200 protein-coding genes, 1 tRNA gene, 1 other RNA gene, 1 pseudogene and 1 other annotated feature (2 of these 204 cut by a window edge) are annotated in these 230,686 nt (G+C 54.6%); of the genes and pseudogenes, 115 read left to right on the plus strand and 88 right to left on the minus strand.

Features of this window, described 5'->3' with window-relative positions:
- From cobA to yiaY, 6 genes are all read left to right on the plus strand, one after another.
- Positions 1-384 carry the end of a uroporphyrinogen-III C-methyltransferase gene (cobA, locus tag NH461_RS05300; protein ID WP_261602210.1) on the plus strand. The gene continues 597 nt to the left of window position 1, outside the view, so only the last 384 of its 981 coding nucleotides appear in the window; its start codon lies beyond the left edge, outside the window; the stop codon is at positions 382-384.
- Positions 385-461: 77 nt separating this feature from the next.
- On the plus strand, positions 462-3,002 hold the full coding sequence (nirB, locus tag NH461_RS05305) for a nitrite reductase large subunit NirB (protein ID WP_261602211.1): 2,541 nt from the start codon (positions 462-464) through the stop codon (positions 3,000-3,002).
- A gap of 11 nt (positions 3,003-3,013) precedes the next feature.
- Positions 3,014-3,343, plus strand: a complete 330-nt coding sequence (nirD, locus tag NH461_RS05310) for a nitrite reductase small subunit NirD (RefSeq protein ID WP_261602212.1) — start codon at positions 3,014-3,016, stop codon at positions 3,341-3,343.
- Between the two features lie 295 nt (positions 3,344-3,638).
- Entirely contained in the window at positions 3,639-5,108 is a 1,470-nt protein-coding gene (locus tag NH461_RS05315; protein WP_261602213.1) for a NarK family nitrate/nitrite MFS transporter, read from the plus strand.
- 158 nt (positions 5,109-5,266) lie between these two features.
- Positions 5,267-7,039, plus strand: a complete 1,773-nt coding sequence (locus tag NH461_RS05320) for a bifunctional protein-serine/threonine kinase/phosphatase (protein ID WP_261602214.1) — start codon at positions 5,267-5,269, stop codon at positions 7,037-7,039.
- A gap of 374 nt (positions 7,040-7,413) precedes the next feature.
- On the plus strand, positions 7,414-8,562 hold the full coding sequence (gene yiaY / locus NH461_RS05325) for an L-threonine dehydrogenase (RefSeq protein ID WP_261602215.1): 1,149 nt from the start codon (positions 7,414-7,416) through the stop codon (positions 8,560-8,562).
- 129 nt (positions 8,563-8,691) lie between these two features.
- Here yiaY and NH461_RS05330 read toward each other — a convergent pair whose 3' ends face one another.
- From NH461_RS05330 to cls, 3 genes are all read right to left on the minus strand, one after another.
- The gene (locus NH461_RS05330) at positions 8,692-9,873 is read right to left on the minus strand and encodes a GGDEF domain-containing protein (RefSeq protein ID WP_261602216.1); all 1,182 of its coding nucleotides are present in this window, start codon (positions 9,871-9,873) and stop codon (positions 8,692-8,694) included.
- A 17-nt stretch (positions 9,874-9,890) separates the two neighbouring features.
- Complete coding sequence (locus tag NH461_RS05335; protein WP_261602217.1) at positions 9,891-10,322, minus strand: oxidoreductase; 432 nt, start codon at positions 10,320-10,322, stop codon at positions 9,891-9,893.
- A gap of 373 nt (positions 10,323-10,695) precedes the next feature.
- A complete protein-coding gene (cls, locus tag NH461_RS05340) occupies positions 10,696-12,153 on the minus strand; it encodes a cardiolipin synthase (protein WP_261602218.1) in 1,458 nt (485 codons plus the stop codon).
- A gap of 358 nt (positions 12,154-12,511) precedes the next feature.
- Here cls and NH461_RS05345 point away from each other — a divergent pair, with 358 nt between their 5' ends.
- The 4 genes from NH461_RS05345 to NH461_RS05360 all read left to right on the plus strand — a co-directional run bounded on the left by NH461_RS05345 (position 12,512) and on the right by NH461_RS05360 (position 16,220).
- Entirely contained in the window at positions 12,512-13,846 is a 1,335-nt protein-coding gene (locus tag NH461_RS05345; protein WP_261602219.1) for a sodium-dependent transporter, read from the plus strand.
- A gap of 179 nt (positions 13,847-14,025) precedes the next feature.
- A complete protein-coding gene (locus NH461_RS05350) occupies positions 14,026-14,712 on the plus strand; it encodes a TIGR01621 family pseudouridine synthase (protein WP_261602220.1) in 687 nt (228 codons plus the stop codon).
- 170 nt (positions 14,713-14,882) lie between these two features.
- Entirely contained in the window at positions 14,883-15,089 is a 207-nt protein-coding gene (locus NH461_RS05355) for a hypothetical protein (protein WP_261602221.1), read from the plus strand.
- Between the two features lie 159 nt (positions 15,090-15,248).
- A complete protein-coding gene (locus tag NH461_RS05360) occupies positions 15,249-16,220 on the plus strand; it encodes a class I SAM-dependent methyltransferase (RefSeq protein WP_261602222.1) in 972 nt (323 codons plus the stop codon).
- A gap of 66 nt (positions 16,221-16,286) precedes the next feature.
- On the opposite strand, the gene NH461_RS05365 is transcribed toward NH461_RS05360, so the two are convergent.
- The 11 genes from NH461_RS05365 to NH461_RS05415 all read right to left on the minus strand — a co-directional run bounded on the left by NH461_RS05365 (position 16,287) and on the right by NH461_RS05415 (position 27,167).
- Complete coding sequence (locus tag NH461_RS05365) at positions 16,287-16,673, minus strand: GspS/AspS pilotin family protein (protein WP_261602223.1); 387 nt, start codon at positions 16,671-16,673, stop codon at positions 16,287-16,289.
- Positions 16,674-16,697: 24 nt separating this feature from the next.
- The gene (locus NH461_RS05370; protein ID WP_261602224.1) at positions 16,698-16,997 is read right to left on the minus strand and encodes a YciI family protein; all 300 of its coding nucleotides are present in this window, start codon (positions 16,995-16,997) and stop codon (positions 16,698-16,700) included.
- Positions 16,998-17,129: 132 nt separating this feature from the next.
- Positions 17,130-17,528: an acyl-CoA thioester hydrolase YciA gene (gene yciA, locus NH461_RS05375; RefSeq protein ID WP_261602225.1), complete on the minus strand. Its 399-nt coding sequence runs from the start codon at positions 17,526-17,528 to the stop codon at positions 17,130-17,132.
- Between the two features lie 308 nt (positions 17,529-17,836).
- Positions 17,837-19,090, minus strand: a complete 1,254-nt coding sequence (locus NH461_RS05380; RefSeq protein ID WP_261602226.1) for a dicarboxylate/amino acid:cation symporter — start codon at positions 19,088-19,090, stop codon at positions 17,837-17,839.
- Positions 19,091-19,500: 410 nt separating this feature from the next.
- Complete coding sequence (gene trpA, locus NH461_RS05385) at positions 19,501-20,310, minus strand: tryptophan synthase subunit alpha (RefSeq protein WP_261602227.1); 810 nt, start codon at positions 20,308-20,310, stop codon at positions 19,501-19,503.
- On the minus strand, positions 20,310-21,500 hold the full coding sequence (gene trpB, locus NH461_RS05390; protein WP_261602228.1) for a tryptophan synthase subunit beta: 1,191 nt from the start codon (positions 21,498-21,500) through the stop codon (positions 20,310-20,312). Before trpB ends, trpA begins: the two co-directional genes overlap by 1 nt.
- 11 nt (positions 21,501-21,511) lie before the next feature.
- A complete protein-coding gene (gene trpCF, locus NH461_RS05395; RefSeq protein WP_261602229.1) occupies positions 21,512-22,882 on the minus strand; it encodes a bifunctional indole-3-glycerol-phosphate synthase TrpC/phosphoribosylanthranilate isomerase TrpF in 1,371 nt (456 codons plus the stop codon).
- A 2-nt stretch (positions 22,883-22,884) separates the two neighbouring features.
- Positions 22,885-23,895 carry an anthranilate phosphoribosyltransferase gene (gene trpD / locus NH461_RS05400; protein WP_410000094.1) on the minus strand — a complete coding sequence of 337 codons (1,011 nt, stop codon included), beginning with the start codon at positions 23,893-23,895 and terminating at the stop codon, positions 22,885-22,887.
- A gap of 65 nt (positions 23,896-23,960) precedes the next feature.
- Complete coding sequence (locus NH461_RS05405) at positions 23,961-24,566, minus strand: aminodeoxychorismate/anthranilate synthase component II (protein ID WP_261602230.1); 606 nt, start codon at positions 24,564-24,566, stop codon at positions 23,961-23,963.
- Between the two features lie 10 nt (positions 24,567-24,576).
- Positions 24,577-26,157, minus strand: coding sequence for an anthranilate synthase component 1 (locus NH461_RS05410; RefSeq protein ID WP_261602231.1), 1,581 nt, complete (start codon positions 26,155-26,157; stop codon positions 24,577-24,579).
- A complete protein-coding gene (locus NH461_RS05415) occupies positions 26,154-27,167 on the minus strand; it encodes a bifunctional 3-deoxy-7-phosphoheptulonate synthase/chorismate mutase (RefSeq protein WP_261602232.1) in 1,014 nt (337 codons plus the stop codon). The genes NH461_RS05410 and NH461_RS05415 overlap by 4 nt, the downstream gene beginning before the upstream one ends.
- Before the next feature lie 68 nt (positions 27,168-27,235).
- Positions 27,236-27,331: a sequence feature (Trp leader region), on the minus strand.
- A 116-nt stretch (positions 27,332-27,447) separates the two neighbouring features.
- Here NH461_RS05415 and rnm point away from each other — a divergent pair.
- The 3 genes from rnm (at position 27,448) to rluB (ending at position 30,192) form a co-directional block, all read left to right on the plus strand.
- Complete coding sequence (rnm, locus tag NH461_RS05420) at positions 27,448-28,341, plus strand: RNase RNM (protein ID WP_315903235.1); 894 nt, start codon at positions 27,448-27,450, stop codon at positions 28,339-28,341.
- Positions 28,338-28,958 (plus strand): L-threonylcarbamoyladenylate synthase, encoded by a 621-nt coding sequence (locus tag NH461_RS05425; RefSeq protein ID WP_261602234.1) that lies wholly within the window; start codon positions 28,338-28,340, stop codon positions 28,956-28,958. Before rnm ends, NH461_RS05425 begins: the two co-directional genes overlap by 4 nt.
- Positions 28,959-29,181: 223 nt before the next feature.
- Positions 29,182-30,192: a 23S rRNA pseudouridine(2605) synthase RluB gene (gene rluB / locus NH461_RS05430; protein WP_261602235.1), complete on the plus strand. Its 1,011-nt coding sequence runs from the start codon at positions 29,182-29,184 to the stop codon at positions 30,190-30,192.
- 118 nt (positions 30,193-30,310) lie between these two features.
- Here rluB and NH461_RS05435 read toward each other — a convergent pair whose 3' ends face one another.
- Positions 30,311-31,081 (minus strand): YciK family oxidoreductase, encoded by a 771-nt coding sequence (locus tag NH461_RS05435; protein WP_261602236.1) that lies wholly within the window; start codon positions 31,079-31,081, stop codon positions 30,311-30,313.
- A 105-nt stretch (positions 31,082-31,186) separates the two neighbouring features.
- Here NH461_RS05435 and sohB point away from each other — a divergent pair, with 105 nt between their 5' ends.
- The gene (gene sohB / locus NH461_RS05440; RefSeq protein ID WP_261602237.1) at positions 31,187-32,248 is read left to right on the plus strand and encodes a protease SohB; all 1,062 of its coding nucleotides are present in this window, start codon (positions 31,187-31,189) and stop codon (positions 32,246-32,248) included.
- 105 nt (positions 32,249-32,353) lie between these two features.
- Here sohB and NH461_RS05445 read toward each other — a convergent pair whose 3' ends face one another.
- Entirely contained in the window at positions 32,354-32,602 is a 249-nt protein-coding gene (locus NH461_RS05445) for a YciN family protein (protein WP_261602238.1), read from the minus strand.
- Positions 32,603-33,236: 634 nt separating this feature from the next.
- Between NH461_RS05445 and topA the strand changes: the two genes are divergently transcribed.
- The gene (gene topA, locus NH461_RS05450) at positions 33,237-35,882 is read left to right on the plus strand and encodes a type I DNA topoisomerase (RefSeq protein WP_261602239.1); all 2,646 of its coding nucleotides are present in this window, start codon (positions 33,237-33,239) and stop codon (positions 35,880-35,882) included.
- A gap of 120 nt (positions 35,883-36,002) precedes the next feature.
- Here the strand turns inward: topA and miaE are convergent, their stop codons facing one another.
- Together miaE and NH461_RS05460 are read right to left on the minus strand one after the other, a co-directional pair.
- On the minus strand, positions 36,003-36,797 hold the full coding sequence (gene miaE, locus NH461_RS05455) for a tRNA isopentenyl-2-thiomethyl-A-37 hydroxylase MiaE (RefSeq protein ID WP_261602240.1): 795 nt from the start codon (positions 36,795-36,797) through the stop codon (positions 36,003-36,005).
- Positions 36,798-36,951: 154 nt separating this feature from the next.
- Entirely contained in the window at positions 36,952-37,713 is a 762-nt protein-coding gene (locus NH461_RS05460) for a DNA repair protein (RefSeq protein WP_261602241.1), read from the minus strand.
- A gap of 73 nt (positions 37,714-37,786) precedes the next feature.
- Here NH461_RS05460 and NH461_RS05465 point away from each other — a divergent pair, with 73 nt between their 5' ends.
- From NH461_RS05465 to NH461_RS05480, 4 genes are all read left to right on the plus strand, one after another.
- Complete coding sequence (locus tag NH461_RS05465) at positions 37,787-38,005, plus strand: hypothetical protein (RefSeq protein WP_261602242.1); 219 nt, start codon at positions 37,787-37,789, stop codon at positions 38,003-38,005.
- A gap of 28 nt (positions 38,006-38,033) precedes the next feature.
- Positions 38,034-39,008, plus strand: a complete 975-nt coding sequence (gene cysB, locus NH461_RS05470) for an HTH-type transcriptional regulator CysB (RefSeq protein ID WP_261602243.1) — start codon at positions 38,034-38,036, stop codon at positions 39,006-39,008.
- A 148-nt stretch (positions 39,009-39,156) separates the two neighbouring features.
- Positions 39,157-40,368: an SAM-dependent methyltransferase gene (locus NH461_RS05475; protein WP_261602244.1), complete on the plus strand. Its 1,212-nt coding sequence runs from the start codon at positions 39,157-39,159 to the stop codon at positions 40,366-40,368.
- A 2-nt stretch (positions 40,369-40,370) separates the two neighbouring features.
- Complete coding sequence (locus tag NH461_RS05480; RefSeq protein WP_261602245.1) at positions 40,371-41,099, plus strand: sulfite exporter TauE/SafE family protein; 729 nt, start codon at positions 40,371-40,373, stop codon at positions 41,097-41,099.
- Here the strand turns inward: NH461_RS05480 and NH461_RS05485 are convergent.
- The 3 genes from NH461_RS05485 to tyrP form a co-directional block, all read right to left on the minus strand.
- Positions 41,096-43,087: a putative bifunctional diguanylate cyclase/phosphodiesterase gene (locus NH461_RS05485; protein WP_261602246.1), complete on the minus strand. Its 1,992-nt coding sequence runs from the start codon at positions 43,085-43,087 to the stop codon at positions 41,096-41,098. The genes NH461_RS05480 and NH461_RS05485 overlap by 4 nt on opposite strands.
- Before the next feature lie 164 nt (positions 43,088-43,251).
- Positions 43,252-44,118 (minus strand): DUF3943 domain-containing protein, encoded by an 867-nt coding sequence (locus NH461_RS05490; protein ID WP_261602247.1) that lies wholly within the window; start codon positions 44,116-44,118, stop codon positions 43,252-43,254.
- Positions 44,119-44,243: 125 nt separating this feature from the next.
- Positions 44,244-45,452, minus strand: a complete 1,209-nt coding sequence (gene tyrP, locus NH461_RS05495) for a tyrosine transporter TyrP (RefSeq protein ID WP_261602248.1) — start codon at positions 45,450-45,452, stop codon at positions 44,244-44,246.
- Between the two features lie 556 nt (positions 45,453-46,008).
- On the opposite strand from tyrP, the gene NH461_RS05500 reads away from it, so the two are divergent.
- Together NH461_RS05500 and NH461_RS05505 are read left to right on the plus strand one after the other, a co-directional pair.
- Entirely contained in the window at positions 46,009-47,226 is a 1,218-nt protein-coding gene (locus NH461_RS05500; protein WP_261602840.1) for a CinA family nicotinamide mononucleotide deamidase-related protein, read from the plus strand.
- A 325-nt stretch (positions 47,227-47,551) separates the two neighbouring features.
- Entirely contained in the window at positions 47,552-49,150 is a 1,599-nt protein-coding gene (locus NH461_RS05505; RefSeq protein WP_261602249.1) for an EAL domain-containing protein, read from the plus strand.
- Between the two features lie 307 nt (positions 49,151-49,457).
- On the opposite strand, the gene yfaE is transcribed toward NH461_RS05505, so the two are convergent.
- The 6 genes from yfaE to NH461_RS05535 form a co-directional block, all read right to left on the minus strand.
- On the minus strand, positions 49,458-49,757 hold the full coding sequence (gene yfaE / locus NH461_RS05510) for a class I ribonucleotide reductase maintenance protein YfaE (protein WP_261602250.1): 300 nt from the start codon (positions 49,755-49,757) through the stop codon (positions 49,458-49,460).
- On the minus strand, positions 49,754-50,887 hold the full coding sequence (nrdB, locus tag NH461_RS05515) for a class Ia ribonucleoside-diphosphate reductase subunit beta (RefSeq protein WP_261602251.1): 1,134 nt from the start codon (positions 50,885-50,887) through the stop codon (positions 49,754-49,756). The genes yfaE and nrdB overlap by 4 nt, the downstream gene beginning before the upstream one ends.
- Positions 50,888-50,942: 55 nt before the next feature.
- Positions 50,943-53,210 carry a class 1a ribonucleoside-diphosphate reductase subunit alpha gene (gene nrdA / locus NH461_RS05520; RefSeq protein ID WP_261602252.1) on the minus strand — a complete coding sequence of 756 codons (2,268 nt, stop codon included), beginning with the start codon at positions 53,208-53,210 and terminating at the stop codon, positions 50,943-50,945.
- 382 nt (positions 53,211-53,592) lie between these two features.
- A complete protein-coding gene (locus NH461_RS05525; RefSeq protein WP_261602253.1) occupies positions 53,593-54,270 on the minus strand; it encodes an HAD family hydrolase in 678 nt (225 codons plus the stop codon).
- 214 nt (positions 54,271-54,484) lie between these two features.
- Positions 54,485-55,195 carry a bifunctional 2-polyprenyl-6-hydroxyphenol methylase/3-demethylubiquinol 3-O-methyltransferase UbiG gene (gene ubiG, locus NH461_RS05530; RefSeq protein ID WP_261602841.1) on the minus strand — a complete coding sequence of 237 codons (711 nt, stop codon included), beginning with the start codon at positions 55,193-55,195 and terminating at the stop codon, positions 54,485-54,487.
- 189 nt (positions 55,196-55,384) lie between these two features.
- A complete protein-coding gene (locus NH461_RS05535; RefSeq protein WP_261602254.1) occupies positions 55,385-55,519 on the minus strand; it encodes a hypothetical protein in 135 nt (44 codons plus the stop codon).
- Positions 55,520-55,976: 457 nt separating this feature from the next.
- Between NH461_RS05535 and gyrA the strand changes: the two genes are divergently transcribed.
- The 11 genes from gyrA (at position 55,977) to NH461_RS05590 (ending at position 69,287) form a co-directional block, all read left to right on the plus strand.
- Positions 55,977-58,613 (plus strand): DNA topoisomerase (ATP-hydrolyzing) subunit A, encoded by a 2,637-nt coding sequence (gyrA, locus tag NH461_RS05540; protein ID WP_261602255.1) that lies wholly within the window; start codon positions 55,977-55,979, stop codon positions 58,611-58,613.
- A gap of 354 nt (positions 58,614-58,967) precedes the next feature.
- Complete coding sequence (locus NH461_RS05545) at positions 58,968-59,408, plus strand: DUF2846 domain-containing protein (RefSeq protein ID WP_261602256.1); 441 nt, start codon at positions 58,968-58,970, stop codon at positions 59,406-59,408.
- Between the two features lie 240 nt (positions 59,409-59,648).
- Positions 59,649-60,731, plus strand: a complete 1,083-nt coding sequence (gene serC / locus NH461_RS05550) for a 3-phosphoserine/phosphohydroxythreonine transaminase (RefSeq protein WP_261602257.1) — start codon at positions 59,649-59,651, stop codon at positions 60,729-60,731.
- 164 nt (positions 60,732-60,895) lie between these two features.
- Entirely contained in the window at positions 60,896-62,176 is a 1,281-nt protein-coding gene (gene aroA / locus NH461_RS05555) for a 3-phosphoshikimate 1-carboxyvinyltransferase (protein ID WP_261602258.1), read from the plus strand.
- A gap of 249 nt (positions 62,177-62,425) precedes the next feature.
- The gene (cmk, locus tag NH461_RS05560; RefSeq protein WP_261602259.1) at positions 62,426-63,109 is read left to right on the plus strand and encodes a (d)CMP kinase; all 684 of its coding nucleotides are present in this window, start codon (positions 62,426-62,428) and stop codon (positions 63,107-63,109) included.
- A 99-nt stretch (positions 63,110-63,208) separates the two neighbouring features.
- On the plus strand, positions 63,209-64,879 hold the full coding sequence (gene rpsA / locus NH461_RS05565; protein ID WP_261602260.1) for a 30S ribosomal protein S1: 1,671 nt from the start codon (positions 63,209-63,211) through the stop codon (positions 64,877-64,879).
- Between the two features lie 72 nt (positions 64,880-64,951).
- The gene (gene ihfB / locus NH461_RS05570) at positions 64,952-65,245 is read left to right on the plus strand and encodes an integration host factor subunit beta (RefSeq protein WP_261602261.1); all 294 of its coding nucleotides are present in this window, start codon (positions 64,952-64,954) and stop codon (positions 65,243-65,245) included.
- Positions 65,246-65,374: 129 nt separating this feature from the next.
- Positions 65,375-65,659 carry a LapA family protein gene (locus NH461_RS05575; RefSeq protein ID WP_261602262.1) on the plus strand — a complete coding sequence of 95 codons (285 nt, stop codon included), beginning with the start codon at positions 65,375-65,377 and terminating at the stop codon, positions 65,657-65,659.
- A gap of 6 nt (positions 65,660-65,665) precedes the next feature.
- The gene (gene lapB, locus NH461_RS05580; protein ID WP_261602263.1) at positions 65,666-66,835 is read left to right on the plus strand and encodes a lipopolysaccharide assembly protein LapB; all 1,170 of its coding nucleotides are present in this window, start codon (positions 65,666-65,668) and stop codon (positions 66,833-66,835) included.
- A 251-nt stretch (positions 66,836-67,086) separates the two neighbouring features.
- On the plus strand, positions 67,087-67,788 hold the full coding sequence (pyrF, locus tag NH461_RS05585) for an orotidine-5'-phosphate decarboxylase (RefSeq protein WP_261602264.1): 702 nt from the start codon (positions 67,087-67,089) through the stop codon (positions 67,786-67,788).
- Positions 67,789-68,015: 227 nt separating this feature from the next.
- Positions 68,016-69,287: an MgtC/SapB family protein gene (locus NH461_RS05590; protein WP_261602265.1), complete on the plus strand. Its 1,272-nt coding sequence runs from the start codon at positions 68,016-68,018 to the stop codon at positions 69,285-69,287.
- Positions 69,288-69,306: 19 nt separating this feature from the next.
- On the opposite strand, the gene NH461_RS05595 is transcribed toward NH461_RS05590, so the two are convergent.
- The 6 genes from NH461_RS05595 to pspF all read right to left on the minus strand — a co-directional run bounded on the left by NH461_RS05595 (position 69,307) and on the right by pspF (position 75,725).
- A complete protein-coding gene (locus NH461_RS05595; RefSeq protein WP_261602266.1) occupies positions 69,307-70,122 on the minus strand; it encodes an ATP-binding cassette domain-containing protein in 816 nt (271 codons plus the stop codon).
- Positions 70,119-71,120 carry an oligopeptide/dipeptide ABC transporter ATP-binding protein gene (locus tag NH461_RS05600; RefSeq protein WP_261602267.1) on the minus strand — a complete coding sequence of 334 codons (1,002 nt, stop codon included), beginning with the start codon at positions 71,118-71,120 and terminating at the stop codon, positions 70,119-70,121. Before NH461_RS05600 ends, NH461_RS05595 begins: the two co-directional genes overlap by 4 nt.
- Positions 71,120-72,007, minus strand: a complete 888-nt coding sequence (sapC, locus tag NH461_RS05605; RefSeq protein ID WP_261602268.1) for a putrescine export ABC transporter permease SapC — start codon at positions 72,005-72,007, stop codon at positions 71,120-71,122. The genes NH461_RS05600 and sapC overlap by 1 nt, the downstream gene beginning before the upstream one ends.
- Positions 71,994-72,956: an ABC transporter permease gene (locus NH461_RS05610; protein WP_261602269.1), complete on the minus strand. Its 963-nt coding sequence runs from the start codon at positions 72,954-72,956 to the stop codon at positions 71,994-71,996. Before NH461_RS05610 ends, sapC begins: the two co-directional genes overlap by 14 nt.
- 4 nt (positions 72,957-72,960) lie before the next feature.
- Positions 72,961-74,580, minus strand: a complete 1,620-nt coding sequence (gene sapA / locus NH461_RS05615) for an ABC transporter substrate-binding protein SapA (RefSeq protein ID WP_261602270.1) — start codon at positions 74,578-74,580, stop codon at positions 72,961-72,963.
- 134 nt (positions 74,581-74,714) lie between these two features.
- A complete protein-coding gene (gene pspF / locus NH461_RS05620; protein ID WP_261602271.1) occupies positions 74,715-75,725 on the minus strand; it encodes a phage shock protein operon transcriptional activator in 1,011 nt (336 codons plus the stop codon).
- Between the two features lie 250 nt (positions 75,726-75,975).
- Here pspF and pspA point away from each other — a divergent pair, with 250 nt between their 5' ends.
- The 6 genes from pspA (at position 75,976) to tyrR (ending at position 81,673) form a co-directional block, all read left to right on the plus strand.
- Positions 75,976-76,641 (plus strand): phage shock protein PspA, encoded by a 666-nt coding sequence (gene pspA, locus NH461_RS05625; protein WP_261602272.1) that lies wholly within the window; start codon positions 75,976-75,978, stop codon positions 76,639-76,641.
- Between the two features lie 48 nt (positions 76,642-76,689).
- Complete coding sequence (pspB, locus tag NH461_RS05630; protein WP_261602273.1) at positions 76,690-76,914, plus strand: envelope stress response membrane protein PspB; 225 nt, start codon at positions 76,690-76,692, stop codon at positions 76,912-76,914.
- Entirely contained in the window at positions 76,911-77,297 is a 387-nt protein-coding gene (pspC, locus tag NH461_RS05635) for an envelope stress response membrane protein PspC (RefSeq protein WP_261602842.1), read from the plus strand. Before pspB ends, pspC begins: the two co-directional genes overlap by 4 nt.
- 140 nt (positions 77,298-77,437) lie before the next feature.
- Complete coding sequence (locus NH461_RS05640) at positions 77,438-78,835, plus strand: YcjX family protein (protein WP_261602274.1); 1,398 nt, start codon at positions 77,438-77,440, stop codon at positions 78,833-78,835.
- Positions 78,832-79,848, plus strand: coding sequence for a YcjF family protein (locus NH461_RS05645; protein ID WP_261602275.1), 1,017 nt, complete (start codon positions 78,832-78,834; stop codon positions 79,846-79,848). The genes NH461_RS05640 and NH461_RS05645 overlap by 4 nt, the downstream gene beginning before the upstream one ends.
- A gap of 289 nt (positions 79,849-80,137) precedes the next feature.
- The gene (tyrR, locus tag NH461_RS05650; RefSeq protein ID WP_261602276.1) at positions 80,138-81,673 is read left to right on the plus strand and encodes a transcriptional regulator TyrR; all 1,536 of its coding nucleotides are present in this window, start codon (positions 80,138-80,140) and stop codon (positions 81,671-81,673) included.
- A 55-nt stretch (positions 81,674-81,728) separates the two neighbouring features.
- Here the strand turns inward: tyrR and NH461_RS05655 are convergent, their stop codons facing one another.
- Positions 81,729-82,250, minus strand: coding sequence for a methylated-DNA--[protein]-cysteine S-methyltransferase (locus NH461_RS05655; protein WP_261602277.1), 522 nt, complete (start codon positions 82,248-82,250; stop codon positions 81,729-81,731).
- Between the two features lie 236 nt (positions 82,251-82,486).
- Here NH461_RS05655 and rimJ point away from each other — a divergent pair, with 236 nt between their 5' ends.
- Positions 82,487-83,071 (plus strand): ribosomal protein S5-alanine N-acetyltransferase, encoded by a 585-nt coding sequence (gene rimJ / locus NH461_RS05660; protein ID WP_261602278.1) that lies wholly within the window; start codon positions 82,487-82,489, stop codon positions 83,069-83,071.
- Positions 83,072-83,127: 56 nt separating this feature from the next.
- On the opposite strand, the gene pyk is transcribed toward rimJ, so the two are convergent.
- Positions 83,128-84,573: a pyruvate kinase gene (pyk, locus tag NH461_RS05665; RefSeq protein WP_261602279.1), complete on the minus strand. Its 1,446-nt coding sequence runs from the start codon at positions 84,571-84,573 to the stop codon at positions 83,128-83,130.
- Positions 84,574-84,836: 263 nt separating this feature from the next.
- On the minus strand, positions 84,837-85,691 hold the full coding sequence (locus NH461_RS05670) for a MurR/RpiR family transcriptional regulator (RefSeq protein ID WP_261602280.1): 855 nt from the start codon (positions 85,689-85,691) through the stop codon (positions 84,837-84,839).
- Between the two features lie 331 nt (positions 85,692-86,022).
- Between NH461_RS05670 and NH461_RS05675 the strand changes: the two genes are divergently transcribed.
- The 4 genes from NH461_RS05675 (at position 86,023) to fabV (ending at position 92,423) form a co-directional block, all read left to right on the plus strand.
- Positions 86,023-86,874 carry an NAD-dependent epimerase/dehydratase family protein gene (locus tag NH461_RS05675; RefSeq protein WP_261602281.1) on the plus strand — a complete coding sequence of 284 codons (852 nt, stop codon included), beginning with the start codon at positions 86,023-86,025 and terminating at the stop codon, positions 86,872-86,874.
- A gap of 1,129 nt (positions 86,875-88,003) precedes the next feature.
- Positions 88,004-88,678 carry a TetR/AcrR family transcriptional regulator gene (locus tag NH461_RS05680; protein WP_261602282.1) on the plus strand — a complete coding sequence of 225 codons (675 nt, stop codon included), beginning with the start codon at positions 88,004-88,006 and terminating at the stop codon, positions 88,676-88,678.
- 44 nt (positions 88,679-88,722) lie between these two features.
- On the plus strand, positions 88,723-90,999 hold the full coding sequence (locus NH461_RS05685) for an acyl-CoA dehydrogenase (RefSeq protein WP_261602283.1): 2,277 nt from the start codon (positions 88,723-88,725) through the stop codon (positions 90,997-90,999).
- Between the two features lie 221 nt (positions 91,000-91,220).
- Positions 91,221-92,423, plus strand: a complete 1,203-nt coding sequence (gene fabV, locus NH461_RS05690; protein ID WP_261602284.1) for an enoyl-ACP reductase FabV — start codon at positions 91,221-91,223, stop codon at positions 92,421-92,423.
- Between the two features lie 100 nt (positions 92,424-92,523).
- On the opposite strand, the gene NH461_RS05695 is transcribed toward fabV, so the two are convergent.
- The 5 genes from NH461_RS05695 to NH461_RS05715 form a co-directional block, all read right to left on the minus strand.
- Positions 92,524-93,867 (minus strand): ATP-binding protein, encoded by a 1,344-nt coding sequence (locus tag NH461_RS05695; RefSeq protein ID WP_261602285.1) that lies wholly within the window; start codon positions 93,865-93,867, stop codon positions 92,524-92,526.
- Entirely contained in the window at positions 93,864-94,538 is a 675-nt protein-coding gene (locus tag NH461_RS05700; RefSeq protein WP_261602286.1) for a response regulator, read from the minus strand. The genes NH461_RS05695 and NH461_RS05700 overlap by 4 nt, the downstream gene beginning before the upstream one ends.
- A 186-nt stretch (positions 94,539-94,724) precedes the next feature.
- Complete coding sequence (locus NH461_RS05705) at positions 94,725-96,407, minus strand: aspartate:alanine antiporter (RefSeq protein ID WP_261602287.1); 1,683 nt, start codon at positions 96,405-96,407, stop codon at positions 94,725-94,727.
- Between the two features lie 181 nt (positions 96,408-96,588).
- Positions 96,589-96,852, minus strand: coding sequence for a GrxA family glutaredoxin (locus NH461_RS05710; RefSeq protein ID WP_261602288.1), 264 nt, complete (start codon positions 96,850-96,852; stop codon positions 96,589-96,591).
- 231 nt (positions 96,853-97,083) lie between these two features.
- Positions 97,084-98,064 carry a porin gene (locus NH461_RS05715; RefSeq protein ID WP_261602289.1) on the minus strand — a complete coding sequence of 327 codons (981 nt, stop codon included), beginning with the start codon at positions 98,062-98,064 and terminating at the stop codon, positions 97,084-97,086.
- Between the two features lie 264 nt (positions 98,065-98,328).
- On the opposite strand from NH461_RS05715, the gene NH461_RS05720 reads away from it, so the two are divergent.
- The 4 genes from NH461_RS05720 (at position 98,329) to NH461_RS05735 (ending at position 102,670) form a co-directional block, all read left to right on the plus strand.
- Positions 98,329-99,504: an iron-containing alcohol dehydrogenase gene (locus tag NH461_RS05720; protein ID WP_261602290.1), complete on the plus strand. Its 1,176-nt coding sequence runs from the start codon at positions 98,329-98,331 to the stop codon at positions 99,502-99,504.
- Positions 99,505-99,626: 122 nt separating this feature from the next.
- A complete protein-coding gene (nfsA, locus tag NH461_RS05725; RefSeq protein ID WP_261602291.1) occupies positions 99,627-100,352 on the plus strand; it encodes an oxygen-insensitive NADPH nitroreductase in 726 nt (241 codons plus the stop codon).
- A gap of 186 nt (positions 100,353-100,538) precedes the next feature.
- Complete coding sequence (locus NH461_RS05730) at positions 100,539-101,726, plus strand: hypothetical protein (protein ID WP_261602292.1); 1,188 nt, start codon at positions 100,539-100,541, stop codon at positions 101,724-101,726.
- 353 nt (positions 101,727-102,079) lie between these two features.
- On the plus strand, positions 102,080-102,670 hold the full coding sequence (locus NH461_RS05735) for an acetate uptake transporter (RefSeq protein ID WP_261602293.1): 591 nt from the start codon (positions 102,080-102,082) through the stop codon (positions 102,668-102,670).
- A gap of 429 nt (positions 102,671-103,099) precedes the next feature.
- Here NH461_RS05735 and NH461_RS05740 read toward each other — a convergent pair whose 3' ends face one another.
- The 4 genes from NH461_RS05740 to pabB form a co-directional block, all read right to left on the minus strand.
- A complete protein-coding gene (locus tag NH461_RS05740) occupies positions 103,100-104,461 on the minus strand; it encodes an L-serine ammonia-lyase (RefSeq protein ID WP_261602294.1) in 1,362 nt (453 codons plus the stop codon).
- A 242-nt stretch (positions 104,462-104,703) separates the two neighbouring features.
- Positions 104,704-105,957, minus strand: a complete 1,254-nt coding sequence (locus NH461_RS05745) for an aromatic amino acid transport family protein (protein ID WP_261602295.1) — start codon at positions 105,955-105,957, stop codon at positions 104,704-104,706.
- Positions 105,958-106,148: 191 nt separating this feature from the next.
- Positions 106,149-106,748 carry a CoA pyrophosphatase gene (locus NH461_RS05750; protein ID WP_261602296.1) on the minus strand — a complete coding sequence of 200 codons (600 nt, stop codon included), beginning with the start codon at positions 106,746-106,748 and terminating at the stop codon, positions 106,149-106,151.
- A 126-nt stretch (positions 106,749-106,874) separates the two neighbouring features.
- Positions 106,875-108,272, minus strand: coding sequence for an aminodeoxychorismate synthase component I (pabB, locus tag NH461_RS05755; protein ID WP_261602297.1), 1,398 nt, complete (start codon positions 108,270-108,272; stop codon positions 106,875-106,877).
- Between the two features lie 278 nt (positions 108,273-108,550).
- On the opposite strand from pabB, the gene NH461_RS05760 reads away from it, so the two are divergent.
- From NH461_RS05760 to NH461_RS05775, 4 genes are all read left to right on the plus strand, one after another.
- Positions 108,551-110,059 carry a fumarate hydratase gene (locus tag NH461_RS05760; RefSeq protein WP_261602298.1) on the plus strand — a complete coding sequence of 503 codons (1,509 nt, stop codon included), beginning with the start codon at positions 108,551-108,553 and terminating at the stop codon, positions 110,057-110,059.
- A 264-nt stretch (positions 110,060-110,323) separates the two neighbouring features.
- Entirely contained in the window at positions 110,324-111,349 is a 1,026-nt protein-coding gene (locus NH461_RS05765) for an efflux RND transporter periplasmic adaptor subunit (protein WP_261602299.1), read from the plus strand.
- Positions 111,350-111,461: 112 nt separating this feature from the next.
- Positions 111,462-112,502, plus strand: coding sequence for an efflux RND transporter periplasmic adaptor subunit (locus tag NH461_RS05770; RefSeq protein ID WP_261602843.1), 1,041 nt, complete (start codon positions 111,462-111,464; stop codon positions 112,500-112,502).
- A gap of 1 nt (position 112,503) precedes the next feature.
- On the plus strand, positions 112,504-115,584 hold the full coding sequence (locus NH461_RS05775; RefSeq protein WP_261602300.1) for an efflux RND transporter permease subunit: 3,081 nt from the start codon (positions 112,504-112,506) through the stop codon (positions 115,582-115,584).
- A 105-nt stretch (positions 115,585-115,689) separates the two neighbouring features.
- Here NH461_RS05775 and pyrC read toward each other — a convergent pair whose 3' ends face one another.
- A complete protein-coding gene (pyrC, locus tag NH461_RS05780) occupies positions 115,690-116,721 on the minus strand; it encodes a dihydroorotase (protein ID WP_261602301.1) in 1,032 nt (343 codons plus the stop codon).
- A 220-nt stretch (positions 116,722-116,941) separates the two neighbouring features.
- Positions 116,942-118,945: a methyl-accepting chemotaxis protein gene (locus NH461_RS05785; RefSeq protein ID WP_261602302.1), complete on the minus strand. Its 2,004-nt coding sequence runs from the start codon at positions 118,943-118,945 to the stop codon at positions 116,942-116,944.
- A gap of 366 nt (positions 118,946-119,311) precedes the next feature.
- On the opposite strand from NH461_RS05785, the gene hinT reads away from it, so the two are divergent.
- From hinT to NH461_RS05825, 8 genes are all read left to right on the plus strand, one after another.
- Positions 119,312-119,662 (plus strand): purine nucleoside phosphoramidase, encoded by a 351-nt coding sequence (hinT, locus tag NH461_RS05790; RefSeq protein WP_261602303.1) that lies wholly within the window; start codon positions 119,312-119,314, stop codon positions 119,660-119,662.
- 156 nt (positions 119,663-119,818) lie between these two features.
- Positions 119,819-121,216 carry a COG3014 family protein gene (locus tag NH461_RS05795; protein ID WP_261602304.1) on the plus strand — a complete coding sequence of 466 codons (1,398 nt, stop codon included), beginning with the start codon at positions 119,819-119,821 and terminating at the stop codon, positions 121,214-121,216.
- A gap of 2 nt (positions 121,217-121,218) precedes the next feature.
- Positions 121,219-121,605: a YcfL family protein gene (locus tag NH461_RS05800; RefSeq protein ID WP_261602305.1), complete on the plus strand. Its 387-nt coding sequence runs from the start codon at positions 121,219-121,221 to the stop codon at positions 121,603-121,605.
- 57 nt (positions 121,606-121,662) lie between these two features.
- On the plus strand, positions 121,663-122,256 hold the full coding sequence (lpoB, locus tag NH461_RS05805; protein ID WP_261602306.1) for a penicillin-binding protein activator LpoB: 594 nt from the start codon (positions 121,663-121,665) through the stop codon (positions 122,254-122,256).
- Positions 122,257-122,295: 39 nt separating this feature from the next.
- Complete coding sequence (locus NH461_RS05810; protein ID WP_261602307.1) at positions 122,296-123,222, plus strand: phosphotransferase; 927 nt, start codon at positions 122,296-122,298, stop codon at positions 123,220-123,222.
- A gap of 62 nt (positions 123,223-123,284) precedes the next feature.
- Positions 123,285-124,130 (plus strand): DUF6279 family lipoprotein, encoded by an 846-nt coding sequence (locus NH461_RS05815; protein ID WP_261602308.1) that lies wholly within the window; start codon positions 123,285-123,287, stop codon positions 124,128-124,130.
- Positions 124,131-124,228: 98 nt separating this feature from the next.
- On the plus strand, positions 124,229-124,774 hold the full coding sequence (gene ycfP / locus NH461_RS05820) for an alpha/beta hydrolase YcfP (protein ID WP_261602309.1): 546 nt from the start codon (positions 124,229-124,231) through the stop codon (positions 124,772-124,774).
- 253 nt (positions 124,775-125,027) lie between these two features.
- Entirely contained in the window at positions 125,028-126,317 is a 1,290-nt protein-coding gene (locus NH461_RS05825) for an NAD(P)/FAD-dependent oxidoreductase (RefSeq protein ID WP_261602310.1), read from the plus strand.
- Positions 126,318-126,396: 79 nt separating this feature from the next.
- Here the strand turns inward: NH461_RS05825 and NH461_RS05830 are convergent, their stop codons facing one another.
- The 5 genes from NH461_RS05830 to NH461_RS05850 all read right to left on the minus strand — a co-directional run bounded on the left by NH461_RS05830 (position 126,397) and on the right by NH461_RS05850 (position 132,609).
- Positions 126,397-126,870 carry an FKBP-type peptidyl-prolyl cis-trans isomerase gene (locus NH461_RS05830; RefSeq protein WP_261602311.1) on the minus strand — a complete coding sequence of 158 codons (474 nt, stop codon included), beginning with the start codon at positions 126,868-126,870 and terminating at the stop codon, positions 126,397-126,399.
- A 95-nt stretch (positions 126,871-126,965) separates the two neighbouring features.
- Complete coding sequence (locus NH461_RS05835; protein ID WP_261602312.1) at positions 126,966-127,574, minus strand: GNAT family N-acetyltransferase; 609 nt, start codon at positions 127,572-127,574, stop codon at positions 126,966-126,968.
- Positions 127,575-127,690: 116 nt separating this feature from the next.
- Entirely contained in the window at positions 127,691-128,548 is an 858-nt protein-coding gene (locus NH461_RS05840; protein ID WP_261602313.1) for a peptidoglycan binding protein CsiV, read from the minus strand.
- Between the two features lie 28 nt (positions 128,549-128,576).
- Positions 128,577-132,032: a transcription-repair coupling factor gene (gene mfd, locus NH461_RS05845; RefSeq protein ID WP_261602314.1), complete on the minus strand. Its 3,456-nt coding sequence runs from the start codon at positions 132,030-132,032 to the stop codon at positions 128,577-128,579.
- A gap of 4 nt (positions 132,033-132,036) precedes the next feature.
- Positions 132,037-132,609, minus strand: coding sequence for a PilZ domain-containing protein (locus NH461_RS05850; protein ID WP_261602315.1), 573 nt, complete (start codon positions 132,607-132,609; stop codon positions 132,037-132,039).
- 187 nt (positions 132,610-132,796) lie between these two features.
- On the opposite strand from NH461_RS05850, the gene lolC reads away from it, so the two are divergent.
- From lolC to lolE, 3 genes are read left to right on the plus strand one after another with little or no spacing between them, the layout of a single operon-like run.
- A complete protein-coding gene (lolC, locus tag NH461_RS05855; RefSeq protein ID WP_261602316.1) occupies positions 132,797-134,005 on the plus strand; it encodes a lipoprotein-releasing ABC transporter permease subunit LolC in 1,209 nt (402 codons plus the stop codon).
- Complete coding sequence (gene lolD / locus NH461_RS05860; protein WP_261602317.1) at positions 133,998-134,687, plus strand: lipoprotein-releasing ABC transporter ATP-binding protein LolD; 690 nt, start codon at positions 133,998-134,000, stop codon at positions 134,685-134,687. Before lolC ends, lolD begins: the two co-directional genes overlap by 8 nt.
- Positions 134,687-135,931, plus strand: a complete 1,245-nt coding sequence (gene lolE, locus NH461_RS05865) for a lipoprotein-releasing ABC transporter permease subunit LolE (protein ID WP_261602318.1) — start codon at positions 134,687-134,689, stop codon at positions 135,929-135,931. Before lolD ends, lolE begins: the two co-directional genes overlap by 1 nt.
- Positions 135,932-136,139: 208 nt before the next feature.
- On the opposite strand, the gene NH461_RS05870 is transcribed toward lolE, so the two are convergent.
- Positions 136,140-136,649 carry a DUF2062 domain-containing protein gene (locus tag NH461_RS05870; protein ID WP_261602319.1) on the minus strand — a complete coding sequence of 170 codons (510 nt, stop codon included), beginning with the start codon at positions 136,647-136,649 and terminating at the stop codon, positions 136,140-136,142.
- Positions 136,650-136,681: 32 nt separating this feature from the next.
- On the opposite strand from NH461_RS05870, the gene NH461_RS05875 reads away from it, so the two are divergent.
- The 5 genes from NH461_RS05875 (at position 136,682) to kdsB (ending at position 142,835) form a co-directional block, all read left to right on the plus strand.
- Positions 136,682-139,063: a DNA internalization-related competence protein ComEC/Rec2 gene (locus NH461_RS05875; RefSeq protein WP_261602320.1), complete on the plus strand. Its 2,382-nt coding sequence runs from the start codon at positions 136,682-136,684 to the stop codon at positions 139,061-139,063.
- A gap of 92 nt (positions 139,064-139,155) precedes the next feature.
- Positions 139,156-140,913: a lipid A ABC transporter ATP-binding protein/permease MsbA gene (msbA, locus tag NH461_RS05880; protein ID WP_261602321.1), complete on the plus strand. Its 1,758-nt coding sequence runs from the start codon at positions 139,156-139,158 to the stop codon at positions 140,911-140,913.
- Entirely contained in the window at positions 140,913-141,929 is a 1,017-nt protein-coding gene (gene lpxK, locus NH461_RS05885) for a tetraacyldisaccharide 4'-kinase (protein ID WP_261602322.1), read from the plus strand. Before msbA ends, lpxK begins: the two co-directional genes overlap by 1 nt.
- Positions 141,910-142,089 carry a Trm112 family protein gene (locus NH461_RS05890; protein WP_255390053.1) on the plus strand — a complete coding sequence of 60 codons (180 nt, stop codon included), beginning with the start codon at positions 141,910-141,912 and terminating at the stop codon, positions 142,087-142,089. The genes lpxK and NH461_RS05890 overlap by 20 nt, the downstream gene beginning before the upstream one ends.
- Entirely contained in the window at positions 142,089-142,835 is a 747-nt protein-coding gene (gene kdsB / locus NH461_RS05895) for a 3-deoxy-manno-octulosonate cytidylyltransferase (RefSeq protein WP_261602323.1), read from the plus strand. The genes NH461_RS05890 and kdsB overlap by 1 nt, the downstream gene beginning before the upstream one ends.
- Before the next feature lie 264 nt (positions 142,836-143,099).
- Here kdsB and NH461_RS05900 read toward each other — a convergent pair whose 3' ends face one another.
- Together NH461_RS05900 and elyC are read right to left on the minus strand one after the other, a co-directional pair.
- A complete protein-coding gene (locus NH461_RS05900; protein WP_261602324.1) occupies positions 143,100-144,491 on the minus strand; it encodes an L-cystine transporter in 1,392 nt (463 codons plus the stop codon).
- A 278-nt stretch (positions 144,492-144,769) separates the two neighbouring features.
- Positions 144,770-145,615, minus strand: coding sequence for an envelope biogenesis factor ElyC (gene elyC / locus NH461_RS05905; RefSeq protein WP_261602325.1), 846 nt, complete (start codon positions 145,613-145,615; stop codon positions 144,770-144,772).
- A 120-nt stretch (positions 145,616-145,735) separates the two neighbouring features.
- Between elyC and cmoM the strand changes: the two genes are divergently transcribed.
- The 11 genes from cmoM (at position 145,736) to NH461_RS05960 (ending at position 161,715) form a co-directional block, all read left to right on the plus strand.
- Entirely contained in the window at positions 145,736-146,572 is an 837-nt protein-coding gene (gene cmoM / locus NH461_RS05910) for a tRNA uridine 5-oxyacetic acid(34) methyltransferase CmoM (RefSeq protein WP_261602326.1), read from the plus strand.
- Positions 146,569-147,891 (plus strand): chromosome partition protein MukF, encoded by a 1,323-nt coding sequence (gene mukF / locus NH461_RS05915; protein WP_261602327.1) that lies wholly within the window; start codon positions 146,569-146,571, stop codon positions 147,889-147,891. The genes cmoM and mukF overlap by 4 nt, the downstream gene beginning before the upstream one ends.
- Positions 147,872-148,618, plus strand: a complete 747-nt coding sequence (gene mukE / locus NH461_RS05920) for a chromosome partition protein MukE (protein WP_261602328.1) — start codon at positions 147,872-147,874, stop codon at positions 148,616-148,618. The genes mukF and mukE overlap by 20 nt, the downstream gene beginning before the upstream one ends.
- Positions 148,618-153,084: a chromosome partition protein MukB gene (gene mukB, locus NH461_RS05925; RefSeq protein ID WP_261602329.1), complete on the plus strand. Its 4,467-nt coding sequence runs from the start codon at positions 148,618-148,620 to the stop codon at positions 153,082-153,084. The genes mukE and mukB overlap by 1 nt, the downstream gene beginning before the upstream one ends.
- A 272-nt stretch (positions 153,085-153,356) precedes the next feature.
- Positions 153,357-154,346, plus strand: coding sequence for a hypothetical protein (locus NH461_RS05930; RefSeq protein ID WP_261602330.1), 990 nt, complete (start codon positions 153,357-153,359; stop codon positions 154,344-154,346).
- A 385-nt stretch (positions 154,347-154,731) separates the two neighbouring features.
- On the plus strand, positions 154,732-155,517 hold the full coding sequence (locus NH461_RS05935; protein WP_261602331.1) for a tetratricopeptide repeat protein: 786 nt from the start codon (positions 154,732-154,734) through the stop codon (positions 155,515-155,517).
- Between the two features lie 346 nt (positions 155,518-155,863).
- Positions 155,864-156,037 carry a periplasmic nitrate reductase, NapE protein gene (locus NH461_RS05940; protein WP_261602332.1) on the plus strand — a complete coding sequence of 58 codons (174 nt, stop codon included), beginning with the start codon at positions 155,864-155,866 and terminating at the stop codon, positions 156,035-156,037.
- Positions 156,038-156,081: 44 nt separating this feature from the next.
- Positions 156,082-157,266 carry a pentaheme c-type cytochrome TorC gene (torC, locus tag NH461_RS05945; protein ID WP_261602333.1) on the plus strand — a complete coding sequence of 395 codons (1,185 nt, stop codon included), beginning with the start codon at positions 156,082-156,084 and terminating at the stop codon, positions 157,264-157,266.
- An 18-nt stretch (positions 157,267-157,284) separates the two neighbouring features.
- Complete coding sequence (gene torA / locus NH461_RS05950) at positions 157,285-159,762, plus strand: trimethylamine-N-oxide reductase TorA (RefSeq protein WP_261602334.1); 2,478 nt, start codon at positions 157,285-157,287, stop codon at positions 159,760-159,762.
- Positions 159,763-159,903: 141 nt separating this feature from the next.
- Positions 159,904-160,341 (plus strand): group II truncated hemoglobin, encoded by a 438-nt coding sequence (locus tag NH461_RS05955; RefSeq protein ID WP_261602335.1) that lies wholly within the window; start codon positions 159,904-159,906, stop codon positions 160,339-160,341.
- 603 nt (positions 160,342-160,944) lie between these two features.
- Positions 160,945-161,715 (plus strand): TSUP family transporter, encoded by a 771-nt coding sequence (locus NH461_RS05960; protein ID WP_261602336.1) that lies wholly within the window; start codon positions 160,945-160,947, stop codon positions 161,713-161,715.
- Here the strand turns inward: NH461_RS05960 and NH461_RS05965 are convergent.
- Positions 161,660-162,520 (minus strand): LysR family transcriptional regulator, encoded by an 861-nt coding sequence (locus NH461_RS05965; RefSeq protein WP_261602337.1) that lies wholly within the window; start codon positions 162,518-162,520, stop codon positions 161,660-161,662. The genes NH461_RS05960 and NH461_RS05965 overlap by 56 nt on opposite strands.
- 226 nt (positions 162,521-162,746) lie before the next feature.
- A complete protein-coding gene (locus tag NH461_RS05970; protein ID WP_261602844.1) occupies positions 162,747-163,238 on the minus strand; it encodes a MarR family winged helix-turn-helix transcriptional regulator in 492 nt (163 codons plus the stop codon).
- Between the two features lie 405 nt (positions 163,239-163,643).
- Here NH461_RS05970 and NH461_RS05975 point away from each other — a divergent pair, with 405 nt between their 5' ends.
- The 7 genes from NH461_RS05975 to NH461_RS06005 all read left to right on the plus strand — a co-directional run bounded on the left by NH461_RS05975 (position 163,644) and on the right by NH461_RS06005 (position 172,132).
- Entirely contained in the window at positions 163,644-164,900 is a 1,257-nt protein-coding gene (locus NH461_RS05975; RefSeq protein ID WP_261602338.1) for an imelysin family protein, read from the plus strand.
- An 84-nt stretch (positions 164,901-164,984) separates the two neighbouring features.
- Complete coding sequence (locus NH461_RS05980; RefSeq protein WP_261602339.1) at positions 164,985-166,409, plus strand: di-heme oxidoredictase family protein; 1,425 nt, start codon at positions 164,985-164,987, stop codon at positions 166,407-166,409.
- A gap of 9 nt (positions 166,410-166,418) precedes the next feature.
- Positions 166,419-167,420: an imelysin family protein gene (locus NH461_RS05985; RefSeq protein ID WP_261602340.1), complete on the plus strand. Its 1,002-nt coding sequence runs from the start codon at positions 166,419-166,421 to the stop codon at positions 167,418-167,420.
- Positions 167,410-168,510 (plus strand): DUF1513 domain-containing protein, encoded by a 1,101-nt coding sequence (locus NH461_RS05990; protein ID WP_261602845.1) that lies wholly within the window; start codon positions 167,410-167,412, stop codon positions 168,508-168,510. Before NH461_RS05985 ends, NH461_RS05990 begins: the two co-directional genes overlap by 11 nt.
- A 383-nt stretch (positions 168,511-168,893) precedes the next feature.
- Positions 168,894-170,588 carry a murein L,D-transpeptidase gene (locus NH461_RS05995; protein ID WP_261602341.1) on the plus strand — a complete coding sequence of 565 codons (1,695 nt, stop codon included), beginning with the start codon at positions 168,894-168,896 and terminating at the stop codon, positions 170,586-170,588.
- Positions 170,589-170,729: 141 nt separating this feature from the next.
- The gene (locus NH461_RS06000; protein WP_261602342.1) at positions 170,730-171,314 is read left to right on the plus strand and encodes a YcbK family protein; all 585 of its coding nucleotides are present in this window, start codon (positions 170,730-170,732) and stop codon (positions 171,312-171,314) included.
- Between the two features lie 164 nt (positions 171,315-171,478).
- Positions 171,479-172,132: an MBL fold metallo-hydrolase gene (locus tag NH461_RS06005; protein ID WP_261602343.1), complete on the plus strand. Its 654-nt coding sequence runs from the start codon at positions 171,479-171,481 to the stop codon at positions 172,130-172,132.
- 57 nt (positions 172,133-172,189) lie between these two features.
- On the opposite strand, the gene NH461_RS06010 is transcribed toward NH461_RS06005, so the two are convergent.
- Positions 172,190-172,852, minus strand: a complete 663-nt coding sequence (locus tag NH461_RS06010; protein WP_261602344.1) for a DUF2982 domain-containing protein — start codon at positions 172,850-172,852, stop codon at positions 172,190-172,192.
- An 18-nt stretch (positions 172,853-172,870) separates the two neighbouring features.
- Here NH461_RS06010 and NH461_RS06015 point away from each other — a divergent pair, with 18 nt between their 5' ends.
- The 3 genes from NH461_RS06015 (at position 172,871) to NH461_RS06025 (ending at position 174,461) form a co-directional block, all read left to right on the plus strand.
- Positions 172,871-173,023, plus strand: a complete 153-nt coding sequence (locus NH461_RS06015) for a hypothetical protein (protein WP_261602345.1) — start codon at positions 172,871-172,873, stop codon at positions 173,021-173,023.
- Between the two features lie 346 nt (positions 173,024-173,369).
- Complete coding sequence (locus NH461_RS06020) at positions 173,370-173,771, plus strand: MarR family transcriptional regulator (RefSeq protein WP_261602346.1); 402 nt, start codon at positions 173,370-173,372, stop codon at positions 173,769-173,771.
- 384 nt (positions 173,772-174,155) lie between these two features.
- Positions 174,156-174,461: a hypothetical protein gene (locus NH461_RS06025; protein WP_261602347.1), complete on the plus strand. Its 306-nt coding sequence runs from the start codon at positions 174,156-174,158 to the stop codon at positions 174,459-174,461.
- Between the two features lie 244 nt (positions 174,462-174,705).
- On the opposite strand, the gene NH461_RS06030 is transcribed toward NH461_RS06025, so the two are convergent.
- From NH461_RS06030 to queE, 5 genes are all read right to left on the minus strand, one after another.
- Complete coding sequence (locus tag NH461_RS06030) at positions 174,706-175,896, minus strand: amino acid aminotransferase (RefSeq protein ID WP_261602348.1); 1,191 nt, start codon at positions 175,894-175,896, stop codon at positions 174,706-174,708.
- 192 nt (positions 175,897-176,088) lie between these two features.
- Positions 176,089-177,489, minus strand: coding sequence for an asparagine--tRNA ligase (gene asnS / locus NH461_RS06035; protein WP_261602349.1), 1,401 nt, complete (start codon positions 177,487-177,489; stop codon positions 176,089-176,091).
- Positions 177,490-177,587: 98 nt separating this feature from the next.
- Positions 177,588-179,207, minus strand: coding sequence for a methyl-accepting chemotaxis protein (locus NH461_RS06040; RefSeq protein WP_261602350.1), 1,620 nt, complete (start codon positions 179,205-179,207; stop codon positions 177,588-177,590).
- Between the two features lie 255 nt (positions 179,208-179,462).
- Positions 179,463-182,279, minus strand: a complete 2,817-nt coding sequence (locus NH461_RS06045) for a hydrogenase expression protein HypA (protein WP_261602351.1) — start codon at positions 182,277-182,279, stop codon at positions 179,463-179,465.
- A 212-nt stretch (positions 182,280-182,491) separates the two neighbouring features.
- The gene (gene queE / locus NH461_RS06050; RefSeq protein ID WP_261602352.1) at positions 182,492-183,160 is read right to left on the minus strand and encodes a 7-carboxy-7-deazaguanine synthase QueE; all 669 of its coding nucleotides are present in this window, start codon (positions 183,158-183,160) and stop codon (positions 182,492-182,494) included.
- A gap of 283 nt (positions 183,161-183,443) precedes the next feature.
- Between queE and NH461_RS06055 the strand changes: the two genes are divergently transcribed.
- The 5 genes from NH461_RS06055 to NH461_RS06075 all read left to right on the plus strand — a co-directional run bounded on the left by NH461_RS06055 (position 183,444) and on the right by NH461_RS06075 (position 188,421).
- Positions 183,444-184,658, plus strand: a complete 1,215-nt coding sequence (locus NH461_RS06055) for an ROK family protein (protein ID WP_261602353.1) — start codon at positions 183,444-183,446, stop codon at positions 184,656-184,658.
- 299 nt (positions 184,659-184,957) lie between these two features.
- Complete coding sequence (locus tag NH461_RS06060) at positions 184,958-186,388, plus strand: leucine-rich repeat domain-containing protein (protein WP_261602354.1); 1,431 nt, start codon at positions 184,958-184,960, stop codon at positions 186,386-186,388.
- Between the two features lie 365 nt (positions 186,389-186,753).
- The gene (locus NH461_RS06065; protein ID WP_261602355.1) at positions 186,754-187,167 is read left to right on the plus strand and encodes a hypothetical protein; all 414 of its coding nucleotides are present in this window, start codon (positions 186,754-186,756) and stop codon (positions 187,165-187,167) included.
- Entirely contained in the window at positions 187,164-187,661 is a 498-nt protein-coding gene (locus tag NH461_RS06070) for a hypothetical protein (RefSeq protein ID WP_261602356.1), read from the plus strand. Before NH461_RS06065 ends, NH461_RS06070 begins: the two co-directional genes overlap by 4 nt.
- A 373-nt stretch (positions 187,662-188,034) precedes the next feature.
- Positions 188,035-188,421 (plus strand): VOC family protein, encoded by a 387-nt coding sequence (locus NH461_RS06075; protein WP_261602357.1) that lies wholly within the window; start codon positions 188,035-188,037, stop codon positions 188,419-188,421.
- Positions 188,422-188,557: 136 nt separating this feature from the next.
- Here the strand turns inward: NH461_RS06075 and NH461_RS06080 are convergent, their stop codons facing one another.
- The 5 genes from NH461_RS06080 to NH461_RS06100 all read right to left on the minus strand — a co-directional run bounded on the left by NH461_RS06080 (position 188,558) and on the right by NH461_RS06100 (position 194,189).
- Positions 188,558-189,460 carry a LysR family transcriptional regulator gene (locus NH461_RS06080; protein WP_261602358.1) on the minus strand — a complete coding sequence of 301 codons (903 nt, stop codon included), beginning with the start codon at positions 189,458-189,460 and terminating at the stop codon, positions 188,558-188,560.
- A 110-nt stretch (positions 189,461-189,570) separates the two neighbouring features.
- Positions 189,571-190,350, minus strand: a complete 780-nt coding sequence (locus NH461_RS06085) for a lactate utilization protein C (protein ID WP_261602359.1) — start codon at positions 190,348-190,350, stop codon at positions 189,571-189,573.
- 1 nt (position 190,351) lies between these two features.
- Positions 190,352-191,773, minus strand: a complete 1,422-nt coding sequence (locus NH461_RS06090) for a LutB/LldF family L-lactate oxidation iron-sulfur protein (RefSeq protein WP_261602360.1) — start codon at positions 191,771-191,773, stop codon at positions 190,352-190,354.
- 13 nt (positions 191,774-191,786) lie between these two features.
- A complete protein-coding gene (locus NH461_RS06095) occupies positions 191,787-192,506 on the minus strand; it encodes a (Fe-S)-binding protein (protein WP_261602361.1) in 720 nt (239 codons plus the stop codon).
- 102 nt (positions 192,507-192,608) lie between these two features.
- Positions 192,609-194,189, minus strand: a complete 1,581-nt coding sequence (locus NH461_RS06100) for an L-lactate permease (RefSeq protein ID WP_261602362.1) — start codon at positions 194,187-194,189, stop codon at positions 192,609-192,611.
- A 517-nt stretch (positions 194,190-194,706) separates the two neighbouring features.
- On the opposite strand from NH461_RS06100, the gene NH461_RS06105 reads away from it, so the two are divergent.
- Complete coding sequence (locus NH461_RS06105) at positions 194,707-195,072, plus strand: thiol-disulfide oxidoreductase DCC family protein (RefSeq protein ID WP_261602363.1); 366 nt, start codon at positions 194,707-194,709, stop codon at positions 195,070-195,072.
- 131 nt (positions 195,073-195,203) lie between these two features.
- Here the strand turns inward: NH461_RS06105 and NH461_RS06110 are convergent, their stop codons facing one another.
- Together NH461_RS06110 and bioA are read right to left on the minus strand one after the other, a co-directional pair.
- Positions 195,204-195,767: an LON peptidase substrate-binding domain-containing protein gene (locus NH461_RS06110; RefSeq protein ID WP_261602364.1), complete on the minus strand. Its 564-nt coding sequence runs from the start codon at positions 195,765-195,767 to the stop codon at positions 195,204-195,206.
- Between the two features lie 90 nt (positions 195,768-195,857).
- Positions 195,858-197,138 carry an adenosylmethionine--8-amino-7-oxononanoate transaminase gene (gene bioA / locus NH461_RS06115; RefSeq protein WP_261602365.1) on the minus strand — a complete coding sequence of 427 codons (1,281 nt, stop codon included), beginning with the start codon at positions 197,136-197,138 and terminating at the stop codon, positions 195,858-195,860.
- A 197-nt stretch (positions 197,139-197,335) separates the two neighbouring features.
- Here bioA and bioB point away from each other — a divergent pair, with 197 nt between their 5' ends.
- The 4 genes from bioB to bioD are packed head-to-tail and all read left to right on the plus strand — an operon-like array spanning position 197,336 to position 201,097.
- Positions 197,336-198,388, plus strand: coding sequence for a biotin synthase BioB (bioB, locus tag NH461_RS06120; RefSeq protein ID WP_261602366.1), 1,053 nt, complete (start codon positions 197,336-197,338; stop codon positions 198,386-198,388).
- Positions 198,375-199,532, plus strand: coding sequence for an 8-amino-7-oxononanoate synthase (gene bioF, locus NH461_RS06125; RefSeq protein WP_261602367.1), 1,158 nt, complete (start codon positions 198,375-198,377; stop codon positions 199,530-199,532). The genes bioB and bioF overlap by 14 nt, the downstream gene beginning before the upstream one ends.
- Positions 199,525-200,412: a malonyl-ACP O-methyltransferase BioC gene (gene bioC / locus NH461_RS06130; protein WP_261602368.1), complete on the plus strand. Its 888-nt coding sequence runs from the start codon at positions 199,525-199,527 to the stop codon at positions 200,410-200,412. The genes bioF and bioC overlap by 8 nt, the downstream gene beginning before the upstream one ends.
- On the plus strand, positions 200,405-201,097 hold the full coding sequence (gene bioD, locus NH461_RS06135; RefSeq protein ID WP_261602369.1) for a dethiobiotin synthase: 693 nt from the start codon (positions 200,405-200,407) through the stop codon (positions 201,095-201,097). The genes bioC and bioD overlap by 8 nt, the downstream gene beginning before the upstream one ends.
- A gap of 163 nt (positions 201,098-201,260) precedes the next feature.
- Here the strand turns inward: bioD and NH461_RS06140 are convergent, their stop codons facing one another.
- Both NH461_RS06140 and NH461_RS06145 read right to left on the minus strand, forming a co-directional pair.
- A complete protein-coding gene (locus NH461_RS06140) occupies positions 201,261-201,926 on the minus strand; it encodes a hypothetical protein (protein WP_261602370.1) in 666 nt (221 codons plus the stop codon).
- Positions 201,927-202,163: 237 nt separating this feature from the next.
- Positions 202,164-202,325 (minus strand): hypothetical protein, encoded by a 162-nt coding sequence (locus tag NH461_RS06145; RefSeq protein ID WP_261602940.1) that lies wholly within the window; start codon positions 202,323-202,325, stop codon positions 202,164-202,166.
- Between the two features lie 330 nt (positions 202,326-202,655).
- Here NH461_RS06145 and htpX point away from each other — a divergent pair, with 330 nt between their 5' ends.
- Positions 202,656-203,534 carry a protease HtpX gene (gene htpX, locus NH461_RS06150; RefSeq protein WP_261602371.1) on the plus strand — a complete coding sequence of 293 codons (879 nt, stop codon included), beginning with the start codon at positions 202,656-202,658 and terminating at the stop codon, positions 203,532-203,534.
- Between the two features lie 174 nt (positions 203,535-203,708).
- Here the strand turns inward: htpX and NH461_RS06155 are convergent, their stop codons facing one another.
- Positions 203,709-204,833: a PQQ-dependent sugar dehydrogenase gene (locus tag NH461_RS06155; RefSeq protein ID WP_410000103.1), complete on the minus strand. Its 1,125-nt coding sequence runs from the start codon at positions 204,831-204,833 to the stop codon at positions 203,709-203,711.
- Positions 204,834-204,992: 159 nt separating this feature from the next.
- Positions 204,993-206,408, minus strand: coding sequence for a PLP-dependent aminotransferase family protein (locus tag NH461_RS06160; protein ID WP_261602373.1), 1,416 nt, complete (start codon positions 206,406-206,408; stop codon positions 204,993-204,995).
- 113 nt (positions 206,409-206,521) lie between these two features.
- Between NH461_RS06160 and NH461_RS06165 the strand changes: the two genes are divergently transcribed.
- The 6 genes from NH461_RS06165 to NH461_RS06190 all read left to right on the plus strand — a co-directional run bounded on the left by NH461_RS06165 (position 206,522) and on the right by NH461_RS06190 (position 210,524).
- Positions 206,522-207,424, plus strand: a complete 903-nt coding sequence (locus tag NH461_RS06165; protein ID WP_261602374.1) for a DMT family transporter — start codon at positions 206,522-206,524, stop codon at positions 207,422-207,424.
- 121 nt (positions 207,425-207,545) lie between these two features.
- Positions 207,546-207,636, plus strand: a tRNA-Ser gene (locus NH461_RS06170).
- 46 nt (positions 207,637-207,682) lie between these two features.
- A non-coding RNA gene (locus NH461_RS06175) (RtT sRNA) lies at positions 207,683-207,811 on the plus strand.
- Between the two features lie 355 nt (positions 207,812-208,166).
- Positions 208,167-208,601, plus strand: a complete 435-nt coding sequence (locus NH461_RS06180) for a GNAT family N-acetyltransferase (protein WP_261602375.1) — start codon at positions 208,167-208,169, stop codon at positions 208,599-208,601.
- A 52-nt stretch (positions 208,602-208,653) separates the two neighbouring features.
- Entirely contained in the window at positions 208,654-209,220 is a 567-nt protein-coding gene (locus tag NH461_RS06185) for a histidine phosphatase family protein (RefSeq protein WP_261602376.1), read from the plus strand.
- A 959-nt stretch (positions 209,221-210,179) separates the two neighbouring features.
- Positions 210,180-210,524 carry a hypothetical protein gene (locus NH461_RS06190; RefSeq protein WP_261602377.1) on the plus strand — a complete coding sequence of 115 codons (345 nt, stop codon included), beginning with the start codon at positions 210,180-210,182 and terminating at the stop codon, positions 210,522-210,524.
- A 314-nt stretch (positions 210,525-210,838) separates the two neighbouring features.
- Here the strand turns inward: NH461_RS06190 and NH461_RS06195 are convergent, their stop codons facing one another.
- The 5 genes from NH461_RS06195 to NH461_RS06215 form a co-directional block, all read right to left on the minus strand.
- The gene (locus NH461_RS06195; RefSeq protein WP_261602378.1) at positions 210,839-211,048 is read right to left on the minus strand and encodes a hypothetical protein; all 210 of its coding nucleotides are present in this window, start codon (positions 211,046-211,048) and stop codon (positions 210,839-210,841) included.
- Positions 211,049-211,291: 243 nt separating this feature from the next.
- Positions 211,292-212,323: an IS630 family transposase gene (locus tag NH461_RS06200; RefSeq protein ID WP_261600234.1), complete on the minus strand. Its 1,032-nt coding sequence runs from the start codon at positions 212,321-212,323 to the stop codon at positions 211,292-211,294.
- Between the two features lie 623 nt (positions 212,324-212,946).
- Positions 212,947-213,999, minus strand: a complete 1,053-nt coding sequence (locus NH461_RS06205; protein ID WP_261602379.1) for a transposase — start codon at positions 213,997-213,999, stop codon at positions 212,947-212,949.
- Positions 213,996-214,877 (minus strand): site-specific integrase, encoded by an 882-nt coding sequence (locus NH461_RS06210; protein ID WP_261602380.1) that lies wholly within the window; start codon positions 214,875-214,877, stop codon positions 213,996-213,998. Before NH461_RS06210 ends, NH461_RS06205 begins: the two co-directional genes overlap by 4 nt.
- 143 nt (positions 214,878-215,020) lie before the next feature.
- Positions 215,021-216,121 carry an ISAs1 family transposase gene (locus NH461_RS06215; RefSeq protein ID WP_261602381.1) on the minus strand — a complete coding sequence of 367 codons (1,101 nt, stop codon included), beginning with the start codon at positions 216,119-216,121 and terminating at the stop codon, positions 215,021-215,023.
- A 163-nt stretch (positions 216,122-216,284) separates the two neighbouring features.
- On the opposite strand from NH461_RS06215, the gene NH461_RS06220 reads away from it, so the two are divergent.
- The gene (locus NH461_RS06220; RefSeq protein ID WP_261602382.1) at positions 216,285-216,662 is read left to right on the plus strand and encodes a hypothetical protein; all 378 of its coding nucleotides are present in this window, start codon (positions 216,285-216,287) and stop codon (positions 216,660-216,662) included.
- Positions 216,663-216,897: 235 nt separating this feature from the next.
- Here the strand turns inward: NH461_RS06220 and NH461_RS06225 are convergent.
- Positions 216,898-217,216 (minus strand): annotated as a pseudogene (locus NH461_RS06225) (IS110 family transposase); the annotation flags it as partial.
- 103 nt (positions 217,217-217,319) lie between these two features.
- On the opposite strand from NH461_RS06225, the gene NH461_RS06230 reads away from it, so the two are divergent.
- Positions 217,320-217,745, plus strand: coding sequence for a GNAT family N-acetyltransferase (locus NH461_RS06230; RefSeq protein ID WP_261602383.1), 426 nt, complete (start codon positions 217,320-217,322; stop codon positions 217,743-217,745).
- 187 nt (positions 217,746-217,932) lie between these two features.
- Here NH461_RS06230 and NH461_RS25805 read toward each other — a convergent pair whose 3' ends face one another.
- The 3 genes from NH461_RS25805 to NH461_RS06245 form a co-directional block, all read right to left on the minus strand.
- Positions 217,933-218,106, minus strand: coding sequence for a hypothetical protein (locus NH461_RS25805; RefSeq protein ID WP_410000095.1), 174 nt, complete (start codon positions 218,104-218,106; stop codon positions 217,933-217,935).
- A 272-nt stretch (positions 218,107-218,378) separates the two neighbouring features.
- Positions 218,379-219,590 (minus strand): tetratricopeptide repeat protein, encoded by a 1,212-nt coding sequence (locus tag NH461_RS06240; RefSeq protein WP_261602384.1) that lies wholly within the window; start codon positions 219,588-219,590, stop codon positions 218,379-218,381.
- A gap of 319 nt (positions 219,591-219,909) precedes the next feature.
- On the minus strand, positions 219,910-220,152 hold the full coding sequence (locus NH461_RS06245; RefSeq protein ID WP_315903244.1) for a transposase: 243 nt from the start codon (positions 220,150-220,152) through the stop codon (positions 219,910-219,912).
- 109 nt (positions 220,153-220,261) lie between these two features.
- Between NH461_RS06245 and NH461_RS06250 the strand changes: the two genes are divergently transcribed.
- Positions 220,262-220,543, plus strand: a complete 282-nt coding sequence (locus NH461_RS06250; RefSeq protein ID WP_261602385.1) for a type II toxin-antitoxin system Phd/YefM family antitoxin — start codon at positions 220,262-220,264, stop codon at positions 220,541-220,543.
- On the plus strand, positions 220,540-220,827 hold the full coding sequence (locus NH461_RS06255) for a type II toxin-antitoxin system RelE/ParE family toxin (RefSeq protein ID WP_261602386.1): 288 nt from the start codon (positions 220,540-220,542) through the stop codon (positions 220,825-220,827). The genes NH461_RS06250 and NH461_RS06255 overlap by 4 nt, the downstream gene beginning before the upstream one ends.
- 79 nt (positions 220,828-220,906) lie before the next feature.
- Here the strand turns inward: NH461_RS06255 and NH461_RS06260 are convergent, their stop codons facing one another.
- From NH461_RS06260 to NH461_RS06275, 4 genes are all read right to left on the minus strand, one after another.
- On the minus strand, positions 220,907-221,536 hold the full coding sequence (locus NH461_RS06260; RefSeq protein WP_261602387.1) for a TetR/AcrR family transcriptional regulator: 630 nt from the start codon (positions 221,534-221,536) through the stop codon (positions 220,907-220,909).
- Between the two features lie 127 nt (positions 221,537-221,663).
- Complete coding sequence (locus NH461_RS06265) at positions 221,664-223,343, minus strand: ABC transporter ATP-binding protein (RefSeq protein WP_315903238.1); 1,680 nt, start codon at positions 223,341-223,343, stop codon at positions 221,664-221,666.
- Positions 223,340-224,983, minus strand: coding sequence for an ATP-binding cassette domain-containing protein (locus NH461_RS06270; protein WP_261602388.1), 1,644 nt, complete (start codon positions 224,981-224,983; stop codon positions 223,340-223,342). Before NH461_RS06270 ends, NH461_RS06265 begins: the two co-directional genes overlap by 4 nt.
- A 291-nt stretch (positions 224,984-225,274) precedes the next feature.
- Positions 225,275-225,559, minus strand: a complete 285-nt coding sequence (locus NH461_RS06275; RefSeq protein ID WP_261602389.1) for a hypothetical protein — start codon at positions 225,557-225,559, stop codon at positions 225,275-225,277.
- A gap of 199 nt (positions 225,560-225,758) precedes the next feature.
- Between NH461_RS06275 and NH461_RS06280 the strand changes: the two genes are divergently transcribed.
- The 4 genes from NH461_RS06280 to NH461_RS06295 all read left to right on the plus strand — a co-directional run bounded on the left by NH461_RS06280 (position 225,759) and on the right by NH461_RS06295 (position 228,510).
- Positions 225,759-226,280 carry an AAA family ATPase gene (locus NH461_RS06280; RefSeq protein ID WP_261602390.1) on the plus strand — a complete coding sequence of 174 codons (522 nt, stop codon included), beginning with the start codon at positions 225,759-225,761 and terminating at the stop codon, positions 226,278-226,280.
- A gap of 51 nt (positions 226,281-226,331) precedes the next feature.
- A complete protein-coding gene (locus NH461_RS06285; RefSeq protein ID WP_261602391.1) occupies positions 226,332-227,003 on the plus strand; it encodes a nucleotidyltransferase domain-containing protein in 672 nt (223 codons plus the stop codon).
- Positions 227,004-227,006: 3 nt separating this feature from the next.
- Complete coding sequence (locus NH461_RS06290; protein ID WP_261602392.1) at positions 227,007-227,813, plus strand: helix-turn-helix transcriptional regulator; 807 nt, start codon at positions 227,007-227,009, stop codon at positions 227,811-227,813.
- Between the two features lie 76 nt (positions 227,814-227,889).
- Positions 227,890-228,510, plus strand: a complete 621-nt coding sequence (locus tag NH461_RS06295; protein WP_261602393.1) for a LysE family translocator — start codon at positions 227,890-227,892, stop codon at positions 228,508-228,510.
- Between the two features lie 127 nt (positions 228,511-228,637).
- Here NH461_RS06295 and NH461_RS06300 read toward each other — a convergent pair whose 3' ends face one another.
- Positions 228,638-229,015 (minus strand): PTS sugar transporter subunit IIB, encoded by a 378-nt coding sequence (locus NH461_RS06300; RefSeq protein WP_261602394.1) that lies wholly within the window; start codon positions 229,013-229,015, stop codon positions 228,638-228,640.
- Positions 229,016-229,427: 412 nt separating this feature from the next.
- Here NH461_RS06300 and NH461_RS06305 point away from each other — a divergent pair, with 412 nt between their 5' ends.
- Complete coding sequence (locus NH461_RS06305; protein WP_261602395.1) at positions 229,428-229,922, plus strand: hypothetical protein; 495 nt, start codon at positions 229,428-229,430, stop codon at positions 229,920-229,922.
- 360 nt (positions 229,923-230,282) lie between these two features.
- On the plus strand, positions 230,283-230,686 hold the start of the coding sequence (yddG, locus tag NH461_RS06310; RefSeq protein WP_261602396.1) for an aromatic amino acid DMT transporter YddG. 523 nt of this gene lie beyond the right edge of the window; only the first 404 of its 927 coding nucleotides appear in the window; its start codon is at positions 230,283-230,285; its stop codon lies off the right edge, out of view.

Below are 230,686 nucleotides of genomic sequence, written 5' to 3' on the forward strand. Positions count from 1 at the left end.
CGGCTCGATCATACCCTGGTGTTTTATATGGGCCTGACCAAAGCCGGCCTCATCGCCGGGGAGCTTACCCGGGTCGGAATGAGTGCCGCGACCCCGGTGGCGCTGATTGAAAATGGCTGCTGCCCGCAGCAGCGGGTGATTCAGGGCAGCTTAGCGGAATTGGAGACCCTGGTCAGTCGCCATCAGGTGCAGTCACCGGCTCTGATTGTGGTCGGTCAGGTGGTGTCTTTGGCTGAGCAACTGCAGTGGTTTCAGACCGCAATTGCCACCCAGGAAACAGTCGCTACCCAGGAAACAGTTGCTACCCGGGAAATAACCGCCACCCAGAAGACAGTCCTGGTCGCAGACAGCAGCGTGCAGACAGCGCTCAAGCGCGTCGGCTGACTGCCTGAGGCCACCAGATTACAGATAAGTGCAGCAATTATAGTCGTACACAGAGATTAGAACAGTGAGGAAGTGATATGAGAAAACAGCGGATTGTCGTGGTCGGCAACGGCATGGTGGGACACCGGTTTATTGACGATTTACTCCAGCGTGACGAGCGCGATCAGTTTGAGGTGATCACCTTTTCCGACGAGCCGCGACTGGCATATGACCGGGTCCAGCTCAGCAAATACTTCAGTGGCACCCCTGCCCGGGAGCTGGCGCTGACCGATGAGGCGTATTACCGCGAGCACGGGGTAATGTATGTGTTGAATGAGCAAGTGACGGCGATTGATCACGCGGGGCGCCAGGTGGTGACCGCCAGTGGCCGGGTCGAGTCGTATGACAAGTTGGTGCTGGCCACCGGGTCATATCCGTTTGTGCCGCCGATCCCCGGTCATGATCAGGCGCATTGTCATGTATATCGCACCATTGAAGATCTTGAAGCGATTGAAGCCTCCGGTCGTCACAGTCAGGTCGGCGTGGTGGTTGGTGGCGGTTTGCTCGGCCTGGAAGCGGCCAATGCCCTGAAAAACCTCGGGTTGCAAACCCATGTGGTGGAGTTTGCGCCGCGTCTGATGGCGGTGCAGCTGGATCAGGGTGGTGGTCAGTTGCTGTCGCGAAAAATTGAGTCACTGGGCGTGAGCGTGCATACCGAAAAAGCGACCACCGAGATTGTTGCCGGTGAGCAGTGCCGCTATCGGATGAACTTTGCTGACGGGAGCCATCTGGAAACGGACATGATTGTGTTCTCAGCCGGGATCCGGCCGCAGGATGCGCTGGCTCGCGAGAGCGGTCTGGCGGTCGGCGAGCGGGGCGGTATTGTGATTGATGATCACTGTCGGACCAGCGAGCCGGATATCTATGCCATTGGCGAATGTGCGCTGTGGCAGGAGAAAATTTTCGGCCTGGTTGCGCCGGGATATCAGATGGCCAAAGTGACGGTCTCGCACCTGTGCGGTGACGGGCAGGCAGCCTTCGCCGGTGCGGACATGAGTACCAAGCTGAAGCTGCTGGGCGTGGATGTCGCCAGTATCGGTGATGCCCACGGCACCACGCCGGGCGCGCAGTCCTATACCTTCCATGATGAGATCGAGCAGGTGTATAAGCGCCTGGTGGTGTCGGAAGACGGCCAGCGCCTGCTGGGTGCGGTGCTGGTCGGGGATGCCGAGGCTTACAGCAAGCTGCTGCAACTGAAGCTCAATGACCTGCCGTTGCCGGACAACCCGGCGGTGTTGTTACTGCCGCCGATTGGGGAAGGCGAGGGTGGCGGGGCGATGGGGGTTGAAGCCCTGCCAGACAGCGCGCAGATCTGCTCCTGTTTTGATGTCACCAAAGCCGATATCAAACAGGCGGTTGCGGCCGGTTGCACCGATATGGCCGCCCTGAAGGCCAGCACCAATGCTTCTACCGGCTGCGGCGGCTGCTCGGCACTGGCCAAGCAGGTGTTGGATGCCGAACTGGCCAGCCTGGGATATGAAGTCAACAACCATGTCTGTGAGCATTTTGCTTATTCGCGCCAGGAGCTGGCTGATATCGTCCGGGTGAAACAGATCAAAACCTTTGATGCGCTGCTGGCGCAATACGGTCAGGGGCTGGGGTGTGATGTCTGCAAGCCGACAGTGGGATCTATTTTAGCGTCGTTCTGGAATGATTACGTGCTCGACGAGCAGCACATCGGCCTGCAGGACACCAACGATATCTTCCTCGGCAACATGCAAAAAGACGGCACCTACTCTGTCGTGCCCCGGGTGGCGGGCGGGGAGATCACCCCGGAGAAACTGATTGTGCTGGGGGAAGTGGCCAAAGAGTTTGACCTCTACACCAAGATCACCGGAGGACAGCGGATCGACCTGTTCGGGGCGCAGCTGCATGAACTGCCGCTGATCTGGCGTCGGTTGATTGCTGCCGGCTTTGAAACCGGTCATGCCTACGGGAAATCGGTGCGGACGGTGAAGTCCTGTGTCGGCAGTACCTGGTGTCGGTACGGGGTGAAAGACAGTGTCGGTTACGCCATTGATCTGGAGCATCGTTACAAAGGCCTCCGGGCGCCGCATAAACTCAAGTTTGCGGTCTCCGGTTGTACCCGTGAATGTGCCGAGGCGCAGTCCAAGGATATCGGGGTGATTGCAACGGAAAATGGCTGGAACCTGTATGTTTGCGGCAATGGCGGGATGCGACCGCGTCACGCCGACCTGTTTGCTTCGGATCTCGATGATGCCACCTTAATCGCTTATGTCGATCGGATCCTGATGTTCTACATCCGCACCGCCGATCGCTTGCAGCGGACGTCGGTCTGGCTGGAAAACCTCGAAGGCGGACTGGATTATCTCAAGCAGGTGGTGATCGAGGATAAGTTGGGCATCGTCGGCGAGCTGGAACGCGACATGGCCTATAACCTCAGTCAGTACCAGTGTGAATGGAAAACCACCCTGGCATCGCCGCAGAAACTCAAGCGATTCCAGCACTTTGTCAACAGTGCGGAGCCTGATCGCCAGCTCAGCTATGTACTGGAACGGGGTCAGCGGCAGCCGGTCCTGCGTGGTGAGCGGATTGAAATTGTCAATGTGACGGAATAGGAGGAAACGAGATGGAACAGTGGCAAACCGTATGTCAGCAAAGTGATTTGATCCAGGATACCGGGATCTGCGCCCTGCTGAATCATGAGCAGGTGGCGATTTTTTTCTGTCGTCACAGTCAGCAGCTCTATGCGCTGTCGAATTACGATCCGATTGGCCAGGCCAATGTGATGTCGCGAGGCATCATCGGCTCACTGGGCGATCAGAAAGTGGTGGCTTCCCCGCTCTATAAACAGCACTTCAGCCTGCACAGTGGCGAGTGCCTGGAAGCCCCTGAATATCGTTTAAAAACCTATGATGTCCGGCTCAGTCAGGGGAAGGTGCAACTACGGGAAAATTGATTCTTTTAATATTTTGATTAGAAAGGAGCTGGTAAAGCTCCTTTTTTTGTCACTTCATTTAAAAATACCACTTTGTGGTTATATTTGGTGTTTTTAAAAAAAAACATCAAACGGTCCAATATTAGGCGCTTGATGTGAATATTGGTGCGTCATTGCACTGGATTGATGAGTTGGTTGTCTTTAAGTTGGATTATATTTGAGCTTTTTCTATTATGCTATTGTTTTAAATCACATTTTAAAGTTGGCACAGCAGATGCAATGAACCTATCAGTCAGTCAACTAAGGAAGTGACCCCATGACAGATAAGTTCAATCTATTGTCCTTTACCGGCAAGATGAAGATCCTTCATTTAAGCTGGTTTGCGTTTTTCATCACCTTTGTGGTGTGGTTCAACTTTGCGCCTTTGCTGCAGTCGGTGAAGGAATCCCTGGGCCTGACCACTGCCGAGGTAAAGACCTTACTGATTTTGAACGTCGCCTTTACGATCCCGGCCCGGGTGATCATCGGGATGCTGACCGATAAATATGGTCCGCGGCGGGTGTATTCGGCGTTACTGGCCATCTGCGCCATTCCCTGTTTTGTCTTTGCCTTTGCCGATAACTTTGTCCAGGCGGCGATGGCCCGTTTTGCCCTTGGTCTGATTGGGGCTGGGTTTGTGGTAGGGATCCGGTTGGTGTCGGAATGGTTCCCGCACAATGAACTCGGCACCGCAGAAGGGATTTACGGCGGCTGGGGGAACTTCGGCTCAGCCGCTGCGGCGTTTACGCTGCCGACCCTGGCGGTGATGTTCGGCGGGGAAGATGGCTGGCGTTATGCGATGGCGATCACCGGGGCCATGAGCCTGATCTTCTCCTATATCTTCTATATCAATGTCACCGACACGCCCAAGGGCGCGACTTATTTCAAGCCCAAGAATTTGGGAGCAATGGAAGTCACCTCAAAAGGCGATTTTTTCCTGCTGCTGGTGATGAAACTGCCGATGTACGGCGCCCTGGCGCTGCTGGCGTGGAAACTCTCGCCGACCGGGATCGGCATGTTGAGCGACAGCCTGGTGAACGGGATTTATGTGCTGCTCAGCGTGTTGTATCTGTATGAAGTGCAGAAAACCTGGACAGTGAACCGGAACGTGTTTCAGGCGCCGGTGCCGGAAATTCATCAGTACAAGTTCAAGCAGGTGGCGATTTTAAATGTGCTTTATTTTGCCACCTTCGGCTCGGAGCTGGCGGTGGTGTCGATGCTGCCGCTGTTTTTCTCGGAGACCTTTGAGCTCACGCCGGTGGTTGCCGGGATGGTGGCCTCGGCGTATGCCTTTATGAACCTGATGTCGCGTCCGGGCGGGGGCTGGATTTCGGACAAATTCGGCCGCAAACCGACCTTGCTGATCCTGACCGCCGGCCTGGCAGCCGGGTATTTCCTGATGGGTCAGGTCGACGGCAGCTGGCCGGTCTGGCTGGCGGTGGCTGCGGCGATGGCCTGCTCCTTCTTTGTCCAGTCCGGAGAAGGCGCGGTCTTTGCCACGGTGCCGCTGATCAAGCGTCGCATGACCGGCCAGATCGCCGGGATGACCGGGGCCTACGGCAATGTGGGGGCGGTCTGTTACCTGACGATTCTCTCGTTCGTTGATTACAGCACTTTCTTCTATGTGATTGCGGCCACGGCAGTGATCGGGTTTGTCACCCTGCTGATGATGGAAGAGCCGTCCGGCCAGATTGCTGAAATCAACGAAGACGGCAGTGTGACCTTGATTGATGTGGCGAAAAGTTAGATCAGGGACAGCGCGTGGCGGCCGGGTGAGTGTACCTGGCCGCCTGAAACAGTATTGCCCGCGGATCGCCTTTGCGGTTCGTGCTGGCGGTTGGTACAGGCAGTTCGTACAGACGGTTTGGCCTGGGATCAAAACGGGATCAAAAAGGGAGAGCAGGGATGGTGATGACTATGGCAGCCGACACGCAGCAAGCGCAGCAGCTCGGCTTACGGGTAACCTGTGGCGGGTTTTCCAGTGCCGGGTGCCGGGAGGTCAATCAGGATGCATTTGCTCTGTACCAGCCGCCGCGGCCGCAGGTGCTGAAACATCACGGCGTTGTCGCCTGTATTGCCGATGGCGTCAGTTGCAGCGCCCGCGGTCAGCAGGCCAGCCATACTTGCGTGACCCAGTTTATTGAAGACTATTACAGTACCCCGGCAAGCTGGACCGTGCGTCAGGCCGCGGCCAAGGTGCTGACCGGGCTCAACCGCTGGCTGTATCATCATGGTCAGCACAGCGAGTTGCGCCACAACGGGCTGGTGACCACTTTCAGTAGTGTGGTGATTAAGTCCAATACCGCCCATGTGATCCATGTCGGCGATAGTCGGGTGTACCGGTTTCGTCAGGGAAGGTTGGAACAACTGACCCGGGATCATTGCCGACGCCAGGGCGGTGATCAGCACTTGCTCCTGCGGGCGCTGGGGATGGACAGTAAACTGGAGGTCGATTATTACCCGGAGCCGCTGGTGGTGGGGGATGTGCTACTGCTGAGCACCGACGGCCTGCACGACTGGCTGTCGCCTTCGCAGCTGGAAGTGTTGCTGACCGGCACCGATGTTTTGACCCAGTCCGAGCTGGAAGCGCTGGCCCGGAACATTTTGCAACGTGCCCGGGCGCAGGGGAGTGATGATAACCTGACCTGCTTGCTAATACGGATCGATGCGCTGCCGGAGCAAACCCTGGCGGAAGCCAGCCGGGCCCTGACTGCGCGGGTGATCCCGCCGGTGTTGGCGGAAGGACAGCGGTTGGATCACTACCAGATCCGCCGGGTGCTCCATAGCGGCACCCGCAGCCATGTTTACCTGGCGCGTAGCGATCTGGATCAGCAGGACTATGTCCTCAAATGTCCGTCACCAAACTTTGCTGAGGACTTGGGCTATCTGCAGGGGTTTGCCCGGGAAGGCTGGGTTGGCCGGCAGTTCAGTCATCCGTCAGTGATGAAGATCCACCCGTCGGCAGCGTCGTCACCCTTCCTCTATCATGTCTGTGATTTTGTTCCGGGGATCACCCTACGCCAGTGGATGCTGGACCATCCATCACCCCGCCTGTCGCAGGTGCGGGCCATCGCGGCAGAGCTCATCAAACCGATCCGCTATTTTCAGCGCATGGGCATGGTGCACCGGGATATCAAACCGGAAAACCTGATCCTGACCGACGACGGACGGGTCGTCTGTATCGACTTCGGTACGGCCCAGGTGGCCGGGCTTGAAGAGATCCACCAGGTGCTGACCGAGGAAATCCCGGTCGGGGCGACGGATTATATCGCGCCGGAATATTTTGCCGGGAACCGCGCGACATCGCTGTCCGATCTTTATTCTGTCAGTGTCATCCTCTATGAAATGCTGACCGGCCAGTTGCCGTATGCGTCGGTATCGCCGGTGTTTGATCCGCAGTTTAAGCGCCATTACCACTATCGCTCTGTGCTGAGCTCCCGCCCGGATTTACCGGTCTGGTTGGATCTGGTATTGAAAAAAGCCTGTCACCCGGCGCCAGAAGCGCGCTACCAGGTGATGTCGGAAATGCTTCAGGACTTGTCAGCCTCGAACCCACAATTGCTGAATACCCTCAAGCGCGCCCCGTTGCTCCAGCGCAATCCTTTGCGGTTCTGGCAGGGGGTGAGTTGGCTCTTGGCCATCCTCGTGCTGGTGGAGAGCTGGTTACTGTTGCGGTAGCGAAATGAACGCAACTGATTGTGTATTCGGTTTCATCCGGATGGTCGGGTGGGGCCCGGCCTGATAGGGAATGGGCCGTGTCATCAACTCCCTTTGTTTGATGACAGAGAGAAATAGTCTGTTTCCACCCATCAACGCTAAGATAATGTTTTTCTTAGTAAAAGGTGACTCAATTCAAATAAACACTGCAAAGACATCAGACCTCTTCAATAAATTGTCCGAGATCAATTTGTTGCACATTAGAACAGTGTTAGATATGCGCATCTGGACCGGATACCCCGAACGGGGTACGGGTGACTTGTTGGCTGGTGACAGGTTTGATGCCTGAAGTGGCACCTTACGCCGGAAGCAATACATAATAATGGAGCATATTGATGAGTAGTGCATTTTTTATCCCGACTGTAAACCTGATGGGTGCGGACTGTCTGACTGAAGCCGCTGATGCGATTCGTGCACATGGATTCAAAAAAGCGTTGATCGTCACTGACCGTATTCTGAACGATATCGGTATGGTCAAGCAGGTGGCCGATCTGCTGGCTGAGCGTGATGTTGCCTCGGTTGTATTTGACGGCACGCAGCCGAACCCGACCATTGGTAATGTCGAAGCGGGCCTGGCACTGCTGAAAGACAACGGTTGTGATTTCGTGATTTCTCTGGGTGGCGGCTCACCGCACGATTGTGCGAAGGGGATTGCACTGGTTGCTTCGAATGGCGGCAAAATTGCCGACTACGAAGGGGTGGATCGCTCTGCCAAGCCTCAGCTGCCGTTAATTGCCATTAATACCACTGCCGGCACGGCGTCTGAAATGACTCGCTTCTGTATCATTACCGACGAAGCGCGCCACATCAAAATGGCCATTGTCGACAAGAACACCACGCCGCTGATGTCGGTCAACGATCCGAAACTGATGCTGGCGAAACCGGCTTCGCTGACCGCTGCGACCGGGATGGACGCCCTGACGCATGCGATTGAAGCTTACGTTTCGACTGCGGCGACGCCGATCACCGATGCGGTTGCGATTAAAGCGATTGAACTGATCCAGGCGCACCTGCGTACGGCTGTGAAAGACGGTCAGAACCTGGAAGCGCGTGAACAAATGGCCTATGCCCAGTTCATGGCCGGGATGGCGTTCAACAACGCATCACTGGGTTATGTGCATGCGATGGCGCACCAGCTGGGTGGTTTCTATGATCTGCCACACGGTGTGTGTAATGCCGTCCTGTTGCCGCACGTTCAGCGTTACAACGCCCAGGTTTGTCCGGCGCGTCTGCGTGATGTTGCCAAAGCCATGGGTGTGGATGTCACTGAGATGACGGCTGAGCAAGGTGCGGAAGCGGCGCTGGTTGCAATTCAGGCGCTGTCTCAGGATGTGGGTATCCCTGCTGGCCTGGAAGTGCTGGGCGTGAAAGCGGACGATTTCCCGGTCCTGGCTGATAATGCGCTGAAAGATGCGTGTGGCCTGACTAACCCGAAACAAGCGACACATGAAGAAATTACCGCGATCTTCGCTGCGGCGATGTGATCCGGTCACCGGTAACGGGGTGCGCTGAAACGCCTCCGTGTTCTAAAAAGACCATCGCTTGTCCCAGCGGCCCCGTCAGATGACGGGGCCGCTTTTTTGGGTTTGAGGTTTCATCAATCGATGTCGGATTTAGTGAGCCAGATCGGAGGTAGGTGACGGTGAGTTTTCATCTTTGGTGATCTTCGCTGTTTCCGGGGAGGCGGGTTGGAAAAACCGTAGGCCGTCTTTACCGCTTTGCTTGACCTCATACATGGCAAAGTCAGCTTGCCTTAAGACTTCAGAAATGGAATGAGCGCCGCCGGGAAACTGGCTGACCCCGATGCTGGCGGAAATGTCATGTTTCTCTCCGGCATAGCGGGCTGGTCGGCGAAACACGGCGGCCAGCTGTTCAGGGATACAGGTGGCATGGTGGCAGGCACCGGTGGGCCCGCAAAGTTCGATCACGGCAAATTCATCACCGCCCATCCGGGCTGCGAAATAGTGCTGGCAACTGAGCCGGGACAGGCGGGTTGCCACGACTTTGAGCAACTCGTCCCCGGCATGGTGGCCCAGGGTATCATTGATGGTTTTAAAGCCATCGAGATCGATCAGATAAAAGGTAAACGGCTGGTTGAACTCTGTCAGTTCGCGCAGTTTATGGTTGAGCCACAGGCGGTTATGGATCCCGGTCAGGGAGTCATTCATCGCCAGAAAGTGATGGGTTCGCGATTCCCGCAATAAGACATACGCCATCAGGCTGCCCATCAGGAAGGTTGAAAACAGCAGAAACTGAATTAACTGTTCGATTTGCGTGATGGCCTGGATCCGGTGACTCATGTCACCACTGGTCAACCTGAATTTTTCGTTCAGGAAGGCAACCAGGCTTTCGAAATCTGCGCGTATGTAATGAACCACCGGCTCAAAATTTCCACTGACCGGCAGGTTGAGCAATTGGGCCTCAATCGCCTGAATTTGCTCAAACCGGGCGGTGAATTCGGGAATTAAGCCGTTGAATTGGCTCAGGTGAACTACCAGGTCATTATGGGTAATGGTGTTGAATCGGCTCCACAGAATTTCATATTGAACCATCATGTCAGCATGGCTGGTGTTACCGAACTGATAGTTTTGCAGCTGGTAGATAAATTCCGAATATTCCTTGGTGAGCTGCAGAATAAACCAGATGGCTTCATTCTGGCTCATCGAGACAACATTGGCGTTGTCTTTGAGATGATGCACGGCGATCAGCGTACTCAAGATCAAAGCCGGGGTCAGTAGATACAGAGCCCGTTTGATCCAGTTTCCCGAGCGGGGAATGTGCTCACATCGAAACATCGGTCACACTCCTTGTGTTATTCCGTCGTAATGGTTTCCAGTTGCCAGACCATTTTGCCCAGGCTTTTCCGTTGATTCAGTTCCGGGAATTGATCGAGTGAGAAAATCAGCCAGTAGGGGCCATAGTCGCGAATGCGCAGCCATTGGTTATCCTTGCGGGTCGCGACGATGGGCTCATATTTCTGAATGTGCTCCCAAGTGACGGTTGCGGTGTAATCATTCAGTGCTTTGAGGTGAATGGTTTGGGGGTGTAGCTTGTAAGTGGCTAATAATGTGGTGAGTTTGACCCCGGTAAACACGGCCTTGCCCTCGAGCCAGGGCAGGTGTGTGGTGATTGTCGTTTGCGGTAATTGTTCTAGCTGCTGGCGGGATAACGTGGTGTTGACTGGTGTACCGGCCGTATTGTTTCCCTGGAGTGTCAGCGTCGTTTCATACCCGTGAGCGTGCATTGATGTTGAAGTTAATAAAAATATTAGTAACAACGTTCGATAAAAAAATGACAATCTTGCGGACATCCTGAAACCCCATCGTGAAGATTGAAAATACAAATTGTATTTATAAGGGAACTGCTATATTCAGCCGATTGATTAACATTGTCATTACATCACACATGTGAGGACATCTGTATAGTGTAGTTGTATATATATGTAAATAAGGAATTTGTCGGTGTGAGCGCAGCCGCAGAATGCAAGACGTTCACTGACTTTTCATGAAGGGCTCGTCATTTTCTGGGTGGGTTGACGCATTTGATTAGCTTTTTTTGAGCTAAAATGCGCCAACTTTAGTGGAAAATTTTTTCTCTTGCTCAGCCACGCGGTGCCGTCAGAGCAGCGGGCTGAACATATAGAAAAATTGCTCGAGTAGTTTCTGGAACACCGGGCGTTTTTCCCATTCCTTGAGCCGCATATAGCTTGAGTCCTGAATATAGTCCTGCTGAAGCTGGCTGAGCTGACGGGTAAAGGCCGGGTTATCAATGGTCAGGGTGACCTCAAAGTTCAGCCGCAGGCTGCGCATATCGAGGTTGACCGTACCGATCAGGCAGTGGCTAGCATCAATCACCACGGACTTGGTGTGCAGCAGGCCGCCATGGAAGCGGTGAATGTGAACCCCGGCGGAGAGCAGCTCGGTAAAAAATGAGCGGCTGGCCCATTCCACCATGATTGAATCGTTCTTGTCCGGGATCACAATATGGACATCAACGCCCCGCTGGCTGGCACTGATCAGCGCATGGTGCAAGTGCTCGCTCGGAATAAAATAAGGCGTAGTGATCACAATGCTGTGGCGCGCCTGATAGATACTGAGCAACAGCGCCTGGTGGATGATTTCGTCTGGCATCCCCGGACCGGACGGGATCACCTGGATCATGTCCGAATCATGGTCCGGCAGATTCGGCGAACACTGAGGCAGGGGCGGCAAATAACGCTGGCCGGTTTCCACTTCCCAATCCCAGGCCTGAATGCCGCTCAGGACGGCAACGGCCGGACCGGTGACCCGGACCATCACATCAATCCATTGGCCGACGCCGGCATCGGTTTTGAAATACTCGGGATCGACCAGATTCATCGAGCCGGTGTAGGCGATCTGGTTGTCGATCACAATGATTTTGCGGTGCTGGCGCAAATCGAGCCGACGGAGGAACATCCGAAGCGGCGACACGGCCAGCGCCTCGACCACTTCAATTCCGGCCTGACGCATCAGCTTGGGCCAGTAGCTCCGGAAAAATCGCATACTGCCGGCGGAATCAAGCAGCAACCGCACGGAGACCCCGCGTTTGGCCGCCATGATGAGCGCCGTCGCCACTTCATCGGCCAAGCCGCCCGGATGCCAGATGTAGAATTCCAGCTGGACGGCGTCCCGGGCCTGATTGATGTCTTCGACCAGCGAGCGCAGGATCTGCTTGGGACTGTTTTGCAGGCTTAGGGTATTGCCGGAAAGAGCCGGGATCCCCAGGCGGTTTTCGCACAGTTCGCTGATCGGGCTTGCGTGGGTGCTGATGGATTGGGGCTGGTGGCCGGGACAATCATTCAGGCTGCGGAACCAAACCCCAAAAGGCTGGAACATTTCCCGGGCTCGCTCGGCGCGCTTTTTTCCCAGGTTCAGCTCACCAAACAACAAATAGGCGATGACCCCGCCAATCGGGATGATGTAAATGATCATCAGCCAGGCCAGTGAGACACCGACTACCCGGCGCTTAAACACGATCCGCAGTGTGACCGCAGCGACCGCCAGCCAGTAGAGGAGGACACCAGCCAACGCGAGTGCTTGGTAAAATTGTTCCATGTAAGTGTTTTATCAGCCAAATTTGGAGTTCATATGAAGCTTATTTTGCATTGAATCGGCCAGAATGCCAGTGGAATTGCCAAATGGTGCGGTTGAAGGGGATGACGAAATGCCTGTTCCGTATAAAACGGTCAAAAATGACGCTTATTTGCTCAAAAAAACGGCAAAGACAGGAAAAGGTTAGTGATAGATCAAAAATTTATACTGCGGTCCTGACATTTTATTCTTTTACTGATTTACTTGCCAATATTGAGGGTGTGACAGATACTTCTAATCTGTACAAAATATTTTACACTATTGGCAACACAACTTATTGAAACAACAAGAACGACGATTGTTTAAGCAAAAGAGAAGCGGTATGGCAAGTGGATCAAGAGCGCATTTCAGTTCACGTCTCGGTTTTATTCTGGCAGCAGCCGGCTCTGCGGTCGGGCTCGGGAATATTTGGGGCTTTCCGACACAGGCGGCCAGTAACGGCGGAGCGGTGTTTTTATTCGTTTATCTGATCATGGTGTTTGCCCTGGCCTATCCCTTGCTGGTGGCCGAGCTGACGATTGGTCGATACGGCAATGCCAACCCGATTAAATCGCTGCGGGCGGTCTGGCCGCAGCAACGGGGGATCGCCACGCTGATGGGGATTGCCGGGATGATTGCGGTGTCGATGATCCTCAGTTTTTACGCCATTGTGGCCGGCTGGTTGTTCGGCTTTCTGGTGGGACCGGTGCTGGATGCGATCGGCATGACGCAGGCGGCTGACTGGCTGGAATCGTTCAGTGCCAGCCGGAATCTGGTGCTGATGATCGGCTTTATGCTGTTGACCATTTTAGTGGTGCGCAACGGTGTTGCGAACGGGATCGAGCGCTGGTCGACCCGGCTGATGCCGGTCCTGCTGGTGCTGTTTGTGGTGATGGTCGGTTATATCCTGACCCAGCCGGGGGCAATGGACGGCCTGAAGATGTTCCTGGTGCCGGATCCGTCCCATTTCAGCCCGAAGCTGGTGGTCAGTGCCATGGGGCAGGCCTTCTTCTCCTTGTCATTGGGCGTTTGCTCCATGATGGTGTACGGCTCTTATATCCAGAAAGATGTGAATTTGCCGAAAACGGCTGCTCAGGTGGCACTGCTGGATACCTCAGTGGCCTTTATTGCGGGGTTGCTGATCCTGCCGGCCATGTTCGTTGCCCAGCATAACGGCGTGGAAATCTACAGTGAGACCGGCGCGCTGCTGTCTTCCGATACCCTGGTGTTCAGTGTGCTGCCGGCGATGTTTGAGACCATGGGCGGAGCCGGACTGTTTATCGGGGTGCTCTTTTTTGTCCTGATGGTGATTGCCGCACTGACGTCGTCAATTTCGATGCTCGAAGTCCCGGTGTCATGTGCCACGGAAGAGCTCAAACAAGATCGGAAAGTTGCGGTGTGGTGGATCGGCGGCTTGATCACCCTGTTCTCAGCCCTGATCGTGTTTAACTTCGGTGAGTTGTTCGGGTTGGTGATTTCCCTGACCACGGAATACGCCCAGCCGATCCTGGGGATGATGTTCGCCCTGCTGGTGGGGTGGGTCTGGAAGCGTGACAAAGTGCTGCAGGAGATCCGCGAAGGGTATCCTGAGCTGGAGCAGGGCCTGTTCTGGAAAATCTGGCCCTGGTATGTCCGGGTGGTGTGCCCCATCCTGATGCTGATGGTGTTCTTCGCCTAGGTCCTGTACCGATTTCAGAAAGCTCGGCCGCGCGAAACTTCATCGCAAGCCCGTTTCAAGCCGCCTGTGGGGATGTCCTATAGGCGGCTTTTTGATCCGGGTACCACACAAGAGCTGCCATCGCGTGAGGAAGCGTTTATACTGCGCCCCCTGTTTTTATTTCGTGATGGTGGTTGGGCATGTTCACCCTGGTTTATCAAGATCCTGATTTTTTGGTTATCAATAAGCACCCGGGGGTGAGTGTGCATAAAGATGATAACGAACAGCCGCTGCTGGCTGCCGTCGCGGCGCAGACTGGGGATCAACAACTGTATCTGATCCACCGTTTGGACAAGATGACTTCCGGATTATTGCTGCTGGGGCGGCACCGTCAGGCGGCATCTGAACTGTCGGCCTGTTTTGCCGAGCGCCGGGTGGAGAAATTCTATCTGGCAATTGGCAGCAAAAAACCGAAGAAAAAGCAGGGCGTGGTGATGGGCGATATGACCCGCTCCCGGCGCAGCAGTTGGAAACTGGAGAGCAGCAAAACCAATCCGGCGGTAACGCAGTTCTTTTCGACCGCGGCGGGAGAGGGGCGTCGTTTGTTCCTGTGTAAGCCGTATACCGGCAAGACCCATCAGATCCGGGTGGTGCTGCGCAGTGTTGGCTCCGGGATCACCGGCGATGACATTTATGGCAACGAGGCGGCCGATCGCGGCTATCTTCATGCCTATGCGCTGCGGTTTACTTATCAGGGAACGCCGCGCCAGTTCATCTGCCCGCCAACACCGGGGACATTGTGGCAGTCGCCTGAAGTGCAGTCGGCACTCCTGGCATGGTCAGCGCCCTGGACTTTAAGCTGGCCGAAAGTGGCGCTGAAATCCTAGGACACTGCAACCCGAGGAACTGACTGCAAAACAACCTATTGATCCACAGAAATAGGTATAACTTGAAATAATTGGTGCTAAGTGGTTGTAATTCAGCCAATGTCGGTTATTTTCCAGAGGCAGATCACATAAAATGGCGTCCTGGGATTTCACCTAGACTGAGGAACATCATGCGCCTGACCCGCTCCGCATCGCACCGCCTGAGACTGAAAAAGAAAAAATCGATTTCGCGATTCTGGGGGCTGGCATCCTTGCGGCGCAGCCGGCAAAAAATGACGTTCCGCGTCAAACGCCAGCAGCAGGCGCGCGTCCATGCCGAATATGTGGTGTTGGCCACCCATCGTCAGGCGGAAGAGCAGTTTAAGCTCGTCGCCTGAATCACCGCCTGAGTTACACCAGAACGGCCCACCGTCATCCCTCGCTGATTGGGTGGGCATCCTTCATAACGTTTCTTGCCTAAATGTCCTTCCCAGACGAGCATTTCACGCTGGCTTCGGTATAAAATAACGCCCTTCTTTCACTAAGCCTGATCAATTATGGAACTAAGTGCGCTCGCGACGCTGGAACAACACCTGCTCAATCAACTGACAACACCACCAACAGAAGTCCGGCGGCTCTTTCATGGCCGTGGCCGTTGCTGGCCGGGACTGGAGCAACTGACGGTTGACTGGCTGTCCGGTCAGGTCTTGGTGTCCCTCTTTAAGGAGCCGGATGAGGCTTTTCTGACGGCGCTGACTGGCCAACTGACGGCATTGACCAACACGCCGGTGTGGCAAAAGAGCGGGGCTGTGTCGCTGCTGCTGCAACACCGGGATCGTCCGGGCGCGCCGATGGACGTCCTGTGGGGCGAGCATCAGGAATATCAGCAGGTGGTTGAAAACGGGCTGGCGTTCAAACTGGATTTGGGCCGCAAACAAAATAATGGTCTGTTCCTGGATATGCGTTTGGGTCGGGACTGGGTTAAACGCCACGGGGAAGGGAAGCGGGTGCTGAACCTGTTCGCCTACACCTGCGGGTTTTCGGTGGCGGCCATTGCCGGTGGCGCGACCCATGTGGTGAACCTGGATATGGCCAAATCCGCCCTGAGCCGCGGGCGGGAGAACCATCACCTCAACCAACATGATTTGAGCCAGGTGAGCTTTCTCGGCCATGAGTTGTTCAAATCCTGGGGCAAGGTGCGCAAGCTGGGGCCGTATGATCTGATCATTATCGATCCGCCATCGTTCCAGAAAGGCAGTTTTGCCCTGACCAAGGATTATCAGAAAATTTTGCGCCGGTTGCCGGAGCTGTTGACTGAGCAGGGCCAGGTACTTGCCTGCGTCAATGATCCGGCTGTTTCCTCCCGCTTCCTGATTGACGGCATGGCTGCAGAAGCGCCGGAGCTGACATTTGTCGAGCGTCTGGAAAATCCACCTGAGTTTCGCGATATTGAGCCGGAAGGGGGACTTAAGGTGCTGCGTTTTACGCGCGATCAGGCGCATGGCCAGGCATACGGCGAAGCACAATAGGGCACGGATAAAAAAACCGCCTGGCAATGCCGGCGGTTTTTGGGGTTCATTATGCCGATAAGACGGCTATTTGGTCAGTGACTGGCAATACTCGGTATACACCGGTTGTTCGACCATGGTCCGGCCCCGCATATCCATGATCAGAATGCGATAGCTCACTCCCTCTGCAAACAGCGGCGTGAGCTCTTCATTGCTGCAGTAACTGGCTGCAGCTTTCTTGGCCGCGACGGATGGCGGCACTTTACCGCCGCCGCCATAGAGAATGGTCAGCTCGACGGTTTTTTCCCGTGCCTGGGCCTTCATGACCTGGTACTGGCCAATGCTGTTGTACGGCGCCTTGTTGTTAATCGCCGTCGCCCGGCTCTTGGCCAGCGCTTTGGCAACATCATCCTGGTTGGAGGCACAGCCCGCCAGCAGCAGGATGGCGATTGAGGCAAAAATCTTTTTAAACATCAGTCATCTCAAGAGTGAGTGCGGTTACGGCAGCACTTTTTTGAACGGCTTGACGATCACTTTCTCGTAGACTCCGGCGTCGATGTACGGATCGGCATCGGCCCAGGTTTTGGCGTCTTCCAGCGAGTTGAATTCAGCAATGACGGTTGAACCGGTGAAACCGGCTTCGCCCGGGTTGTCGCTGTCAATCGCAGGCATCGGGCCGGCAACCAACAGGCGGCCTTGTTCTTGCAGATCTTTCAGGCGGGCCAGGTGTTTTTCACGTACGCTCAGGCGGCGTTCCAGGCTGTTCTCGACGTCCTGAGAAAAAATGACATACCACATCTTAGGAATTCTCCCTGTGAAAAATGAAGTTGAAGCTGTTTCAGTGAGATACAGACATCTATCGGGTTGGTGGTTATCTTAAAGTAAAAAAAAAGCCCCAGCCAGTGGCGGGGGCTCATTGTGCGCTCAAGCTTACGCTTTCTGGATCGGGCGCGGACGACCTTCGCTGTTGATCGCGACATAATTGAAAGTCGCTTCACAGACCCGGTATCGCTCGCCGATGCCGTCGACCGCAACCGGTTTGACCCAGACTTCCAGGCCGACGCTCATAGAAGTGTTCCCGATGCGGGTACACTCGCCGTAGCAGCAGACAACATCGCCGACACTGACCGGCGCTTTGAACGCAATGCTTTCCACGGAGACGGTGACGACACGGCCGCCGGAAATTTCTTTGGCCAGGATCGCACCGGCTAAATCGAGCTGGGACATGATCCAACCGCCGAAGATATCGCCGTTGGCATTGGTATCGGCCGGCATGGCAAGGGTGCGGAGCAGCAGTTGTCCGCGAGGAACATGGTTTTCTGTGGTCATGGTTCGGGTTTACTATTGGTTGGGAACAGGTTTGGGTGCCCTATGGTGGGCAATATCACCGCGGCTGGCAAGGGGTAATCCCCATCAAAGTCAGTAAGTGAGCAGAAATAGCGCAGGAAAAATGGTTGAGAACAGGGCAGAGTTTGTAGATCAGTAGTTATTCTACAAGCAAAAATTCTAACGCAGTTATCGCGCATTTTACCAAGCTAGGATGACCCTTTCTTTACTGCGATGGGTATCACTGGGCCTTGCAACGAAAAAGGCTGCGGACAAAGCCGCAGCCAAACAGATCACTGACCGCCAGCGGGTTAGGCGTTCGAAACCTTCTCGGCCGGTTGCTCAGTGGCTTTATCAATGGTGTCATTGATGATCACGGCACAGGCGGCGTCACCGGTGATGTTCAGCGCGGTCCGGATCATGTCGAAGATACGGTCCAGGGCGAACAGCAGCGGCAGGCCTTCGATCGGGATCCCGGCAGACAGCAGTACGGCAACCACCAGGAATGACGGACCCGGCACCCCGGCCTGGCCGACAGCGCCCAGGGTCGAGGTAATGATGATCGCGATGTAAGCGCCCATGCTCAGATCGACATTGAACATCTGGGCAAAGAAGATCGCAACCAGGCCGTAGTAGATCGCATTGCCGCTCATGTTGATGGTCGCGCCCAGCGGCAGGACAAAAGAAGCGGTGGAGTTTTTCACGTTCAGTTCGTCTTCACACACTTCCATGGTGACCGGCAGGGTGGCCATGGATGATGCGGTCGACAGGGCGACGGCTTGCGGCTTCTTCATCACCGACAGGAACTTGATCGGCGAAGTGTTGCTGAACAGTTTGAGCATCAGCGGGTAGAAGATAAAGCCGTAGATCAGAATAGCGCCAACATAGACCACAAACAGCTTGAAGACCACCATCAGGGCGCTGAAACCGAAGGTACCGACGGCATCGGCCATCAGACCGAAGACACCCAGCGGGGCGATTTTCATCACCACGTTGATCATCCACACCATGGCATCGACAATGGCATTGACACCATTGATCAGCGGGTCGCGACGATCTTTTTCAAGTTTGGATAAAGCGATACCAAAGAACAGACAGAACACCAGAATTTGCAGGATATTCGCTTCATTCAGAGACTGGAAGACGTTGGTCGGGATCATGCCCAGCACCGTTGCCCAGAATGACGGCAGGTCCCCTTTGTCCGCATAGGCGTTGGAGAACATGCCTTCAACCCCGGTCAGGTCTACCCCGACACCCGGTTGGAAGACTTCGCCCATGAATAGGGCCAGTGCAACCGCCACGGCTGATGTGAAGCCGAAAAAGCCCAGGGTGGCAAAGCCGACTTTCCCGGCCGACTGACTGCTGCCCAGACCCGCGGCACCGGAGATAATGGCGACGGCGACCAGTGGGATCACCAGCATTTTAATCAAGTGGATAAAAATGCTGCCCAGCGGTGCAAACATGCTGGCTGAGTGGCCCATCATGGCCCCGACCAGCGTCCCGACACACATGGCAATGACGACCTGGACGCCGATATTGCTGAACAGTCCTTTTTCTTTTAACACCTTTAGATACCTCTGTTGTGCTTGTTAGTTCGGTTAGGGTTAAGTGTTGTAATTGTTGTAAATGTTAACCCAATATTTTTGAAGATGTGTTTTTACACGCAATTTTTCGTTTGTTCAATCATTCCTTTCGATATTTTTATCTCATGGCATAGCACGCCGGAATAACTGGCTGATTCCGGCGACTTTGTCACCGGCTACTTTAAGGCGAGGGCGGGGGGAGATCTTTGATCTCATCCGTATTCAGTCGGCTTTTTCGACCGAAAAATAGACAGTTTTTTCGGGCGGTCAAGAGAGCGAGGATGATGGTGCCGCCGCCGGATCTGCGGGCAGAAAAAAGCCGCAGGTGAATGCGGCTTGCATGGTTTGTCTGTTTATCCGGTCAGGCCCCCGGCATCGCCGAGGCGAATGGGTTAACTGAGCCGGGTCGCAGCTTTCATCTCCCGGATAAAGTGATGCATCTGGCTCAGCATTTCCTGCGGGTTGTCCAGATGGTTTTCAATCACTTTCACCACGGCAGAGCCGGAAATCGCTCCGGCTGCCCCGGCTTGGATAGCCGCCGAGACCTGTTCGGGTTTGGAAATCCCGAAGCCCAGCAGCGCCGGTGGCGCGTTGTAGGTCCGCAGGCTTTCGAGCAGGTGATCGACCGGCATGCCGGCCTGGGTTTCCGTGCCGGTCACCCCGGCGCGGGACAGCAGGTAAGTATAACCGCCGCTGAGCTCCGAGACCGTTTTGAGTGTGGCTGCATCGGCATTGGGCGGGGCGATGAAAATCGGGTGAATACCGTGCTTTAGCGCCGCCTCGCGAAATTCAGCCGAGGCGCCGACCGGGACATCGGCAATCAGGACGGAGTCCACACCCGCCTCGGCACACTGCTGATAGAAACGGTCGATCCCCGCCGCAAACACCAGGTTGGCGTACATCAGCAGGCCAATCGGTACGTCCGGGTGATTGGCGCGAATTTTAGCCAGCAGGTCGAAACAGACGGCCGGAGTGGTTCCGGCATCCAGGGCGCGAATGGTGGCGCCCTGAATGGTCGGGCCGTCTGCCAGCGGATCGGAGAAGGGGATCCCCAGCTCCAGGGCGTCGGCTCCGGCCTCAATCAGGGTTTCAATCACCTTCAGGGATTGCTCCGGGGTTGGATCCCCGATGGTCACGAAGGGAACAAACGCGCCTTCCTGTTGTGTTTCCAGGCGTTCAAATAGTGCTTGATACCGATCCATTACAGCGCTCCCTTTCCTTCTAAAATCGCATGTACCGTAAAAATGTCTTTGTCACCGCGGCCGGACAGGTTGACCACCAGCAGCTGCTCTTTATCCGGGGTTTGTCGGATCAGCTTCAGGGCATAGGCCAGGGCATGGGCGGATTCCAGCGCCGGGATGATCCCTTCGCTGCGGGCCAGTTCCTGGAACGCATCCAGTGCCTCATCATCAGTGACCGAGCCGTACTCGGCACGGCCCGTAGCATTGAGGTGGGCGTGTTGCGGCCCGACCGACGGGAAATCGAGTCCTGCAGAGACGGAATAGGACTCTTCGACCTGACCGTGCTCATCCTGCATCAGCGGCGCTTTCATGCCGAAGAAAATCCCCAGTTTGCCGTGCTTGAGTGGCGCGCCGTGCATGTTGGTGTCCAGCCCTTTCCCGGCCGGCTCGACGCCGATCAGTCCCACTTCCGGGTTGTCGATGAAGTCGGCAAACATGCCGATGGCATTGGAGCCGCCGCCGACACAGGCGATCACGGCATCCGGCAGACGACCTTCTTTTTCCAGGATCTGGGCTTTGGTTTCTTCGCCGATGATGCGCTGGAATTCACGGACAATGGTCGGGAACGGGTGCGGCCCGGCGGCCGTGCCCAGCAGGTAGTGGGCCTTGTCGTAGGTGGCTGACCAGTCCCGCATCGCCTCGTTACAGGCATCTTTGAGGGTCGCGGAGCCGGAGTGAACCGGGATCACTTCGGCGCCCATCAGTTTCATTCGGAAGACGTTCGGGCTCTGGCGCTCGACGTCTTTGGCACCCATGTAAACCCGGCATTTCAGGCCCAGCAGGGCACAGGCCAGGGCGGTTGCGACGCCGTGCTGTCCGGCACCGGTTTCGGCGATAATCTCATCTTTCCCCATACGCTTGGCCAGCAAAGCCTGACCCAGTACCTGGTTGGTTTTGTGGGCACCGCCGTGGAGCAGATCTTCACGCTTGAGAAACAGTTTGGTTTTGGTGCCCTTGGTCAGGTTACGGCACAGGGTTAGCGCCGTCGGACGACCGGCATATTCCTGCAGCAGCTCGAGAAACTCCTGCTGAAAACTCGGATCCTGCTGGGCATCGACAAAAGCGGCTTCCAGCTGGTCCAGTGCCGGGACCAGAATTTGCGGCACATACTGACCGCCGAATTCGCCAAAATAGGCATTAAGTTTACTCATTACATCTGTCCTTAATATTTTCTGATTGCCGCAAAGGCCGCTTTTAACTTTTCAGGATCTTTCTTGCCGGGGGCGCTTTCAACACCGGAGTTTAAGTCCAGTCCTTTGCAGCCCAGGTGCGCCGCTTCGCAAACGTTGTCGGGGTTCAGCCCGCCGGCCAGCATGGTGATTTGCTTTTGCTCATCGGGGATCAGGCGCCAGTCGAAAGCAACTCCGGTACCGCCGGACTGGTTGCCGACTTTGCTGTCGAGCAGGTGGCGGTCAGCATTCCACTGTCTGAGATCCGGCAAGGTGTCAGCGATGCCGTGGGCTTTCCAGACTTCACAGTCAGTCGGTAGTTGTGCCCTCAGGCTTTGAACGTATGCCGGGGTTTCGTCGCCGTGCAACTGTACTGCTGCCAGCGACAGGGTTTTGGCTGCTTTGGTGACGGCATCCGGGTCGGCATTGCGGAACACCCCGACATACTTGAGCGGTGCACCGCTCATGATCATCCGTGCCTGTTCGATATCCACCTGACGCGGAGAGCCGGAGACAAAAATCAGGCCGCCGAAGACTGCACCGCTTTGGTAGGCTGCTGCGGCGTCATCGGCATGGGTCAGGCCGCAGACCTTGTTTTCTCCCAAGAGGACGCTGCGCACCGCCAGCTCCAGGTTGTCTTCGGACATCAGTGAGCTGCCGATCAAAAAGCCGTTGGCATACGGGGCCAGCTCACGCACCTGTTGGTGGGTGTAGATCCCGGATTCGGAAATCACAATGGTGTCTTCCGGCAGTCGCGGCGCGAGGCTTTTGGTTCGGTCGAGATCGATACTCAAATCCCGCAGGTCGCGGTTATTGATCCCGACCACTCGGGCCTTGAGCGCAATGGCTCGCGTCAGTTCGGCGTCGTTGCTGACTTCGGTCAGGATCCCCAGGTTGAGCTGGTCGGCAACCTCGGCCAGTTCGCGGTACTGGTCGTCATCGAGAACCGACAGCATCAACAGGATCGCATCGGCCTGGTAATGACGAGCGAGGTAAACCTGGTACGGGTCAATCATAAAGTCTTTGCACAGCACCGGCTGGCTGACCTGGCTTCGCACGCGGGGCAGAAAATTAAAATTGCCCTGGAAGTATTTCTCGTCGGTTAAGACGGAAATGGCGCTGGCATAGCGGTTGTAAACTCCGGCGATGTAGTCGAGGTCGAAGTCTTCGCGGATCAGCCCTTTTGAGGGGGATGCCTTTTTACATTCCAGAATAAAGGCGCTCTGTTCGCCGGACAGAGCGGTGTAAAAGTCACGATCGCTCGGTTGCAACTGGTCGATAAAGCTGTCCAGTGGTTGCTGCACTTTTCGTGCGGCGACCCATTGTTTTTTGTCCGCGACAATTTTTGCGAGTACGGTTTCCATGATTAACCTCTTGCTGCCAGTTGTTCGACCAGAGTATAGGCCTTGCCCGATTGCATGACATCCAGCGCCTGCCGGGTATTGGCTTTGAGATCTTCCTGACCGAACAGGCGCAGCAGTAGCGCGACATTCACCGCTACGGCCGCCCGTTGGGCCGGGGTGCCTTTCCCGGTCAGGATCTGGGTGATGATCGCCCGGTTTTCTTCCGGCTCGCCGCCTTTGATGGCTTCCAGATCGTAGCTTGCAACACCAAAATCTTCCGGGGTCAGGGTGTATTCCCGGATGTCGCCATCAATGATTTCAGCCACGGTGGTCGGGGCGTGGATCGCGACTTCATCCAATCCGCTGCCGTGAACGACGGCGGCTCGCTTCATGCCCATGGTCGCCATGGTTTCCGCAATGGGGCGGACCAGCGCTTGGTCATAGACGCCCATCAGCTCGATGTTGGGCCGAGCCGGGTTAATCAACGGGCCGAGCAGGTTGAAGATGGTGCGGGTTTTCAGGCACTGGCGCACCGGCATCGCATGGCGGACACCGCCGTGATACTGGGGCGCGAACAGAAAGCAAACGCCGAGATCGTCCAGGGCGGCGCGGGTCTGGTCAGCGTCCATCGCCAGGTTAATTCCGAACTTGTCGAGTAGATCGGAAGAGCCGGATTTGCTCGACACCCCACGGTTGCCGTGCTTGGCGACTTTGACCCCGCAGGCCGCGGCCACAAAGGCGGCGGTGGTGGAAATATTGATGGTGTTATGGCCGTCGCCGCCGGTGCCGACGATATCGGCAAAATCATAGTCCGGGCGGGGAAACGGATTGGCGTTGGCCAGCAGGGCCTTGGCCGCTCCGGCGATCTCGGCCGGGGTTTCCCCTTTGATTTTCAATGCGGTCAGAATGGCTGACAGCAAGATGGGCTCGACATCACCTTTAATGATGGCATCGAACAAGGTCTGGCTTTCGGTCTGGGTCAGTGGCTGCTGCTGGTACAGCTTGTCAGCCAGCGTATAAATTGTTGCGTCCATGGTCTCTCTTCCTTACTTCATGATGATGGGGCCATTTTCAAGCCGCCATTTTTTATCCCATCAGCTTATGCCGCATGATTTGCCGTCTTTGACATCACCCAGTCCAATGTGTGGGTGAGTAGCCGGGCGCCTTGGGTGGTGAGAATGGACTCGGGGTGGAACTGGTAACCGCACACGCGATCGGCGTCATGGGTCACGGCCATCACCAGGCCATCGACATCCGCGACGGTGGTGAGGGTTGCCGGGACTTCAGTTGCGACCAGCGAGTGGTAGCGGGCGATGGTGAGCGGGCTCGGCAGGTCGCCGAAGACCGCATGGCCGTTGTGGGTCATGGTGGCGGCCTTGCCGTGGACAATCTCACCGGCCCCTTCGACGGTGCCGCCGTAGGCTTCTACGATGGCCTGATGCCCCAGGCAAATGCCGATCATCGGCACTTTGCCGCGCACGCGCTGGATAAGTTCCGGCATACAGCCGGCTTCGGACGGTGCGCCGGGACCGGGGGAGAGGACCAGCACCGGGTTGGTTTTCTCCGCCAGCGCCTGCTCAATTTGTTCGGCACTCAGGCTGTTGCGGTAAACGGTCACCTGGCAGCCGAGGGCGCGGAACTGATCCACCAGGTTGTAGGTAAAGGAGTCAAAATTATCGAGTAAAACAATATGGGCCGGGCTCATGACGGACTCCTTAGGCCGATGGGGTTGAGGCACGATGTGCCTGACGGATGGCGTTGATCACCGCTTGCGCTTTGCTGCGGGTTTCATCGGCTTCGGCTTGCGGGACAGAGTCGTAAACCACCCCGGCTCCGGCTTGGACACTGGCGACGCCGTTTTCGACATAGGCCGAGCGGATCACGATACAGGTATCCATATCGCCCTGACCGGTCAGATAGCCGACGGCACCGCCGTAGCTGCCGCGGCGACGTTGTTCCACTTCGCGGATCAGCTGCATGGCACGGATTTTCGGCGCGCCGGTCAGGGTGCCCATGTTCATACAGGCCTGGTAGGCGTGCAGGGCATCGAGATCTCCGCGCAACTGGCCGACAACACGGGACACCAGGTGCATCACATGGCTGTAGCGATCGACCTGAAGCAGGTCGGCAACATAGCGGCTGCCCGGCTCACTGATCCGCGCCACATCGTTGCGGGCCAGATCGACCAGCATCATGTGCTCGGCGTTCTCTTTCATGTCGCTGCGCAGCTCGAGCTCAATGCGGCCGTCGAGATCGAGGTTGATCGAACCATCCGGGTTCTTGCCGCGCTGGCGTGTACCGGCAATCGGATAAATTTCGACCTGATTGCTGTCGGTGCAGTATTTCAGCGCGCTTTCCGGCGAGGCCCCGAACAGGATGAAATCGGCATCCTGGAGGTAGAACATGTACGGACTCGGGTTGCCGATTTTCAACTCTTTGTAAGCAACCAGCGGCGACGGACACGGCAAGGTGAACTGGCGTGACGGCACCACCTGGAAGACATCACCGCGGATCACATGCTGTTTCAGATCCTCGACCTGTTGGCAGAAATCTGGATCACTGACGCTGGCGATCGGCTCACAGGTGTCGAGCAGCGCCGCTTTCGGCAGCGGCTTGGGCTCCAGACACGCTTCTTTAATATGTTGCAACCGGCGACTGAGCTCGAAATAGCTGGCGGTGTAGTTGTCGCCGCCAAACAGGGTCGCTTGCAGTTTGCCGCGGCGTTTCTGGTGATCAATCACCAGCAGGGTTTCGGCAATATAGAACAGGTAGTCGGGACACGCGTTATCGGCCGGGACGTCGGGCAGGGGTTCAAACCCGGCGACGACGTCATAGGCAAACAGGCCGCCGAGGAACAGAGCCTCGCGCGGATGACCCTGGGTGTTGAAGGTGTGCTGGATCAGCCGCAGCGCATCAAAAGATGACGTCTGACGCAACCGGCTGTCTTCATCCAAATGACGCTCGGCTGACGGGAAGTCCAGAGTCAGGCACTGGGCGTCACGTTGGTGGCGCACATCCACGGGTAGTGCTTTGGCGATAGTGTTGAGAACGTTCTGGCCGTTATCGCTCAGGGCCTCGAGGCGAACCTGATGACCGCGACAGACAATCCGCACGGCGGCGTCGATGAGCATCAGGCTTTTTAAGTCTTCCTTGGAGTCGATCTCGGCCGACTCCAGCAAGAGGTTGTGCGGGCGATCCCCGCAGACGGAGTAGTACAGCTCCGTCGGATCGGCGACATAGGGCACATCCAGGCTCAGCAGCTCCAGTTCGCCGATATCTATTGAGGTCGTTTTCACAGCGTTCTCCCTGCCGCTTCTACAAACGGTTTTAACTCTTGCATTAACTGCTCAAACATCGGACCGGTCAGTGCCTGGTGGCCGTCAGACAGGGCTTCGCTCGGATTGAGGTGCGATTCCACAATGATCCCGTCGGCACCGACTGCGGCAGCAGCACGGGACATGGGGATCACCAGCTCGCGTACCCCGGTGCCGTGGCTCGGGTCGACGACGACCGGCAGGTGCGTGCGCTGTTTGAGGTAGGCGACGGCATTGAGGTCCAATGTATTCCTTGTCGCTGTTTCGTAGGTGCGGATCCCGCGTTCACACAGGATAATGTTCGGATTTCCGGCATCAAAGATGTATTCCGCAGCCAGGAGCAACTCTTCGATAGTGGCGGAAAGTCCGCGTTTGAGCAAGACCGGTTTGTCGCTTTCTCCCACGGCTTTGAGCAGGGCGTAGTTTTGCATGTTGCGTGCGCCGATCTGCAGGCAGTCGACATATTGGCACAGACTTTCAACCTGGCCCACTTCCATGACTTCGGAGACGGTCGGCAGTCCAAGCTGCTGATTTGCCTGCTGAAGCAGTTTCAGCCCTGCCACGCCCAGACCCTGGAAGTCATACGGACTGGTCCGGGGCTTGTAAGCGCCGCCACGCAGGGCAACGGCGCCATGCTTTTTCACCATTTCAGCGACGGCCATCAGCTGGGCTTCCGATTCGACCGAGCACGGGCCGGCAATCACTGCAAATTTATCGCCGCCGACGGCCGCATTGCCGAAGCGAACCACGGTATCGTGTGCCTGGACTTCCCGGCTGACCATTTTGTACTTGGTCAGGATCGGTTTGACGGTTTCTACGCAAGGATAGGCATCCAAATGCAGGGTTTGCAGGATACGTTCATCGCCCAGTGCCCCCAGGACGATGCGTTCGACTCCCGGCATGTATAGCGGTTTGAGGCCCGCGGCTTCAATACGGCTCAGAATCTCTTGGGCTTGCGCTTCGCTGGCTTGGGGTTTCAGTACAATAATCATGGTCGTCTCTATTCCTGAGTTGGGGGCAGCCGGGTCGACGGCGTTGCATATTTTTTGAATGAATCGGTATAAAAAAGCCCGCAATTTTGCGGGCTTGTGTGTGTTGGGCCATCAGGCACAGCAAATCACACTACCCGCGAAAGGAAGTGCCACCACCAAGAGAAGAAAGCGCAGAGCTGATGATGAAATTGCTGTACCATGTAAATATCCTGTAAGTTGAATACGGGGTAACTGCGTACTAGTAAACTAGTTCATAAATTCAATGTCAAGAAATTCATTTATGTTATTTGATTTACATAGCCACACGACGGCGTCGGACGGCCGCTTATCCCCGGAAGATTTGGTGAAACGCGCCGTGACGCATCGGGTGAATGTGCTGGCGATCACGGATCACGATACCGTCGCGGGGCTTGCGCCGGCGCAGCAGGCGATTGACGCAGAAAATTTGCCGCTGACGCTCATCAAAGGTATTGAAATATCGACACTTTGGCGAAATTTTGATATTCACATTGTCGGCCTGAATATCGACCCGGAACATCCGGCACTGGTGAGCTTGATTGCCGAGCAGGCCGTGCGTCGGGAAGCCAGAGCTGCGCTGATTGCCGAGCGCCTGGCGAAACACCGGATGCCGGGCGCACTTGAAGGCGCCAAAGCCCTGGCCGGGGATGCGACCCTGACCCGGGCCCACTTTGCCCAGTGGCTGGTGGCACAAGGTTATGCCAAGAATATGCAGGCGGTGTTTAAAAAGTTCCTGACCCGGAATAACCCGGGGTATGTGCCGCCGAACTGGTGCTCAATTGCTGAGGCGGTGGCCGCGATCCATGCGGCCGGAGGACAGGCGGTGCTGGCTCATCCCGGGCGCTATCAGTTCAACGGCAAATGGCTCAAGCGTTTGCTGACCTCGTTTGTTGAAGCCAACGGGGACGCGATGGAAGTGGCTCAGCCGCAACAGGCACCGCAGGAGCGCCGTCTGTTGGGCGATTACGCCATTGAATATAATTTGCTTGCTTCGCAAGGCTCTGATTTTCATTATCCATCACCATGGACAGAGCTGGGCCGCAACCTCTGGTTGCCCAAGGGGGTGACGGAGGTCTGGCAGGATTGGCAAGTCGAGAAGAAGCAAGTAGATGAAGCGGCTGCGCCCTCGGCGGAGTCCAGTGAGGAGGAAGAATGAGTCAATTTTTTTACGTTCACCCGGAAACACCACAAAATCGTTTGATCACCCAGGCGGTGGCGATCATTCGCAGCGGTGGGGTGATTGTCTATCCGACCGATTCCGGCTATGCGCTGGGATGCCAGTTGGAAAACAAACAGGCCCTGGAGCGGATCTGCCGCATCCGCCGCCTGGATGATAAGCACAATTTTACCCTGCTGTGTCGGGACTTATCGGAGCTGTCGTTATACGCCCGGGTCGATAATACGGCGTTTCGCCTGCTGCGCAATAACACGCCGGGTGCTTATACGTTTATCTTTAAAGGGACCAAGGAAGTACCGCGCCGCCTGATGAACCCGAAGCGGAAAACCATCGGGATCCGGGTGCCGGACAATGCGATTGCCCTGGCCCTGCTTGAGGCGTTGGGGGAGCCGATGATGTCGACGTCGCTGATCCTGCCGAACAATACGGTGGCAGAATCCGACCCGGATGATATCCGCGATAAGCTGGAGCATGCGGTGGATCTGATCATCAATGGAGGTTTCCTCGGCGAGCAGCCGACAACCGTGATTGATTTCAGCAATGACACGGTGGAAATCGCTCGTCAGGGTGCCGGCAACCCGGCGCCGTTTCTGTAACGGCGCAACCGAGCTGAGCCTCAATAATCGCCGGGTTGCTTATCTTGGCGGGGTTGCCTGCGGAAAAGCGTGTTTTTCGGTGGTTGTGGCGGTGTTTATCGGTGGTAACTGCGGCGCGATTTTGGCATAATTCGCCGTCGCTTTAAGCCTGCTTAAAGCAAGTATTCTTAAAGCAAGTATTGATGATGTTTCGACGCCTGTGAAGGCGACAAAGGTTTGTCTGATGAGTGAAAAATTACAGAAAGTGCTGGCCCGTTCCGGCCAGGGTTCCCGCCGCGAGATCGAACTGATGATCCAGAACGGGCGTGTGAGTATCGACGGGAAGGTTGCCAAGCTGGGTGATCGTCTGGAAGATCTGAATGCCCTGGTTCGTATCGACGGCCATAAAGTTGATTTGGTGGCACTTTCTGACGAAGTGTGCCGCGTATTGGCCTATAACAAGCCGGAAGGTGAGTTATGTACTCGGCATGATCCGGAAGGACGTCGTACGGTCTTTGATCGCCTGCCGCGCCTGACAGAAGGCCGCTGGGTATCTGTCGGTCGTCTGGATGCCAACACCGCAGGTTTGCTGCTGTTTACCACCGATGGTGAGCTGGCAAACCGCCTGATGCACCCGAGCCGCTGTGTGCAACGTGAGTACATGGTCCGTGTGTTCGGTGAGGTGACGGAAGAGATGGTCCGCAACCTGGTGCGCGGCGTGGAGCTGGAAGACGGCATGGCCCGTTTTGAAGACGTGGTCTACGCCGGTGGTGAAGGTATGAACCACACCTTCTACGTGGTGATCACCGAGGGTCGTAACCGTGAGGTACGCCGCCTGTGGGATTCACAAGGGGTGACGGTGAGCCGCCTGAAGCGTGTTCGCTACGGTGACATTTTCCTGACCAAAGATCTGCCGCGCGGCGGCTGGATGGAACTGGAACTGAAGGAAGTGAACTACCTGCGTGAAATGGTTGAGCTGCCACCGGAGTCAGAAACCATGCTGACCGTGGAAGGCCAGAAGCGCAAGAAAGGGGTGCGTCAGATCCGTCGTGCGGTGCGTCGTCATGAAGAGCGCGTCAGCGATGAATCGCAGGGTCGCCGTGGTCGTAAAGACCAGCGTCGTACCACCGGCCGGAGCCAGGAGGCGGAAAGTGGCAATTCACAGCAACAGCGTCGCCGCAAGCCGTCCGGAAATGCAGCGAACCGTCGCAACCCGCTGAAAAACAAGCCAGCGAAGCCACGTTCACGGAAGTAATCCTTTCGGGAAAACCGGGGTCCCCCCGCCCCCGGGACCATACGAATAAAAAAGCAGCCAATGGCTGCTTTTTTTGTCGCGGTTGTTCATGACTGAACTGCCTGAGAGGAAGTTCGGATTAGCTTTCCGTGCTTGCCGGTCCCGGCTGACGTTTTGGCTGCGCATCAATACATTGGCCATGGACGTCTTTGCTCTCCGGCCCCATCAGGTAGAGATACAGCGGCATGATATCCGCCGGGGTTTTCAGCAGGGAAGCATCTTCAGCCGGGAACGCTTTGGCCCGCATGCCGGTTCGGGTGCCGCCCGGATTAATCGCATTAACCCGGACATGGGTGTTGCTCAGCTCGTCGGCCAGCACCTGCATCATGCCTTCAGTGGCAAATTTGGAGATGGCGTAAGCGCCCCAGAATGCACGGCCCTGATGGCCCACGGAAGACGAGGTGAAGAGAATTCGGCCGTCTTGGGCTTTCTTGACCAGCGGCATCAATGCCTGCGTCATCAGGAATTGGGCTTTGACGTTGACCTGCATGACGTCGTCAAAAGTATCTTCACCCAGCTGATCAAACGGGCTCAATACGCCCAGCAGACCGGCATTGTGCAGGACCCCGTCGAGATGGCCGAACTGACCTTCAATGGTCTCTGCCATATCTTGGTAGTTCTGCTTGGTTGCCCCCATCAGATCCAACGGGATAATCGCGGGTTGCGGGTATCCCAGCGCTTCTATTTCATCGTATACGGCTTCAAGCTTTGCCACTGTGCGGCCAAGCAAAATAACAGTTGCACCGTGAGCTGCGTAGCTGATGGCGGCCTGACGACCGATACCTTCTCCGGCACCGGTTACCAGAATGACGCGATCTTTAAGCGAATCGGCAGCAATTTGATATTCCACGTGTAACTTCCTTATTGGTTTTTTCGTTTTCCTATTGTATTGCGATAGCGGTATGGGTGACAACTTGGTTACAATGAAGAAAATGCCAAAAATGAGGACTCAACATTGGATTTTTTGTTTGATTACGGGCTGTTCCTGGCCAAGATTGCCACGGTTGTGATCGCCATTGTCAGCATTCTGGTCCTGGCCAAAGGGCTGAGCGGTCGCCAGGGCGGGCGAAAAGGCGAGCTGGAAGTGACGGATCTGACCGAGCAGTATAAAAATACGGTCCACCAGCTGGAAGCTCACCTGTATGACAAACCGTTGCTCAAAGCGCGGGAGAAAGCGTCGAAAAAATCGGATAAAGAAAAGAACAAGGCCCGCCAGAGCGAAATCAAAAAAGCGGCCAAGGAAGGGGAGCTGTCTCAGGTCCGTGAGCCGCGGTTATTTGTCCTCGATTTTCACGGCAGCATTGATGCCCGGGAAGTGTCGGCACTCCGGGAAGAAGTGAGCGCCATTCTGGCCGTGGCGACGGAGGGCGACGAGGTGTTGCTGCGTCTGGAAACCGGTGGCGGGATGGTTCACGGTTACGGCCTGGCGTCTTCGCAGCTCGATCGCCTCAAAGCTGCCGGGATCACCCTGACCATCGCCGTGGATAAAGTGGCGGCGAGTGGCGGTTACATGATGGCGTGTGTGGCCGATAAAATCATCTCGGCCCCATTTGCCGTGGTGGGCTCTATTGGCGTGATTGCCCAACTGCCGAACTTTAATAAAGTATTGAAAAAGCACGACATTGAATTTGAGCAAATCACTGCGGGTGAATTTAAGCGAACGCTCACGATGTTCGGCGAAAACACGGATAAAGCGCGAGATAAGTTCAAGTCCGAGATCGAAGAAACCCACGACCTGTTCAAGCAGTTCATTGCCGAGCATCGTCCGGCTCTGGATCTGGGCGCGGTGGCAACCGGTGAACACTGGTTTGGCAAGCAGGCCCTGGCGTTGGGGCTGGTGGATGAGATCGGCACCAGTGACGATGTGATCGCCGCTGCGTGTCAGGAGCGGGAAGTGCTGGCCGTACGTTATGTCCAGCGGAAAAAGCTGGCCGAGAAACTGGCTGGTGCGACCGGTGAAGCGGCGGACAGCCTGTTGCTGAAGTGGATCAGCCGCGGCCAGCGCCCGATTGTCTGAGCCATTGGCAGCGATTCATTTGACCTTCGGGTGAAATCATCACAGCCCCGCCGATGCGGGGCTGTCATTTTTCTGGCGCACTGGCAGGGTTGATCCGGTGGCCGGTTAGTTGGCCAGGGTAAATTCCGGCGAGAGCTGGTGGGCCAGGTATTTAAACATATTGAACACGGCGGTCGTTTTTTCGGTCGGCAGGCCACGCTCATCGAGGAAATATTCGCCGCGAAAGATCAGGACCTCGTCTTTTTCTTCGACCGATGTGGCGCGCATGCCTTCCTGGTAGGCCTCGTGATCCTGGATCAGCTGGTTGGCAATCATCAGTAAGTCTGCGGCAGCAATCGCTTTTTTCTCGCTCATGGGTGTTCCTCTGTCTGAAGCGGCCAGCCCGTGCAACCGGTCTTGGCGTTGGGCGGTTGAACCTTGGCACTGAACATCAGGCTGTTCGCCCGGGCTTAATGGCGCCAGTGTATTGAAGTTCGTCGCAGAACTCAAATCCACAGGTAAAAGAGGGAATTATGGAAATTGGTTAAAGAGTGTGTGGGTTTGGTGAAAATATCCGCGATTTCTGTGAGCCAAGACAAAAATTCATGGGTTTGAATAGTCAAAGCAGTGCCGAGGTGGTAATCATTAGCGCCCATCGCCTCTTTCCAGAAAGCGGAAAATAGAAAATGAGGCGGCGTTGCGCCACGACAAATACAGCAGGGCAAAGGGTTTAACCTGTCTTTAACAAGTGGGGAAGGGACGAGCAAACAATTCGTTTTCGGCAAAAAGCAGTTGACCTTCCCGGAATGTAGCCCAATATGTAAATACCAGTCACATTAAGTAACTATCTGTCCTGAATCCTGGTTTTTTCTGGCATGACGACCGTTTTAGGAATAGTTATTTAATCAGATTGGTTAGTTAGCGTTGCCGTGCCACTGGGTAAAAATTAACGTGCAACTATTTGTTTTATTATAAAGTTTTGCGAGCACGAGGACGTAATTGAGTCATTATGGGTAAATCTCTCGTTATCGTGGAGTCACCAGCCAAGGCGAAAACTATAAATAAGTACTTGGGTAAGGACTTCATTGTTAAATCAAGCGTGGGTCACGTCCGTGATTTGCCGACGGGTGCACGAAGCACGGGTAAAAAAGCGGCCCCGATCTCTACCAAAGGGTTGAGCGCCGAAGAGAAAGCCCGCATCAAAAAAGAAAAAGAACGTAAGGCGCTGATTAACAAGATGGGGGTCAACCCTTATCAGGCTTGGGAAGCGCACTACGAAGTGCTGCCGGGGAAAGAAAAAGTAGTTCATGAACTACAGAAGCTGGCAGCGGATGCTGACTATGTCTATCTCGCGACCGATTTGGACCGCGAAGGAGAGGCAATTGCGTGGCACCTTCGTGAGCTCATCGGTGGCGATGAGGAACGTTATAAGCGCGTGGTTTTTAACGAGATCACCAAAAATGCAATTCAGCAGGCGTTTGAGCAGCCTGGTGAAGTTAATATCGACGGCGTGAATGCGCAGCAGGCCCGCCGTTTCCTGGACCGGGTGGTCGGCTTTATGGTCTCACCGCTGCTGTGGAAGAAAGTCGCGCGCGGCTTGTCCGCCGGTCGGGTTCAGTCCGTGGCCGTGAAGCTGATCGTCGAGCGTGAGCGCGAAATCAAAGCCTTCACCCCGGAAGAATACTGGGATATGCACGCCAACACCCACACGCAGGGCAGTGATGCCCTGCGCCTGATGGTGGCGCAGCAGGCGGGGAAAGCCTTCCGCCCGGAAAATGAAGCCGATACCATGGCAGCCAAGTCGCTGCTGGCGCAGGCCGCATTCACCGTGGTTGAACGTGAAGACCGCCCGACCAGCAGTAAGCCCTCGGCACCTTACATTACTTCGACGCTGCAGCAGGCGGCCAGTACGCGCCTGGGCTACGGGGTAAAACGGACCATGGGCCTGGCCCAGCGTCTGTATGAAGCCGGTTATATTACTTATATGCGTACCGACTCGACGAACCTCTCTAAAGAAGCGGTCGAATCTGCGCGCGAGTACATCGGCAGCGAGTACGGCGAGAACTATCTGCCGGCCAATCCGAATGTGTACGGCAGCAAAGGCAACGCTCAGGAAGCGCACGAAGCGATCCGTCCTTCCAACGTGGAAGTGAAAGCGGAGCACCTGGAAGGCATGGATCAGGACGCCGTGAAGCTGTACGACCTGATTTGGCGCCAGTTTGTGGCCTGTCAGATGGTTCCGGCAAAATATGATTCCACGACCATTACCGTGGAAGCGGGCGAGTTCACGCTGAAAGCCAAGGGACGCACCCTGCGTTTTGCCGGTTGGACTCAGGTGCAGCGCCCGTCCGGAAAGAACGAAGATACCACCTTACCGATGGTTCATGTCGGTGAGACACTGAAGCTGGAGAGCCTCGAGCCGAAGCAGCACTTTACCAAGCCACCGGCACGCTTTACTGAAGCTGCGCTGGTTAAAGAGTTGGAAAAACGTGGTATTGGCCGTCCGTCGACCTATGCGTCTATTATCTCGACCATTCAGGACCGGGGTTATGTGCGGGTTGATCAGCGTCGTTTCTATGCCGAGAAAATGGGTGAAATTGTGTCTGACCGTCTGGACGAGAGCTTCTCGGATCTGATGGACTATGATTTTACCGCCCGGATGGAAAACAACCTGGACAAGATTGCCGAAGGCCAGGTGAACTGGAAGAGCGTGCTGGATCAGTTCTTCAGCGATTTCTCTGCCGAGCTGGAAAAAGCAGAGTGCGATGAAGAAGAAGGCGGCATGAAGCCGAACAAGATTGTGCTGACCGACATCGCGTGTCCGACCTGCGGTCGCCCGATGGGGATCCGCACTGCATCCACCGGGGTGTTCCTCGGCTGTTCTGGTTACGCGCTGCCGCCGAAAGAGCGTTGCAAAACCACCATTAACCTGGGGGATGAGGAAGGGATCGTCAATGTCCTGGAGGAAGACGTGGAAACGGCAGCCCTGCGTGCCAAGAAGCGTTGTCCGAAATGTGACACGGCGATGGATGCCTACCTGATCGACCAGGAGCGCAAACTGCATGTTTGCGGTAACAACCCGCTCTGTGACGGCTACATCGTCGAGAAAGGGGAGTTCAAACTCAAGGGCTATGATGGCCCGGTGATTGAGTGTGATAAGTGTGGCTCGGACATGGAGCTGAAGAACGGTCGGTTCGGTAAGTACATGGGCTGTACCAACGACGGCTGTAAGAACACACGGAAGATTCTGAAAAACGGTGAAATTGCGCCGCCGAAAGAAGACCCGGTACACTTCCCGGAACTGCCGTGCAGCCAGGATCCAGATGCGTACTTCGTGCTGCGCGACGGGGCTTCCGGTCTGTTTATGGCCGCCAGTACGTTCCCGAAATCCCGGGAAACCCGTGCGCCGTTGGTCTCCGAGCTGGCCCAGTTTAGGGATCGTCTGTCGCCGAAGTTTGCTTACCTGGCTGATGCGCCGCAGGCCGATCCGGATGGTCGTCCGACCGTGGTACGCTTTAGCCGTAAAACGAAGGAAAACTATATTCGTTCGGAAATCGACGGCAAGCCTTCCGGCTGGACCGGGCTGTTCATTGACGGGAAATGGGAAATTACCGACAAGCGTAAAAAGCCGAAAGCTGAAAAATCGGAAGACTAATCCGACATAAAAAACCGCCGAAAGGCGGTTTTTTTATGGCTGAACGCGATAGCGCAACGTTGGCTTGAGCAGAGATAGGTGACATCGAGTGGGATGACGCCACCTCAACGGCTGATGTGCTCAGGCTGCTTGGCAGTCTGCGGCTGGGACACCGCTGTGGAAACGGAAGCTGTCATCCGGCTGGGTGATCAGCTCCGCTTCCCGGGCGCCGATGGCTTTCACCCGCGCCGTGATGTCTTCTCCGGCAATGGCTTCAGCCAGGGTCAGATAATCCTGATAATGGCGCGCCTCGGAGCGCAACAGCGAGATATAGAACTTCTTCAGCTCTTCATCAAGAAATGGCGCCAGCTTGGCAAATCGCTCACAGGAGCGGGCTTCGATATACGCGCCGACAATCAGCTTATCGACCAGAGTGCCCGGCTCGTGGGTGCGGACCACTTTCATCAGCCCTCGGGCGTAGCGACCGGCACGCAGGCTGCTGTAAGGGATCCCGCGGCTCTCCATAATCTCGAGCACCTGTTCAAAGTGATGGAACTCTTCTTTGATCAGGCGAACCATCTTCTCAATCAGCTCCTGGCCATGGGCAAAATCGCAGCGGGGTGTCAGCGGCGCCGACAGGCCGTTTTTCTTGCCGTGGAACGTGCGGGTATCGCGCAGCTTGCCATAAACGAAATCTTCATAAGGCTTGGCCCAGGCCAGCAGCGCCTGGCCACTGTCGGCATCAACGGCGTACTTGCGGATCAGGAACATGGCCGTCTGGCTGGCCTTCAGTTCACAATTGCAGTGGTCGACCAGCAGGGCCGTGAGGTTCTCCGGTTTTCGGGCTTCCTGGATCCAGCTGTCGGGGGTGTCGCACTGAAGGAATTGTTTGATTGGCGATAACAGCTCGTCAATCATGCGCTGAGTGTCGTTCATGGGCATTCGCGTTGGGTCTGATAGTCAGTTAAACAGGAAATGAGGCGGGGAGTATAGCAAGTTCTGCCGGTTGCGTCTCAGTCGGCACACGGCAAGGGTTGAGAGATCAAAAAAGGCCGCGATGGCGGCCTTTTTTTCCGGTTCATATCACGGGTTACCATTTTCGCTTCGGCTGGAACAGCACATCCAGATCATCCTGCTCGCGTTCGATGATTTGCTGACGCTCAAGCTCATGGCTTTGATTCTGGCTGTCATCAATTTCATGCAGCATGGTCTGGAGCTTTTCCCGGACCTGGTTGGCATAGCCGTCATTTTTACTGGCCAGCACATCAATGCCCTTTTTGAGCAGCTGCTTGGCTGTGCCCAACTGGCGCTTGGCCTTGGCATCGTTGGCACGTTTGATGACGTTTTCAATGTTGATCCGGAGCTGGATCCCTTCCAGGCGGGCATTTTCGGTCACAAAGGCCTGGGTTGGGAATCGGCCTTTACTGTGCTCATTACGGATCACGGTTTTCAGGCGTTTCACCAGCTGCAGCATGCCAATGGCCTGTTTGTCGGTGCTTGGCACCTTGAACGGGGTAATATCGGCGTTGGAATAGTTTTCCTGCAACTGGCGAATTTGTTCATTTACATTGCGGATCCGCGGCGGCAGGCTTTTGTCGGACGGATCGGTTTCACTCATGCTTTCCAGTGAGTGCAAAACGCGTTGGTTCAGACACACCAGAAGCTCTTTACTGTAAGGCAGGTGATGGGCGTTTCCAATCAGCTCTTCCGTCGCATCAATGGCGGCAATGAATTTGGCCAGTTCCTGATTCTTTGCACTTTCAAGGCGTTGGCGATACTGAACGATCACGTTGTAACCAATAACCAAGATCAGCAATAGTGAAATCAGGCCAATCATTAAAGGGATACTCATAAGATACGTCTGTCTTCCGTGCGTTTGAACGAGCCTCATAAGATACACTATCTGTGAATCCCGGGATAGCGCGGTGGTGAATTTTGCTAGCTTTATCTGTTTATCCGCAGCTTTTGATGGCGCTGGCTTACTTGCGGGAACAACTCAGGTATCATTTTGCCTCGGTCAACAATCGGCCGCCATTTTTCTGAACAAAAAGCGGGCTTGTCCGGGCGGTTTCGCCAAAGAAATGCTAGGAAAGTGGTGGGATTCGATATATAACATGATGAAATACATGGTTGCACTGATATGATGTAACGGACTATAAGTTGGGCGGTACCATGAAATTACAACAGTTAAGATATATTGTTGAGGTGGTGAATCATAACCTCAACGTTTCTTCGACAGCAGAAAGCCTCTATACCTCTCAGCCGGGGATCAGTAAACAGGTTCGGTTACTGGAAGACGAGCTGGGTATCCAGATTTTCGAGCGCAGCGGCAAACACCTGACCAAGGTGACGCCGGCCGGGGAAGAAATTGTCCGCATCTCGCGGGATATTCTGTCGCGGGTTGAAAGCATTAAGGCCGTGGCCGGGGAGCATACCCATCCGGAAATGGGGACGCTGAATATTGCCACCACGCATACCCAAGCGCGTTACGCGCTGCCTTCCGTGATCCAGGGATTTACCGCACGGTATCCGAAAGTGTCCCTGCATATGCACCAGGGGACCCCCTCTCAGATTGCGGATGCCGTGGCCAAGGGGACCACGGATTTTGCGATTGCCACCGAAGCCCTGCACCTGTATCAGGATATGATCATGTTGCCGTGCTATCACTGGAATCGTTCGATTGTGGTGAAAGCCGATCATCCGCTGGCCAAGAAGTCTGAAATTACGATTCATGATCTGGCCGCATATTCGCTGGTGACCTATGTCTTCGGTTTTACCGGCCGTTCCGAGCTCGACAGTGCGTTTAACCGCTCCGGCCTGACGCCGCGTATTGTCTTTACCGCAACCGATGCTGATGTGATTAAAACCTATGTCCGTCTGGGCATTGGTGTCGGGGTGATTGCCAGCATGGCGATGGATCCGGAGACGGATGATGATTTGGTGGCAATTGATGCCAGCCATATCTTTGAAGCCAGTACAACCAAGATTGGCTTTAAGAAAGGCACTTTCCTGCGCAGCTACATGTACGATTTCATGGAGCGGTTTGCCCCGCACCTGACCCGCAATGTGGTGGATCAGGCCGTGGCACTGAAAACCAATGCTGAAATCGAAGCCATGTTTGCCAGTATGGCGTTGCCGGTCCGCTGACGGGTTGCCTCGCAGAAATCGACCGAATATGCCCCGGGGCTGTCACACGACAGCCCTTTTTGTTTGCCTGCACCAGAACGGGGTAGGTAGATGTGTTTCACTGGTATAAAATACCGGCCTTGCTACTATCCCCCTGAGAGTTCAACCCATGACAGGAAATTCGCCGCGGTTTTGTCGTCTGGACAAGCTGCTGACAGACAATCGTGCGTTCTGGCAGTTCATGCCGTTTGCATCGCCCGAGCTGGTTTGGCAACACAGCCATCCGGCGCTGTGTGAATGGCTGGACGGGCTGAGTGATGCGGCGATCGCCGAATATCTGCAGGATGGCGAATCGCTGGCGCAGGCCTTGTCCCCCTGGTTGCCAGATGCGCCGGAGTTGTATCACCTGTCACAGCTTGAATCTCTGGTGGATCTGACAGACTGCGGTCCTGAATTTGCCTGGCCCAAGGGGCTGGAGGTCGGGATCCCGGGACGCAAATGGCAGCAGATCACTGCGTTTAACCAAGCCATTCCGATGCTGAAGCTGCCTTTGCTGGAGTGGTGTGCCGGGAAAGGGCACCTGGGGCGGGTGTTGGCGGTTCGTCATCAGATGCCGGTCGTCAGCCTGGAGTGGCAGCAAGCTTTGTGTGAAGACGGAGAGATTGCCGCGCGGCGGCTGCAACTGCCGATCCGGTTTGTGCATGCCGATGCCTTTGATCCGGCCAGTGCGGCGCATGTGGTGGCAGAGCAACATGCCGTGGCGCTGCACGCCTGTGGCGACTTGCATGTGTCACTGTTGCAGCAGGTGGCTGCACGTCAGGGAAAAGCAGTGACGATTTCACCGTGTTGTTATCACCTGATCCGCGCTCCCCATTACCAGCCGTTGTCTCAGGCGGGTCGGGAAAGTCAGTTACAGCTGAGCAAGCATGATCTGCGGTTGCCGCTGCAGGAAACCGTCACGGCCGGGCAGCGGGTTCGCCGTCAGCGCCGGGCTGAGGTGAGTTTCCGGCTGGGATTCGACAGCCTGCAACGCCATCTGCGCGGCAGTGATTCGTATCTGCCGGTACCGAATGTGCAAAAAGCCCAGTTGAACGAGGGTTTTGCCAGCTTCTGCCGTTGGGCGGCCGAGAAGAAGCAACTTGAGCTCCCGGCTGCGATTGATTTTGAGCATTGGTTACACTTGGGCGAGCAACGTTTTGCCCGGGTCGAGCGGATGGAGCTGGTACGCCAGTTGTTCCGTCGGCCGCTGGAGATGTGGCTGATTGAAGATCGGGCCGGCTTTTTGGCCGAGGCCGGTTATCAGGTCACGGTCGGGACGTTTTGCGACAAGCCCGTCACCCCGCGCAATATTCTGATCCACGCCGAACGAAAGGATAACTGAGGATGGAAACCAGCACCCTGGTCTATTGTGCCCTGGCATTGGCTGCGGGCTGCTTTGTACAAAGTACTGTCGGCTTCGGGATGGCCATTGTCGCCGCGCCGATTGTCTATTTCTTTGAGCCGCGGTTTGTCCCGGGCACCATTACCATGGTTGGATTGGTGCTGGCGCTGATTAATATGTGGCAGTACCGCCGGATGCTCTCGTTTAAGGGGCTGTCGGCAGCGTTTATCGGCCGGGTGCCGGGAACCATCGCCGCCGGGTTCCTGCTGCTTTACATCAGTGCCGAATCGCTGGCGCTGGTACTCGGTGTTGGGGTGTTGCTGGCGGTGGTGATCAGCCTGATGAAAGTGCGGATTAAGCCGACCGGTAAAGCTCTCTTTTGGGCCGGGTTTGCTTCCGGGCTGATGGGGACCAGCACCAGCATCGGCGGTCCGCCGATGGCGTTAGTGCTGCAACATGCCGAAGCCGGGAAGCTGCGGGCGAACTTAGCCGGTTACTTTGCCTTTAGCTGTGTACTGTCGCTGATTGCCCTGAGTGCCACCAACCACTTCAGCTGGTGGCATTTTCAATATGGTGTGATGATCCTGCCGGCGCCGATCCTGGCGACCTGGCTGGCATACCGGATCCAGCATCTGATCCGGGCCGAGTGGCTGCGCTATGCCTTGTTGGTGCTGTGCTCTGTTTCCGGCGTCATCGCCATCTGGCAGGGCGTCAGCCCGCACTGGGCCTAGCTGGCCAGTACATCCACCGAGGACCGAGGGCTGGCCGGGATGCTGTTGAGCAGCCTGAAATTGCTGGCCTCCAGCTCGGCCGGCGGCATCGGTCTGCCCAGGTAATACCCCTGGCAGTAATCAAACTGACACTGCTGCAAGTACTGCAATTGCTTGAGGGTTTCGACGCCTTCGGCGACCACCTTTAACTCCAGTTTTTCACAAATCGCCCGGGTCGCTTCGATGATCGCCTGGCTGCTTTTGTGCTCGCCCTGCACAAAACTCTGATCCAGTTTGACGGTACTGATCGGCAGATCCTGCAGTTGGGACAGGGATGAATATCCGGTGCCGAAGTCGTCGAGATACAGCTCCAGTCCTAACCCGGCCAGCGCATCCAGGCATTGTTTGGCTTCGTCGTAGTCCTGCAGCATGGTGGACTCCGTCAGCTCCAGCGCCAGTTGCGAGGGTTGGATGTCATACTGGAGCAGCAACGCTTCGATCGCCGGCGCCAGGCTGGCCTGGAGCTGTGCCCGGGACAGGTTAACGCTGATAATAAACCGGCGCTGATATTTCTCCGACCACGCCGCCAGTTGTTGGCAGGCGGTTTTCAGGATCCAGTGGCCGAGCGGGACAATCTGCCCGGTTTCTTCAGCCAGGGGGATGAATTCGGCCGGGGAGACCTGGCCCAATTCCTCATCGTACCAACGGATCAGTGCTTCAAATCCCTTTAGCTGGTGGCTGGCCAAGTCCACGATGGGTTGATAGTAGAGGTCAAAATTGTTGGTTTCCAGTGCCAGGGTCAGGTGATGACGCAGGGTCATTTTGCGATACAGGGCATCTGCCATGTCCGGCGAGAAGTGATGGCTGCGGTTGCGGCCGCGTTGTTTGGCCCGGTGCATCGCCATATCGGCCTGGATGATCAAGGTGTCAATCTCTTGGGCATCCTCGGGGAAGCTGGCGATCCCGATGCTGCACCCGACCGAGAGATCGCCGACTTCCTTGAGGTGGAACGGCTTGTTCAGTGCGGCGATGATCGACTTGGCAAATCGGGCGGGCGAGTCGATATTGCGGTGCTCCACCTGAATAATGAACTCGTCTCCCCCAAATCGCGCCAGCAACCCCCTGTTTTTAACCCGGTCCAGGATCCGGATGGCAACGGCGCGCAGCAGTTTGTCGCCAATCGCGTGGCCATAGGTATCGTTTACCAGCTTAAACCCGTCCAAATCCAGGAAAAACAGGCTATACGGCTGACAAGAGTGTTGGTACTCAGTAATCGCTTTCGTCAGGCCTCGGCGGTTGAGCAGGCCGGTCATAAAATCATGTTCGGCGTTATAGCGGGCCTTACTGAGCTGCTCCTTTTCCTGATTGATATTGATCAGGCTGAGCAGCAGTTGGTGTTTATCCTGCAACCATTGGCCGTGAATCCGAAACCAGCAATGGCTGCGGCCGGTCCAGCATAACTTTTTCAACTGCACCGTTTGTTGATCACGGGTTTCTGCCAACCAGCGCTCAGCCAGATCGGTGTCGCCGACAAAACTCGCTAGATCGGATAACTGACTGCCAAAGGCCTGCTCAAAGGCGGTGTTGGCGCTCAGAAGCGCACCGTCAGCGGAGAACAAGAGGGCTAAATTGGTACAACCGGAAAAGGCCAGCTCTCGTCTGAGGGTGGATTCTTCATCAAGCACTTCAACCAGCATGGCCAGTCTGCCGTCCGGCAGCGGGATACCGGAGAAATGGCACAGGGCTTTTTTCTCCCGGCCTTTAGGGGTGAAAGACCACCAGGTTTTGATGGCTTCCCCGGCGACAAAGCGTTGCTGGTAGACTTCCAGCTGCGCGCGGACGGCCTGGGTCATATCAAGCCCCAGATCCCGGGCGGTCAGTTCCTCAAGGGACGCTGCTTCCCAAAGCGGGAGTGAGGCCGGATTGGCCCACAGAATTTTCTGGTGCTGGATGTCGAATACCCAAACGGGTGACTGAAGGCGCTCAAAAAGCGAAAAAGTATGGTTCATGACCAAGGCTGGATGTTAATGATATATATAGTAACAACAGGTTATATGAAAACGGTCTTGCTCAGTACGCAGAGAAGAAGAAAGCGTGATATGCATCCACGAACAGGAAGCTGGATGGATTAAACCATTGAAGCATAGGTGAAAAAAGTATAATGACTTTTTCGTTAGTACTCGATGGACAGGCGTAGGCCAATAAATGGGTCGGTGTTCGGGGTCGGCGGTGCCGGATTGTGCAACTGGGGAGAGGGTACCACGCGCCACGGGGTCGTGGTCAGTTGGAAGTGAACGCCCTGATCCCAACAGTCATTGACCCAGTGATGAATGTGTCCCACCGGGTTGAGCAGGAATAAACTGACGTCCCCCAAAAACGCCGAATGCATGACGCGACTGCCGTTGGCTACAATCTCCGCTTCGGTCTGGAGCATCCATTCCCCCACCGCCGCACCGAAGACGGGTGTGACAATCAAATCCTGAATCGAGGGCCGCTCGGCAATGGCCTCGATGCCGTATTCCCAATAAAACGTCGATAGGGCTGCAGAATAGAGAAATGACTCCCAGATCTCGAAACCGGCATGGCGGGCAGTCGTGTAGTAAACGCCGCCGAAGTAAGGGTGCGTGACGTAGTTCAGAAAGTGGTCGTCCTCATCCCAAACAGGTCCTGAAGTGACATTGTCGAGCCATTTTTGCGCCACACTATCGGGACTGCGCTCTTCTGTTCCCCAATGGGTGACACTCTCCGGAAGCAGGGTCATCAGGGCGGCGGTCGCGACGCTCAGGCCCAGAATGGTGTAGGACTGGGCTTTGAGATACGGCCAGTCTTTCTCTTCGGCCGGTACCAGGTATAAAGGTAATGTTTCGGGGAGATCATCGGAGGGCGCAGCAACGGTTACAGGAAGGGAGGCGGGGATGTGGTACAGAAACAGATCGGGTGTTGAAGGGTCAGATATAGGCTCGTCAGCGGGCGAGGCGGGAAAGCTGAGGAGCATGCTCAGCGACAGACATGTCGGGTAAAGGATGCGGCTGAGTCGCAATCGGGGCTCCTACCTGAAGTTGTTCAGTCAGTGCCCTTAAGTATCAGTGAAAACAAGGCAAAAACCCACCAAGAAAAAAGGCTTGCACAGCAAGCCTTTGGATCAATGCCGTTTCAAGGCTGCGATTATCCTACCGCAGGGATCACCCCGGCCATTTGTAAAAATTGCGCAGAAATGATCAGGATCCCGGTACCTGTTGCCGCCATCAGGGCCGCAGAGCCGCCACGGACCTGGTAACTGTCGTCTTGGGCCGGACGCTGGCGACGTTGGGCTTTCACCATCGCAACCGGCAGGAAAATGGCCAGGATCACCAGGGCGATGGCCGCGAAACCAAGGGCCATAATGAAGCCTTGCGGGTAAAACAGGGCAAAGCACAGCGGCGGAACAAAGGTGATCAGGGCGGTCTGTAGTCTGCCGGATCCGGTGGTGCCGCGGTTTAAACTGTCTGCCATGAAGTCGAACAGACCTAGACTGACGCCGAGGAAGGACGTCGCCAGAGCCAGATCAGCGAATATGGAAACGGACTGGCTGACGGTCGGGTTGTGCAGCAGCTCACTCAGGGTGGCAATAAAGGCACCCAGCGTGGTACTGGCCATCAGATCCGGCTGACTGAGCACGCCCTGGCTGGCCACTTGCCACAGGACGTAGATCACCAGGGGTGTCGCCGAACCCAGGATCATGATCTTACGCAGGGACTTCATGTCCAGACCCACGTAGCGAACAATCGACGGAATGCTGCCGTGAAAGCCGAACGAAGTAAAAATCACCGGCAGGGCAGACAGCAGCAGGCCTTTTTGGACCGGCATTTCAACCAGATGGACACTCTGGACGTGCGGCGCCAGCAGGACCAGCATGGTCGCTAGGGCAACCAGCTTGAGGGTGAACAGGGCGCGGTTGACGAGATCCACGGAGTGGGTGCCGATGCAGACAATCGCGCCGAAAATCACTGTAAACAGGACCGTGCTGGTCTGCGCGCTGATCTCAAGGCCCATCCAGTTATTCAGTTTATCATTCAGCTGGGCACCACCTCCGGCGATGTAGGCCGCGCACAGGGAGTAGAACAGGAACATCACGGCAAAGCCGGCAACGAGCTGGCCTTTGCGTCCGAGGAGTTGTCGTGCCAGGGTGTGTAGGGTGGCATTTTGATCCGCATGTTGATGGACTTCTAACATTAACAGGGCGGTGTAAATCATCAGCGCCCAGAGTCCGAGCATGGTCAGGGTTGCGGTGGCAAAGCCGAGGCCGGCTGAGGCCAGGGGAAGTGCCAGCATGCCAGCACCGATGGTGGTCCCGGCGATGATCAGGGTACTGCCGAAGGTTTTGTTCATAGACATTGGGTTGAAGCTCCCGGTTATTTTCTTTTGTTTTATGAGGGAGATAGCGTGCAAACTGCCTGTGATTGTACTCTCCCGGTTTTTGGGTTGAGGACTGAGTTTAGTTGGGTCTCCAACTTTTGCCTCAAGGGGTGGGGCGGCCACAATCGCACGAACAAGATAAAGAGGGTATAAGTGTTAACTTATCTTTACAACTGGTCGAGCCATTGTGGCTATCGATAGAAGGTATTGCGGTGGTGCTTATTCATGCGATATCCGTATTTTTCTAGTGATAAAAACTGATTTGGTCGGGTGTGACCCCTCAATCTCTGGATTGCTACCTTAAAGATGGATGCCTCTCCTGTCAACCTTTGTGATACACAGTGTAAATATATAGTTACACTCGGTGTTGATTTCTATTGCGGGAAGCGGGTGGTGTCTGGCTGGTTGGGTGATCTGCAGTGGTATTTTCTCTGTTCTATCGGCTTCATACTGATGTCATTTTTAGTGGAAACTGGTGTAAGGTGTATAACAGTTCGATAACAATTATGATGAGGAAGAGCGCGTGCGGGTAGCAATGATCAGTACCGGTGAAGAAGTGTTGCATGGCGATATTGTCGATACCAATGCAGCGTGGTTGTCGCGGCTGTTTTTTCAACACGGGTTTCCTTTGTCCCGTCGGACCACCGTTGGGGATCAGCTGGCTGATCTGGCAGCAGAGATCGAGCACTGTAGCCTGACGGCAGATATCGTGGTGGTGAACGGCGGACTTGGCCCGACCACTGATGATTTAACGGCACAGGCCGCGGCCATTGCAGCAGACAGCGGGTTGGAGCAATCGGAGCACTGGGTGGCGCAGATGGAAGCCAAATATCAGGCCATGGGGCGGGAGATGCCGTCAACCAATCTGAAGCAGGCCATGCTGCCGGAAGGGGCGGAGCTATTGGATAATCCGGTCGGAACAGCCTGCGGGTTTGCCATGAAGCTGAACCGGGCCTGGTTGTACTTCACTCCCGGTGTCCCAAGCGAATTCAAGCGTATGGTTGAACATGAGATCCTGCCCCGGCTGAAACAGCGTTTTGAGGTGATTGCGGCGTTAGATTGCCATCGTTTTTATACCTTCGGTCTGTCTGAGTCCGGGATTGGTCAGACGCTCGCCGCGATTCAGTTACCGGCGGGCTATCAGCTCGGTTATCGCTCTTCCCTGCCGTTTATTGAGGTGAAGCTGTTCGCTCCCCGTGATGATGTTCAGGCAAGGGATATTCAACAGCAACTGGTGGCGTGTCTGGGCGACAATGTGGTGAGTGTGGATCAACAGTTGGCCACGCACGTAGGTCAGTTGCTGCAATCTTCAGCCCTGGATTTGATGGTGATTGAGCAATCCTCCGGCGGCTGGCTGACGAACTGGCTGCACAGTGATCCCCTGTGCCGTCAGGCACTGCGGATTGGCCAAACTCAGGCGATGGATCCCGGTGGGCAGGAACGCTCACTGGCTGCGATGATGGCTTATGCGACGGAAGAGCGGGCACAGTCCGGCGCGGCACTGGCGCTGATCTCAGGGGCGTGGGGCGAGCGTGGCTTCCAGGTCGGCTTGGTGACGCCGACCGGTTGCTGGTCCCAGTGGGTTGCGACCCGACGGGAGTATAGCGATCAGGCACGTCGCACGCTGGTGGCGACGGTGATGCTGGATATGCTGCGGCGCTATCTGGATACGCAACCAGTGATCGGCCAGTATGAGTTTCTGACCTGTGCAGAGCAGCTTCAGCTCCCGGTGCAGGCGGTTTGCGCAGAGTAAACCCGCTGAGCAGACATCGTGCGATGGATTGAATGAGGCCGCCGTCAGGCGGCTTTTTCGTGCCTGAAAGGCTTGTTCGCTTCAGGAGACGGTACCGGCTTTTATTTGCAACTATCAATGTATTAAACAAATTTGTGTGAAACATTTCGTGCTACCGGAAAATTCCCTTGATTTTGTGGTGTTATTTGCATGGGTTTCTTTTTATTTATTATGAAACTGGGTAACATCATTCCGGCTTTAAAATTTGATACGGCTTCCAAGTTTCTTTCAGTGTTGCTGCAAGATTTCAATAATTGTTTAAGTGATGATGAGATATCGGTTTCGTATGGGAACAAAACCGCAGGATCATGGAAAACGCGCTGGTTTGAACCGGCTATTGCTGCGTGATATTGCCGTGATTTATTTGCTGACCTTTCTGGTCAGTGTGCCTTTTTATTTCTGGAAGCTTCATTCAGATTTGACCGGCCTGGGCGTGTCGGCACTGGCCCGGATTGATCAATTTGTTGATCAAACAGCCAATAGCCTGGTACCGCTGGTCAGCCAACCTAAAACCTGCTCGCCATCTGAAGTGGCACAGCTCAGAGAAACGGTTTTTCGTTCTTACCGGGTCAAAGAAATTGGCCTGATCCGCCCGAAAGGGGAGGTGTTCTGTACCAGTAACCTCGGGCCGACCTCGATTCAAATCTATGCCAAGACCCTCAGCCGATGGCATCAGGCCGCTGATGGCCGGACCCTGGCGCTGGTGCGGGCTAAAACCGGGCGAACCCATTCGCTTTTTGTTTACCTGCAAGGTCCCCATGGGATGGGGGCCAATGCCTTGATCCCGCCGGATGTTCTTAATGAGCTGGTTGGCAAGGGCTTCCCGTTCCCGGAGCTGCCGTTTGCGGTCAAAGTGGCCGGCAACGCCCTCGCGGGCGTGGTGAATGCGCCGCTGGAAGCGGGCGAGATGGATCCGGATACCCTGAGCTTTCATTCCTCGCAAAATCCGGTTGAACTGCAGTTTCTGGTGACACCGGCGTTTCAGCGGGCCTATATGCTGGAGCAGTGCTGGATCCCGCTGGTGCTGGGTAGCCTGTTCAGTGCCATTTATGCGTTTATCAGCCGTCGCCGGGTTGCCCGACAGTCATTACCGGCCACCTTTGAGTGGGCGCTGAAAAACAAGGAGCTGGAAGTCTTCTTTCAGCCGATCATGGATACGGATCTCGGCGGACCACTGGGGTTTGAGCTTCTGTTGCGCTGGCACCATCCGGTCCACGGGATTATCTCGCCGATGATTTTTATTCCGCTGGCCGAGCAGCTGGGCAAGATTGGCGCCCTGACTGATTTTGTGATCGAAACGGCCATCGGGTTTATTGAGAAAAATCCGGGCCTGATGAAGTCGCGCTACCTGGCGATTAATGTGAGCCGCCAGCTCTTGCTCGATGAACATTTTGCCGAGCGGGTCTGTCGTCGTTGCGGGCGCAGCCAGCATCTGATCCGTCACTTGTTGCTGGAAGTGACCGAAGATCTGGCTTTTTCCGATCAGGAGATGGATCGAGCCATTACTCAGTTGCATTTGCTGCAACAGCATGGGTTTCGGATCGCCGTCGATGATTTCGGCACCGGGTATTCGGGGCTGGATTTGCTGCGCCGGTTCCCGTTTGATGTGGTGAAAATTGACAAGGTGTTTATCAAAGAACTGCTGCCGGAAGGCAATGCCGTGGCGTTGCTGGATTCGATGATTGGGCTTGCGGACGGCTTAGGGATGGTGGTGATTGCCGAGGGGGTCGAAACCGCCCAGCAGGCGGATAGCCTGCTCCAGCGGGGGGTGAATCATCATCAGGGCTTTTACTATGCCAAACCCATGCCGCAGTCTGTATTGTTATCCTGGCTGGCCACGGTCGGCGTCGCTAAACCCGTCGTCGCGATGGCCGCAGAAGCGTAAGAAGATACGTCGCAAAAAAGAAGAGGATTCAGCAGGAATTCCAATCAAAGTAAGTGTTCAGAAATATCGCAGGAAATTGGTTGAGAACAATGCAGCGTTTTTAGATCAGTAGTTATTCTACAATCAAAAATTCTAACGCAGTTATCGAGCATTTGAACAAGTGAGGATGACCCCTAATTTACTGCGATTGGTATGACAGGGGATGTATCTCAGCCGCAACCGGAGATGACTGGTACCAGCGCCTGGCTGTAATATTGCGTAGAAGAGTGTTGTTCCGCTCTTGTTCGGAGCGCGGTAAAGGAATGGCTTAGCGGTTGACGACATCGCTATCTGGCTGTTCAGCCGGGGCCAACTGGTAGTTAAACTCGAGTTCGAGATGACTTTTCGGCACGGCGCAACAGGTGAGGATTTCATTGGGGCCGACAAAGGCCATGGCGTCTTGTTGATCGACGGCGCCGACCTTGAGTTTGCAGCGACAAGCACCGCACATGCCGTTTCGGCACTGGTATTCGGGCTGAAAACCGGCGTTTTCGAGCTGAACCAGCAACGGTTCGCGGCTGTTGCCGCAAACCGTTTGGCCGTTAACCTTGAAGGTTAATCGACTCATAGCTCGAAATCACCCAGATCGTCAGAGCTGACATCATTGTCGATCTGACCGACCAAGTAGGAGCTGATTTCTGCTTCCTGTGGCGCCACTTGAACGTTGTCAGAAGACAACCAGGCATTGATCCACGGGATTGGGTTCTGGGTTGCGCCCGGGTAGGCATGCTCCAGGCCCACAGCTGCCATACGCAGGTTGGTGATATACTCAACGTACTGACACAGGATGTCTTTGTTCAACCCGATCATCGAACCGTCTTTGAACAGGTATTCCGCCCACTCTTTTTCCTGCTCGGCCGCTTCCTTGAACAGGGTGAAACATGCCTGGGCACATTCCTGAGCAATTTCTGCCATTTCCGGATCGTCCTGGCCGGTACGCATCAGGTTCAGGATGTGCTGGGTGCCGGTCAGGTGCAGCGCCTCATCACGGGCGATCAGCTTGATGATCTTGGCGTTGCCTTCCATCAGCTCACGCTCGGCAAAAGCAAACGAGCAGGCAAAGCTGACATAGAAGCGGATCGCTTCCAGTGCGTTGACCGACATCATGCACAGGTACAGCTTTTTCTTGATGTCACGCAGGTTCACGGTGATGGTTTCACCGTTCACGGTATGCGTCCCTTCGCCTAGGCGGTGGTAGTCGCTGGTGGCGTTGATCAGATCATCGTAGTACTTAGAGATATCACCGGCGCGCTTGATAATGTGCTCGTTATCGACGATATCGTCAAAAACCACTGACGGGTTGGTGACGATATTGCGGATAATATGCGTATAAGAGCGGGAGTGAATGGTCTCAGAGAACGACCAGGTTTCAATCCAGGTTTCCAGCTCAGGAATCGAGACGATTGGCAGCAGGGCCACGTTCGGGCTGCGACCTTGAATCGAGTCCAGCAGGGTCTGGTACTTCAGGTTACTGATGAAGATATGGCGCTCGTGATCCGGGAGATTGTTATAGTCAATCCGATCGCTGGAGACGTCTACTTCTTCCGGGCGCCAGAAAAACGAAAGCTGTTTCTCAATCAGCTTTTCAAAAATTTCGAATTTTTGCTGGTCATAGCGCGCCACATTGACGGGCTGGCCAAAGAACATCGGCTCGTGGAGCTGATTGTTATTGGTTTGACAGAAAGTGCTGTATGCCATTTTATCCTCAACTTCAAAGGGGAGCAGAAGCTCCCGCTTTAAATTGTGCTGTTACTTAAATCTTGCAGCTGGTGCAGTCGTCCGCGGAAACATCACCCTGGCTATCGGAAGCACCATCACGGGTGTTGTGGTAGTACAGGGTTTTCACGCCGAGTTTATACGCTGTCAGCAGGTCTTTTAGCAAGAGTTTCATTGGCACTTTGCCATTTGGCTGAATGCTTGGGTCATAGTTGGTGTTGGCAGAAATCGCCTGGTCGATGAATTTCTGCATAATGCCCACCAGTTGCAGGTAGCCATCATTGCTGCCGATATTCCACAACAGCTCATAGTTGTCTTTGTACTTGCTGTACTCAGGCACAACCTGCTTCAGGATACCGTCTTTAGACGCCTTCACCGAGACATAGCCGCGTGGTGGCTCAATGCCGTTGGTTGCATTTGAGATCTGTGACGAGGTCTCAGATGGCATCAGAGCCGACAGGGTTGAGTTGCGCAGACCGTGGGTCTTGATCTCTTCACGCAGCGTTTCCCAGTCGTAACGCAGTTCTGCACTGCAGATGTTATCGATATCTTTCTTATAGGTATCGATTGGCAGAATACCTTGAGCATAGGTTGTTTCGTTAAATGCCGGGCAGGCACCTTGCTCTTTCGCCAAGCCGACCGATGCTTTCAGCAGGTAGTACTGAATGGCTTCGAAGGCTTCATGGGTCAGGTTATTGGCACTGCCGTCTGAGTAACGCACATCGTGCTTGGCCAGGTAGTAGGCGAAGTTGATCACGCCGACACCCAAAGTACGACGGTTCATGGTGGCTTTGTAAGCCGCCGGCAGCGGGTAGTCCTGGTAGTCCAGCAGGGCGTCCAGGGCACGTACCGTCAGGTCGGCCATTTCTTCCAGATCGTCCAGCGTATCGATGGCACCCAGATTAAAGGCAGACAGCGTACACAGGGCGATTTCACCGTTCTCGTCTTCGACGTTGTTCAGCGGCTTGGTCGGCAGCGCAATTTCCAGGCACAGGTTCGACTGGCGGATTGGCGCGACAGCCGGGTCAAACGGGCTGTGAGTGTTACAGTGGTCGACGTTCTGGATGTAGATCCGGCCCGTTGAAGCACGCTCTTGCATCAGCAGCGAGAACAGATCAATCGCTTTGATGGTCTTACGCTTGATGCGCTCGTCTTGCTCGTATTGCTCGTACAGGCGCTCAAACTCAGTCTGGTCCGCAAAGAAAGCGTCGTACAGGCCCGGAACGTCAGATGGTGAGAACAGGCTGATGTTGCCGCCTTTGATCAGACGGGTGTACATCAGTTTGTTGATTTGTACGCCGTAGTCCATGTGACGGACGCGGTTTTCCTCAACCCCGCGATTGTTCTTCAGCACCAGCAGCGATTCAACTTCACCGTGCCAGATTGGGTAGAATAGGGTGGCTGCGCCGCCGCGAACACCGCCTTGCGAGCAGCATTTGACCGCCGTCTGGAAGTATTTGTAGAACGGGATACAACCGGTGTGGAAGGCTTCGCCGCCACGAATTTCTGAGCCCAGGGCACGGATACGGCCGGCGTTGATGCCGATCCCGGCACGCTGAGACACATAACGGACAATCGAGCTGGCGGTTGCGTTGATAGAATCCAGGCTGTCATCACACTCGATCAGCACACAAGAGCTGAACTGACGCGTCGGGGTACGAACACCAGACATGATTGGCGTCGGCAGCGAGATTTTGAACTGGGAAACGGCATCATAGAAGCGCTTGATGTAGTCCATGCGTGTCTCTTTCGGGTATTTTCCGAACAGACAGGCTGCAATCATCATGTACAGGAACTGGGCGCTTTCGAAGATCTCACCGGTCACCCGGTTTTGTACCAGGTATTTCCCTTCCAACTGCTTCACCGCAGCGTAGGAAAAGTTCATGTCACGCCAGTGGTCGATGTAGGTGCCCATCAGGTCGAATTCTTCTTTGCTGTAGTCTTCGAGCAGGTGGCGATCGTATTTCCCTTTCTCAACCAGGGTGCTGACATGGGTATAGAGTGTTGGTGGCTCGAACTGACCGTAAGCTTTCTTACGCAGATGGAAAATCGCCAGGCGTGCCGCCAGATATTGGTAGTCTGGTGTTTCCTCTGAAATCAGATCAGCCGCTGCTTTGATGATGGTTTCGTGAATATCCTCAGTTTTGATCCCGTCATAAAACTGGATGTGGGATTTCAGCTCGACTTGAGAGACCGAAACATTCTCCAGACCTTCAGCGGCCCAGGTGATCACTCGGTGGATTTTATCCAAATCGATACTTTCTTTGCGTCCATCACGCTTGGTAACAGTTAGCTGTTGATTCATTTTTGACCGTTTTCCCAGAAATTCGCCAATAACAGGGTGTTTTACAACTTTTTCGTGAAAAGTTGTAAAGATTGTGATCTTAGTTACAACTCTCAGTCTAGTCGAAAAACACTACATATTGGGGTGTTGAGCTTATGGCGTTACAAGATAGTGATGAAGCGCGGGTAATGCAAGGTGGTAATTTTTGGTCGCCTGTGGATAACGTGGGGATGGTAAGAAAAAAGTTGGTGCCTACTAACTGATTTAGGCAGATACGCCAATATAATAGAAAAAATCAACGAAACCAGCCGATAAAAATTGGTCCGAAAAAAAATATTTTTCTTGATTTTTTGTCGGACCGTCACCGCAAAATTACCCCTGAACTTATTGATTAAGAAATGACTTATTCGCCCTTTCTTTGCAGCTCCAGGATCTCAATTAAGGCCTCCGGTGTGGGTAAAATTCCGCGGGCCAGCCAGGCATCCGGGCGATGTTCTTTGCCGATATACCCCCATCCGGCAACCAGGCCGTGCATTCGGGCTGCATTGGCGGCAATCATATCTTTCTCGATATCGCCGATGTAGGCGCAGGCCGTATGTGGGATCCCGAGCAGCTCACTGGCATGCAGCAGCGGCTCGGGGTGGGGCTTGGCGACGGCCAGCGTATCGCCACACACCACCACCTGAGCTTTGAGCAGCTCCGGGAAGAACGGCAGCAGGAGTTCCGTGAGAAAACCGGGCTTGTTGGTCATGATCCCCCAGGGAATATGCTGTGTTTCAAGGTAAGCCAGCACTTTGTTGATCCCGCGATAGATTGAGGTGCCTTCACAGATATTTTGCTGGTAATAATGCAGAAACTCCCGGCGCAGCTGAGCTGCATCCAGGTGGGTCGGAATGGTGCCGAAGCCGGCGGTGAGCAGCCCTCTGGCCCCGTAGCTGGTGTTGGCTCTGATCTGCTCATCGGTCAGCGGTGCCTGATGATAGTCTGCCAGGACCCGGTTGGCGGCCTCGGCCATATCGGGGGCGGTGTCGAGCAAGGTGCCGTCAAGGTCAAACAAAATCGCGCGGATCGGTGAGTTCATGCTTTATATCCTTATAAAACCGGAGACGGGTGCTGGTGAGCCCGGTATGGGTGAATCCGGGATGTGCGAATTCGGGATGTGTGAATTCGGCCCGGTAATGCCTGGCGAAGCCTTGTCTTGCTGTTGTTTAGTGTAGCTCGGGTTCTTGATGTAGCCCGGGCGTAGCGCGTTACTGGATGAATAAAAAGGGGCGCCTGATGGCGCCCCGTCCGGATTAGACCGGTTTGATGGTATGGACGATGTAGTTGACATCGACATTTTTGCCCAGCCAGTAACGATCGGTCAGCGGGTTATAATGCAGGCCCGTGATGTGGCGATCCTGCAACGGGGTCTGATCGATCATCGCCATCAGCTCCGACGGGCGAATAAATTTGTTGTGGTCGTGTGTTCCCCGCGGCACCAGCTTCAGGATCTGCTCGGCGCCGACGATGGCAAACAGGTAAGCTTTGAGGTTGCGGTTCAGGGTTGAGAAGAAGATGTGGCCGCCTGGTTTGACCATTTTGGCACACGAGGCAATCACCGAGGCCGGATCCGGGACGTGCTCCAGCATTTCCATGCAGGTCACCACATCATAGGTTTGCGGGAACAGCTCGGCGTGCTCCTCGGCGGTGCGTTGCACATACTCCAGCTTCGTTCCGGTTTCCAGGGCATGAAGGCGGGCTACGGTCAGCGGCTCTTTGCCCATATCCAACCCGGTCACCTCGGCACCTTCCACGGCCATGCTCTCGGCCAGAATGCCCCCACCACAGCCGACATCCAGAACTTTTTTGCCAAACAGACCGTCGGCATGATCAATTACATAGTTCAGCCGCAGGGGATTGATTTGGTGAAGCGGCTTGAATTCACCCTCCAGGTCCCACCAGCGCGAGGCCATTTCTTCAAATTTCGAGATTTCTGCCGGATCGACATTCAACTGCTTGGTCATTGTCATCGCCATTTTCCTTTATCGGTTGCCGGCATTATAACGAAATCACAAAAGTGAAATAATAATTTCTGCACAAACAGCACACTTGGCATCAACGGATGCGTGAAAAAAGGCGAGGCTCAGGCCGGAATAGAGCAGGAAGAGAATGGGAACAAGCAGCAGACTCCGGTCGGCTGCTGCCTGGATCCATCAGTGCTGGCTCAGCGTGATGAGTTCCGGTGCCAGTGAGCCGGAGAACAGCGTCATGGCAGCAAGAATGAGCATCAGGATGTATTTCCCGCCGATGATACAGAGTCCGATGGTGTTGATGGCTTGGCTTAACATGGTGACCTCACTTATTTTTCGGTGAAAAAATAAAGATTCAGGTCCGTTTGATACAGCTAAACGGTTGGGGCATGGCCATTTTACGCTTCAGGTGGTCGGGAAGTTTGACCCCGATCAGAGTCTGAGGTAATGAAAATGCGGCGGGAGCGTTGCAGGGGTGAAACCGCGATGGGATCGGCTTTTTACAATTGCTCATACTTTTTTCGTTGGTTGAAAAACAAGATTTGTTGGCTGAAAAATAAACGGTCAACCAGCGAAATGGAAGTGATGGAAAAATAACCATTTGAGTGGGCGACCGGAGGTTAAGCCCGATATCTGGTGTCTGGATTTTGATAAATCCGCTAAATTACTCACAACATAAATTGTGAAAGGTGTGCCTATCGAGGCCGGTTTGTGCTATATTCTCGCACCTTGCACGTAGAAATACGACAGAAATTACCTGAGGGATATTGGCTCCATGAGCGATCTTGCAAAAGAGATCACGCCCGTAAACATTGAAGAGGAGCTGAAAGGCTCATATCTCGACTATGCGATGTCCGTTATCGTAGGTCGTGCTCTTCCGGATGTGCGTGATGGCCTTAAGCCGGTACACCGTCGCGTGTTGTTCGCGATGAATGTGCTTGGCAATGACTGGAATAAAGCATACAAAAAATCAGCCCGTGTGGTTGGTGACGTCATCGGTAAATATCACCCCCACGGTGATAGTGCGGTCTACGATACGATCGTGCGTATGGCGCAACCTTTCTCCCTTCGCTACATGCTGGTAGACGGCCAGGGTAACTTTGGTTCGATTGACGGCGACTCCGCTGCGGCAATGCGTTATACCGAAGTCCGGATGTCGAAGATTGCGCACGAATTGTTGGCGGATCTGGACAAAGAAACCGTTGATTATGTGCCGAACTACGACGGCACTGAGCAGATCCCGGCAGTCCTGCCGACCAAAGTTCCGAACCTGCTGGTCAACGGTGCTTCCGGTATTGCCGTGGGTATGGCCACCAATATTCCGCCGCATAACCTGGGCGAAGTCATTGACGGCTGTCTGGCGTACATCGACAACGAAGACATCACCATTGATCAGCTGATGGACTATATCCCGGGACCAGATTTCCCGACCGCAGCCCTGATCAGTGGCCGCAAAGGCATTATCGACGCCTATAAAACCGGTCGCGGCAAGGTCTACATGCGCTCGAAAGCGGAGATCGAAGCGGATAAGAACGGCAAGGAAACCATTGTCGTCACCGAGATCCCGTACCAGGTGAATAAAGCGCGCCTGATCGAGAAAATTGCCGAGCTGGTCAAAGAGAAAAAAGTCGAAGGCATCACGGCACTGCGTGATGAATCGGATAAAGACGGGATGCGCATCGTGATCGAATGCCGCCGCGATGCGGTGGGTGAGGTCGTGCTGAACAACCTGTACGCGCAGACTCAGCTGCAAACTACGTTCGGGATCAACATGGTTGCCCTGGACAACGGCCAGCCGAAGCTGTTCAACCTGAAAGAAATGTTGAAGTGCTTCGTCAACCACCGCCGTGAAGTGGTGACCCGCCGGACCATTTATGAACTGCGTAAAGCCCGTGATCGTGCCCATATCCTCGAAGGTCTGGCACTGGCACTGGCAAATATCGATGCGATCATTGAGCTGATCCGAAATGCACCGACCCCGGCCGAAGCGAAAGCAGGCTTGGTCGCGCGCGGCTGGGAGCTGGGGAATGTGGCTGCGATGCTGGAACGTACCGGCACCGATGCAGCCCGTCCGGACTGGCTGGAGCCGCAATACGGGATCCGTGACGGCCAGTACTACCTGACCGAGCAACAGGCCCAGGCCATTCTGGATCTGCGTCTGCACAAGCTGACCGGTCTGGAGCACGAGAAGATCCTCGACGAATACAAAGCGCTGCTGGAAGAGATCGCAGAGCTGTTGCACATCCTGGGTAGCCCCGAGCGTCTGATGGAAGTGATCCGTGAAGAGCTGGAGCTGGTGAAAGAACAGTTCAACGATCCGCGTCGCACTGAAATCACTGCGGCCAGCCACGATATCGACCTGGAAGATTTGATCACTCAGGAAGACGTCGTTGTGACGCTGTCGCACGAAGGCTACGTGAAATACCAGGTGTTGAGTGACTATGAAGCGCAGCGCCGTGGCGGTAAAGGCAAAGCCGCAACCCGCATGAAAGATGAAGACTTCATCGAGCGTCTGCTGGTGGCGAACACCCACGACACGATTCTGTGCTTCTCCAGCCGGGGTCGGATGTACTGGCTGAAAGTCTATCAGCTGCCGCTGGCCAGCCGGACTGCACGCGGTAAGCCGATCGTGAATATCCTGCCGCTGGAAGAAGGTGAACGGATCACTGCGATTCTGCCGGTGAAAGAGTACGAAGCAGATAAGTTCATCTTCATGGCGACCGCTGACGGGACCGTGAAGAAGACGCCGCTGACTGATTTCAGCCGTCCGCGCAGTGCCGGTATTATTGCCGTGAACCTGCGTGAAGGCGACTCGCTGATCGGGGTGGATATCACCAATGGTAGCGATGACATCATGCTGTTCTCGCAAGCCGGTAAAGTCGTTCGCTTCTCTGAAGAGCAGGTCCGTGGGATGGGCCGGACGGCTGCGGGTGTCCGCGGGATCAAACTGGCCGAAAGCGATCAAGTGGTCTCACTGATTGTGCCGCACAACGAAGGCGATGTACTGACCGTGACCGAAAATGGTTTCGGTAAGCGTACCGAGCTGGCTGAGTATCCGGCCAAGAGCCGTGCGACGCAGGGCGTGGTGTCGATCAAAGTCACCGAGCGGAACGGTTCGGTTGTCGGCGCGGTTCAGGTCGAAGAAGGCGATGAGTTCATGATGATCACCAATGCCGGTACGCTGGTCCGTACCCGAGTGGCAGAAGTGAGCAAAGTGGGCCGGAATACGCAGGGTGTGACCCTGATCCGTACGGCGGATGATGAGCAAGTTGTCGGCCTGCAACGGATTGACGAGCCGGATGAAGAATTGGTGGAAGCTGTGGCAGATGACCCCGAGCAAGCCGGTTCAGAAGTCCCGCCTGCGGCACCAGAAGCAGAAGACGGTGACACTGAGTCTTCCAATGATGATTAATCGCTGAAGATGATGCTTAATCGCTGAAATCGTTGTCAGAAAAGCGCAGTCTCCGGGCTGCGTTTTTTTTTGTTCATACCCGTGTGATTGAACCAATTTGTATCAGAACCGGGTGTTATCCAAGCAAGGGAAGCATCGGGAGAATATAGTTCGGTGGCATAGTAGTAATTCCGCCTAAGTATATGATAATAAACATGAAAAAATGACATGAACTCACTCGAAAAATCCAATCATTATTGTCCACCATATCAGTTTAGTTATTTATGATACGCAAGCTTTTCTGAAGAAGCCGGCCGCTGAAGCGTCGTGACACTGCTCGGCGGTTGTCAGTATTGATGTCATGAAGGATTGCTTATGTATAAAAGACTACTTGCCGCGGCCGGGCTTGCACTGGTGATGACCGGATGTGCCAGCGTCGAGATGGCGGATTCGGCACAAGATGCCCAGCTTAAGACGTTTCAAACCAAGCCCGATGTCGCTGGTGTCTATATTTATCGCAATGAAGGTCTGGGCGCTGCTGTCACCATGGATGTGGCCGTGAATGGTCAGCCGTTGGGGCAGACGGCAGCGCACACGTATTTGTATGCGGAGCTGCCGGAAGGGAAGCATACGATTGAGTCAGAAGCGGAGAATACTTCTGAACTGGAAGTGGATGTGCAAAAGGGCCGCCTGTATTACATCTGGCAGGAAGTGAAAATGGGGATCATGTATGCCCGGAACAAGCTCCAGTTGGTGGATGAAACTACCGGCCAGCAGGGTGTTAAAGAATCCAAGCTGGCCGTGAGTACCCAGTAACAGTGTGACACCCGGGTAAAATGGGCGCTGGCGCTGAAGGCTCGTTTTGCCCGGGATCGGTATATTCCTGCCCCGCCAAGCATTTTTTCAACAAATACCTGCCTTCAAGGGTTTTCAGCCGGCGGATAAAGGTGTAAAAACAGAACTTGTTGATCGTTGTCACAGTTGGCCTGACGCCGTTTTCTGCGGGCAAAGATCAAACCCTTCCCCCCAATGCTGAGCAGGAGCGAATTTTATCTCATGGAAAAGGTTTACAATTTTTGTGCTGGTCCGGCAATGATCCCGGCAGAGGTCCTCAAGAAAGCCCAAGCCGAGCTGATTGACTGGAACGGCCTGGGTACATCGGTGATGGAAATCAGCCACCGCAGTAAAGAGTTCGTTGCAGTGGCCAAGCAGTCCGAGCAAGACCTGCGCGACCTGCTGTCGATCCCGGATAATTACCATGTCCTGTTCTGTCATGGTGGGGCGCGTGCCCAGTTTGCAGCCGTGCCGCTGAACTTGCTGGGTGAGGCTGAGTGTGCTGACTATGTCGATGGCGGCTACTGGGCGCACAGTGCGGCGGAAGAGGCGGAAAAATACTGTTCGCCGAATATCATCGATATTACCTGTGAAAAAGACGGTAAACGTGCGGTGTTGCCGGCCGCGCAATGGCCGCTGTCCAAGGATGCGGCATTTGTTCACTTCTGTCCGAATGAAACCATTGACGGGATTGAAATCCGTGATCTGCCCGTGACCGACAAACCGATTGTGGCGGACTTGTCCTCAACTATTCTGTCCCGTGAGATTGATGTTTCTCAATATGGGGTTATCTACGCCGGTGCGCAGAAGAATATTGGCCCTGCCGGCCTGACGATTGTGATTGTCCGGGATGATCTGCTGGGTCAAGCCAAATCTGTCCTGCCAAGCGTGCTGGATTACACGGTGCAAGTTGAGAAAGAGTCGATGTTTAACACCCCGCCGACATTCGCCTGGTACCTGGCCGGTGAAGTGTTCAAGTGGCTGAAATCCATTGGCGGCGTAGCGGAAATGCAGCGGCGCAATGAAGCCAAAGCAAAGGTGCTCTACGACTTTATCGATCAGTCCGACTTTTACCGCAATGACGTGCATTCAGGCAACCGCTCTTTGATGAATGTCCCGTTCCAATTGAAGAACCCGGCGCTGGATGTCACGTTCCTCGAGCTGGCGGAAGCGGCAGGCCTGAAAGCTCTGAAAGGTCACCGAGCTGTGGGCGGGATGCGCGCCTCGATTTACAACGCCATGCCGCTGGAAGGGGTTCAGGCGCTGGTTGACTTCATGGCGCAGTTTGAACAACAGCATGGCTAAAAAGCTGTGCTGAAGCGCCGACAGAACAACTAAGGCTGCCGCGTAGGCGGCCTTTTTATTGAATCATCGGATCAGCCAAATCAGGCCGGATTCAGTACTAGCCGACGAGGGCATTATTCGCTAATCTGCGAGAACGCCGAAAAAACAGGATAGAAGAGAGACAGATGGACAGTTTAACGTTACAGCCGATACAACAGATGAATGGGGTCGTGAATCTACCGGGGTCGAAAAGTGTTTCAAATCGTGCCCTGTTATTGGCAGCGTTAGCACACGGGACCACACGACTGACCAACCTGCTCGATAGCGACGACATTCGCCATATGCTCAATGCGCTAACGCAACTGGGGGTGAGCTATCAGCTTTCAGAGGATAAGACCGTCTGTGAAGTGCATGGATTGGGTCATGCGTTTGCACCGACGCAAGCCCTGGAGCTGTTTTTGGGGAATGCCGGGACTGCGATGCGTCCGCTGGCTGCTGCCCTGTGTTTAGGGGGCGGCGAGTTTATCCTGACCGGTGAGCCGCGGATGAAAGAACGGCCGATCGGCCATCTGGTCGATGCGCTACGGGCAGCCGGCGCTGATATCACTTATCTGGAAAATGACAATTATCCACCGCTGAAAATTATCGGTACCGGCCTGAAAGGCGGGGATGTGGAAATCGACGGCTCGATCTCCAGCCAGTTCCTGACCGCTTTTTTGATGGCAGCGCCGCTGGCGGAAGGGGATACGGTGATCCGCATTAAGGGAGAGCTGGTTTCCAAGCCGTACATCGATATTACCCTGCACATTATGGCCCAATTCGGGGTGACGGTTGAAAACCATAATTATGAAGTGTTTGTGGTGAAGGGTGGCCAATCTTACCAGGCACCGGGTGAGTTTCTGGTTGAGGGGGATGCGTCGTCTGCCTCTTACTTCCTGGCTGCCGCTGCGATTAAAGGCGGTGAAATCAAAGTCACCGGCATCGGCAAGAAAAGCATCCAGGGGGACGTGCAGTTTGCCGATGCGTTGGCAGCGATGGGTGCCGAGATCGAGTGGGGCGATGATTACGTGATAGCCCGCCGCGGCGAGCTGAAAGCGGTCGATATGGATTTTAACCATATTCCGGATGCTGCCATGACCATTGCGACTACGGCGCTGTTTGCCGAAGGGACGACCGTCATTCGCAATGTCTACAACTGGCGGGTGAAAGAAACGGATCGCCTGGCAGCCATGGCGACCGAATTGCGCAAAGTCGGCGCCGAGGTTGAAGAAGGGGAAGATTACATTAAAATCACGCCGCCGGCGCAGTTGAAACATGCGGCGATTGATACCTATGATGATCATCGCATGGCCATGTGTTTCTCGTTGGTGGCGCTGAGTGATACCCCGGTGACCATCAACGATCCGAAATGCACCTCCAAAACCTTCCCGGACTATTTCGACAAACTGGCGCTATTGAGCCGTTAAGTTCGCCGAACGGTCCCGCTTGGTCGGAAATAATCGAGCCCGCACACTGCGGGCTTTTTTCTTTCTGGCGCAGCGGGAAAGGTCTGCGGTCGATTCTGCCTTTTCAAGCCCCTGATTTGATAGAATTGAGGCACTTTTTCCCGTATAATACGCCCCCGTTTAAGAGTGATAATACCAAACATCATGCCAGCATCCCCGGCAAAGTGTTTGGTATTGAAGCTTAATTTGGAACCAATTCGGAGAAAACCTATGTCTACACATGCTCCAGTGATCACTGTTGATGGGCCAAGCGGTGCCGGTAAAGGCACGCTCTGTATGCTGTTGGCAGAAAAACTGGGCTGGAAGCTGCTGGACTCCGGTGCGATTTATCGTGTCCTCGCCCTGGCAGCCATTCATCATGGTGTTGATCTTGAATCAGAAGATGCTCTGGTTCCGTTGGCCGCGCACCTGGATGTGGAATTTAAAGCCGAAGGTGAGTTGGTGAAAGTGATCCTCGAAGGCGAAGATGTCTCGGGAGAGCTGCGTAAAGAAGAAACGGGGAATGCGGCGTCGAAAGTGGCTGCGTTACCCCGGGTTCGTGAGGCACTGCTGCGTCGTCAGCGGGCGTTTAGCGAAGCGCCTGGCCTGGTGGCTGACGGACGGGACATGGGGACCGTGGTCTTCCCGGGTGCCGAAGTGAAGGTTTTTCTCGATGCCAGCGCGCACGAGCGGGCAATTCGCCGCATGAACCAGTTGCAACAGAAAGGCTTAGATGTTAAATTTGATAGTCTTTTGAACGAAATTCAGGAACGTGACGATCGCGACCGTAATCGAGCGGTAGCCCCGTTGCGTCCCGCGGCTGATGCTTTGGTGCTAGACTCTACTGAGATGTCAATAGAGCAAGTTACTGCCGAAGTATTGGCTTATATTGAAACGAAATTATCAGTTGAGTAATCAACATGATGGCGTCGGTATCAAGGATGAATACTGACTTTACCCCCAACCCCATGTGGTAGGATACCCATGGTTGTTTATCACATTGAAGATTAAATAATGATTGAATCTTTTGCTCAGCTCTTTGAAGAGTCACTGAAAGAAGTAGAAACGCGCCAAGGTGCCATCGTTAAAGGTACTGTTGTAGCGATCGAAAACGGTTATGTACTGGTTGACGCGGGCCTGAAGTCTGAGTCTTCTATCCCTGTTGAAGAATTCAAAAACGCCGCTGGCGAAATTGAAATCGAAATCGGTGCAGAAGTTGACGTAGCTCTGGACGCTGTTGAAGACGGCTTCGGTGAAACTAAGCTGTCTCGTGAAAAAGCGAAGCGCCACGAAGCTTGGATCCAACTGGAAAAAGCTTACGAAGATGCTGAAACTGTTGTTGGTATCATCAACGGTAAAGTTAAAGGTGGTTTCACGGTTGAGCTGAACGGCATCCGTGCATTCCTGCCTGGTTCACTGGTTGACGTTCGTCCAGTACGTGACACTGCTCACCTGGAAAACAAAGAGCTTGAGTTCAAAGTAATCAAGCTGGACCAGAAGCGTAACAACGTTGTTGTTTCTCGCCGTGCTGTTATCGAGTCTGAGAACAGTGTTGAGCGTGATGAGCTGCTGGCTTCTCTGCAAGAAGGCATGGAAGTTAAAGGTATCGTTAAGAACCTGACCGACTACGGTGCATTCGTAGATCTGGGCGGTGTTGACGGCCTGCTGCACATCACTGACATGGCTTGGAAGCGCGTTAAGCACCCATCAGAAATCGTGAACGTTGGCGACGAGATCAACGTGAAGGTTCTGAAGTTCGACCGTGAGCGTACTCGCGTATCTCTGGGTCTGAAGCAACTGGGTGAAGATCCATGGGTTGCTATCGCTAAGCGTTACCCAGAAGGCACTAAGCTGTCTGGCCGCGTAACTAACCTGACTGACTACGGCTGCTTCGTTGAAATCGAAGAAGGCGTTGAAGGTCTGGTACACGTGTCTGAAATGGACTGGACTAACAAAAACATTCACCCATCTAAAGTTGTTAACGTGGGTGACGAAGTTGAAGTTATGGTTCTGGACATCGACGAAGAGCGTCGTCGCATCAGCCTGGGTCTGAAGCAGTGTAAAGCGAACCCATGGCAGTCATTTGCAGAAATGCAAGCCAAAGGCGACCGCGTAACTGGTAAGATCAAGTCTATCACTGACTTTGGTATCTTCATCGGTCTTGAAGGCGGCATCGACGGTCTGGTTCACCTGTCTGACATTTCTTGGAATGTTGCTGGTGAAGAAGCTGTTCGTGACTTCAAGAAAGGCGACGAAATCTCTGCAGTTGTTCTGGCTGTTGACGCAGAGCGTGAGCGTATCTCTCTGGGCATCAAGCAAATCGAAGAAGACCCGTTCAACGGCTTCGTTGCTATGAACAAGAAAGGCGCTCTGGTAACTGGTACTGTTACTGCTGTTGACGCGAAAGGCGCAACTGTTGAGCTGATCGAAGGCGTTGAAGGCTACCTGCGCGCTTCTGAAGCATCTGTTGACCGTGTTGAAGACGCAACTCTGGTTCTGTCTGTTGGCGATTCTGTTGAAGCGAAATTCACAGGCGTTGACCGTAAGAACCGCGTAATCAACCTGTCTGTTCGTGCGAAAGACGTTGCTGAAGAGCAAGAAGCAATGGCTGCCCTGAACAAGCAAGATGACGCTGCGTTCGGTAACGCAATGGCTGACGCTTTCAAAGCGGCTAAAGGCGAATAATTGAGCATAGGGGGAACACTTTTCCCCCTAAGCGGTTATACTACTGAGAAACATACTAAAAACGGAGTGTTTATGACAAAGTCTGAATTGATTGAAAGGCTGTGCAGTCAACAAACACATCTTTCTGCGAAACAAGTAGAAGATGCGATCAAGGAAATCCTTGAGCATATGGCGACTACCCTCGCTGAGGGCGACCGTATTGAAATCCGTGGCTTTGGTAGCTTCTCCTTACATTACCGTGCTCCACGCGTTGGGCGTAATCCCAAGACCGGGGATAAAGTTGAGTTGGACGGCAAGTACGTGCCTCACTTTAAACCGGGCAAGGAACTACGTGATCGCGTGAACGCTGCTTTCGCAGCGAATTAAGCGCAATTAGAACAAAAAAACGGCATGCTGAAAGTATGCCGTTTTTTTATGTCTATTGATCATGGTCTGATGTGTGAAAATCTTGCATAATCAACCCATCAACTATCGATCAAGTAAGAAGGATTTACGATGAAGATAATAAGCATTCTTGTTTTGGTGGTCTGCTTTCTCATTACGCTGGCGTTGGGTGCGCAAAACCAACAGTTAGTGAATTTTGATTATCTGATTGCTCAGGGTGAGTTCCAGTTGTCGACCCTGCTCGGCATTGCGTTTGGTGGCGGTTTTGCCATTGGGTGGCTGATCTGCGGTATGCTGTATCTGAAAGCTCGTTTCTCCAGAAATCGTCTGAGCAAGAAAATCGCGAAACAGCAACAAGAGCTAGCGCAGCTGCGTGCTGAGCCTGTGAAGGAATAACTATTAATGCTAGAGCTGTTGTTCCTGTTATTGCCAATTGCCGCCGCTTACGGTTGGTACATGGGTAACAGGAGCGCTAGTAATAAACAACAGGAGCAGTCTCACCACATGTCACGCCAGTACGTGACTGGTTTGAACCTGCTGTTATCTGATCAGTCAGATAAAGCGGTAGACGTGTTTATTGAACTGCTCCAAGTTGATAGTGAAACGATCGATACTCACCTTGCTTTGGGGAACCTGTTCCGCAGCCGGGGTGAGGTAGATCGTGCCATTCGGATCCACCAAAATTTGATTGCGCGTCCGAATTTAACGATTGATCAACGCAATCTGGCCCTGCAGCAGTTAGCCAAGGATTATATGGCTGCCGGATTCTTTGATCGCGCCGAGAAAATATTTGAACAGTTGCTCGATGAGCCGGAGCACCGCAAAGGGGCATTGCAGCAGCTGTTGACCATCTATCAGCAAACCCGCGAGTGGGACAAGGCGATAGACATGGCTGGCCAGTTGGTCAAGATGGGCAAATCCAAGCTCAAGCACGACATTGCCCATTACTGGTGTGAGACGGCGATGCTGGAGCTGAGCGCCTTGAACATGGATAAGGCCAAGCAGTATTTGAAAAAGGCGTTGTCAGCAGACAAAGCATGTGTGCGGGCCTCTTTAATGATGGCCAAGATCCTGATCAGTGAAGAAGACTATAAAGCCGCCCTGAAGCAGCTGGAGCGGGTCGCTGAGCAGGATACTGATTACGTCAGCGAAACTCTGCCGATGCTGTTGCAATGCTACGAGGCGACCGGGAACGAATCAGGATGGTATAAATACCTCCAGCACTGTGTGGAGCTCAATGCCGGTGCCACAGCCGAGCTGATGCTGGCAGACGAAATTGCCAAGCAAGAAGGGTCAGTTCCTGCCCAAACCTTTATGACTCGCCAGCTGACTAAAAACCCGACCATGAAAGGCTTTTATCAGTTGATGGATTATCACCTGGCTGAAGCCGAAGAGGGCCGGGCCAAGGAAAGCCTGAGCACCTTGCGCGCCCTGGTCGGCGAGCAGTTGAAAGTCAAACCCCATTACCGTTGCCGTAATTGTGGCTTTGCCACCCACTCGCTGTACTGGCAATGCCCGTCCTGTAAAGGCTGGGGCGGTGTGAAACCGATCCGTGGCCTGGATGGCGAATAATACTGTGAACAAAGCCCGCTTTAACTGATGCGGGCTTTTTATTGTCTGCCGTTTGGGGGGGAGGCTGATGCGCTGGTTTATCTGTGAGCTTTAGTGGCGGACAAACGATTGGCAAGATCAGAAAAGATATCCTTTTGGCGCTTAACAACAAAATTTGAAGAAATACTCGCAAAAAAACATTTTTACGGTACAATCCCGACCGCGCTCAGGGAGGCTGGGCGAGTTTGACCCATTACCAAGCAGGAGATGCAATGTTGGATCCAAAAGTCATTGTCGCGCTCGATTATCCAAGTCAGGACGAGGCACTTGCCTTTGTAGACCGGATTGAGCCAGGCACTTGTCGACTCAAAGTCGGCAAAGAGATGTTTACTTATTTTGGCCCTGATTTTGTGCGTAAACTGCATGATCGGGGCCATTCAGTATTTCTGGACCTGAAATTCCATGATATCCCGAATACCTGCTCACGCGCGGTTGCTGCTGCAGCGGAACTTGGGGTGTGGATGGTCAATGTTCACGCCAGTGGCGGTGAGCGAATGATGGCAGCGTCCCGTGAAATCCTGGAACCGTTTGGCAAGGATCGCCCGTTGTTGATTGCAGTGACGGTACTGACCAGCATGGAAGCCTCGGACCTACGTGGCATTGGGATCACTGCTGAGCCGCAGGAACATGTCCTGAACCTGGCACGCCTGACCCAAAACAGCGGCCTGGACGGCGTCGTGTGTTCAGCGCAGGAAGCGACACTGCTCAAAACCGAGTTAGGCCGCGAATTTAAACTGGTGACACCGGGGATCCGTCCGGCAGGCAGTGCCGCGGGCGATCAGCGCCGGGTGATGACACCGGTTGAGGCAGTGCAGGCGGGATCCGATTATCTGGTGATTGGCCGCCCAATTACCCAAGCCGATGATCCGGCAACGGTTCTGGCCGCAATTAATCAGAGCCTCGCTTCATCTTAGCATGGCGTAATCTTCGCTTGAGCCCTTCGGGCGAGTCATCTTTCAGCAGGCCCTTTTCAGGGCCTGTTTTCGTTGTGGTGCGCCGGTGGGGGACACCTCGCCACCGGCACTGGGTGAGATGCGGTTAGCTCGGTCTTTGATAAGAGTTGAAAACCGTGACAGAACAACCAGTTGCCTCTTACCGGGAGGTCTACACTGTCAGTAACTCCGATGGATAGGGATACGCAATGGAACCGAATCTGGACTTCACCTCCCCGTTTGTACGGCTGGCCATTGCCTTGTTATTGGGCGCAATTATCGGTATTCAGCGTGGTTGGGAGGGGCGCCATGAGGTAGCCGGCTCGCGGATTGCCGGGATCCGCACCTATTCCCTGATCGGACTGATGGGCGGCTTAAGCGGGCGGCTGGCGCAGGTGTTTTCCGAACTATTTCTCGGCTTTGCGCTGGTCGCTTTTGCGGTGCTGATTATAGCCGCCTATCTCAACAGTCAGCACGTGAAATCCAACCTGAGTATTACCGGGATTGTCGGCATGCTGATCACCTTTCTGCTCGGCAGCCTGGCGGTGATCGGTGAGCCGGTGGTCGCCGCCTCGGCGGCCGTGATCACCGCGATTATTCTGGATAACAAAACCGAGTTGCATGAAGCCCTGATGAAGCTGCAGGCGTATGAGCTGGATGCGGCCCTGAAGTTGTTGCTGATCTCTGTGGTGATGTTGCCGCTGCTGCCGAATGAAGGATTCGGTCCGTGGCAGGCGATCAACCCGTATGAGATTTGGTGGATGGTGGTGCTGATCGCCGGGATCTCATTTGTCGGGTACTTTGCCATTAAGTTTGGTGGCGCGGAGAAAGGGATCCTGTTTACCTGCCTGTTTGCCGGTTTGAGTTCATCAACCGCGTTGACGCTCCAGTTTGCCAATCTGTCCAAGCAGCAACCCAGGCTCAGCGGATTGCTGGCGAGTGGGATCCTGATCAGCTGCGGGACCATGTTTCCCCGGATCATCCTGGTTTGCTCTGTAGTGAACTATCAGTTGGTTGGGCTGCTGTGGTTGCCCATGGTCGTGATGATGCTGGGGTTTTACCTCCCGGCTTACTGGATATGGCGTCACAACCGGTTAGATGGCAGTGAGGCGCCGGAGCTGAATCAGAATCCGCTGGCACTGTCCTCTGCTTTTTTCTTCGGCCTGATGTTGTTGGCGATTATGCTGCTGTCGAATCTGCTTCAGGAGTGGTTCGGTGATACCGGGACCTTGTTGCTGGCAATGATTTCGGGAATTACCGATGTAGATGCGATCACCCTGGCGCTGGGGCGGCAAAGTACCGGCAGCCTGTTGCTCTCGACGGCTACCTTGGGGATCTTTATTGCCTCGGCGGTCAACAGCCTGGTGAAAATGGGCATGGCCAGTGTGATTGGGACACCGGCTCTGCGAAAATACGTGATCATTCCTATTGCCGGTGCCGTGATGCTGGGCGCCGTGGTCGTCGGGTTCAGCCCGGTTTAAAACGCTACCCTTTCGGATATTAGCATTCAACCTTGGCCGAGCGACGGCTGCGTCGGTCGAGGGAATGGGCTGAGAAGTGGCTGTCGAGCAATTTCTGGGTCAGGGAATGCTGCGGGTTGTTAAAGACTTCCTGGGTCAATCCCTGTTCGACCACCTCACCGTTTTGCATCACCATGACTTTATCGGTGAAGTGCTTAATGACCCCCATGTGCTGCGACACATAAATATAAGACAAGCCCATCTCTTCCTGCAATTCGAGCAACAGGTTGATAATTTGCGAGCGCATTGACATATCCAGGCCGTTCAGGGCCTCATCGGCAACAATAATGCAGGGTTGCAGGATCAGGGCGCGGGCCAGGGAAACCCGTTGCTTTTGCCCGGTGGCCAGCATCTGCGGATAAAAATAGGCGTGCTCCGGCAACAGCCCGACCCGCCGCAGTGTTTCCATGATCCGTTGCTCACGCGCCTGCGGCGTCATATTGGTGTTTCGTTTCAGTGGTCCTTCGAGGATCTGCCCGATCTGGATCCGGGGGTTGAGCGAGGTATTGGGATCCTGAAAAATCATCCGGATCAGCTTACATCGCGTCTGGAAGTCATGGTAAGCCAGCGGCTCACCATTGACCCGAATGATGCCTTCAGTCGGCTCGACCACGCCGGATAGCATTTTCGCCAGCGTCGATTTTCCAGAGCCGTTTTCCCCGATAAAGGCCAGTGTTTCCCCGGCTTCAAGAGAAAATGAAACCGGCTTGACGGCTTCAATAGTCCGGCGGCGAAACAGCCCGGAGCGGTAGTGATAGTCTTTTTTCAGGTGTTCGACTTCAAGGAGCGCACTCACTTCTGGGTATCCTCCATATTCAGCGGAAAGTGGCAACTGAATTTATGGTTTTTGATTTTTCGGCGCTTCGGTACTTCGACGCATTTACGCTGAGCATGCGGACAGCGCGGTCCCAGGCGGCAGCCAATCGGTAAATGCTGCAACGGCGGGATTGAGCCCGGCAGGGTCTCCAGCTTGCACTTATGCGGCAGGACGTCGAGGTTGAAATCCGGCATGGCATGCAGCAGGGCTTCGGTGTATGGGTGGTGGGGGGATTCCAGCAGTTGTTTCCGGCTGCCGGACTCCACCGCCTGGCCGCAATACATCACGGTGATCCGGTCTGCCCACTGAGTCACCATGGTCAAATCATGGCTGACCAGCAAAATGGTGGTATTGCTGAGCTGGTTCATCCGACTGAGCAAACGGAAGATCTGGGATTGGGTGATGGGATCGAGATCGTTGGTCGGCTCGTCCGCAATCAGCAGGCGAGGGCGGTTGGCGATCGCCATCGCGATCATCACTTTCTGGCACTCGCCATCCGTCAGTTCATACGGATAGCTTTTCATGACCCGTTTGTGATCCTTGATCCCGACTTTGTGCAGCAGGGCAATCGCCTGTTTCTGCCGCCAGTGGAACCGTTGCCACCAGCTTCCGGTGAACGAGCCGGAAGGGATCGCCTCTTCGAGCTGCTCGCCGACCTGCTCGGACGGATCCAGACAGGAGGAAGGCTCCTGGAAGATCATCGCAATCTCCCGGCCAACCACCTTGCGTCGCTCACGGGCCGAGAGGGTCAGCAAGTCGATATCGGCCAGACGCAGACGGTCGGCACTGACCCGCCAGCTGTCTTTGGTGACGCCGGCGATGGCTTTGGCGACCAAGCTTTTACCGGAGCCGGATTCACCCACCAAGCCGCGGATTTCCCCTTCGCTCAGTGTCAGGCTCATGCGATCAACCGCTTTGACCATCCCCTGCGGGGTTTCAATTTCAATGGTGAGGTTACGAATATCGAGCAGTGGCATTAGTCTATCCCCGCATTAATGGCCTGGCGGAGTCCTTCTCCTACTAAGTTTATAACCAATACGCTGAAAGTGATGGCCAGCCCCGGTAGCGTCACGGTCCAGGGGGCAAGATAGATCAGCTCAATCGAGTCGCCCAGCATTGCGCCCCATTCTGCCGAGGGTGCCTGGGCACCGAGGCCGAGAAAGCCCAGCGCCGCCAGATCCAAAATGGCAATGGAGATCGCCCGGGTCAGCTCGTTGGAAATCACCGTCAGGATATTGGGCATGATTGAGTGATACAGCAGGTAGAAATTGTTGGCGCCATCCAGCCGTGCAGCAATGATGTAATCTTTCTCCACTTCGTTATGCACTGCAGTGTACACCGCGCGAATAAAGCGCGGGATCAGCGCCAGCCAGATCGCCAGCAGGATATTGAGCTCGCCCGGTCCCATATAGGCCACGACAATAATCGCCAGCAACAGGGATGGGATCGATAATACGGTATCGAGCAGGTGGTTGAGAAAGCTGGATTTCAGGCCCTGGGTCATCCCCGCCATCACGCCGATGGCAATCCCGATCACACTGGAAGCCAGCGCAATCAGCAGTGCATAGCCGAAGGTCAGCTGGGAGCCGATGAGCAGGCGACTGAGCATATCCCGTCCCAGATCATCGGTACCGAAGAAGTACTCGACATGACCGGTCGGATCCCACGAAGGGGGCATCAGGAGCTCACCAACTTGATCATAAGGTGAATACGGGATGATCCACGGTGCGGTCACGGTGATGAGGAGCAGGAACAGCAGACACCAGAGGCCGAACATGGCCAGCGAGTTGGTGCGGAAATTTTGCCAGGCCCGCTCCCACTGGGTCGGGATTTTCTGCTCCTGGTAAATGTTATTTGATAGCATACCATTCCTTTCTGACGAGCGGGTTGACGATCGCGCCGGCCAAATCCGACAGGATGTTGGCGATCAGGATAAAGCTGCCGACGGCAATCACACCGGCCTGGATCGCCACATAATCCTGACCGGCAATGGCATTGAGCAGCCAGCGGCCGATACCGGGCCAGTTAAAGATTGACTCGGTGAGCATGGCGAAGGTCATCATGGTGGAAAATTGCATCCCCAGTTTGGGAATGATTGGCGGAATGGCATTTTTCATCACGTGCCGACGGATGATCTCAAACATCGACAGGCCCTTGGTCTGGGCCACTTTGATAAAGTTCTGCCCCATAATTTCAGATACTGATGCACGGGTCAGGCGGATCACCTCCGTGGTCGGCGCCATCGCCAGCACCAGGGTCGGCAGGATCAGGTGGCGAATGGTATCCATCAGTGCTTCGGCGCGATAGGGCTTGTCCGACAGGATCACATCAATTAAGGCCACGCCGGTAACTGGCTTGATCTCATACAACAGACTGTAGCGACCGGCAACCGGCAGCCAGCCAAGCTGCTGCGAGAACAGCATGATCAGCAACACCGCCAGCCAGAATACCGGAACGGAGTAGCCGAGCAGCGCCAGGGAAGAAATCGATGTATCTATCAGGCGCCCGCGTTTCACCCCGGCCAGGGTTCCGAGCGGGATCCCGACCAGCAATGACAGGACAAAGGCAAAGAAACAGAGTTCAATCGTCGCCGGGAAGGCAGCCAGTACATCCTGGGTGATCGGCTCGCCGTTGGTGTTGAGGCCCAGGTTCCCGGCCAGCAGGTTTTCCAGATAGATGAACCAGCCGCTCCAGAAAGACTGGTGGCTCCATTGCAGGGTCGGATCCAGACGCAGAATGCTAAAGCCCACCAGCGTCAGGATGGCCACGGTGATCAAAAACAGATTAAGTCGACGAATTGTGTAAATAAACATGCGGTTACTCGCTGCGATAAACGCTGGCAAAAGAGCGGGTGCCAAACGGACTCATTTGCAGGCCGCCAAGAGATTGATGATGAACCTGAAAATGGACCCCGTGCGCCAGCGGGATCACCGGCACCTGTTCGTCGAGGATATCCTGGACCAGATGGTAGTAGTTGACGCGTTGCTCAAGCTGGGTGGTCCGTGATGCCAGCTCCAGCAGGTTGTCGAAGCTGAGATCGCACCAGTTGGCCACGTTCAGCCCGGCAGCTTTGGCGCTACACGACAGCAACGGACGGAAGAAATTATCCGGGTCGCCGTTGTCGGCAATCCAGCCGGTCAGCTGCATGTCGCTGTTGGAGGCGGAGGTCGAACTGAAGCGGCTGACGGACTCCTGGGCCAGGATGATCAGGCGTACCCCGACGGTTTTCAAATCGGCCTGGATCAGCTCGGCGGTCTTGCGCGGGCTCGGGTTATACGGGCGAGGCTCGATCGGCACCCACATCGTCAGGATCAGATCATCGGCATAGCCGGCCTCTTCCAACAGGGCACGTGCCCGCTGCGGATCGTAATCCAGCGCCTGGCTGCCGTGGTTATAGGCCCAGGACATCGGCGGCAGGATACTTTTGGCTTTGGTGCCGGTGCCGTAATACACCGAATTGAGCAGGTTGTCCCGATTGATGGCCAGATTGATGGCCTGTCTCACGCGCGAATCCTGCATCACGACTTTGTCGTTGTTCAGGGCGACAAAGGCAACGTTCATGCCGGTTTGGGCCATGAGTTCGAATTCTTCGCTGTTGCTGATCACCGGCAGCTGGCTGGCGACCGGGGACGACAACACATCACACTCTTTGCTCAGCAGTTTGGCCAGGGTGCCGGTGCCACGGGCCGAAATGTCAAACACCACTTGCTCCATCGGCGCGGCGCCTTGCCAGTACCCCCAATGGCGGTTCAGGCGGATCAAATCGTCGGGCAGGTACTGGGCAAGATAGAACGGTCCGGTCCCGATGGGTTTCATATCCAGCTGTTGCAATTGTCCGGCCTTGAGCAGGCGCTGGGCAAACTCCTGGGAGTGGATCACCGCGTAGCTGGTGGCCAGATTCGACAGGAAGGCGTTGTCCGGACGGGTCAGCACAAACGTCACAGTATGGGAATCATCCATTTCGATATGATCGATCAGGTCGCTGAAGCCCTGGCTTTCAAACCACGGATAGCGTCCGCCAGACACCGCATGGAACGGGTGTTTGGGGTTGATGATCCGCTGGAAGCTGAACACCACGTCCTGGGCGTTGAAACGCCGCGTGGGTTTGAACCATTCGGTGGTTTGAAACTCAATGCCTTTGCGCAGTTTGAAGGTATAGGCCAGGCCGTCATCACTGATGGTCCAACTGCGGGCCAGAGAAGGCAGCGGCTGGTGGCTGACCGGATCGAGCATCAGCAGGCGATCGAAAATTTGAGCAGCAAGTGTATCGGCGGTCAGCCCGCCGTCAATCAGCTGGGGATTGAAGGTGGTCGGCGTATCTTGCCCGCAATAGACGAAGCCACGGCTACGAATGGTGCTATCTCGCTGTGGCTCTGAGCAGCCAATCAGGCTAACCAGACTGAGGCACGCAAGCAGTAGACGAGTTGAGGCGCTCATATCGAAATGTATTTTTGGAAAACAAGTGGTTAAATTTATCATTATCCATCACCGGCACCAAGCATTGCCGTGAAATAACCTGCCAAAACGCGGTGTTTTTTATCGAGGATGTGCGCCGGGTGTGATCCGCCGGATCACGGGGGCGGGGTGCCGACCAGCTGGTACTTGCGCAACAGGCCTCTCAGTTGATGGTAGCTTAAACCCAATAGCTCAGCGGCATTTCGTTGATTAAACCGGGCTTGTGCCAGTGCCTGGCGGATGAGGGTGACTTCCTGCGCTTGCTGCCACTGGCGAAAATCGAGCGGGAAATTCGGGGCCGGTGGCACAGGGGGATCTGCGGGCGAATCGCTTTGGGGCACACTTTCCTGCTGCCAGGGTGTGCGGAACGGGTCGATAATAATTTCAGCGACCGGCTCATCTTCCAGGCTGTGGCGGAACACCGAACGCTCAACGACGTTTTTGAGCTCGCGGATGTTGCCGGGCCAGTGGTAGTCCAGGAGTGCAGCCCGGGCTTCGGGTGAAAAACCGGCAAAGTAGCCGAAACCCAGCTCCCGGCACATCCGCACGGCGTAATAGTCAGCCAGCGGCAGGATATCTTCCCGGCGTGCCCGCAGCGGCGGCAGGTGGATGATATCAAATGCCAGGCGATCGAGCAGATCGGCACGGAATTTCCCGTCTTCGGCTAACTGGGGCAGGTTGTCATTGGTGGCGCAGATCAGCCGGACGTTGGCCTGGCAGGTGCGGCTGCCGCCGACCCGCTCGTACTCGCCATATTCAATGACCCGCAGTAATTTTTCCTGGACCCCGAGCGGTGCCGTGGCCAGTTCGTCGAGAAACAGGGTGCCGCCTTCAGCCCGTTCGAACCGGCCCTGGTGGCGGCCTTTGGCACCGGTGAAAGCGCCGGCTTCATGGCCGAACAACTCAGAGTCAATCACCCCTTCGCTCAGTGCGGCGCAATTGAGGGCGATGAGCGGCTGGTCCCAGCGTTTGGACAGATAATGGATCCGCTGGGCAATCAGCTCCTTCCCGGTGCCGCGCTCACCCAGGATCAGGATCGGACGGTGCAACGAGGCCAGGCGTGACGCCTGATCCAATACGGCCAGAAAAGATTCGGACTCACCGATCAAATTATCTGTCTTTTGCATGGTTAATCTCGCTAACTGTTGGCGAATTTAATTACACCATAGCACCCGGCGATAGAAAGTGACAATATAACTTGTTGAAAATTATAAAAATAAAAGTTGGCACGCTGCTTGATATATCTTCATCATCACAGCAATGACCGGGGTGACAAGCCCCGCAAACCGAACGGAGCCGTTTCTGGGTAAGCCGCATCAACCCAACCGGTGCGCCGGACCTGAAAACGGACCTGACTTAGATGAAAGGAGAGTTACTATGGGCATTTTTTCTCGCTTTGCAGATATTGTAAACGCCAACGTCAATTCGCTGCTGGATAAAGCCGAAGATCCGCAAAAAATGATCCGCCTGATCATTCAGGAGATGGAAGATACCCTGGTTGAAGTACGGACCTCGTCTGCCCGTGCCCTGGCTGATAAGAAAGAGCTGCAGCGCCGCATTGATGCCCTGCAGGCACAGAGTGATGATTGGCAGCAAAAAGCGAGCCTTGCGCTGCAAAAAGGTCGTGAAGATCTGGCTCGTGCTGCGTTGATTGAAAAGCAAAAGCTCAATGATGCCATCCTGACGCTCAGTGAAGAGTACAAGCTGGTGGACGAGACCATCGCCAAACTGACCACGGAAGTGGCAGAGTTGGAGCGTAAGCTGCAGGAAACCCGGGCCCGTCAACAGGCACTGGTGACCCGTCATCAAGCGGCCGGGAACCGCCGGGATATTCGCCGTCAGCTTGATACCGGCAAGGTTGATGAAGCGCTGTCGAAGTTTGAGCAGTACGAGCGCCGGATTGACGAAATGGAAGCAGAAGCCGATAGCTATGGGCTGGGTCGCGGGAAAAACCTGGAGCAGGAGTTTGCTGATTTGCAGGCCCAGGATGAAATTGAGCAGGAACTGGCGCGGATGAAAGAAAACATCAAGGATAAAGAGTAAGCTGGTGACTATTCAAGGTTCTGCACGTGACGAGGATGGAGGTAATTTATGGGTTGGATAGTTTGGCCACTGATGGTGTTTTTGATCTTTGTGGCGCCATTGTGGCTGATTCTGCACTACCGCGGGAAGCGCCATGCCGGTCAGGGACTCTCGGGCGAGGCACAGGAAAAGCTGCAGTCACTCGTGGTTCGTGCAGAGCAGATGCAGGAGCGCATTCAGACACTGGAGAAAATTCTCGATGAGGAGGCGCCGCAATGGAGACAACGCCGATGAGCAAAACCTTGTACCGTGATCCGCAGAACGGCAAGATCACCGGGGTGTGTGCCGGGTTGGCCGAGTATTTCGGGATGGAAATCTGGCTGGTGCGGATCCTCGCGGTCTCTGCGTTTTTGCTGGGCATGGGTTTCTTCGCGCTCATCGCGTATCTGGCGGCCAGTCTGATCCTGGAAAAGATGCCGGAAGCGCGGCAGGAGCAGCGTTATATCTACCGTGAGCATACCGTGAAGCAGAAAGCCTGGCAGGCCGGGCAGTCCCCGGAGCAGGTGATGCAGAATGTCGAGGCAGAGCTGGATGATGTCGAGCAGAAATTGCGCCAGATGGAAGCGTATGTTACCTCGTCCGCCTTCAAGGTTGCCCGAGAATTCAAACATCTCTGAGGGTTTCTTTTCGCGCCGTCCTGCGGGTACGGCGCCCGAATATGAAGCAGGCCGGGTGTCTGCTTTTTTCGCCATTGGTGTCGTTCATTTAAGATTCATCCCGGGAATGGGATGATACGAATTATTTGCTGGGAATCGTTATGCATCGAATTGGGAATGAGCTGAACAAGTTAGTGAACCGCAGCCTGGATCGCCATGTCCGGCTCGCAGTCACAGGGTTGTCTCGGGCGGGGAAAACCGCATTTATCACCTCGCTGGTGAATCAGTTAATGCATGTCAGTACGAATCCGAGACTGCCCTTATTTTCAGCTGTTCGCGATGGCTATCTGCTCGGCGCAAAACGGGTGCCCCAGGTCGATATGCATGTCCCCAAATTCGGCTACGACGAAGGGATGAATGCCTTGCTGTCATCGCCGCCGACCTGGCCGGAGCCGACCCGCGATGTCAGTCAGATCCGTCTGGCACTGCGCTACAAACCACAAAAAGGACCGCTGAAGCTGTTGCAGGATACCGCCACTCTGTATCTCGATATCGTCGATTATCCGGGTGAGTGGCTGCTGGATTTACCGCTGCTGGAGCAGGACTTTTATACCTGGTCGCAACAGCAGGGTCAGTTGCTCAAGGGCAAGCGGGCCGAGCTGGCACAGCACTGGCAGGCGCTGCTGGAAGATTTCGATCCCTTTGCTCCGGCAGATGAAATGTTGATTGAGCGTATTTCGGCGGCGTTCACCGAATATTTGTACAAATGCAAAGCCGAAGGCGGCCTGCATTGGGTTCAGCCGGGGCGGTTTGTCCTGCCCGGAGAACTGGCGGGTGCCCCGGTGTTGCAGTTCTTCCCGTTGGTCCGCCTGGAACCATTTACCGAGGCGCAGTTGCAGCAGGCCGATGAGCACAGCAATTACGCCATGCTGAAGAGTCGTTACCAGTATTACCGCCAGCATATTGTGAAAGGCTTTTACCGTGAGCATTTTTCCAAGTTCGATCGTCAGATCATCCTGGTGGATTGCCTGCAACCGCTCAATGCCGGGCCGGCATCATTCAACGATATGCGTCAGGCGCTGGACCAACTGATGCAGAGTTTTCGCTATGGCCGCAGCTCACTGTTGCGCCGCCTGTTTTCGCCCCGTATCGATAAAGTACTGTTCGCTGCGACCAAGGCCGATCACGTGACCCCGGACCAGCACCCGAACCTGGTGAGCTTGTTGCAGCAGATGATTAATGAAGCCTGGCAGACGGCTTCGTTTGAAGGGATCAACATGGACTGCGTCAGTCTGGCCTCGATCCAGGCGACCGAACCGGGATTTGTGGCCCATCAGGGGCAGCAGGTACCGGCCCTGCGCGGCCAGACGCTTAACGGGCAGGCGCAGATGCTGTTTCCCGGCGAGGTGCCCAGACGGTTGCCGAACGACACATTCTGGCAGCAGCATGGATTTGACTTTGTGAACTTCCGCCCGCTGGCCGTTCAGAGTGATGAGCCATTGCCCCATATTCGGATGGATAAAGTGCTGGAGTATTTATTGGGAGACAAACTGCAATGAGTCATGCATACAAGGGAAAAATTGTATTTGAGGAGCCGGAGACCGCTGCGCCGGCGCAGGAAGAGCTGACCGCCCAGCAGCAATTTGATCAGGCCGAAGACTTTTTGCCTGAGGCGTTGACGGCGCAGCCCGATGTCGAGGCGCAACTAACCCGAACGCTGGCGCCGAAACGCCGAGGCCGCTGGCTTAAGGGGCTCCTGATCGCCACGGCGGCCATGACCGGCTGGCAAACCCTGGATTATGTGATGACGGCTTATCAGAGCGGGGACTGGCTGGCACTGGGCTGGAGTGCGATTGTCGCGGCCCTGGCAACGGCCGGGATCACGACGTTGGGGCGCGAGCTGCTCAAACTGCGCCGCCTGAAGCAGCGCCAGAGCGAGCAGGAGCAGGCACAAGCACTGCTGGAAGCCGACAGCATCGGCCAGGGGCGGGCATTTTGTAGCAAGCTGGCCAAGCAAAGCAAGATCCGCGATGATCACCTGGGCTACGAGCGTTGGCTCGATTCGTTGGCAGCAACACACAACGATCGGGAAGTGTTGGCGCTGTATGATCAGATGGTGCTGAGCCAGCAGGATAAGCAGGCCCGCCAGTTGGTCGCCAAATATTCGGGTGAGGCGGCGGTGATGGTGGCGGTCAGTCCGTTGGCACTGGCAGACATGCTGCTGGTCGCCTGGCGCAACTTCCGGTTGATTGACCATATCGCGACTGTGTATGGCGTTGAGCTGGGCTATTGGTCGCGGATCCGACTGGTGAAGCTGGTGCTGGCCAACATGGCCGCCGCCGGGGCCAGTGAAATGCTGCTCGATACCAGCATGGATGTGTTGTCGGTCGACTTAGCCGGGCGGATGTCGACCCGGGTCGCCCAGGGCGTCGGGGTCGGCTTGTTGACCGGCCGGTTAGGGCTCAAAGCCATGGCGCTGATGCGACCGTTGCCCTGGCAACCGGAGCAGCAGCCGAAGCTGGGGGAGATCCGCAAAGAATTGCTGGGTCGGCTGACCCGGAAAAAGGCTTAATCCATTATCGCGGCTGCCCGGGGCCTTCGGGTGTCGGGTTGGCTGATGATTTCATCGCCACTTCGTCGCAGCGGACCTGCGCGACCTCTCATCCCGAGACGCTTGTTGCTTGACTCCCCGAAAGTGAAGGCGCAAACTTCCTGAGGTGTCAACAATTCCTGACACCCAGACCAAACTAAAATTTCGGGTCAAATCGAGTGCTCCTGTCGGTTGAGCGCGGCACAGGGATGCGGTGGGTCTTCACCGTATCGCAGCGAGTATTATTGAGGACATTGAGAAGGCGTGTGATATGAGGTTACAAGTCAATTGTGAAGACCGACTTGGGATAGCCCGGGAGCTGCTGGATATTCTGACCAGCCAGCATATCGATCTGCGGGGGATTGAAATTGACCGGGTCGGGATTATCTACCTGAACTGCCCGGAAATTGAATTTGAGCAATTCAGCCAGCTGATGTCGCAAATCCGCCAGCTTGATGGCGTTACGGATGTCCGGAAAATTCAGTTCATGCCGAGTGAGCGGGAGCATAAAGAGTTAAAGGCGTTGCTGGAAACATTGCCGGATCCGTTTTTCTCGATCAATCTGCAAGGCAAGGTTGATCTGGCCAATGACGCGGCCGAACTGCTGCTGAATCAACAGCGCGGTGAGATGGTCGGCGAAAGCGTCCAGGCGTTGCTTGGCTTTAACTTTCACCGTTGGCTGGAAAAAGAAGATGCCGCCAGGCGAAGCGAGATGGTGGTGATTGCCGGCCTGGATTACATGATGGAAGTCATGCCGGTGTATGTGGCTGACGAGAGTGAGCAATCGGTTCTGGCCAGTGCCATGATCCTGTTGAAATCATTGTCGGAAGCCAAGATGCCGGTTGCCATGCGGCAGATCAGTGGCGATAACGGGTTTGAACACTTTGTCGGCCAGTCGTCGCGCTTTAAACACTTGTTGGCTCAGGCGAAAAAGCTGGCGTTGCTGGATGCACCGCTGCTGATCCAGGGGGAAACCGGGACCGGGAAAGAGATGCTGGCCCGTGCCTGTCACCAGCGGTCGATGCGACGTGAAAAGCCGTTCTTGCTGGTGAACTGTGTCTCGATGCCGGACAACGCGGCGGAAACCGAGCTTTTCGGGATGGCTGCCTCGGCAACCGAGCCGGGGAAGAAAGGGATCTTCGAGCAGGCGGACGGCGGCACGGTTTTCTTGTATGAAGTCGGCGAGATGTCGACGCACCTGCAGATTAAGCTGCTGCGCTTCCTGCAAGACGGGACCTTCCGTCGGGTCGGCGAAGAGCGCGAGATGAAAGTGGATGTCCGGGTGATTTGCTCGACCCAGAAGAAACTGCCGGATCTGGTGGCTGCGGGCGCGTTTCGCGAAGATCTCTATTATCGGCTAAATGTTCTGGCGCTGGTGGTGCCGCCGCTGCGCGAACGTCCGGCAGACATCGTGCCTTTGGCCGATCTGTTCCTGAGCCAGTTTGCCCAGGAGATGCAGCAGACCAAGCCGCAGATCAGCGACGAGCTGGCGAGCTACCTGAGCCAGTATGCCTGGCCGGGGAATATTCGCCAGTTGCGGAACATTCTGTTTCGGGCCATGACCCAGATTGAGGGCTCGGCGTTGACGGTTGAGGATGTACAGCTGCCGGAAAATGAGTCCATGACGCTGATCAGTGAGGAAAACCTCGATGGCTCACTGGATGAGATCATGAAGCGGTATGAGTCCGGGATCCTGACTAACCTTTATCGCAGCTATCCGTCGACCCGGAAACTGGCCAAACGACTGGGGGTTTCTCACACCGCGGTGGCGAATAAGCTGCGTGAGTACGGGATTGGCAAGTCCTAAAGACCTTCTCTTTATTGCCTGCGAGACGGGCCATTTATCTTAAAAAAGAAGACGTTCACGTCTTCTTTTTTTTGTTGTCGGGAGCCGGGCTGATACTGGGTTGCAACAGGGTGAGCTGGCCGGATTCGAGCGCCAGCAGCTGCAGGGTGACATCCTGCCCGTAGCGACAACTGGCCGGCTGGCCGAGTTCATTCATCACCCGGTGGCAGGGAATAATGATCGGGATGGGATTGACGTTTTTCGCGATCCCGATGGCCTGGACCGCAGCTGGCTGGTTCATCGCCCCGGCAAGCATATGGTAGGAGCAGCAGCTGCCGAAGGGAACCTCGCTGATCGCCTGCCAGACTTGCTGTTGGAACGGGGTGCCTTGCGGTGCCAGGGACAGGGAAAAGGTTTGTCTTTCACCCAGGAGGTATTCTTTGAGCTGGGTGCGGTAAGTCTGCATAAAATCCGGGCTGCGCTTCCAGCTGGAGTCCGGGCAAAAGCCGCCGCTCCCGATGGTCAGTTGCCGGAGTCCGTGGTGATCTGCCAGTAAATAGACTTTGCCCAGGACCGTATAGAGGTAGTCATAGTACATAAATTGTCACTGCCAGGTTGAAGTGAGCCTCAGTGCAACCGTGTCGCTCCGACGCACAGCGTTTTGGATTTGCACGGTCTATTGCACTCAGTTCAGATCATAGTTCAGAACCGCGATGCATCCGCTCTATTTTCATAAATCATGATTCCCTTCATTGATTTATGCGGCGGCCTCCGTGCGGGGGTGAAAATCTGTGGTAAGGTGAAAGGCTCTGAGCTGAAAGAGGTGAACCGCCGTTGTTTCAATCCATCATGAACCGCACGCCGTCCCTGCAGGTAGACGACCTGATTGTCCGCTTGGTGACTCCGAAAGATGCGGCCGGTATCGCGGCTTACTACCAGCGTAACCGGGCGTTTTTACAGCCTTGGGAGCCGTTACGGGAAGAAGGGTTCTTTACGGTTGCCGGGTGGGAAAAACGCCTTAGTCAGCTGGCCGAACTGCACAAACACAAACTGGCTTACTATTTTGTGATCCTCCGGGAGGAGACCAATGAGGTCTGCGGGGTCATTAATTACAGTAATCTGGTCCGGCATCCTTTTTATGCCTGCCATGTCGGCTATTCACTGGATGCGGCGTGTCAGGGGCAGGGACTGATGCGCAGAGCGCTATCGGCGACAGTGACCTGGATGTTTGAGGCGCAGTCTTTTCACCGGGTCATGGCGGCCTATATGCCGAGGAATCAAAAAAGTGCGTCCGTCCTGCGGGCAGCCGGATTTGAAATCGAAGGGGAAGCCCGGGACTATCTGCTGATCAATGGCCGCTGGGAAGACCATATCCTCACCGCAAAAATCAACCCGAACTGGATACAGCCCGGAGCCTAGCGCCTGGGCTGAAAGTCGGCAGCGAGCGCGGCGGGCGCTCGCTGCCGGTTTGCACCTTATTCGGCGATGAGGATCCGCATATTGTTGGTCGAACCGACAATATCCATCTCATCCCCCTGGGTAATTATGACCAGATCCCCCTGGCTCAGCAGACCCAGCGCTTTCAGATCGGCCAGGGCATGCTTGGCTGCCGCTAAGCCGGCATCGCTGTCGCGATTAAAGTAAACCGGCGTGACCCCACGAAACAGGGCGGCCCGGTTCAGTGTCCGCTCATTCCGGGACAGGGCAAAGATCGGCAGACCCGACGAGATGCGGGACATCATCAGCGGGGTCCGGCCGGACTCGGTCATGGTGACGATTGCTTTGACTCCAGCCATGTGGTTGGCGGCGTACATGGTCGACATCGCAATGGTTTCTTCCGTATTGTCGAAGGTCCGGCTCATGCGGTGGTTCGAGACATTCACGCTCGGCTCTTTTTCGGCGCCGAGACAGACTCCGGCCATAGCCTGGACCGTTTCGACCGGATATTGGCCGGCGGCGGTTTCTGCGGAGAGCATCACGGCATCGCTCCCGTCCAGTACGGCGTTGGCAACATCCATGACTTCTGCACGGGTCGGCATTGGGCTGGTGATCATCGACTCCATCATCTGGGTCGCAGTGATCACGGTACGGTTCAGGCTGCGGGCGCGCCGGATCAACTTCTTCTGGACCCCAACCAACTCCGGATCGCCAATTTCGACTCCGAGATCGCCCCGCGCAACCATCACGGCATCGGAGGCGAGAATAATATCGTCCATCGATTCGGTATCTGCGACGGCCTCGGCTCGCTCCACTTTAGCCACCAGACGGGCATCCAGGCCGGCGTCCGTTGCCAGGCGACGGGCGTAGTTCATATCTTCCCCGTTGCGCGGGAACGACACGGCCAGGTAGTCGACCTGCATGGCTGCGGCAGTCAGGATATCTGCCTTGTCTTTGTCGGTCAGCGCGGCTGCCGACAACCCGCCGCCTTTCTTGTTGATCCCTTTGTTGTTCGACAGCGGGCCGCCGACCACGACTTCGGTGTGGACTTTATGGCTTTCCACGTCCACTACTTTCAACTGCACCCGGCCGTCATCCAGTAGCAGGAGATCACCGGGGACGACATCTTCCGGCAGCGCCTTGTAGTCCAGGCCCACGGCGTTTTCGTCACCTTCGCCTTTGGGCAGGGTGCTGTCGAGGGTGAATTTGTCACCGATGTTGAGGTAGATCTTGCCTTCTTTGAAGGTCGAAACACGGATTTTCGGTCCTTGCAGGTCGCCGAGAATCGCCACGTGTTTCCCCAGCTTGGCGGCAATTTCTCGAACGGCTTTGGTCCGCTGAAGGTGATCTTCCGGACTGCCGTGGGAAAAGTTCATGCGGACCACGTTGGCGCCAGCAGCAATGATTTTTTCCAGGTTGTTATCGCGATCCGTCGCCGGACCGAGGGTGGTCACGATTTTCGTACGTCGTAGCCTGTCAGACATGAGAAACTCCATTTTGAGTGGGGGATATCCATGACATCGACCTTTACGGCCTGTGTCATTGCATCTTACTGAAATTTTACTACAAAAATACGTTATTGCCGGGGGCTAGCGAGACCTGATGAAAGAGCGCATCTCCCTGAGATGCTTTGAAATCGCGTGTGGTCTGAGCCAGATAGGAAAGCCGGTGAACAGGGGCGGTACACAATAAAAAAGCATGGGGTGCACCATGCTTTTTTGTCCGTTGTGGTTGAAAGACCGCTGGGTTACATCATCCCTTCTTTGGAAAAGCGTGAGTCTTTCAGCGACTCTTTCACCCGCTTCAGGTTTTCCCGGAATCCGGCGCCCCGGCGCAGGGTAAACCCGGTGGCCAGCACATCGATAACCGTCATCTGAACCACCCGGCTTGCCATCGGCATGTAGATGTCCGTGTCTTCCGGAACATCCAGGCAGATGGATAGTGAGCATTCACGATCGAGCGGTGAATCTTTGGCGGTGATCCCAATCACGGTTGCCCCGTTCTCGCGTGCCATGCGGGCGATTTCGACCAGGCTTTTGGTGCGGCCGGTATGAGAAATCACCACCACGACATCGCCATCGGCACAATTGATCACACTCATGCGCTGCATCACAATGTCATCAAAGCAGACAATCGGGATGTTGAAGCGGAAGAATTTGTTCTGGGCGTCATGGGCAACGGATGCGGATGCACCCAGGCCGAAGAAAGAAATTTTCTTGGCTTGGGTCAGTAGATCCACGGCACGGTTGACCTGCATCGGATCCAGGCTGTTCTTCGCCACATCCAGACAGGCCATCGTCGACTCGAAAATTTTCGACGTATAGGCGTCAGGACCGTCATCTTCTTCGACGTTGCGGTTGACATAAGGGGTTCCGTTCGCAAGGCTTTGGGCTAAGTGGAGTTTGAAGTCCGGAAATCCCTTGGTATCAAGGCGTCGGCAAAAACGGTTCACCGTTGGCTCACTGACATCGGCCATTTTGGCCAGTGTCGCAATGCTGGAGTGAATCGCTGTCTGTGGTGAGGCAATGATAACTTCGGCAACCTTACGTTCGGATTTACTGAAGTTATCTAAGTTTTTTTGAATTTTCTCTAGGGTATTCATAGCGATTACCGCTTCGTTACTGAATTTCATTAGTTGCTTTCATACTTGACAGATGCAGATATGAAGCCAATTTGATGAAACTATACTACTTTTCACGGATCAGCTCCTAGCGATTCCAACCATATCGCTTTTACTTTTTATTATAGTTTGACAGGGATCGAGTTTTCTCTTTCAGTTCTGAAATTTTTTTTAAATGATTTAGCAGAAAATCGCCTGGCAGCTGCATTGATGTGTAGCAAATTTTCACGCGGCAGGAATTAATTTACAGTTTGAAATAAATATCCGTAGTTTTGTTATGTCACTAGTTTCAATTCAAATGAAAGGAACCATCATGAAAATCAGTGTGTGTGGATGCGGTTGGCTCGGGCTGCCGCTGGCCCGGCATCTGGCCGAACAGGGGGATACTGTCTTTGGCACCCAGCGTGATCCGGCACGGGCGGCCCAACTGGCCGCTGAAGGGATCCACGGGGTGGCGGTAACCTTGCCGCTGTCGGCGGCCAAGGTGGAATCGGACGCTGAACTGGCCCGGCTGCTGGCGGCCGATGTGCTGGTGATTGCGATACCGCCGGGTCGGCAGGCTGGTGCGGATACGGCTTTTGTCACCAATGTGAAAAGCTTATCCCGGGCGGCGCAGGCACAGGGATGCCAGCGCGTGATCTTTATCAGCACCACGTCGGTCTATGGCGAGGTGTCCGGCCGCATTGATGAATCGACACCGCCGCAGCCCAATACAACCAGTGGTCGGGCACACCATGCGCTGGAGCAATGGCTCAGAACGCAGTGGCAGCAGAATCTGGTCGTGTTACGGTTCTCCGGGCTGATCGGCCCCCACCGCCACCCGGTCAAATATCTGGCTGGGCGATCGGCCATCGCCAATGGCGGTGATCCGGTGAATCTCATTCATTTGGATGATTGTATTGCGGCGATTGATGCCATCATTCACCGCTGGCCGACACAAACCTTGCTGCACCTGGCCGCGCCGTCACATCCGGGCCGGGCGGTGTATTACACCCGGATGGCGCAACTCGCCGGGCTGGCGGCCCCTGAGTTTCAAACCTCAACGCCAGGCGCGGGGAAGTGGATCGATGCCCGTCAAACCTGTGCCTGGCTGGGTCTGGAACTGACCCACGCGGACTTGATGGTGCGAGCTCCGGAGCTGCCGGATGACAGGCGGGCGGAGTAAATTACGTGAGCAGCCAGATGTTTGGAACGCTGACTGTTTGAAACGCAGGTGTTATTTGAAACGCTGATATGAAAAGCGCCGATGCTTGAAGCGCCGGTGTATAAACTTAGGAAGCGCGAGAGGCAGACAAAAAAAAGCGCTGAGGGGATCTCAGCGCGCCAATTCGTATAAAACGCAATATGAATAGGAGTAAAGCAGCAGTGGCAATTAATCACTTCAAGCTCAGTCAGTTAACAGGTATCTGATGAGTTGATAACGACAATCTTATTAATTCAGACCGCCGGGTTTCGAGATGGTTCAAAAAGAATCAACAAAAATACCATTTATTTTTCACATGAGCCGCTTGAGCGAATCCGTAAAAAAAAGCCCGTTGAAATTCAACGGGCAAAGGCTCTATTTACACAATTAGGAGTTTAGCAGCAGTGGCATTTTCGGATTAAAGAGGAACAATGCTGTTTGGCGGCCAGCTAACAAGGAATGCGTCTTTAATCTCAATGTCACTTAGTAGGACTGATGGATTATCCGTTGGTTCCCCTTGAAGGCGAAAAAATATCAGTGTTTTTTATAACACCATGATAATTAATGGGTTAAAAATACCTCATTGTCCCAAAATATCTGGCCGAAGGTGCGACTGGCTGAGCGTTTTCGTGATTGATGGGATGCGGGGACTTACCTGAGGCCTGCGTGTGGTGATGTCGGCGGTAGCGAACATTGGAAGAAATCTCAACTTCGGGGTAAATAAAGAAAGCCCATCACTATCAGGTGACGGGCTTTGAAGAAAGTCTTCTAAGAAAAAGCAGTGGCATAATATATGACCTTGCTTCCGTTTTTTGGTTCCCGGTCAGGTGCAATTTTTTCTGATTATTTTTTATTCATTTTCCCGTCCGAACATCCTTCCACGTTACTGATTGAATATTAACGATTATTTTACAACTCCCGTTTGGAAGCCATGCGCTTCGCAATCGAAGTCGTGACAATCGGGGGTGGAAGACCACAGCGATCTCCATCACAGACTGGTAATTTTCTGTTCTCGGCTGCCTGAAATGCGTGGCAGGTATTTATTTGACGCTTGTTAAAAATGTTGCTTGGTTGTAAAGTTTAAACATGTGTTTAATACAGGTGAATGAATATGCCGGGAAAGGGAGAAACCAAGGGCAGAATTCTTGATGCTGCCGAGTTGCTGTTTGCCGAGCACGGATTTAAGGAAACCTCGCTCAGGACCATTACCAGCAAGGCAGGCGTCAATCTGGCGTCGGTCAATTACCACTACGGCGATAAGAAAACCCTGGTTCGGGCCGTGTTGAGCCGTTATCTCGAAGAGTTTATGCCGGCACTCAAAGCGGAATTGGAAGTGCTGCTGACCCGGGATGATTTCTCCATGGAGGATGTCTTTCGTTGTGCCAAACAGCCGCTGCTGAATCTCAATGTCTACCGGCCGAACGGCGCGCAACTCTTTATGTCCCTGCTGGGCCGGGGGTATACCGATGTCCAGGGCCACTTACGGTGGTTCATCGTGACCCGTTACGACGAGGTGCTGCATCTGTTCACCACCGCGGTGTGCCGGGCCAATTCCTCGCTTGATCCGGAGACCTTATTCTGGCGTTTGCACTTTACCCTGGGGGCGACGGTCTTCACGATGGCCTCAACGACGGCCTTGTGCGAAATCGCTGAAAATGACTTTTCCCGAACCGTGACCACCGAAGATTTGATCGAGCGACTGGTACCGTATCTGGCTGCCGGTGTGGCGGCGCCGATTGAGCAACCGCTCTCGCTGATCCGAGAAGAATCAACAGGAACGCAGTAAGTAATGTAGAACCATAACGATTAATGAGACAAAGGATCTGAACCATGAGTATGTTCGTTAATATGCGCAAGCGCTATTTCAGCGACCCTGCATTTAAGCTGTTTAAGAAAGTCCTTCCGCCGCTGTCAGACACCGAACGCGAGGCCATGGAGGCCGGGAGTGTCTGGTGGGATGGTGAACTGTTTAGTGGCTCACCGAACTGGCAAACCCTGCACAATTATCCGCAGCCGTCTTTGAATGCCGAAGAGCAGGCCTTTATGGATAACCAGTTGGAAACCTTGCTGGCGATGCTCGATGACTACCAGATCGTGCAGGAAGATAAAGACTTGCCGCCTCAGGTGTGGGAATTCTTGCGCAAGGAAAAGTTCTTCTCATTAATCATCGGTAAAGAATACGGCGGGCTGGATTTTTCTGCCCATGCCAACTCGACCATTGTCACGCGCATCGCGACCCGAAGCCTGAGTGCGGCGGTGTCGGTGATGGTACCGAACTCATTGGGTCCGGGTGAGCTGCTGAGCCACTACGGCACCCAGGATCAGAAAGACTACTGGCTGCCGCGACTGGCCAATGGGACCGATATTCCATGTTTTGCCCTGACGGGCCCGGAAGCCGGGTCGGATGCCGGTGGTATTCCGGACCAAGGCACGGTGTGTTACGGCGACTTCGAAGGGAAAGAAGTGCTGGGCATCCGGGTCAGCTGGAACAAACGCTACATTACGTTGGCGCCGGTTGCCACGGTGCTGGGCCTGGCCTTTAAACTACAGGACCCGGATGGCCTGATTGGCGACAAGAAAGATATCGGCATTACCTGCGCCTTGATCCCGGCAGATTACCCGGGGGTTGAAATCGGCGAGCGCCATGATCCGCTCAACCTGGCCTTTATGAACGGTCCGACGCGCGGCCAGGATGTCTTTATTCCGATGGAGTGGGTGATTGGCGGTCAGGATTACGTCGGTCGCGGCTGGCGGATGCTGGTGGAATGTCTGTCGGCAGGTCGCGGCATTTCGCTGCCGGCGCTCGGCACCGCGGTTGGCCACCTGACGGCGCGGGCGACCGGCGCTTATGCCTATGTCCGCAAACAGTTCGGCATGTCAATCGGGAACTTTGAAGGCGTCGCCCAGGCGATGGGGCGCATCGGGGGCTACACCTATTTGTTGGAAGCGGCCCGCACGCTCACCACCACCTCGCTGGACATGAATGAAAAACCGGGGATTGTGACGGCAATTGCCAAATACCACATGACCGAGATGGCCCGGACCATCCTTAACGATGCGATGGACATCCACGCCGGTCGCGCCATTCAGTTGGGGCCGATGAACTACCTAGGCCATCATTACTTCGGGATGCCGGTCGCGATCACGGTGGAAGGGGCCAATATCCTGACCCGGAACCTGATGATCTTCGGCCAGGGGGCAACACGTTGCCATCCGTTTGTCCTCAAAGAGATGGAAGCAGCGGCCAACCCGGATGCCGAGCAGGCTTCGAAAGACTTTGACGCACTGCTGAGCAAGCATATCGGTTTTGCTATCAAGAATGTGTCCGGGTCTTTGCTGAATGCGTTCACCGGCTCTCGCCTGAACCGCGCGCCGGTCAGCGGGGAAACCGCCGAGTATTATCGCCACCTGTCCCGCATGAGCCGGGGACTGGCAGTCGCAGCAGACTTTGCGATGCTGAGCCTGGGCGGTGAGCTGAAGCGCCGCGAGATGGTTTCTGCACGACTTGGCGATGTCCTGAGCCATTTGTACCTGGCGTCTGCGGTTCTGAAGCGTTTTGAAGACGAAGGTCGTCAGCAACAGGATCTGCCGATGGTGCATTACGCCCTGCAGCACTGCCTGCATCAGTGCGGGGTGGCGTTTGATGAAGTACTGAGCAACTTCCCGCGCAAAGGAATCGGCCGCCTGGTTCGTACCCTGGTCTTCCCGCTCGGGATTCACTACCCGGCGCCGAAAGATGAATTGTCACTGGCAATTACAGAAGCACTGATGACCCCGGGCGCGCAACGGGATCGCCTGACCCACCTTTGTTACATCGGTGAGAAAGAGAACGATCCGGTGGCGATTATGGAACGTGCCTTTGTCGCCATGCATGCGGTGAAGGGGATCGAGAAGAAAATCGCCAAAGCGGTGAAGTCAGGTGAGATCCCGCGCAAAATTTCGCTATCAGCGAAGCTGGAAATTGCGCTGAGTGCGGGCATCATCACAAAAGATGATGTCGAAAAGATGCACAATGCGGAGCAGTTAAGGCAGCAGGCGATTCAAGTGGATCACTTTCCTGCCGAGCAGTTTAAGAAGGGCGGTTTGCAACCGGGAAAGGCCGCCTAGGCGCTGTCGCGCACGATAATGAATAAACCTGGTGTCCCCAATATGCCACGCACTCGCGTGGCATTTTTTTATTTCGTTGTTGCAAAAACCAACAAAATGCACGTAAAAGGAGTGATCAACACCTCCAACCACTCCCATTTTTAGCGTTTACGCTCATAAATTTAATGCGAATTTGTCATTTACCTTTTATCCTACAGTCAATTGTGAGAGGGAAGTTGAACATGATCATCAAACCTAAAATTCGTGGATTTATCTGTACCACCACTCACCCTGTGGGTTGTGAAGCGAACGTCAAAGAGCAAATTGAATACACTAAAGCCCAGGGCCCGATTGCCAATGCACCGAAGCGCGTGCTGGTGGTGGGTTCTTCCAGCGGCTACGGTTTGTCTTCACGTATCGCAGCAGCGTTCGGTGGCGGCGCGGCAACAATCGGCGTATTTTTCGAAAAACCGGGCACCGAGAAGAAGCCGGGTACGGCCGGTTGGTACAACTCTGCCGCGTTTGACAAATTCGCCAAGGCAGAAGGGCTGTATTCCAAGAGCCTGAACGGCGATGCTTTCTCCCATGAAGCCAAACAAAAAGTAATTGATCTGATCAAACAAGATCTGGGTCAGATTGATATGGTGGTTTACTCGCTGGCATCACCGGTGCGTAAAATGCCGGACAGCGGTGAAGTGGTACGTTCAAGCCTGAAGCCGATGGGCGAAACTTACACGGCGACGGCGGTGGACACCAACAAAGACGTGCTGATTGAAGCCAGCATCGAACCGGCAACTGAGCAAGAAGTTCAGGATACCGTCACCGTGATGGGCGGTCAGGACTGGGAGCTGTGGATCAATGCCCTGTCTGAAGCCGGTGTTCTGGCTGACGATTGTAAGACCGTTGCTTACAGCTACATCGGGACTGAAATCACCTGGCCAATCTACTGGCATGGCGCGCTGGGCAAAGCCAAGATGGATCTGGACCGTGCCGCGACAGCACTGAACGACAAGCTTTCTGCGACCGGCGGCTCTGCCAATGTTGCGGTTCTGAAGAGCGTGGTGACGCAGGCAAGCTCGGCGATCCCGGTCATGCCGCTTTACATTGCGATGGTCTTTAAGAAAATGCGTGAAGAAGGCGTGCATGAGGGCTGTATGGAGCAGATCCACCGCATGTTTACGCAGCGTCTGTACAAAGAAGACGGCTCAGCGCCAGAGCTGGACGAAGCCAACCGTCTGCGCCTGGATGACTGGGAGCTGCGTGAGGACATCCAGAAGCATTGTCGTGACCTGTGGCCACAGGTGACCAACGAGAACCTGTTTGAAGTGGCAGACTACCAGCAGTACAAGGATGAGTTCCTGAAACTGTTCGGCTTCGGCATTGCGTCAGTTGATTATGACGCTGATGTGAGCCCAGTAGTTGACTTCGATGTAGAAGACATCTGATTGTCATGATGCTCTGAGCATAAAAAAACCGCCGTTTGGCGGTTTTTTTATGCTTGTCGGTTGAGCGAGTCTGCGGACTGTGGTTCTTTTTCGGCCGAGATTATTTGGTCGGGATCCGGATCACGAAGGCCGCGCCTTCAATTCCGGCGGTTTCGACGTGAATGGTGCCCTGGTAGCTCTCGACAATCTCGTGACAAACGGAGAGCCCGATCCCCTGGCCGGGATTGAGCTGATCGGCCCGTACCCCACGTTGGAAGATGGCTTCGCGCATCGCTTCACAAACACCCGGACCGTCATCTTCGATCCGGATTTCGAACGCGTCCGGGTGGCAGATGACATTGATCTGGACTTCGCTGATACAGAAGCGGTAGGCATTTTCCAGCAGGTTGCCGAGCAGCTCCATCAGGTCACTCCGGTTCAGCGGTAGCTTGAGCTGAGGCGAAAAACCGTACACCAGGGTGACTTGCTTGTCGCTGTAGACCTTGCTGAGCAGGTTACGGAAGCTGTCGACGGCTGGTTTCAGCTCGGTCTGATCTTTTTGCAGCCCCTGCTGGCCCATCATCGCGCGCTTGAGCTGGTACTGGACCAGTTCATCCATCTGGCTGATTTGCTCCATGATCCGCTGGTTCAGATCCGGGCGGCAGATATTCTGATCGTCCAGTAGGGCATGCGCTGCTGCCAGCCGGGTTTTCAGGCTGTGGGCCAGGTCGTCCATCGCGTGGCGGTAGCGGCCTTTTTGAACATTGCTGATCTGGATCAGCCGGTTGAGGGCCAGTGTGACATCCTGCAATTCCATCGGATAATCATCATCGAGCTTGTCGCGCTTGGCATCGGTCATCTGATCCAGCTGGGTTGCCAGCTTGCGCAGCGGCTGGAAGCTCCAGTGAAATGCGGCTACCAGAAATGCAATTGCAATCAGCACGAATAAGCCGAGGTAGAACGTAGTGCGTTTGTGTAGCTTCTCCAGGGAAGACTGGTATTGATCTCCGGTGCGCAGCACCACCAGTTGGTAGGTTTTGCCACCTTCCCGATCCCGGCTCATGTTATAGGCGATGTAGCTTTCGCCATCGAGCGTCTCGATCAGGGTCGGGACCGGAATATTGTCCGGCAGCTCCTGGCAGATATTGCCGAGGTTGGCTTCCTTGGCTTCATCGGAAAGCCAGATGGTATGGTCACGGGTATCACAGACGACGGACATGTAGTCGGTATCCGACGGATCGATGGAGTCAATCCACTTGTCGACATCCTTGATCAGCCCGGCCCGGTTCAACTGGGCAACGACCATCGGCATCTGCGCCACCAGCTCGGAGGAGTAGGCGGCCATGTAGCTTTGGCTATAGAGCTGGTTGATCACCCCGGCCAGGGCCGAAGTGATCAGCACGATAATGGCGACCGAGGTGCCGAGCACCCGTCGGCGCAGGCGGGGTTGGAGCAGTCCCTTCATTGCGCTTGCAGCTCAAAGATATAGCCCTGACCACGGATGGTCGAGATTGGGTTCTCCTGGCCATGGCTGGTGAATTTCTTGCGCAGGCGGCTAATCATCACCTCAATGGTATTCGGATCGCCTTCCTGATCTTCATACAGCACATCCAATAGGCGCTGCTTGGAGACCACCTGGCGGCTGTGCCGCATCAGGTATTCCAGCAGGTCGTATTCAAATGCCGTCAGCTCCAGTGGGGTCTCGGCAATAAACACCTGCTTGGCCAGCAGATCCACCCGGATATCCCCGGCGGTCATTTCCGGTTTCACAAACCCGGCGCTGCGGCGAACCAGTGCGCTCAGGCGGGCGACCATCTCCTCTTTCTGGAACGGTTTGACCAGGTAGTCATCGGCACCGGCTTCCAGTCCGGTGACTTTATCCTGCCAGTTCGAGCGGGCGGTCAGGATTAAAATCGGCAGGCGCAGCCCTTCCTGGCGGATATCTTTGATCAGGCTGATCCCGTCGCGATCGGGCAGGCCGATATCGACAATCGCGACATCGTTGGGATAGTTCTGGGCAAAAAACAGGCCTTCTTCAGCCGTGCCCGCACATTGGACTTGGTGGCCCAGCTCACTGAGCTGAGATTTCAGATGGTGGCTGAGAATTGGGTCATCTTCGACGATAAGGATACGCATAATATTGATTACCAAAAATAAAGCGACTTGCTTCAATATACTGGACGGTGCTGAGGCTGGCGATGGTCGAGCAGCTTAAATGTGTGCTGAGCAGCGTTTCAGCTTACATGCATACCACTATAGATAACGGGACTGAATAGACGCTGACTCATTCATTAGTATTGTGTCAGCGTCTTGGTTTACGCGCTAGCTGAGGATGATGATGAGGGTGCCGGCAACGGTCAACAGGACGTTGGCAATGGCATAGGTGCCGGCATAGCCCAGCGCCGGGATGGTACTACGGGCATGTTCGTTAATCATGTCCATAGCCGGGGCACAGGTCCGGGCGCCGATAATGGCACCAAACAGCAGGGCACGGTTCATTTTCAGAATATAGGCCCCGAACAGATAGGCCAGGACGACCGGCACCATACTGACCAGCAGGCTGGTGACGAAAACGGCGAGACCGATTTGGGCCAGGGAGTCAAACAGGTTCGAGCCGGCACTGAGGCCGATGCCGACCATGAACACCATCAGGCCGAGATCTTTGGTCATATTCAGCGCCCCCTGCGGCACATAGCCGAAAGTCGGGTGGTTGGCCCGCAGGAAACCGAGGGTGATCCCGGCCAGCAGCAGACCCGCGGCACTGCCGAGACCAAAAGCAATATGGCCGAAGGTCATGCTGATAGCGCCGATCAACAGGCCGACAATAAAGAAGCAGCAGAAGGCGAGCAGATCGGCGATCTGGCTGTGAACGGAGATAAATCCGATCCGCTCGGCCAGACCCAGGACCCGGCTTTTCTCGCCGCTGACCTGGAGGATATCCCCTTTGTTGAGCAAGATATCGTGATCCATCGGCATTTCTATCTGTGCCCGGACCACCCGGTTGAGAAAACAGCCGTATTCGGACAGGTTCAGATCCGAGAGTTTCTTCCCGGCGATGCTGTCATTTTTGACCACGATCTCTTCTTCAACCACACGCAGATCAAGTAAGTCGCGATCGAACACTTCCTTGCCATGACGAAAGCTTGGATCCAGGCGCGCATGGCTGTCGGGATACCCTACCAGGGCGATTTCATCGCCTTCCTGCAAGATGGCATCGCCATCCGGATTGGCGAGGATCCCATGGCGGCGGATCCGTTCGATATAGCAGCCGGTCTGGCGGTAGATCCCTAGCTCGCGCAGGTTGCGGCCGTCAATCCAGTTGATCAGCTCCGGGCCGACACGGTAGGCCCGGATAATCGGCAGGTAGACTTTGCGCTGGGCGACTTCGCCGATCCCGCGTTCGCGGGCAATCTGGCGCGAGGACTCGGCCAGGTTTTGTTTTTGCAACTTCGGCATCAGCTTTGCCAGCAGGATCAGGCTGACCAGCCCGACCAGATAAGACATGGCATAACCGACGCTCAGGCTGTCGACCATGGTCTGCACCAATTGGCTGTCGTCAATGCCGGCGAGGCCGCTGTTGAGGGCGTCTTTGGCACCCACTAGCACCGGCGTTGCGGTGAGCGAGCCTGCCATTAAGCCGGTGGCCAGCGCCAGATCCAGCTTCAGGATATTGGACATCAGCATGGTCACGGCGATCGCGGACAGCAAGACCACCATCGCCAGTAGCAGGTAGTGCTTGCCGTCGCGGAAGAAAATACCGAAAAAGTTGGGGCCGGCTTCAATTCCGACACAAAAGATGAATAGCATAAAGCCGATATTCAGGGCCTCGGCATCAAAGGTAAACCCGGCATTGCCAAACAGCAGTGCGGTCAGCAGCACCCCGATGGAATTGCCGATGAGCATATTGGCGATTCTGAGTTTTCCGACACTGAGGCCGACGGCGAGGACAACAAAAAGCAGCAGGATATCGTTCTGGTGGAGTAAAGCAGCGACATCAATGTTCACAACGGGTTCCGGGAAGAGAGGACAGCAACAACAGTGGGGGGATTCTAACGGATTTTGATAGTGGGTCCTACCGCAAAGTGGGATCTTGGTATAAAAAGGGTAAGTTATTTTTTCATGGCTGAGAGTCGGTTGGAAAAAAGGCTGCATGCGCAGCCTTTTCAATGTATTCGGGGCTCAGGTCTTACTGAAACAGACCCAGATTTTCTTTGGCATAAGCTTCAAAGTCGGTGCAACCACCGATGTGTTCCTGGTCGATGAAAATTTGCGGTACGGTTTCAACCGGTTTACCAACGGTTTTCTCCAGGTCCGCTTTGCTGATGCCTTCAGCATGAATGTCGACGTAACGGTAGTTGAAATCGTCGCGCTCGGCTTTCAGGTTGTCAGCCAGATCTTTTGCACGTACACAGTAAGGGCAACCAGGACGGCCAAAAATAACAACGAACATAAATTCTCTCCTTTTTTCTGATGCGCCCACTATAGCGTGACTGGCTGGGTTGAGAAAGCGGGTTTTCTCTGTCAAAGCGATAGATAAATCCGATGAACATCATGCAGGGTCATGATGCTATGCCGTCGGTGCAAGCGGGCAGGGCGATTTTTCCGGGAAAAGAAAACCGGGCTGGGAGCCCGGTTTGATGATTGGCGTATTTCAGTGATTTGTAACGTGCGACAACCGGGCTTAGAAATCGTAGCGCAGGGCAACCGCCAGCACATCTTCGTTGCCGTCGATGTTGTCGATTTTGTACTCGGCAAAGGTGCGCAGTTGTTTGTTGAACTTGTATTGCGCGCCGACTGTGTAGTAGTCGGTTTTGTCTTCGGTCGTGCCGTTGCTATCTTTCTCTAGGAAGTTGTAACCACCCAGGAGCGAGAAGCCATTGTCAAAGCTATAGCCCAGGACCGCTTCGTAGCCGTCGTAATCGGTGTTGCTTTCGCTGCCGTCTTTCTCTTTCCAGTTTTCACCGGTGGTGAACAGCACGGCGGCATAGATGTTGTTGGCATCATAGGCGACAGACAGGGCCGTCATCTTGGCATCATCGGAGTCGTCTTTGCCTTCACCTTGGTTGTAAGCCGCACCCAGGTTGATCCCCATCGGTAGGGCGTACTTGGCGGCAACCCCATAAGACGTGGCATCATCGCCATTGGTGTTCTCAACCTTGTCATTTTCCAGCTGGTAGCCGGCTTCCAGCGTCAGGCCGTTGAATTCGCCGGTGTATTTCAGTACGCCGGTCGATTTGCCGGTGCCGAAACGATCGGTCCCGGTGCCGCTGGCATCGGCGCCGAATTCATACAGAACATCAGTGAAATCAGACACCAGGGTATAGGCACCGTACTGGCGACCGTAGGTGACTTCACCCCAGTCACCGCCCAGACCGGCGTAGCCCAGGCGCGTGTCGAAGCTGTCTTCCGACTCAGATGCAAACTCGATTTCGTATTTCATCAGGCCGTACAGTTGCTCATTGACCTGCGTCGATGCTGCAGCGCCGATGCGGAAGTAGCTCTGATCGCCTTGCTCGCTGTCGTCATCAGAGGCGTAGTACATGCCAACCGCGCGGCCTTTGACATCCACTTTATGGGCGTCATCTTCATACACAGTGGCGGCACTGACAGCACCAGAAAATAGTGAAGCCAGAATTGCAGTAGTTAGCGCTGCATGTTTCATGTTTGTGTCCCCTAAATAGAAAAAGTCGGCATCTTGCCGTTATTGTGTTGCGGGGAGAATAGAAGGCTTGTGTGACACTAAGGTGTTAATAACAAGTCACTTTTATGAAATGAACAGGGATCGATTAAGAAAAATACAATGTGTGATTCACCATGGGTTCTCAACAATGTGTCGCCATTTACAGGCGAAATATTGCCCAGAATCAAGGGGGGACTTTCTATAACGGGCACACTCATCATCAGGGTTTGAAGAAAAGAGGTCGGTATGTTCCAGTTTATGACGTCGACGCGCATTATCTTTGGGGAAGGTGCGTTGACGAATTCATTGTCATCGCTGAATCAGTTTGGCTACAGCGTGCTGCTGGTCACCGGGAAAGACGGTGAGCGGGCCGAGCCGGTGCTGAATTACCTGAAACAACAGAGCATGCGCTATCAACAGGTGGCGGTCCATGGTGAGCCGTTGATTGCCATGATTGAAGAGATGGCGGCGATGGGGCGAAAGTTCCGTCCGGATATGGTGCTGGCCATTGGCGGCGGCAGTGTACTTGATGCCGGCAAGGCGCTGGCGGCGCTGATCCCGAATCAGGGCAGTGTTTATGACTACGTGGAAGTGGTCGGCCGCAGTGTGCCGTTGCAGGCTAAACCGCTGCCGTTTATTGCGGTGCCGACGACCGCCGGGACCGGATCGGAGGTGAGTAAAAATGCGGTGCTGCGCTCGGCTCAGGAGCAGGTGAAGGTCAGCTTGCGGGGGCCGGAGATGCTGGCCGATCTGGCGATCGTCGATCCGACCCTGACGTACGGCATGGATCCGATCATGTCGGGCTATTGCGGGATGGATGCGTTCAGCCATCTGATGGAAGCCTATGTCTGCGGCGATCCGAATCCGCTCACCGATATGGTGTGTGAGGAAGGCTTACGTCGGCTGTCGGGATCCCTGCTCGCCGCCTGTGAAGATGATGATCCCCGGGCACGGGCAGATATGTCGTTTGCGGCCATGCTGGGCGGGATGGCGCTCGCCAATGGCAAGTTGGGGGCTGCGCACGGTCTGGCCTCGGCGCTGGGCGGGCGGCTTGAGGCACCTCATGGCCTGATCACCGCGCAACTGGTTCCTTTTGTGATGCAGGAGAACGTGTCGGCGGCCCGGGAGGCCGGTCGGACCGATGTGCTGGATCGCTACCGGCAGTTGGCCTGCATCCTGACCGGGCGGATCAATGCCGAAATCATCGACGGCATCCTGTGGGCCCGCCGGACCCTGAAGCGGCTGGGGCTACCGGCGCTCTCCTCGTACGGGCTGTGCGATATGATGTTTGACGAGGTGGCAGAAAATGCCCTGCGCTCGAATGCAATTAAGGGCAACCCGCTGCCGTTAAACAAACGGCGCCTGTTAAGCATCCTGGATCAGGTTTGTGACGGGTGTTGCTGCGATCGGTCGGCTTTGTGAAGCCTTTGTGAGGGTTTCGTCAGAGTTCTGCCGGAAACCGGGATACCGGATGCCACCCGGCGATGTCTTATGATACAGTGTCACTTCATCAATATTGCTTTTTCAGGAAGATAAGGATAGTCATGAACCAGACCGTTGAAACGCTCCTGCAGCACCGCTCGATCCGCAAGTTCACCCAGCAGCCGATTTCAGAAGCGCAGCGAACAGCGATCCTGGATTGTGCGATTGCCGCATCCTCCTCCAGTTTTATTCAGTGTGTCAGCGTGATTCGGGTGACTGCGCCGGAGAAACGGGCGTTGCTGGCGGAATATGCGGGCGGTCAGCCGTATGTGGCTTCCGCGGCTGAGTTCCTGGTGTTCTGCGCTGATTTTTACCGGCATCAGGCCATTCATCCTGAGGCGCAGCTCGGTTTTACCGAGCAAACCCTGATCGGTGCGGTGGATGCGGCGTTGATGGCGCAAAACGCGCTGACGGCTGCGGAGTCAATGGGCTTGGGCGGGGTGTTCATCGGCGGGATCCGAAACAATCCGGAACAGGTATCAACATTATTATCATTACCGCATCATGTGATCCCGTTGTTTGGTTTATGCTTGGGCTATCCGGCGCAGGATCCGGAGCGCAAGCCGCGATTGCCGCGGGACTTGATTGTCCACCAAGACAGTTACCAACCCACATTGGATACCGCGTTGCTGGCGCAATATGATGCCCAAGTCCGCGAATACTACAAAACGCGAACCGGGGGCAATAAAGAAACATCCTGGACTGAGCAAATTACGGCGACCCTGAGTAAGGAAGCGCGTCCATTCATGAAGGAATTCATCAATCAGAAAGGCTTCAGCACGAAGTGATTGGGAAATAGAACTTTTTCATTGGGGAGCAGTCCGATACACTAGATTGATTGCTGAGTGTTTACTCAATTTATCAGGCAAGCATGAACATCACACACAGCCTTTGTCGGCAACACGGTGCCGGGCGCTGAGCCTGCCGACAATTGCGCTGTGGTACACAGCCATTTTTTATCAGCGGAATGAGATATGAAACAAATTGGGAAAGTAGCCTGTTGTCTTTGTCTGGCTGCTTTACTAAGTGCCTGTTCAAGCACGCCTGAAGGTGAAGAGGGAGTTTCATCTCAAATCAAGACCGAGGATCGGTTTCAGCAAGCGATGGGCGTCCATCAGCAATGGCAACAGCGTTTGGGTGATGTTGCATCTTTCGCGGTGTATTCGCCGGATCAGTATGCGATCCTGACGGCAAGTTGGCAAAAGGCCACGGCCATTCATCAGGAGCTGAAGGACAATCCGTCCCTGGCGTTTGAAAGCTATTCGCTGTTTTCCTCACAAACCTACCTGGATCGCTATTTTGAAGAAATCGGCCGGGTGGCCGCCGCGCTGGCGCGGTTGCAGGATCTGAAAACCGTCGCCGATGACGTGCTGGCGCCGGCAATGACCCAGCTTACTTATCTGGACTCGATTGATGCCCGGCACTATTACCGCAGCGAGTATGTTCGGCTGACCCGCTTATATGCCAAGTTGTTCCGTCTGGTAGAGGACGATGCGCTGAGCGATGCCGGCGAGGAGCAGGAGGAGTTTCTGGCGCGGGGACACAGCCTTGAAGTGCGCACCATCAAGAAAATTTATGTCGCGCCTCAGGAGGATGCCCTGGAGGTGCTGCGGCGGAATGATGTCAAAGATTATGCGCCCATCAGCTTTGCCCGGGTTGAATCGGAAATCCTTAATGCCAAGGGCGTGATTGAACGTTCCCCCCGGGCATTTGGGCAGATTGAGCAAGCGGTGGATGAAATCCGTTTCGAGTTGGCCCATGCGGCCCATATTGCACAGGAAGTGCAGCAACTGCGTGAGCGCAGCGAAGACGAATATGAAAGTCACTTCCTGGAGATTGAAACCAAGTTGCTTCAAATTTCACTGGCGCTCAATGACAGCGATTTAAGAGACCGACCGCTCAAGATGCAGGCCGCCCAAATCAAACAAGCTGTGACTGAGACGCGCCATCAACCGGCGACGGGCCAGCCTGCGCTGAATCCGGATGGGCAGGTTACGGCCTTGCATCAGTTGGTCAGTGCCCAGCAGGCACAGATCGAGGCGCTGCAAGCCCGGTTGGCTCAAGCGACCAACCAGCGCCCTGCGATCCCTCTGGCGTCGCAGGCGGGGGGAAGCAAAACAGCTCATCAACCTCAGTCAACGGAAGCCTCCTTGCCGGACTAGAGGCCTGAAAAACTGGCTCCATCTGAATAAGCAGCGTAAAGCTGCTTTTTTTCTATCTCTATTCAGGATCTTCCAGGCGATTCTTGCCTGGAAAGCCAGACAGGTCCTGACTTCAATGCCTCGTAAAACATCAAGCATGTGTCACAGCTAGTTACATTTATTGTGTTCATTAAACACAATAAAACTTTACTGAGATGATAAAAATTCGCCTGCTTTTTGTTTTTGAACAAAAAGCAGGCATTTTTCGGATTGATTTGCCACGCAGCTTCCTTTAGAATGCGCCGCGCACCTAAGGTGCAACCATTTTTGAATTGTTATTACTTTTTTTGAAAACCTTCCTGTAGGGGCACTTCATGTCTACAAAATTAGCGAACCCGGCGCCGCTTGGCCTGATGGGTTTTGGGATGACAACCATTCTTCTGAATATCCACAATGCGGGTTTCTTTCCGATTGACTCGATGATCCTGGCGATGGGGATTTTCTATGGCGGTCTGAGCCAAGTGTTGGTCGGCATGATGTGCTTTAAGCGTGGTGACACGTTCGGTACGACCGCCTTTACATCTTACGGCCTGTTCTGGCTGACGCTGGTCGGTCTGATTGTGATGCCTTACATGGGCCTGCCAGCCAGCCCGGCTGGCTTCATGGGTTGGTACCTGACGCTGTGGGGCATTTTCACCGGCTTCATGTTTATCGGCTCACTATGCTATCCACGTGCCAAGCAGTTTGTTTTCGGTTCGCTGACGGTGCTGTTCTTCCTGCTGGCGGCGCGTGATTTCACGGGTAGCGAGCTGATCGGGACCATCGCCGGGTTTGAAGGCATCATCTGTGGCGCCAGCGCAATCTACTTTGCAATGGCCCAGGTGCTGAACAACGAATTCGGCCGCACCATCCTGCCGGTTGGTGAACTGAAAAAAGAATCCGTGGTGCTGAAAGCTGCGGCTTAATGTAACGCGCAGAAGTTTCCGGATGAAAACCTCGCCAAGGCGAGGTTTTTTTATGCCCGGCATTTGTGTGCGCCGCTCATCAGGCGGGGCTCAGCAGTGTTGTGAGCTGTATCCCCATCCGTGTTCCCGTCAGTGACGTCCGGGGCAGAAGCTTTGTGCCATGGGTACTCAGGAGCCGGGCGGTACGATTTGGGGCTTCCATTGGAGGTAGTACATTGGGGGGGGGGGCAGTGCAGTGGTTCGCTTGCTGTGACTGGTATCAGCTGCACAGGGCAGACGGATGCCAAGGAAAGCGCCGTGGGGGTGAGACGGTCCCACTGATGTGGAAGGGGGTGCCCGGGGTGGCGGGATGCCGAAAGACAGGAAGGATTGCAGCGATAAAAAAAGCTACCCGAAGGTAGCTTTTTCAATCATTTGCTGTTGCCGGAATTAGCAGATGACCTTGATAGCCAGACCACCCTGAGAGGTTTCACGGTACTTGGCATTCATGTCTTTACCGGTTTCCAGCATGGTCTCAATGACCTTGTCCAGTGAAACGCGCGGATCAGAAGAGCGGCGCAGCGCCATGCGAGAGGCATTGATCGATTTTACCGCGGCAATCCCGTTACGCTCGATACACGGTACCTGAACCTGGCCGGCAACCGGGTCACAGGTCAGTCCCAGGTTGTGCTCCATGGCAATCTCAGCTGCCATACACACCTGCTCCGGGCTACCGCCCATCAGCTCTGCCAGACCGGCTGCAGCCATGGAACAGGCTACACCCACTTCACCCTGGCAGCCCACTTCGGCACCAGAGATCGACGCGTTACGCTTGTACAGGCCACCGATCGCACCGGAAGCGGCAAAGTAACGGGTGTACTCTTTCTCGCCAACCGGCTGGATAAACTTGTCGTAGTAAGCCAGAACGGCCGGGATGATCCCGCAGGCACCGTTGGTTGGCGCGGTGACCACACGGCCACCGGCTGCGTTTTCTTCGTTGACCGCAAAGGCGTACATGTTCACCCAGTCCACCACGGTCATCGGATCGTTGGTTAGCTTCTCGGTGGTGATTAGTTGCTGGCGCAGGGCTGCGGCCCGGCGAGGAACACGAAGCGGACCAGGCAGGATCCCTTCTTCGTTCATGCCGCGCTCCATACACTCGGTCATGGTTTTCCAGATCCCGGCGAAGTAATCGCGAATTTCCTGCTCCGTGTTCATGGCGCGCTGGTTGGCCATGGTCAGGCTGCTGATTGACAGGCCGCTTTCTTTACACTGGTTCACCAGCTCTTCGGCAGTGGTGAAGGCGTAAGGCACCTGAACCGTGGATTCTGCTTCTTTGCCGAAGTTTTCCTCGTCGACGATAAAGCCGCCGCCGATGGAGTAATAAGTTTTGGTATAGACTTCGTCGTCGCCACACCAGGCATGGATGGTCATCCCATTTTCATGCAGCGGAAGGTTGGTGGTGTGGAAGTTCATGCCACCATCGCGCGGGAACGCAACTGTATGGCTGTCATTGTCCAGTGGCAGACGCTCAGTCTCTTCGACACGGGCAATGAAACCCGGAATGCTGTCGATGTCTACGCTTTCAGGACTGTTGCCTGCCAGGCCCATGATAATTGCGATATCTGTATGGTGGCCTTTACCGGTCAGGGAAAGCGAGCCGTATACGTCAACGGTAATCTTGGTGAGATCACTTAATTTGCCCATGGTACGCAGGTCGTCGATGAACTCTTTACCTGCTTTCATTGGGCCAACCGTGTGCGAACTGGAAGGGCCCACACCAATTTTGAAGATATCAAAAACACTGATCATGCGATTTACCTCAGTCGGGGGAAGCGATCTTGCCTCCGGCCAAGACTGTCATAGTTTTTATATTTCCCGCCCCTTCCTTGGCGAGATCACAAGAAAAACAAAAGAGCAGTCGGCACAAGCTTCCTGCTCTTAAGTATCACCTATTCTACGCAAATTGTCTTAGATGACTATGCGTTGTAGCACACTTTTTTGTATGAATAATGTGCTTGAGCAATAGTTTCTACAATCGTCGTGATGCGTTTTTAAAGCGCACCGTAGATTACAGAACTAATGGCCGCAATACCACACAGAGCTGTGAAAATTCGTGCAGGCGCTGCTGTTTTGTATTTAGCCATCGCGGGTACTTTGTACATGGCGAAAACCGGCATCAGGAACAGAATCGCGGCAATCATTGGTGCGCCCATGGTTTCAATCATCCCCAGGATGCTTGGGTTGATAACCGCAACGATCCAAGTGGTGATCACGATGAACGCCAGAGAGATTTTCTCGATTTTGCTGACCGGCATACCTGAACGGGACTTCATCAGACCGACCAGACCTTCGTGCGCACCCAGGAAGTGACCGAAGTAGCTTGAGGTGATCGCTGCAAAGGCAACCAGTGGACCCATCAGTGAGATCATTGGTGACTCATGGATGTTCGCCAGGTAAGACAGGACAGAGATGTTCTGAGATTTCGCGTCAGCCAGCTGAGCCGGAGACAGAGACAGGACCACAGAGAACACGAAGAACATCACGAAGCCCATCAGCATCATCGCGGCGCCGCCGGTGATCATGTCTGTTTTCTTCACCGCGTTGTCACCGTATACACGGCGCTGTTCTTTGGAGAACTGGCTGATGATCGGGCTGTGGTTGAATGAGAACACGATGATTGGAATCGCCAGCCAAATGACAGATGGCATACCGCTCCAGTCCGGGGCCACTTCCATCATGGATGTGTTCCACTCAGGAACCAGGTAAATAGATAGTGCGATCAGGATGAACACCAGTGGGTAAACCATCATGGACGTTGCTTTCAGCATCAGTTCTTTGCCGAATACAACACCTGCGGTCATGGCCAGGATCAGGCCGCCGGACAGCAGCCAGCGTGGCACAGATTCCATCCCCATTTGGTTGACCATGAACGAGTCAACGGTGTTGGTGATCCCGACACCGTAGATCAGCACGATAGGGTAAATGGCGAAAAAGTAAGCGAAAGTGATGATGTTCGCGCCAGTTTTACCGAAGTGCTCTTCAACAGTATCAGTAATATCAGCTTCAGGATTTTTGGCGGAAAGAACGAAACGAGCCAGGCTCTTGTGCGCAAACCAAGTCATTGGCAGGGCAATCAGCGCCAGGATGACCAGAGGCCAGAAACCGCCGGCACCGGCTTTAATCGGCAGAAACAGGACACCGGCACCGACCGCTGTACCAAACAGCGACAGGGCCCAGGTGAAATCTTTGTATGTCCAACTTGCTTTGGCAGTAGAGGATACTGCTGAGTTTGACGTGGTATTCATGGTTATATACCTAATTTTGAGTTACGGAACGGAATATAGGAACGGCGCGCATTTTGAGGATTTAGGGGGGGAAAACCTTGATCAAGATCTCGTTATGTAACGGATGCAAATTGCAATACAATTAAAGGTGATCTAGATCACGCATTGTCGCGACGTAAAACAAGTAAAACTAAATTGTCGGATAACTTTAGCTAATACCATAGCTGGGATGAGAGGAGTTTGACCATCTGTGCAGTCGCCCCCCAGATTGAATATTCTTCGTAGGGAATTGCATAAATATTGTGATTCACGCCATTGATACGAACGTGCTCTGTATGCATATTCATTGGGTTTAATAGGTGGCGGATGGGCACTTCAAACAATGCATCCACCTCATTCGGGTCCAGCTCTGGCCGGTAGTTGGGAGAGATCACCGATAGGTAAGGCGTGACCAGGTAGCCACTGATGGTCGGCAGGGCCGGCAGTTGCCCCAGAATGTGCTCTCTGCTGCATAAAATGCCAGTCTCTTCCGCCGTCTCCCGAAGGGCGGTTTCAATTAAATCAACATCTTGAGGTTCTTGGCGCCCGCCAGGGAACGATACCTGGCCAGGATGGTGTTTGAGATGGTTCGCGCGGCGGGTAAACACGACATGAAAACTATTGCCGCGCGGTACCAGCGGGATCAGCACAGCCGCCTGCTTCAACGCCTGGCGACGGGCAAGATGCTGACGGATCCGGGCCGTATGGCTCGGATCATAGTTTGCCTGAGGGGCAAGCAGGAAGCGGGTTAACAGTTGTTGCTGATCGTTCATGTGTCGTCCGTGATCCAAAGGTCGACCTGCGACAATGCGTGACTATCGCAGTTTGTGATCGGGCGATCACCGCAGTACTTGCGTACTGGTCGACGCTCTTGCGTTCTTTCCTTGATCAAATGCTGATTATTTCGGCGCTTGTTCCAAGACTGGCAGAATTTTACTCAACTTGTCCAGTGTTTCTTGATATTCGCTGTCGGCCTGACTGTCTGCCACCAGGCCGCCCCCGGCCCAGGCATACAGCGTATTTTCCTGAGAAATCAGCGTTCTGATGGTGATGCTGGTATCCATCTGGCCGCAGCGGCTGAGATAGCCGATGCTGCCGCAGTACACGCTGCGTCGGTGCGGCTCCAGCTCCTCAATAATTGCCATCGCCCGGATTTTCGGTGCGCCGGTGATCGAGCCGCCGGGGAAACAGGCGCGCAGCAAATCCAGCGGTGAGTAGCGGGTGTCCAGGGTACCGGTCACGGTGCTGACCAGGTGGTGAACTGCCGGGAAGCTCTCAATCTCAAACAGCTTCGGCACCTTGACCGAGCCGGGGCTGGCGACCCGGCCAATGTCGTTGCGCAGCAGATCGACAATCATCAGGTTCTCGGACCGATCTTTCTCGGCCGTTTGCAGCGCATGGGCCTGTGCCTGATCCTGCTCAGGCGTCTCCCCCCGGGGCCGGGTGCCCTTGATCGGTTTGGTTTCCACCATGCCTTGGTGGTGTCGCAGAAAGCGTTCCGGGGACACTGAAACAATGGCATGGTCGTCGGTGCGGATAAACCCGGAAAACGGCGCGCCGTTGGTCTGCTCCAGACGCAGGTAAGCCTGCCAGGCATCCCCCTGAAAACCGGCCTGAAAGCGCTGGGCCAGGTTGATCTGGTAGCAATCGCCTGATCGCAGGTATTCCTGCACCTGAGCAAACTTACCGTCGTACTCGGCCTTGCTCATATTGGCGGTCCATGGCGTTGTTAGCGAAAAGTTGTCAGCCTGTTTCGGTTCGTGCGCGTGGGTTGTGAGTTGGGCTTCGAGCCAGGCTTTGCGGTCGCTGCCTGCCGGCGATACCAGATACAGCGCACGGGTGTGGTGATCGGCAATCAGCGCCCAGTCATAGATCCCGACCGCCATTTCCGGTGCGGCGATATCCTGCGCCGCCAGTGACGGCATCTGCTCCACCCGGCGCCCGAGGTCGTAGGCAAAATACCCCAGCACGCCGCCCAGAAAAGGAATATCTTTCACAGGTTTGCAGGTTGGTAACAGTTCTGCCTGGATTTGCTCGATCAGGGTAAACGGATCAGCAGTGCTGGTTTTTTCATCACCGTTGGCATAGCGGATGCGTGTGATGTCGCCCCGGGTCTCCAGCGTGGCTAAAGGATCAGCAACCAGAATGTCATAGCGATTATCCGGATGATCCTGTGCGGCAGAGCGTAATATCATAGCCCATGGTTGGCCGGAGAACGGCGTAAACCAGGCAAGCGAGGCTTGCTCGGTGTACGCGAGGGTTTCAATGCTGAGTTCAGGGTGCGATTTACAAATCATTTTCTTTTTTGTGACAGGTGTTCGGTTGGCGCATGGCGCGAAATTGTTGGCAAGAGTATCATAAACGCAGATTTTAATACGACGCCCAAACGTTTTCCCTGGCTAGTTTCTTGCTGCCGACTGGCAACAGTGAGTCAAGGGGAACCGCCTATCACCTGGCCGCGTGGTTGCCGAGATTGCATGCATTCCCTACACGCAGCGATCCGGAGCGCAACGACGTCGCACACTGGAAGCATCGACCGGGCGCCGCACGATGATAACAATCAACGAGGGCAATTATGACCGTCATCTGTAAGCAAGATGTGATCGACAGCGTGGCTGATGCGCTGCAATACATCTCTTATTACCACCCGCTGGATTTTGTACAGGCGCTGGAAAAAGCCTACAACAAGGAGCAGAGCCAGGCCGCGAAAGATGCCATTGCGCAGATCCTGATCAACTCCCGGATGTCTGCGGAAGGTCATCGCCCGATCTGTCAGGATACCGGGATTGTGACCTGCTTTGTCAAAATCGGCATGAATGTTCAGTGGGACAGCGATCTGACCGTGCAGGAAATGGTGGATGAAGGGGTACGTCTGGCGTACACCAATCCGGATAACCCGCTACGGGCGTCAGTGGTTGCTGATCCGGCCGGTAGCCGTAAAAACACCCGTGATAATGCCCCGGCCGTGGTTCACATTGATATGGTGCCGGGCAACAAAGTTGAGATCCAGATTGCAGCCAAGGGCGGCGGTTCGGAAAACAAAACCAAGATGGTGATGCTGAACCCGTCGGACGATATTGCTGAGTGGGTTGAAAAAACCGTCCCGCTGATGGGCGCTGGCTGGTGTCCACCGGGCATGCTGGGGATCGGGATTGGCGGTACGGCGGAGAAAGCCGCGGTCCTGGCAAAAGAATCCTTGATGGAGTCGGTTGATATTCACGAGCTGATCGAGCGCGGCCCGCAGAACGCCGAAGAAACGTTGCGTCTGGACATTTTCAACCGCGTGAACAAGTTGGGGATCGGTGCCCAGGGCCTGGGTGGCCTGACGACTGTTGTTGATGTGAAAATCAAAACGGCGCCGACCCATGCGGCGTCGAAACCAGTGTGCATGATCCCGAACTGTGCCGCGACCCGTCACGTTCACTTTACCCTTGACGGCACCGGTCCGGCAGAGCTGACGCCGCCGAAACTGGAAGACTGGCCGGAAGTGACCTGGGAAGTGGGCGAGAGCGTACGCCGCGTTAACCTTGACAATGTGACCAAAGCTGACGTTCAGGAATGGAAATCCGGTGAGACCCTTCTGCTGTCCGGCAAGATCCTGACCGGCCGGGATGCGGCGCACAAGCGTATTGCCGATATGCTGGCCAAGGGTGAAGACTTCCCGGTCGACTTCAACAACCGCTTTATCTACTACGTCGGCCCGGTGGATGCCGTGGGTGACGAAGTGGTGGGTCCGGCTGGCCCGACAACGTCAACCCGGATGGACAAGTTCACCGACATGATGCTGAGCCAGGCCGGTCTGACCGGGATGATTGGGAAAGCAGAGCGCGGCCCGGCGGCGATTGAGTCTATCAAGGAGCACAAAGCGGTGTACCTGATGGCAGTCGGCGGTGCGGCTTACCTGGTGGCCAAAGCGATCAAGAAGGCACGCGTGGTAGCCTTTGAAGATCTGGGCATGGAAGCGATCTACGAGTTCGAGGTTGAAGATATGCCGGTGACGGTTGCGGTGGACGCCGAAGGTACCAATGCGCACCAGACCGGTCCGGATACCTGGAAAGTCAAAATTGCCGAAATGGACGCCTAATTCTCAGGCGAACTTTCAGGACAGGAGCGCTGCGGCGCTCCTTTTTTATGGCTCGTTTAGACCTCGTTTTATGGCTCATTTTGTTGCCCGTTGTATGGCTTGGCACCGGATTCTCGCGGTTGAACGCCTTGTCTCATCCTTGGGCGATCCCACACTTTTTCCTTCGCTTTTCGTCAGTTGCCGCCAGAGCCCGGCTGGTTATCGACTAAACTATTAATCTCGATAGCTTCATCCGTCTCTGGCATGCCCTGATAGAGGAGCGTTATGAAATGGTTCGTTGCTGCACTTGGCAGCGTCTGGCTGTTTGGTTGCCAGGAGTCGGTCACCATTCCGGAGCCCGCTTCCCGGCCGGTCAAACTTCAGGCGGTTTCGGTCGGTGACACTGACACCTACCGGACCTTTCCGGCCCGGATTGAAGCCGGGGACAAAGCGGTCCTGACGTTTCGCGTGTCCGGCCAGCTGGAGACTGTCGCAGTGAGGCCGGGGGCCGTGGTCCGGCGGGGCCAGGCGCTGGCCAAGCTGAAAACCGATGAGCTGGAGCAACTGCTCGAACAGGCCCGGGCCAATCACGAACTGGCGTCCGTCCAGTTCAAGCGTGATCAACAGCTGCGTCGTACCCGGGTGATTTCCGAACTGGCGTACGATGAATCCAAAGCCGCGCTCAGCCAGGCCACGGCTGCCTTGGAGCAAGCCCGGGCGAATTTAGGCTATGCCACCTTGCTGGCACCGTATGACGGCAGCTTATCGTTGTCGATGGTGGAGAACTATGAATACGTGGCCGCCAAAGAGCCGGTGATGCATATTCAGAGTGCCGGGCTCATCAATGTTACCTTCCAGTTGCCGGATCACCTGCTGGCGCGCTATCAGAGTGATTTGGACGCCAACCCGAAGGTCACCTTCGATACGCTGCCGGACCAAACTTTTCCGGCCCGGTTCAAGGAAATTGACACTGAAGCCGATTCGAAAACCTCCAGTTATAAGGTCACCCTGTCGATGGAAAAACCGGTGGGGCATAACCTGCTGCCGGGGATGTCCGGCCAGGTGCAGATTTCTCTGCCCAGTGGCAGTAGCGGGGCCCTGCCGTCGCGAGCTATCATGCATGAGGGGAAAAGTAGTTATGTCTGGCGCGTCGATGCCGACGGGGTGGTCAGCAAGGTCCAGGTTACACTGGATGCACAACGGCGGGTGATCAGCGGCCTGAATGATGGCGATTTGATCGTCACCTCCGGGGTTGAACAGTTACTGGAAGGCCAGGTGGTCCGGGCCTGGGTGAAAGAGCGGGGGCTGTAGTATGGCGCGCTGGCATCGATTATTTGGGCGAAGGACTGGGGTACAAGGGGACAGCCGTCGGTCAGGGGCGTGGCAGGTATTGCTGCTGGGACTGGGGGCGCTGGCACTGGGGATGTTGAACGGATGCGGGCAACAGGGCGTGGAAGCACGGGTGGTGGTAGCGCCGGTGAAGGTGCAATCGGTACAACTGGCCCAGAGTTCGCCCCAACTGAGTTTTCCGGCGGTGGCGGCGGCGGCGGATAAATCCCGCCTGTCGTTTCGCATTCCCGGGGAAGTGACGCGGATCCATATCAATCCTGGTGAAAAAGTAAAGGCGGGCCAGCTGCTGGCTCAGCTTGATACGACCGATTACCGGCTGGCCGTGGATGATGCCCAGGCCAAGTATGATGTTGCCGACAGCCAATACCGGCGTTCGGCCAAACTGGTTAAGCGTGGTTTTCTGTCGCAATCCCAGTTTGATGAGCTCAAGGCCCAGCGCCGGATTGCCCTGGCGCAGCTGAATCTCAACAAACTCCGCCTGACCTTTACCGAGCTCCGGGCGCCGTTCGACGGCGTGATCTCCCGGATCCCGGTCGAGCAGTTCGAGAATGTGCAGGCCGGGCAGGGGATCATGAATATCCACCGGATGGATTGGGTCGACATCATTATCCAGGCGCCGGATATGATCTACTCGCAAAGCACCGCGGTGGAAGTACAGCAATCCAAACCGGGGGCCCAGGTGATTTTAAGTGACGGCGCCGCGTATCAAGCCCGGCTCAAGGAGTTCACCACCGAGCCGGACCCGGAGCTGGGTTCGTTTCTGGTCACCTTGACCATGCCGATGCCGCCGCAGCAGTTCATTCTGGACGGGATGCCGGTGGAAGTACGTGCGGATGCCCAGAAGCTCAAAATCTACCAGCACAATGAGGTGGTGATCCCGATTGAAGCGGTCTTTAACCAGGATGGCGATCCGCTCAGCTCCGAGAACAAGTTTGTCTGGGTGGTCGGGGATGAGAACCGGGTGGCGAAGCGCCGGGTGGTGTTTGACAAGGTGATCCCGCAAGGGGCGCGATTACGCGCTGGGGTGGAAGCGGGCGAACAGATTGTGGTCGCCGGGGGGAATCGTCTGCAGGACGGACAGCAGGTGAGTATTGTCGATAGCGAGGCAGAATAAGATGAAACAAGACATTGCCGCCTATTTTATCCAAAACAAAGTGATCAGCTGGATGATGACGCTGATCTTCCTCATTGGCGGGACCTTGTCTTTTTTCGGACTCGGGCGGCTGGAAGACCCGGCGTTTACCATCAAAGATGCTATGGTGGTGACCGCGTATCCGGGGGCGACTCCGCTTCAGGTTGAAGAGGAAGTGACCTACCCCATTGAGAAGGAAATCCAGCAGCTGGCCTATGTAGATGAAATCAATTCGATTTCCAGCCGCGGGTTGTCCCAAATCACCGTGACCATGAAGAATAACTACGGCCCGGATGACTTGCCGCAAATCTGGGACGAGCTGCGCCGCAAGGTCAACGATTTGAAACCCAGTCTGTCTCCCGGCGTTCATGAACCCCAGGTGATCGATGATTTCGGGGATGTGTTCGGGGTGCTGCTGGCGATCACCGGGGATGGCTACAGTTATAAAGAGCTGAGCGACTATGTTGATTACCTGCGCCGGGAGCTGGAGCTGGTTGACGGGGTGGCCAAAGTGTCCGTCACCGGAACCCAGCAGGAGCAGGTGTTTATCGAAATCTCCATGCAGCGACTGAGCAGCCTGGGGATCTCCCCACAGACTATTTATAACACCCTGCAAACCCAGAATCTGGTGACCAGTGCCGGGGCTGTCCGCATTGGCGACGAGTATATTCGGGTACACCCGACGGGGGAGTTCCTGAATGTGGATGAGCTGGGGGATCTGATCATTACCGAATCCGGCGCCGAGGGCCTGATCTACTTGCGGGATGTGGCGGATATCCGGCGGGGATTCAAGGAAATCCCGTCCAACCTGGTGAGCTATAACGGCAAGCAGGCCTTGCATGTCGGGGTCGCATTTACGTCCGGGGTCAACGTGGTGGAAGTGGGGCAGCGGGTGCAAATTCGCCTTGCCGAGCTCAAGGAGCAGCAACCGATCGGGATCAATATCGGTGCCGTTTATAGCCAGCCGACCGAAGTCGACAAGTCGGTCAGCGGCTTTGTGATCAGCCTTGGCCAGGCGGTGGCGATCGTCATTATCGTCTTGCTGTTTTTCATGGGGTTGCGCTCCGGCTTGCTCATTGGCCTGATCCTGCTGCTGACGGTGCTGGGCACCTTTGTGTTTATGAAGTGGATGGCGATTGACCTGCAGCGGATCTCGCTGGGGGCGCTGGTCATTGCGCTCGGGATGCTGGTGGATAATGCCATTGTGGTGGTCGAAGGGATTTTGATCGGTATGCAAAAAGGGCGCACCCGGATGGAAGCCGCCTCGGATATCGTGACCCAGACCAAATGGCCGCTGCTGGGGGCGACGGTGATTGCGGTGATGGCGTTTGCGCCGATTGGACTGTCACAGGACTCCACCGGTGAGTACTGTCGAACCTTGTTCACCGTGCTGCTGGTCTCGTTGATGTTGAGCTGGTTCACGGCTATTTCCCTGACGCCGTTTTTTGGCGATCTGTTCTTCCGCCGGCAGAAAAGCGAGAGCAGCGGTGAAGAGACGGATCCCTATCAAGGTAAATTGTTTGTGGTGTACCGGACGTTTCTCGAATGGTGTATGCGCCGGGCCTGGCTGACGGTGATTGTGCTGGTGGCCATGCTGGGGGTGAGCCTGTATGGCTTTGGGTTACTCAAACAGTCCTTTTTCCCCGCGTCGACCACCCCGATGTTTATGGTCGATATCTGGTTGCCGGAAGGGACGGACATCCGGGCGACCGATGCCAAGCTGGCTGAGCTGGAAACGGAACTCCGCGAGAGCGAGGCGGTGACCTATGTCAGTGCCAGTGCCGGGAAGGGGTCGCAGCGGTTCATGCTGACCTATTCGCCGGAGAAAAGTTACGCCGCGTACGGGGAGCTGATCATCCGGGTGAAAACTTTTGAAGACGTGGTCCCGGTGATGCGGCAGTTCAGCCAGCGGCTGGATGCCCGCTATCCGGAGCTGGAGTACAAGCTCAAGCAAATCATGCTGGGACCGTCCTCCGGGGCTAAAATCGAAGCTCGGCTGGTGGGGCCGGATCCGACCGTGCTGCGTGGGCTGGCCAAGCAGGTAGATGCCATCATGCAGGCCGATCCGGGGGCATTCTACATCCGCCATGACTGGCGGGAGCGGACCAAGGTGCTGGAGCCGGTGTTTAACGAAAGCCAGGCGCGGCGCTACGGGATCACCAAACAGGATGTCGATGATCTGCTGCAAATGGCGTTTTCCGGCCTGGCGGTCGGGATCTATCGGGAAGGGACCAACCTGATGCCGATTGTTGCCCGGTTGCCGGACGAAGAACGGGTCGATGTGACGTCGATCGAAGGGATGAAGATCTGGAGTCCGGCGGTCGGCGGCTATGTGCCGTTGCAGCAGGTGATTGGCGGCGTCAATGTGCGCTGGGAAGATCCGCTGATCGCCCGCAAGAACCGCAAGCGGATGCTAACCATCATGGCAGACCCGGATCCGCTGGGCGAGGAAACCGCAGCGACGGTTCAGGCTCGGATACAGCCTGCAATAGAAGCGCTGGACTTTCCGCCGGGTTACGCGCTGGAGTGGGGCGGGGAATATGAATCCTCAGCCGATGCCCAGGCATCGCTGTTCCAGACCATGCCGATGGGTTATCTGTTCATGTTCCTGATCACCATCTTTCTGTTCAATAAAGTCAAGGAAGCGCTGATTGTCTGGGCCACGGTGCCGCTGGCGGTGATTGGGGTGACCACCGGGCTGCTGTTGCTCAACACCCCGTTCGGGTTTATGGCGCTGCTCGGCTTTCTCAGCTTATCGGGCATGCTGGTGAAAAACGGCATTGTGCTGCTGGATCAGATTGAAATCGAGATCAGCAGCGGCAAGGAAAAATATGCGGCCATCGTGGAGGCGTCGGTGAGCCGGGTCCGTCCGGTCTGTATGGCCGCTATTACCACCATTCTCGGGATGCTCCCGCTGCTGCCGGATGTGTTCTTCAAGCCGATGGCGGTGACCATTATGTTTGGCTTGGGGTTTGCCACGGTGCTGACCCTGATTGTGGTGCCGGTGCTCTACCGCCTGTTCCATCGGGTGGCGCTGCCACGGACATCCGCCTCGGTGGCCTGAAGGGCAGGTGGGCGGCGCAGCAAGTTTCGAAACTGGGGTTCGGCACGTGTTGGGGAATGACAGGCGAGCGGCCTGCGGGAGATCTCGCAGGCCGATAAAGCAGGGTTAGTCAGCGACGGTCCATTGGATGCTTTCACCGGCGCGGATTGGTACCACGACATCCTTGCCGAAGGCCATGGTTTCCGGCACCGCCCAGCTTTCTTTACGCAGGGTAATGGTGTCGGTATTGCGTGGCAGGCCGTAGAAATCCGGGCCGTTAAAGCTGGCGAAGGCTTCCAGGTGCGCCAGCGCCCCGGCTTGCTCAAAGACTTCAGCGTACAGTTCAATCGCCGCGTGGGCGGTGTAAGAGCCGGCGCAGCCGCAGGCTGATTCTTTACGACCGCGGGCGTGCGGAGCGGAATCGGTCCCGAGGAAGAATTTCGGGCTGCCGCTGGTGGCCGCTTCGATCAGGGCCTGCTGGTGAATGTTGCGCTTGAGGATCGGCAGGCAGTAGAAATGTGGGCGGATGCCACCGGCCAGCATGTGGTTGCGGTTGAACATCAGGTGGTGAGCGGTAATCGTCGCCGCGACGTTCGGACCGGCCTGACGGACGAATTCAACTGCTTCTTTGGTGGTGATGTGCTCGACCACAATCTTCAGGTTCGGCATCTTGTCGACAATCGGTGCCAGCACGCTGTCGAGGAAAGTCTTTTCGCGATCAAAGATATCGACCTCATGGGTCGTCACTTCGCCGTGGATCAGCAAGGGCATGCCAATCTCAGCCATGGCTTCCAGCGTTGGGAGCAGTTTGTCGATGTCGGTGACGCCGGAATCGGAGTTGGTGGTTGCGCCGGCCGGGTAGAGTTTGGCGGCGTAGATATGGCCGGTGGCTTTGGCTTTGCGGACTTCGTCGGGAGAGGTGTTATCAGTGAGGTACAGGGTCATCAGCGGGGAGAAATTGCCTTGGGGCTTTTCGGCAAGAATGCGAGTTCGGTAGGCCAGGGCGGCTTCGGTATCGGTCACCGGCGGGATCAGATTCGGCATAATAATGGCGCGTCCCATATACCGGCTGATGTCACGAACGGTATCTTGCAACACCTCGCCATCTCGTAAATGCGTGTGCCAATCGTCTGGACGGGTAATTGTCATGGTCGTCATTATTGCTTCCCTCGCAAAAAATTTGCCCGATTCTAAAGGCAACATCGGGGTATGTAAAGGCGATTCTTGCCGGGTGTGCCCCCGACGCGTTGTGATGACGTAATCGTTTGCAGCGGTGATGTGCGTCGCAGTTTGTTACCGGAAGCGATCTGCGCAAACCGAAGCAGGGTAACAACCGCCCCGGCGCAGGGCATCCGGGGCATGAGTGCCGGGGGATCGGCTAGAGCTTGAAGCGGGTGACCAGCTGTTGTTGCTGGTGAGCCAGAGCATCGAGCTTGCTGCTCGCCGTTGCGACCTCTTCCATGGCATCGTAGTTGACATCAGCGATATGGCTGATCTCTTCCAGATTGCGGGCAATGGCGGTGGTGGTGGTGCGCTGCTCTTCCGCGGCCTCGGCGATTTGGGTACTCATCCGACTGATCTCCAGAATAGTGGCCTGGATCTCTTCCATCGCACTGTTGGCCTCTGACGCCTGGCCGATACTGTTCCCCATTTCACTGACACAGCTTTGCATCACGGAGACGGCCTGGCCGGAGCGGGATTGCAGGCTTTGGATCATGGTTTCGATCTCGGCCGTTGAGTCGGTGGTTCGCTTGGCCAGGACCCGGACCTCATCGGCGACGACCGCAAAGCCACGGCCCTGATCCCCGGCGCGGGCGGCTTCAATGGCGGCATTGAGGGCCAGCAGGTTGGTCTGGTCGGCGATATTGCGGATCACATCGAGGATGGAGCCGATGTCGCTGCTCATTTCCTGCAGCTTGGTGACGGCGGACACCGACTCGTCCAGCCGCTCGGAAAGCTGATGAGCGGTATTGATATTGCGGCTCATCACTTCGCGCCCAGTATTGGCGGCATGTTCGACGTTATGCACCCGCTCCATGGTGCGCTGGGCGCTTTGCGACACATCCGTGACCGAATGTTCCATCTCGGTCATGGCTGCTGAGACGGAAGCGGTCTGCTGGCGTTGTTCATCAAGTCGGTGGCGGGCTTCGGTGGTGGTGCCCTGGTTTTGCTCGGCGACGACGGCCAGATCAGCCGAGGCTTGGCTGAGTTTGCCTAAAATCTCCTGCAAGTTGTCGGCCAAGGCATTGATGTGGCGGCTCAGCCGGTTGAATTCGACAAACCGGGTTGGGTCGCTGCGTTGGGTCATGTCACCGTTGGTCAGTGCCTCCAGCGTGCGCAGGGTCGATTCCAGGGGGCGGCGCACACTCTGGGCCAGATACCAGCCGATAAAGAGGGCAAACAAAGTGACGCCGACGCCGATGCCGATGGCATTGCGAAGTCCCTGCTCAAAGGTTTCATCCGCCTGGGCGATGGCACGGTTCATCTCATTGTTCGCTTCGGTGCGGAAGCTGTCGAGCAGTAGGGTTGCCCGATCAATTTCCGCCGCCAGCGTGGCAATATTCTCGTACAGGCGGTTGCGTGCCTCGATGTAGCGATAGTGGACATCCAGCACACCACCCGGCTTGCCGATATCCAGGGTGTACTGGTTAATCGGCTCGTCAAACTTGTCTTTCAGCGCCGGCAGCATGGCAGAGAGCGAACGGTAGGCATTGCCGAGGTGAGTCACGTAGCGTTTATTGTCTTTGACCGCTTTTTCAATCACCGTGATGTCATCGGTTGCCAGTGCGTCGGAGGTGATGGCCTCGGTCTGACGCAGTTTAATGAAGTAGTTTTTGGCGATCATCTTGACCGAAATACTGTTCTGATCGGCGACAAACTCCTTCATTTTCCCACTCAGCTCATCGTGGAGCTGCTGAAAGCGGCGGGCCGATTGTAACCGGGCCGCCTCGGCATCGAGCTGGCTGCGATAGTTCGCCATGGCCGTGTGGGCCTCGGAGAAGTAGCGCTCTTCCAGGGCGATCAGGGCGTCGACCTGGCTGCTCAAGGCGATGTTGTCTCGGGCCGCTTCAACCAACTGCGCCAGGGCGGCATTGAAAGCCTGGTGCGCTTGGGTAAAGTTTGTTTCGGTTGCGGCCATCCGCTGCGGATTTTGGCTGGTGAGAAAATCTTTAAATATTTTATCGGCAGCCAGCAGGCGGACGCTGGTTTGGTTGGCGGTGGAAACCAGCGGCAGTGCCTCGGTAGTCACGGTGGCAAGCTGGTGGTGGATCCGGTTGGTGCCGTCAAGCATCAAAGCAATCGTCGCGGCAAACAGCACGACCATGACAGCAAACCCGGAGTACATACGTCGTATGACAGAGGTTTGATTTCTTGTCTTCATAATATCCCTAACATTGCAAACATGGGCGACAGCAACGCCACATCAAATACAGTAATACGAAGCTGTAATTATGTTATTGACCTTCGTATAAACTGTGATGTCGAAATTTCAACCAGCAAAAAAAGTTCGCAAAATTGGACAAAATCGACCCACAAGTCACATAGACATCTCGTCTCGGGGAAGTGTGACGGACCTTAGATCCTAATCGAACTGAGTGACTACATACTTTGACGGCTGCATCAAAAAATAACCCTGTTGCTGCGAGACGGACTGGAATTTCTGTTTAAAACGGTGTTCAATATTGCTCTATGGCATGGACTCAAGCATACTCCCTGTCGACATACTGACATGTAAATGGAGCATGAAATGGCAGAAGAAACCATCTTCAGCAAAATTATTCGTAAGGAAATTCCGGCAGATATTTTATACCAGGATGATCTGGTGACGGCGTTTCGGGATATTAACCCGCGCGCGCCGAGCCATATCCTGATCATTCCGAACAAGCTGATCCCGACGGTGAATGATGTTGAAGCCGATGATGAGAGAATGCTGGGACGCCTGTTTACAGTCGCCCGCCAGCTGGCGGAGCAGGAAGGGGTGTCGGAAGACGGTTACCGGTTGATCATGAATTGTAATCCACACGGCGGCCAGGAAGTGTACCATATTCATATGCACTTGCTGGGTGGCCGACCGCTGGGACCGATGCTGGTCGGCTAATTTTTTCGTGACCTTGTCGGGTGCTTTGCCGTGTCTTGTTTGAGTCGGCATCGTGAAGCCCATGCGAGCAGTCTGAGTCGCGGGTGATTCATCTCGGGAGCGTGAATGACGTCCCGGTTTTGAACTGCCGGCGACTCAGATTTTTTCAGAGCGCTGATGATTAAAAAAACCATACAACACGCGATAACTGTGGGATTCGCCCTGGCCCTGACGGCCTGTGCGAACTTATCGCCCCAGAATTTATTCAGCCATTATAGTGCGGCCAATACCGAGGCCCGTGCAGCCTTGGTGCAGGGGCAGTACCAAAGTGCCCTTGAGAGCCTGCCGGATGTGCCGGCCGGTGAGATCCTGGATGGGATGGAGCGGGGCCGGATTGCGTATCTTGCCGGACAGTACCCGAACAGTTTTGCCGCGTTGAACCTGGCGGATGAAGCGGTGAAGGCGCAGCAGCGTGCCGCGCAGATCCAAGTCTCTGAGGGGCTGAACCAGGCCGGTTCGTTGCTGACCAACGATAACCTGATCACCTATCAACCGGCCGATTATGAGCTGGGCTTTTTGCACTTGTATCTGGCGCTGAACTATCTTCAGCAGCGGGATTTGTCCGGTGCACTGGTTGAAGTACGGCGGGCCAATCAGGTCCAGGAGGTGGCGCGCAAGGAGCGCGAGGCGAGCCTCAATCAAGCGGCGCAGGCTGTCAGCCGAGAAGGGGTGAACAATAATCTGGGCGCCGTGCTGGCACGTTATCCCGATGCCGGTGAGCAGTTGGCTGCCGTGCAGAACGGGTATTTGTTTTTCCTGTCCGGGTTGCTGTATGAAGCCGACGGCGATCTGAATAGTGCTTATATCGATTATAAAAGAGCCTTGGCCGTGGCGCCGGGGAATATGTATGTTGCCAATACCGTGCTGCGGGTGGCAAGCCGATTGCAAATGCGTGCGGATTTAGCGCAGCTTGAAGCCAGATACGGCCGTTACACGCCGCCGGGCGCAAACGCTGGCCGGGTGGTGATTTTAGATGAGCAAGGGGTCGTTCAGGCCCGGGAAGGTTGGCGCTTGCCGTTATGGCTGGCCGACAGACACGGCAATAGTGTGATTTATAACCTGGCGTTGCCGTATTATCCCAAAACAAGTGGTCCGGCGTTAGGCCCCTTGTTGCTCAACCAGCAGTCCGTGATCGGTAGTAAACTGGCAGATGTGAACCAGATGGCCCACCAGAGCTTGAATGAGTATTTGCCGGTGCTGGTGGCCCGGCAGGCGTTGCGGGTGGTGGCAAAAAATGAATTCAGAAAAGCGGCGGCCAGTAACGGCAATGATGTCGGTAACCTGCTGGCGAATATTTTTAATACGCTGACCGAGCAGCCGGATACCCGCAGTTGGCAATCATTGCCGGCGGTGGTGGATTTGTATCAGGCTGAGATGCCCGCGGGCACTTATCCGTTGCGTCGGAACGGGGAGTCGCTCGATGTGAAAGTCGTTCCCGGCCGAACCACTCTGGTTTGGGTTTCCCGGCAGGGATCGCAAACCCGGTGGTGGTCGGTATTGCTTGGAGAGAGTTAACCATGAAATATGTGTCTGTGTTGTTGTTCGCCCTGGCGCTGGTCGGCTGTACGTCGGCAACTTCAGGGATCAGTATTGAAAGCAGTAATCAAAATGTTGTGATTGGCAATGTATCGCTGGCGCGGCAGGTTGAGATTGAAAAAGCCCTGATCGGTAATGCCAACGGGCTGATGAAGGCGGCGGTGCCGGTCACGAGTAAGGCTCATTCTGACCTTAACCTGCAGTACCGGTTCTACTGGTACGATGCCCAGGGGTTGGAAGTGAGTGGCAGTGACAGCCCGTGGCGGCAGTTTGTCCTGCACGGCCGGGATACAGTGACCCTGCAGGGGATCGCCCGGAAGCCGGAAGCGAAACAGTATCGTATTTATATCCGCGAAGCGGACTATTGATGTTGCCGGGCGGACGCCTGGCATGCATGACAGAGCAGAGAAAAAGGTAAACAGAGCATGAAAAAAAGCGTGATTGCATTATTGGGGGTGGCGGCACTGATGGGCGGTTGTGCGCAGAAAGTCAGTTACGGCGATGCGCAGGAAGCAGAAACCACCACCATCGAGTTCGGCTCAACGGATTTGCAGAAAATTGCCGAAGAGATGACTGACAGCATGCTGGGTTCCGGCTCGGTGGCTTATATCACCGGGAATGGCAAGCGGCCAATTATTATGGTCGACAGCATCAAGAACAAGACCAGCGAGCACATTGATACCGAATCGATCACCGACTCGGTCAGCACCCGCCTGCTCAACTCCGGCAAGTTCCGCTTTGTCGATATGGCGCGGGTCGAAGATGTGCGCAAACAACTGAACTTCCAGAATAACGATGAGTTGGTGAATCAGAGTACCGCGATTCAGTTCGGTAAGATGGTTGGTGCCGAGTACATGCTGTACGGCAACCTGGCCAGCATTGTGAAGCAAGCCGGCAGTGACAAAGACGTGTACTATAAAATGACCATGCGCCTGATGGATCTGGAAACCGGCCTGATTGAATGGGCGGATGAAACGGAAATCCGCAAGCAGGAAGCCAAGCGCCTGCTGGGCTGGTAAGGCCCGGTTGTGAGCAGGGTGATGCGCGCAGAGGAAACCATGACGTTTGACCCTGAAGTGCTGGATGCGTTGCCGGGCTACACGCTGTTGTCAGCCCGGCCGTTGAGTGGTGGCTTGAGTAACCGCTGCTGGCAATTGACGCTGCGCTATCGCCAGACCCGGATGCAAGTCGAAGCCGTCTGGCGGCCGGACAGTGATTCGAGCCGGGTGTTCGGGTTATCCCGCGTGCATGAGCATCACATGCTGACGCGGCTGGCACCGACCGGACTGGCACCGGCCAGCCTGGGACTGCTGGGCCGGGAAACGGGGGATCAGGAGGTGCCGTCGGAGACCGCATTGACCCCCGCCGCAAAACCAGCTGGATTGTTGGTCGCCTGGGTGCCCGGCCGGGAGGCGGATCCCCAGTTTTCTGACACCGCCCTGATGTCCCTGCTTGGCCGGATTCATCGCCAGCCGGCACCGGACTGGCGGCTGGATGTCCGGGCCAAAGCCGAGCATTACTGGCAATATATCCACCCGCAGGATAAATCCCCGTCACTGCAACAACTGTATCACCGGTTTCAGGCGGCGGCTCCGCGGGCCTGGTTTGCCGATACCTGCTGCCATCACGACCTGGGCCGGTATAACATCATTATTCAGCCCGATGGCAGCGAGCGAGTGATTGACTGGGAGTATGCCGGTGCCGGGGATCCGTCACTGGATCTGGCGCTGACGCTCAATGCCAACGGGATCGTCGATGATCCGCAACGGACCCGGGCGATCCAGGATTACTGCCATGCCCGAGGCGAGCGGGATGTCGCCCGTTGGCAGCAAGCGGTTTCGGCCTGGCAGCCCTGGTGCGATTTTCTGGCGCTGCTGTGGTTTTATGCCGGTGCCAACCTGTGGCAAACCCCGTCATACCGCACAACCGCTGAGCAACTACTGGTGCAGCTGAGTGCGAAAAAACAGTCAGATCCCCAAAACTGATTGAACGCGGCACGGTTTTCAGTCGTATAGTGTTGATGACAGCCTTTGACTGTGGAGGAGCAATGTCCCGGAAACTGGCCCGCTATGGTGTGCTCGTGGTTGCAATCGTCCTGATCTGTGGCTGCGTGATACGGCTTGGCTACAATACACTCAATTTTTGGATTCCCTACTATCTGTCGGACTATGTCACCCTGACCAGCAGTCAGAAGCAGGTGTTCAGTACGGCGCTCAACGAAGCGCTGGCGGTGCATCGTCGCCAGGAATTGCCGAAAATTCATCGCCAGCTGATGGCATTGCAAACTTCTCTGGCCCGGCCGATGCGTTATGCCGAGGTGCGCCATTATCATGACGTCTTTACCGGCCTGGGGCAGGACTCCGCGGCCCTGCTGGCCGGTCCTTTGGCTGCGGCGGCGAAAACTTTCTCACCGCAGCAGGCCGGCGAGATGAGCCGTCAGCTCGAAGCCAAATTCAATGAAATCCTGACCGAGCGTCAATCCCTGAGTGCAGCGGATAAACAGCGAGAACGGGCCATTCGGCTGGCCGATCGGGCCGAAGACTGGATCGGCCGCTTGTCGCCGGAACAGCGTCACCTCTTGGATGAACTGGCGGGTTATCAGGTCGAAATGGAGCCGGTGTTTATCCTTGTCTGGCAGGACTTTATCCACGATTGGTCCCAGTTACTGGCCACACGCCAGCAACCGGATCTGGCGGGCAGGATGCGTACGGTGCTGGCGGATCTGGTGGCTTTTCATTATCCGCCGAAACAAGCCGAGTTGGACTTTTATCTCAATCGCCGCTTCGAGTTGCTTAGCCGTTTGCACCACACGATGACTGAGCAACAGCAGCGTCATCTGAATGAGAAGTTAACAAGTATCCGTAAAGATGTAGCAATCTTGATCAATGAATAGGGGTAAATTGATGGAAATTGTTAATAATCCCTACTTTTTCACCGGACAAAACGTGGTAGATTGATGGGCGTGTAGAAGAGGAACACAGAGAGGGCGGTATGATTATCTATTTGCACGGTTTTGATGCGACCAGTCCGGGCAACCATGAAAAGGTGCTACAGCTGCAATTTATTGATCCGGATGTGCGTTTTGTCAATTACAGTACCCTGCATCCCAAACACGATATGCAGCATCTGTTGCGTGAAGTTCACAAGCTGAAAGAAGAATCCGGTGATCCTGAACCGTTGATTTGCGGTGTCGGGTTGGGGGGATACTGGTCAGAACGGATCGGTTTCTTGTGTGGCGTGAAACAGGTAATTTTTAACCCGAATCTGAATCCGGCGCAGACCATGGAGGGGAAAATTGACCGACCGGAAGAATATGCCGACATTGCGACAAAATGTGTTACAGATTTTCGGGAAAAAAATGCCGGGAACTGCCTCTGTATACTTTCAACCAATGATGAAGTATTAGATAATCGCTCGACAGAACAGGTGCTGGGCGCATATTACGATATTATCTGGGATGAAACCCAATCCCATAAATTTAAAAAGATTTCCCAACACTTACAAACAATAAAAACGTTTAAGTCAGCACCACAATAACGAAGCAAAATGGCGATCTCCTACCCCTGGGCCTGTTGATGTTTCCCGAACACAGTTGATCTTCGAAACGTCAACACGGCCAACAGACGGTGTCAGTCCGTCTGCACCAATACCAAATTGAACAGTGAACTTTGATAGGCGCGATGATCAGAGCACTGCTCAGTTTGGTATTTCTCCATCAGCCACCCCGGCTTTTCGGCCGCGGCGGGCAGCATGGTAGATCAAAATTTATACAAAATAAGAGGAAGTTATTGTGACTCGAATTATCGTAGTGGGCGGCGGTGCCGGCGGCCTGGAGCTGGCCACCAAGCTGGGCCGAACGCTGGGGCGCAAGCGCCGCGCACAGATCACCCTGGTCGATCGAAAAGCCAGCCACTTGTGGAAACCCCTGCTGCACGAAGTGGCGACCGGCTCTATGGATGCCGGGGTCGACGCGCTCAGCTACCGTGCCCATGCCAAGAACCATGCCTTTGATTTCCAGATGGGGGCGCTGCAATCGATTGATCGTGAGCGGAAAACCATTCAACTAGCCGCGCTTTACGATGAGCATAACGAGTTATTGTTGCCGGAACGTGAACTGGAGTACGACATCCTGGTGCTGGCGATCGGCTCGACATCGAACGATTTCCGGACCCCGGGCGTACGGGAGCATTGTATTTTCCTCGACAGTCCGGAGCAGGCGCACCGTTTCCGGACCGAAATGAACAACCAGTTCCTCAAGCTGCATGCCAATAAAGAGCAGAAAACCGTCGATATCGCGATTGTCGGTGCCGGGGCGACCGGGGTGGAGCTGTCTGCCGAGCTGCATAATGCGGTGAAAGAGTTGCGAAACTACGGGTTCGGTGATCTCGACAGCTCCCGTTTGAACGTGAATCTGGTGGAAGCCGGCGAGCGTATTCTACCGGCGCTGCCGCCGCGGATTTCATCAGCGGCTCATAGCGAGCTGACTAAGCTGGGCGTGAACGTTCGCACTGCGACCATGGTGACCAAAGCCGATCAAACCGGGCTGACCACCAAAGACGGCGAGCATATTCCGGCCCAAATTATGGTGTGGGCCGCCGGGATCAAGGCGCCGGATTTCATGAAGGACATTGCCGGGCTGGAAACCAATCGCATTAACCAGCTGGTGGTAAAACCGACGCTGCAAACGACCCGCGACGATGATATCTATGTGATTGGTGATTTGGCCTGCTGTACGCAGGAAGACGGCAGCCTGGTTCCGCCGCGCGCACAAGCCGCCCACCAGATGGCCAGCCGCTGCTTCTCAAATATCGTGGCCAAGCTGACCGATCGTCAGCAAAAGCCGTTTGTGTATAGCGATCACGGCTCACTGGTCTCGCTGAGCCGTTTCTCGACGGTCGGAAGCCTGATGGGCAACCTGACCAAAGGGTCGATGATGGTGGAAGGACGGATTGCCCGGGTGGTATATATCTCCTTGTATCGCATGCACCAGATCGCGCTGCATGGCCTGTTCAAAACCGGCCTGATGATGCTGGTGGGCCGGATCAACCGGGTGCTGCGCCCGAACCTCAAGTTGCACTAAGCGAACACAGGGTTGTCTATCCGGAAATCAAAAACGCCGCTTTCAAAGCGGCGTTTTTTGTCGGCGAGTGGAGCAGGCCTTAATTGATTTTGAACAGCTCAACATCAAAGATCAGCACCGAGCCCGGCGGGATCTTTCCGACACCGCGGTTGCCATAGGCCAACTCAGCCGGAATGAAGAAGCGGGTCTTTTCGCCTTCGACCATCAGCTGCAATCCTTCGGTCCAGCCTTTAATCACTTGTCCCAACCCAAACTGAATGGTCTTGCCGCGCTCGACCGAGCTGTCAAAGACCGTGCCGTCAATCAGCGTGCCGTGATAGTGAACGGTCACTTTATCTGAGGCTTTGGGGTGAACGGTGCCGGTCCCTTCCTGCAGCACCTGATATTGCAGGCCGGAGGCGGTGGCCTGGACGCCGTCTTGTTGTAGGTTCTGCGCCAGGAACGCTTTGCCGGCCTCAATATGTTCTGCTGCGGCTTGCTTGTTGCCGTGCGAGCGCTGAATCATGAAAATAACGAGCGCCACAATGGCGATGGTGATCAGTATTTTTAGCACGGGAAATCCCTGTTCGTTGACTGAATGACCCCCATAGTACCTTACCCCTTGAATTCATTCCAATTGCGAACCGTTTGAAATTGTTACCGGGTCGATTATGGCCGCTTGGGGTGAATATCCTCCGGGATGAGGGAAAACACGATACCGTCACATGGGGTACTGTGCTGGTATATCCGGTTCCTGGCCGTACACTCAAATTTGGCCTGGCAGGCCAGCGCGGTATGCTGGCTGGCCAGGTTGTCGGCATGGGTGACAATTTCCAGCCGGGTGAGTCCGAGCGTGTTGAAGGCAAACCGAATCACGGCCTGGCAGGCTTCGGTGGCATACCCTTGTTGCTGGGCTGACGCGCGGATCCAGTAGCCCAGCTCGGCCGTATTGAGTGTTGGGGAGAGGTGATTGAGTGAGACGCTGCCAATCAGCTGATCGTTGCGGCGCTCAAACAGCGCCAGCTCGTAGCAGAGATCCTGCCGCCAGTTTTGACGGCTGGCTTGAATCCAGGCATGGGCGTCTTGCTGATCATAGGTGCCGTGGCACCAGCCAATCCAGGGGCTGAGCGCCGTGACCGAACTTTGTACGGCATCGACCAGCGCGCACAGATCGGCGGATTTATACGGGCGGCAGCGCAGGCGGGCCGTGGCAAGTTCGAAGTCCAGTTTCATCGACAGTGATATCAGGTCCGGGCGGTTGCGTTGGACTTCAAGCATAGGCAGAAATCGCAGCGACAGCAATGTGATAGGCCGTTGTGTCGGGGGCTGGACGACGGGCAAAGAAAAAGGCTGCCGGTTCGGCAGCCTTCGGGACGTCACCGCATTCGGCAGGATTATTCGACCCGGCGGATCTGAACCACCATCCCCATCAGCGGGTGGTCAAAGTAGTGGGTTTCGCCGCTGCGCATTTTGCGTTGCTGCTCGAAACGGTAGCTTTTCAGGAACTCTTCCACTTCGACTTTCTTCTCAACTTTTTGTAAATGGCCGACCTGAACATTGCTCTCGTCATTGAGCAATTCGGTCTCCAGATCCATCGGCTCGGCGCCGACAATAATCTCGCGGCGGCTTGGCTCGCGCAGATCCAGGTTGGCTTCCGTAAACAGGTAATGCTGAACATAGACCCGGATCTGACCTTCCAGCTCATACAGCGGGGTGTGCGGCTCGGCAGCGAACGGCGCATCCGCACTGTCGGCTGCCGGATCTGCTGTCACCGGCAGGGCGGTATTGGTTTCGGCTGCATCGGTTTTGACAGACGGCAGCGTTTGCGGCTCGGTGACCTGACGTCGTTTCAGCTCGGCTTTGGACGTACCATCCGGCAGGTATTGATCGGAGAAGTCCCGTCCGGCGGTGAAATAGAATTTCGGTGCTGCGGCCTTGCTCAGATCACCCTGGCGCCAGCCAAAGTGAGCCAGCGGCTGGAAACCGGCATGGCTTTTCAGTTTGTCATATTGTGTTGTCAGTTGATACTGATTGGCCGGCATCACGCTGATCCCTCTGGCCGTCAGTTGCTCGCTGTCGGCAAAGGAAATCGTACCCTTGAGATTGAGCGGCGGTGGCTGATCCGGCCACGCTTCACCGGTCTGGGTCGGCTCAATATTGCGCTTGAACAGAATCACTTCAATGTCAAATTGTCGTGCTGCCAGGCTCGGCCAACTGATGGCGAGCAGCAGCAAATAAATCATTTTTTTCAAGATTATACCCCGTACAATAGTGCTTCTATTATAGAGTGTTTTCAGCCAGCTTTGTTAAAAGGCCGTCAACATATTCAATGCGCTTGTCTTTGCCGCTCATCGGCGCCATCATTTTCAGTTTGGTCGGGCCTTCCATCCGGTAATGCTGCGGTTGCGATTGTAGCAGACTGACCAGGAAACCCGGATCGATTGACGCATTTTGGGCAAATTCGATATAGCCGCCCTTGTCACCGGCTTCAATCCGGCGCACCCCGATGTCCGCCGCTTTGAGCTTAAGTTTGTTGAGGATCAGCAGGTTGCTGGCCGCATCCGGCAACAGGCCGAACCGGTCGATCAGCTCGACTTTCAGCTCGCCCAGGGCAGTGTCATTGTCGGCACTGGCAATGCGCTTGTAGAGCGACAGGCGGGTGTTGATGTCCGGAATGTAATCATCCGGCAGCAACGCCGGCAGGCGCAGCTCCACTTCCGTCTGCTCGCGCAGCAAATCATCGAGCGACGGCTCTTTGCCGGCTTTGAGTGCCTCGACCGCCTGCTCCAGCATTTCCATAAACAGCGTAAAGCCAACCGATTGGATTTGACCGCTTTGCTCATCGCCCAGCAGTTCCCCGGCACCGCGAATTTCCAGGTCATGGGTTGCCAGGGTAAACCCGGCACCCAGATCTTCGAGCGAAGCGATGGCTTCGAGGCGTTTGACGGCATCTTTGGTCATCCGCTTCGGATGTGGGGTCAGCATATAGGCGTAAGCCTGGTGATGCGACCGGCCGACCCGGCCGCGCAACTGGTGCAACTGGGCCAGACCGAGATGATCGGCACGGTTGATGATAATGGTATTGGCTGTCGGGACGTCGATCCCGGTTTCGATGATCGTGGTGCAGACCAGCAGGTTGAAACGCTGGTGGTAGAAATCACTCATGATCTTCTCCAGCTCGCGCTCGCGCATCTGGCCGTGGGCAAAGGTGATCCGGGCTTCGGGGATCAGTTTGGCCAAATCCTCGGCGGTCTTTTCAATCGAATCGACATCATTGTGGAGGAAGTACACCTGGCCGCCGCGCATAATTTCCCGCAGCGCCGCTTCGCGCACCAGCATGTCTTCGTGCTCGCGGACAAAGGTCTTGATCGCCAGGCGGCGTGACGGCGGCGTCGCGATAATCGACAGGTCCCGCATCCCGCTCATGGCCATATTCAGGGTCCGCGGGATCGGCGTTGCGGTGAGGGTCAGGATATCGACATCCGCCCGCAGCGACTTGATCTTCTCTTTCTGGCGCACCCCGAAGCGGTGCTCCTCATCGACAATCAGCAGGCCGAGATCCTGGTACTTCACCGAGGCGTTGAGCAGCTTGTGGGTACCGATCAGAATATCGATCTTGCCGTCGGCGACATCGGCCAGAATTTGTTTCTGCTCTTTGGCGGTTTTAAAGCGCGACAGCACCTCGACCCGCACCGGGGTGTTGGCGAAGCGGTCGCGGAAGTTCTCGAAGTGTTGCTGGGCCAGCAGGGTGGTCGGCACCAGCACCGTAACCTGTTTGTTGTTGTCGACCGCCACAAACGCAGCCCGCATCGCCACTTCGGTTTTGCCGAAGCCGACATCGCCGCACACCAGGCGGTCCATGGCTTTGGCCTGACACATATCTGACAGTACGGCGTTGATTGCCAGTGCCTGATCGTGGGTCTCTTCGAACGGGAAGCCGGTGCAGAAGTCGGCATAGGCTTCGCGATCCAGGGTGAACTTAAAGCCCGGTTTCATTTCGCGTTTGGCATAGACATCGAGCAGCTCGGCGGCAACGTCGCGCACTTTCTCGGCCGCTTTCTTGCGGGCCTTGGCCCAGGTTTCGCCGCCCAGCTTGTGGATCGGGGCCGTGTCTTCTGCACCGCCGGAGTAGCGGCTGATCAGGTGCAGCGATGCCACCGGGACGTACAGCTTGGCACCGCCCTGGTATTCCAGTGTTACGTATTCGGTTTTCAGGCCGCCGGCTTCCAGGGTTTGCAGGCCCTGATACCGGCCGATGCCATGTTCGAGGTGGACCACCGGCTGGCCGATTTTCAGCTCAGCCAGGTTGCGGATAATGGTATCGGTGTTGATGACTTTCTTGTCATCGCGGCGACGGCGCTGGACCACACGTTCACCGAGCAAGTCGCTTTCACAGATCAGGGCCAGGGCCGGCTCGGCAAGCATAAAGCCTTGTTCGGCGGCACCAATGATCAGGGTGAACTTGTCCGCAGCGGCAACGGCGTCAACCAGGCTGTGGCAGACCCGCGGCCGCAGTTTGATCCGGGCCAGCAGATCCAGCAGGGCTTCCCGGCGACCTTCAGAGGCGACCGAGAACACGATTTTCCCGTCAAATTGTTCTGCAAAGCGGCGAAGTTCGGCCAGTGGCTCCTTCAACTGATGATTGATCGTCAGCGACGGCACCGGCGTCAGTGCCGGGTTGAACCGCCCGGCTTTGTCGGGTTCCGGCTCACGGCGTAGTCGCACCTGTGGCAGTGGATTAAAGCCGGCGAACATCTCTTCTTTGGTCAGCCACAGCTCAGACGGGTTGAGCAGCGGGCGCAGCGGATCGACCCGGCGCTGCTCATAGCGATAGGCGGCGTCGCTGAGGAAGTGATCGACGGCTGGTTCCAGCTCGCCGATGGTCAGCAGCAGGCTGGCGTCCGGCAGGTAGTCGAACAGGGTTTCGGTTTGCTCGAAGAACAGCGGCTGCCAGTATTCGATGCCAGCCGGCCAGGTGCGTTTGCTGACCTGCTGGTAAATGGATTCCGGCTCGCGACGGGCTTCAAAGCGCTCGCGCCAGCGCATGCGGAAATTCTCCACCGCTAGGTCGTCGGTCGGGAATTCGTGGGCCGGGAGCAGGTGGATCTGGTCGATCTCTCCGGTGGAGCGCTGGGTTTCCGGCTCAAACTGGCGGATGGAATCGACTTCGTCATCAAAAAAGTCAATCCGGTACGGCTGGCTGCTACCCATCGGGAACAGATCCAGCAGCGAGCCCCGGCTGGCATATTCGCCGTGCTCCATCACCTGATCGACATGGCGGTAGCCGGCAGCTTCAAGCTGCATGCGCAGTTTCTCAAGCGACAGGCGATCGCCGTTGCGGACCATCAGGGCGTGCTGGTGAATAAACTCGCGCGGCGTCAGTCGTTGAAGCAGGGTGCTGATCGGGACCAGGAGGATCCCGTCGGTTTGCGTCGGCAGCCTATACAACCGGGCCAGACGATCAGAAATAATGTCCTGATGCGGCGAAAAGTTGTCGTAGGGCAGGGTTTCCCAGTCCGGGAAGACACCGACGTCAAGATCGGTGAACTGGCTGACTTCCGGCTGGAGTCGTAAGGCCGTTTGGGTGTCCGGAACGACCGCCAGCACGGGGCCTGGATGCGCCTGGGCCAGCTCGGCAAGCGATAAAGCCAGCGCGGCACCGGAAACATTGCCGATAAATCGGTTATCCCCTGGCTTACCGGGCAGGGGGAGCGAAAGGAGTTGGTTTGGTTTCATGAGCTTATTGGTTTTCGGTTCGCTGTTGCGCGCGCTGGCGCAGGAGTTTTTGCTGAACATACAGGGCGGCGCGGATCAGCAGATCCTGATCATCTTCCTGCAAACGAATATATTTCAGTGTGATTTCAAACGCATCGCCTTTTTCCCGGCAGTCCGTCACCTCGGCATAGCAGTACACTGCCGCAGACGGCTTGTCTAAGAATAGCTTTACCCGGGTATAACGGCCGACCTGAAAAGGCTGGGTCGCGGTAAAAGTAAGTTGGCTGGCGCCGAAAGTCTCGGTGGTATAGCGCAGTGCCGGGTTGTCTTGTTGCGACAGGACAAAGGAGAGCAACAGGTTAATTTTGTTGTTCTGCGCTTTGAGATAGTCCAACAGCAGTTGATTGTCTTTCTGGGCCAGTTTGCCGAGAGACTGCTCAATGCCTTCTTCGAAACCGGAGCATTCACTGGCGACACGAAACAGGGGCGGGATCTCCAGGAGGAACGCTGACTCGTCGGGCAGGGATTCCCCGTCAGCGAGTCGTTCGACATTGATGGTTAGCCCGGCGTGGACTGAAAAATACTCGTCCTGGTTCATGTCATACTCACGTCATGATTACTATTCTTCGATTATCACTTACCCGTGGTCATCGAGCAAGCAAAGGGCGGTGCAGTGTTCATTTTACCTGCTGTTTTCTCGCCAGTTTTCGCCTCCGGATGGTAATCCCGTCCGGCAACGGTTATTCTTGCTGGCAGTTTACAACAGGATGGTATCGACTCGGTTTATGTTTCATCCAGTCTCATTTTTTATTGGCTTGCGGTACCTGCGGGGGCGCTCTGGGGATCGCTTCAGCCGCTTTGTCTCTTATATGTCCACCGCCGGGATCACCATCGGGGTCTTGGCCCTGGTGACGGTACTGTCGGTGATGAATGGCTTCGAGCAGCAACTGAAGTCGCGCATCCTCGGGGTGATGCCCCAGGCGGTGATCTCCCAGCCAGACGGCCGCATGGTTCGCGAACCGGCGCCACCGGCAGCCCTGACGACCTTGCCGTATGTCTCGATGGTGATGCCGCTGACCCGCAGTGAGACCATTGTGCAGAGTGCGGCGTCGCTGTCCGCCGGGATGCTGCTGGGCATCGATCCCAATGCTTATGAGCCGCTCGGTTATCATCTGACCCAGGGCAAGCTGTCGAACCTGACGCCGGGGAGTTACCGGGTCATTATGGGTCAGTCACTGGCCGGCGAGCTGGGGGTGAAGGTGGGTGACAAAGTGCGCCTGATGGTCACCAGTGCCAGCCAGTACACGCCGATTGGCCGGATCCCGAGCCAGCGCAATTTTGTGGTGGAAGGCATTTTTAACGCCAGTTCTGATGTCGACAAACAACTGCTGCTGACCAATATCACCGACGCCGGGCGCTTGCTGCGCTACAAATCGAATGAAATGACCGGCTGGCGCTTGTTTGTCGATGATCCCTTTGTCGTCACCGAGCTGGCCGAGCAGCCGCTACCGCATGAGTGGATGTGGTCTGACTGGCGCCAGCAATTGGGCGAGTTGTTCCAGGCGGTGAAAATGGAAAAGAACATGATGGGCCTGATGCTGGGGCTGATCATCGGGGTGGCGGCTTTTAATATCATTTCCGCGCTGATCATGGTGGTGATGGAGAAGCAGGCAGAGGTCGCCATTCTCAAAACCCAGGGCATGACCAGCCGTCAGGTGTTACTGGTCTTTATCGTCCAGGGGGCCAGCAGCGGGGTGATTGGCGCTGTTGCCGGTGGCGTGCTGGGCACGTTGCTGGCGTTGAATCTGAATACGGTGCTGTCGGTGCTCGGCGTTCAGTTGCTGATGGTCGGCGGCTCCCTGCCGGTGGTCGTCAAACCGATGCAAATTGTTATTGTGGTTGTCGGGGCAATTGTCCTGAGCTTGCTGGCCACTGTGTTTCCTTCTTATCGTGCAGCATCTGTACGTCCTGCTGAGGCCTTACGTTATGAGTAATTCACTATTGGTTTGTCACGCCCTGCGCAAGGTGTATCGCGAGGCGCAACTCGAAACGGAAGTGCTGAAAGACGTCGGGTTTGCCATCAATGCCGGTGAGCTGGTCGGGATTGTCGGGGCGTCCGGCTCCGGTAAAAGTACGCTGCTGCACTTGTTGGGCGCGCTGGATGAGCCGACCAGCGGCGATGTGTTTTTCAAGGGCCAGAAGCTCAATGCCATGAGTTCGGGCAAGCAGGCGAAAATCCGCAACCGGGAGCTGGGCTTTGTCTATCAGTTCCACCACCTGCTGGCGGATTTCAGTGCGGTGGAAAATGTCGCGATGCCACTGCTGATTGGCGGGCTGGCGGCGGAAAAAGCCCGGGCGAAAGCGGAAAATATGCTGGAGCAGGTCGGGCTGAAACACCGCTTTGAACATCGCCCGGCAGAGCTCAGCGGCGGGGAGCGTCAGCGGGTGGCGATCGCCCGGGCGCTGGTCAATGATCCGGCGATTGTGCTGGCCGATGAGCCGACGGGGAACCTGGATCATAAAACCGCGCTGGAGATTTACGATTTGATGCGCAAGCTGAATCAGGAGTCCGGCACGGCGTTTCTGGTGGTGACCCACGACAATGAGCTGGCCGGCAAGCTGGATCGTTGTATGAGCATGCAAGATGGCGTGTTGACCCAAGTCGAGGTGGCCTGATGTTCCGACCGCTTTCTCTGTTCATCGGCAGCCGGTTCAGCCGGGCCAAACAGCGCAACCGGATGGTGTCGTTTATTTCGGTCTCTTCCATGCTGGGGATTGCCGTCGGGGTTGCTGTGATCATTATCGGTCTGTCAGCCATGAACGGCTTTGAGCGCGAGTTGCAAAATCGCGTGCTGGCCGTCATCCCGCATGGGGAGCTGGAAGCCGTTCAGCCGCCGTTTACCGAGTGGCAGCCAATTCTGGAAACCGTGGAATCGCATCCACGGGTGACGGCTGCTGCGCCTTACATTCGTTTTACCGCCTTGCTTGAAAAAGGCACCAACCTCAAAGCGGTCGAAGTGCGTGGGGTGAAACCGGCGCAGGAGCGCAAGGTCAGTGCACTGCCGAATTTCGTCCGGAATGGAGCCTGGGATCAGCTGACGGCCGGCCAGAAGCAGGTCATCCTGGGCCAGGGCATTGCGGATCAACTGGGGATCACCGAGGGGGATTGGATCACGGCGATGATCCCGAATCCGGATCCGGCGCTGCAGCTCAAGGCGCCGCATCGAATCCGGCTGCAGGTTGTCGGGTTGCTGGCCCTGGGGGGACAACTTGATCACAATCTGGCGCTGATCCCACTGGCGGATGCCCAGCAGTATTTATCGATGGGCGAGGGGATCTCCGGGATTTCACTCAATGTCGACCAGGTGCTGGAAGCGCAAGCGGTTGTCCGGGAAGTGGGCTTTACCCTGCCGGTATATGTTTATCTTAAGAGCTGGAATCAGAAATACGGCTACCTGTACCGGGATATTCAGATGGTCCGGACCATTATGTATCTGGTCATGGTGCTGGTGATTGGCGTTGCCTGTTTCAATATTGTTTCCACCCTGATGATGGCAGTGAAGGACCGTGCGGCTGATATCGCAATTCTCCGGACCATGGGCGCCGGTGACGGGCTGGTGAAGGCGATCTTTATCTGGCATGGCCTGCTCTCCGGGGTGGTCGGCAGCGGCGTGGGCTCTCTCTTGGGGTCGCTGGTGGCACTGAATCTGACGACTATGCTGAAAGGGCTGGAGACGGTCTTGGGACACCAGTTTTTGTCCGGCGATATCTATTTCGTTGATTTTCTGCCGACTGAGCTGGCGTTGCAGGATGTGGTGATTGTGGCCGTGACGGCGATAGCACTGAGTCTGCTGGCGACCTGGTATCCGGCCAGACGTGCCAGCCGCTTGCAACCGGCCCAGGTGTTGAGTGCGAAATAGATTTGAGACGGCACCGCATCGCTGTGAGTGACGTAGCGATGCGAGGCAATTCACGCACCATTGTGTATCGCGTGTGATGGAATACCCGCTATAACGGGATAACTCTCAGCTCAGGGGACGGAAACTAAAGAACGACTTGTCTGAGATTTCAATCGCGGCCATAAAAAAACCTCGCATGGGCGAGGTTTTTTTATGACTGGAACCCAGGTTAGCGGAACCGGCGGCGATTCCAGCTGCGTACTACGGAATAGCGCCACAGGCCACGGATCCCGAAGTAGCCGACCAGGGCACAGGCTATGCCACTGACCGTACAGCCCAGCAGGAACGGAGGTCCGATTTGGCTCATTTGGTGCAGCAGAAACTCCCAGGAAAGTTCGAAATGAAAAGGTTGGTGGGGAGCATTCATCAGCCAGGCACCGAGCTTGTAAGCGCCATAGAACAGCACCGGCATGGTCACCGGATTACTGACCCAAACCAGACAGACCGACAGTGGCAGATTGACACTGAACAGAATCGCCAGTCCGGCCGCCATGATCATCTGGCTGGGCAACGGGACGAACGCCATAAACAGGCCAACAGCAAACGCCCCCGACGCAGAACGCCGGTTGAGGCACCACAGGTTTGGGTTGTAAAGCACATTTCCGAAAATCTTCAGCGCTTTCTGGCGCTTGATCACGTCATGGCTTGGCAAGAAACGTCTTATAACTTGTCTTGGCATTTTATTTCAGTTGTGATTATGGCAATACGGTTATGAACCAAGCCTTAGCCGGTATTGCAGCAGGGATATTATCGCTTCATTTCTGGCCGCAGGTTCCAGGATATCTCTGGTTTGTGACAGCCTTAATGATAGGTGGTTTTATTTCATCCGTTGGGCGGTTCAAATGGATAAGCTGGGTGGTTGTCGGCGCGCTGATCGCAAAAACAGGCGCAACGGCTTATCTTGAAGCTGTCGAGATGATCCCCCTTGAGCGTCAGAATATTACCATAGCTGGCGAAGTTAGTAGCCTATTAAATCAAAATATCCCTATTCGCGATGTCGAGTTCACGCTGGATACTTTCGATCATCAGCCATTGCCGCTGGGAACAAGACTCCGGGTGCGGCTGGAATGGCCGCAAGCGCCCCCGCTCAAACTAGGCCAACGTTGGCAACTGGAGGTACGGCTCAAGCGGCCATATGGCCGGGTCAATCAGGCTGGTTTTGATGCCGAGCGGTATTTTTTGGCGCACGGACTGCATGGGCGGGGGCTGGTGATTCAGGCGCAACCGCTCGCTGCGACAGCGCCGCCGGCGTGGCGTCAGCAACTGTTCGATCAGGTCACCGCTCTGACCCAGGCCCTGAATTATCAACCTTACTTGCTGGCTCTGAGTTTCGGATTTCGCGATGGCCTGACCCGTCAGGACTGGCTGATCCTGCGCGACAGCGGGCTGGCGCACCTGATGGCGATCTCCGGCTTACATATCGGCCTGGCGGTCGGGTGCGGCTGGTGGCTGGGGCGGGTGATCCGTGGCCTGAGTCCGGAACATCCCCGGCTGCTGTGGTTACCGATGTGGCTGGCGTTGCTGCTTGCCTTTAGTTACGCCTGGCTGGCCGGATTCAGTTTGCCGACCCAACGGGCACTTCTGACATGCCTGCTGGTGTTGGGGCTTATTCGTTTTCGGGTGCAGTGGCCGGGCTGGCAGGTGATGCTGGTGGCTCTGGTTTTGTGTTTGGTTCTGAACCCGTTGGGCTCCTACGGCGCCGGATTTTGGCTCTCCTTTGCAGCCGTCTGGGTTCTCTATTGTGCCAACCTTGCCGGGGTTCAGCCCCGTCCAGTCAGCCAGCCGACCCGGTTTCAGACCTTGCTCGGTCGGTTCAAATCCCTGGCTTTGATGCAGGGCGTGCTGTTGTTGCTGATGTTACCGGTGCAATGGCAGTGGTTCGGGGGGATCTCGCTGGTCGCGCCGGTGGTGAATTTTCTGGCCGTACCCTGGGTCAGCCTGGTGACGGTGCCGCTGGTCTTGGCCGCGCTGGCTACCTTGTGGTTGCCGACGGTCTCCGGCGCGCTGTGGTGGCTGGCCGATCGCTCTCTGGTGCCGGTGTTGGCACTCGCGGCGCAGGCGGAAGGTGCCTGGTGGGATATCCCGACCCGGGGCATGGTGTATCTGCTGGGTGGCATCTTTCTCCTGGTGGTGATGTGGTTTGTCCCCATCCGTCGTCACAAAGCCTGGTTTCTGGTGGTGGCACTGGTGATGGCCGGCTGGTATGGCAGGCCGGGTCGGGATAGTCCTTTGCGCTCGTCGGTATCAGCGGCGGCTTGGCAGGTGGATATGCTGGATGTCGGTCATGGATTGGCGCTGTTGATCCGGCGCAATGGCCGGGCGGTGCTGTATGACACCGGCAATCGCTGGGAGCAGGGCAGTATCGCCAACGCGGTGATTGAGCCGGTGCTGCGCCGTGACGGCATCACCCGGCTGGATGGTCTGATCCTCAGCCACGCCGACAGCGATCACGCCGGTGGGGTAGCGGATGTGCTGTCTCGACTTCAGCCGATATGGCGGCGCAGCAGTGATCACCGGGCGGGCTTTGCGCCGTGTGTACGGGGCGAGGCATGGCAATGGCAGCAACTGGATTTTCGGGTGCTGTGGCCACCGAAACGGGTGGCCCGGGCAGCCAATCCGCATTCTTGCGTGATTGAAATTCAGGACGCGGCGTTGTCTCCCGAGTCGCCGGTGTCGGTGTTGTTGACCGGGGATATTGATGCCATTTCGGAGCTGTTGCTTGCCCGGCTGGAGCCGTCGCTCAAACCGGATATTCTGCTGGTGCCGCATCACGGCAGTAAGACTTCCTCAACCGCGACCTGGCTGGCGACCATGCAGCCGGACTTCGCACTGGTTTCTGCGGCGCGCTACAGTCCCTGGCAGTTGCCGTCTCCGACGGTGCGTCAGCGTTACCTTGATCAGGGAGCGCAGTGGCTCAATACCGCAGCGCACGGACAAGTCACGGCACAGATTGATCAGGGCGTCATTGCGATCACCCGCTATCGTCAGGATGTGCGCGGAGGCTGGTTTCGGGCGGTGGGATCCGGGAGTTCACCAGAGCCCCCTGAGCCTGTTTCGCCGAATCAATTGCGGGAACAGGTGTTTAAAAACTGAGCGGCGCTGATCCACCGGGTCGGAACTTATTTGGTGCATCGGCTTGAAGCGAGTAGAATGTGGCGAATTGACTTCAAGAAAAACCGGTTTTCATGACACAAGCAACAGATCAATCCACTTGGGATACGTTTAAGCGGCTTTGGCCATCCATCAGCCTGTATAAATCCGGGCTTGCCGTGGCCGTGGTCGCGTTGATTATCAGTGCTGCCAGTGATGCCCTGATGCTCTCGATGATTAAGCCACTGATGGATGAAAGCTTCGGGGGGCTGGATGCCCTGGAATCAAATTTTCTGGCAATGATGCCTTTCTATCTGCTGGGGCTGATGATCATGCGTGGCGTCAGCGGGTTTATTTCCACTTATTGTCTGTCCTGGGTGTCGGGGAATGTGGTGATGCGGCTGCGTCGCCAGATGTTTAATCATTTTATGCACATGCCGGTTGGTTTTTTCGATGAAGAATCCTCGGGCAAACTGCTGTCACGGATCACCTATGATTCCGAACAGGTGGCTGCGGCCACCAGTGGCGCTTTGGTCAGCCTGGTACGGGAAGGGGCGATGATCGTCGCGCTGATGGGGCTGATGTTCTGGAACAGTTGGCAGCTGTCGGCGATTTTGCTGGTGATTGCGCCGATCGTAGCGGTGAGTATCCGGGTCGTTTCGAAGCGTTTTCGTAAAATTTCCAAGAATATGCAAGATGCCATGGGCTCGGTCACGGCCTCAGCTGAGCAGATGCTGAAAGGGCATAAAGTGGTGCTGAGTTACGGTGGTCAGCAGGTCGAAAAAGAGCGTTTTGAGCAGGTCAGTAATGTGATGCGCCAGCAGACCATGAAGCTGGTGTCGGCTCAGGCGATTGCCAACCCGGTGATCCAGGTGATTGCTTCGATGGCCTTGGTGGTGGTGCTGGTGCTGGCCAATACCGAGACGCTGCGTAATGAGTTGACCCCGGGGACCTTTGCCCTGGTCTTCAGTTCGATGTTCGGCCTGATGCGCCCGCTCAAGGCGCTGACCAATGTGACCTCTCAATTCCAGCGTGGTATGGCGGCTTGTCAGACCCTGTTTGGTCTGATGGAGCTGGAAACGGAAAAAGATCACGGTACCTATGCGCCGAAGCGTGTGAAAGGGGACATTGAAGTGAAGGATGTCACCTTTACCTATCCAACCAAGGACGCACCGGCACTGCGCCATGTCAGCTTCTCGCTGCCGGCCGGTCAGACCCTGGCATTGGTTGGTCGTTCCGGTTCGGGCAAGAGTACCATTGCCAACCTGTTGACCCGTTTCTACGACATTGACTCGGGCAAAATCACCATCGATGGTCATGAGTTACAGGATTACAAGCTGGCGAACCTGCGTCAGCAGGTGGCCGTGGTGTCGCAGAATGTTCACTTGTTTAACGACACCATCGCCAACAATATTGCGTATGCCTGCGAGAATGAATACAGCCGGGAAGAAATCGAACGGGCAGCGAAGCTGGCTTATGCGATGGACTTTATTGAAGGCATGGAGCATGGCCTGGACACCATGATTGGGGAAAACGGCGTCAGCCTGTCCGGCGGTCAGCGCCAGCGTCTGGCGATTGCCCGTGCCTTGCTGCGTGATGCGCCGGTATTGATCCTTGATGAAGCAACCTCAGCGTTGGATACCGAATCAGAGCGTGCCATTCAGGCCGCGCTGGATGAGCTGCAAAAAGACCGCACCGTATTGGTGATAGCCCACCGCTTATCGACGATTGAAAATGCGGATCAAATCCTGGTGGTTGATGAGGGTGAAATCATTGAACGTGGCGTGCATGCCGACCTGCTGGCGCTGGACGGTGCTTATGCCCAGCTGCACCGGATCCAGTTTGGTGAATAATGGCGAATTGGGTTGAAAAAATCTGGTTTGAGCAGCATCCGCTCGGGGTGGTGCTCAAACCTTTGCTCTGGCCGCTGAGCCAGGTGTTCGGCTGGATCAGTCGTCGCCGTCGCCGCCAGTATCAAAGCGGCCGGAAGCCAGCATATCGCGCGCCGGTGCCGGTGGTGGTGGTCGGTAATATTACTGCCGGGGGCAACGGTAAAACCCCGGTGGTGGTCTGGCTGGTGGAGCAACTCAAGGCCAGAGGGTTCAAACCCGGCGTGGTATCGCGCGGTTATGGGGCCAAGGCGCCGTATTATCCGTATCCGGTGACCGACGGGACGCCGACGGCAGAAGCTGGTGATGAGCCGGTGTTGATCCATCGCCGCACCGGGGTGCCGGTGGCGGTGTCGCCCAAGCGGGCTGAAGCGGTTGAGCTGTTGCTGGCGCAGGATGTCGATATCATCATTACCGATGATGGCCTGCAGCATTACGCTCTGGCTAGGGATATCGAAATCGTGGTGATTGACGGCCAGCGCCGGTTCGGTAACGAACAGCTGATCCCGCTGGGGCCGTTGCGGGAGTCCTGTGCGCGGCTGGCAGAAGTGGATTTTCTGATTTGCAACGGTGGTCAGGCGCAGCCGGGAGAAGCGCAGATGACGCTTCAGCCGTCCGAGCTGATTAACCTGAAAACCGGTGAACGCTGTCCGGCTTCGGCGTTGCAAGACGTGGTTGCCATGGCCGGGATCGGCCATCCGCCGCGATTTTTTCATACACTGAAAATGCTGGGGGTCACGCCGGTGGTGAGTCAACCGTTTGCCGATCATCAAGCCTTCTCCGAGCAAGAATTAACACAGCTGGCCCGACAGGGGCAGCATCTTATCATGACCGAGAAAGATGCGGTGAAATGCCACAGCTTCGCTCAGTCAAACTGGTGGTACCTGCCTGTGGATGCCGAGCTTTCGGCCCCGGAGGCGGACGCCATCATGACCCGGATTATTGAGGTAAAGGAAGAATATGGATCATCGTCTGCTTGAAATCGTGGCCTGCCCGGTCTGTAAAGGGAAGCTGAACTACGATAAAGACAAGAATGAACTGGTATGCAAGTTTGACCGTCTGGCTTATCCGATCAATGACGGGATCCCAGTGCTGCTTGAGCCTGAAGCGCGTACCTTAAGCTCTGATGAGGTGAAGTAATGGCCTTCACGGTGATTATCCCGGCGCGCTATCAGTCTTCCCGTTTGCCGGGCAAGCCACTGGCAGATATCGGCGGGAAGCCGATGATCCAGTGGGTCTATGAGCAGGCAAGCAAAGCCGGGGCCGAGCAGGTGATTGTCGCGACGGATGATCAGCGGATTGTCGATGTGGTTCAAGGTTTCGGCGGTGAAGTCTGCCTGACCCGCGCCGATCACGAATCCGGCACCGAGCGTCTGGCTGAGGTCGTCGAGCAATATCAGCTGGCTGATGATCAGATTGTGGTGAATGTGCAGGGCGACGAGCCGTTGATCCCTGAAACCATCATTCGCCAGGTCGCGGATAATCTGGCCCGCAGCGACGCGCCGATGGCGACGCTGGCGGTCGAAATTGATCATGCCGATGAAGTATTTAATCCCAACGCGGTTAAAGTCGTCACCAATAAAGACGGCTATGCGATGTATTTCAGTCGGGCCTCGATCCCTTGGGATCGCGACAATTACGCCAAGCGGCCGCAGGAAATTCACCATAACCTGATGCGCCATATCGGGATCTATGCCTATCGTGCCGGGTTTATCAATACCTACATCAACTGGGAGCCGAGTGCGCTGGAGAAAATCGAAGCGCTGGAGCAACTTCGGGTGCTGTGGTACGGCGAGAAAATCCATGTTGAAGTCGCGATTGATGCGCCGCCTGCAGGCGTTGATACGCCGGAAGATCTGGAGAAGGTCCGCCAGCTGATTGGCTGATATTCCTGTAAGGGACATCATATGAAGAAGGGCTGCTGATAGAGGCAGCCCTTTTTGTATCTGTGGACTTTAACTGAGAACAATGCGAGTAGAAAAGCTGATCGTAAAGTCGGTTGCAAAGAGCTGGCCGCCGTAGCGATGAATTCAGTGAGGGGTATATTTCCCGAGCGGCAGCAAACAAAAAGGCCACCCGGAGGTGGCCTTGGCAATCTGGAGCTTAACCGTGAAAGGTTTAAGCGTAGACAGTTTTCAGCGGAGACAGTTTTAAGCGTTGACCGGCTTGCTGTCAGTTTCCTGGTCAGCTTCGAACACTGCGTGGTCCGCCTGACCCAGCAGACGCGCTGTAATGGTCCCTGCGGTCATTGAGCCACTGACGTTGACGGCTGTGCGGCCCATGTCAATCAGCGGTTCAATCGAGATCAGCAGGCCCGCCAGGGCAACCGGCATATCCAGTGCCGAGAGCACAATCAGGGCGGCAAAGGTTGCGCCACCGCCGACACCGGCGATGCCGAATGAGCTGATGGTGATGATGGCAATCAGGGTCAGCATGAAGCCCGGATCCAGCGGGTTAATGCCGATGGTCGGGGCAATCATGACGGCCAGCATCGCCGGGTACAGACCGGCACAGCCGTTCTGGCCCATGGTGGCACCGAACGACGCCGAGAAGTTCGACACGCCTTCACCATTGCCCAGTTTCTTCACCTGCGTATCGATGTTAAACGGCAGTGTCCCTGCACTTGAGCGTGAGGTAAACGCGAACGTCAGCACCGGCAGGATCTTCTTCAGGAAGCGGATAGGATTCACACCAACCAGCGAGACCAGCACCAGGTGCATGACCAGGATCAGGCCCAAACCGACGTATGAAGCCACGACAAAGTTCGCCAGGCTCAGGATATCGTCGTAGTTCGAGCCGGCCACCACTTTGGTCATCAGCGCCAGCACACCGTATGGCGTCAGGCTCAGGACCATGCGAACCAGCGTACGGACGATTTCTTGCGCCACTTGCATGAACTTCTCGAAGCTGGCACCCAGTTCAGGTTGGGTACGGATCACCGTCAGACCAGCCACACCGACAAAGGCAGAGAAAATGACGACCGCAATGGTTGAGGTCGGACGGCTGCCGGCCAGATCGGCAAACGGGTTACCCGGGAAGAAGGAGATCACCATGTCGGCGAATGACAGGGCTTCTACGGTCCCCAGACGGTTTTCCAGCACTTCGCCGCGGGCGATTTCGCGGGCGCCCTGAACGATCCCTTCAGCAGACAAGCCGAACAGGTTGCTGATCAGGATCCCGATCAGGGCCGACGCTGCCGTGGTTGCCAGCAGGATGCCGATGCTCAGGCCGGAGATTTTACCCAGCGAACCGGAGTCTTTAACTTTAATAATGGCGCCGATGATCGAGACCATGATCAGCGGCATAATGATCATTTTCAGCAGGCTGACATAGCCGGCACCGACGATATTGATGTATTCCAGGGTGTTGGCAATGACGTCGCTACCGCCGCCGTAGACCAGTTGCAGGGCGGCCCCGAAAAGAACCCCCAGTCCCAGGCTGGTAAAGACGCGCTTAGACAGTGTTTGTTCACTGCGTTGTTGTTTGACCAGAAACGCCATGAGCAACGCAAAAACAGCGATGTTGATGATCAGGAAATGCATGATGTTGAGCCTTAAAAGGTTGTTTTAGCCTGGAAATTCCCTGTGCAGGCTGATGTATAAGAGTGAATATGACGCGCAATCTTATGATCGACGTCTTGAAAGCGAAACGGTTTTTAATATCTTTTGATATGAAAAAATCGAACAATTTAAAACATTTTGGAATATGGCGCTGGACGTGCGCAATTTGATGAGAATTCACCCGTTTTTTCGGGGGACGTCAAACGATTGCCCGGCCAGTCAGTGGCCGGGCAATTGAAGGTGATGTTTGTCAGGGGCTGTCAGGAGGGTTGAACCGCGACCGGCGGTGTCCGTTGGACCGACACTTGCGTGTCCTCGAGCGGTTTTGCCTGCTCCGGTGCTGGTGCGGCCAGTTGATCGCGCAGGCTTTGCCACCATTGGCCCATGGTTTCGTGCCAGTAGCGCTCGGTTTGCTCCAGGTACTTGGCCTGCGGCTTGTAGCGCTCCCACGGTTGCTTGATTTTATTGCTGGCCAGGAAGTTGGTCGGCGCCGGGGTTGGCTTGAGGCCGGCCTGGTCAAATTCATACAGCGCCCGGGTCATATGGCTGGCTGAGGTGACCAGCACCAGTTTCTTGTCGCCGACCACCGAGGCTGCCTGGAAGGCTTCTTCCCAGGTATCACGGGCCGTTTCGAGCAGCAGAATATCATTTTTATTGGCGCCGAGCGCCAGCGCGACTTTGGCCATCATCCGGGCCTGGCTGACGTCGGAGCCGCCGCCGTAGCCGGAGAGGATCAGCTTGGATTCTGGGTACAGGCGATGGATGCGCAACCCTTCTGCCAGTCGCATCAGGGAGGTCCGTGACAACTCGGAAGTGATTGGCATCGCGTGGTCAATCACATGGCCGCTGCCCAGCACCATGACGAAGTCGACGGTTTCAGCTGAGGGGATAAATGGTTCGTTCTCCCGCTCCAGCGGACGCAGCAGACTGGTCGCGATGGGCTGGAAGGACACCAGGAAGATCCCGAGGAAGGCAAAGGCAATGCACGCCGACGCCAGTCCCTTGCGGCGGGTAAACCAGAGCAGCATCAGGCCGACGAACCCGAGGAGCAGTAGGGCGGGTAACGGCATCAGCAGCGCAGAGATTATTTTTTTTAGTTCAAACATGGAATGTCGTCCGAAAATTCAGCAGTTGAGCTCGAAAAATCATCACAAGCCTTTATTCCTTGCTTGCTTGTGCCAAAATGAGCCCTATTTTTCCAACCGCTATCATATCGTAAAGCTGACGTGATCAAAGATCGAAATTTTGACGACCTGGCGCAAAAGTTTGCCAAAAGCATTTATGGCACCGCCAAAGGTGAAATTCGCCAGTCGGTCGTCTGGCCGGATCTGGCGCAGATCCTTACCGTCCTTGATGCCAGGCAGCCGCTGCAGATCCTCGATGCCGGGGGTGGGCTGGGTCAGTTGTCACAGAAGCTGGCTGCGTTGGGGCACCAGGTCACGTTATGTGATCTTTCTGGTGAAATGCTCAAGTTAGCCGAGCAGGACATTGCCAACAATGGCCTGCTTGCGCAATATCGCCTGGTTCACAGCCCGGTGCAGGCCATCGGCGAGCACCTCAATGAGCCGGTTGACCTGATCCTGTTTCACGCCGTGATGGAGTGGTTGGCCGATCCGAAGGCGGCACTGGACTATTTGATGCAGCAGGTGCGTCCGGGCGGGGCGATCTCCGTCATGTTCTACAACTACAACGGCCTGCTGTTTAAGAATCTGCTCTGCGGCAACCTGACCCACATTGAGCAGGGGATGCCGCATCGTAAGCGGTTTAAGCTCCAGCCCCAGCAAGCGCTGGCGCCGGACGACGTTTATCAGTGGCTGACGGACGCCGGGATGACCATTTTGGGCAAAACCGGCGTGCGCACGTTTCATGACTATATGCAGACCCACATGGTCGGCGACTACAGTCTTGAACAAGTTATCGAGATGGAGCAGAAGCTCTGTCGACAGGAGCCTTATTTGTCTCTGGGCCGGTACATTCATGTATACGCGCAAAAGCCGTTTGCAGGCGGCGCAGCCCCGGAGCAAAAGGCGTATAAAAATAACCGCAATAAGGACAACGGATGAGTGATGTATCCCAGACCGTTCCGGAGTTGGTCAATTGGGTTCGGCAACATGAGTTTGCCCTGAACCTGCCAACCGAGCGGCTGGCGTTCTTGTTGGCGATTGCTGTCTTGAGCGGCGATCGTTTTGATGAAGAATTAGGGGAAGGGGAACTGATTGATGCGTTTCGCATTGTCAGCGAGATGTTCGAGCAGACCCAGGAGACCCTGGCCTTTCGCGCCAACAACGCCATCAATGAGCTGGTCCGGCAACGGCTAATCACCCGGTTTACCAGCGAGCTCACCGACGGAGCCAGTATCTACCGCCTTAGCCCGCTGGCGCTGGGGATCACGGATTATTATGCCCGTCAACGCGAATACTCCTCGCTCAAGCTGTCGATTCAGCTGGCCATGGTGGCCGATGAGATCACCAAAGCCGTCGAGGCTGCAGAAGAAGGGGGCGACGAGAAGCACTGGCGCCAGGGCGTCTATGCCGTGTTGAAGTATTCGGTGGCGGAAATTTTCGACCGGATCGATCTCAACCAGCGCATCATGGATGAGCAGCAGCAACAGGTCAAAGAAGACATTGCGGCGCTGCTGAACCAGGACTGGCGGGCGGCGATCACCAACTGTGAAAGCCTGCTCAATGAAACTTCCAGTACCCTGCGCGAGCTGCAGGACACCCTGCAGGCCGCCGGCGATCAGTTGCAGACCCAGCTGCTGACCATTCAGGAAGCGATTCAGGGCAATCCGGAGCTGGATTTTGTCGACGGGATGATTTACATCCTCCAGGCCAAGTTAGACCGCATTATCAACTGGGGCCAGCAGGCGATTGACCTGTGGATCGGCTATGACCGCCACGTGCACAAGTTCATCCGAACCGCCATTGATATGGACAAGAACCGTGCCTTCAGCCAGCGCCTGCGCCAGTCGGTGAAAGACTATTTTGACGCGCCGTGGATGCTGACGTATGCCGACGCCGAGCGCCTGCTGGATATGCGCGATGAAGCGCTGGTGCTGCGTGACGATGAAGTTACCGGTCTGGTGCCGGAAGAACTGGAATTTGAAGCGCTGGATCTGGTCAGCGATCAGCTGGCCGAGCAGGTTGCAGCCATGTTGCAGACCCACAAAGAAACCGGGGCTGCCATTAACCTCAGTGTGCTCCTGAAAGATTATTTGGCCCGTCATCCGCAGGCGCAGCATTTCGATTTAGCGCGTCTGGTGATTGATCAGGCAGTTCGGCTCGGCTACTCCGAATCGGACTTCAGTGCGATCCAGCCTGACTGGGAAGCCATTAATGAATACGGAGCCAAGGTACAAGCGAATGTCATCGATAAATATTGAAGAATATATGCCTGAAAAGCTGGCCAAGGCGATTGCGAACCCGCTTTTCCCGGCACTGGATAACGATCTGCGCTCAGGCCGCCACATCGGCAGCGAAGATCTGGACAACCACGCCCTGCTGATTGAATTTGAGCAGGCGCTGGCCCTGTTTTACAAGCGTTACAATGCCGAGCTGGTGCGCGCACCGGAAGGCTTTTTCTACCTGCGTCCACGTTCAACCTCGTTGATCAATCGTTCGGTGCTGTCTGAGATCGATATGCTGGTCGGTAAGGTGCTGTGTTTCCTGTACCTGAGCCCGGAGCGTCTGGCTCAGGAAGGCATTTTCAGCAATCAGGAGCTGTTTGACGAGCTGATGTCGCTGGCTGATGAGCAGAAGCTGATGAAACTGGTGACGCACCGGGCCAGCGGCTCGGATCTGGATCGGGAGAAACTGTTCGACAAGGTGAAAACCTCACTGCGTCGTCTGCGCCGGATCGGGATGGTGATCCCGGTCGGTGAAAACGGCAAATTCCGCATCAGTGAATCGGTATTCCGCTTCGGTGCCGATGTACGTACCGGCGACGATATCCGCGAAGCGCAGCTGCGTCTGATCCGTGACGGTGAAGCCGTGGTCGTGCATCAGCAGGAGCCAAGCCAGTCCAGCCTGCTGGAGATGGACGAAGAGCATGTGGCCGAAGAACAACTAGAACTGGCCACCGAGCCAGCCGGACAGGAGGATGAAGCCTGATGGAACGCGGTAAGTATCAATCGCTGACAATGGTCAACTGGAACGGCTTTTTTGCCCGGACCTTTGACATTGATAACCTGGTGACCACCCTGTCTGGGGGCAACGGGGCCGGGAAATCGACCACCATGGCGGCCTTCATTACCTCGCTGATCCCGGATCAGAGCCTGCTGCACTTCCGCAATACCACGGAAGCGGGCAGCTCCAATGCCTCGCGCGACAAAGGTCTGCACGGCAAACTGAAGCCGGGCGCCTGTTATGCGGCGCTGGATGTGGTGAACTCGAAACACCAGCGCATCCTGTTTGCGGTGAAGCTGCAACAGGTCGCGGGCCGGGACAAGAAAGTCGATATCAAGCCGTTTATCATTCAGGGTTTGCCGTCACAGGTGAAGCCGACGGATGTGCTGGTCGAAACCCTGTCTGAAAATCAGGCGCGGGTTCGCCAGATCAACGAAGTTAAAGATGTCGTGGGCGAGATGGAAGGCGTGCAGTTCAAAGCCTTCAACTCCGTCACCGACTACCATGCGCAGATGTTTGAATTCGGCGTGTTGCCGAAAAAGTTGCGCAACAGCAGCGATCGGGGCAAGTTCTACCGCCTGATCGAAGCCTCGCTGTACGGCGGGATCTCCAGCGCCATCACCCGTTCGCTGCGCGACTATCTGTTGCCGCAGAATACCGGGGTGAAAAAAGCCTTCCAGGATATGGAAGCAGCCCTGCGCGAAAACCGCATGACCCTGGAAGCGATCAAGCTGACCCAGAACGATCGGGATCTGTTTAAGCACCTGATCACCGAAGCGACCAACTATGTGGCCGCCGACTACATGCGCCACGCCAATGAGCGTCGCAAGAAGTTGGAAACCACCCTGAGTCTGCGCGGCGAGCTGACCGGGTCGCGTCAGCAGCTGGAAGACCAGCAGCGCGCGCTGAAAAACATGACCGGTGAGCTTGACGAGCTGACCGAGCAGGAAGGGGCGCTGGAGCAGGATCATCAGGCGGCCTCGGATCACCTGCAACTGGTTCAGACGGCGGTGCGTCAGCAGGAGAAAATCGAGCGTTATCGAGAAGATCTCGAAGAGCTGACCGAGCGCCTGGAAGAGCAGGTGATGGTGGTCGAAGAGGCTGCCGAGCAGCTGGCGATGGCTGAAGAGCAGTCGCTGCTGAGCGAAGAAGAAGTCGACAGCCTGAAAACCCAGCTGGCCGATTACCAGCAGGCGCTGGACATGCAGCAAACCCGTGCCCTGCAATACCAGCAGGCCGTTCAGGCGCTGGAAAAAGCCCGTGAGCTGGCTGAGGATCACCAGCTGCTGCCAGATCAGGCGGTGCCGTATCTGGCCCAGCTGAAAAAAGAGCAGGAAACCCAGACCACGGCGCTGCTGGCGTTGAAGCATAAGCTGGACATGTCTTCGGCGGCGGCCCGTCAGTTCGATTTGGGCCTGGAGATTGTCACCACCATTGCCGGTGCTGTTGAGCGCTCGGGCGCTGCGGAGAAAGCCCGTGAGTTGATTGCCCATGCCCGCCATTTGCGTGGGATTGCCGATCGGGGTGAGCAGATGAAATCTCAGTACCGCGATCTGGAGCGCAGCATGCGTAACCAGCGTCAGGCGCTGGAGATGGCCGAGCAATATGCCAAACGCTTTGCAATGACCCTGGATGGCGAGCTGGCGCTGGCAGAAGAGCAGGCCCGTCACGAGGCCACGCTGGAAAGTCTGGAACAGCAACAGGCCGATTTGGTTGAGCAGCGCGGTGAACTGCGCCGTCAGGAGCAGCAACTGGGCGCGGAAATCACTGCGCTGGAAGCCGCTGCGCCAGCCTGGATTGCAGCCTCAGATGCGCTGGACAAACTGGCCGAGCAGTCGGGACAGGAGCTGTTTGACAGTCAGGCGGTGATGGCCGCCATGCAGCAGACACTGGACAAAGAGCGCGAGGTATCTTCCACGCGGGATCAACTGGCGCTGCGCAAACAGCAACTGGAGCTGGATATTGAGCGTCTGGCACAGCCGGGCGGCAGCGATGATTCGCGTCTGCGCGCGCTGGCCGACACGCTGGGCGGCTGCCTGCTGTCTGAAATTTATGATGACATCACCCTCGCCGATGCGCCGTATTTCAGCGCCATGTACGGCCCGGCCCGTCACGCGATTGTGGTGCCGGACCTGAAAGGGATCAAAGAGAAACTGGTGGCGTTGGACGACTGTCCGGACGATCTCTACATCATTGAAGGCGACGCGGATTCGTTTGATGACAGCGGCTTTGACGTGGATGAGCTGGAGCTGGCGGTTTGCGTGCATCTCAACGATCGCCAGCTGCGTTACTCGCGTTTCCCGAAAGTACCGTTGTTCGGCCGTGCGGCCCGTGAACAGCGCCTGGAGCAGCTGCGCGATGAACGTGAGCAGGTGGTGGAAGAGCACGCCAAGGCGGCGTTCGATGCCCAGAAACTGCAGCGTTTGTATCAGAGCTTCAACAGCTTTGTTGCGACCCATATGGGTGTGGCATTCAATGCCGATCCGGAAGCCGCGCTGAAAGTTGCCCGCGACCAGCGCAATCAGATCCAGCGTCAGCTTTCTGAAACTGCGGCGCAAGAGCAGCAACAGCGTAGCCAACTGGCGGCAGCCCGTGAAGGCCTGACCCTGCTGGGTAAACTGAGCCCGCTGGTCAGCCTGCTGGAAGATGACACCTTGGTGGCGCGCTTTGAAGAAGTCGAGCAGCAGCTGTCGCAGTTGGATGAAGCGTGCAACTACCTGGATCGTCACGGCAAGGCCATTGCCGAGCTGGAAGGGCTGGTGTCGGTGCTGGATGCCGATCCGGAGCAGTTTGATGCCTTGCAGGCTGCGTATGAGCAGGCCGACCATCAGCTTCAGGCGCTGAAGACCAAAATCTTTACCGTCGCCGATCTGGTGGAGCGTCGTCATCACTTCAGCTATGCCGATTCGGTCGAGCTGCTGAGTAAGAGCTCGGAGCTGAATGAGCAATTGAAAGCCAAGCTGGTCGCTGCCGAGCGCGAGCGTAATCGCCACCGGGAAGCACTGAAGCAGAGCCGTGCGCAGGCCAACCAGTACAACCAGCTGCTGGCCTCGCTGAAAAGTTCGCATCAGGCCAAGCTGGAAACCGTGCAGGAATTTGAGCGGGAGCTGCAAGAGCTGGGTGTGCGCGCCGATGTGGAAGCCGAAGCGCGCGCCCGTCTGCGCCGTGACGAACTGAATGAGCGTCTGCATAGCTCCCGTAGCCGTCGCAGCCAGCTGGAAAAAGCGATCACTTCGGTGGAGCTGGAGCTGAAGGGGCTGGTGAAACGTCTGCGTAAAGTGGGCAAAGAGTATCAGGATATCCGCAAGCTGGTCGTGGCCGCGAAAGCCGGCTGGTGTGCCGTCCTGCGTCTGGCGCGCGAGAGCGATGTCGAGCGCCGTCTGCACCGCCGTGAGATGGCCTACATGTCGGCCGACGAGCTGCGTTCGCTGTCGGATAAATCCCTGGGTGCGCTGCGCCTGGCGGTCTCGGATAACGACGATCTGCGCGATGCGCTGCGGGCCTCGGAAGATGTCTCGCGACCGGAGCGTAAAGTGCTGTTCTACATTGCCGTGTATCAGCACCTGCGTGAGCGGATCCGCCACGACATTATTCGGACCGATGATCCGGTTGAAGCGATCGAAGAGATGGAAGTGGAGCTGGCCCGCCTGAGCGATGAGCTGTCTGCGCGTGAGCAGCGACTGGCCATCAGCTCGGATTCGGTTGCCAATATCATCCGCAAGACCATTCAGCGCGAGCAGAACCGGATCCGGATGCTGAACCAGGGACTGCAAAACATCGGCTTTGGCCAGGTGAAAGGCGTGCGCCTGAACGTGAAAGTGCGTGAAACCCACGAATCACTACTCAGTGGTCTGGCAGAGCAGCAGGACCAGCATCAGGATCTGTTCGGCAACCAGCGTCTGTCGTTCTCCGAAGCGATGGCCAAACTGTTCCAGCGATTGAATCCGCATATCGATATGGGTCAGCGTTCGCCGCAGATCATGGGTGAAGAGTTGCTGGATTACCGCAACTACCTGGAGCTGAGCATTGAGGTCAACCGGGGGACGGATGGCTGGCTACAGGCGGAATCGGGTGCGTTGTCGACCGGTGAGGCCATTGGTACCGGTCAGGCGATCCTGCTGATGGTGGTGCAGAGCTGGGAAGAAGAGTCCCGTCGTCTGCGTGGCAAGGACATTATTCCGTGTCGCCTGCTGTTCCTCGATGAGGCGGCGCGTCTGGATGCCAAGTCAATTGCTACCTTGTTTGAGCTGTGTGAACGTCTGGATATGCAGCTGTTGATCGCGGCGCCGGAGAACATCAGTCCGGAGAAAGGGACCACCTACAAGCTGGTGCGTAAGATCTTCAAGGATCGCGAGCACGTGCATGTGGTTGGCCTGCGTGGTTTCGGTCAGGAGCCGAAAGCCCCGGTGACGTTCCAGGACGCGCTGGCGCTGGCATCAGAGCCAGCCTAACACCGTCAAAACTGAGATCTTTTTATGATGAAGGCCGGGTTTCCCCGGCCTTTTTTGTGTGCGTATCTTTTCATTCCTGACTGAATGTCTTGTTCCTAAGATCCTTATCTCATTACTTAATTGCGCTACCGATAAATAATTTGCCCAGCCATAACCCTCTAAAATTTGAACTGTTGGAATCGGTCATTCAAAACTACAAGCCAAGGGGAGCAGCGGCCGGAGCAGCCTGCTTGGTAACGACCAATTTACACGTTGTCGTAGGGGTGTAGAAGATGAGAAATATAATACTAACGATGCTTGCCACATTGGTGGTGGCTGGGTGCGGCGGTTCAGATAGTAATAACACGATTGTGTCAGATGCGGTCAGTGGTATAGAAGATTCTGTACCGATTTCGGTGGATATTTCCAAACCACCGACGGAAGTGCCGCCAAGTGATGATGATTTGCAGGCCTGTGTGGCAATCGAGTCGGTGAAACTGACCGACTTGGCTGGGAATATCGTCGAGTGGACGACTCGCAGTATGACCAACCCTGAAGAGATGAATTCTCAGCAGTGTATACCACCGGATTCTTCGATTCCGGTTGATAGCGATGGTTATCCGCAATTTATTGTGATCGATCTCTATGATATTACCGGGGTTGATCTGGTTCACCTGATTTCCGAGCAGCTGGTGCCGGTCGGCGAATACGTCAATATGAGCCTGACGATCCTGCAGGGTGAATACGGCGACTTCCTCGGCACGCCATACTCCTATGTCGGCAGCCTGGTGGATAAACAAAAAATGGAAATTGTCGATGAGCTGACGTTTGACGGTCTGAACATCAATATTGATGTGCCGGAAACCTTCACCATGGCCTTCGATTTCCGCAGCATGATCCAGATGGTTGAGGGGGCGTACCACCTGAAAAGTGAAGGGTTGCGCCTGGTCAAAAATGCCTTGTCCGGCGGTATTTTCGGGGATATCAATACCGGATCCTGCCCGTCGAATGATGATGCGTATGTCTACCTGTATGAGTCAGACAGTGAGCAATACGGGGATCTGGGGTCGGAGTATACGCCGGTGATGACGGCCAAGGTGAGCGAAGATAATCAGTACACCATGTCTTATGTGCCGGAAGGGGATTACGATGTGGTGCTGGTGTGTGACGGCCTGAAAGACGCACCGGATCAGATTGACCTGGATATTGATCTCGACGGTGATGCGGCGAAATACACCGATCAGCATGTCGAGAGTGGTGAGCAGAAATACCTGCCGCTCTAGCGGCGGGGATGCAACAAGCTTCGCGATGCGAAGACATGAGAGTAAATAGAGCATACCCAAACCGCCAGCGGAGTCTGGCGGGGCGGGCCCACTGCATCGGACACATCGGCCAGGCGAGGACGAAATCTTGCGACATTCAGCGAAGATTCAGCAGAGTTCGGTATCATGTTGGTCGATATAAGATGATCAATCTCTCAAAAATCTGATGTCAGTGATAAAAATTTCACGCTGCCATCCAAATCTAACTTGCTGACCCGGCAAAAAATCCCGCATTTAATCCGAAAATCCAGTCATCCGTGCCCGGTTTTTGGTGGTTGTTTTTTAATCATCACTTCTATAAATTCCTTTCCAACGAAATTTTGGATTGATGGAAAGAGAACCTTTTATGCCTGCAGTAATGAACCTCAAGAACGTTATTTTTGGTGCAATGCTTGGCCTCGCAGTCACTGGCTATGGAACGGCCCAGGCTTCAAATACCACATCCCCGGCGAACCACCTGCTGTCGACCCTGAACTATGTTGAGCTGGAAGCGGAGCAGGGTGACAAGAATATGCAGCTGTTTCTGGGGCGCGCGTATCTGGAAGGCACAAATGGTTTGGAAGCTGATCCGCTGAAAGGCATGTACTGGCTGGAAAAAGCGTCCGTCGATATGCCGGAAGTGAAAACCATGATCGGCGATCTGTTCAAAGCGGGCCAATTGCTGCCGAAGAACAATGATCTGGCTGTGCGCTGGTACACGGAAGCGGCAAAAGAAGGTGATATTGCCGCCATGGTCGAGCTGGGCGCCTATTATGCTTCGGGCGCGACCGGCTCGGTTGACTGCGGCAATGCAATTAAATGGTTCAACAAGGCGGCTAACGGTGGCTCGCTGGATTCCAAGCGCAACCTGGTCTGGCTGTATGCGACGTGCGCCGATGAGCGGATGCGTGATGGTGCGCGGGCGCTGAAACTGGCCAAGCAGGTCCTGAAACGCGACGGCACGGGCGATGCGGGTGATTACGATAACTTAGCGGCTGCGTACGCTGCCTGCGGCGAGTTCCGCCGCGCCGTTGAAGCGCAGGAAGTGGCGATGGATAAGCTGGAAGATACCCAGGGTCAGCGTTATGCCAAGTTTGAAAAACGCCTGAAGCTGTACCGTCAGAACCAAACGATTTTTACTGCCTCACTGTAATTCCGATTTACTGAAAAAAGCCGGCCCATACCGCATCCCGGGGGCCGGTTTTTCTTTATCTGCCACTTTTGCTCTGCTGTACGCCACCGTTCAATGCCTGCCTGATTCGATTCTCCACTGCTGCCCTCTGCTTTTTCGTGTTGCCGGCACGTTTGCACCGGCCCGGTATCCGATGCTCTCCCGTAAGGCTTAACCCAACGCATGGCTGAACCGATGTACGATGGGTGCGTGAGCCTACCCGGAAACAAAGCCTGCCACGCCTTATTGATATTCTTAACTATAATTGAGGGGCTGATTTCCTTCTGCTTCAACGTAGAGGAAGCGAGAACAATAAAAAGGTGTGAGCATGAAATCCTCTTCCGCTGCAGAGCAACAGGAAGCTGCCAGATACGAATGGCTTTCTTTCCTGTTTATCATCATTTTTCTGTTTCCTATTCTCTCCGTGCTGATTGTCGGCGGGTATGGCTTTGCCGTCTGGGCGATGCAGATCCTGTTCACCGGTCCTCCCGGCCACGGCTGATAACGACCCGGTATTCCAGATTCAGACGATCATGAGGTGAGGCGATGAAGCGTGTCCTGAAAGCGGTGTGGCGTACGTTATGGCGTCCGGCAATGCATATCAGCTTAGGGGTGTTGAGCCTGGGCGGGTTTATTGCCGGGATTATTTTCTGGGGCGGGTTTAATACCACACTGGAGCTGACCAATACGGAAAAGTTCTGCATCAGTTGTCATGAAATGCGGGACAACGTCTACGAGGAGTTGCAGGCGACCGTGCACTGGTCGAATCATTCCGGGGTTCGGGCCACCTGTCCCGACTGTCATGTCCCCCACAACTGGACCGATAAAATTGCCCGCAAAATGCAGGCCAGTAAGGAAGTATTCGGCGCAATTTTCGGCACCATCAATACCCGTGAGAAGTTTCTCGAGAAGCGGCTGGAACTGGCCAATCATGAATGGAAGCGCTTTGCCGCCAACGGCTCGCTGGAGTGTAAGAACTGCCACAATTACGACAGTATGAAATGGGACCAGATGTCAGATTTAGCCCGGATGCAGATGCAGCAGGCCGCCGAGCGGGATCAGAGTTGTCTCGATTGCCATAAGGGGATTGCCCACGAGTTGCCTGCCCATATGGAAAGCTCCGGCGGCATGATTGCCGAGCTGGTGCAGCAAGCCAGCCACACCAGCTTCAGTGAAGGTGAAAACTACTTCAGTGTCCGTTACCTGCCGATGTTTGAAGACGAAGCCATGACCCAGGACGGGGGAGAGCTGAATCCGGCTTCTGAAGTGAAGGTGGTTGCGGTGACAGACCGTGCCATTCAGGTTGAGATCAGCGGCTGGCGCAAAACCAAAGGGTTCGGCCGGGTGATCAACGAAGACTTCGGCCTCAATATTCCGACGGCAGCGCTGAGTAAGGCCGTGGCGCAAAACGACAGCTTAGTGCAGGGCTTTGAAGAAAAAGAAGATGATTTGACCGGTTTGGTGTGGCAGCGGGTGGCCGTGCAACTCTGGATGGCGAAGGAATCGCTGATGGACGATGTAGATCAAATCTGGGCGGCGGCGAAACCGGCGTATCAAACCAACTGTAGTGTCTGTCATACCCAGCCGGATGAAGCGCATTTTGATGCCAATACCTGGCCCGGCATGTTCAACGGCATGCTGGCGTTCGTCAACCTGGACCGTGACAGTGAAGCTCTGGTACTGAAATATCTGCAAAAACACGCCTCTGATTTTACCGAGGGCCATCATTAAGTCTGTGAGGGAATTGCTATGTTCGTGACCCGACGTCATTTCTTAAAAGGGCTGGTGACCACCGCCTCGGTTGCTTCGGTGATTGGTCCCGGACTGCTGGCCCAGGCCGCAGAATCATCTTCCCCCTATGCAGCCGCAGCGGAAGGAACCTGGAAAGTGTCCGGCTCGCACTGGGGGGCGTTCCGTGCCCGGATCTATAACGGCAAAGTGGTCGAAATCAAGCCGCTGGAGCGGGATAAATATCCGTCCGATATGATCAACGGTATTCTGGGGGTGATCTACAATCCGTCGCGGGTTCGTTATCCCATGGTGCGGCTCGAGTGGCTGAAAAAGCACAAATACAGTGGCGACACCCGAGGGAATAACCGGTTTGTCCGGGTGACCTGGGATGAAGCGCTGGATTTGTTTTACCAGGAGCTGGAGCGGATCCAGAAAGATTACGGCCCCTGGGCCTTGCATGCCGGGATGACGGGCTGGCGGCAAACCGGCCAGTTCCACAGTTGTGGCAACCATATGCAGCGCGCAGTGGGGATGCATGGCAATTTTATGACCAAGGTCGGGGATTACTCCACCGGGGCTGGCCAGACCATTCTGCCCTATGTGCTGGGCTCCACCGAAGTGTACGCGCAGGGCACCTCCTGGCCGGACATTCTGGCCAACAGTAAAACCATCGTGTTCTGGGCCAATGATCCGCTGAAAAATACCCAGGTCGGCTGGCAGTGTGAAACCCATGACTCATACAGGTATTACGCGCAGCTGAAAGACAAAGTCGCCTCCCGGGCGATCCGGGTGATCTGCATCGATCCGGTCCGATCAAAAACCCTGAACTACCTCGATTGTGAGCACTTCTATGTCAATCCCCAGACCGATGTCGCTTTCATGCTGGCGCTGGCCCATACCCTGTATCAAGAAGCACTGTACGATAAGGCGTTTCTCAGCACCTATGCACTGGGTTTTGATGATTTCATTCCCTATGTGGTGGGTGAAGGTAAAGATCAGGTGGAGAAAAGTCCGGAGTGGGCCGAGCCGATTTGCGGCGTGAAAGCCGATACCATCCGGCAGTTGGCGCGGGATCTGGCGGGTGGCCGGACCCAGCTGATTTTTGGCTGGGCGATCCAGCGTCAGCAACACGGCGAGCAGCCGTACTGGATGGGGGCAGTCCTTGCCGCGATGCTGGGCCAGATTGGGTTGCCCGGTGGCGGGGTGTCCTATTCGCATCACTACAGCGGGGTGGGGATCCCGCCGACCGGCGCGTCGGGGCCGGGCGGCTTCCCGCGTAATCTGGATCAGGGGAAAAAACCCAAATGGGACAATGATGATTTTAATGGCTACAGCAGTAGCATACCGGTTGCGCGCTGGCTCGATGCCATTTTAGAGCCTGGAAAAACCATCAACTATAACGGCAACCAGGTGAAGTTGCCGGATACCAAGATGCTGGTGGTCAGCGGGTGCAATCCCTGGCACCACCATCAGGATCACAACCGGATGAAGCTTGCTTTTCAGAAGCTGCAAACCGTGGTGACGATTGATTTCGCCTGGAATGCCACCTGTCGTTTCTCGGATATTGTCCTGCCGGCCTGTACCCAGTTTGAGCGCAACGACTTGGATTTGTACGGTGCATATGCGGCTACCGGGATCCTGGCGATGCACAAGCTGGTGGATCCGCTGTATCAGTCCAAAACCGACTTTGAGATCTTTACCGAGCTCTGCCGCCGTTTTGACCGTCATAAAGAGTTCACCCGCGATATGGATGAAATGACCTGGCTGAAGCAGCTTTATCAGGAGTGTCGGGAAGCGAATAAAGCGACGTTTCCGATGCCGGAATTTGATGCTTTCTGGGCAGACGGGCTGGTGGATTTCGGTGAGGGCCGGAACTTTATCCGCCATGCTGATTTTCGTGCCGATCCGGAAATCAGCCCGCTTGGCACACCGTCGGGATTTATCGAGATTTTCAGCCGGAAGATTGATCGCTTCGGCTATGAGGGCTGCCAGGGCCATCCGATGTGGTTTGAAAAACTCGAACGCTCCCACGGCGGACCGATGTCAGACAAGTATCCGCTCTGGTTGCAGTCAGCCCATCCGGATCAACGGCTGCACTCACAAATGTGTGAATCGGAAGACTACCGGGCCACCTACACCATGCAGGGACGAGAGCCGGTCTATATCGGCCCGGAAGATGCCAAGCAGCGGGGGATCAAAGACGGGGACCTGGTCCGGGTCTATAACGATCGCGGACAGTTGCTGGCCGGTGCCCGAATTTCTGAGAACTTCCCGCCCGGGGTGATCCGGATCCATGAAGGGGCCTGGTACGGGCCGTTGAATGAGAAAGTCGGGGCACTGGATACTTACGGCGATCCGAATACCCTGACCATGGACATCGGGACCTCAGAGCTGGCACAGGCCTGCAGCGCCAACACTGTGGTGGTGGAGGTGGAGAAATACAGCGGAGAAGTGCCGCCGGTGACCGCGTTTGGCGGTCCGTTGCTGGAGAGTTGAACCGGTTGGTTTCTCGGGAGTTGCGTCAGAAAATCAAGCCTTTGTGAGGTTGGCATGAGTTCATGCGCGCAGAGTCCGGTACACTCGCGCGGTCGAGTCAGCTGGCCGGATGTCGCCAGCACAAAATGAAGCCAGAGCAGCATGAAACAAGAGCAGAAACAATTGAGCGAAGATATCAAACCGACGGCCCCTGTGTATGGCGTCGGGGACAGTACATTGCGCGCCGCCGGTGGGGAAGCCGGGGTCAGGAAACTGGTTGAGGCATTTTACGCCTATATGGACACCTTACCGGAAGCGGCGGGGATCCGGGCCATGCATGATGCGGACTTGTCTGAGTCCCGTGACAAACTGACGACGTTTCTGATCGGTTGGATGGGTGGGCCGTCCAATTATGCCGAAAAGTACGGCAGCATCAATATTCCCGGCGCTCATCGCCATCTGGCAATTGGGCTGGCGGAAAAGGAAGCCTGGCTGCTGTGTATGCAAAGAGCCTTAGACGAGCAGGGCTATGACGAGGTCTTCAAGCGCTACATCATGGTGCAGCTCTCGTTCCCGGCAGAAATGTGCCGCAATCGCTGATCCCCGGGCTTGCAGAAAATCTGTCTTGAATAACTGTTAAGCCGTGACCCAAACAGAACGCCCGGAACAGTACTGTTCCGGGCGTGTTGATGAACAAAAGGATCACCCTGAAGGGTCAATCATCCCAATGCTGGCGAAAGAACTCGTCAATCGCTTCCAGCGCTTTTTCTAAATACTCTTTCCAGTCCCGATCCGGAACCGGCTTGGCAAAAGTCGGAAAGAACATCGTTGCTGGACCTCCGTCTCGTGCTGATCAGATGCCTGCGGTCTAGATGTTTCCCTTTAAGTATACCAAAGCACGTATGAGCTGAGGCTGGAAGAGGAAAAGCGGCATTGCCTGGTTCGGACGCAGATGGGATGTGATCCGAGAGTTGAAGCGCGATAGGTTCGAAAGTCTGCCCAACCCTCTGCCCAAGCAGCCGTAAACCCTATCCGATTGGGGAAGAGTTATTTCACACAAGATCAGCATGGAGATTAACGCTCTGTTATCTTTATTTTTTATTGATTCCAAAGTGGAATGAATTCACGTCCATCCTTTCGCTATTCAAAAGGCAAGCCCCGGTGATACTGTCACCTTCCACACAGTTTCAGAGCAAATGCGAAATGGAAATTTCTATCGATATTTTGGCCATGTTATTTCTGGTCGCGGGGCTGGCCGGATTTATTGATGCAATTGCCGGGGGCGGCGGTCTGTTGACTGTGCCGGCGCTGCTGGCAGCCGGGATCCCACCGGCACAGACGTTGGCCACGAACAAGCTGCAAAGCTCATTTGGGAGTTTTTCTGCCACCCTGTATTTTGTGCGCAGCGGCCTGGTGCGCCTAAGTGACATGCGTAATGCTATCATCTGCACCTTCATCGGCTCGATGATTGGGGCAGAGCTGGTCCAGCGGATTGATGCCGGGATCTTAACCAGCCTGATCCCCGGCTTGCTGGTTGCTATTTCGCTCTATTTTTTGTTCGCACCCCAGGTGGGCCAGGGGGGTGGAACGCCGAAACTCTCGGATAACGCGTTTGCCCTGACGATTGGGACCGGTGTCGGATTTTATGACGGCTTTTTCGGACCGGGTACCGGTTCGTTGTTTACCGTGGGTTTTGTCGCGATAGCACAGTTGGGTCTGGTCGAAGCGACGGCGCGGACCAAGGTGCTGAACTTCACATCTAACATTGCCGCCCTGATGTTCTTTATCCTGGCCGGGTTACCGGTTTGGGAAGTGGGACTGATCATGGCGGTCGGCGGCTTTCTGGGTGCCCGCATGGGGGCCAAAGTTGCAGTGACCAAAGGACGGCAGCTGATCCGCCCGATGGTGGTGAGCATCTCTATGCTGATGGCGCTGAAGCTGTTGTGGGAACAGCATCCGCAATGGTTTCAATAAGTGCCTGAACCCGTGCGGAGCGATAGGTTTTATGCCGATAGCATAGATGGACCGGGCGGGTGAGCTGGTCCAGAAACTCAAAATGATGACAGTATACCGGGTCGATTTTGAGCGCTTTGACAATTGAGTGTGGGATCAGCGCCGGGGCGACGCCGCCGAGCGCCAGCTGTGCGGAGGCGGTATAGGAATCCATTTCCATCAGCGGGAGGATCCCGGCCTGCTGGAGGAGACTGGCCTGATAGGCATTTGCCGGGTTTTTCAGATCATTCACCAGCAATCCGTCCGGTTGGCGGGTGAGCGGCTGGTGGCTGACGATGGTAAAGGGCTCATCCAGCAAATGCCGGGTGGCTAGCCCGTGGTGCGGCGGCAGGTGGCCGGCACAAAAGCCGATCGTGGCTTCGCCGGATTGGACCCGCTCGACAATGACCGGGGTGTGATGGGTCGAGATCGAGATATAGGGGTCAATACGCAGGTATTCGCCCAGTTGCTGGCCCAGATAACCGGCCACCAGGGTTTCCGAGCAGGCGAGGGAGATCAGGGTCTGATCCTGCACATGCTGCTGCTCAAAAATCAGCCCTTTGAGTTCACGATAGCTCGGACCGACGTTCCGGATCAGAGCGTCGGCATCGGCGGTCAGCTTAATTCGCCGGCCGTCGGGCTCAACCAGTTTCTTTCCCAATCGCTTCTCTAGTCCGGAAATTCTTTTGCTGACCGCACTTTGGCTGATATACAAGGTGCTGCCTGCCTTACTCATCGTGCCTTCTTTGGCCAGGACCAATAAGGTCTCAATTCCTTCCAGTAGCACTCGATACTCCTAATCGCACGGGCTGTGTTGCCTTGGGGGATTTCGGGTGATTATATCCGCAAAGCTTTGCTTGAACAGCAGGAATCGGAGTCACAGGAGAAGTATCGTTCGGAAGGATAGGGTAACCAGAGCGGGATGTGTCAAAGGCGTGGGGAGGGATAAAATATCGCGCAGGGAAAGAGAACACCTAAATAGCCGGCTGGCCGGCTATCTTTACCTCGCCCTGTCATTCTTCAGGTGGCGTTTCTTGCTTAGTGATACTGCCCACTTCAAGCACGGCGGCAACATCCAGGTGTTCTGCATTCATCATGGAAGAGATGCGCTGGACGGAAGACAGCAGCAGCGATTGCTCCCAGTCATCCAATTGTTGGAAACGGGAAATAAAACTTTCCTGAAGTAACATGGGAGCCTTGGCCAGGGACTCTTTCCCCTGTTCGGTCAGGTACGCATGGACTTTACGCTTATCCAGCTTACTGCGCTCACGGACGACCAGGCCGCGTTTTTCCAGGCGATCAAGGATGGTTGTCGCTGTCGCCTGACTCATATTGGTGTTGTTTGACAACTGACGAATAGTGACCTCGCCCGAGTCACGAATCGCTCGCATCAATACTAACTGAGGCCCTGTTAACCCTGCAACCTTATTGAGTTTTCTCGAATGCAAATCGATAGCTCGAATAATCTGTCGAAGGGCAATGAGGACTTCTTCGTGCTTGTCCATTTTACTCTCCCAAATCAGTTGCCGCGAAGGTACATGAATATCAATAAACATGAAAGACTTAGTTGCGACAAACGCGATAAAACTGCAATTCCTCAATGGAATTATCGCTGTATTGGCAAATTAGCACAATTGCCGGGGCATATTCGAGCTTGAAATCATCCGAGGTGAGTGAGTCGTTACTTTGAAATGCTCGCAGTAAGGTTCGATAATCGAACTGAATTTACTGTGTGGATATGGTTGCACATAAGCGCGTTGTTTTTCTTTATCCTTTTATTTATTGAGTGATTTGCTATTTCAAAGTGTAAAAAAGTTCGCTAAAATGGGTGAATAATAATGATTCTCACTAGCGTAAAGATTTGCGAGAGTGACTTGGGTATAGCAGTTTTTAAAAGGATGAAGATCAGAATGAACACGAGATTTACCCGTAACCTGATTGCTGCGTCGCTGTTGACGCTACCGGCATTTGCACAAGCGGCTCCAACCAAGGCCGACGTTGTTGAGCATTATGCTGACATCGCTCACAGCGTATTCAGTGATGCCCTGACCACGGCGCAATCACTGGATAAAGCGATTGACACGCTGATCGCAAATCCGTCAGAAGCGAACCTGAACAAAGCCCGTGAGGCCTGGAAAGCGGCCCGTGTTCCTTACCAGCAGTCAGAAGTGTTCCGTTTTGGTAATGCCGTGGTTGATGACTGGGAAGGTCAGCTGAACGCCTGGCCACTGGATGAAGGCCTGATTGACTACGTTGCGAATGACTACCACTACGAGTTGGGTAATGAAGGCGCGAAGGCGAACATCATCGCTAATCAGGCGCTGCAAATCGGCAACAGCCAAATTGATGTTTCCAAGATCACTCCTGAGCTGCTGGCCGATCTGAACGAGCTGGGTGGTTCTGAAGCCAACGTGGCAACAGGCTACCACGCGATTGAATTCCTGCTGTGGGGCCAGGATCTGAACGGCACAAACACGGGGGCCGGTGAGCGTCAGTACACGGACTTTGCTGAAGGTGAAGCTTGTACCAATGACCACTGTGATCGTCGTCGCGCGTACCTGAAAGCTGCTTCTGAGCTGCTGCAAAGCGACCTGACCTGGATGACCCAGCAGTGGGCTGCGAACGTGAAGGGCAATTACCGTACTGAACTGCTGGCTGATTCGCCGGAGAACGGTCTGCGTAAAATGCTGTTCGGCATGGGCTCTCTGTCGCTGGGTGAGCTGGCGGGTGAGCGCATGAAAGTTGCGCTGGAAGCCAACTCAACAGAAGACGAGCACGATTGCTTCTCGGATAACACCCACTACTCCCATTACTACAACGAGCAAGGGATCTATAACGTTTACACCGGGACTTATATGCGTGTAAACGGAACGCTGGTTTCTGGTCCGGGTATCCACGCCCTGGTTGAGCAGAAAGACAAGCAAGCGGCAAAAGAAATCCAGGCTGAGTTTGACCGTGCCCGCAGCCAGGTGTACACCCTGGTCCACTCTGCAGAGAAGAAAAATCAGCACTTTGATCAGCTGATTGCTGCTAACAATAAAGCTGGTAATGCGCTGGTGACAGAATCAATTTCTGCACTGGTGAAACAAACGGCTGAGATCGAACGTGCGGCCAGCATCATTGGGATAAGTAACCTGAATCCGGATACGGCTGACCACCAGTTCTAAGCTACCTGTTGAGCTGAAGAATAAAAATAAAATGAAGGGCTCGGTTGAGCCCTTTTCAATATGAAAATCAGTTGAGTGTGTCATATGAAGTTGTACTTAACGGCAGCATGGATCTCGATCGCTGCATGCTCTCTACCAACCTTTGCCCAAGAAGCCGCGCCCGAATCCAAAATTGCATCCAACCCTACCCTGAAGTCCGGTGGTGGCACCACAGTCAATAAATCCGGCCCGAATGCTTTTTCTCTCCCGGCGGCCAACTTGCCGATGTCGAAACGCCTGGATTTTAGTGTCGGGAACAGTTTTTTTCGAAACCCTTGGGTTCAGGCACCGGCAACCACCGATGCCCGGGATGGCCTGGGGCCGATTTTCAACACCAACGGGTGCCAGAACTGTCATATCAAGGACGGCCGGGGCCATCCACCGGAGGCGGGGGATGGCAATGCCGTCTCAATGTTGGTGCGTTTGAGTATTCCGGCGACTACCGCGGAGCAGCAGCGAGCGCTGATTGTCGGCGGGGTGATCCCGGATCCGATTTATGGCGATCAGCTGCAGGATTTTGCCAATCCGGGTGCCAAACCGGAAGGGCAGGTGGCGGTGACTTATCGCGACGTTCCGGTAACTTTTGCTGATGGAGACGTGGTTACGTTGCGCCAGCCCGAGGTGTCGATTTCTGATCTCAATTATGGCGCCCTGCATCCGGATGTCATGCTCTCGGCACGTATCGCCCCGCCGATGATTGGCCTTGGCCTGCTGGAGCAAATTCCGGAACACACACTTGAAGCCTTTGCCCGCGAGCAGCACGAAGCGGGGCAGGGGGTATCCGGGAAACTGAACAAGGTCTGGGATGTCCAGCAGCAGAAAACCGTGACCGGCCGCTTTGGCTGGAAAGCCGGCCAGCCGACGGTCATGCAGCAAAATGCGGCCGCCTTTAACGGCGATGTCGGCCTGACCAGCCGACTGTTCCCGCAGGAGAACTGCACGGCGCAACAAACGGTCTGTACGGAGCTGCCGAGTGGCGGTGAGCCGGAAGTCAGCGACAACGTGCTGAACTTCGTTGAATTTTATGCCCGTCACCTGGCGGTACCGGCACGCCGGAATGTGGATGACCCGCAAGTGAAACTGGGTGAGTCTCTGTTTACTAAGGTCGGCTGTGAAAGCTGTCACCGTACATCCGTCGAAACGGCAAAGAATGACGCCCTGCCGGCGCTGTCGGAGCAGTTGATCCATCCGTATACCGATTTGCTGCTGCACGATATGGGCGAAGGGCTGGCGGATCACCGCGGTGAATTCCTGGCCAATGGCCGTGAATGGCGCACCGCACCGCTGTGGGGGATTGGCTATACCGAAGAAGTGAACGGCCACAGTTACTTCCTTCATGACGGTCGGGCCCGCAATTTAATGGAAGCAATTCTCTGGCATGGCGGTGAAGCACAGCAAAGTCGTGATAAAGTGTTGATGCTCACTAAGAATGAGCGCGATGCATTGGTTGCCTTTTTGCAATCGTTATAGGGAGAAAGCATGAAAAGTTCTGTATTGTCAGTGGCCGCCGCAGCGCTGCTGATGACAGGTTGCCAAGAGCAGCAGACGATGAGTGAGGCGGTGCACCAGTTGCATGTCACGTCGGCTGAGGATTTTACGAAAGCTGCCGGGCAGCTGAACCAGGACCTGGAAGCCGTTTGTGAAAGCTACAGCCCGGCCTCGCTGGCTGCGGCGCAGCAGTCCTGGCGCCAAGCCATGGATCGCTGGATGGTCTTTCAGGGTCGGGATAAAGGCAGTGAAGCGGCGTTGGCGCTAAGCTGGCAAATTCAATTCTGGCCGGACAAGAAGAATATTACCGGAGTCAAGCTCAGCCAGATGCTGAAACAGGACAAAGCCTGGACGGTCGCGGATGTAGCTGGGCAGAGTGTCGCCGTGCAGGGGCTGGGCGCAACCGAATGGTTCTTGTATGAGCATGCAGATCAGCTTGCAAACGGTCAGGGCTGTGCTCTGGCAGGCGCCATCGGCGGCCGACTCCAGCAAAGCAGTGAGCAACTGCTGGCGGCTTGGCAGAACAATCCGTGGCAGCAGATGACGCCGCAAATGGCGCTGGGTGAGTATCTGGGTGCGCTGAATAACCAGCTTGATTACAGTATGAAAAAACTGGGTCGACCGCTGGGGAAACCGGGCTCACCGAAGCCGTATCAGGCCGAGGCCTGGCGTTCACAAACCTCGCTGAGCCACCTGAAAGCCAGCGTGGCTGCAATGCAGCAGCTGTATCTGGCCGGTGGCCACGGGATCGATGCCTTGTTGCGAGAGCAGGGCTTTGGCGAGACGGCAGATCGGATCAATAACCAGTTCGCGTCTTTGCTGGCCGACTGGCCGCAGTCGGACGCCATGGTGCCGATGCTGAAAACTGTGGCGGGGTATCGCGAGCTGCTGAAGATTTACAACGGCCTGGAATACATCCGGATTGCGTTGCATGATGAGGTGGCCCCGGAATTGAAAGTAGTCGTGGGGTTCAATGCAACCGATGGTGACTGATACAACACGACGGAAGTTACTGCGTGCGGCCCTGGGGGCCGCCACGCTGGCACCGGTAGCAACAGCCCTGACGGCATGCAGTGGTACAACTGCGACGGCCCAGGCGACCCCGCGGATCATCGGATGCAGCCGGACCGCCAAGGGCAACTATGCGCTGGTCGTGGCCTCCCGGGATGGTCAGCCGATTTATCGCTGTGCTCTGCCGGGTCGAGGTCATGGGGTGGCCCTGCAACCGGGCGGCGCCCTGGCGGCAGCTTTCAGTCGGCGTCCGGGACAGTACCTGCAGGTGCTCGACTATCGCAGCGGGGAAGAATGGCCGATCCGGGCAGCGGATCCCGACCGGCACTTTTACGGCCACGGGGTATTTTCGGCCGACGGTCAGTATCTCTACGCCACGGAAGGGGTTAGCACCACCAGTGAAGGGGTGATCGGGGTTTACCAAGTGACACCGGGCCTGCCGAAGGTGGCTGAGTATACAGGATTTGGCATTGGTCCCCATGAAGTCGTGCGGATTGACGAGCATACCCTGGCAATCGGTGTCGGCGGTGTTCACACGCAGGGGCGAACGCCGCTGAATCTGGACACCATGCAACCGGCCCTGGTGTATCTGGATGCCCGTAACGGCGCGTTGCTGGAGAAGGTCACCCTGGCGGACAAGCGCCTGAGTATCCGCCACCTGAGCGTGACGGATAGCGGTGAAGTAGCGTGCGGCCAGCAGTACCGGGGAGAGCCGGAGCAGGCAGCCCCGCTGGTGGCGCTGCATCGCCGGGGGGAGCCGCTTCGCCAGTTGCTGGCCGAAGATGAGCAGTGGCTGCGGTTTAACCACTATATTGCCAGCATCGCCAGTGTCGATGGCTATTTGCTCGCGACTTCTCCACGGGGGAATTGCTACGGGATTTGGCATGAAGCCAGCCGCGAGCTGGTTGAAATCCGCCCGTTAGTGGATGCCTCCGGTGTGGGGGTGATCCAAGGTGAATGGCTGGTCGGCTCCGGCTCCGGCAAAGTGCTGACCATCACGCCGCCCGCCAGTGTCGTCGGGTTCCAAAGCCCGGTGATGTGGGACAATCACTGGAATGTGCTGCCGGGGTAACCGGCAGCCACTACGATCGGGCTGCCACAACCGGGTACCCACCACGACGGAAACCTGGCTTCCTGTCAAGCGCCATCGGCTGGACTATCACCTTTCTGGGACAAAATCGTCTGCCGTGGCGCTTATACCTGCCGTCGCCATTTTCTGACTTGCTTTGTTTGCCGTTGGGTAAGTTGCTCTCTTTTTGAACATCCGTCTCTCTGCTCAGCCTTCCCGTGTTCCGCTCTCCTTGAGTCGCTATCTCTCTGAAAGGCAAGTTTAACGCGCTTTTCCACTGGTCGAGTTTAAGTATTGAAACATTTCTGCTCCGCAGCACCGACTAAATTTAAGTCCGTCACGCTTCGAATTTGCCATACTTAAAATGTTGTAGACGGGGAGCTCCCATGGCTATATCTAAGCTTCGTTGTATCGGGCTTGTTGTGATGGTCACTGCTCAGATGGTGTCGGCTGAGACCTTGTCCCCGGCACAGGCGCCGGTCGTGGCGTTGGACGCCGCAGATCCGACGGTTGCGGCAATCGCCCCCCAGGCTGATGCCGAACAGTGGGTGCGTCAAACGACGAGTCATCTTTCGAGCGTCCGCTATATTCATCAATTGGCAGCCTTGTATCTGGCCAATGGCTACGCGCCGTTGTGGCAGGATTCGCTGGCGACCACTGCACTGGAAGCGCAGCTGCAATTGCTCGCGCTCTCCGGGGTTAGTGCTGATTTCTCCCGTCGTTACACGCAATTGGTTCACCTCAAACAGTCCAATGACTGGCGTCAGTATGACTTGTTGGCCACGGATACCTTACTGGCTTATATGAGTTATCTCGAAGGCCTGCCGGAGTATGGCCGGGGCTGGCTGTTCGGGGCCGGGATCGACCCAAGCTTGCCGCTGCCTTCCTCTCAGGGCCTGAGCCATCTGAACAGCGCGATCGAAACCGGGCAGTTGCGAGCATTTGTTGCCGCATTGAAACCGCAGGATCGGCGCTATACCCAATTGCAGCGGGCCATCGATGCCCTGATGCAGCACAGCCAGGAGCCCTGGCCCGGCTTTTATCAACCGGGCTATATTCGGCTGGGGACCCGGCTTCGAAAACCGGAGGCCCTGATTGACCGCTTGGAGCGACTGGGCGATTTGACGGCTCACCAGGCCGCCCAGCTGCGGGCGTCGAAGGTGCGGACCTATAATATTGATCTAGCCAATGCGATGAAGCGGTTTCAGGAGCGGCACGGGTTGAAAGTGGATGGCGTGATTGGCCCGCAGACCCGCTACTGGCTGATGATGCCGGTTCAGGAGCGGATCCGGATCCTGGCCCTGAATGCCCAGCGCTTACGTCTGTGGCCGGCCGATTTTCCGTCGATGCTGGTGGTGAACATACCGGCTTATGATCTGAGCCTGTGGCTGGACAATAAACACGTGCTGGACAGTAAAGTGATTGTCGGGCGCCCCAGCCGTCCGACGCCACTGATGAGTTCGACGGTCGCTTCTGTGGTGTTTAATCCGTACTGGAATGTGCCGAACTCAATCATGCGCAAGGATATTCTGCCAAAGGCCCGTTATGATCGTGGTTATCTGTATCGCAACGGCTTTCGGGTGATCCGGAGCTGGAACAGCTCAGAGCAGATCCCGATCCATACCATTGATTGGCGCCTGGTGAATGCGAAAGCCTTTCCGTACCGGCTACGCCAGCAGCCGGGGAAAAAGAATGCACTAGGCCGGTTTAAATTCAATATCCCGAACAATAATGCGATTTACCTGCATGACACCCCCGCCAAAAGTTTGTTTAACAAAACCACGCGGGCGTTCAGTTCTGGGTGTATTCGGGTGGAGCATGCGGACGATTTAGCCCGGATTTTGCTGACGGACTCCGGCGTGTCGCCACAGCGGGTGGATGAGTTAAAAGCGAGAACGAATACCCGAACCGTCGGGCTCAGTAATCAGGTCAAGGTTCATCTGATTTATCAGACAGCCTGGGTCGATGAAGACGGGCAGGTGAACTTCCGTAACGATGTCTACAGCTATGACCAAATCAACCAGATGTCGCAAAAAGAAGAAAAATTTACATTTCTTTTTTCGGGCGAAAATCCTTACTAGTCAATAATTAGTCAAAAATCAACCAGAATAGTGTCGGGATTTTGTCATTTTTGGGTTTGACTGGATAAAAACCGAACGTTATCTTGCAGTTCGTTTTGCCGTCACTGGCTCGATTCAAGCAAGAAAATGGTTTAGGTTAGGATGTCTGAGATTGATTACAAGCGCCGCCAGTTGTTGGTTGCTGGAGGGATGGCTGTTGGCGCATGTTTACTGCCTGGCGCGGCATTATCAAGTCCGTATAAAGCTTCTGGTTCAAATGAAGCTTCTGGCGCTCACAAAGCAATAAGTTCTCGAACGCTTTCACTGTGTAATATCCACACCCGTGAGGATCTTGAAACTCAGTATTTTGACGGGAAAAGCTATATCCGGCAGGAGTTGCAGCGGATCAACCATATCTGCCGCGACTTTCGACGCAATGAAGTGGCGCACATGGATCGGCGTTTGTTTGATGCCATCACCGAGATCCAGGAAGGCCTCGGCCATAAAGGCCAGGTTCGCATCATTTCGGGATACCGATCACCAGAAACGAATCGTACCTTGCAAAAAAATGGTGGCGTGGCGAAAAAAAGCTATCATATGAAAGGCCAGGCGATTGACTTCAATCTCGAAGGGGTACCGCTGTCGAAAGTGCGTAACGCGGCCCTGGAACTTCGCCTCGGCGGTGTCGGGTATTACCCGAACAGTGGCTTTATCCACATTGATACCGGTCCGGTTCGCCGTTGGTGAGCGGCCTACAGCTCAGTCAAATCGAATAATTCCAAAGCCGGTTTCTGTCTCCCTCTCTTGACAGATTCCGGCTTTGTTGTCTCTGTCGGGTGGATTTGACATTGGTCGTTGCCCCGCTCCTCATGGTATCCTGCGGCCAGTCGATTGAAGTTTAGGATAGGGCTATGAGTCTTCAGTATACAATTGTTCCGGTCACCCCGTTTCAGCAAAATTGCTCCATTGTCTGGTGTGATGAAACCCATGAAGCCGCGCTGGTGGATCCGGGCGGCGATATCGCACAGCTCAAAGCGAAAGTGCAACAGTTGGGGGTGACCGTCACCAAACTGATCCTGACCCACGGCCATCTGGATCATGTCGGCGGCACTGCGCCGTTGGCGGCTGAACTGAATGTCCCGATCATTGGTCCGCATCAGGATGATGCGTTTTGGCTGCAAGGCTTGCCGGAGCAGAGCCAGATGTTCGGCTTCCCGCGGACCGAAGCCTTTGAACCGGATCAGTGGCTGGCTGAGGGGGATGTGATCACCGTCGGCAACCAATCTCTACAGGTGTACCACACACCGGGCCATACCCCGGGTCATGTCGTGTTATTCAGCGATTCGGCCAGGTTGGCGTTTGTCGGGGATGTCCTGTTTAAAGGCGGGATCGGCCGGACCGATTTTCCAAAAGGTGATTACCAGACCCTGATCAATGCCATCAAAGGCAAGTTGTGGCCGCTCGGCAATGATGTCACTTTCATTCCGGGCCACGGTCCGCAATCAACGTTCGGCCAGGAACGAGCTTCCAACCCGTTTGTTGCCGACGAAATGCCGCTGTACTAAAGCGCTGGATGCTGACGCGCTTTGTCGCGCACGTACTTTTCCGGGGCGTCAGCATGGTCAGCATGCTGCAAGATAGCGCCGGGTCAGCCCAACGAACTCATCTGTTGGGCGATCCAGTAAATCTTCTGAGATAAAAAAATCATACCCCAGCAGCTCGCGGTTGTACTTCATCCGGTTGGCCAGCATGGCCAGAAGTCCTTTGAGGGGCTTGCCGCTGCGGGTAATAAAATGCCGGTCGTCGAACAGCATATCTTCGATGTGATGGGGCGGATGCTCTGCCCGGCGATAGGCCATGATCAGCAGCGCGCGCTGCTCCATCAGGATTTTGCTGGCAATCCGCGGGCAAATCGACTCCAGAAATTCATCATACTCTTTAAGCCGGACGCCGACCCAGGGAATGGGCTGGTACCAGCCCTGATATCCGACCGTGGCCGGACCGATTTCCGCAATGTTGCTCCAGCGCGCCAACCAGCCGCCGGACGGGCTGTGAAACTGAAGGTGCATAAACGTCAGGGTAAAGGACACTTCCGGATCCTGAGTTTGTTTGATCCCGATGATCAGCAGGGTGATTGCGGCAAGTAGCAGCAGCGCAACAGCCGCCGAGTTAATTTGCGGATACCAGAAGACCAGCAACCCCACCGCAATGAAGGCGCTCAAGCTGATGGATAGCCAGAAGCTGCGCGGTTTGGTGGTAAGCGGTTTGATGTAGCGGGTTTTCAAGCAGCCCTCCTTCCGGGAATGATGGTCTGTGGTGTCAGGCTCTCCCTCGGTACTGTTGCCAAGGCCAAGGCCAAGGCCAAGGCCAAGGCCAAGGCCAAGGCCAAGGCCAAGGCCAAGGCCAAGGTCAAGGGAATAAGGAGCGCCGAACAGGCGGATATGCTCCTGCGTTAATTATGGTTGATGATCGGAAAAGGGGCCTGATAATGCAGCGACTTGGCTCACAATAAGCCTTCTTTTTCATATTCCGGGTCGTTTACTGCGTATGTCTGCTTAATTTGAATGATTGTCCGGAATTAACAACTTTTTCCTGCCGGAAAATTTTCTTGAAATGAGAAGTTATCTCATATTTTTGTCTAAAATCACGTTTTGTTGTTGGTTAAATAGCCGTTTGCTGGCAATTCTCTGACATCCTTGGTATAACACGCGCTTACTTTTTCCCGCTGGCGATACCGATCTGGTAACTCACTGATTGGTATATGGTGGTGACTGAAAGTAGTGCAACGGAGTAGGAAATTTAATGAGAATCTCTCACAAACGTAAAGTACAGCTGAAGCTGCAAAAGCGCGTGATGGCAACTGTAGCAGTAGCAAAACCGGCAGCAGCGAAAGCTGTGAAAAAAGCACCAACTGCAGAAACAGTAAAAGCTGCCCCAGCGGCAAAACCTGTTGAGAAGCAACAGCCAGCTCCAGCGGCGGCTGTGGCGACTCAAGTGTCACTGACACCAAAACAGCAAGCCGTGCTGGATATTGTTGTGACCCACGCTGAGGGGATCAACCCGAAAGGTATCGGTCTGCAGGCAGGTCAGGAAGAAGCGAAAGCAGCATCCTGGGCCACGGGCGCGCTGAAAAAACTGGCCGAAGAAGGTCTGGTGGAGCGCATCCAACTGGCAGGCAACAAAGTACTGTACAAAGCGGTATAAGCCTGTGAACCCGTTCCTGCCAGACAGGAGCGGGTGACTTTTCCTGTTCCTGTTTTCTCCTTCCTCTTGGTTTGTTCCTGTGTTGTATCTCCCGGGTTGTTTCTTTCCTGAGTGATGTTCTTCTTTTTGATCACGCAACGTTTTTTTCTTAAGACTCGCCTGATCCCCTATTTCTCGTCCAGGAAACGTACTGCGCGTCTTTTTTCTAAGACTTGCAGCATGTCGGCTTGGTCGTTGATTTTTCCCGTGAAAATGCGCTCCTCATGCTGAAAGATCCGGCAGTAGCCGGATTGGCACAGATTATTGCTCAGATTTCTGTAAGCTCTGCTATAACTTACATAACAAGGTACACGTTGCTGAGAAATTGAGAATCGGAGGCAGTTTATGACGATGATCAGTGCGAGAGAGTTTGCCGGCTGGCTCCGCAACCGCTTTGCTGATGAAGAGCAGGGCGTCTGCCTGACCCGGGACGACATCAATCAGCTGACTGGCCGGCAGGGGTTTACGCTCGATTTTGTGCATGACATTCATTATGAGCTGATGCAGCACGGGATGGCATTTGTCACCGATACGTGCCGCGAAACGTTTTATTTGATGCCGGTTTCGAAAAAGCCCTGGCGGGAGCAACTGGAAAGCCAGTATGAACGGGAGCTTTTTTATAATGTGCTGCCCCTGGACAAGTCCGGGTAGGCCGCACATCCCAAGCCCCCAAAAGCCCCCAAAAGCCCCCAAAAGCCCCCAAGACCGAAGGCGGAGCTGTGAGCGATGCGCTTTGCAGGTAGACTCGTTTTACAGGTAAATTGGCTTTTCAGGTAGATTGGCTTTGCAGGTGGATTGGTTTTGCGTGCGGGTAGATAGGCTTTGCTGGTATCAGGAGTTTAACCGATCAAAAAAGGGCGCTTGGCGCCCTTTTTTGTTGTTCATTGCATTTGCCTTACAGGACTGCGGCAATTCCGGCACACAGCGGCTGCATGTTGGCTTTGGTCATCCCGGCAACACTGATCCGGCCTGAGCCAACGATATAAATCCCGAACTCATCTTTCAGGCGCTGGACCTGGGCTTTATTCAGGCCAGAGAACGAGAACATGCCGTTCTGGCGCTCAATGAAGCTGAAGTCCGCTTCGACACCCAGATCTTTCAGGGTCTGAACAAACAGGGTCCGCATTTCCTGGATGCGATCGCGCATATCGGCCACTTCCTGCTCCCACTCCGCACGAAGGGCGTCATCGTTCAGAATTTCGGTTACCACGGCGGCACCGTGCGCTGGTGGGTTGGAGTAGATCACTCGGGCAATCGCTTTCACTTGGCTGAAGGCGGTTTCTGCCTGCTCTGCGGTATCTGCAACCAGGGTGAAGGCACCGACCCGCTCGTTGTAAAGGCCGAAGTTTTTTGAGAATGAGCTGGCAACCAGCAATTCTTTACATTGTTCGGCGAAAATGCGCAGGCCCTGGGCATCTTCTTCTACGCCCTTGGCAAAGCCCTGGTAGGCAAAGTCAAACATTGGCAGCAGTTGTTTTTCAACGCACAGCTCGGCCAGTTTTTGCCATTGCGCGGCATCCGGGTCGATCCCGGTTGGGTTGTGGCAGCAGCCGTGCAGCAGGACAACGTCGCCCGGCGCAGCAGTCGCCAGATCGGCCAGAGCCGCATCGAAATCCATGTCTTTGGTTTCTGCGTTGTAGTAGCTGTACTGGGCTGTTGCCAGACCGGCTGCAGTGAAGACGCCGTTGTGGTTCGCCCAGGTTGGGTTGCTGATCCACACTTTCACGTCACCCAGCTGGCGCTTGATGAATTCGGCGGCCACACGAAGGGCACCGGTACCACCCGGCGCCTGAGCGGTTTTGGCGCGCTTGGATGAAATGATCGCTGCATCTGCACCGAACAGCAGTTGTTGAACTGCAAGACCGTACTCAGCGGTGCCCGGAATGCTCAGGTAAGATTTGGTGGTCTCTTTTTCCAGCAAAATGGCTTCGGCTTTCTTCACCGTGCTCAGGACTGGCGTGTTGCCGGACTCATTCTTGTAAATCCCGACACCCAGGTTGATTTTCTCTGAGCGGGGATCGTTTTTAAACTCTTCAGTGAGGCCAAGAATCGGGTCGGCAGGGGCAGCAGTGATCTTTTCAAACATTGTGGGTCTTCCATGCAAATTAAACAAAGGGCGATGGCCCTATTTATACCTTGTGTGCGTCACCCTTGACAACAGCAGGTTACACTTTCATTGAAGTTTTCACGCTGCGTTGTAAACGATTGCGCAATTAAAAGCCAGACAAGAAAAAAGGCTACCTGAACAGGTAGCCTTTTGGGTGTCTTGTACCGCGGATCAGAAGTTCGCTGAACGTGGCGTCCGTGGGAATGGGATCACGTCACGAACGTTGCCCATACCGGTGACGTAAGAGACCAGACGCTCGAAGCCCAGACCGAACCCGGCGTGTGGCACGGTGCCGTAGCGACGCAGATCGCGGTACCAGTTCATGTGCTCCGGATCGATATCCATCGCTCTCATACGCTCGTCCAGGATGTCCAGGCGCTCTTCACGCTGAGAACCACCGATAATTTCACCTATGCCCGGTGCCAGTACGTCCATCGCCGCAACGGTTTTGCCGTCGTCGTTCATGCGCATGTAGAACGCTTTGATATCTTTCGGGTAGTTCTTCACGATGACCGGTGCTTTGAAGTGCTCTTCAGCCAGGTAGCGCTCATGCTCAGAAGACATGTCGATACCCCACTCAACGTCGAACTCAAAGTCACGGCCGGAGTCTTTCAGGATCTGGATCGCATCGGTGTAGTCCACCTGGGCGAAGTCAGAGTCCACGAATTGCTCCAGACGAGTAATGGCTTCTTTGTCGATACGCTGGGCAAAGAACTCCAGGTCGTCACGACGCTCTTCCAGCACGGCTTTGAACACATACTTCAGCATGTCTTCAGCCAGCTTGGCAACGTCATCCAGATCCGCGAAGGCCACTTCCGGCTCAACCATCCAGAACTCCGCCAGGTGGCGGCTGGTGTTTGAGTTTTCAGCACGGAACGTCGGACCGAAGGTGTAAACCTTGCTCAGGGCGCAGGCATAGGCTTCGGCGTTTAGCTGACCGGATACAGTCAGGAAGGTTTCTTTACCAAAGAAGTCTTCGTTGTAATCCACGTCACCTTTGTCAGTGCGTGGCAGGTTCGCCATGTCCAGGGTCGAGACGCGGAACATCTCACCGGCACCTTCACAGTCAGAAGCGGTGATCAGCGGCGCAGACATCCAGAAGTAGCCTTGCTCATGGTAGAAACGGTGAATTGCCTGAGACAGGCAGTTACGGACACGGGCTACCGCACCAATGACATTGGTACGCGGACGCAGGTGCGCCACTTCACGCAGGTACTCAATCGAGTGACGGGTTTTTGCCATTGGATAAGTATCGGCATCTTCAACCCAGCCAACCACTTTTACTTCGGTTGCAGCCAGCTCAAAGTCCTGACCTTTTGCCGGTGACGCAACGATTTTACCAGTGACCTCAACAGAGCAACCAGTCGTCAGCTTCAGTACTTCATCCTGGTAATTATTTAACTCATTAGGGACCACGGCCTGAATCGGGTCGAAACAAGAGCCGTCATAAATGGCAAGGAAAGAGATTCCGGCTTTGGAATCACGACGTGAGCGGATCCAACCGCGGACAGTGACTTCAGTGTCTACTGCCAGCTTTCCGCTTAGTACGTCTGTTACAGGCGCGTAAGTCATGTTTAAATTATTCTCCGTTAAGGCGCTTTATACATCTATGTTTAAACAGTTTAAATATAGAGTCCGAAGAAGCAATATTACCTGTCTTACAACAGGCATCAAGCCTTCTTATCGCCCGAAAGGGTAAATTGACGCAGTAAATGTTCTAACTGCTCGACCAATTGCTCAAGATTTACGCTAATCTCTCGTGATTGTAGCGCACGGCTGGAGGTATCGTCGGCATGGCTGGTGATTGTTTCCACTTTGGTGCGAATGGAATCGACCATGCTGGCCTGGGCACTGCTTTGCTGTTGGATGTCGTTGGCATGGTGATTGACCACCTGGATCCCGTTGCCGATCTCTGACAGCGCTTTGGAGAGCTGCTCAATGGTTTCCATTTTACTGTACGCCGTCTGACAGGTGTCTTCCACAGCGCTGGCTGAGGCTTCACAATCAGCATGCAGCGCCTGGATAATCGACTGGATGTCACCGGTGGCCTGATGCGTGCGATTGGCCAGGTTACGTACCTCTTCCGCGACAACGGCAAAACCACGGCCCTGCTCGCCGGCTCGGGCAGCTTCAATCGCGGCGTTGAGCGCCAGCAGGTTGGTTTGCTCGGCAATCCCGCGGATCACATCGAGGATGCTGGTGACCTGCTGGCTTTGCTCGTTGAGGTTGTCGATCCGGACCTTGACGTTCTCGATGTCGGTGACCAGGTGCTTGATGCCTGCTCCGGCATCATCAGCCAGGCTCGTGCCTTCCAATGCGGCATCCGCAGCACTTTCACTCAGGCTGGCCGCTTCTGTGGTACGGCGTTCGACATCGTGTTGCTGATGTTGCATCTCGTCGATGGCCGTGAGCATCTCGGATGTTTCCAGGCGCTGGCTGTCGGCGGCGCTGGTGGTATCGGCCGAGACCCGGATCAACTGGTTGGCCTGTTGGGTCAGCGATTCCGAGGTATTCTGGACCTGTTGCAGGCTGGCGGTGAAGTTATCCAGCATCTGGTCATAGCTGCGACACAACTCACCGATTTCATCGGTGCGATTTTCATTGAGGCGGCCGCTGAGATCCTGATACAAGCTGGTCTGTTTCATATAGCCCGACACCCGGAGCAACGGACGAACGATCATCCGGCGGATCAGGGTCAGGGCGAACAGGAAGCCGGTCGCGGCGATGGCAGCCATGATCCCGGCGGTGATCAGCAACTGCTCATCAACCCGCTGGTACAGCGGTCCCAGGTTATATTCCAGCCGTACGACCCCGAGGACTTCACCTTCTTCGGCCAGGTGGCACTGGATACAATTGGTGCCGCGATAATTACTGCTGGCCTTCATCGGCAGGGCAACAAGGAGGGTTTTACCGCTCTCGGTGGTGATGGTTTCGCTGATCTGCTCTCCTTTGAGCGCCCGCTGGTCAAAGTCATCAATCGGGGCCTGATTCTCAAAGCCCGGGCCGTAAAGTTTGGTGACTGCCGGTCCCCGGATGACGCGCACGTTTTCAATGCCTTTGTGCGACAGCACTTTTTCCCGCAGCGTTTCCCGCTGCGACATGGTGCCGGTCAGCATCATCATGTTCAGGCTGTCGAAATAGTTGCCGGCTTTATCTAAGGTTTGTTCGCTAATCACCGACTCCAGCAGCGCTTTCTGCTGGCGGGATTCATATGCCAGGGAGGTGATTAGCACAATGGCAAAAACAATAAACAGCGTCAGGAGGAGCTTATGAGCAATAGTTAAGCGCATCTTCCATGGTCTCTTTGGGTAGGGCTGCAGATTCTTGTAATAGTTCTTACATATTTTTTATGGACATAGTGTAGTGTTTACGCTTGTTAAAAAATAGTGCCTCAGTAGTTATTGTGACGTTGAACACGCCGCCAACTTCACATTTTGCACACAATTGACCACGTGCTGAATTAGCGGCTGCAGACGAAAAAAAGCTCGCATGGCGAGCTTTTTCTTAGTGAGAGCCTCTGTAGAAGCTTGGCAGAGCGGAACAGGCTACTGGCTCTGGGTAAAGCCACATGTTTGCCCATCGTTAAGAATTGTGCCGGCAACCGGCCCTTGTGGCTCACCATCTGCGGGCGGCTCTGCCGGTGGATTGACCGGTTCGGTAATGGGCACCACATTCGGCACCGTGTCGGCGTCGACCAGGGTCACCAGATCACTCCACATTTCGCCGTCAGTGGCGGCGTACTGCAGATCCGGGTCGCTTTGCCAGCGAGCCTGGTGGTTGAACGCTTTGATCGCAAACCCCAGACCGTCGGTGTCGGTCATCGCAATACGTTCGTTCATCGAACCGTCGACGGCCTCGTAATAGAGGGTGCCGTCTTCTTCCAGTCTCCAGCGGATCGCGAAGTTAAAGCCACAACCATCCGAATCGACATAGTTGCCGAGGAAGAAGTCGCCCTGGAAATTATCGCTCAGCTTGAGAAAACGAGAGCTGTCGCCGATGAACCGCAGTGCCCGGTCGTCATTTGTGTTACCACTCTGGCCTGTCAGCAGTGTCTGGGTGAAGCGGGGGTTACGCTGCTCCCAAATCTGTTTACACAGTGCTGTTTGGTCCTGATATTGCGTCAGCGTCTTCTTCGTGACCGGGGTGGTGGTGGTGCTGTTCCAGCCTGAATCCTGAGTCGCACAGGCCGCCAGCTGGCCGGGGCTGTATTCCTTGCTGATCAGGGTGAAGATGAGATCCGTCTCAGGCTGCGCGCCGTAGGCTTTGACGGCCAGGAGTTTGCGGCTGTAGTCAACGCTGGTGAGCGCCCAGTATTCGAATTCATCCGGCGTGGCGGTATTGGGCGTCAGCTTGAGATAGCCCTGTTCGGTCAGGGACCAACTGCGGCTACCGCCCTGGTGCAGACCATGGACGTAGTATTCCCAGCTGCTGTCGCTGCGTAAGATAGTGGTGGAGATTTCACCGTCTTCGGTGATCTGCACCAAATGTTGATCCATTAAATTGTTGAGGGTTTGCTGGGTAAATCGCTCATCCCCGCCGCATTCGGTGACCGCATTGAGGTACAGGTCCGGGTTGGCCCCCAGGCCGTTGCCAAAGTCACAGACACCGAACGGCGGCAGGTTGTCGCGGCTGGCCGCGGCGAAAATTTGCAGCTTGGCATTGTTATCAAAGCCGCTGTAGTTGAATGGCTGGTTTTCCAGCAGGGTTTCGCCAATGTGGACGAAGTTCCGATCTTCAACCAGGAACAGGTTTTTGTGGGCGAACCGGTAGTGATCGGCCAACTGTTGGATCACATTGGGAACATCGAACCGGATGATGGATTTTCCGGCCACCGTGGTCGGGGCCCAGAAGCCGTTTTCCTGAATATTCCAGGTATTGGCCGCGATGTTGACCCAGTAGCGGGCGGTGAAGTTATTATCATTGATCAGTTCAACCACCACGTTGTCGGCAATGGCGAAGCCGTTAATGCCGTTGATGGAAATCGCGGCATCGGCCGGTGCGGTCAACACGCCGTTCAGCTCGGTGTAAGGGCTGTTGGGCAGGCCGAATGGGGCAACCTGACAGTCAGTGTTGCCGTTGCGGTTGTCACACAACAGATAGGTTTCGCTTTCCGGACGCCAGGTAAAGTAGAATCCGAATGCCCCTTCGCTAAAGGTCTCGTCCGGTTTGATGTAACGGGTGATGTGATGGTTGTCCTCACTGGAGAGGAAATCATGCATCTTTTTGCCTGCCAGCTGATACACCTTGGCGTCCATGGTGATGCCGGCTTTGTCATCGCGAGCCAGGGCCGCATCGGTCAGCAACATGGTTTTGTCGGTGGCTAATTCGACTTTGAGGTAATCGAACAGGCCGACCCAGCCCTGGGCGGTGAGCACCTGGCGCGTGATATCGTTGTTGGTGAACTCAGTACTGCCGCTCAGGTAAGTGAAGACCTCGGTGAGAGCGATGTCTTCGGCGCCGTTTTTGTCCCAGCGAAATTCGTGGATGGCGGTTTCACCCACGCTGGTATTGTCCGCGTTGTAGACCATTTGCTCGGTTAGGATCCCGCTGCCGCTGTTATCGTTAAACGTGCTGACTTCCCAGTAGCCGTCGTTCAGAATCGCCTGGATATTGGCTTGTGCCGCGGCTTGTTCGGTCACAAAGCGCTCCATCCGGCCCTGTGTCATGGTTTTCACGATCGACAGCGACAACAAGTCAGTCAGCTTTATCCCTTGCAGTCCGACTTGCGGGAGCAGGGTTGCTTCCAGATCATCAGCGATGCGGTCCAGATCTTCCTGGAAGAAAAAGACCCGGCTGCGAACCGGCTCATCATAGAGGCCTTCAAAGATCCCCCAGCTCTCGTCCTGGATCACCCGCTCGACCAGCGCATGGTAGGCCAGCGTCGATTTCAGGCTCACGGTTAGTCGCTCTTCCGTCAGCGGGGCCATGTAAACATGGTCAGGGATGGGTTCGCCCGGGGCGATGGCGATGTCGGGGCTGTTTGAGAGATCAATCAGCAGTACGGCATTAATCCGGGTGCGGCTGCCGAGAGTGATGTCATAGATCCCGTCGCCTTGATTTTTCACGTCCGTGATCTCGATTTGCTCGAGGATCTTCCCTTTCTTATCCAGCCAGACGGCGGCAAAGTTCGCCTGTGCTAAATTGGTCTGCGCGTCGGCATAGGCCGTGCGGATCAGCCCCAACCCACCTGAGCGGTTGGCCGCGATCAGATCCGGCGGCGTATCGACTGTGATCGTGAATTTTGTTGAGACCGGTACGGCATCGGCTTCCGCGGCGGGTTGGCTGTCACCACCACCGCCCCCACAGGCAGTCAAAAATAAACTACAGGCCGCGACAAGGCAGCATCCCAGATAAGCACGCATAATCACTTCCCCAAACACATACTTTTATTATGTTTTGGGCTGAGTATAGGTTGCGGCCTGATGGCGGTTGTTAAAGCTGCGGCAGAGTCTTGCAGATTGAGCAGGATCTAAATTGTAAGAATCGGGCGGGCAGGGCGTGAGTGCCGTCGGGCTATTGAGCGGTGTTGCGGGCAGAAGCAAAGCCGGCTGTCTCGGGACAACCGGCACGCGGATCAGGCAATCGCCAGGTATTTGTGGGTTTGGATCGAAAGCCGCCAGTTACGTTTGACACACGTTTCGATGCACAGGGCGGTCGCCCGGGCTTTCTGGCTAATCGGTTGCAGCGCAATGCTGACGTCCGGTTTCAGGGAAACGCCGTTCAGCAACTGGTCGAGCTGTGCAATATCTTTCTCGGTGCCGACCGGATGTTTGATCTCATCGGCGCGCATTAAGGCCGAAGGAAGGACCGGCAGTTTGGCTTTCATATTGATTTTCGGAGACACCGTGACCCAGGTGTTTTCAGTCGCCAGAACTTCAGAGGTGCCGCTGGTTTCAATCTGACAGCGGAATCCGGCTTGCTCCAGCGCTGCGGTCAGCGGTTGCAGGTCATAGATACATGGCTCCCCCCCGGTGATCACTACGTGACGAGCAGTATATCCTTGATCGTGAAGTAATTTTACCACGCCTTGTGCGTCAAGATTGGTCCAGAGCGGCGAGTCGGAGGTCTTGGCCATCACTTGATCTAAGGTTGTGTGATCCTGTGGCTCCGCCGTCCAGGTTTGCTTGGTATCGCACCATGCACAGCCAACCGGGCACACTTGCAAACGGACGAAAATGGCAGGAACCCCGGTAAATACACCTTCACCCTGAATGGTTTCAAAGACTTCGTTAATTTTGTACACCGCTAACCTCGTGGCGAATCAAATCTATCACTATGGTGCTCTTTTGAGCAGCAGAGCATTATCCCAAAACTGATGGCCCTTGTCTCGGCTGGGGAGGATTTATTTGTAAAATAACAACAGCGCCTGCAGGCTGACTGGGCAAAGGACACAGTTCACAGTAGCCATCGGGCATTCATCGTGATGAGTATCACGTCCTGGACACAAGCGGCTTCACAATTACTTCGCAAAGTAAAAAAATTAATCCACCACGATTTTTATTGCTATTTTGTTCCGGAGTATTGGCATGTATGTCGCTCAGCCTGGTCATATCGACCATATCAAGAGAAACAATGCCGGCAGCGTCTACAAGCTTATCGATCAGTACGGGCCAGTCTCCCGAATTGAGCTGTCTAAGCTCAGCCAGCTAGCCCCCGCGAGTATCACCAAAATCACGCGTGAGCTGATTGATGCCCACTTGATAAAAGAAACCCAGTATCAGGAATCCACCTCCCGTGGTCGCCCGGCCATCGGGTTACTGCCCGCCAATGAAGGGTGGCAGTTTCTGTCGATCCGACTGGGGCGGGGCTATCTGACCATCGCCTTGCATGAACTGGGCGGTGACATTCTGGTGGAGGAGCGTCAGGATATCGAAGCCTTGCATCAGGATGTGGTGCTGCGGATCCTACTTGACGAAATCAGCAGCTTTTTTGCCCGTCACGTGAGTGAGTTGGATCGGATCACTGCCATTGCGGTGTCCCTGCCGGGGCTGGTCAACGCCAAAGATGGCATCGTCCTGCAAATGCCGCATTATGACGTCCATAATCTGGAGCTGGGACCGGCGATTCATAACGCGACCGGGCTGCCTGTATTTATCGGCAACGATACCCGCTCCTGGGCGCTGGCCGAGAAGCTGTTCGGGAATTCTCGCGATGTGGCGAATTCGATTCTGGTGTCGGTCCATCACGGGGTTGGTGCCGGGATCGTGGTTGATCACAATGTGCTGCAGGGGCAAACCGGCAACATCGGTGAGTTAGGTCATATTCAAATAAAGCCCTATGGCAAGCGCTGTTTCTGCGGCAACCATGGGTGTCTGGAAACCGAGGTGAGTCTGAGCGCGGTGATTGAGAAGGTGGAGCTGCGGTTGCGGGAAGGACACCTCTCGACTCTGCACGGTAAAACACTGACCATTCAGAAGATCTGTGATGCGGCGGTGGAGGGCGATACCTTAGCCCGCCAGGTGATGGTTGAGCTGGGCCATAATCTGGGCCAGGCTATCGCGATCATGGTGAATCTGTTTAATCCGGACAAGATCCTGATTGGCAGTGAACTGAACCGCGCGAAAGACATTCTGTTTCCGGCCATCATGGAGTGCGTTCGCACCCAATCGCTGCCGATTTACAACCAGAATCTGACCATAGAGCAAAGCTGTTTCTATACCCAGGCAACGATGCCCGGTGCGGCGCTGGTCAAACAGGCGATGTATGACGGCCACTTGTTGATGAAGTTGATCGAAGGCTAGCGATGTGAGCCCTCAAGGCGTCTGTGAGTGCGTTAATTTAAACCGGGTGAACGCCCGGTTTTTTGATCGTAATGCTTGTCTAACTCGTCCGGACATGAGCGACTCTATCTGATTCAATAATCAATAAAAAATGGGTCAAAGTCGGTCTATTTAACACGCTGATGACAGCCATCCTTTTGAATCTTGTCGAAAAAACACACTTTACGTCTGAATTGTTTCTAATTATCAAAAAATAAGTGTGCCTAAGGGAAAAGAATAAGCATATCTTTGCTGCGTTTTCTAATAGTAAGGAGTTGCGCATGAAGTTGAAAACGCTTGCAGCCATGGTGGCACTGATGTCCTTGGCCGGTTGTGGTGGAGGTGGTAGTTCAGAAGGCGGGAAATCGACACCCAAACTGAAAGTTAGTGAGATTACCTATTCAGACCCCGGATTAAAACAATGCGTGCTGGATGCCGGAGTGACCTATGCCCATGAACTGAAGGTACTTTTCTGCGAAGAGAAGGGGCTCACGGATGTGTCGAGCTTACAGCATTTTCCTAACTTACATGCGTTGGAGCTTAGGGATAATGCAATTGAGCAGATTGATCTGTCCAACCTGACGGAGCTCGAATGGCTGACGTTGTCGGGGAACTTGCTTAAACGTTTGGATTTAAGCCGGAATACGGAGTTAGTCAGTATTTCGGTCAATAATAATCAGCTGACTTCACTCGATGTTTCCCAAAGTCCCGACTTGTTATCTATCTGGGCGGATAAGAACCCGCTTTCAGCCATTGATGTGACACGCAACTCTAAACTGACAGATATAAATCTGGGTGCGAATGCGATTTCTAATCTTGACCTGACTTATAACCCTCAGCTTGAAACGCTGGATATGAGTGGCAGCCAACTCGAGACGATTGACCTCAGTGCGAATAGCAAGTTGAAAGAGTTAAACCTTGCTAAGAACAAGCTCACCACGGTGTCGTTGAAGTTCAATCCGCAACTAGAAGATGTGACTCTCGATGGGAATCAGATCACTACGCTTGATTTGTCGGCGAACCCCAAACTGACCCATGTCAGCGCCAGCAGTAATGAACTGACTGAAATTGATGTTTCGAAAAATACAACACTGAAAGATCTATTGGTGGCTGACAATCACCTCACGACGATTGATTTGTCACAGAACGGTCAGCTGGAGTGGCTGCTGCTGCGGGACAATCAGATAACAGACATCGATCTGAGCCAAAACGTATCGTTGAAGACGCTGGGGATTTCGGCAAATCCACTAAACGTTATTGATTTAAGCCAAAACCTGAAGTTGGAGTCATTCACCTTTCTCGCAGATCCGTTGGCATACCCGGGCTCTGGGTTAAACACGATCGATTTGTCTCAGAATCGAATGTTAAGATGGCTGCAAATCGGGGAGCATTCATTGTCCAGCTTGGATCTTAGCCAGAACGTCAATCTTGAATACCTCAGTGCTGGCAGTAACGAGCTTCCAGCCATTGATCTTAAGCAGAACACCAAGTTGACCAATCTGAGCCTGGGAGATAATCAGCTCGCGACGATTGATTTGTCCAAGCAGCCCAAACTGGAATGGCTTTTCATCACGAAAAATAATCTGACGGACATCAACCTGGAGAAAAATCCTAAGCTGGTTAGTGTGAGCGCCCTGCTGAATCCGCTGTCAGAACCAACCAAGACACATCTGGATGTCCTGGCAAAACGAGGGGTCCAAGTGTTCTATTAATCACACGATGGAATAAGCAAAGGCGTTTCGGTTGATGCGCCTTTTGCTGTGTGTAAGGCATGTGGCATTATTAATCTGTGGTCAACACTTTGCTTTTGTGAACTCACCGCGGATACTGAAACGCTATCTGGCTAAAGCAATGCCATAGATTGGAGGACTGGGGGGCGGCGTTTTTGGAATCGGGTTGACCCAGTGTGGTAAAGCCTGATGCGGAGAGTTCACGTTATCGTTTTCAGATAGTGCAAAGTAACTGTGATATTTGTCATTTTCTTAAAGTTAGTTAAACTGATTCACAAAGGTGTTTTTTATTGCCAACCCTCTTTTGAAATAGTTTATAGTGGCCTTTTTTAAGGGAATGTTGAGCTATGAATAATAAGCCATGCCCAGTTCTCGTAGGGCTAACTTTCGATGATGAAAGCAAAGAAGCTTTAGAAGCAATTAATGAAATGAATAGTGTGATTGAGAATGGCTGGATCGCCATAGCACTAGGTCACTTAGCCATTATATTTGGAGGTCTGGCCGTAAAGTCTCCGGCATCGGCTGGGCCTGTTGAAAACACGCTGGGGTTTCAATTGATTTCTAATGATGTCACAACAACTTCTTGGAGTATATACCAAACTAATTGGGAGTATTTTTTTAAGTCTTTCGGTGCACTAGAACGCCATGCAAAAAATCAGATAAGTACAATCGCTGGTTTACAAATGTTGCGAGGGAAGATTAGCCCCAAAGAAAGACAGTTTTGGAAAGCTGTACACTATGGCTGTAAGGTTGCGCAATGATGAAACATATAATCACAGCATTATTGATTTTATGGTCATTTTTTTCATGGGCTACTACGCCTGATAAAACTATACTTAACGCATTGAATCAATCCATTGTTGTATACGAAGCAAAGCATAACAAATGCATTGAGTTCGCCAGTGAAAATATATTGAGTCATAATATTATTAATATAATCAAGAAGATCGATGTAGACTTGGCAAGTAGTTTGGGCTACTTGTATAAAGAGGCAATATATAAGTGTTCGCTTAATGAATTGAGTTCGCTAATGAAGTTAATCATGATTATAGAAACTTCTGATGATTCGGATTATCAAAACTCTAGATTGAGAGTTAAAGAATTTAAAAGACAGCTATTTACTAAGGTTGACTTACGGTTAGAGTCAAAGTTTCAAGGTTTATCTAGAGAAAAAAAGACCGCCATATTAAATGTAGGAAAAACACTAGCTCCATTTAATATGGTAGATGCTTACGAACGAATCCAATTAGAATAAATCTTCTTATAAATTGATTAAGAGTGGCTTGCAATACTTAGCATTTTTCCATTGCGGCTTGTGTTAACAGTGAGGGTCTCCACAACGCCCTCTCAGGTTATGCAATGGTTGGGACTGCCGATCTATATTTGGTTTATTTATTGGCAAATGTCGAGAGAACTTACAAGCGTGATATTGTATGTGGATAAACACCTTGCCTGGGTGAACCTCACCATGGATACTGAAACGCTATCTGGCTAAAGCAATGTCATCGGTTGGTGTGACAGGGGGCGGCGCTTTCGGAATCAGACGGACCCAGTGGAGTAATGTTTGATTACGAGCAGTCGATATCATTCGATAGGCAAGACAGGGAAATGAGAGATAAGGATAGCTTATGAATATGAATCAAATCACGCTAGCAGTGCATGACATAGACTTGGCCGTCGAGTTCTATAAAACACTCGGCTTGGTCCAAATCGTTGCTGACGCGCATTATGCTCGTTTTTCCTGCCCTGAAGGGGAGTCGACGTTTTCAGTGTACTTAGACACGGAAAAACAAGGGGTCGAATGTCGAGGTGTCGTTTACTTTGAACATCAGCAGCTTGATGAGCTCGTCGATGACTTGAAATCAAAAGGACTCCAATTTACGCAAGAGCCGACCGATCAACCTTATCTTTGGCGTGAAGCATCTTTAAATGATCCCTCGGGCAATATCATCAAGCTCTATTGGGCAGGGGAGAATCGACTCAATCCGCCCTGGAAACTTGAAGAGCGTGCCTGACCATGTGCCCTGATGTGGGCGGTCAAAATTTTGGGTTTCAGCGTTCATCACCCAGGCTATCTTGCATCGAAGATAGCCTGTCTATCAGTGCTTCCTTTGCAGTACACTCAGCTCAGAACTGGATCCAGAACTGAATTCAGAAACGCTCCTGAATGGCGAGGTAACGCTCACGAATGTGTTCGATCAGCGCCTGGATCCGTTTGGCCGGTTTGCGGGTGTAGGGGTAGACAGCGTAGATCCCCACCACTTTGCCGGTGTGTTCCGGTAGCACTTTGACCAACTTGCCTTGCTGCAAATCATCGTAGATTAGACAGGTGGGCAGATAGGCCAGACCATTGCCTGCCAGCGCTGCTTTGCGCAGGGCGGCGGCATTGTCGGAGGAAAAATTCCCGGCCACTTTGAGGGTGTAGATCTCGCCGTTGCGGGTAAACAGCCAGTCAAATGCACCGGTGCTCTGTTTGTTGTAGCCAAAGCAGTTGTGATGCTGCAGCGCTTTCGGGGTCATCGGAATGCCGTGTTTTTCGATATAATCCGGCGAGGCGCAGATCAGCCAGCGTGAGTTGAAGATATGCCGGGCGATCAGGCTGGAGTCTTCCAGGTAACCGGTGCGGATCACCAGATCGACATTTTCCGACAGCAAATCGACAAACTCATTGTTCAGTGACATTTCTACCGTCATCCCCGGATGCTTTTTGCAGAAATCAGAAACGGCTTCGGCCAGCAGCATTTCACCGGAGATGGTCGGGACCGACATCCGGATATGGCCCGACAGGGCCTCGCTGTAGCCGGTGACGGCATCAAATGCCGAATGGGCCACCTGGCGGATATCTTTGGCACGGTGATAGAGCACTTCGCCCGGCTCGGTCAGGGTGAGCTTGCGGGTCGTACGGTAGATCAACTGGACGCCCAGCTCAGATTCGAGCTTGCTCACCCGCTTGCTGACTACGGATTTGGTGATGTTGTTCAGTTCGGCAACTTTGCTGAATGAGCCGTGCTCGATGACTTGGGTAAACAGGACGAGATCGTCAATTTGTGGCATGGGAATCGTCAATTATCAATACTGAATGCATTATAAATAACAAGGTGGCAGAAATACAAAAGATGCGCCATCGGGCGCATCTTTGTTTTCGGGCAGGGTAGGGCGAGCCCTTACATGTCATCGATAATGATGTACGTCGCGTAAACCGGGCCGTGAACCCCGACGACCTTGATCAGCTCGATATCGGCGGTCGAACTCGGGCCGGAGATGAAGTTGACGCACGACGGCATGCGCTCGCCGTTCTTGGCTTTCTCATGCAGCGCCGCAGTGGCCTGAGTTAAACGGGCAACCAGTGTACTTTTCGGCACGATGAAGACGGAGGCTTCCGGCAGCAGGCTGACCGCGCGGCCCTGTTTCGGGTTGCTGTACAGCACCATGGTACCGGACTCTGCCAGTGCCTGCTCGGCAAACACCACCCCAACCTGAGCGCGCTCGGCAATGGTGATGTTCGGCTCGTAACCGGCGGCCTGATCCCAGACATGCACCTGGTGACCATCCTCGGCCAGATCCGCCGGGCTGACCAGTGCCAGCAAGCGTGGATCGGCGGAAAGCATGGTTTCCCCGGCGTATTGTGCAGCGTCACCAGCTTCCGTACGGCAGTAATCCAGACAAACCGATTTCAGGGTCTGTGCCAGCTCTGCCTGAGTGGTGGTCAGCGCCTGTGAACCCAGTGCCGTCTGGGTGTACTCAATCAGGACGTCTTTCAGCTCGTCCTGGTTTTTGTCGGCCATCACGTCATGATGGCAGCGGTATTTCAGGGCAGGGTGTTCGACCTGCGTGGTGCGGCGCTCACGGCCCAGTTGTTTGGCAATGTTGTCCAGAAAGCTGTCGCGGTTGTAGATACGCGAATGGTCTGCAGCCGGTGCCGTATTATCAGTGTGATTTGCCATGTTATTCCCCTTTATCCTGCTTGCGTTTTTTGAACCAGCTGCGGAACGACTCACCATCGCCCTGCGGCAGATCGCGAGACTCAGTCCAGGCTTTCAGACCGACGTTCACCGGCAGCTTGCCGTTGCGGATCAGGCCACTGGTTACGGTTGCACCGACTTTCACCGTCGTGCCCCACAGCAGCGGACGGGCATTGATAAAGTTGAAGGCACCCACAGCGGCACGCTCCAGCAGTGGCGTTTGCTCTGATTCTGCCATCTTTTCGCGGTGCTTGAGCAGCAGGTCGGAGAGCGGGATCTTCACCGGACACACGTCATGACACGCGCGGCACAGACTACAGGCGTAAGGCAGCTCTTTAAAGTCGTCATAATCACCCAGCAGCGGCGACAGCACGGCGCCAATCGGACCGGAGTAGATCGAGCCGTAAGACTGGCCGCCGATATGGCGGTATGCCGGACAGGTGTTGACACAGGCAGCACAACGGATACAGCGCAGGATGTCGCGGAACTCTGAACCCAGAATTTCCGAGCGGCCGTTATCGACAATCACCAGGTGGAATTCTTCCGGGCCATCGCAATGTTCGTCTTCACGCGGGCCGGTCAGGGCGGTCACGTAGCCGGTCAGCGGCAGGCCGACGGCACTGCGGCACAGCAGGCTGACCACGATATCCAACTCTTCGAAAGTCGGAACCATGCGTTCCATGCCCATCACCGCAATATGGGTTTTCGGCAGGCTGGTGGACAGACGGGCGTTCCCCTCGTTGGTCACCAGGGTTACGGTGCCGGATTCGGCGACGGCGAAGTTACAGCCGGTGATGCCGATATCCGCTTCCAGGAAGTCGTGGCGGATGTAGTTGCGGACATAGCGGGTCAGCTCTTCCGGATCGTCGGAGCCGTCATAGCCGATTTTGTCTTTGAACACGTCACGGATTTGCATCCGGTTTTTGTGTAAGGCCGGGACCACGATGTGTGATGGTGGATCGCAGTCATCGACCTGGAGGATATACTCTCCCAGATCCGTTTCCACCACTTCGCAGCCATTGCGTTCAATGATCTTGTTCAGACCGATTTCTTCAGTCACCATCGACTTGGATTTGACGACTTTCTTGGCGTTTTTCTGCTGAATGATGCCTTCGACGTAGTCAGTGGCTTCTTCGGCCGTTTTGGCGAAGAAGACGTGGCCGCCGTTCTTCTGAACGTTGTCGCTCAGTTGCTGCAGGTAGTAATCCAGGTTTTCCAGCACGTGGTTGCGGATGTCCATCCCCATTTCACGCCACTCTTCCCAGTTGCCAAGTTTTTCCGCGGCAATCGCGCGGTTGGTAAACATACGCTCCTGAGCGTTGGCGACCGACTTGCGCATGAATTCGTCTTTCATCTGAACGTCGATACGTTCCTGAAAGTTGACCTGGCTGGTTTTCATCGACATAACAACGCCCCTCTTAACGGCTCATCAGCACATCGACAATGTGCATCACTTTGATCGGTCGACCTTCGCGGGTCATGCGGCCACCAATGTTGATCAGGCAGCTGACATCGGCACCGATCAGGTAGTCTGGTTCGACCGCGCTGATGTGGTGGACTTTCTCTTTCACCATTTCGCCTGAAATTTCAGACATCTTGACCGAGAAGGTCCCGCCGAACCCACAGCAGGTTTCCTGGTTTTTGATCGGCAGCATTTCCAGCCCTTCGACATTGGCCAGCAGGCGCAGCGGCTCTTCACGTACACCCAGCTTACGGATCAGGCTGCAAGACGGGTGGTAGACGGCACGGCCTTCCAGACGGGCACCGACGTTATCGACGCCCAGGATATTGACGATAAACTGGGTCAGTTCGTACAGGCGATCGGCCAGTTTCTGTGCCCGGGCTGCCCACTCCGGCTCATCGGCCAGGTATTCCGGGTAGCGTTTGATTGAGGCGGCACACGAGCCGGCCGGGGTGACGATCAGGTGATCATTCTCCTCAAACGCCATAATCATGTTTTTCATCGCCGGTTTGCTGCCTTCAATGTAGCCACTATTCAATGAAGGCTGACCACAACATCCTTGTTTTTCAGGAAAGATGATTTCGCAGCCAAGCTTTTCCAACAGCTCGACAGTCTTTTTGGCAACTTCGGCTTTGACCGTGTCGCACAGACAGGTGGCAAAAAAGTTTACCTTCATGATATAGCTCCAGTGACGGTTGAACCGTGGTTATCTTTTTATTTTATATTCAGTGCCCGGCGGGAGATATTCCAGCCGGGCATTGGGATCGCTCAGTCGTGCTTAGATAAAGGCACTGACCAGGCCGACAATCATCCCGTAGATCACCATAGGAACTACGGTACGCTTGATGATGTAGCCTTCTTTGTTGGCAATCCCCAAAATGGTTGAAACGGCAATGATGTTATTGATACACACCATGTTCCCCATCGATGCGCCGACCGACTGCAGGGCCAGAATCGTGGTTTCCGGCAGACCGACCGTGTGGGCAATCGTCTGTTGGATCCCGCCGAACGTCAGGTTCGAAACGGTTGCTGAGCCGGAGAAGAATGCGCCCAGGGCACCCAGGTAAGATGCGACCCACTGCCAGTTGGCACCCATCAGATCAGCAAACGCCTGGCCTGTAGTCATGATGGGTGAGTTTTCGTCACCGACCATCATAAATTTCACCATGATCAGGGCACCGACCAGGGCGATGAACGGAATTTTGATCCGGCTGGCGGTCTCGGTGAACGCCTGTTTGGCCAGCTGGCCGCTCATGCCCAGTACCGGAATCGAGATCAGCACCACCAGCAGGAATGGGATCAGCGCCGGAACATACAGGGTTTTATAGGCCCAGCTGGTTTCGGTGCCCAGAATATTGGTCAGCTTGAAGATCAGTGCCTGGCTGATGCTCAGATCCGCAAAGCCCAGATTGAGGTTCATCAACGGTGTGCTGTCGTTGAGCATGGCTTTGATGCCCAGCTGCTGAATGCGGGTGACGATCAGAATCCCAATCAGCATCAGAGTCGGACTCATGGCTTTGAGCACAGTGCTGAACGGCATTTTCTCAGGCTTGGCGTGTGTGCTTGGCTCTGGTGTTTCCAGGCCGACATTCATGCGGGCCAGCAGGATCGACAGCGACAGACCGATTGCCCCGCCAACCAGAGACGGAAACTCATAGTTCCATTGCGCGAACAGCCAGTAAGGCAGGGTACAGGACACGATGCTCAGCTGGATGAACAGCAGGTTGCGACGAATGGCTTGCCAGCTGACGACAAATTTCAGCGCGATGACCGGAATAATGAAGGCGGCAATGGCGTGGAGCAGGGCGGACTGGCGACCGGCTTCCAGCAGGGCGGCTTCATCCAGGCCCAGACCGGCCAGGCCGAACCAGGTCGGGGTGCCGACGGCGCCGAAAGACACCGGAACGGAGTTCATCACCAGGGCCAGGATTGCGACTTTCAACGGGTTGAAACCGAGGCCGACCAGAATTGGCGCTGCAATGGCTGCCGGTGTACCGAAGCCGGAGGCGCCTTCAATCATAAAGGCAAACGCCCAGCCGATGATCATCAGCTGGGCGACCTGGTTGCGGCTGATACCTTCGAGCCATTGGCGGATCACCGCTTCAGCGCCGGACAGGGCGATCACGCGGTTGAGCAGGATCGCACCGGCAATAATAGAGATAGGGGTGATCGCAGACAGCATGCCGGAGATGATGTTGGCCGAAAGTAGGGTGGCGTCTGTCCCAAAGTAAAAGAGTTGTAGCAGGCCGATCATCAACGCCGTGATCGGCAGTGCGATATGTGACGGCAGCGAGTTCCGCTTCGTCATCATCCAGATCAGGAGCAAAATCGGTACGACGGATATTGCAAGGTTTAACATGAGTTATCCCACTCTATATAGGTTTGTATTCTTGTCGTGATTTGACGTTATTTTTCTAATTGTCACTAGCTGGCTGTGCTGGGCCATCCCGGTAACTTTGTGGGGGGAGTATTCTAGGAGGGAAAATCTCGCTGGCTATTAGTTTTTAAAATGTTAAATGTATGACAAATGGGTGCTTTGTGAGCATTCTCCGGATGTTAAAATTGAACGGATTGTGTTTTCCTTCAAAATCAGTGACTTATTAATGGGCCTGCATCTTGGTAAGGCTTATTGGTTGATGTTTGGAAACAATAAATTCTCATTTATTCATTAATGAATGTGGTGTTTTTTTAGCTGTTTTTGCGCTGAATTTATCTAATTAGGAATCATTATTATTTGTTTTAGCTTATTTTGTTGTAATTTTACTACAAATGTGGCGCTATTTTGCTGAGGTTTGTTATCGCTTTTCTACACAGGCGAGCGTTTTCCTACACTCATAGGGAGCAGGTCAACCCGGATTCGGAACAGGAAGATACCCATGGTGAAACCCAGACTGATTGTGTTTTATGACGGCAGCTGTGAAGGGTGTGTGAAGGACCGTGCCCGCTATGAGCAGTGGCTCGGACGGCAGACGGCCCGGGTGCACTGGTTTGACATTACCGATCAGGATGCCCAGCTCAGGGCGCGCGGGATCGATCCGGCCCGGGCGTTGCGCGAATTGCATGTTGAAGATCAGCACGGGACCGTGAGACGGGAATTGGATGCTTATATCCTCCTGTTTTCACTGATTTGGTGGCTCAAGCCGCTGGCATGGCTGGTGAGTTTACCGGGGATCCGGTCATGGGTTTCCCGCTGGTACCGGCAGCATGTTGATGCACGATTGCGCCGGGAAGGGCGGGGCTAATCTGAATCGCGAGTCCACGTGTTGGATTATGTTCCTGGATGGTATAAGGCGGGGACTATCTCAACCACTGTCTATGTGCCATGTGCACGTCCGCCAGACAGGGATTGAGCGCCGGGTCGCTCAGTCTTGAATTATTCTTCTTTGAGCTGTTCGTCAATGATGTTGTGGAGAAAGGAAAGGGCGGCGCGGTGGTCATTGCGGCTCATGAACCATTGTTTCTGGTTGGTTTCCAGCGGCAGAAGCTCCAGCCAGCGCTGACACACCCAGGTGGTGTCGTTGAAATCGGGCTCCGGGTAATGGGTCGCGTGTTCCGGGTATTCGTTAAACAGCGCCTGCAGGCTGTTGGCAATCCCGCGATCGGCAAACTTCACGGCGGTCGGCGACCAGTTCCGGATTGGTGAGACATCACCGAAGCGCAATCCGTCGTCTTCCTGCCAGTGATCGTTGATCACGAACTTTTCGACGGCCTGAACCGTAATGCCGAGCAAGCCGTCGGACATCCGTTCGAAATCGGTGATCACGGTGCGGGTACCAAAATGGCACAGAGTCTCTTCATCTTTCATACACAGGCCGAAGCCTTCGCCTGAGGCCATGGCCAGCTTGACCAGTCGAATGTAGCGGGGCTCGAAAATCCTCAGTTTGCTGATCCCACCCGGCAACAAGTAAAGCTGTAACGGAAAAAGGGGTAGCTGCATAGTAATAGCCTTTACTGACGTTGTTGTAATGATTGTAACGTTAGCAAAAGTATAAGCAGACAGGTGTGGGAATCTGTCTGCTTTTCGATACTAGCTGAGAGTTATCAAAATTGCGGAAGTAAGACGGCTAAGTTCCTGTGGATTAATGATAAATGGAGGCATGATGTAGACAAGTGTGCCAAAAGGGCGAATCCAGACACCCTCGTCTACAAAACGCTGCTGAATTTCCGCCAGGTCGACCGGTTCATACAGCTCAACGACACCGATCGCGCCCAGCCAGCGCACATCTTTCACTTTGTCCAGTTTGCCGATTTCAGGCAAGGTTTCCGCCAGCTGTTTCTCAATCCTTTCAACCTGTTGCTGCCACTCACCGGTTTGCAGCAGGGCCAAACTGGCGTTGGCGACGGCACAGGCCAGCGGGTTGCCCATAAAGGTCGGTCCGTGCATAAAACAACCCGCGGCGCCGCTACACACGGTATCAGCCACGTGCTTAGTGGTCAGGGTAGCCGACAGGGTCATGTAGCCGCCGGTCAGGGCTTTGCCGACACAGAGGATATCCGGGCTGATCCCGGCATGCTCGCAGGCAAACAGTTTCCCGGTGCGGCCGAATCCGGTTGCAATCTCATCGGCAATCAGCAGCACGCCATAGGTGTCGCACAGCTCACGAACCCGCTTGAGGTAGGTTGGATGGTAGAGCCGCATACCTCCGGCGCCCTGAACAATCGGCTCAAGAATGACCGCGGCAACCTCCTGGTGATGGGCAGCCAGCTGCGTCGCAAAATCCTGAATGTCGTCTTCCTGCCAGGCTTCACCAAAGCGGGTGGTCGGCGAGTCGGCAAAGATGTGTTCGGGCAGAAATCCTTTGTACAGGCCGTGCATGGAGTTGTCCGGATCGGTGACTGACATCGCGGCGAAGGTATCCCCATGGTAGCCATGACGCAGGGTCAGGAACTTGGGCCGCTGCTCCCCTCTGGCATGCCAGAATTGCAGAGCCATTTTCAGCGCCACCTCGACCGCCACCGAGCCCGAATCTGCCAGGAACACTTGCTGCAATGGCTCGGGGGTCATCTCGACCAGCTTGCGGCACAGCTCAACAGCGGGTTGGTGGGTGATCCCGCCAAACATCACATGGGACATCTGATCGATTTGTGCTTTGGCCGCGGCGTTGAGTCGCGGGTGGTTGTAACCGTGGATCGCCGCCCACCAGGAGGACATGCCGTCAACCAGCTCCCGGCCGTCTTCCAGTCGCAGATAGACGCCGCTGGCGCTTTCGACCGGATAGCAGGGCAGTGGCTTGAGGGTGGAAGTGTAGGGATGCCAGACATGTTGCTGGTCGAAATCTAAATCGATCAAGGTGGTTGTTTTTTGCACAAATGTAAACCTATGTGTTTTCTTGTAGTTGACAGTCTACTAAGGAACAGTAGACTAGCCAAGCATAAACCCCTGTCTGAATCACGGCTTCATCAGCGGATTCAAGAAGAAATAGAATAAAACCATTTGCTGTTCGGTCTCTGGCCCTATTTGAAGTTACTGGTGCCGAACTGTCTTAACCTGAGAGGTGATTACACGTGGAAGTACGTCACGATTGGACAGTCGAGGAAGTACAAGCGCTATTCGACAAGCCGTTTATGGATCTGGTGTTTGAAGCCCAGCAAGTGCACCGCCAGCATCACGAGCCGAACAAAGTTCAGGTCAGCACCTTGCTGTCCATTAAGACCGGCGCCTGCCCGGAAGACTGTAAGTACTGCCCGCAAAGCGCCCATTACCGCACCGACGTCGAGCGTGAGCGTCTGCTGGAAGTAGAACGGGTGTTAGATGCCGCCGGGAAAGCCAAAGCCTCCGGCGCGACCCGCTTCTGTATGGGCGCCGCCTGGAAAAACCCGAAAGAGCGCGACATGCCGTACCTGCTGGAGATGGTCCGTGGCGTGAAGTCGATGGGGCTGGAAACCTGTATGACGCTGGGGATGATCACCGGCGATCAGGCCAACGAGCTGGCGGGTGCCGGTCTGGATTACTACAACCATAACCTCGATACCTCGCCGGAGTATTACGGCAACATCATCACCACCCGAACCTACCAGGATCGTTTGGATACGCTGGGCCATGTCCGTGATGCCGGGATGAAGATCTGCTCGGGCGGCATTATCGGCATGGGAGAAAGTGATCGTGACCGTGCCTCGCTGCTGGTGGAGCTGGCAAATCTGCCGACGCACCCGGAAAGTGTGCCGATCAACATGCTGGTCAAAGTCAAAGGCACGCCACTGGAAAAAGTTGATGATGTGGATCCGTTCGATTTCATCCGTATTATTGCCGTTGCCCGGATCATCATGCCGCAATCAGCCGTCCGTTTGTCGGCCGGCCGGGAAGATATGAACGAGCAAATGCAGGCGTTGTGCTTTATGGCTGGGGCCAACTCGGTGTTCTACGGCTGTAAGCTGCTGACCACGCCGAACCCGGGTGAAGACAAAGACATGCAGCTGTTTGCCAAACTGGGCATTAACCGCCAGGAGCAGGCAGCCAAACCGGATGAAATTCAGGAGCAGGAGTTGCTTGGTCAGGTGGCACAGCGTGTCGCAGCCCGGCCGACGAAAGACGATCTGTTCTACGATGCCTCGCTTTAAGCAACGTATCGATCAGGCGCTGGGTGAACGTCATGCCCAGGGCCTGTATCGGCAGCGGACTTGCCTTGCCCGCTCAGCATCCCAGACCCGGGGGCCAAACGGCGCCCTGGTCAATTTCTCTAGCAACGATTATCTGGGGCTGGCACAAGAGCCCGAACTCATTACTGCCTGGCAGGACGGGCTGTCGAAATACGGTGCCGGGAGCGGTGCTTCCCCTTTAGTGACCGGCTTTCAGGAACCGCACCGGGCGCTTGAAGCCCAACTGGCCGACTGGCTGGGGTTTGAACGCGCGTTGCTGTTCAGCAGCGGTTTCAGTGCCAACCAAGCGCTGTTGTTTGCCTTGCTCCAGTCGGATGACCTCTTACTTCAGGACAAGCTGAACCATGCATCGCTGATGGAAGCCGGGAGCCTGTCACCGGCAACGATGCGGCGTTTTCCCCATAATGATACCCGGGCATTGCAGCGTCTGCTGACACGCTCTGATTCCGTGGCCGGGGACCGTTTGGTGATCACGGAAGGGGTGTTCAGCATGGACGGGGATCTGGCCCCGCTGGCTGAAATTCATACCCTGACTCAAGCACACCTAAGCTGGCTGGCCGTCGATGATGCGCACGGTTGCGGCGTGCTCGGGGAAGAAGGCCGGGGCAGTTGTGACTTCGCCGGGATCCACCCGGATATTCTGATCGTGACGTTCGGCAAGGCGTTCGGGCTGCAGGGGGCGGCCATATTGTGCGATCAAGACACGGCTGAGTATCTGGTGCAGTTCGCGCGACATTTTATCTACTCCACGGCAATGCCACCGGCGCAGGCGTATGCGCTCGGCACCGCCTGCCAGTTGATCCGCCGGGATCAGTGGCGACGGGACAAGCTGGCAGAGCTGAGTGCGCTGCTCAGTAAGCAGGTTGATCCGGCCATTGCGCTGCAACCGACGCCAACCCCGATTAAGCCATTGATCATTGGCGACAGTGAGCGTGCTGTTGCCGTCTCGGCGGCCCTGCGGGAGCGGGGGATTTGGGTCAGCGCGATCCGACCACCGACGGTGCCTGCCAATACGGCGCGGCTGCGGATCACATTGACCGCGGCGCACAGCCAGGCCGATGTTGTGGCCCTGGCCAATCATATCAATGAGGTGATTCATGACTAACGGAATGAATGCGGTCACTCAGACGCTGAGCCCGGCTCAGCACTTAAACTCACAGCATCCAACCCCACAGCACCCCACCCCACAGTGCCCAGGCCCACAGCAGCCCCACGATAAACAGGCGATTGCCGAGGCCTTTGGTCGCGCTGCGGACCATTATGATCAGGCGGCGGCCTTTCAACGCCGGGTGGGGCATCATTTGCTCGATCAACTCCCGGTAGTCTGCGCGGCCGGGAGCAAGGCCCTGGATTTGGGCTGCGGTACCGGGTATTTCACCGAGCAGCTGCTGGCGCGCGGTTATCAGGTGTGCGCTGCTGATTTGTCGGTGCAGATGCTGGCCAAGGCCGAGCAACGCTGCGGTGCGCGGGCCCGTTATCTGGAGGCCGACGCGGAAGCCTTGCCGCTGGCCGACAATCAGTTTGATGTCGCTTTCAGCAGTCTGGCGCTGCAATGGTGTGACAATCTGGCAACGCCGCTCAAAGAGCTGAAGCGGGTGGTCCGGCCGGGTGGTGTGATTGCTTTTACTACCCTGGTGGACGGCTCGTTGTATGAGTTGGCGAAGGCGTGGGAAGAGGTTGATGCACGTCAACATGTGAACCAGTTTCTGTCGCAAAAGGACATAAACCTTGCGCTGGCGCAAGTAGGGTGGGCGGCAGATCTCCTAGACTTTTTGCCTATCACCATGCATTACCAGACGGCAGTCGAGCTGATGAAAGATCTGAAAGGGATCGGCGCGACACACTTACATCAGGCACGAAAATCAGGTCTCGCCGGGCGTCAAACCATTCGCGCCGTCGAGCGTGCTTACGATGCGTTTCGTGACAGCAGCGGACAGTTGCCGGCTACCTACCAAGTCTGTTTTGGAGTAATCACGAATGACTAAGGCTTTTTTCATTGCCGGAACGGATACCGATGTCGGCAAGACGGTTGCATCCCGGGCGATTTTACATGCAGCCGACAAGGCGAATATTCAAATCGCCGGATACAAACCGGTCGCTTCGGGAAGCCAGATCACTGAAGACGGGATCCGTAACTCCGATGCACTTTATTTGCAGCAAGCCTCCGTGGTGCCACTCACTTATGATGAAGTGAACCCCTATGCGTTCGAGGCGCCGATTTCACCACATCTGGCTTCTGAGCAGGAAAATCGGCCGATTGATTTTGCCGTTTTGTCTCAGGGGCTGGCACATCTGAAGGCCAAATCAGAGGTGGTGCTGGTGGAAGGTGCCGGGGGCTGGCGGGTGCCGGTCACCCACGACGTGTGCCTGTCGAGCTGGGTAAAACAGGAACAGTTACCCGTGGTGCTGGTGGTCGGTGTAAAGCTGGGTTGCTTGAGCCATGCCATGCTGACGGCAGAAGCGATTGAGCGTGATGGACTTGAGATGGTGGGTTGGGTCGCTAACCGAATTAATCCAGGCACAGAGCACTACGCAGAAATTATTCAGATGCTGGAGCAGAAGCTGCCGGGGAAAAAGCTGGGTGAGATCCCGTACATGCCGGGGATCAAAAAGCGCAACCTGGCTGACTATATCGATTTGGCGCCGCTGGGGCTGACTGTCGAGGCATAAAGCCTGCCAGACGGTACGCAGAACCGCAAATACAGAAAAACCCTGCAGCGTATGTTGCAGGGTTTTGTCGTAAAAAAGGATGGTCATTGCTGTGCCGAACAGTGCGGGTTGTCGGTCGCACTATCGATTCACATCAGAACCCTTCAATTATCGTAATTGGGGGTCAGCGGGACTTGTTCATCAGGGCCGGCAGGCAATACCAGGCCGCAGCAAACGCAATCAGGCTATAGGCCAGCAGTTCAACCCCTTCCTCTGCCAGATTTTTCACCGGGCGCATATAGGCATCCTGCATCAGCGCTTGCCACAGATCGCCCATGCCGAACAGGCGGGCAAACACCAGCAAAGTCGCCATCCCGGCCAGCATCAGGCCGAAGCTGCGGTGCTGGGCGTAATCGATCAGCGGCTTGCGGGTGACGGCTTTATGTCGCACCGCGAAGATGATGGCACTGGTTGCCAACAACCAGGCCGGATATTTCCAGAAACCGTGGCTGATTTGATCAAACACCGCGTCGAGTTCACGGATCATCAGGATGTAGAAAAAGGCACTGGCTAACACGGCAAACCCACGTTGACTGGGGCGACGGATCGCCACGGCGGCAAATAAGCTGCCGGCCAGAAACAGGTAGGTTTCCTGAAGGTATTCAATCAATGAATTTTCACCGGCGTAGGCATTGAGGTTAGCCACTTCCAGATGAATCACCACTGCTGATGCCGCCAGTAACAGGGCCAGGGTAAAGAACAGCGCTGCTGGCAGAATCATCGGATTCATGGCTTGGGCCGGAATACGTCGACTCTGTGAAGGATCTGTATTAATCAAAGTAGATTGCATAGTACGTACCATTTCGCTTGCCCGGAGGACATCCTGGTCGCCTTGGGAGCAGATCGTATGACAAATGAATGGGGCGATTATGCTGAGCAGATGCTGAATGCGACCTGTACTGAAAGGGTGATGTCGATCCCATTAATCAGGGTGATGAATGGCGGTTCTGTCATCACTTTGAAATAAAACGCCCTCGCAAAAGCAAGGGCGTAAATCTCTCGATGATTACTGTGGGGCGCTATGAACTTAACTGTCCTGGGTGAGTTTCAGCAGCGCTTCGTGGGCATCTGACCGGGACGTCTTGGCTGCATCAATACCCAGCTCACGATGGGCTTCGTCAGTCGTCATCCCCAGATGACAGCGCAGGATATCAATCGCGACTTGGTAGTTCTGGTGATCGGCCATCATTCCTCCATGAAATTTGACAACGCTCTATGCAGTTCAAAAAGTATGCTTGTGACGATAGTAGAACGTCTGATAACTTGCAATAAGACTAAAGTCTATACCCGCGCTTGTTTGAGTCCGGTCACGGGGTGTCTGGGATCTCAGGTGCCTGCGTCTGGATTTCTATTGGGTCGGGCACCCGCTCTCAACGATCAGTGCCCTTACGAAACGTAACAATTTCCTTCTTTCCCTTGTAATTACTTTGAACGACCATACTATTAATAATTCTTGTAAGGTGTTCCCTTATATCGCTGAACAACAGCTCTTTCTGATAGATTGGAGATAATTAAAAATATGAAGCGCATTGCATTATTCTTGGCAACAAACCTTGCCGTGATGCTGGTCTTCAGTGTTGTCCTGAACGTGATTTATGCTTTCACCGGTCTGCAGCCAGGCAGCCTGAATGGTTTGCTGGTGATGGCAGTGCTGTTCGGGTTTGGTGGTTCGTTGATTTCCCTGTTCTTGTCGAAGTCGATGGCGTTGCGTTCTGTCGGCGGGATGGTGATTGAACATCCGCGCAATGAAACGGAGCACTGGCTGATGGAAACCGTGTCTCGTCAGGCACAACAGTCAGGGATCGGCATGCCGACGGTTGCGATTTACGATTCGGCAGATATCAACGCATTCGCGACGGGCGCCAAGCGGGATGACTCACTGGTCGCTGTGTCGACTGGCCTGCTGCACAGCATGACCCGGGATGAAGCGGAAGCGGTTCTGGCGCACGAAGTCAGCCACATTGCCAACGGTGACATGATCACCATGACCCTGATGCAAGGGGTGGTGAATACCTTCGTGATCTTTATCTCTCGTTTGGTTGCCGGTGCGATCAGCGGCGTGAATGACGAGGAAGGTGAAGGCGAAGGCGGCAGCTTCCTGGCTTATTTTGTGGTCTCGACCATCCTGGAAATTCTGTTTGGTTTCCTAGCGAGCATCCTGACCATGTGGTTCAGCCGTCATCGTGAATTCCGCGCGGATGCCGGTTCGGCGAAACTGGTTGGCCGCGACAAGATGATTGCCGCGCTGGAGCGCCTGAAAGTGAGCCACGAATCGCAACTGGAAGGTTCGATGATGGCGTTCGGCATCAACGGCAAGAAATCGCTGTCTGAGCTGTTCATGTCGCACCCACCGCTGGAAAAACGCATTGACGCCCTGCGTCGTGGTGAATACAAGTAATTCAGCCTGATATGCTGATGATGAAGGCCCTCTGACCCAATCGGTCAGGGGGCTTTATTTTTTCTAGACCTGAGAGGTGGTTTTTGGACCTGAGACGTGGTTTTCGGGCCTGATACGTGAACCCGAAAAGCGTTACTGAAATGGAAAAGCTTCTGGAAGGAAAGGATCTTCCGGTTATCCGGCAGGCGCAAGGCGATACAGGTTGCCGCTGTCGGTGGCAAAGTAAATCCAGCCCTCGGGGCTTTGCAATAGGGCCCGGATGCGCTCATTTAACGCCCCGACCAAGCGCTCGGTTTCTTGCGTCTTCCCTTCTGCGCTGACCGCGATCCGGTTGATATGCTGGAGTTTCAGCGCCCCGGCAAACAGGTTCCCGCGCCATTTCGGAAATGCCTCGCCGGTGTAGAGCAGCAAGCTTCCCGGCGCAATAGACGGCACATAGACGGTCCGCGGCGACTCAATTCCGGGCTTCTCCTCAGCTTCCCCGACATCCAACGGTCCCCAGTATTCCTTGCCGTGCGAGGTCACCGGCCAGCCGTAATTACGCCCCTTCAGGATCAGGTTGATCTCATCACCGCCACGCGGTCCGTGCTCGATGGCCCACAGGCGCTGGTGCTCGGGATCGTAGGCCAGTCCCTGCGGATTCCGGTGGCCGTAACTCCAGATTTCGGGGTGGGCCGGGGACTGATTGACAAAGGGATTACTGCCGGGCACGGAGCCATCGAGATTCAGCCGGAGGATGCTACCGGCATGGGTCGTCAGATCCTGGCCGTTCGGCCGCTCCCCGCGATCGCCGACCGAAAAAAACACATGTCCCTGCTGATCAAACGCAATCCGGCTGCCGAAGTGGCGACTGGTCGAAGTGGCAGAGTCGGTCACCAGCAGATCCTGCCAGTTGGTGAGGCTGTTTTGCGTCAGGCGGGCTCTGGCCAGCGTGGTCACGGCGCCATCCTGGGTAGGTTTACTGTAGGTAAAATACAGCCAGGGTTGGTGGCCGATCGACAGGGAATCCGGACTGATCGCAACATCCAGCAGTCCCCCCTGGCCCCGATCGGCGACTTCAGGTAGCCCGCTGAGCCGGGTGAGTTGTCCGGTCTTGAGGTCGAGCTTTATTGCGGTTCCGGGGCGCTGGGTGATGATTAACTGCGCTGGTGCGATCCAGGCCATGCCCCAGGGGGAACCCAGGCCGCCCGTGACTTTGGTGACCTCCCAGCGCTGACCTTCACTGACGCCTTGCAGAACCGGTGCAGCAACACTCTGCAGCGGGATCAGGAGTAGGATCAACCAAGCGATGAGGTGCATTTTCCTCTGAGGTTGAGCCAAGGCTTTCTCTCGGACCCAAGTCCGAATCCAGTTGATATTCATGGTGACCTTCCTTTGGCGGTGCAGGGGATTGACGGTTCACGGTGTTGTTTAAGCCTAACATCAATGCTGCGTCTGTGGTGATCTTGCTTGTGGTGATCATGTCGGCTGGAGATGCGTTGCGATGATGTCAGCCAAACTGCGAAGTCCGTCATGCCAGCGTGGTGTTTCTGCAAATGAAGCAAAACTCAGGCGCAGGCAGTGTTGATAATGCGGTTGGGTGCTGAACATGCTGCCGGGCAGAATGCTGATATCCCGTGCCAGAGCCTGCTGATAAAGCACTTCACTATCTGCGTGCTCGGGCAGGGCGAGCCAGCACAGAAACCCGCCTTCGGGCTGGCTGAGCTGATACTGACCTCGTAGCCAGGGATAGTGGTCGAGCGATTCACACAACATCTGGGCAAATTGGCGCTGTTTTCGGGCGTAGCTGCGACGAATTTTGCTTAAATGCTGGCGATACTTGCCGCTACTGAGAAAGGCCCCGACGGCGGATTGCATCAGGTTCAGGCTCCCCATGTTATCGGTCATCAGTCGCTTTTCGATCACCGGCTGGTATTTCCCGGCAATCACCCAGCCGATCCGCAATCGTGAATCCAGGGTTTTGGACAGCGAGTTACAATAGATCACCCGATCCCTGTCATCCAGCGCTTTGAGCGGGGGCGGGCGACGCCCGTAGGCCAGATCGCCGAACACGTCGTCTTCGATGATCGGGATTTCACCGGTCATGGCGAGAAACTGACGGCGATCCGGCTCTGACATCAGATACCCGGTCGGGTTATTGAAACTGGGGTTGAGGATGATGGCGGTCACCGGCCAGCTCTCGAGTGCCTGCGCCAAGGCCGGAAGATCAATCCCGTGGCTGGGGCTGGCCGGGATTTCAATCACCTGTAATCCCAGCGATTCGAGCAACAGCAGGTTGCCGAAGTAACAGGGCGATTCGACCAGCACAATATCGCCCGGCCGGGTCAGGGCTTGCAAACCGAGGCTGATCGCCTGTTGGGCGCCGTGGGTGATTAACAAATCTTGTGCTGAAGTGGTGATCCCCAGTTCCTGATTGATATACACCAGCTGGCGCAGCAGGACTTCATTGCCGGGCGGTAATTGGTAATGGCTGGGAATATGGGTTTGATAGCGGCTGTGGCGGCCGATTTCGGCATACAGGCTGCGGATGGCCGGAAAGTGGGTATCCGGATGGGCCGATCCGGTCGGCAGCACCTGGCGGCTCGGTGGCAGGCTCATGATGTCTTTGCTCAGCGTCATCAAATCAACATAGCTCGGCTTGGGTTGCACGGCGTGGGCGACGGTTGGTTGGGCAATGACATAGCCGGAGCGGGGGAGCGCTTCAATGCGCTGGTTGGCTTCCAACTGTTGATAGGCACGGATCACGGTATTTTTGCTGATCCCGAGCTGGGTACTCAGCGCGCGGATCGACGGCAGTTTGTCTCCGGGCAGGTAGCTTTGCTTGTCGATCCGCTGGTTGATCAAATCAATCACATCCTGGTACTTCTTGGTCAAAACCGGCTCCTTGCACTCATCTGTACCCTAAAAACTAGTCCAAACTGTCTCTATTTAATTGTTTGTACCTCATTAAAGTCATGTCTTACAAATCAATTTCACGGAAGCAGGTTATGGCGACGCGTTTTATTCCATTTATTTTTGTCATCTTGTGGAGCTCCGGGTTTATCGGTGCCCGGTATGGCTTACCGTATGCGGAGCCGGCCACTTTTCTTGAGCTGAGAATGCTGGCCAACATCGCGATGTTCCTGATCCTGGCTGCGGTGTTAAGGGCCCGGTTACCGACCGGTAAAGCGCTGGGTCATTCGATGGTCGCTGGCTTGTTGATCCACGGTTTTTACCTGGGCGGGACGTATCAGGCCATTTCATTGGGGATGCCCGCTGGGTTGTGTTCGCTGTTGGTCGGGCTGCAGCCCATTATCACCGCTGTCCTGATGGTCGGTATCTATAAAACGCAGATGAGGCTGATGCAGTGGCTCGGGCTAGCATTGGGTTTTATCGGCATCAGCCTGGTCCTGCAAGGGAATATGGTGTGGCAACAGGAAGGGCACCGTGAAGCGGCGTATGTGTTTACTCTGTTCGCCTTGCTCGGGATCACGCTGGGCACCTTGTATCAAAAGCGTTTCTGTCAGGGCGTCGACCTCATTGGCGGGGCGGTATGGCAATATGTGGCGGCAGCCCTGTTGTTTGCGCCGGTCGCGCTGTTGACCGAGAGCCGGGTGGTGCAATGGACGCCTGAATTTATCTTCGCTCTGGTCTGGCTGGTGGTCGTACTGTCCGGGGTCGCCATTTTGCTGCTGTTGTATATGGTGAAACATGGCGAGTCGGCCAAAGTTGCCTCAACGTTTTACCTGGCCCCCCCGATGACTGCATTTCAGGCCTGGCTGATGTTCGATGAGTCGTTTGACCAGATAGGCGCAGTGGGTTTCCTGCTGGCAGCGATTGCTGTGTATCTGGTCATCCGGCAGCCGAAAAAGTCAGCACAGTCGATGCCTGAGCTGCAAACACAGCGTTAATAATTGGGTGGAAATTGAGGCTAAGTTACCAAGTCGCGCCCGATTTGCCGGAGAACTGAGCACTTGGTCACTTAGGGTATTTACAGCCCGAACCGGGCTGTGTATCATGCGCCTCACTTACGGAGAGATGGCTGAGTGGTTGAAAGCACCGGTCTTGAAAACCGGCATACGTTTATAGCGTATCTAGGGTTCAAATCCCTATCTCTCCGCCACATTCGAAAAAACCGCTGATAATTCAGCGGTTTTTTTATGCCTGAAATTTGTGATGATGAGATAGGGTGAAGAACCATAGACAGGGTTCAGCCGAGCGAAGCGAGACAACGTTGCCGGCCGAAGGCGTTTTTGGCAACGGCCCGGAGGGCGCAGTAAATCCCTATCTCTCCGCCACATTGAAACCCCAGCCACTGTGCTGGGGTTTTCGTTTCTGGAGTTTGGTCGTGTTTATCGGGATTTGAAAATCCCCCCATACCTAGAGCGCTCCGCCACATTCGAAGCCCTATCGTCAGACAGGGCTTTTCTCTTTTTAGGGCGTCTTCTGCCTCTCGCGACACCTCTTGATACCTATCTTTCCTTGATGTTGTCGTGTGGCGTCTCACTGACAATACACAATGTCGGCCAATTACTCGTGAAGCTGTTCTTTGTTCAATCATTGATTGAATATATGCATGAAGTTGTATTGAATGGGGGCCTTAACGGAGTCGTTTTCCGTTGCGATGCGAAATGGTAAGTTGCAGGAGATGACATGGAAATTGTTGAGGCGAATGAATCAATTCGAGGTGCTTTGAATCAGTTTTATCGTGAGCAGGGTTATTACAGTGGCTGGAGTCATGATGAACGAGCATTTATTGCAACAAAGAATGATGAAATTATCGGTTCTGTGAAAGTTGAATCCTGCCATGGCATTTCAATTTTGCGTGGAATGTACATCGCCGAAAAATATCAAGGGAAAGGACTGGGCTCTGACTTCATCAACCATATCGAGCCAATATTGAATGAAACCCTCTCATATTGTATGCCACTGTCTCATCTTGGTGCATTTTATGGGCAGATTGGGTTTGAAGTGATTTATCCAGACCAATTGCCAGGCTTTCTTATTCAGAGATATCGAGGTTATGAAAATCGGGGTTACCGGATCATCGCCATGCGTCGAGAGAAAAGTTGTTCACTATCGTCATGACAGTCATTTTGGGCGCTGAATCAGTTTAAAGGGAATTCAGGAGAAAATGCAGATGGAAATTGTATTTGTACGGCACGGTGTTCCCGATTACGCACTGGCCGATGAAAGAAAAATGTCGCAGTTGGAAAAGGATTATGCGCCACTGCGCCGGGACTACATTCGCGATATCAAAGTGCTCGCGAGTGATCTCGTCTTCAATGGGTCAACAGTCATCGTTTCGTCGCCATATACCAGAGCACTGCAAACCGCAGAAATTTTAAATCGGCAGTTTCAACTCGATTTGTTTATAGAGCATGATTTACGTGAGTGGCAGGCGGATGTTTCCGGAGGCTATATTGATCTCGAGGAGCGCGACAGGCGTTGGTTCGAATATCGCGCTCACCTCAAACAAGGTACTGTGCCTGAGGACGTCCGTTATGAACAACACGAACAACTCCGAACCAGAACGCTACGTGTACTCGGTCAGTATCTTGGTTATAAAAAGGTGATTGTTGTGTCGCATTTTAATGTGCTGGAGAGCCTGTTGGGTTTTCAGGAAAAAGGAATTGGTAGTGGTCAGTACCAATACTTCAGTTATGAGCGCGCAATCGCAGGCTGCAGTAGGCGGGAGAGATCGTGAAATAAGAGGGGGGGGTAGCTTGAATGCAATCTGTCAGTATTGTTTCCTCGATGTAACTCAACCCGACAGGCTTTCAAGCATTGGTTATGTCCCATGGCTGCTTAGCGTAAAACTTACGCAAATTTCGTTCCTCTTATTTTGAATGAGTTGTCTAAGCATGCTCAGCCGTGTGGGCAGGGTGAGAGCGTGAGTTAACAAGTTGTAAAACCTCCACATGAAAAGCATGTTGGGATCTACAAAAAGAGTAATTTTTAACCACTTCCCACAGGTGTAAAATGTATGAAGTGTCTAATAATTACTCAACCAGTCCGAGGGAATTTACGGGTATTCAAAAAGTGAACATACGTGCTCTCACCCTGGCCGTGTGGGTCTTCAAAATTCATGAATGACTGACGCGAGTTGATCTGAACTTATAAGGGTCTTCATCGTTTATGGTGGAGGCCGTCCAGGAATAGCTTGATTCAGTGCTGTATTTTTCATCTGGGTTCAGTTCACAGGTTCTTCCCCACTTTTTCCAACGGATTCTGGAATTTGATAAGAAACACTTTCCACGACACCCGGTGAAGAGCTGTATATATACAGTTATAATGAAACCAGGCCAATTTCCCCAAAAAAATGTTGGTAATAACGAGACAGAATTTGCTCATGTTGAGCAATGTGGATGATTCTATTTATTTGATAGTAAAGGAGATTTGATGTGTGTTTGAGTGCATATGAGATCTCGTTAAATCGCTATGATCAGTTTGAACGCATACATTGAAGACTCTTTTGGATATTTAATGACCTAACCAATTGAATGTTCGGATATTTTCCGGATATAGTGTCAGAAAGGTTGGTGTGGTTACTGCGTGAAAACGAGCATGCTGCCTAATTAGCTGTTATGTTCTAGAGGGATTATGGGACTAAAAAGGATTAACCACTACGTTGAAGTTCTACCCAAAATGTTTGTCGGGTGGCGGATGGGAGAAGACCTCGAAACGTTATCTGAGCTGCCCAATGGTGTCTTATGTATCAACTTGCTCGATGGAAAAGTTTCACATTCGATTGTTGGTGAACTTGAACTGTATATTTCCAATGAGCTGTCAGTTTGGTTTAGAAGCGAAGCTATAAAGGAAAATATCGACTTATCAACGTTATTGAAAGCTTGTTTAACAGTTGAAGTAGATACGGATAAAGTAAAAACTAATAAAAAACGTGTAGTGATGTTTAATTTTGACTGCATAGCTCATGTAGCAACAGTGAATAAGGTCTATGAAAGTAGGTTCTCGGAAGTAATTAGGTGGCATACGAGGCTACGAACATAACAAATAAGGATACGTGTCGCGCAGCCGACACTTCTATCCGGGTGTTGGACAAGCCCGGACGGCCTTATTAAGCAAATTGCTCGTTTGGGATTCGGTGGGCGTTGCGCCTGCGGCTTTCTTCAGGGCGAGCGCAGCCTGGAAGTGATCACGCTGTGTTTCACTTCAATGGGTTACCGCCTGAGTTCGGTCATGCGTTGCTGGCACTTCGGGCAACAGCAACACAAATCGCGACGGCATTATTGAGATCGTTTTTGGCACCCGTTCTGAAAGGCGCCACATCTGTTGATGCCATGATTTTTGGTGTATGGCCGAGCTTAGCACTGGTGCTGACAAAGCTCTCGGGCCCAGTAATGAGAGGCCCCACAGGCTTCCATTCCGATAATTGCCGGTGGGATATTGGCAAACGTCGAGAGAACTTTCGATCGTGATATTGTTTTGTGGTTCAACAGCTTGCCGTGGTGCTCCTCACCGTGGATACTGAAGTTATGTTTGGCTAAATCAATGCCATAGACAGATGGTGACATGGTGGCCTCCGGCGATTTTGTAATCAGACATACCAAGTGTGGCAAAGTCTGATGAGGGGGAGTCCATGTCATTCGTTAGGCATTAGAAAGGATTCAAATGAGGCAGCAATATCATTTTCGTGATTCAAACGAAGGGTTACTTGCTTGGGATGTTTTTCGCTTGTTGAAGTTATCTCAGCATTTAAAAGTTCGGAATGTTCCGTTATCAAATATAAAGGAACTAAATAGCTGATCCTAATAGTGCTACATTTTGATAATCCCATGCCCGCCTCCTGGAAATGGTGATACGTTGTCCATGAAGAACTTCACCTGCCGAAGAAGTTGCCACATATAGCTACATTTGTGGTTCCGTGTGATGGTTTCATGCAGCGCATTCCACAGCCGCTCGATAACATTGACCCAAGGCGAATAAACAGGCTGAAACCGCAAAATGAACTTGGGATTTTGTTTTAGCCAGGCTTGTGTTTTTCGGCTCTTATGAATGATGTAGTTATCCAGGATAAGTGTGATCGTTTTTGCGCCACGATAGTGGCGCTTGAGTTTCTCTAACATCGCGATGAATAACTCTGAGTTTTTGCTACAGCTGCTGACATATAACACCTTGCCTGTTGCCGAATGAAGCGCTCCCGCAAGATAGTGTTTTTCATTTTTTCCCGGTGTCGGGACGCGTTTTTGCTGGCCTTTCATCACCCAATCAGCACCGATTTTAGGGTTTAAATTGATATCAACTTCATCCTCGTAAAAGACAGGATGTCTTGCAGAGCAATTGGCTAAGGCTTGATTGATTTTATCCATCTTTTCAGTGCGATGCGGATCTCTGATACAGAGTGTTGGCGCTGCTCGTCGCCAAACAATGCCAGCTTTAGGTAACCAGCGACGGACAGTTGAGGCGGCAACGGATGAACGAAACAATTTGTTCAATTCCAGTGTCAGCAGCTCGGTACTCCAGCGGCTTCGCTGATATCCTAAATCCTGTGGTGATAGCTGAATCAGAAGTACTAACATAGAAAGCATTTCATTCATGGGTAACAGCGGTGGACGGCCGGTATCCATTGATTTCAACCCGTCCATACCACACTCAGTAAACCAGTTAATCCAGCGTCCGATAGAGGAGCGAGCAGCACCAGTCAGGGCATGAACTTCAACGATAGACTTACCATCATGCAGGGCAAGAAGTGCAATTAATCGACGGGCAAAACCTTTATCTGCTGTTGATTGAATCGCTTTGTGCATTCTTCGACGTTCCGGACGTGGAATCGGTGCTATGATGGCCATTGCTCAGTCCTCTGCGTGGATATGATTTGGTGTGGTAACTGATCAGATCGCACAATTTGGACTGAGTTCCCTTCCCTGAAAGATCTACTATTAGGAACAGCTATTTAGATGAGCCATTTTGGTATGAATTGGGTGGTGCTACTCCAACATGTAGAAATGTCCTTGAGCATTCAATTTTAATTGATAAAGCAGATCTAAGTTATCCAATCATTTTGTGCCATGAAGGTCGTGTAATGGATGGTATGCATCGTGTCTGTAAAGCGTTAAAAAACGGCAATACTTTCATCAAAGCCGTTCAGTTCGAAGAATACATTTCGCCTGATTATGTTGGAGTGGATGCAGATGATCTGCCTTACTAATCAGGTGCCTAACAAATAAGGATACGTGTCGCGCAGCCGACACTTCTATCCGGGTGTTGGACAAGCCCGGACGGCCTTATTAAGCAAATTGCTCGCTTGGGATTCGGTGGGCGTTGCGCCCGCGGCTTTCTTCAGGGCAAGCGCAGCCTGGAAGTGATCATGCTTTGTTTCACTTCAATGGGTTACCGCCTGAGTTCGGTCATGCGTCGGCTTTCTCCTGGTTGCGGTCAGTGCCATTCTCCTTATTCTGTTTGCCTTTTCCGGCTACCCCGGTCGGGTGATGCCGACACAGCACATCGTATGCCGGCAGCATGGACAGTCCCGTGTTGCTTGCTGTGGCTCGGTGTTCACAGGCAACTGCCATGCCGGTAAGCCGAGCAACATCAGCTGGATGCTCAGCCGCAGTACTCTCGCGCTGCCGTGCAGCAAGCCGTAGTCCCGCACCCGTTGTAACCCTTTCGGCAGCACATGCTGCAAGATCAACCACAGGAACTGCACCACCGGCAGGGTACGTGTCGCCGGTTGCCGGGTCTGGCTGTCGGTGTAACGAAAGGTCACCTGACGGTCATCGAACCGGAGAATATCTTGGTCGGGCAAAACGCCCCGGTAAAGGTAGCGCGACAGGTATTGCAGTGCCGGCAGGCCCCGTCCGACCGCGCGGCAGTCAACCACCCAGGCGGCTGGCAGCGGTGCCGGGGGCAGCCCCAGCGTCGGGTGACGGGCAATGGCATCGAGCAGTCGTGCACGCCAGACTTTCGCCAGGGCGGTGTGGTGATAGAGGAAGCCCTTCCTGCCTTTGTGCCACTGCCTGCGCTGCGGGTGATAGAACCCCGACGGCATCACGGCATGGAGATGGGGGTGGATATCTCGCCGCCGGTTATGGGTGTGCAGCACCAGAGTAAACCCGCTGCTCCCGCCATGCTGCCGGCGGGTAAAGTCCTTCAGTACCGAGGCCGCAACCCGGAACATCACGCCATAGAACGCTTTGGGCTGAGTGCAGGCGAGGCCGCGCAACGGCGCGGGCACCGTGAAGGTCAGCATGAAATACTCAGCCGGCAGCAGCTTTGCTTCCTGGCGGGCGAGCCAGTCTGAGGTCGTGCGTTGCTGGCACTGCGGGCAAGCGCGGTGGCCGCAGCCCAACGGCAGCCGATCGTCATGGCGGCAGTGCGGGCAATACCACTGGGCATGGCCGGCCTGCTCAGTCCGGCAGCGCCGCATCGCTGAGATTGCCCGGCGGATATCCGGGGTGAGCCTGTCGCCGTAGTGGCGGAGAAATTCATGATAGTGGGTGGTGAGCAGGGAGACAAAGGTGTTCATGATACCTCCCATATCACAGCCAGCTGATTGGCCAGCGCATTGACAGCCAGGGTCGCAGCGGCCGACTTGACCTCGGTGAATTGGGTATAGCGGGCGGTGGTGTTGAGGCTGGCATGGCCGAGCAGAACCTGCAGGGAGCGCAGGTCCAGCCCCGCTTCCAGCAAGTGGGTGGCATAACAATGGCGTAATGAGTGGGGGCTGATCCGCTTGTTGATCCCGCAATCCCGGCAGACTTGTTTCATCGCTTTCTGAACGCCGCCGCGATCCATCGGCTTGGCGGAGCCAACCCCCGGGAAGAGCCACTGCGGATGGCGGTGTGAGCGCCAGTGCTGGCGCATGACGGCCAGGGTTCGGTTGGGGAGCGGCACCCGCCGGTCTTTCCCGCCCTTTCCCTCCCGGACATGGACCTGCATGGTGCGGGCATCGATATCGGCCGTGGTCAGGCTCAGTCCCTCACCAAGCCGAAGGCCGAGGCTGTAGAGGGTAAAGAAGAACACCTGGTAGCGGGGCTGGCGGGTCAGGGTGATCAGCAGCCCCACCTCGTGGGGCGTCAGGAGATCAGGCAGCCGCGAGACCTGCGGCGGTTTGACGATATTGAGCCATGCCCACTGTTTGTTGAGGGTATAGCGGTAGAAGAACTGCAGGCCGTTGCGGTCGAGCTTGACGGTGCTCCAGGAGTGGGTGTGGATAAGCTGGCGGAAGTAGGTGCGTAACTGCTCGTTTGTCAGGGCGTCAGGCGGGCAGTCGAAAAAGGCGGAAATACGACGTACCGCACGGCTGTAGGCGTCAACGGTCGCCGGGCGCTTGCCTTGTAGGATAAGATTATCAAGGTGTTGCTGGTATAGCGCATCGAAATGGCGCTGTTGTTGGGCGTTCATGATACTGTCTCCTGTCAGTTGCTGGAATGGCAAGATTCAGAGATCAGTATGTGAGTTGCTGTCGCTCTGCCGCGTAGCGGCTTCGTTCAACAAAGGCATAAAGGTGACTTGTTACACCAGGGCGAGAGCATACTTTGCTTACTTTATAACCCGAAGAAAACTCTTGTCCGATAATCATCGCTCCAAGCAGCCTTTTTTAGTTTTACTTTCTGGCTTGGGGCGCCACAGTCACACTGTTTTAGCATGTTCATCACAAAACGCCTGAACAGCGCTATATTTTCAACCGCACCATCTAGGGTTATTCGCGAGCTATCTTCTTTGAAAACAACATCTAACACGTAATGCTGACTATTCTCTATACGCCAATGCTGACGAATATAATGTCCCAGAAGTTTATGCTTTGGAGACAATGAACTCACATAATAAGACGTTTCGACGCTACCTTTACCCTTGATAATACGATGACGCTCCACGGCGATGATACTTCGAACCGTCGGCCACTTTTCTTTCAAATCGTCGGGAAAATTGGCCTTCAGTTGAAAAACATATCGTTCTTCTTTACGACCATGTTGTTCTTGAACAACTTCAGTAACGACTTGTTCTTTTTGTGCGTCGAATACTGCCTGAAAATGTGAGACAACAGCTTCACGAAGCTTTGGCTGGTTGTTTTTAACCTGGACAACAATGTGTGCTTTTTTATTTGATATTTTTTCGAGAGTTTCACGCTGACAATGCAAAGCATCGAGCGTGATAATACTCCCTTTAACATTAATTATATCAATCAATTGCCTCACAACACTGATTTCACCATTTTTGCTTTCAGTTGGCTTCTGGCTAAGAACTAAACCTCGTTCGGTATCGTAGGCGGTGACGAGTTGTAAGGCATCTTTCTTATCGCCACGATAAGCACCACGGAGTACCTTGCCATCAAAAGCGATGACCGGCTTGTTTTGAGTCGCTCGCTGGTCATTAATCCAAAGTGCGAGTGCTTCAAGTAATGATTCTGCTACCACCGAACGTAATATTCGAGCAATGGTATGTCGGCGCGGGATGCCGTGTGTAAACGGGCGGTACTTTCGCAGCCAGTGAAGCTTCTCATCGCCATAAGTTTCAATATCTTGCCAGCCTTCACAACCTGATGTGATAGCACTGATAACAAGGAAGATGACATCAACAAGATCATGCTTTTGATTAATGTCAGAGCGGTTTTCTGTAACCACAGAAAGATATTCAATAAGGTTCAATTTCGTAGGCTAGTTAAGAATTTACGTCTATTAGATCATATATTTTTACAAAGTACGATCCCGCCCTGCTTGTTACACTCGGCAGTTTTGGTTTGGAGTTTAGTGGGCTTGGCGAGTTGGGCGTGGCGCACCTTATGCCAGGCGTTATGTGCTAAAGGAAACTATGAAACTATATCGTTCTGATGGTGAAATTGAAATTTCTGGCTCTGTTGAAGAATTACAGAAGGTTTATAAAAAGATAGATAGTATCCAAGGCAAGGTTCAAATAGTTTTTGAGTTTGATACTAATGGAAGTTCTGGGCACTATGATTTTCTTGAATCAAATTTAATAGTAATAGTTACTAATGGACCCGCAATTGCGAGATATATTGATGATAAAGGTGTTGTCATCGAAGGCAATGTTGCAAGCCTTAAGGTTCTGGCTTCATTCTTTGATTTTGACCTTGATACAGAAGCGGGTTGTCACTATCACTGGGATGAAGCTTGTGATAGTCAGTATGTTGCCCCAGGTACATTGCCAATTGTGATTTCAATAGCGTGAGCACTTCTAATTTATGAGTGTCTCACATAACAAATAAGGATACGTGTCGCGCAGCCGACACTTCTATCCGGGTGTTGGACAAGCCCGGACGGCCTTATTAAGTTAATTGCTCGATTGGGGGTTGGTGGGCATTGCGCCCGCGGCTTTCTTCAGGGCGAGCGCAGCCTGGAAGTGATCACGCTGTGTTTCACTTCAATGGATTACCGCCTGAGTTCGGTCGTGCGTTGCTGGCACTGCGGACAACAGCCACGCAAATCGCGACGGCGTCATTGAGATCGTTTTTGGCCCCCGTTCTGAAAGGCGCCACATATTTTGATGCCATGATCTTTGGCGTATGACCGAGTTTAGCACTGGTGCTGACAAAGCTTTCGGGCCCAGTAATGAGAGGCACCGCAGGCTTCCATCCCGATAATTGCTGGCGGGATATTGACAAACGTCGAGAGAACTTTCGAACGTGATATTGTTTTGTGGATCAACAGCTTGCCTTGGTGATCCTCTCCGTGGATACTGAAGCTATGTTTGGCTAAATCAATGCCATAGACAGATTGTGACATGGTGGCCTCCGGCGATTTCGTAATCAGACTTACCAAGTGTGGTAAAGCATGATGAGGGGGAGTCCATGTCATTCGTTAGAACTCTCTGAAGTACGGATGAAAAATGAATATTGAAGTAACAGATAATCCAAATAAAAATGACCTTGAAGTAATAAGCAAAGGTATTCAGTCGTTTAATCAACAACATATGCCAGATGAAGTTGTGTTCGAGCCTGATACAAAATTTGCGGCATTTGCGAAAGATGAAAATGGCAAAGTTCTAGGTGGTATCAGAGCAACAGGTTTCTGGAATTATTGCATCCTTGAGCTGCTTTGGCTCTCAGTGGAAACTCGAGGTAAAGGTGTAGGGAATAAGCTCATGGACGCCGCAGAAAATTTTGCCAAAGTAAAAGGCTTTCAATACATACGCACGGAAACTCTCAGCTTTCAGGCTAAACCCTTTTATGAAAAACGTGGGTACAAAGTTTTTGGTGAGTTGCCCGATTATCCAAAAGGTCATACGACATACTGCCTTGTAAAGGAGTTATAACAAATAAGGATACGTGTCGCGCAGCCTACACTTCTATCCGGGTGTTGGACAAGCCCGGACGGCCTTATTAAGCAAATTGCTCGATTGGGGTTCGGTGGGCGTTGCGCCCGCGGATTTCTTCAGAACGAGCGCAGCCTGGAAGTGAGCACGCTGTGTTTCACTTCAATGGGTTACCGCCTGAGTTCGGTCATGCGTTGCTGGCACTGCGGACAACAACCACACAAATCGCGACGGCATCATTGAGATCGTTTTTGGCACCCGTTCTGAAAGGCGCCACATATTTTGATGCCATGATCTTTGGCGTATGACCGAGTTTAGCCAGCTTTCGGGCCCAGTAATGAGAGGCTCCGTAGGCTTCCATCCCGATAATTTCTGGTGGGATATTGGCAAACGTCGAGAGAACTTTCGATCGTGATATTGTTTGTGGATCAACAGCTTGCCTTGGTGATCCTCACCATGGATACTGAAGCTATGTTTGGCTAAATCAATGCCATAAACAGATGGTGACATGGTGGCCTCCGGTGATTTCGTAATCAGACATACCAAGTGTGGCAAAGTCTGATGAGGGGGAGTCCATGTCATTCGTTATGTAACAAGGTCAGCCCTCACAATTTCTCACGAGGGCACGTCTACCTATGGTATTGTTTTTGATAAATAATCAATCCAAGCGGGTGTGTTGGCTCCTGCTGAAGCAAGAGTAATAAACGTAAACTCTTTGATTTTTTCAAGAATATTAGGGTTTGCCTTGGCTATTTCCGTCGATACAGCATGTATCTCTTGTTGATTATGCTGTTCTGCTGATTCTATCAATTGTTTCACTAATAATGTTAGATTGTCATCTTGTGTATTAAGCTTCCCTAGCAGTTCTTTTGAAAAATCAGCATTCTGTAAACTTAACGCTCTGTTATCTAGAAGCGCACTCTCAAGTTTGTTCTTAAAAAAAGTTAAATCTAAATCTTGTTTAGTCACAATACCTTCAAGCATTCGTTGCTTTTCGTGAGCCCACTTTAATTCACTTTCATAGTTAATCAGTTGACGCTTTAAATCCATAATCTCTAACGGATCTTGAGTGTATTGTTCAGGTGATATTAGCCCCGAGACTACGAGACCATACCGGTTTAAATAGTCCTCGACAATCTCACGGTGTCCTTCTGGATGCTCGATAGTCATTGTTACTTTTAGCCCGCTTTGCTCAATTGAGAAAGCTACATCACCTTCAGGATACTTATTTCTGAGTATTGCACCAAAGTTTTGTAGGATTGCTAAACCTGCTGAATGGTGCTCTGGTTCAAAGTTAATTGATTTAGTAATACTGTCAGGTTTAGTTGCAGTTCCTCTTGAGCGTTCAGCTTCTCTCAACCGGTTCCATGCGTCGGCATTTGCACGGTTTCTTTCAATTAATTTTTCGTATATTGGTATTGCTTTGTCATACAAACCTTTCCCTTCATATAAATCGCCTAGTCGAAACCAATATGCATTAGTCCCGAAAATTTTGGAATCTCGCGACAAAATCTCTTCCGCTAAATGATGCTGTTTGTGTCTTATAAGAAAACTAAGGTAACTGTCTACTAGCTTATTTGTTTCCTTAATACTGCGAAGTCGTTGAAAAAGAATAGTCCCTTCTTCGATACTACAATGATTTGCTGCAAACCTAGCATAGCGCTCTGCTAATCGCACTTTGCTCGTAATTATCGATGAAGCAAGAGCTTCTTCAAAGATTGAGAAAGCTTCAGATATGTTTCCTTTTTCTTCAAGATCTTCAGCATAGTTAATCCACGCGGTTGCAGCTTTAGGGTTTAATTGCCAAAGTTGCTTTGGAGATAATGTCGTGACCTCTGCTTCCATATTCGATTTGCTCCGCCTAATAAATGCTGGTAACTATAATATGCTACAATGCGCAAATGTTACATAACAAATAAGGATACGTGTCGCGCAGCCGACACTTCTATCCGGGTGTTGGACAAGCCCGGACAGCCTTATTAAGTCAATTGCTCTATTGGGGGTTGGTGAGCGTTGCGCCCGCGGCTTTCTTCAGGGCGAGCGCAGCCTGGAAGTGATCACGCTGTGTTTCACTTCAATGGGTTACCGCCTGAGTTCGGTCTTGCGCTGGCTTTTTCCTGGTTGGTGATGCTACGCCATTCTCCTTACTCTGTTTGTCTTGCGGCTATCCCGGTCGGGTGATGCCGACGCAGTGCATGGTATGCCGGCAGCATGGGCAGCCCCGTGTTGCTTGCTGTGGCTCGGTGTTCACAGGCAACTGCCATGTCGGCAGGCCGAGCAACATCAGCTGAATGCTCAGCCGTAGTACTCTCGCGCTGCCGTGCAACAAGTCATAGTCCCGCACCCGTTGTAACCCTTTCGGCAGCACATGCTGCAAGATCAACCACATGAACTGCACCACCGGCAGGGTACGTGTTGCCGGTTACAACGGCGTTATAACACAGTATTAACGCCTTGCTCCCAACAGCCACTTGAACTATTATTTGTACGTAATTTTGTACCATTTGGAGTTCAATATGAGTCGCATTCATTTCGACAAAGATATTCAGCCTCTGTCTGAATTTCGTGCAAGCGTAGCCTCATTTATTAAGCAAATCAATGAGACTCGTCGTCCATTGGTTATTACTCAACGTGGTAAAGGCGTTGCTGTTGTTCTTGATGTTGCAGAGTATGAAGCAATGCAAGAGAAGATTGAACTACTTGAAGAAATGCGTACAGCTGAAGCTCAACTTGCGTCTGGTTTGGGTGTTTCGAATGAAGATGCTCGTGCTCAGGTACTGGGGCGCATCAAGAAATGAAAGTAGTGTGGTCTCCATTAGCTTTACAGAAGCTTGGTGATGCGGCTGAATTTATCTCATTGGATAATCCAGCGGCAGCTGGAAATTGGGTAAATGAAGTTTTCGACCAAACGGAGCTACTTGGAACCATGCCTGAAATGGGGCGTATGGTTCCAGAAATGCCTGATACACATTATCGTGAAATCATTTTTGGTCACTATCGCATCATTTATAGTTTAAGCCATGAAATTCGCGTACTAACGGTGCGAAATTGTCGTCAAATCCTGACGGAAGATGACGTCTAAAGGCTGTGTTATAACAAATAAGGATACGTGTCGCGCAGCCGACACTTCTATCCGGGTGTTAGACAAGCCCGATCCCCACTCACCGGCGCAGGGCTTTGCCGAAAGTGTCTGTCAACATATCGACCAAAGGGGCACGATGGCCCGCATTTCCCTGTGCCAGTGCCTCGTTGGCTAATCCGTGCATGGCATGAAATATCATCAGCGCCGTCATTCGGGGATCGGGCGTCTGCCAGGCATTGGCCTGCACGCCGCTTTGCAATAAAGCACACAACTGTTCAATGACCGGGTTATCGGCCATGAGTTGCCGATCTTCACTCGGGCGGACATCCTCGAAAAGCATGTCATGGCGCAAAATCTGCCCCAACAATCCATCCAGTGCAGTTGCAAACCAGGTGCGCAATTGCGATTCCCAGTCGTCGGGCGGGCAGTGGGCGAGGGCAGTGTCAATCTGCTCGCAAAAAGACACCATGAAACGCTGCTGCAAGGCACGCAACAAGGCATCGCGGGACTTAAAGTAAATATAAAAGGTGCCTTTGGCGACCTGGGCGGCTGCGGCAATATCTTCGATCCGGGTGGCTCGAACGCCCTGGGTAAGGAATAAGTGCTCTGCCGCATCCATCAGCGCGGCGCGGCGGGTATGCGGGGCCCGGGTCCGTTGACGCTGCGGTGTTTCCGCAGCGTTGGTGTTGGCGGTTGTATGATTAGTCATTTTCTCGGTCATCGCAGGTATTCAAAGCCGCTATGATTGCAGTTGAATTGTAAGTCTGTAAAGCCTTGTTTTTTTAAATCAATACCATATTGATTTCGATAAGCGGCGATCCATGGCGTTGGTCGGATCATGCCAGTGCTCCGTCACGTCTTTTTGTCGTACTTCGCTCAGCAGGATCTTGTTCTGAGTTGCGTGCTTCTGGGTGCGCCTGCGCAAGGTCAGCCAATGCAATGATCTGGGTCGGCTGCCAGATTGCCGGATCCCGGTGGGTGACCAGAATGACGGTCGCTGGTAAATCGCGGATCACTTCGGCAATTCGGCGCTCGGTTTCTTCATCCAGTGCAGCGGTTGCTTCGTCCAGAATGAGGATTGGTGCTCCTTTAATCAGCGCGCGCGCGATGGCAACCCGCTGTCTTTCGCCTCCGGAGAATGCCCCGCCTTGGTGGCCGACGGTCTGATGAATGCCCTGCGGCGAGCGGTCGATGACGCTACCCAGCATGGCCCGGCGTGCTGCCGTCGTGACATCTTCGTCACTGGCTTCGGGTCGGCTCAGGCGGATGTTTTCCGCCAGGGTGCCGGTGAACACGATGGGATCTTGTGCCACATACGCGATGTGTTTGGACAGATCGGCATATCGCATTTGGTTAAGCGGGACGCCGCCGAAGGTGATCACGCCGCGTTGCGGATCATCAAAGCGCATCAGCAACTCAAGCAAAGTACTTTTCCCGCAACCGCTCGGGCCAGAGATCACCACGGTTGTGCCGGGTGGGATGTCCGCATTGATCCGGCTGAGGGCGGGCGCCTGACTGATGTGTTTCAGGGTGATATGGTGTCCGTCAGGTTGCGACGCTGAGCGGTGTGATGGCTCCGGCAGCGTCGGGACGGCAATGATCTGACGGTAGTCGTTCAATGCAGCGCGCAGATCGTTGATGCTCAACCCGGCCAATGCAAGCTCTCCCAACGGCGCTGCTGCCCGTGCTACCAGAACCAGCAGGGCGAGTGCCAGCGCTGGTTCGGTGATACCGGCGACGGCGAGATAAGCGGCGATGCTGGCCAACGGCAAGGCACTGGCGATGGCAGAGACCAGGGTTGCTCTGGCTGCGGCACGGGTGGTCCCGGCCAGAACGTTTTCCTGAGTCTGCCATTGTTGTTCGAGTCGGGCGATCGCTCGCACGGGCCCGGCCGTGGTGCGCAGCAGCTCCAGATGATCAACGAACTCTATAGTCGCTTGTGCGGTGCCTTTGTCGGCATCATGCCTTTTTTTGTCGGCTTGGCTGAGTGCCCGTTGCGCCTTGAACTGGATAACCAGTGACAGGGTCAGCAAACAGCCGACGCCCAATGCTACGCCCGGTCCGGTTAGCCATGCAATCCCGGCGACCAAAAATAGCGGGATCAGCGGCGCGTGCAGGAAGGTTTGCAGCTGGTGGGCAGGAATACTCATAAAACCGGGAATTCCCCGGCCTGCCAGCATGGCCACTTGGGTGCGATGCGCATCAGTAAACCAGGAGAGCTTGGCTTGGCCCAATGCCTGACCCAACGTCGCAAAAAGGTCGCCGGCCAGCCGAACCCCCGAGAAAAAGCCGGCGCGTGTCACCCAGATGGTCGCCAGCACCGTGACACTGGCGGTGAAGACCACCCATTCCGGGGATTGCTGTGTCGCAATGGCCCACGCCAGCACGGTATAGGCAGCAGCTTCCAACGCAGCGACCAGACACCAGCCGAGGCTAATCCACAGGAGACGGCGTCGGGCATGCGCCGGAAATACCCGGTGCGTGGAGTAGGATGGGGTTGCTGAGACTGTGGTCATGCCTGTAATTCCTCCTGTTCGATAGCCTTCTGTTCGATAGTCTTCTGTTGGGTGGCATCTTTGAGGGTGATTTGTGCATCGGCCTGGGCGGCCAGCGCCGGATCATGAGTGACCATCACCAGAGTTTTGCCTTGGGTGTGAGCGAGATGCAGCAGGGCTGCCATGAGCTGATCCGCACTCTGGCGGTCTAAGGCGCTGGTCGGCTCGTCCAGGAGGATCACGGGTGCCAGACTCAAAAACAGCCGGGCCAGCCCGACCCGCTGTTGTTCGCCGCCAGACAGCAGCGCGGCATCGGCGTCTAAATCGATCTTGATCTGGGCCTGGCTCAGGGCAGCGTCCAATTGTGTGTCGGTGGCATTCGGCGCGGACAGCAAGAGGTTCTCGCGCACCGTGGTGTGGAGTACCGGCGTGTTTTGCGGAATGAGTTGGATATTCAGGTGGCGGCCCTGTTCATCCAGTTCAGCAATATCCGTCCGGCCCAGATGAACAATACCGCTATCTGCCGGTTCGAACCCGGCGAGTATGCGGAGCAGGGTGGTTTTTCCGGTGCCGCTTGGTCCGGTGATTGCCGTGAGGGTTCCGGGGGCGAACCGGTAAGACAGGCGATGAATGAGCGGGCCGTGATCTGTGGTCAGGCTGACTTCTTCCATCTCAAGTACGGCGTCATCAATTAGCGTCGCAGTTTCTCCGCTGGGCAGAGCCGGTTCTCGTAGTAATTCGGCGATGCGCCCGGCAGCGGCGCGTCCGGCGGCAACATAGTCAAGCCCATGCCCGAGCCGCAGTGATGGTGTGACGATCGCCAGGCCAAAAAAGAGGACCGCAGCCAGCGCCGCCGGACTGAGCTGATACGACACCAGATAAGCAATAGCGAATGTTGCAACGGCCTGTAGCAGCGCGATCGCAATCGCAGCAGCGGTTGCCACATGGCTGACCCAGGCCACCATGCCCTGAGTGAAGCGGTTCGTGGCTGCATGGTAATCCGCCAGCGCGCCTGATTGGGCACCATAGAGCCGGTTGACCCGGATCCCGCGCACATAATCGTTGACGGCGGTGACGATGGCCCCCATCACTTCCATCCGCTCGGCACCGAAACGTACCGAATAGCGCGGTACCAGAACGAGGTAGTACAGCGCCGCGATACCTCCGGGGATCAAGGCGATCAAAGCCATTGGTCCGGCAATTGTCAGCAGCAAGATCATCGAAGCGACAGGGACAATGACAAAGGTGGCAATTTCCGCCGGTAAGTGTGCGATGAGATGGTGCAGGGCGGCAATATCGTCGGAAACCAGCCGTCGCAGCGCGTTGTCACCGTGGCGTGCCAAGGTCCGGGACGGCAGCCGGGTCAGGTGATTGGCAACTTGTCGACGCAGCCGGGCAGAAAAACCTGCTTCAGCCGCATGGGCGATCCTTGAGGCTGCAGAAGCGCAAAGGGCCCCGGCGAGCCAGCAACCGCAGGCCCCGACCACCCAGAGAGGAGACATCTCGTTGATTAAGCTGATGAGGCACCACAGCGCGCCTAATTTCGCCAGGCCGGACAGTCCTTCGGCCAGCATCCCGATGACCAGTTGCGGCAGCGCGGGCTTGAGTGCCGGGAGTAATACGGGATCGAGCAGGCGGATTTGAGACTGACGGCCATTCATTGGAAACCTCTCATTCCCGCAGCAGGCAAGGTTGTCATGCAGAATAGATCGCACCGGATGTTATGACGATTATCCAACAGCCGTGCATGTTGTGCGTCACCTGTCCGTTGGTATCGCCGCTTCGCGGAATCACTTCTCATGCTGCGTTTCACTCCCTTGTTATTAATTGATAATAATTATCAGTTACTAATGACTTCAGGTCATTATAGGTTTGATACTCAACCAGATGCAATTCGAATATTGAAGTCCGACAGGGAAAAATCGGTTCTGTCATGCATGGAATCGCACGGATTAAGCCGTTTTGTCAGTACGAGTGACCTTATCAGTACGACCGTTGTTTTTGCTCAATGTGCGGTACCGCGCTTGGGGAAGTGCTTTCAGAAAATGAATCCTTTCCGGTATCGGCAAACTGTTTTGATGAGGAGATTGGTCCCCAAAATCAATGCCATGAATTTTTTTCAAAAAAACCTCAGTTGACGCTCTACGCGTTATATCCAGCCAGGCATTTTGTCCCTGCCAAAGTGGTACAGTGTATTGAATTTTTGGAACAGTGGTTTTCCACACCGCGTCACTCATACCAATCGCAGTAAATAACTGGTCATCCTAGCTTGTTAAAATGCTCGATAACTGCGTTATAATTTTGGATTGTAGAATAACTACTTATCAAAAAATTCTGCCTTGTTCTCAAACATTTTTCCGGCGCTATTTTTGATCATTTACTTACTTTAATTGGTATCACTTGTGAATGAAGGACCCGCTTAGGCGATAACAGAACATGAATAAAATTCTCATCATCGGAAATTCCGGCTCGGGAAAGAGCTGGTTATCTGTACGTCTGTCGAATCAATTGCAGTATCCGGAAGTGAATTTGGATGCGGTTGTGTGGGAGCCCGGTGGCTTTCATCAAAAACGGCCGCAAGAAGTGATTGATGGCGAATTGACACGATTATCACAGGAAACACACTGGGTGGTGGAAGGGGTATTTGGTGCGCTTGCCGAACAGCTCATCGACTCAGCCGATACTTTATTGTTTTTGGATATGGATTGGGAACTTTGCGAGCAATCCCTTCTTAGCCGAGGCTCGGAAAGCTCAAAGCAACTGGACCAGGGATTGGCTGAAAAGAATTTTCAGGATCTCCTTGTGTGGGCGTCAGCGTATTACCATCGGCAGTCAAAAAATTCGCGTACGTTTCACCACCGGTTATACGCAGAATTCGGTGGCCGAAAACGGCATTTCACTCGCCGGGAGGACGTGGTGGTCTTTTTAAATACTGACGTTGCAGCACTCGCTGAATGAAGTTGGACACGGATGAGTTGGTAATTAAAACCCCGATAGAAAAGGAATCACATGAAACATCAGGATCCGCTGATAGAGGCCCTTGTCCGGGCGCTTCAGGCGCAATATCAGCCACATACGATTATCTTCTATGGTTCGCGGGCCAGGGGAGATGCCACCGCAACCAGCGACATCGATGTTGCCTGTTTTGTCGATGATCACCCGGAACTGAAAGATGCCCGGTTGTTCCAGGGCGTTTATCTCGATAACTGGGTTTATCCGACGCAGGCCATGCAACACATCTCGAAAGACACGTTAAGATTTGCCGATGGTGCTTGTCTTGTGGATCAACGTGGATTGGGAGAGGAATTTCTTACCAAAGTCCGGAAAAAATTCGCTGCTGGCCCGGAAAGATTAAGCGACTCCGATCGCGCGCATACGACCGAGTGGATCTCGAAAATGTTGCAGCGCATTGAAACGGAAGATGTGGAAGGGATGTACCGGCGGTGCTGGCTTCAGCTCGAATTGTTAGAGGTCTATTTTCATCTGCGGGACCAGTGGTTTTTGGGGCCGAAAAAGAGTTTTCAGTTGCTGAAAGACAAGAATCCCGTTGGGTATCAGTTGTTTTTTAATAGTTATCAGGCTCCGACAGATTTAAAAAAATTGCAATTACTCGCGAATCATGTCAGCACAATCGCGTCGTTTTATTTGGAAGGCATTGGAAATGAACGAGCCAGGGAGTAAGTAATGGCTTTGGAAACATCGAAATTATGGACAAACAATACATTTCCTGGGGTCGAGCTGCTTTCAGCCCGTTATACCAAGTTTGAATTTACCAAGCACTGGCATGATGAACTTGCCATTGGTGTGATTGAATCGGGTGCGGAGGGGCTATTTTACCGAGGGCAAAATCTGTTGGTGCCTCAACGTCACATTGTTGCGATTAATCCGGCTGAGGTGCATACCGGTTTTTCCGGAACCCCGGAAGGTTGGCGCTACCGGATGTTTTATTTCGACCTGAATGAACTGGCGCAACAATTTGCCAGTCGGTCGCTGCCGGTGGACCCGATTGTTGACCGCACGGTGATTGACGATACAGAGCTGTTCGAGACCTTATTGCAACTGCATGTCTCGTTAGAGCACCCTTCCTTTGAACTCACCAAAGAAACTTTATTTGTCCTGGCGCTGGAGAAGTTATTTTCACAATATGGCTCGGCCAGAGAAGAACAATCGAGTCGCCATGACACAAAAAGTAGTTATCTCGCACGAGAATTCATCCTCGATCATTACGAAGCCAATCCGTCGCTCGCCGATCTGGAGCAAATTACCAACTGCTCGAAGTTCCAGCTTATTAAGAGCTTTAAAGCAACGTTTGGCATTACGCCGCACCAGTATCTCTTGTTGGTAAAAGTCCACCGGGCCAAACAGTTGCTGTCGCAGGGCCTGAGCTGTGTAGATGTTTCCCTGACGTGCGGGTTTTACGATCAAAGCCATTTCAGCCGAAATTTTAAAAAAGCATTCGGTGTCTCACCTTCGAACTATTCTGGGGTCTGACGCCGACCGTTCAATTTCATACAAGATCGCTCCGATTCATCTGGTTAACATGGCGCTATTGATGAAGGAGGTAAGTATGAGTTTGTTTATTGTTTGGTTGGGTGTCATGTTTCCGTTGGTGTTCAGTCCGGGGCCGGCAAATATCGTGTTTGCAGCATCGGGTGCCAGTGTCGGGGTCAAGCGTTCGATCCCTTTATTGGCCGGGGTGGATAGTGTTTTCATTCTGAAGTCGATTGTGATTGGTTACGGCCTGGGTGAGGTCGTGCATGCACGTCCCGAGTTGATGAATGGCATGCAACTGCTGGGGGCGGCTTATTTAATCTATTTATCGGTGAAGTTTGTGCGATCGACATCGACGAAGCTTGATGGAGAAGCCAAGGCGTTGGGGTTTGTCGACGGCCTGCTGATCCAGGTTCTGAACAGCAAAGGTTGGTTGATGGTTTTCCTGATGTTCACGTTGTTTGCTGATCAGTCTCAGGCGGCTTTCGGTGAGCAAGGTATTCTCATCTTGATTTTCTGGTTAGCGGTCCTGAACATTTCCATGCATTTTGTTTGGGTTTCAATCGGCGATGTGTTGTCCAGGATCTCCAGTAGTGAGCGTTATGAAAAAGCGCTGAACTGGTTCTATGCAGGATGTCTGGCCGCGGTCGCGATTTGGCTCATGATTGAAAACCCTATGATACGAAGTATGATTTAGCCTTCGGTGGCGGAACGCCAGTGGGAGCGGTAACTCTGGGGCGGGGTGACGACACAAAATGACGTCGCCCCGTTTTTCGAACCGGTCGTTTTTCAATTCCGCCGTTTATCCGTGGCGACGGTGTCGCTTATTGCTTATCCCGGATGCAGTTCAGAGCATCCTGAACCACAGTTCGGTAGTCCATGGTGCCGAAAACTTTCCCCTCAATTTTGAATACCGGGATGTCGTAGTGCGCCATGGCGTCTTTGGCAAACTGGTATTGATGGTGCACTTGGGGGGACACGTAGACCACTTCAATGTTATCGACATACAGTTTGGTAAAGTCAGGATCCGCCAGTGCCTCGATACCGGAAAACATCACGTAATAGGGCAAATTCGATTCATCAATGAATTTTTGCATCCGTTGCGCCAGCATACTGGAGGTCATGCCTCCGGCGCAGACAACTGCGATAATGCGTCGACCGTTGATCTCACGTTTTAAGTTGTCTTCAAAAAAAATGCTCATATCAGCTTTCTCTAGCAGTGGTGTCGTAACCCGAACGAGTTGCCCGAGTCGGAAGATGGCACTCAAGATACAGGGGGATGGCGTACGGGATCAGGTGCATAATGCATTGATGGGAAATGGTTCACGGAATATTCTCTTTGCCCGTCGCCGACAGCATGTCGATGGATCGTTGACGACTCGCCGGGCTGCTTCGTCGTGGTGGAAGGCGCGACCCGAACGCAGAATAGCAAAACACGTCCCTGATTCCCTTCAGAATTTTTCGCATGGGCGACGTAGTTCATTTCCTTGAAAATGACACGCTTGCCCCGCCTAATTTCATGACATTCTCAATAAATGGACAGTTGTTCCAGTTTTAATTCTTATGCTTAAAGCTGACACGAATAATCTCGAAGAAATGGGTTAGGAGTTGGTGATGTTTGTCAAAAACAGTTCTTGGGTCGTCCTGATTTTGCTCGCGGCATGTTCGAGCTCCAAAAATTCCAGCGAGCAGGATCTGGCATTTCAGCTCAGCGAGCTAAAAATGGTGAAAGCACCGGAGTCGTCGGCGGGTGTGGCTTCTCAGTTTGAGCTGAAGTCACAAAGCCATAAGCATTACTGGCATTGTTTAAACAATGAATCGTGTGAAACAGAATATGCCGGATCCTTCTTCCTCCACGATACCGATACCGGGGTGGTGCCGTTATGGGCATCCGTCGAGACGGATTTACTCTACGATACGTGTAACGTGAATTTTGAACTGGATACCAATTCAGATCTGTATACGTTTCAAAAGAATGCCCAGTATGCGGAATACGGTTGGCCCGGGAAAAAAGAGGGTAGAACCGACCGGGTGGTGGGAAAAGCGATTCTCAGAAGTCCGATATACGGAACCTGGGAAGTGACCTGGAAAAGTAATAACTGCTATTGATGAGTATCGGCTGGCGCGCTTGCGCCTGCCTCAATGACACCTCATCAGTGCTGATGGCCTGTCGTGGTTCAAGCCATTTGATCGCGACATTGCCATGACCCCTGTTTTGCCTGTTCATCGTCCTGAAGTGTTTCCGCTCTGATGCGAAGCGGAGACAGATATCGATAAAGTCTTGTACCTCTCTGATACATTTCTAGGAATATCCGTAAGCCGTTGTTATCACAGAGCCTTCATGATGACTGTGCGGTATTGGGTATTTGCGTAAAAACAGCATCAATCCTGTGTTCCCCATTGTATTTGTGCTGCAGAGCAGGCACAGTGGCTCGATTGTATGCTCATGGATCGAGGTTTAAGGAAGAGATGATCAGTCACCATAAATACACGCTTGCGGGCTGCATGGCTATTTTGCTGTGGAGTACGATTGTCGGCCTGATCCGGAACGTGACGGAGCAGCTGGGCCCGATAGGCGGCGCCGCGATGATCTATACCGTCAGCTCAGTATTGCTGATTGTGTTTGTCGGCGCGCCGAAATTGAAAAGTTTCTCAGCCAAATATCTGATACTGGGTGGTTCCCTCTTTGTCAGTTATGAAATCTGCCTGTCGCTGGCGTTAGGGATGGCCAATGACCGGATTCAGGCCGTGGAGATGGGGGTGATCAACTATCTCTGGCCGTGTTTGACGGTGTTACTGGCCGTGCTGGTGAGCAATAAACCGGTCAATAAACTGCTGTATCCGGCCCTGGCGCTGTCCTTTGTGGGTGTGGC

It is taken from the genome of Photobacterium sp. TY1-4 (assembly GCF_025398175.1).
In the GTDB taxonomy this organism is placed as follows: Bacteria; Pseudomonadota; Gammaproteobacteria; order Enterobacterales; family Vibrionaceae; genus Photobacterium.

Excerpts from the sequence above, each read along its gene's own strand:
- NH461_RS06280 (WP_261602390.1), top strand. The coding sequence starts at position 225,759 with ATGAATAAAATTCTCATCATCGGAAATTCCGGCTCGGGAAAGAGCTGG.
- NH461_RS05640 (WP_261602274.1), top strand. The coding sequence starts at position 77,438 with ATGCATCGAATTGGGAATGAGCTGAACAAGTTAGTGAACCGCAGCCTG.
- pspB (WP_261602273.1), top strand. The coding sequence starts at position 76,690 with ATGGGTTGGATAGTTTGGCCACTGATGGTGTTTTTGATCTTTGTGGCG.
- NH461_RS06240 (WP_261602384.1), bottom strand. The coding sequence starts at position 219,590 with ATGGAAGCAGAGGTCACGACATTATCTCCAAAGCAACTTTGGCAATTA.
- torC (WP_261602333.1), top strand. The coding sequence starts at position 156,082 with ATGAAGCGTGTCCTGAAAGCGGTGTGGCGTACGTTATGGCGTCCGGCA.
- aroA (WP_261602258.1), top strand. The coding sequence starts at position 60,896 with ATGGACAGTTTAACGTTACAGCCGATACAACAGATGAATGGGGTCGTG.
- htpX (WP_261602371.1), top strand. The coding sequence starts at position 202,656 with ATGAAGCGCATTGCATTATTCTTGGCAACAAACCTTGCCGTGATGCTG.
- nrdB (WP_261602251.1), bottom strand. The coding sequence starts at position 50,887 with ATGGCATACAGCACTTTCTGTCAAACCAATAACAATCAGCTCCACGAG.
- fabV (WP_261602284.1), top strand. The coding sequence starts at position 91,221 with ATGATCATCAAACCTAAAATTCGTGGATTTATCTGTACCACCACTCAC.
- pyrF (WP_261602264.1), top strand. The coding sequence starts at position 67,087 with ATGTTGGATCCAAAAGTCATTGTCGCGCTCGATTATCCAAGTCAGGAC.
- yciA (WP_261602225.1), bottom strand. The coding sequence starts at position 17,528 with ATGACCACAGAAAACCATGTTCCTCGCGGACAACTGCTGCTCCGCACC.
- NH461_RS05370 (WP_261602224.1), bottom strand. The coding sequence starts at position 16,997 with ATGTGGTATGTCATTTTTTCTCAGGACGTCGAGAACAGCCTGGAACGC.
- pspC (WP_261602842.1), top strand. The coding sequence starts at position 76,911 with ATGAGCAAAACCTTGTACCGTGATCCGCAGAACGGCAAGATCACCGGG.
- hinT (WP_261602303.1), top strand. The coding sequence starts at position 119,312 with ATGGCAGAAGAAACCATCTTCAGCAAAATTATTCGTAAGGAAATTCCG.
- NH461_RS06190 (WP_261602377.1), top strand. The coding sequence starts at position 210,180 with ATGGGAGAAGACCTCGAAACGTTATCTGAGCTGCCCAATGGTGTCTTA.
- NH461_RS05890 (WP_255390053.1), top strand. The coding sequence starts at position 141,910 with ATGGATCATCGTCTGCTTGAAATCGTGGCCTGCCCGGTCTGTAAAGGG.
- NH461_RS06080 (WP_261602358.1), bottom strand. The coding sequence starts at position 189,460 with ATGCCACAAATTGACGATCTCGTCCTGTTTACCCAAGTCATCGAGCAC.
- NH461_RS06070 (WP_261602356.1), top strand. The coding sequence starts at position 187,164 with ATGATGAAACATATAATCACAGCATTATTGATTTTATGGTCATTTTTT.
- NH461_RS05730 (WP_261602292.1), top strand. The coding sequence starts at position 100,539 with ATGAAACAAATTGGGAAAGTAGCCTGTTGTCTTTGTCTGGCTGCTTTA.
- NH461_RS05955 (WP_261602335.1), top strand. The coding sequence starts at position 159,904 with ATGAAACAAGAGCAGAAACAATTGAGCGAAGATATCAAACCGACGGCC.
- NH461_RS06195 (WP_261602378.1), bottom strand. The coding sequence starts at position 211,048 with ATGTCACCATCTGTCTATGGCATTGATTTAGCCAAACATAACTTCAGT.
- NH461_RS05320 (WP_261602214.1), top strand. The coding sequence starts at position 5,267 with ATGGTGATGACTATGGCAGCCGACACGCAGCAAGCGCAGCAGCTCGGC.
- torA (WP_261602334.1), top strand. The coding sequence starts at position 157,285 with ATGTTCGTGACCCGACGTCATTTCTTAAAAGGGCTGGTGACCACCGCC.
- NH461_RS05765 (WP_261602299.1), top strand. The coding sequence starts at position 110,324 with ATGAAATGGTTCGTTGCTGCACTTGGCAGCGTCTGGCTGTTTGGTTGC.
- NH461_RS05835 (WP_261602312.1), bottom strand. The coding sequence starts at position 127,574 with ATGCTTGAAGTCCAACGCAACCGCCCGGACCTGATATCACTGTCGATG.
- NH461_RS05870 (WP_261602319.1), bottom strand. The coding sequence starts at position 136,649 with ATGCCAAGACAAGTTATAAGACGTTTCTTGCCAAGCCATGACGTGATC.
- NH461_RS05740 (WP_261602294.1), bottom strand. The coding sequence starts at position 104,461 with ATGATCAGTGTTTTTGATATCTTCAAAATTGGTGTGGGCCCTTCCAGT.
- NH461_RS05745 (WP_261602295.1), bottom strand. The coding sequence starts at position 105,957 with ATGAATACCACGTCAAACTCAGCAGTATCCTCTACTGCCAAAGCAAGT.
- lpxK (WP_261602322.1), top strand. The coding sequence starts at position 140,913 with ATGGCGAATTGGGTTGAAAAAATCTGGTTTGAGCAGCATCCGCTCGGG.
- rpsA (WP_261602260.1), top strand. The coding sequence starts at position 63,209 with ATGATTGAATCTTTTGCTCAGCTCTTTGAAGAGTCACTGAAAGAAGTA.
- cmk (WP_261602259.1), top strand. The coding sequence starts at position 62,426 with ATGTCTACACATGCTCCAGTGATCACTGTTGATGGGCCAAGCGGTGCC.
- gyrA (WP_261602255.1), top strand. The coding sequence starts at position 55,977 with ATGAGCGATCTTGCAAAAGAGATCACGCCCGTAAACATTGAAGAGGAG.
- elyC (WP_261602325.1), bottom strand. The coding sequence starts at position 145,615 with ATGTTTGAACTAAAAAAAATAATCTCTGCGCTGCTGATGCCGTTACCC.
- mukF (WP_261602327.1), top strand. The coding sequence starts at position 146,569 with ATGAGTGATGTATCCCAGACCGTTCCGGAGTTGGTCAATTGGGTTCGG.
- NH461_RS06220 (WP_261602382.1), top strand. The coding sequence starts at position 216,285 with ATGAAACTATATCGTTCTGATGGTGAAATTGAAATTTCTGGCTCTGTT.
- NH461_RS05505 (WP_261602249.1), top strand. The coding sequence starts at position 47,552 with ATGGGAACAAAACCGCAGGATCATGGAAAACGCGCTGGTTTGAACCGG.
- NH461_RS05975 (WP_261602338.1), top strand. The coding sequence starts at position 163,644 with ATGAACACGAGATTTACCCGTAACCTGATTGCTGCGTCGCTGTTGACG.
- NH461_RS05535 (WP_261602254.1), bottom strand. The coding sequence starts at position 55,519 with ATGTTAAGCCAAGCCATCAACACCATCGGACTCTGTATCATCGGCGGG.
- NH461_RS06100 (WP_261602362.1), bottom strand. The coding sequence starts at position 194,189 with ATGTTAAACCTTGCAATATCCGTCGTACCGATTTTGCTCCTGATCTGG.
- NH461_RS05460 (WP_261602241.1), bottom strand. The coding sequence starts at position 37,713 with ATGAGTATCCCTTTAATGATTGGCCTGATTTCACTATTGCTGATCTTG.
- asnS (WP_261602349.1), bottom strand. The coding sequence starts at position 177,489 with ATGACTTACGCGCCTGTAACAGACGTACTAAGCGGAAAGCTGGCAGTA.
- bioF (WP_261602367.1), top strand. The coding sequence starts at position 198,375 with ATGCCTCGCTTTAAGCAACGTATCGATCAGGCGCTGGGTGAACGTCAT.
- NH461_RS05700 (WP_261602286.1), bottom strand. The coding sequence starts at position 94,538 with ATGCGTATCCTTATCGTCGAAGATGACCCAATTCTCAGCCACCATCTG.
- nrdA (WP_261602252.1), bottom strand. The coding sequence starts at position 53,210 with ATGAATCAACAGCTAACTGTTACCAAGCGTGATGGACGCAAAGAAAGT.
- pspF (WP_261602271.1), bottom strand. The coding sequence starts at position 75,725 with ATGCAAAAGACAGATAATTTGATCGGTGAGTCCGAATCTTTTCTGGCC.
- NH461_RS06055 (WP_261602353.1), top strand. The coding sequence starts at position 183,444 with ATGTATGTCGCTCAGCCTGGTCATATCGACCATATCAAGAGAAACAAT.
- topA (WP_261602239.1), top strand. The coding sequence starts at position 33,237 with ATGGGTAAATCTCTCGTTATCGTGGAGTCACCAGCCAAGGCGAAAACT.
- trpD (WP_410000094.1), bottom strand. The coding sequence starts at position 23,895 with ATGGACGCAACAATTTATACGCTGGCTGACAAGCTGTACCAGCAGCAG.
- pyk (WP_261602279.1), bottom strand. The coding sequence starts at position 84,573 with ATGTCTGACAGGCTACGACGTACGAAAATCGTGACCACCCTCGGTCCG.
- cysB (WP_261602243.1), top strand. The coding sequence starts at position 38,034 with ATGAAATTACAACAGTTAAGATATATTGTTGAGGTGGTGAATCATAAC.
- pspA (WP_261602272.1), top strand. The coding sequence starts at position 75,976 with ATGGGCATTTTTTCTCGCTTTGCAGATATTGTAAACGCCAACGTCAAT.
- NH461_RS05475 (WP_261602244.1), top strand. The coding sequence starts at position 39,157 with ATGACAGGAAATTCGCCGCGGTTTTGTCGTCTGGACAAGCTGCTGACA.
- NH461_RS06105 (WP_261602363.1), top strand. The coding sequence starts at position 194,707 with ATGGTGAAACCCAGACTGATTGTGTTTTATGACGGCAGCTGTGAAGGG.
- NH461_RS06015 (WP_261602345.1), top strand. The coding sequence starts at position 172,871 with ATGATGGTCTGTGGTGTCAGGCTCTCCCTCGGTACTGTTGCCAAGGCC.
- NH461_RS06145 (WP_261602940.1), bottom strand. The coding sequence starts at position 202,325 with ATGATGGCCGATCACCAGAACTACCAAGTCGCGATTGATATCCTGCGC.
- pabB (WP_261602297.1), bottom strand. The coding sequence starts at position 108,272 with ATGATTTGTAAATCGCACCCTGAACTCAGCATTGAAACCCTCGCGTAC.
- NH461_RS05350 (WP_261602220.1), top strand. The coding sequence starts at position 14,026 with ATGTTCACCCTGGTTTATCAAGATCCTGATTTTTTGGTTATCAATAAG.
- NH461_RS05480 (WP_261602245.1), top strand. The coding sequence starts at position 40,371 with ATGGAAACCAGCACCCTGGTCTATTGTGCCCTGGCATTGGCTGCGGGC.
- NH461_RS05930 (WP_261602330.1), top strand. The coding sequence starts at position 153,357 with ATGAGAAATATAATACTAACGATGCTTGCCACATTGGTGGTGGCTGGG.
- yiaY (WP_261602215.1), top strand. The coding sequence starts at position 7,414 with ATGAGTAGTGCATTTTTTATCCCGACTGTAAACCTGATGGGTGCGGAC.
- serC (WP_261602257.1), top strand. The coding sequence starts at position 59,649 with ATGGAAAAGGTTTACAATTTTTGTGCTGGTCCGGCAATGATCCCGGCA.
- yfaE (WP_261602250.1), bottom strand. The coding sequence starts at position 49,757 with ATGAGTCGATTAACCTTCAAGGTTAACGGCCAAACGGTTTGCGGCAAC.
- NH461_RS05815 (WP_261602308.1), top strand. The coding sequence starts at position 123,285 with ATGTCCCGGAAACTGGCCCGCTATGGTGTGCTCGTGGTTGCAATCGTC.
- NH461_RS05800 (WP_261602305.1), top strand. The coding sequence starts at position 121,219 with ATGAAATATGTGTCTGTGTTGTTGTTCGCCCTGGCGCTGGTCGGCTGT.
- NH461_RS06285 (WP_261602391.1), top strand. The coding sequence starts at position 226,332 with ATGAAACATCAGGATCCGCTGATAGAGGCCCTTGTCCGGGCGCTTCAG.
- NH461_RS05365 (WP_261602223.1), bottom strand. The coding sequence starts at position 16,673 with ATGTTTAAAAAGATTTTTGCCTCAATCGCCATCCTGCTGCTGGCGGGC.
- NH461_RS05810 (WP_261602307.1), top strand. The coding sequence starts at position 122,296 with ATGACGTTTGACCCTGAAGTGCTGGATGCGTTGCCGGGCTACACGCTG.
- NH461_RS06065 (WP_261602355.1), top strand. The coding sequence starts at position 186,754 with ATGAATAATAAGCCATGCCCAGTTCTCGTAGGGCTAACTTTCGATGAT.
- NH461_RS06040 (WP_261602350.1), bottom strand. The coding sequence starts at position 179,207 with ATGCGCTTAACTATTGCTCATAAGCTCCTCCTGACGCTGTTTATTGTT.
- NH461_RS05590 (WP_261602265.1), top strand. The coding sequence starts at position 68,016 with ATGGAACCGAATCTGGACTTCACCTCCCCGTTTGTACGGCTGGCCATT.
- trpCF (WP_261602229.1), bottom strand. The coding sequence starts at position 22,882 with ATGGAAACCGTACTCGCAAAAATTGTCGCGGACAAAAAACAATGGGTC.
- NH461_RS05960 (WP_261602336.1), top strand. The coding sequence starts at position 160,945 with ATGGAAATTTCTATCGATATTTTGGCCATGTTATTTCTGGTCGCGGGG.
- NH461_RS05735 (WP_261602293.1), top strand. The coding sequence starts at position 102,080 with ATGTCTACAAAATTAGCGAACCCGGCGCCGCTTGGCCTGATGGGTTTT.
- NH461_RS06250 (WP_261602385.1), top strand. The coding sequence starts at position 220,262 with ATGAGTCGCATTCATTTCGACAAAGATATTCAGCCTCTGTCTGAATTT.
- NH461_RS05330 (WP_261602216.1), bottom strand. The coding sequence starts at position 9,873 with ATGTTTCGATGTGAGCACATTCCCCGCTCGGGAAACTGGATCAAACGG.
- NH461_RS05970 (WP_261602844.1), bottom strand. The coding sequence starts at position 163,238 with ATGGACAAGCACGAAGAAGTCCTCATTGCCCTTCGACAGATTATTCGA.
- NH461_RS05685 (WP_261602283.1), top strand. The coding sequence starts at position 88,723 with ATGAGTATGTTCGTTAATATGCGCAAGCGCTATTTCAGCGACCCTGCA.
- NH461_RS06005 (WP_261602343.1), top strand. The coding sequence starts at position 171,479 with ATGAGTCTTCAGTATACAATTGTTCCGGTCACCCCGTTTCAGCAAAAT.
- NH461_RS06140 (WP_261602370.1), bottom strand. The coding sequence starts at position 201,926 with ATGCAATCTACTTTGATTAATACAGATCCTTCACAGAGTCGACGTATT.
- NH461_RS05485 (WP_261602246.1), bottom strand. The coding sequence starts at position 43,087 with ATGAACCATACTTTTTCGCTTTTTGAGCGCCTTCAGTCACCCGTTTGG.
- mfd (WP_261602314.1), bottom strand. The coding sequence starts at position 132,032 with ATGAAACCAAACCAACTCCTTTCGCTCCCCCTGCCCGGTAAGCCAGGG.
- NH461_RS05995 (WP_261602341.1), top strand. The coding sequence starts at position 168,894 with ATGGCTATATCTAAGCTTCGTTGTATCGGGCTTGTTGTGATGGTCACT.
- NH461_RS05990 (WP_261602845.1), top strand. The coding sequence starts at position 167,410 with ATGGTGACTGATACAACACGACGGAAGTTACTGCGTGCGGCCCTGGGG.
- NH461_RS06185 (WP_261602376.1), top strand. The coding sequence starts at position 208,654 with ATGGAAATTGTATTTGTACGGCACGGTGTTCCCGATTACGCACTGGCC.
- NH461_RS05875 (WP_261602320.1), top strand. The coding sequence starts at position 136,682 with ATGAACCAAGCCTTAGCCGGTATTGCAGCAGGGATATTATCGCTTCAT.
- NH461_RS05750 (WP_261602296.1), bottom strand. The coding sequence starts at position 106,748 with ATGAACGATCAGCAACAACTGTTAACCCGCTTCCTGCTTGCCCCTCAG.
- NH461_RS05785 (WP_261602302.1), bottom strand. The coding sequence starts at position 118,945 with ATGAAGACAAGAAATCAAACCTCTGTCATACGACGTATGTACTCCGGG.
- NH461_RS06110 (WP_261602364.1), bottom strand. The coding sequence starts at position 195,767 with ATGCAGCTACCCCTTTTTCCGTTACAGCTTTACTTGTTGCCGGGTGGG.
- NH461_RS06270 (WP_261602388.1), bottom strand. The coding sequence starts at position 224,983 with ATGAATGGCCGTCAGTCTCAAATCCGCCTGCTCGATCCCGTATTACTC.
- NH461_RS05355 (WP_261602221.1), top strand. The coding sequence starts at position 14,883 with ATGCGCCTGACCCGCTCCGCATCGCACCGCCTGAGACTGAAAAAGAAA.
- msbA (WP_261602321.1), top strand. The coding sequence starts at position 139,156 with ATGACACAAGCAACAGATCAATCCACTTGGGATACGTTTAAGCGGCTT.
- NH461_RS06045 (WP_261602351.1), bottom strand. The coding sequence starts at position 182,279 with ATGCGTGCTTATCTGGGATGCTGCCTTGTCGCGGCCTGTAGTTTATTT.
- NH461_RS06200 (WP_261600234.1), bottom strand. The coding sequence starts at position 212,323 with ATGGCCATCATAGCACCGATTCCACGTCCGGAACGTCGAAGAATGCAC.
- NH461_RS05445 (WP_261602238.1), bottom strand. The coding sequence starts at position 32,602 with ATGAGCGAGAAAAAAGCGATTGCTGCCGCAGACTTACTGATGATTGCC.
- NH461_RS06180 (WP_261602375.1), top strand. The coding sequence starts at position 208,167 with ATGGAAATTGTTGAGGCGAATGAATCAATTCGAGGTGCTTTGAATCAG.
- pyrC (WP_261602301.1), bottom strand. The coding sequence starts at position 116,721 with ATGACGACCATGACAATTACCCGTCCAGACGATTGGCACACGCATTTA.
- ihfB (WP_261602261.1), top strand. The coding sequence starts at position 64,952 with ATGACAAAGTCTGAATTGATTGAAAGGCTGTGCAGTCAACAAACACAT.
- mukB (WP_261602329.1), top strand. The coding sequence starts at position 148,618 with ATGGAACGCGGTAAGTATCAATCGCTGACAATGGTCAACTGGAACGGC.
- NH461_RS05795 (WP_261602304.1), top strand. The coding sequence starts at position 119,819 with ATGATTAAAAAAACCATACAACACGCGATAACTGTGGGATTCGCCCTG.
- ycfP (WP_261602309.1), top strand. The coding sequence starts at position 124,229 with ATGATTATCTATTTGCACGGTTTTGATGCGACCAGTCCGGGCAACCAT.
- tyrP (WP_261602248.1), bottom strand. The coding sequence starts at position 45,452 with ATGTCTATGAACAAAACCTTCGGCAGTACCCTGATCATCGCCGGGACC.
- NH461_RS06090 (WP_261602360.1), bottom strand. The coding sequence starts at position 191,773 with ATGTCGATGAAAACCAGCCAGGTCAACTTTCAGGAACGTATCGACGTT.
- NH461_RS05695 (WP_261602285.1), bottom strand. The coding sequence starts at position 93,867 with ATGAAGGGACTGCTCCAACCCCGCCTGCGCCGACGGGTGCTCGGCACC.
- NH461_RS05360 (WP_261602222.1), top strand. The coding sequence starts at position 15,249 with ATGGAACTAAGTGCGCTCGCGACGCTGGAACAACACCTGCTCAATCAA.
- NH461_RS05345 (WP_261602219.1), top strand. The coding sequence starts at position 12,512 with ATGGCAAGTGGATCAAGAGCGCATTTCAGTTCACGTCTCGGTTTTATT.
- NH461_RS06205 (WP_261602379.1), bottom strand. The coding sequence starts at position 213,999 with ATGAACACCTTTGTCTCCCTGCTCACCACCCACTATCATGAATTTCTC.
- trpA (WP_261602227.1), bottom strand. The coding sequence starts at position 20,310 with ATGGATCGGTATCAAGCACTATTTGAACGCCTGGAAACACAACAGGAA.
- NH461_RS06305 (WP_261602395.1), top strand. The coding sequence starts at position 229,428 with ATGTTTGTCAAAAACAGTTCTTGGGTCGTCCTGATTTTGCTCGCGGCA.
- NH461_RS25805 (WP_410000095.1), bottom strand. The coding sequence starts at position 218,106 with ATGGAAGCCTACGGAGCCTCTCATTACTGGGCCCGAAAGCTGGCTAAA.
- miaE (WP_261602240.1), bottom strand. The coding sequence starts at position 36,797 with ATGAACGACACTCAGCGCATGATTGACGAGCTGTTATCGCCAATCAAA.
- NH461_RS05940 (WP_261602332.1), top strand. The coding sequence starts at position 155,864 with ATGAAATCCTCTTCCGCTGCAGAGCAACAGGAAGCTGCCAGATACGAA.
- NH461_RS06295 (WP_261602393.1), top strand. The coding sequence starts at position 227,890 with ATGAGTTTGTTTATTGTTTGGTTGGGTGTCATGTTTCCGTTGGTGTTC.
- nfsA (WP_261602291.1), top strand. The coding sequence starts at position 99,627 with ATGAACCAGACCGTTGAAACGCTCCTGCAGCACCGCTCGATCCGCAAG.
- lolC (WP_261602316.1), top strand. The coding sequence starts at position 132,797 with ATGTTTCATCCAGTCTCATTTTTTATTGGCTTGCGGTACCTGCGGGGG.
- kdsB (WP_261602323.1), top strand. The coding sequence starts at position 142,089 with ATGGCCTTCACGGTGATTATCCCGGCGCGCTATCAGTCTTCCCGTTTG.
- nirD (WP_261602212.1), top strand. The coding sequence starts at position 3,014 with ATGGAACAGTGGCAAACCGTATGTCAGCAAAGTGATTTGATCCAGGAT.
- NH461_RS05335 (WP_261602217.1), bottom strand. The coding sequence starts at position 10,322 with ATGCACGCTCACGGGTATGAAACGACGCTGACACTCCAGGGAAACAAT.
- NH461_RS05600 (WP_261602267.1), bottom strand. The coding sequence starts at position 71,120 with ATGCCACTGCTCGATATTCGTAACCTCACCATTGAAATTGAAACCCCG.
- NH461_RS05670 (WP_261602280.1), bottom strand. The coding sequence starts at position 85,691 with ATGAATACCCTAGAGAAAATTCAAAAAAACTTAGATAACTTCAGTAAA.
- rnm (WP_315903235.1), top strand. The coding sequence starts at position 27,448 with ATGTTATTTGATTTACATAGCCACACGACGGCGTCGGACGGCCGCTTA.
- NH461_RS05315 (WP_261602213.1), top strand. The coding sequence starts at position 3,639 with ATGACAGATAAGTTCAATCTATTGTCCTTTACCGGCAAGATGAAGATC.
- NH461_RS05775 (WP_261602300.1), top strand. The coding sequence starts at position 112,504 with ATGAAACAAGACATTGCCGCCTATTTTATCCAAAACAAAGTGATCAGC.
- NH461_RS05720 (WP_261602290.1), top strand. The coding sequence starts at position 98,329 with ATGTTCCAGTTTATGACGTCGACGCGCATTATCTTTGGGGAAGGTGCG.
- rluB (WP_261602235.1), top strand. The coding sequence starts at position 29,182 with ATGAGTGAAAAATTACAGAAAGTGCTGGCCCGTTCCGGCCAGGGTTCC.
- tyrR (WP_261602276.1), top strand. The coding sequence starts at position 80,138 with ATGAGGTTACAAGTCAATTGTGAAGACCGACTTGGGATAGCCCGGGAG.
- NH461_RS05900 (WP_261602324.1), bottom strand. The coding sequence starts at position 144,491 with ATGCATTTCCTGATCATCAACATCGCTGTTTTTGCGTTGCTCATGGCG.
- lapB (WP_261602263.1), top strand. The coding sequence starts at position 65,666 with ATGCTAGAGCTGTTGTTCCTGTTATTGCCAATTGCCGCCGCTTACGGT.
- NH461_RS05935 (WP_261602331.1), top strand. The coding sequence starts at position 154,732 with ATGCCTGCAGTAATGAACCTCAAGAACGTTATTTTTGGTGCAATGCTT.
- NH461_RS06075 (WP_261602357.1), top strand. The coding sequence starts at position 188,035 with ATGAATATGAATCAAATCACGCTAGCAGTGCATGACATAGACTTGGCC.
- NH461_RS06165 (WP_261602374.1), top strand. The coding sequence starts at position 206,522 with ATGGCGACGCGTTTTATTCCATTTATTTTTGTCATCTTGTGGAGCTCC.
- NH461_RS05575 (WP_261602262.1), top strand. The coding sequence starts at position 65,375 with ATGAAGATAATAAGCATTCTTGTTTTGGTGGTCTGCTTTCTCATTACG.
- cls (WP_261602218.1), bottom strand. The coding sequence starts at position 12,153 with ATGGAACAATTTTACCAAGCACTCGCGTTGGCTGGTGTCCTCCTCTAC.
- NH461_RS06025 (WP_261602347.1), top strand. The coding sequence starts at position 174,156 with ATGACGATGATCAGTGCGAGAGAGTTTGCCGGCTGGCTCCGCAACCGC.
- NH461_RS05405 (WP_261602230.1), bottom strand. The coding sequence starts at position 24,566 with ATGAGCCCGGCCCATATTGTTTTACTCGATAATTTTGACTCCTTTACC.
- NH461_RS05525 (WP_261602253.1), bottom strand. The coding sequence starts at position 54,270 with ATGAACTCACCGATCCGCGCGATTTTGTTTGACCTTGACGGCACCTTG.
- NH461_RS06275 (WP_261602389.1), bottom strand. The coding sequence starts at position 225,559 with ATGAGTGACGCGGTGTGGAAAACCACTGTTCCAAAAATTCAATACACT.
- NH461_RS06095 (WP_261602361.1), bottom strand. The coding sequence starts at position 192,506 with ATGAAGGTAAACTTTTTTGCCACCTGTCTGTGCGACACGGTCAAAGCC.
- NH461_RS06265 (WP_315903238.1), bottom strand. The coding sequence starts at position 223,343 with ATGACCACAGTCTCAGCAACCCCATCCTACTCCACGCACCGGGTATTT.
- NH461_RS05610 (WP_261602269.1), bottom strand. The coding sequence starts at position 72,956 with ATGTTTATTTACACAATTCGTCGACTTAATCTGTTTTTGATCACCGTG.
- bioD (WP_261602369.1), top strand. The coding sequence starts at position 200,405 with ATGACTAAGGCTTTTTTCATTGCCGGAACGGATACCGATGTCGGCAAG.
- ubiG (WP_261602841.1), bottom strand. The coding sequence starts at position 55,195 with ATGACCAAGCAGTTGAATGTCGATCCGGCAGAAATCTCGAAATTTGAA.
- NH461_RS05415 (WP_261602232.1), bottom strand. The coding sequence starts at position 27,167 with ATGATTATTGTACTGAAACCCCAAGCCAGCGAAGCGCAAGCCCAAGAG.
- NH461_RS06085 (WP_261602359.1), bottom strand. The coding sequence starts at position 190,350 with ATGGCAAATCACACTGATAATACGGCACCGGCTGCAGACCATTCGCGT.
- NH461_RS06230 (WP_261602383.1), top strand. The coding sequence starts at position 217,320 with ATGAATATTGAAGTAACAGATAATCCAAATAAAAATGACCTTGAAGTA.
- trpB (WP_261602228.1), bottom strand. The coding sequence starts at position 21,500 with ATGAGTAAACTTAATGCCTATTTTGGCGAATTCGGCGGTCAGTATGTG.
- nirB (WP_261602211.1), top strand. The coding sequence starts at position 462 with ATGAGAAAACAGCGGATTGTCGTGGTCGGCAACGGCATGGTGGGACAC.
- NH461_RS05425 (WP_261602234.1), top strand. The coding sequence starts at position 28,338 with ATGAGTCAATTTTTTTACGTTCACCCGGAAACACCACAAAATCGTTTG.
- NH461_RS05980 (WP_261602339.1), top strand. The coding sequence starts at position 164,985 with ATGAAGTTGTACTTAACGGCAGCATGGATCTCGATCGCTGCATGCTCT.
- NH461_RS05710 (WP_261602288.1), bottom strand. The coding sequence starts at position 96,852 with ATGTTCGTTGTTATTTTTGGCCGTCCTGGTTGCCCTTACTGTGTACGT.
- NH461_RS05850 (WP_261602315.1), bottom strand. The coding sequence starts at position 132,609 with ATGAACCAGGACGAGTATTTTTCAGTCCACGCCGGGCTAACCATCAAT.
- NH461_RS05715 (WP_261602289.1), bottom strand. The coding sequence starts at position 98,064 with ATGAAACATGCAGCGCTAACTACTGCAATTCTGGCTTCACTATTTTCT.
- NH461_RS06020 (WP_261602346.1), top strand. The coding sequence starts at position 173,370 with ATGAGAATCTCTCACAAACGTAAAGTACAGCTGAAGCTGCAAAAGCGC.
- NH461_RS06060 (WP_261602354.1), top strand. The coding sequence starts at position 184,958 with ATGAAGTTGAAAACGCTTGCAGCCATGGTGGCACTGATGTCCTTGGCC.
- sapA (WP_261602270.1), bottom strand. The coding sequence starts at position 74,580 with ATGAGCGCCTCAACTCGTCTACTGCTTGCGTGCCTCAGTCTGGTTAGC.
- NH461_RS06255 (WP_261602386.1), top strand. The coding sequence starts at position 220,540 with ATGAAAGTAGTGTGGTCTCCATTAGCTTTACAGAAGCTTGGTGATGCG.
- NH461_RS06290 (WP_261602392.1), top strand. The coding sequence starts at position 227,007 with ATGGCTTTGGAAACATCGAAATTATGGACAAACAATACATTTCCTGGG.
- lpoB (WP_261602306.1), top strand. The coding sequence starts at position 121,663 with ATGAAAAAAAGCGTGATTGCATTATTGGGGGTGGCGGCACTGATGGGC.
- NH461_RS05985 (WP_261602340.1), top strand. The coding sequence starts at position 166,419 with ATGAAAAGTTCTGTATTGTCAGTGGCCGCCGCAGCGCTGCTGATGACA.
- NH461_RS06000 (WP_261602342.1), top strand. The coding sequence starts at position 170,730 with ATGTCTGAGATTGATTACAAGCGCCGCCAGTTGTTGGTTGCTGGAGGG.
- NH461_RS05545 (WP_261602256.1), top strand. The coding sequence starts at position 58,968 with ATGTATAAAAGACTACTTGCCGCGGCCGGGCTTGCACTGGTGATGACC.
- NH461_RS06260 (WP_261602387.1), bottom strand. The coding sequence starts at position 221,536 with ATGACTAATCATACAACCGCCAACACCAACGCTGCGGAAACACCGCAG.
- NH461_RS06155 (WP_410000103.1), bottom strand. The coding sequence starts at position 204,833 with ATGCACCTCATCGCTTGGTTGATCCTACTCCTGATCCCGCTGCAGAGT.
- bioC (WP_261602368.1), top strand. The coding sequence starts at position 199,525 with ATGACTAACGGAATGAATGCGGTCACTCAGACGCTGAGCCCGGCTCAG.
- NH461_RS06030 (WP_261602348.1), bottom strand. The coding sequence starts at position 175,896 with ATGTTTGAAAAGATCACTGCTGCCCCTGCCGACCCGATTCTTGGCCTC.
- sapC (WP_261602268.1), bottom strand. The coding sequence starts at position 72,007 with ATGCTATCAAATAACATTTACCAGGAGCAGAAAATCCCGACCCAGTGG.
- NH461_RS05500 (WP_261602840.1), top strand. The coding sequence starts at position 46,009 with ATGATCAGTACCGGTGAAGAAGTGTTGCATGGCGATATTGTCGATACC.
- mukE (WP_261602328.1), top strand. The coding sequence starts at position 147,872 with ATGTCATCGATAAATATTGAAGAATATATGCCTGAAAAGCTGGCCAAG.
- lolD (WP_261602317.1), top strand. The coding sequence starts at position 133,998 with ATGAGTAATTCACTATTGGTTTGTCACGCCCTGCGCAAGGTGTATCGC.
- NH461_RS05645 (WP_261602275.1), top strand. The coding sequence starts at position 78,832 with ATGAGTCATGCATACAAGGGAAAAATTGTATTTGAGGAGCCGGAGACC.
- NH461_RS05655 (WP_261602277.1), bottom strand. The coding sequence starts at position 82,250 with ATGTACTATGACTACCTCTATACGGTCCTGGGCAAAGTCTATTTACTG.
- NH461_RS05675 (WP_261602281.1), top strand. The coding sequence starts at position 86,023 with ATGAAAATCAGTGTGTGTGGATGCGGTTGGCTCGGGCTGCCGCTGGCC.
- NH461_RS06300 (WP_261602394.1), bottom strand. The coding sequence starts at position 229,015 with ATGAGCATTTTTTTTGAAGACAACTTAAAACGTGAGATCAACGGTCGA.
- NH461_RS05760 (WP_261602298.1), top strand. The coding sequence starts at position 108,551 with ATGACCGTCATCTGTAAGCAAGATGTGATCGACAGCGTGGCTGATGCG.
- NH461_RS05680 (WP_261602282.1), top strand. The coding sequence starts at position 88,004 with ATGCCGGGAAAGGGAGAAACCAAGGGCAGAATTCTTGATGCTGCCGAG.
- NH461_RS06210 (WP_261602380.1), bottom strand. The coding sequence starts at position 214,877 with ATGAACGCCCAACAACAGCGCCATTTCGATGCGCTATACCAGCAACAC.
- NH461_RS05770 (WP_261602843.1), top strand. The coding sequence starts at position 111,462 with ATGTTGAACGGATGCGGGCAACAGGGCGTGGAAGCACGGGTGGTGGTA.
- lolE (WP_261602318.1), top strand. The coding sequence starts at position 134,687 with ATGTTCCGACCGCTTTCTCTGTTCATCGGCAGCCGGTTCAGCCGGGCC.